At 59.8% G+C, this 230,686-nt stretch carries 173 protein-coding genes and 44 pseudogenes (2 of these 217 running past the window's edge); 103 read left to right on the top strand and 114 right to left on the bottom strand.

The window, feature by feature from the left end; translation table 11 throughout:
- The 5 genes and pseudogenes from N7E02_RS03255 to N7E02_RS03235 all read right to left on the bottom strand — a co-directional run.
- Window positions 1-2,580, bottom strand: the 5' portion of a protein-coding gene (locus N7E02_RS03255) for a multidrug efflux RND transporter permease subunit (protein WP_286578044.1). The gene continues 567 nt to the left of window position 1, outside the view; the window shows 2,580 of its 3,147 coding nt (coding positions 1-2,580); the start codon lies at window positions 2,578-2,580; its stop codon lies off the left edge, out of view.
- Window positions 2,581-2,592: 12 nt separating this feature from the next.
- Window positions 2,593-3,797 (bottom strand): annotated as a pseudogene (locus N7E02_RS03250) (efflux RND transporter periplasmic adaptor subunit).
- Between the two features lie 352 nt (window positions 3,798-4,149).
- The gene (gene katG / locus N7E02_RS03245) at window positions 4,150-6,330 is read right to left on the bottom strand and encodes a catalase/peroxidase HPI (RefSeq protein ID WP_286578043.1); all 2,181 of its coding nucleotides are present in this window, start codon (window positions 6,328-6,330) and stop codon (window positions 4,150-4,152) included.
- 241 nt (window positions 6,331-6,571) lie between these two features.
- A pseudogene (gene rhaI / locus N7E02_RS03240) lies at window positions 6,572-7,863 on the bottom strand (L-rhamnose catabolism isomerase).
- Window positions 7,864-7,898: 35 nt separating this feature from the next.
- Window positions 7,899-9,995: a bifunctional rhamnulose-1-phosphate aldolase/short-chain dehydrogenase gene (locus N7E02_RS03235; protein ID WP_286578042.1), complete on the bottom strand. Its 2,097-nt coding sequence runs from the start codon at window positions 9,993-9,995 to the stop codon at window positions 7,899-7,901.
- Between the two features lie 200 nt (window positions 9,996-10,195).
- Between N7E02_RS03235 and N7E02_RS03230 the strand changes: the two genes are divergently transcribed.
- The 7 genes and pseudogenes from N7E02_RS03230 to N7E02_RS03200 all read left to right on the top strand — a co-directional run bounded on the left by N7E02_RS03230 (window position 10,196) and on the right by N7E02_RS03200 (window position 17,549).
- On the top strand, window positions 10,196-11,008 hold the full coding sequence (locus N7E02_RS03230) for a DeoR/GlpR family DNA-binding transcription regulator (RefSeq protein WP_286578041.1): 813 nt from the start codon (window positions 10,196-10,198) through the stop codon (window positions 11,006-11,008).
- Window positions 11,009-11,061: 53 nt separating this feature from the next.
- Window positions 11,062-12,057 (top strand): rhamnose ABC transporter substrate-binding protein, encoded by a 996-nt coding sequence (rhaS, locus tag N7E02_RS03225; protein WP_286578040.1) that lies wholly within the window; start codon window positions 11,062-11,064, stop codon window positions 12,055-12,057.
- A 215-nt stretch (window positions 12,058-12,272) separates the two neighbouring features.
- On the top strand, window positions 12,273-13,802 hold the full coding sequence (locus N7E02_RS03220) for a sugar ABC transporter ATP-binding protein (protein WP_286578039.1): 1,530 nt from the start codon (window positions 12,273-12,275) through the stop codon (window positions 13,800-13,802).
- Between the two features lie 10 nt (window positions 13,803-13,812).
- Entirely contained in the window at window positions 13,813-14,802 is a 990-nt protein-coding gene (locus N7E02_RS03215; protein WP_286578038.1) for an ABC transporter permease, read from the top strand.
- Complete coding sequence (locus tag N7E02_RS03210; protein WP_286578037.1) at window positions 14,799-15,797, top strand: ABC transporter permease; 999 nt, start codon at window positions 14,799-14,801, stop codon at window positions 15,795-15,797. The genes N7E02_RS03215 and N7E02_RS03210 overlap by 4 nt, the downstream gene beginning before the upstream one ends.
- Window positions 15,797-16,117, top strand: coding sequence for an L-rhamnose mutarotase (rhaM, locus tag N7E02_RS03205; protein WP_286578036.1), 321 nt, complete (start codon window positions 15,797-15,799; stop codon window positions 16,115-16,117). The genes N7E02_RS03210 and rhaM overlap by 1 nt, the downstream gene beginning before the upstream one ends.
- A pseudogene (locus tag N7E02_RS03200) lies at window positions 16,114-17,549 on the top strand (FGGY-family carbohydrate kinase). The gene rhaM and the pseudogene N7E02_RS03200 overlap by 4 nt, the downstream one beginning before the upstream one ends.
- Here the strand turns inward: N7E02_RS03200 and recX are convergent.
- Window positions 17,506-18,096 (bottom strand): recombination regulator RecX, encoded by a 591-nt coding sequence (recX, locus tag N7E02_RS03195; protein ID WP_374730606.1) that lies wholly within the window; start codon window positions 18,094-18,096, stop codon window positions 17,506-17,508. The pseudogene N7E02_RS03200 and the gene recX overlap by 44 nt on opposite strands.
- A 205-nt stretch (window positions 18,097-18,301) precedes the next feature.
- Here recX and N7E02_RS03190 point away from each other — a divergent pair, with 205 nt between their 5' ends.
- Window positions 18,302-18,442, top strand: a complete 141-nt coding sequence (locus N7E02_RS03190; RefSeq protein WP_286578035.1) for a hypothetical protein — start codon at window positions 18,302-18,304, stop codon at window positions 18,440-18,442.
- A 2-nt stretch (window positions 18,443-18,444) separates the two neighbouring features.
- Here the strand turns inward: N7E02_RS03190 and N7E02_RS03185 are convergent, their stop codons facing one another.
- Complete coding sequence (locus N7E02_RS03185; protein ID WP_286578034.1) at window positions 18,445-18,648, bottom strand: cold-shock protein; 204 nt, start codon at window positions 18,646-18,648, stop codon at window positions 18,445-18,447.
- 401 nt (window positions 18,649-19,049) lie between these two features.
- On the opposite strand from N7E02_RS03185, the pseudogene N7E02_RS03180 reads away from it, so the two are divergent.
- Window positions 19,050-19,659, top strand: a pseudogene (locus tag N7E02_RS03180) (J domain-containing protein).
- A 466-nt stretch (window positions 19,660-20,125) separates the two neighbouring features.
- Window positions 20,126-21,052: a MerR family transcriptional regulator gene (locus N7E02_RS03175; protein ID WP_286578033.1), complete on the top strand. Its 927-nt coding sequence runs from the start codon at window positions 20,126-20,128 to the stop codon at window positions 21,050-21,052.
- A 34-nt stretch (window positions 21,053-21,086) separates the two neighbouring features.
- On the opposite strand, the gene N7E02_RS03170 is transcribed toward N7E02_RS03175, so the two are convergent.
- From N7E02_RS03170 to N7E02_RS29380, 6 genes are read right to left on the bottom strand one after another with little or no spacing between them, the layout of a single operon-like run.
- Entirely contained in the window at window positions 21,087-21,911 is an 825-nt protein-coding gene (locus tag N7E02_RS03170; protein WP_286578032.1) for a ChaN family lipoprotein, read from the bottom strand.
- Entirely contained in the window at window positions 21,868-22,500 is a 633-nt protein-coding gene (locus tag N7E02_RS03165) for a hypothetical protein (RefSeq protein WP_286578031.1), read from the bottom strand. The genes N7E02_RS03170 and N7E02_RS03165 overlap by 44 nt, the downstream gene beginning before the upstream one ends.
- Complete coding sequence (locus N7E02_RS03160; RefSeq protein WP_286578030.1) at window positions 22,497-22,643, bottom strand: hypothetical protein; 147 nt, start codon at window positions 22,641-22,643, stop codon at window positions 22,497-22,499. Before N7E02_RS03160 ends, N7E02_RS03165 begins: the two co-directional genes overlap by 4 nt.
- 11 nt (window positions 22,644-22,654) lie before the next feature.
- Entirely contained in the window at window positions 22,655-24,376 is a 1,722-nt protein-coding gene (locus N7E02_RS03155) for an ABC transporter ATP-binding protein/permease (RefSeq protein WP_286578029.1), read from the bottom strand.
- Window positions 24,377-24,431: 55 nt separating this feature from the next.
- Complete coding sequence (locus N7E02_RS03150) at window positions 24,432-26,393, bottom strand: TonB-dependent receptor domain-containing protein (RefSeq protein WP_286578028.1); 1,962 nt, start codon at window positions 26,391-26,393, stop codon at window positions 24,432-24,434.
- Window positions 26,305-26,553: a TonB-dependent receptor plug domain-containing protein gene (locus N7E02_RS29380; protein ID WP_353622782.1), complete on the bottom strand. Its 249-nt coding sequence runs from the start codon at window positions 26,551-26,553 to the stop codon at window positions 26,305-26,307. Before N7E02_RS29380 ends, N7E02_RS03150 begins: the two co-directional genes overlap by 89 nt.
- On the opposite strand from N7E02_RS29380, the gene N7E02_RS03145 reads away from it, so the two are divergent.
- Window positions 26,473-26,727 carry a hypothetical protein gene (locus N7E02_RS03145; RefSeq protein WP_286578027.1) on the top strand — a complete coding sequence of 85 codons (255 nt, stop codon included), beginning with the start codon at window positions 26,473-26,475 and terminating at the stop codon, window positions 26,725-26,727. The two genes, N7E02_RS29380 and N7E02_RS03145, sit on opposite strands and share 81 nt — an antisense overlap.
- Window positions 26,728-27,119: 392 nt before the next feature.
- Window positions 27,120-27,842 (top strand): glyoxalase superfamily protein, encoded by a 723-nt coding sequence (locus tag N7E02_RS03140; RefSeq protein WP_286578026.1) that lies wholly within the window; start codon window positions 27,120-27,122, stop codon window positions 27,840-27,842.
- A gap of 167 nt (window positions 27,843-28,009) precedes the next feature.
- Here the strand turns inward: N7E02_RS03140 and N7E02_RS03135 are convergent, their stop codons facing one another.
- From N7E02_RS03135 to N7E02_RS03125, 3 genes are read right to left on the bottom strand one after another with little or no spacing between them, the layout of a single operon-like run.
- A complete protein-coding gene (locus tag N7E02_RS03135; RefSeq protein WP_286578024.1) occupies window positions 28,010-28,717 on the bottom strand; it encodes an SDR family NAD(P)-dependent oxidoreductase in 708 nt (235 codons plus the stop codon).
- Window positions 28,718-28,733: 16 nt separating this feature from the next.
- Entirely contained in the window at window positions 28,734-29,489 is a 756-nt protein-coding gene (locus tag N7E02_RS03130; RefSeq protein WP_286578023.1) for an SDR family NAD(P)-dependent oxidoreductase, read from the bottom strand.
- A 41-nt stretch (window positions 29,490-29,530) separates the two neighbouring features.
- A complete protein-coding gene (locus N7E02_RS03125) occupies window positions 29,531-30,079 on the bottom strand; it encodes a nuclear transport factor 2 family protein (RefSeq protein ID WP_286578022.1) in 549 nt (182 codons plus the stop codon).
- A 225-nt stretch (window positions 30,080-30,304) separates the two neighbouring features.
- Here N7E02_RS03125 and N7E02_RS03120 point away from each other — a divergent pair, with 225 nt between their 5' ends.
- Complete coding sequence (locus N7E02_RS03120) at window positions 30,305-31,219, top strand: LysR family transcriptional regulator (protein WP_286578021.1); 915 nt, start codon at window positions 30,305-30,307, stop codon at window positions 31,217-31,219.
- 177 nt (window positions 31,220-31,396) lie between these two features.
- Here the strand turns inward: N7E02_RS03120 and N7E02_RS03115 are convergent.
- The 9 genes and pseudogenes from N7E02_RS03115 to N7E02_RS03075 form a co-directional block, all read right to left on the bottom strand.
- Window positions 31,397-34,539: pseudogene (locus N7E02_RS03115) on the bottom strand (efflux RND transporter permease subunit).
- Between the two features lie 3 nt (window positions 34,540-34,542).
- Complete coding sequence (locus N7E02_RS03110) at window positions 34,543-35,571, bottom strand: efflux RND transporter periplasmic adaptor subunit (RefSeq protein ID WP_286578020.1); 1,029 nt, start codon at window positions 35,569-35,571, stop codon at window positions 34,543-34,545.
- A 666-nt stretch (window positions 35,572-36,237) separates the two neighbouring features.
- Window positions 36,238-37,017, bottom strand: a complete 780-nt coding sequence (locus N7E02_RS03105; RefSeq protein ID WP_286578019.1) for an SDR family oxidoreductase — start codon at window positions 37,015-37,017, stop codon at window positions 36,238-36,240.
- Window positions 37,018-37,030: 13 nt separating this feature from the next.
- A pseudogene (gene dgoD / locus N7E02_RS03100) lies at window positions 37,031-38,178 on the bottom strand (galactonate dehydratase).
- Between the two features lie 13 nt (window positions 38,179-38,191).
- Window positions 38,192-39,818, bottom strand: a pseudogene (locus N7E02_RS03095) (GMC family oxidoreductase).
- 24 nt (window positions 39,819-39,842) lie between these two features.
- Window positions 39,843-40,733: an aldose 1-epimerase gene (locus N7E02_RS03090; RefSeq protein ID WP_286578018.1), complete on the bottom strand. Its 891-nt coding sequence runs from the start codon at window positions 40,731-40,733 to the stop codon at window positions 39,843-39,845.
- 5 nt (window positions 40,734-40,738) lie between these two features.
- Window positions 40,739-41,746 carry an ABC transporter permease gene (locus N7E02_RS03085; RefSeq protein WP_286578017.1) on the bottom strand — a complete coding sequence of 336 codons (1,008 nt, stop codon included), beginning with the start codon at window positions 41,744-41,746 and terminating at the stop codon, window positions 40,739-40,741.
- Between the two features lie 12 nt (window positions 41,747-41,758).
- Window positions 41,759-43,269: pseudogene (locus N7E02_RS03080) on the bottom strand (sugar ABC transporter ATP-binding protein).
- A gap of 131 nt (window positions 43,270-43,400) precedes the next feature.
- A complete protein-coding gene (locus N7E02_RS03075; protein ID WP_286578016.1) occupies window positions 43,401-44,369 on the bottom strand; it encodes a substrate-binding domain-containing protein in 969 nt (322 codons plus the stop codon).
- Window positions 44,370-44,602: 233 nt separating this feature from the next.
- Between N7E02_RS03075 and N7E02_RS03070 the strand changes: the two genes are divergently transcribed.
- From N7E02_RS03070 to N7E02_RS03040, 7 genes and pseudogenes are all read left to right on the top strand, one after another.
- The gene (locus N7E02_RS03070; RefSeq protein ID WP_286578015.1) at window positions 44,603-45,373 is read left to right on the top strand and encodes a FadR/GntR family transcriptional regulator; all 771 of its coding nucleotides are present in this window, start codon (window positions 44,603-44,605) and stop codon (window positions 45,371-45,373) included.
- Between the two features lie 103 nt (window positions 45,374-45,476).
- Window positions 45,477-46,457: an arabinose ABC transporter substrate-binding protein gene (locus N7E02_RS03065; RefSeq protein ID WP_286578014.1), complete on the top strand. Its 981-nt coding sequence runs from the start codon at window positions 45,477-45,479 to the stop codon at window positions 46,455-46,457.
- A 72-nt stretch (window positions 46,458-46,529) separates the two neighbouring features.
- The gene (gene araG, locus N7E02_RS03060; protein ID WP_286578013.1) at window positions 46,530-48,035 is read left to right on the top strand and encodes an L-arabinose ABC transporter ATP-binding protein AraG; all 1,506 of its coding nucleotides are present in this window, start codon (window positions 46,530-46,532) and stop codon (window positions 48,033-48,035) included.
- Window positions 48,036-48,053: 18 nt separating this feature from the next.
- Window positions 48,054-49,007 (top strand): L-arabinose ABC transporter permease AraH, encoded by a 954-nt coding sequence (gene araH / locus N7E02_RS03055; protein WP_286578012.1) that lies wholly within the window; start codon window positions 48,054-48,056, stop codon window positions 49,005-49,007.
- Window positions 48,994-49,898 (top strand): annotated as a pseudogene (locus N7E02_RS03050) (SMP-30/gluconolactonase/LRE family protein). Before araH ends, N7E02_RS03050 begins: the two are co-directional and overlap by 14 nt.
- A 22-nt stretch (window positions 49,899-49,920) precedes the next feature.
- Window positions 49,921-50,856, top strand: a complete 936-nt coding sequence (locus N7E02_RS03045) for a 2-dehydro-3-deoxygalactonokinase (RefSeq protein WP_286578010.1) — start codon at window positions 49,921-49,923, stop codon at window positions 50,854-50,856.
- Window positions 50,857-50,877: 21 nt separating this feature from the next.
- Window positions 50,878-51,498: a 2-dehydro-3-deoxy-6-phosphogalactonate aldolase gene (locus N7E02_RS03040; RefSeq protein ID WP_374730605.1), complete on the top strand. Its 621-nt coding sequence runs from the start codon at window positions 50,878-50,880 to the stop codon at window positions 51,496-51,498.
- A gap of 66 nt (window positions 51,499-51,564) precedes the next feature.
- Here N7E02_RS03040 and N7E02_RS03035 read toward each other — a convergent pair.
- Together N7E02_RS03035 and N7E02_RS03030 are read right to left on the bottom strand one after the other, a co-directional pair.
- Window positions 51,565-51,717, bottom strand: a pseudogene (locus N7E02_RS03035) (AbrB/MazE/SpoVT family DNA-binding domain-containing protein); the annotation flags it as partial.
- A gap of 103 nt (window positions 51,718-51,820) precedes the next feature.
- Window positions 51,821-52,286 (bottom strand): annotated as a pseudogene (locus N7E02_RS03030) (Lrp/AsnC family transcriptional regulator).
- 119 nt (window positions 52,287-52,405) lie between these two features.
- Between N7E02_RS03030 and N7E02_RS03025 the strand changes: the two are divergent.
- From N7E02_RS03025 to N7E02_RS02965, 13 genes and pseudogenes are all read left to right on the top strand, one after another.
- Window positions 52,406-53,884, top strand: a complete 1,479-nt coding sequence (locus N7E02_RS03025; RefSeq protein ID WP_286578008.1) for an NAD-dependent succinate-semialdehyde dehydrogenase — start codon at window positions 52,406-52,408, stop codon at window positions 53,882-53,884.
- 14 nt (window positions 53,885-53,898) lie between these two features.
- The gene (locus tag N7E02_RS03020; RefSeq protein ID WP_286578007.1) at window positions 53,899-55,302 is read left to right on the top strand and encodes an aspartate aminotransferase family protein; all 1,404 of its coding nucleotides are present in this window, start codon (window positions 53,899-53,901) and stop codon (window positions 55,300-55,302) included.
- 177 nt (window positions 55,303-55,479) lie between these two features.
- Window positions 55,480-56,928, top strand: a complete 1,449-nt coding sequence (gene ehuR / locus N7E02_RS03015) for a MocR-like ectoine utilization transcription factor EhuR (protein ID WP_286578006.1) — start codon at window positions 55,480-55,482, stop codon at window positions 56,926-56,928.
- A 67-nt stretch (window positions 56,929-56,995) separates the two neighbouring features.
- Window positions 56,996-58,016: pseudogene (eutB, locus tag N7E02_RS03010) on the top strand (hydroxyectoine utilization dehydratase EutB).
- Entirely contained in the window at window positions 58,013-59,026 is a 1,014-nt protein-coding gene (gene eutC, locus N7E02_RS03005; protein ID WP_286578005.1) for an ectoine utilization protein EutC, read from the top strand. Before eutB ends, eutC begins: the two are co-directional and overlap by 4 nt.
- Window positions 59,023-60,201 carry an ectoine hydrolase DoeA gene (gene doeA, locus N7E02_RS03000; protein WP_286578004.1) on the top strand — a complete coding sequence of 393 codons (1,179 nt, stop codon included), beginning with the start codon at window positions 59,023-59,025 and terminating at the stop codon, window positions 60,199-60,201. The genes eutC and doeA overlap by 4 nt, the downstream gene beginning before the upstream one ends.
- Before the next feature lie 4 nt (window positions 60,202-60,205).
- Window positions 60,206-61,217, top strand: a pseudogene (gene doeB / locus N7E02_RS02995) (N(2)-acetyl-L-2,4-diaminobutanoate deacetylase DoeB).
- Between the two features lie 61 nt (window positions 61,218-61,278).
- Window positions 61,279-62,130, top strand: coding sequence for an ectoine/hydroxyectoine ABC transporter substrate-binding protein EhuB (gene ehuB / locus N7E02_RS02990; RefSeq protein WP_286578003.1), 852 nt, complete (start codon window positions 61,279-61,281; stop codon window positions 62,128-62,130).
- A gap of 59 nt (window positions 62,131-62,189) precedes the next feature.
- The gene (gene ehuC / locus N7E02_RS02985) at window positions 62,190-62,855 is read left to right on the top strand and encodes an ectoine/hydroxyectoine ABC transporter permease subunit EhuC (protein ID WP_286578002.1); all 666 of its coding nucleotides are present in this window, start codon (window positions 62,190-62,192) and stop codon (window positions 62,853-62,855) included.
- Between the two features lie 12 nt (window positions 62,856-62,867).
- Window positions 62,868-63,560, top strand: a complete 693-nt coding sequence (gene ehuD, locus N7E02_RS02980) for an ectoine/hydroxyectoine ABC transporter permease subunit EhuD (protein WP_286578001.1) — start codon at window positions 62,868-62,870, stop codon at window positions 63,558-63,560.
- Window positions 63,557-64,336 carry an ectoine/hydroxyectoine ABC transporter ATP-binding protein EhuA gene (gene ehuA, locus N7E02_RS02975; protein WP_286578000.1) on the top strand — a complete coding sequence of 260 codons (780 nt, stop codon included), beginning with the start codon at window positions 63,557-63,559 and terminating at the stop codon, window positions 64,334-64,336. The genes ehuD and ehuA overlap by 4 nt, the downstream gene beginning before the upstream one ends.
- 169 nt (window positions 64,337-64,505) lie before the next feature.
- Window positions 64,506-65,081 (top strand): nuclear transport factor 2 family protein, encoded by a 576-nt coding sequence (locus tag N7E02_RS02970; RefSeq protein WP_286577999.1) that lies wholly within the window; start codon window positions 64,506-64,508, stop codon window positions 65,079-65,081.
- Window positions 65,008-65,640 carry a TetR/AcrR family transcriptional regulator gene (locus N7E02_RS02965; protein ID WP_286577998.1) on the top strand — a complete coding sequence of 211 codons (633 nt, stop codon included), beginning with the start codon at window positions 65,008-65,010 and terminating at the stop codon, window positions 65,638-65,640. Before N7E02_RS02970 ends, N7E02_RS02965 begins: the two co-directional genes overlap by 74 nt.
- 225 nt (window positions 65,641-65,865) lie before the next feature.
- Here N7E02_RS02965 and N7E02_RS02960 read toward each other — a convergent pair.
- The 3 genes and pseudogenes from N7E02_RS02960 to N7E02_RS02950 all read right to left on the bottom strand — a co-directional run bounded on the left by N7E02_RS02960 (window position 65,866) and on the right by N7E02_RS02950 (window position 68,982).
- Window positions 65,866-66,992, bottom strand: a pseudogene (locus N7E02_RS02960) (acyl-CoA dehydrogenase family protein).
- Window positions 66,993-67,006: 14 nt separating this feature from the next.
- Complete coding sequence (locus tag N7E02_RS02955) at window positions 67,007-68,194, bottom strand: acetyl-CoA C-acyltransferase (protein ID WP_286577997.1); 1,188 nt, start codon at window positions 68,192-68,194, stop codon at window positions 67,007-67,009.
- A 21-nt stretch (window positions 68,195-68,215) separates the two neighbouring features.
- Window positions 68,216-68,982, bottom strand: a pseudogene (locus N7E02_RS02950) (3-hydroxyacyl-CoA dehydrogenase).
- Window positions 68,983-69,113: 131 nt separating this feature from the next.
- Between N7E02_RS02950 and N7E02_RS02945 the strand changes: the two are divergent.
- The 11 genes and pseudogenes from N7E02_RS02945 (at window position 69,114) to N7E02_RS02895 (ending at window position 82,242) form a co-directional block, all read left to right on the top strand.
- Window positions 69,114-70,114, top strand: a pseudogene (locus tag N7E02_RS02945) (AraC family transcriptional regulator).
- A gap of 130 nt (window positions 70,115-70,244) precedes the next feature.
- Window positions 70,245-71,477 (top strand): 3-methyl-2-oxobutanoate dehydrogenase (2-methylpropanoyl-transferring) subunit alpha, encoded by a 1,233-nt coding sequence (locus N7E02_RS02940; protein WP_286577996.1) that lies wholly within the window; start codon window positions 70,245-70,247, stop codon window positions 71,475-71,477.
- 1 nt (window position 71,478) lies between these two features.
- Window positions 71,479-72,492 (top strand): alpha-ketoacid dehydrogenase subunit beta, encoded by a 1,014-nt coding sequence (locus tag N7E02_RS02935; protein WP_286577995.1) that lies wholly within the window; start codon window positions 71,479-71,481, stop codon window positions 72,490-72,492.
- A gap of 3 nt (window positions 72,493-72,495) precedes the next feature.
- A complete protein-coding gene (locus N7E02_RS02930) occupies window positions 72,496-73,758 on the top strand; it encodes a dihydrolipoamide acetyltransferase family protein (RefSeq protein ID WP_286577994.1) in 1,263 nt (420 codons plus the stop codon).
- A pseudogene (gene lpdA / locus N7E02_RS02925) lies at window positions 73,755-75,150 on the top strand (dihydrolipoyl dehydrogenase). The gene N7E02_RS02930 and the pseudogene lpdA overlap by 4 nt, the downstream one beginning before the upstream one ends.
- Window positions 75,151-75,182: 32 nt before the next feature.
- Window positions 75,183-76,344: pseudogene (locus N7E02_RS02920) on the top strand (isovaleryl-CoA dehydrogenase).
- Window positions 76,344-77,939, top strand: a complete 1,596-nt coding sequence (locus tag N7E02_RS02915) for a carboxyl transferase domain-containing protein (protein WP_286577993.1) — start codon at window positions 76,344-76,346, stop codon at window positions 77,937-77,939. The pseudogene N7E02_RS02920 and the gene N7E02_RS02915 overlap by 1 nt, the downstream one beginning before the upstream one ends.
- Before the next feature lie 12 nt (window positions 77,940-77,951).
- A complete protein-coding gene (locus N7E02_RS02910) occupies window positions 77,952-79,811 on the top strand; it encodes an acetyl/propionyl/methylcrotonyl-CoA carboxylase subunit alpha (protein WP_286577992.1) in 1,860 nt (619 codons plus the stop codon).
- Window positions 79,811-80,263 carry a MaoC family dehydratase gene (locus N7E02_RS02905; protein WP_286577991.1) on the top strand — a complete coding sequence of 151 codons (453 nt, stop codon included), beginning with the start codon at window positions 79,811-79,813 and terminating at the stop codon, window positions 80,261-80,263. The genes N7E02_RS02910 and N7E02_RS02905 overlap by 1 nt, the downstream gene beginning before the upstream one ends.
- The gene (locus N7E02_RS02900) at window positions 80,260-81,102 is read left to right on the top strand and encodes an HpcH/HpaI aldolase/citrate lyase family protein (protein WP_286577990.1); all 843 of its coding nucleotides are present in this window, start codon (window positions 80,260-80,262) and stop codon (window positions 81,100-81,102) included. Before N7E02_RS02905 ends, N7E02_RS02900 begins: the two co-directional genes overlap by 4 nt.
- 57 nt (window positions 81,103-81,159) lie before the next feature.
- Window positions 81,160-82,242: a branched-chain amino acid aminotransferase gene (locus N7E02_RS02895; protein ID WP_286577989.1), complete on the top strand. Its 1,083-nt coding sequence runs from the start codon at window positions 81,160-81,162 to the stop codon at window positions 82,240-82,242.
- Between the two features lie 178 nt (window positions 82,243-82,420).
- On the opposite strand, the gene N7E02_RS02890 is transcribed toward N7E02_RS02895, so the two are convergent.
- The 6 genes from N7E02_RS02890 to N7E02_RS02865 all read right to left on the bottom strand — a co-directional run bounded on the left by N7E02_RS02890 (window position 82,421) and on the right by N7E02_RS02865 (window position 88,525).
- The gene (locus N7E02_RS02890; protein WP_286577988.1) at window positions 82,421-83,479 is read right to left on the bottom strand and encodes an ABC transporter ATP-binding protein; all 1,059 of its coding nucleotides are present in this window, start codon (window positions 83,477-83,479) and stop codon (window positions 82,421-82,423) included.
- Between the two features lie 4 nt (window positions 83,480-83,483).
- Window positions 83,484-84,314, bottom strand: coding sequence for a carbohydrate ABC transporter permease (locus N7E02_RS02885; protein WP_286577987.1), 831 nt, complete (start codon window positions 84,312-84,314; stop codon window positions 83,484-83,486).
- A gap of 5 nt (window positions 84,315-84,319) precedes the next feature.
- Window positions 84,320-85,255 (bottom strand): carbohydrate ABC transporter permease, encoded by a 936-nt coding sequence (locus N7E02_RS02880; RefSeq protein WP_286577986.1) that lies wholly within the window; start codon window positions 85,253-85,255, stop codon window positions 84,320-84,322.
- Window positions 85,256-85,353: 98 nt separating this feature from the next.
- Window positions 85,354-86,613 (bottom strand): ABC transporter substrate-binding protein, encoded by a 1,260-nt coding sequence (locus tag N7E02_RS02875; protein WP_286577985.1) that lies wholly within the window; start codon window positions 86,611-86,613, stop codon window positions 85,354-85,356.
- A 32-nt stretch (window positions 86,614-86,645) separates the two neighbouring features.
- Window positions 86,646-87,812, bottom strand: a complete 1,167-nt coding sequence (locus N7E02_RS02870) for a PLP-dependent transferase (RefSeq protein ID WP_286577984.1) — start codon at window positions 87,810-87,812, stop codon at window positions 86,646-86,648.
- A complete protein-coding gene (locus tag N7E02_RS02865) occupies window positions 87,809-88,525 on the bottom strand; it encodes a FadR/GntR family transcriptional regulator (RefSeq protein WP_286577982.1) in 717 nt (238 codons plus the stop codon). Before N7E02_RS02865 ends, N7E02_RS02870 begins: the two co-directional genes overlap by 4 nt.
- 620 nt (window positions 88,526-89,145) lie before the next feature.
- Between N7E02_RS02865 and N7E02_RS02860 the strand changes: the two are divergent.
- From N7E02_RS02860 to N7E02_RS02845, 4 genes and pseudogenes are all read left to right on the top strand, one after another.
- Window positions 89,146-91,438 (top strand): annotated as a pseudogene (locus N7E02_RS02860) (FdhF/YdeP family oxidoreductase).
- A complete protein-coding gene (locus tag N7E02_RS02855) occupies window positions 91,428-91,754 on the top strand; it encodes a hypothetical protein (protein ID WP_286577981.1) in 327 nt (108 codons plus the stop codon). Before N7E02_RS02860 ends, N7E02_RS02855 begins: the two are co-directional and overlap by 11 nt.
- Window positions 91,755-92,037: 283 nt before the next feature.
- The gene (locus tag N7E02_RS02850; RefSeq protein ID WP_286577980.1) at window positions 92,038-93,696 is read left to right on the top strand and encodes an OFA family MFS transporter; all 1,659 of its coding nucleotides are present in this window, start codon (window positions 92,038-92,040) and stop codon (window positions 93,694-93,696) included.
- 54 nt (window positions 93,697-93,750) lie between these two features.
- Window positions 93,751-94,629 (top strand): LysR family transcriptional regulator, encoded by an 879-nt coding sequence (locus tag N7E02_RS02845; protein WP_286577979.1) that lies wholly within the window; start codon window positions 93,751-93,753, stop codon window positions 94,627-94,629.
- A 242-nt stretch (window positions 94,630-94,871) separates the two neighbouring features.
- On the opposite strand, the gene N7E02_RS02840 is transcribed toward N7E02_RS02845, so the two are convergent.
- Window positions 94,872-95,744, bottom strand: coding sequence for an NAD(P)-dependent oxidoreductase (locus N7E02_RS02840; RefSeq protein ID WP_286577978.1), 873 nt, complete (start codon window positions 95,742-95,744; stop codon window positions 94,872-94,874).
- Window positions 95,745-96,008: 264 nt separating this feature from the next.
- On the opposite strand from N7E02_RS02840, the gene gcvA reads away from it, so the two are divergent.
- The 8 genes from gcvA to N7E02_RS02800 all read left to right on the top strand — a co-directional run bounded on the left by gcvA (window position 96,009) and on the right by N7E02_RS02800 (window position 103,975).
- Window positions 96,009-96,938 (top strand): transcriptional regulator GcvA, encoded by a 930-nt coding sequence (gene gcvA / locus N7E02_RS02835; RefSeq protein WP_286577977.1) that lies wholly within the window; start codon window positions 96,009-96,011, stop codon window positions 96,936-96,938.
- A gap of 403 nt (window positions 96,939-97,341) precedes the next feature.
- Window positions 97,342-98,349, top strand: a complete 1,008-nt coding sequence (locus N7E02_RS02830) for a TRAP transporter substrate-binding protein (protein WP_286577976.1) — start codon at window positions 97,342-97,344, stop codon at window positions 98,347-98,349.
- Window positions 98,350-98,351: 2 nt separating this feature from the next.
- Window positions 98,352-98,945: a TRAP transporter small permease gene (locus tag N7E02_RS02825; RefSeq protein WP_286577975.1), complete on the top strand. Its 594-nt coding sequence runs from the start codon at window positions 98,352-98,354 to the stop codon at window positions 98,943-98,945.
- Window positions 98,945-100,204 carry a TRAP transporter large permease gene (locus N7E02_RS02820; RefSeq protein WP_286578420.1) on the top strand — a complete coding sequence of 420 codons (1,260 nt, stop codon included), beginning with the start codon at window positions 98,945-98,947 and terminating at the stop codon, window positions 100,202-100,204. The genes N7E02_RS02825 and N7E02_RS02820 overlap by 1 nt, the downstream gene beginning before the upstream one ends.
- Before the next feature lie 166 nt (window positions 100,205-100,370).
- A complete protein-coding gene (locus tag N7E02_RS02815; RefSeq protein ID WP_286577974.1) occupies window positions 100,371-101,222 on the top strand; it encodes a transketolase in 852 nt (283 codons plus the stop codon).
- A gap of 11 nt (window positions 101,223-101,233) precedes the next feature.
- The gene (locus N7E02_RS02810; RefSeq protein ID WP_286577973.1) at window positions 101,234-102,277 is read left to right on the top strand and encodes a transketolase family protein; all 1,044 of its coding nucleotides are present in this window, start codon (window positions 101,234-101,236) and stop codon (window positions 102,275-102,277) included.
- A gap of 63 nt (window positions 102,278-102,340) precedes the next feature.
- Window positions 102,341-103,099, top strand: coding sequence for an SDR family NAD(P)-dependent oxidoreductase (locus tag N7E02_RS02805; RefSeq protein WP_286577972.1), 759 nt, complete (start codon window positions 102,341-102,343; stop codon window positions 103,097-103,099).
- A gap of 57 nt (window positions 103,100-103,156) precedes the next feature.
- The gene (locus N7E02_RS02800) at window positions 103,157-103,975 is read left to right on the top strand and encodes a sugar phosphate isomerase/epimerase family protein (protein WP_286577971.1); all 819 of its coding nucleotides are present in this window, start codon (window positions 103,157-103,159) and stop codon (window positions 103,973-103,975) included.
- A gap of 104 nt (window positions 103,976-104,079) precedes the next feature.
- On the opposite strand, the pseudogene N7E02_RS02795 reads toward N7E02_RS02800, so the two are convergent.
- From N7E02_RS02795 to N7E02_RS29375, 8 genes and pseudogenes are all read right to left on the bottom strand, one after another.
- Window positions 104,080-104,241, bottom strand: a pseudogene (locus tag N7E02_RS02795) (IS6 family transposase); the annotation flags it as partial.
- Window positions 104,242-104,387: 146 nt separating this feature from the next.
- Complete coding sequence (locus tag N7E02_RS02790; protein WP_286577970.1) at window positions 104,388-105,119, bottom strand: metallophosphoesterase; 732 nt, start codon at window positions 105,117-105,119, stop codon at window positions 104,388-104,390.
- A 121-nt stretch (window positions 105,120-105,240) separates the two neighbouring features.
- Entirely contained in the window at window positions 105,241-106,062 is an 822-nt protein-coding gene (locus N7E02_RS02785) for an ABC transporter permease (protein ID WP_286577969.1), read from the bottom strand.
- Window positions 106,059-106,994, bottom strand: a complete 936-nt coding sequence (locus N7E02_RS02780) for an ABC transporter permease (RefSeq protein WP_286577968.1) — start codon at window positions 106,992-106,994, stop codon at window positions 106,059-106,061. The genes N7E02_RS02785 and N7E02_RS02780 overlap by 4 nt, the downstream gene beginning before the upstream one ends.
- The gene (locus N7E02_RS02775) at window positions 106,876-107,847 is read right to left on the bottom strand and encodes an ABC transporter ATP-binding protein (RefSeq protein ID WP_353622781.1); all 972 of its coding nucleotides are present in this window, start codon (window positions 107,845-107,847) and stop codon (window positions 106,876-106,878) included. The genes N7E02_RS02780 and N7E02_RS02775 overlap by 119 nt, the downstream gene beginning before the upstream one ends.
- A gap of 315 nt (window positions 107,848-108,162) precedes the next feature.
- Window positions 108,163-108,572, bottom strand: a pseudogene (locus tag N7E02_RS02770) (ATP-binding cassette domain-containing protein); the annotation flags it as partial.
- Window positions 108,573-108,621: 49 nt separating this feature from the next.
- The gene (locus tag N7E02_RS02765) at window positions 108,622-109,740 is read right to left on the bottom strand and encodes an ABC transporter substrate-binding protein (protein WP_353622780.1); all 1,119 of its coding nucleotides are present in this window, start codon (window positions 109,738-109,740) and stop codon (window positions 108,622-108,624) included.
- Window positions 109,634-110,089 carry an ABC transporter substrate-binding protein gene (locus N7E02_RS29375; RefSeq protein WP_353622779.1) on the bottom strand — a complete coding sequence of 152 codons (456 nt, stop codon included), beginning with the start codon at window positions 110,087-110,089 and terminating at the stop codon, window positions 109,634-109,636. Before N7E02_RS29375 ends, N7E02_RS02765 begins: the two co-directional genes overlap by 107 nt.
- Before the next feature lie 211 nt (window positions 110,090-110,300).
- Between N7E02_RS29375 and N7E02_RS02755 the strand changes: the two genes are divergently transcribed.
- The 4 genes and pseudogenes from N7E02_RS02755 to N7E02_RS02735 all read left to right on the top strand — a co-directional run bounded on the left by N7E02_RS02755 (window position 110,301) and on the right by N7E02_RS02735 (window position 113,405).
- Window positions 110,301-110,723 carry a LacI family DNA-binding transcriptional regulator gene (locus N7E02_RS02755; protein ID WP_286577963.1) on the top strand — a complete coding sequence of 141 codons (423 nt, stop codon included), beginning with the start codon at window positions 110,301-110,303 and terminating at the stop codon, window positions 110,721-110,723.
- A gap of 5 nt (window positions 110,724-110,728) precedes the next feature.
- Window positions 110,729-111,286: a substrate-binding domain-containing protein gene (locus N7E02_RS02750; protein WP_286577962.1), complete on the top strand. Its 558-nt coding sequence runs from the start codon at window positions 110,729-110,731 to the stop codon at window positions 111,284-111,286.
- A 404-nt stretch (window positions 111,287-111,690) separates the two neighbouring features.
- Window positions 111,691-112,880, top strand: a pseudogene (locus N7E02_RS02745) (serine hydrolase).
- Between the two features lie 219 nt (window positions 112,881-113,099).
- On the top strand, window positions 113,100-113,405 hold the full coding sequence (locus tag N7E02_RS02735) for a BA14K family protein (RefSeq protein WP_286577960.1): 306 nt from the start codon (window positions 113,100-113,102) through the stop codon (window positions 113,403-113,405).
- 419 nt (window positions 113,406-113,824) lie between these two features.
- On the opposite strand, the gene N7E02_RS02730 is transcribed toward N7E02_RS02735, so the two are convergent.
- The 5 genes and pseudogenes from N7E02_RS02730 to N7E02_RS29365 form a co-directional block, all read right to left on the bottom strand.
- On the bottom strand, window positions 113,825-114,799 hold the full coding sequence (locus tag N7E02_RS02730) for an aliphatic sulfonate ABC transporter substrate-binding protein (protein ID WP_374730620.1): 975 nt from the start codon (window positions 114,797-114,799) through the stop codon (window positions 113,825-113,827).
- Between the two features lie 44 nt (window positions 114,800-114,843).
- Window positions 114,844-115,617: an ABC transporter ATP-binding protein gene (locus N7E02_RS02725; RefSeq protein WP_286577958.1), complete on the bottom strand. Its 774-nt coding sequence runs from the start codon at window positions 115,615-115,617 to the stop codon at window positions 114,844-114,846.
- Window positions 115,614-116,366: an ABC transporter permease gene (locus tag N7E02_RS02720; protein WP_374730619.1), complete on the bottom strand. Its 753-nt coding sequence runs from the start codon at window positions 116,364-116,366 to the stop codon at window positions 115,614-115,616. The genes N7E02_RS02725 and N7E02_RS02720 overlap by 4 nt, the downstream gene beginning before the upstream one ends.
- A gap of 98 nt (window positions 116,367-116,464) precedes the next feature.
- Window positions 116,465-117,358: a sulfatase family protein gene (locus N7E02_RS29370; RefSeq protein WP_353622758.1), complete on the bottom strand. Its 894-nt coding sequence runs from the start codon at window positions 117,356-117,358 to the stop codon at window positions 116,465-116,467.
- A 179-nt stretch (window positions 117,359-117,537) separates the two neighbouring features.
- A pseudogene (locus N7E02_RS29365) lies at window positions 117,538-117,870 on the bottom strand (sulfatase-like hydrolase/transferase); the annotation flags it as partial.
- Window positions 117,871-118,072: 202 nt separating this feature from the next.
- On the opposite strand from N7E02_RS29365, the gene N7E02_RS02700 reads away from it, so the two are divergent.
- A complete protein-coding gene (locus N7E02_RS02700) occupies window positions 118,073-119,110 on the top strand; it encodes a LacI family DNA-binding transcriptional regulator (protein ID WP_286577957.1) in 1,038 nt (345 codons plus the stop codon).
- A gap of 27 nt (window positions 119,111-119,137) precedes the next feature.
- Here N7E02_RS02700 and N7E02_RS02695 read toward each other — a convergent pair.
- A pseudogene (locus N7E02_RS02695) lies at window positions 119,138-120,633 on the bottom strand (sulfatase family protein).
- A 162-nt stretch (window positions 120,634-120,795) separates the two neighbouring features.
- Here N7E02_RS02695 and N7E02_RS02690 point away from each other — a divergent pair.
- Complete coding sequence (locus N7E02_RS02690) at window positions 120,796-121,467, top strand: SDR family oxidoreductase (protein WP_286577956.1); 672 nt, start codon at window positions 120,796-120,798, stop codon at window positions 121,465-121,467.
- Between the two features lie 7 nt (window positions 121,468-121,474).
- Here N7E02_RS02690 and N7E02_RS02685 read toward each other — a convergent pair whose 3' ends face one another.
- The 12 genes and pseudogenes from N7E02_RS02685 to N7E02_RS02630 all read right to left on the bottom strand — a co-directional run bounded on the left by N7E02_RS02685 (window position 121,475) and on the right by N7E02_RS02630 (window position 132,343).
- Window positions 121,475-122,413, bottom strand: coding sequence for a formylglycine-generating enzyme family protein (locus N7E02_RS02685; RefSeq protein WP_286577955.1), 939 nt, complete (start codon window positions 122,411-122,413; stop codon window positions 121,475-121,477).
- A 39-nt stretch (window positions 122,414-122,452) separates the two neighbouring features.
- Entirely contained in the window at window positions 122,453-123,223 is a 771-nt protein-coding gene (locus N7E02_RS02680) for a TSUP family transporter (protein ID WP_286578415.1), read from the bottom strand.
- Window positions 123,223-123,777 carry an enolase C-terminal domain-like protein gene (locus tag N7E02_RS02675; protein ID WP_286578414.1) on the bottom strand — a complete coding sequence of 185 codons (555 nt, stop codon included), beginning with the start codon at window positions 123,775-123,777 and terminating at the stop codon, window positions 123,223-123,225. Before N7E02_RS02675 ends, N7E02_RS02680 begins: the two co-directional genes overlap by 1 nt.
- Window positions 123,737-124,291 (bottom strand): annotated as a pseudogene (locus N7E02_RS02670) (mandelate racemase/muconate lactonizing enzyme family protein); the annotation flags it as partial. The pseudogene N7E02_RS02670 and the gene N7E02_RS02675, both read right to left, overlap by 41 nt.
- A gap of 102 nt (window positions 124,292-124,393) precedes the next feature.
- Entirely contained in the window at window positions 124,394-125,128 is a 735-nt protein-coding gene (locus N7E02_RS02665; protein ID WP_286578413.1) for an SDR family NAD(P)-dependent oxidoreductase, read from the bottom strand.
- Between the two features lie 79 nt (window positions 125,129-125,207).
- Window positions 125,208-126,254 carry a tagatose 1,6-diphosphate aldolase gene (locus tag N7E02_RS02660; protein WP_286577954.1) on the bottom strand — a complete coding sequence of 349 codons (1,047 nt, stop codon included), beginning with the start codon at window positions 126,252-126,254 and terminating at the stop codon, window positions 125,208-125,210.
- A complete protein-coding gene (locus N7E02_RS02655) occupies window positions 126,238-127,176 on the bottom strand; it encodes a sugar kinase (protein ID WP_286577953.1) in 939 nt (312 codons plus the stop codon). Before N7E02_RS02655 ends, N7E02_RS02660 begins: the two co-directional genes overlap by 17 nt.
- Complete coding sequence (locus N7E02_RS02650) at window positions 127,173-128,249, bottom strand: ABC transporter ATP-binding protein (RefSeq protein WP_286577952.1); 1,077 nt, start codon at window positions 128,247-128,249, stop codon at window positions 127,173-127,175. The genes N7E02_RS02655 and N7E02_RS02650 overlap by 4 nt, the downstream gene beginning before the upstream one ends.
- 3 nt (window positions 128,250-128,252) lie before the next feature.
- The gene (locus N7E02_RS02645; protein WP_286577951.1) at window positions 128,253-129,251 is read right to left on the bottom strand and encodes an alcohol dehydrogenase catalytic domain-containing protein; all 999 of its coding nucleotides are present in this window, start codon (window positions 129,249-129,251) and stop codon (window positions 128,253-128,255) included.
- Window positions 129,252-129,256: 5 nt separating this feature from the next.
- Window positions 129,257-130,084, bottom strand: a complete 828-nt coding sequence (locus N7E02_RS02640; protein WP_286577950.1) for a carbohydrate ABC transporter permease — start codon at window positions 130,082-130,084, stop codon at window positions 129,257-129,259.
- 10 nt (window positions 130,085-130,094) lie between these two features.
- Window positions 130,095-130,970 (bottom strand): carbohydrate ABC transporter permease, encoded by an 876-nt coding sequence (locus N7E02_RS02635; RefSeq protein WP_286577949.1) that lies wholly within the window; start codon window positions 130,968-130,970, stop codon window positions 130,095-130,097.
- Window positions 130,971-131,047: 77 nt separating this feature from the next.
- Complete coding sequence (locus N7E02_RS02630) at window positions 131,048-132,343, bottom strand: ABC transporter substrate-binding protein (RefSeq protein WP_286577948.1); 1,296 nt, start codon at window positions 132,341-132,343, stop codon at window positions 131,048-131,050.
- Window positions 132,344-132,575: 232 nt separating this feature from the next.
- Here N7E02_RS02630 and N7E02_RS02625 point away from each other — a divergent pair, with 232 nt between their 5' ends.
- Window positions 132,576-133,601: a LacI family DNA-binding transcriptional regulator gene (locus N7E02_RS02625; RefSeq protein ID WP_286577947.1), complete on the top strand. Its 1,026-nt coding sequence runs from the start codon at window positions 132,576-132,578 to the stop codon at window positions 133,599-133,601.
- A 393-nt stretch (window positions 133,602-133,994) separates the two neighbouring features.
- Here N7E02_RS02625 and N7E02_RS02620 read toward each other — a convergent pair.
- From N7E02_RS02620 to N7E02_RS02590, 7 genes and pseudogenes are all read right to left on the bottom strand, one after another.
- A pseudogene (locus N7E02_RS02620) lies at window positions 133,995-134,444 on the bottom strand (ATP-binding cassette domain-containing protein); the annotation flags it as partial.
- Window positions 134,445-134,484: 40 nt separating this feature from the next.
- Window positions 134,485-134,904, bottom strand: a complete 420-nt coding sequence (locus tag N7E02_RS02615) for an amidase (RefSeq protein WP_286577946.1) — start codon at window positions 134,902-134,904, stop codon at window positions 134,485-134,487.
- A gap of 23 nt (window positions 134,905-134,927) precedes the next feature.
- Window positions 134,928-135,908, bottom strand: coding sequence for an amidase family protein (locus N7E02_RS02610; protein ID WP_286577945.1), 981 nt, complete (start codon window positions 135,906-135,908; stop codon window positions 134,928-134,930).
- A gap of 39 nt (window positions 135,909-135,947) precedes the next feature.
- Window positions 135,948-137,576, bottom strand: coding sequence for an ABC transporter ATP-binding protein (locus N7E02_RS02605; protein WP_286577944.1), 1,629 nt, complete (start codon window positions 137,574-137,576; stop codon window positions 135,948-135,950).
- Window positions 137,573-138,402: pseudogene (locus tag N7E02_RS02600) on the bottom strand (ABC transporter permease). Before N7E02_RS02600 ends, N7E02_RS02605 begins: the two are co-directional and overlap by 4 nt.
- A 4-nt stretch (window positions 138,403-138,406) precedes the next feature.
- On the bottom strand, window positions 138,407-139,381 hold the full coding sequence (locus N7E02_RS02595; RefSeq protein ID WP_286577943.1) for an ABC transporter permease: 975 nt from the start codon (window positions 139,379-139,381) through the stop codon (window positions 138,407-138,409).
- A complete protein-coding gene (locus N7E02_RS02590; protein ID WP_286577942.1) occupies window positions 139,381-140,973 on the bottom strand; it encodes an ABC transporter substrate-binding protein in 1,593 nt (530 codons plus the stop codon). Before N7E02_RS02590 ends, N7E02_RS02595 begins: the two co-directional genes overlap by 1 nt.
- Window positions 140,974-141,170: 197 nt before the next feature.
- On the opposite strand from N7E02_RS02590, the gene N7E02_RS02585 reads away from it, so the two are divergent.
- Entirely contained in the window at window positions 141,171-143,141 is a 1,971-nt protein-coding gene (locus N7E02_RS02585) for a 2Fe-2S iron-sulfur cluster-binding protein (RefSeq protein WP_286577941.1), read from the top strand.
- Window positions 143,142-143,147: 6 nt separating this feature from the next.
- Here N7E02_RS02585 and N7E02_RS02580 read toward each other — a convergent pair whose 3' ends face one another.
- Both N7E02_RS02580 and N7E02_RS02575 read right to left on the bottom strand, forming a co-directional pair.
- Window positions 143,148-143,843, bottom strand: coding sequence for a helix-turn-helix transcriptional regulator (locus N7E02_RS02580; RefSeq protein WP_286577940.1), 696 nt, complete (start codon window positions 143,841-143,843; stop codon window positions 143,148-143,150).
- A 244-nt stretch (window positions 143,844-144,087) separates the two neighbouring features.
- Window positions 144,088-145,488 carry an aminotransferase-like domain-containing protein gene (locus N7E02_RS02575; RefSeq protein WP_286577939.1) on the bottom strand — a complete coding sequence of 467 codons (1,401 nt, stop codon included), beginning with the start codon at window positions 145,486-145,488 and terminating at the stop codon, window positions 144,088-144,090.
- Window positions 145,489-145,696: 208 nt separating this feature from the next.
- Between N7E02_RS02575 and N7E02_RS02570 the strand changes: the two genes are divergently transcribed.
- The 5 genes and pseudogenes from N7E02_RS02570 to N7E02_RS02550 all read left to right on the top strand — a co-directional run bounded on the left by N7E02_RS02570 (window position 145,697) and on the right by N7E02_RS02550 (window position 151,227).
- Entirely contained in the window at window positions 145,697-146,932 is a 1,236-nt protein-coding gene (locus N7E02_RS02570; protein ID WP_286578412.1) for a hydroxymethylglutaryl-CoA reductase, degradative, read from the top strand.
- A 130-nt stretch (window positions 146,933-147,062) separates the two neighbouring features.
- Window positions 147,063-148,303 (top strand): annotated as a pseudogene (locus N7E02_RS02565) (CaiB/BaiF CoA transferase family protein).
- The gene (locus N7E02_RS02560) at window positions 148,303-149,061 is read left to right on the top strand and encodes an enoyl-CoA hydratase/isomerase family protein (RefSeq protein WP_286577938.1); all 759 of its coding nucleotides are present in this window, start codon (window positions 148,303-148,305) and stop codon (window positions 149,059-149,061) included. Before N7E02_RS02565 ends, N7E02_RS02560 begins: the two are co-directional and overlap by 1 nt.
- Window positions 149,058-149,966, top strand: a complete 909-nt coding sequence (locus N7E02_RS02555; RefSeq protein WP_286577937.1) for a hydroxymethylglutaryl-CoA lyase — start codon at window positions 149,058-149,060, stop codon at window positions 149,964-149,966. The genes N7E02_RS02560 and N7E02_RS02555 overlap by 4 nt, the downstream gene beginning before the upstream one ends.
- Window positions 149,967-149,993: 27 nt before the next feature.
- Window positions 149,994-151,227 (top strand): annotated as a pseudogene (locus N7E02_RS02550) (ABC transporter substrate-binding protein).
- Between the two features lie 451 nt (window positions 151,228-151,678).
- On the opposite strand, the gene zwf reads toward N7E02_RS02550, so the two are convergent.
- Entirely contained in the window at window positions 151,679-153,187 is a 1,509-nt protein-coding gene (gene zwf / locus N7E02_RS02545; RefSeq protein WP_286577936.1) for a glucose-6-phosphate dehydrogenase, read from the bottom strand.
- Window positions 153,188-153,316: 129 nt separating this feature from the next.
- Here zwf and N7E02_RS02540 point away from each other — a divergent pair.
- Window positions 153,317-153,894 (top strand): annotated as a pseudogene (locus N7E02_RS02540) (histidine phosphatase family protein).
- A 272-nt stretch (window positions 153,895-154,166) separates the two neighbouring features.
- Here N7E02_RS02540 and N7E02_RS02535 read toward each other — a convergent pair.
- The 7 genes and pseudogenes from N7E02_RS02535 to N7E02_RS02505 all read right to left on the bottom strand — a co-directional run bounded on the left by N7E02_RS02535 (window position 154,167) and on the right by N7E02_RS02505 (window position 160,582).
- Entirely contained in the window at window positions 154,167-154,538 is a 372-nt protein-coding gene (locus N7E02_RS02535; protein ID WP_374730604.1) for a cupin domain-containing protein, read from the bottom strand.
- Window positions 154,516-155,271 (bottom strand): 2-dehydro-3-deoxy-D-gluconate 5-dehydrogenase KduD, encoded by a 756-nt coding sequence (kduD, locus tag N7E02_RS02530; protein ID WP_286577935.1) that lies wholly within the window; start codon window positions 155,269-155,271, stop codon window positions 154,516-154,518. Before kduD ends, N7E02_RS02535 begins: the two co-directional genes overlap by 23 nt.
- Window positions 155,268-156,109: pseudogene (gene kduI, locus N7E02_RS02525) on the bottom strand (5-dehydro-4-deoxy-D-glucuronate isomerase). The gene kduD and the pseudogene kduI overlap by 4 nt, the downstream one beginning before the upstream one ends.
- Before the next feature lie 27 nt (window positions 156,110-156,136).
- Window positions 156,137-156,874 (bottom strand): ATP-binding cassette domain-containing protein, encoded by a 738-nt coding sequence (locus N7E02_RS02520; RefSeq protein WP_286577934.1) that lies wholly within the window; start codon window positions 156,872-156,874, stop codon window positions 156,137-156,139.
- Window positions 156,874-157,893, bottom strand: a complete 1,020-nt coding sequence (locus tag N7E02_RS02515) for an ABC transporter permease (protein ID WP_286577933.1) — start codon at window positions 157,891-157,893, stop codon at window positions 156,874-156,876. Before N7E02_RS02515 ends, N7E02_RS02520 begins: the two co-directional genes overlap by 1 nt.
- 66 nt (window positions 157,894-157,959) lie before the next feature.
- Window positions 157,960-158,910, bottom strand: coding sequence for a sugar ABC transporter substrate-binding protein (locus N7E02_RS02510; protein ID WP_286577932.1), 951 nt, complete (start codon window positions 158,908-158,910; stop codon window positions 157,960-157,962).
- 150 nt (window positions 158,911-159,060) lie between these two features.
- Window positions 159,061-160,582, bottom strand: a pseudogene (locus N7E02_RS02505) (aldehyde dehydrogenase family protein).
- A gap of 143 nt (window positions 160,583-160,725) precedes the next feature.
- Between N7E02_RS02505 and N7E02_RS02500 the strand changes: the two are divergent.
- Both N7E02_RS02500 and N7E02_RS02495 read left to right on the top strand, forming a co-directional pair.
- Window positions 160,726-161,409, top strand: coding sequence for a GntR family transcriptional regulator (locus tag N7E02_RS02500; protein WP_286578410.1), 684 nt, complete (start codon window positions 160,726-160,728; stop codon window positions 161,407-161,409).
- A 139-nt stretch (window positions 161,410-161,548) separates the two neighbouring features.
- Window positions 161,549-162,586 (top strand): IS110 family RNA-guided transposase, encoded by a 1,038-nt coding sequence (locus N7E02_RS02495; protein ID WP_286577931.1) that lies wholly within the window; start codon window positions 161,549-161,551, stop codon window positions 162,584-162,586.
- A 563-nt stretch (window positions 162,587-163,149) separates the two neighbouring features.
- Here the strand turns inward: N7E02_RS02495 and N7E02_RS02490 are convergent.
- Window positions 163,150-163,324 (bottom strand): annotated as a pseudogene (locus tag N7E02_RS02490) (type II toxin-antitoxin system RelB/DinJ family antitoxin); the annotation flags it as partial.
- A gap of 495 nt (window positions 163,325-163,819) precedes the next feature.
- Here N7E02_RS02490 and N7E02_RS02485 point away from each other — a divergent pair.
- The 6 genes from N7E02_RS02485 (at window position 163,820) to N7E02_RS02460 (ending at window position 170,092) form a co-directional block, all read left to right on the top strand.
- Entirely contained in the window at window positions 163,820-164,560 is a 741-nt protein-coding gene (locus tag N7E02_RS02485; RefSeq protein ID WP_286577930.1) for a MurR/RpiR family transcriptional regulator, read from the top strand.
- A gap of 198 nt (window positions 164,561-164,758) precedes the next feature.
- Window positions 164,759-165,871, top strand: a complete 1,113-nt coding sequence (locus tag N7E02_RS02480; RefSeq protein WP_286577929.1) for an ABC transporter substrate-binding protein — start codon at window positions 164,759-164,761, stop codon at window positions 165,869-165,871.
- A 241-nt stretch (window positions 165,872-166,112) separates the two neighbouring features.
- Complete coding sequence (locus tag N7E02_RS02475; protein ID WP_286577928.1) at window positions 166,113-167,840, top strand: ABC transporter permease; 1,728 nt, start codon at window positions 166,113-166,115, stop codon at window positions 167,838-167,840.
- A gap of 10 nt (window positions 167,841-167,850) precedes the next feature.
- Window positions 167,851-168,891, top strand: a complete 1,041-nt coding sequence (locus tag N7E02_RS02470; RefSeq protein ID WP_286577927.1) for an ABC transporter ATP-binding protein — start codon at window positions 167,851-167,853, stop codon at window positions 168,889-168,891.
- Window positions 168,888-169,487: a histidine phosphatase family protein gene (locus N7E02_RS02465; protein ID WP_286577926.1), complete on the top strand. Its 600-nt coding sequence runs from the start codon at window positions 168,888-168,890 to the stop codon at window positions 169,485-169,487. The genes N7E02_RS02470 and N7E02_RS02465 overlap by 4 nt, the downstream gene beginning before the upstream one ends.
- Before the next feature lie 335 nt (window positions 169,488-169,822).
- Window positions 169,823-170,092 carry a hypothetical protein gene (locus N7E02_RS02460; protein WP_286577925.1) on the top strand — a complete coding sequence of 90 codons (270 nt, stop codon included), beginning with the start codon at window positions 169,823-169,825 and terminating at the stop codon, window positions 170,090-170,092.
- 301 nt (window positions 170,093-170,393) lie between these two features.
- On the opposite strand, the gene N7E02_RS02455 is transcribed toward N7E02_RS02460, so the two are convergent.
- The 4 genes from N7E02_RS02455 to N7E02_RS02440 form a co-directional block, all read right to left on the bottom strand.
- Window positions 170,394-171,110, bottom strand: coding sequence for a DUF6065 family protein (locus N7E02_RS02455; RefSeq protein WP_286577924.1), 717 nt, complete (start codon window positions 171,108-171,110; stop codon window positions 170,394-170,396).
- 72 nt (window positions 171,111-171,182) lie between these two features.
- Complete coding sequence (locus tag N7E02_RS02450) at window positions 171,183-171,392, bottom strand: hypothetical protein (RefSeq protein ID WP_286577923.1); 210 nt, start codon at window positions 171,390-171,392, stop codon at window positions 171,183-171,185.
- Window positions 171,389-171,937: an anti-sigma factor family protein gene (locus N7E02_RS02445; protein WP_286577922.1), complete on the bottom strand. Its 549-nt coding sequence runs from the start codon at window positions 171,935-171,937 to the stop codon at window positions 171,389-171,391. Before N7E02_RS02445 ends, N7E02_RS02450 begins: the two co-directional genes overlap by 4 nt.
- Window positions 171,934-172,476 (bottom strand): RNA polymerase sigma factor, encoded by a 543-nt coding sequence (locus N7E02_RS02440; RefSeq protein WP_286577921.1) that lies wholly within the window; start codon window positions 172,474-172,476, stop codon window positions 171,934-171,936. Before N7E02_RS02440 ends, N7E02_RS02445 begins: the two co-directional genes overlap by 4 nt.
- A 112-nt stretch (window positions 172,477-172,588) precedes the next feature.
- Between N7E02_RS02440 and N7E02_RS02435 the strand changes: the two genes are divergently transcribed.
- From N7E02_RS02435 to N7E02_RS02420, 4 genes are all read left to right on the top strand, one after another.
- Window positions 172,589-174,007, top strand: coding sequence for a S8 family serine peptidase (locus N7E02_RS02435; protein ID WP_286577920.1), 1,419 nt, complete (start codon window positions 172,589-172,591; stop codon window positions 174,005-174,007).
- A 14-nt stretch (window positions 174,008-174,021) separates the two neighbouring features.
- The gene (locus tag N7E02_RS02430) at window positions 174,022-174,381 is read left to right on the top strand and encodes a hypothetical protein (protein ID WP_286577919.1); all 360 of its coding nucleotides are present in this window, start codon (window positions 174,022-174,024) and stop codon (window positions 174,379-174,381) included.
- 194 nt (window positions 174,382-174,575) lie between these two features.
- On the top strand, window positions 174,576-176,057 hold the full coding sequence (locus tag N7E02_RS02425) for an SLC13 family permease (RefSeq protein ID WP_286577918.1): 1,482 nt from the start codon (window positions 174,576-174,578) through the stop codon (window positions 176,055-176,057).
- 145 nt (window positions 176,058-176,202) lie between these two features.
- A complete protein-coding gene (locus N7E02_RS02420) occupies window positions 176,203-177,378 on the top strand; it encodes a glycerate kinase family protein (protein ID WP_286577917.1) in 1,176 nt (391 codons plus the stop codon).
- Window positions 177,379-177,526: 148 nt separating this feature from the next.
- Here the strand turns inward: N7E02_RS02420 and N7E02_RS02415 are convergent, their stop codons facing one another.
- Window positions 177,527-178,369, bottom strand: coding sequence for a GntR family transcriptional regulator (locus tag N7E02_RS02415; protein WP_286578409.1), 843 nt, complete (start codon window positions 178,367-178,369; stop codon window positions 177,527-177,529).
- 142 nt (window positions 178,370-178,511) lie between these two features.
- Between N7E02_RS02415 and N7E02_RS02410 the strand changes: the two genes are divergently transcribed.
- The 7 genes and pseudogenes from N7E02_RS02410 (at window position 178,512) to aptA (ending at window position 187,476) form a co-directional block, all read left to right on the top strand.
- Window positions 178,512-179,675, top strand: a complete 1,164-nt coding sequence (locus N7E02_RS02410) for a C45 family autoproteolytic acyltransferase/hydrolase (RefSeq protein WP_286577916.1) — start codon at window positions 178,512-178,514, stop codon at window positions 179,673-179,675.
- Between the two features lie 37 nt (window positions 179,676-179,712).
- A complete protein-coding gene (locus N7E02_RS02405) occupies window positions 179,713-181,281 on the top strand; it encodes an ABC transporter substrate-binding protein (protein ID WP_286577915.1) in 1,569 nt (522 codons plus the stop codon).
- Window positions 181,282-181,285: 4 nt separating this feature from the next.
- Window positions 181,286-182,239 carry an ABC transporter permease gene (locus N7E02_RS02400; RefSeq protein WP_286577914.1) on the top strand — a complete coding sequence of 318 codons (954 nt, stop codon included), beginning with the start codon at window positions 181,286-181,288 and terminating at the stop codon, window positions 182,237-182,239.
- A complete protein-coding gene (locus N7E02_RS02395) occupies window positions 182,236-183,051 on the top strand; it encodes an ABC transporter permease (protein WP_286577913.1) in 816 nt (271 codons plus the stop codon). Before N7E02_RS02400 ends, N7E02_RS02395 begins: the two co-directional genes overlap by 4 nt.
- A complete protein-coding gene (locus N7E02_RS02390; protein ID WP_286577912.1) occupies window positions 183,051-184,655 on the top strand; it encodes an ABC transporter ATP-binding protein in 1,605 nt (534 codons plus the stop codon). Before N7E02_RS02395 ends, N7E02_RS02390 begins: the two co-directional genes overlap by 1 nt.
- Before the next feature lie 19 nt (window positions 184,656-184,674).
- A pseudogene (locus tag N7E02_RS02385) lies at window positions 184,675-186,081 on the top strand (M20 family metallopeptidase); the annotation flags it as partial.
- A complete protein-coding gene (gene aptA, locus N7E02_RS02380) occupies window positions 186,067-187,476 on the top strand; it encodes an omega-aminotransferase AptA (RefSeq protein ID WP_353622778.1) in 1,410 nt (469 codons plus the stop codon). The pseudogene N7E02_RS02385 and the gene aptA, both read left to right, overlap by 15 nt.
- A 134-nt stretch (window positions 187,477-187,610) precedes the next feature.
- Here the strand turns inward: aptA and N7E02_RS02375 are convergent, their stop codons facing one another.
- On the bottom strand, window positions 187,611-189,221 hold the full coding sequence (locus tag N7E02_RS02375; protein ID WP_286577911.1) for a GMC family oxidoreductase: 1,611 nt from the start codon (window positions 189,219-189,221) through the stop codon (window positions 187,611-187,613).
- Between the two features lie 185 nt (window positions 189,222-189,406).
- Window positions 189,407-190,198, bottom strand: a complete 792-nt coding sequence (locus N7E02_RS02370) for an alpha/beta fold hydrolase (RefSeq protein ID WP_286577910.1) — start codon at window positions 190,196-190,198, stop codon at window positions 189,407-189,409.
- Window positions 190,199-190,343: 145 nt separating this feature from the next.
- On the opposite strand from N7E02_RS02370, the gene N7E02_RS02365 reads away from it, so the two are divergent.
- Window positions 190,344-190,811, top strand: a complete 468-nt coding sequence (locus tag N7E02_RS02365; protein ID WP_286577909.1) for a MarR family winged helix-turn-helix transcriptional regulator — start codon at window positions 190,344-190,346, stop codon at window positions 190,809-190,811.
- Window positions 190,812-190,840: 29 nt separating this feature from the next.
- Here the strand turns inward: N7E02_RS02365 and N7E02_RS02360 are convergent.
- Together N7E02_RS02360 and N7E02_RS02355 are read right to left on the bottom strand one after the other, a co-directional pair.
- Window positions 190,841-191,619: pseudogene (locus N7E02_RS02360) on the bottom strand (SDR family oxidoreductase).
- Complete coding sequence (locus N7E02_RS02355; RefSeq protein WP_286577908.1) at window positions 191,616-191,945, bottom strand: nuclear transport factor 2 family protein; 330 nt, start codon at window positions 191,943-191,945, stop codon at window positions 191,616-191,618. The pseudogene N7E02_RS02360 and the gene N7E02_RS02355 overlap by 4 nt, the downstream one beginning before the upstream one ends.
- Window positions 191,946-192,083: 138 nt before the next feature.
- On the opposite strand from N7E02_RS02355, the gene N7E02_RS02350 reads away from it, so the two are divergent.
- Complete coding sequence (locus N7E02_RS02350; protein WP_286577907.1) at window positions 192,084-192,980, top strand: LysR family transcriptional regulator; 897 nt, start codon at window positions 192,084-192,086, stop codon at window positions 192,978-192,980.
- A 273-nt stretch (window positions 192,981-193,253) separates the two neighbouring features.
- Here N7E02_RS02350 and N7E02_RS02345 read toward each other — a convergent pair whose 3' ends face one another.
- The 10 genes and pseudogenes from N7E02_RS02345 to tssI all read right to left on the bottom strand — a co-directional run bounded on the left by N7E02_RS02345 (window position 193,254) and on the right by tssI (window position 202,250).
- Complete coding sequence (locus N7E02_RS02345; RefSeq protein WP_286577906.1) at window positions 193,254-194,231, bottom strand: type VI immunity family protein; 978 nt, start codon at window positions 194,229-194,231, stop codon at window positions 193,254-193,256.
- Window positions 194,232-194,238: 7 nt separating this feature from the next.
- Entirely contained in the window at window positions 194,239-195,246 is a 1,008-nt protein-coding gene (locus N7E02_RS02340) for a PAAR-like domain-containing protein (RefSeq protein WP_286577905.1), read from the bottom strand.
- Window positions 195,243-195,872: a hypothetical protein gene (locus N7E02_RS02335; RefSeq protein WP_286577904.1), complete on the bottom strand. Its 630-nt coding sequence runs from the start codon at window positions 195,870-195,872 to the stop codon at window positions 195,243-195,245. The genes N7E02_RS02340 and N7E02_RS02335 overlap by 4 nt, the downstream gene beginning before the upstream one ends.
- Before the next feature lie 41 nt (window positions 195,873-195,913).
- The gene (locus tag N7E02_RS02330) at window positions 195,914-196,288 is read right to left on the bottom strand and encodes a hypothetical protein (protein WP_286577903.1); all 375 of its coding nucleotides are present in this window, start codon (window positions 196,286-196,288) and stop codon (window positions 195,914-195,916) included.
- 130 nt (window positions 196,289-196,418) lie between these two features.
- Complete coding sequence (locus N7E02_RS02325; protein WP_286577902.1) at window positions 196,419-197,300, bottom strand: DUF2169 family type VI secretion system accessory protein; 882 nt, start codon at window positions 197,298-197,300, stop codon at window positions 196,419-196,421.
- A gap of 12 nt (window positions 197,301-197,312) precedes the next feature.
- Window positions 197,313-197,564: a hypothetical protein gene (locus N7E02_RS02320; RefSeq protein ID WP_286577901.1), complete on the bottom strand. Its 252-nt coding sequence runs from the start codon at window positions 197,562-197,564 to the stop codon at window positions 197,313-197,315.
- An 80-nt stretch (window positions 197,565-197,644) separates the two neighbouring features.
- Window positions 197,645-198,496, bottom strand: coding sequence for a hypothetical protein (locus N7E02_RS02315; protein ID WP_286577900.1), 852 nt, complete (start codon window positions 198,494-198,496; stop codon window positions 197,645-197,647).
- Window positions 198,493-198,870: a hypothetical protein gene (locus N7E02_RS02310; RefSeq protein WP_286577899.1), complete on the bottom strand. Its 378-nt coding sequence runs from the start codon at window positions 198,868-198,870 to the stop codon at window positions 198,493-198,495. Before N7E02_RS02310 ends, N7E02_RS02315 begins: the two co-directional genes overlap by 4 nt.
- A gap of 9 nt (window positions 198,871-198,879) precedes the next feature.
- Window positions 198,880-200,124 carry a hypothetical protein gene (locus tag N7E02_RS02305; RefSeq protein ID WP_286577898.1) on the bottom strand — a complete coding sequence of 415 codons (1,245 nt, stop codon included), beginning with the start codon at window positions 200,122-200,124 and terminating at the stop codon, window positions 198,880-198,882.
- Window positions 200,125-200,131: 7 nt separating this feature from the next.
- A pseudogene (gene tssI, locus N7E02_RS02300) lies at window positions 200,132-202,250 on the bottom strand (type VI secretion system tip protein TssI/VgrG).
- Between the two features lie 340 nt (window positions 202,251-202,590).
- On the opposite strand from tssI, the gene N7E02_RS02295 reads away from it, so the two are divergent.
- On the top strand, window positions 202,591-203,532 hold the full coding sequence (locus N7E02_RS02295; RefSeq protein WP_286577897.1) for an AP2 domain-containing protein: 942 nt from the start codon (window positions 202,591-202,593) through the stop codon (window positions 203,530-203,532).
- A 59-nt stretch (window positions 203,533-203,591) separates the two neighbouring features.
- Window positions 203,592-203,965 (top strand): annotated as a pseudogene (locus N7E02_RS02290) (gamma-glutamyltransferase); the annotation flags it as partial.
- A gap of 115 nt (window positions 203,966-204,080) precedes the next feature.
- Here the strand turns inward: N7E02_RS02290 and mnhG are convergent.
- From mnhG to N7E02_RS02245, 9 genes and pseudogenes are all read right to left on the bottom strand, one after another.
- Complete coding sequence (gene mnhG / locus N7E02_RS02285) at window positions 204,081-204,458, bottom strand: monovalent cation/H(+) antiporter subunit G (protein WP_286577896.1); 378 nt, start codon at window positions 204,456-204,458, stop codon at window positions 204,081-204,083.
- Window positions 204,455-204,737, bottom strand: a pseudogene (locus tag N7E02_RS02280) (K+/H+ antiporter subunit F). Before N7E02_RS02280 ends, mnhG begins: the two are co-directional and overlap by 4 nt.
- A complete protein-coding gene (locus N7E02_RS02275; protein WP_286577895.1) occupies window positions 204,734-205,210 on the bottom strand; it encodes a Na+/H+ antiporter subunit E in 477 nt (158 codons plus the stop codon). Before N7E02_RS02275 ends, N7E02_RS02280 begins: the two are co-directional and overlap by 4 nt.
- Before the next feature lie 37 nt (window positions 205,211-205,247).
- Window positions 205,248-206,834, bottom strand: a pseudogene (locus N7E02_RS02270) (monovalent cation/H+ antiporter subunit D); the annotation flags it as partial.
- Entirely contained in the window at window positions 206,831-207,169 is a 339-nt protein-coding gene (locus N7E02_RS02265) for a Na+/H+ antiporter subunit C (RefSeq protein ID WP_286577894.1), read from the bottom strand. The pseudogene N7E02_RS02270 and the gene N7E02_RS02265, both read right to left, overlap by 4 nt.
- Window positions 207,169-210,069: a monovalent cation/H+ antiporter subunit A gene (locus N7E02_RS02260; RefSeq protein ID WP_374730603.1), complete on the bottom strand. Its 2,901-nt coding sequence runs from the start codon at window positions 210,067-210,069 to the stop codon at window positions 207,169-207,171. The genes N7E02_RS02265 and N7E02_RS02260 overlap by 1 nt, the downstream gene beginning before the upstream one ends.
- A 736-nt stretch (window positions 210,070-210,805) precedes the next feature.
- Window positions 210,806-211,768, bottom strand: a complete 963-nt coding sequence (locus N7E02_RS02255) for a DUF5996 family protein (protein WP_286577893.1) — start codon at window positions 211,766-211,768, stop codon at window positions 210,806-210,808.
- Window positions 211,769-212,313: 545 nt separating this feature from the next.
- Window positions 212,314-213,304: pseudogene (locus N7E02_RS02250) on the bottom strand (zinc-dependent alcohol dehydrogenase family protein).
- A gap of 62 nt (window positions 213,305-213,366) precedes the next feature.
- Window positions 213,367-213,669 carry an ArsR/SmtB family transcription factor gene (locus tag N7E02_RS02245; protein WP_286577892.1) on the bottom strand — a complete coding sequence of 101 codons (303 nt, stop codon included), beginning with the start codon at window positions 213,667-213,669 and terminating at the stop codon, window positions 213,367-213,369.
- 594 nt (window positions 213,670-214,263) lie between these two features.
- On the opposite strand from N7E02_RS02245, the gene N7E02_RS02240 reads away from it, so the two are divergent.
- From N7E02_RS02240 to N7E02_RS02215, 6 genes and pseudogenes are all read left to right on the top strand, one after another.
- Window positions 214,264-215,280 (top strand): LacI family DNA-binding transcriptional regulator, encoded by a 1,017-nt coding sequence (locus N7E02_RS02240; protein WP_286577891.1) that lies wholly within the window; start codon window positions 214,264-214,266, stop codon window positions 215,278-215,280.
- A 53-nt stretch (window positions 215,281-215,333) separates the two neighbouring features.
- Window positions 215,334-216,571 (top strand): annotated as a pseudogene (locus N7E02_RS02235) (ABC transporter substrate-binding protein).
- A 58-nt stretch (window positions 216,572-216,629) separates the two neighbouring features.
- Window positions 216,630-217,543 (top strand): annotated as a pseudogene (locus N7E02_RS02230) (carbohydrate ABC transporter permease).
- Window positions 217,540-218,402, top strand: a pseudogene (locus tag N7E02_RS02225) (carbohydrate ABC transporter permease). Before N7E02_RS02230 ends, N7E02_RS02225 begins: the two co-directional pseudogenes overlap by 4 nt.
- 19 nt (window positions 218,403-218,421) lie before the next feature.
- The gene (locus tag N7E02_RS02220) at window positions 218,422-220,338 is read left to right on the top strand and encodes a glycoside hydrolase family 127 protein (protein WP_286578406.1); all 1,917 of its coding nucleotides are present in this window, start codon (window positions 218,422-218,424) and stop codon (window positions 220,336-220,338) included.
- 12 nt (window positions 220,339-220,350) lie between these two features.
- Entirely contained in the window at window positions 220,351-221,445 is a 1,095-nt protein-coding gene (locus N7E02_RS02215; RefSeq protein WP_286577890.1) for an ABC transporter ATP-binding protein, read from the top strand.
- Window positions 221,446-221,692: 247 nt separating this feature from the next.
- Here the strand turns inward: N7E02_RS02215 and tpiA are convergent, their stop codons facing one another.
- From tpiA to N7E02_RS02190, 5 genes are read right to left on the bottom strand one after another with little or no spacing between them, the layout of a single operon-like run.
- Window positions 221,693-222,445, bottom strand: coding sequence for a triose-phosphate isomerase (gene tpiA / locus N7E02_RS02210; RefSeq protein WP_286577889.1), 753 nt, complete (start codon window positions 222,443-222,445; stop codon window positions 221,693-221,695).
- 50 nt (window positions 222,446-222,495) lie between these two features.
- The gene (locus N7E02_RS02205) at window positions 222,496-223,980 is read right to left on the bottom strand and encodes an FGGY-family carbohydrate kinase (RefSeq protein ID WP_286577888.1); all 1,485 of its coding nucleotides are present in this window, start codon (window positions 223,978-223,980) and stop codon (window positions 222,496-222,498) included.
- Window positions 223,977-224,939: a transketolase family protein gene (locus N7E02_RS02200; RefSeq protein ID WP_286577887.1), complete on the bottom strand. Its 963-nt coding sequence runs from the start codon at window positions 224,937-224,939 to the stop codon at window positions 223,977-223,979. The genes N7E02_RS02205 and N7E02_RS02200 overlap by 4 nt, the downstream gene beginning before the upstream one ends.
- Window positions 224,939-225,760, bottom strand: a complete 822-nt coding sequence (locus tag N7E02_RS02195) for a transketolase (protein ID WP_353622756.1) — start codon at window positions 225,758-225,760, stop codon at window positions 224,939-224,941. Before N7E02_RS02195 ends, N7E02_RS02200 begins: the two co-directional genes overlap by 1 nt.
- Window positions 225,761-225,819: 59 nt before the next feature.
- Window positions 225,820-226,800: a sugar phosphate isomerase/epimerase family protein gene (locus N7E02_RS02190; protein ID WP_286577885.1), complete on the bottom strand. Its 981-nt coding sequence runs from the start codon at window positions 226,798-226,800 to the stop codon at window positions 225,820-225,822.
- A 350-nt stretch (window positions 226,801-227,150) separates the two neighbouring features.
- Here N7E02_RS02190 and N7E02_RS02185 point away from each other — a divergent pair.
- From N7E02_RS02185 to N7E02_RS02170, 4 genes and pseudogenes are all read left to right on the top strand, one after another.
- Window positions 227,151-228,091 (top strand): annotated as a pseudogene (locus N7E02_RS02185) (D-ribose ABC transporter substrate-binding protein).
- A gap of 73 nt (window positions 228,092-228,164) precedes the next feature.
- Entirely contained in the window at window positions 228,165-228,788 is a 624-nt protein-coding gene (locus N7E02_RS02180; RefSeq protein WP_286577884.1) for a DUF2291 family protein, read from the top strand.
- The gene (locus tag N7E02_RS02175) at window positions 228,785-230,329 is read left to right on the top strand and encodes a sugar ABC transporter ATP-binding protein (protein ID WP_286577883.1); all 1,545 of its coding nucleotides are present in this window, start codon (window positions 228,785-228,787) and stop codon (window positions 230,327-230,329) included. Before N7E02_RS02180 ends, N7E02_RS02175 begins: the two co-directional genes overlap by 4 nt.
- Before the next feature lie 83 nt (window positions 230,330-230,412).
- Window positions 230,413-230,686: the start of an ABC transporter permease gene (locus N7E02_RS02170; RefSeq protein ID WP_286578405.1), read on the top strand. 722 nt of this gene lie beyond the right edge of the window; the window shows 274 of its 996 coding nt (coding positions 1-274); it begins with the start codon at window positions 230,413-230,415; the stop codon falls past the right edge of the window.

Here is a 230,686-nt window from a genome sequence, read left to right as displayed (position 1 = left end):
TTCCTGCAGCGACTGGCCGGTCCATTCGTAACCGAAGCCGGTCGGAAGCTCCCCGGCCAAACGCTCCATCTCGGCGATCGCGTCACCCGACGAATAGCCCGGACCTGCCTGGCCCGCGATACGCACCGACTGGTAGCCATTGTAGCCAACCACCTGAGACGGTCCGCGCATCCACTCGACAGACGCGAACGAGGACATGGGCACCATGCCGCCGCTCGCATTGCGAACGTTCAGCTTGAGCAGGTCGGCCGTCTGCATGCGCTGGTTGCCATCCGCCTGGACGGTGACGCGCTGCATGCGGCCGGTATTCGGGAAGTCGTTGACGTAGGTCGATCCGAGGTTCGCGGTGATCGTTGAGTTGATATCGGAGAAGGTCACGCCGAAGGTGTTGGCCTTTTCACGATCGATCAACAAGTTGACCTGCGCTGCGTCGGGCATGCCTTCGATACGCAGGCCGGCAAGGATCGGGCTCTTGCCCGCCGCCGCCATCAGCTGATCGCGGGCGGCTGCAAGTGCTGCCTGTCCCTGCCCGGAGCGGTCCTGCAGGCGGAAGGTGAAACCGCTCGAGTTGCCGAGGCCCTGGATGGGCGGCGGCGACAGGGAGAAGGCGATCGCGTCACGCAGGCCAAAGATCTGGCCGTTGATCCGCTGGGCGATGGCGTCCGCGGAATCTTCCGGACCGCGCTCGTCCCAATCCTTCAGCGTGATGAAGGCGAGACCGGCGTTCTGGCCGGAACCCGAGAAGGAGAAACCGTTGATGGCTATGATGCGCTCGACGGCTTTTTCCTTCAGCGCGATCTGCTCGATCTGAGAGATCACTTCGGTGGTGCGATCGGTGCTGGCCTCTGCCGGTGCCTGGACGTCGACGATCAGGAAGCCCTGGTCCTCGTTCGGCAGGAATGAGGTCGGCAGCTGCAGGTAGGCCCAGCCGAGGCCTACGAGCAGGGCCAGATAGATCACCATGAAGCGGCCGGAGCGCTTGATGATCCCGCTGACACTGCGTGAATATCCGTGCGACGCCTTATCGAAGCCTCGATTGAACAGACCGAAGAAACCCTTCTTCTCGTGGTGGTCGTCCTTGATCGGCTTGAGGAACGAGGCGCAGAGCGCCGGCGTCAGCGACAGTGCGAGGAAGCCAGAGAACAGGATCGACACGACCATAGTCAGCGAGAACTGCTGGTAGATGATGCCAACTGCGCCGGGGAAGAATGCCATCGGGATAAAGACAGCGCTCAGCACCAGCGTGATGCCGATGATGGCGCCAGAAATCTGCCCCATCGCCTTGCGGGTCGCTTCCTTCGGCGACAGCTTTTCCTCAGCCATGATGCGCTCGACGTTCTCAACTACGACAATCGCGTCGTCGACGAGAATACCGATCGCCAAAACCATGGCGAACATGGTGAGCACGTTGATCGAGAAGCCGGAGGCGAACATGACGGCGCAGGTGCCCATCAACGCGACCGGCACGACGAGCGTCGGGATGATCGTGTAGCGAATGTTCTGCAGGAACAGGAACATCACCACGAAGACAAGGATCATCGCTTCTACCAGCGTGTGGATGACCTTCTCAATCGAAACTTCCACGAACGGGCTGGTGTCATAGGGGATTTCATATTCCACGCCGGCAGGGAAATACTGTTTCAATTCCTCCATCACCTGGCGAACGCCTTGCGACGTCGCGAGCGCATTGCCTGTCGGCGAAAGCTGCACGCCGATCGCGGCGCTTGGCTTGCCGTTGAGGCGCGAGGAGAAGTTGTAGCTTTCACCGCCGACTTCCACCCGTGCGACATCGCGCAGGCGTACCGACGAACCGTCAGGATTGGCGCGCAGGACAATCGCACCGAACTGTTCCGGGTTGGTCAGCTGGCCCTGCACGTTGATCGTGGCGGAGATTTGCTGCCCGATCGGGTTCGGCGTCGCGCCGATGCGGCCGGCAGCGACCTGTGCGTTCTGCGCTTCGATGGCACTGACGATGTCACCCGAGGTCAGGCTGAGACCGACCATCTTGTCCGGATCCATCCAGATGCGCATGGAGCGCTGGGTGGCGAACAGCTGCGCGCTACCAACGCCCGGCACGCGGCGAATTTCGCCGATGACATTGCGCTGCAGATAGTCGCCGAGGCCGATCGCATCGGTATTTCCGTCCGTTGAGGTCAGCGACACAACCGCGAGGAATGACGTCCCGGCCTGCTCGACGCGGATACCCTGCGAGGTGACGGCACCCGGAAGGCGGGGCTCGGCGCGAGCAATGCGGTTCTGCACCTCGACCTGGGCCTCACCGATATTGGTGCCTGGCGCGAAAGTGACGTTGATCGAGATACGGCCGGAGGATTCCGACGTCGATTCAAAGTAGATCAGCCCGGGGACACCGTTCAATTCTTCTTCGATCGGACGTGTCACGCTGAGATAGATGTTCTCAGGCGAGGCGCCCGGATAGTTGGTTGAAATGGAAATCTGCGGCGGTGCGACATTCGGATACTGCGCGATCGGCAGCATCGGAATGGCGATTGCGCCTCCCAGCATGATGAAGATCGCGACCACCCACGCAAAGATGGGCCGGTCGATGAAAAAACGTGCCATAGGACCGGATCCTTACTGCTGTGCAGGTGCTGCGGGCTGTTCGGCGTTGCCGCCTTCGGCTGCTTGCTCCGTCGCGGGCTTTTCGGGGCTCCACGGCTGCGGCTTGACGGTCGCGCCGGGCGCGGTCTTCTGGAACCCGTCGGCGACGACGCGGTCGCCCTCCTTCAGTCCCTGCGAGATGACCCACCGATCGCCGAGCGCCCTGCCGACCGTGACGCGGCGCGTTTCGACCTTGTCTTCCGCGGCGACGACGAGCACGCTCGCCTGGCCGCCGGCATCGCGCTGGACAGCCTGCTGCGGCACTGCGAAGGCGGTCTTTTCGACACCCTGCTGGATCTGGACGCGGACATACATGCCCGGCAGCAGATCGCCGTTCGGATTGGGGAATTCACCACGCAGCGTCACCTGGCCGGTTGTCTCATCGACGGCAGCTTCGGAGAACAGCAGACGACCGGGCTGTTCGTAGGGCGTACCGTCGTCGAGGATGAGCTTAACCTCTGCCTCATTGTCACCGGTCATCAGCTTGCCGTCCTCAAGCGCCTTGCGCAGACGAATGAGATCAGCAGCCGGCTGTGTGAAGTCGGCATAGATCGGATCAAGCTGCTGGATCGTCGCGAGATTTTCAGAACCGTTGGAACTGACCAGAGCACCTTCGGTGATCAGCGCACGACCGATACGGCCGCTGATCGGAGCGGTCACGTGCGAATACTGGAAGTTCAGGCGAGCTTCGGCAAGGCCTGCTTCGGCAACCGCAACTTCCGCATCGGCCTGAGCCAGCTGCGAAATTGCATTGTCGAACTCCTGCTGGGAAGCAACGTTGTTGCGCCGGAGCTGCTGCTGGCGGTCCGCGGTCTGGCGGGCCTGCAACTGCGCAGCCTTGGCGCGGGCGACTGTCGCCTCGGCGCTGTCGACCTGGACCTGGAACGGCGCGGGATCGATGCGGTAGAGGACGTCCCCTGCTTCACCAGCGAGCCCTGTTCGAAGACACGCTCGACAATGATGCCGGAAACGCGAGGACGCACTTCGGCAAGACGAGTCGGTGCGACGCGGCCCGGCAGATCATTGATGATCGGGAGAGATTCGGCAGCGATGGTTACGACACCGACGGGAGACGGCGGCGGCGCCTGCTGGGCTTGGCCGTCCTGTTTTTCCTGGCACGCAGCCAGAAATACGAGACAGGACAAAAGGGTGAGAGCGCGCAGGGGCGTCTTTTGCATCGAGCAGCTCCAGGGGTAAAGCCGAGGGTGGGAATTTTACATACAAACTAATACGTATATTCCATATAGCAAGGCTCTTGTGCATTGCACACTATTTGTTTGTGCACGCTCTTCAAATTCTTGTGGGGTTGAATCTATGGGCTGGATCGGCAGCCGACCCGCGGTCGCACGGGCGAGGTTGCGCCTCCAGCAAGTGGCAGAGGCGTTGGCGAAGCGGGCGTACAGAGCAAGTGTGGCGAGGGAACTTAGATGCCGCAAGATGAAAAATGGCGCGAGATGCCCGCGCCATTTTCCGAAAATCTGATACTATGCGAAGCGGGCGCGTCCATCGGCCGCACCCGCCAGTCACTTTTTAGACGAGATCAAAGCGATCTGCGTTCATGACCTTTGTCCACGCCGCCGCAAAGTCCTTGACGAACTTCTCCTTGGAGTCGGACTGGGCGTAGACTTCCGCGAAGGCACGCAGCTGCGAGTGAGAGCCGAAGATAAGGTCGACGCGCGTGCCGGTCCATTTTGGCAGTTTGGTCTTGCGGTCGCGCCCTTCATAGACGCCCTGCTTGCCGGCGGCCGGCGACCATTCTGTCGCCATGTCCAGAAGGTTGACGAAGAAGTCATTCGTCAACGTTTCCGGCTTGTCGGTGAAGATGCCATGCTCCGGATTTCCGGCCTTCAGCACGCGCAGGCCACCGATCAGGACGGTCATTTCCGGCCCGGTCAGAGTCAGAAGCTGCGCACGATCGATCAGCGCTTCCTCCGCCTTCAGGAACTGCAGCTTGGCGCTGTTGGTATAGTTCAAGAAAGCATCCATGCGCGGCTCCAGTGCCTTGAAGGACAGGACATCTGTCTGCTCCTGGCTGGCGTCGGTACGGCCCGGCGTGACAGGAACGGAGACGGCATAGCCTGCAGCCTTCGCCGCCTTTTCCACACCTGCGGCACCGGCGATCACGATCAGGTCGGCCAGCGAGACCTTCTTACTGCCATTGGCGCCGTTGAAGCCCTGCTGGATGCCTCCAAGCACGCCGAGCACCTTGGCGAGCTGCACCGGCTGGTTGGCTTCCCAGTCCTTCTGCGGCTCGAGACGAACGCGGGCACCATTGGCACCGCCGCGCTTGTCGGAGCCACGGAAAGTCGAGGCCGAAGCCCAGGCAGTGGAAACCAGTTCCTGCACCGTAAGACCGGTAGCGAGGACCTTTTCCTTCAGTGAAGCGATATCGGCATCATGGACGAGCGGATGATCGACCGGCGGGACGACATCCTGCCAGATCAGATCTTCGGCCGGGACTTCCGGACCGAGATAACGGACCTTCGGGCCCATGTCGCGATGGGTCAGCTTGAACCAAGCGCGGGCAAAGGCATCGGCGAACTCGGCCGGGTTTTCCAGGAAGCGGCGCGAGATCTTTTCATAGACCGGATCGAAGCGCAGGGCCAAGTCGCTGGTCAGCATGGTTGGGCGGTGCTTCTTGGCGGTATCGAAGGCATCAGGCACAGATGCATCGGCATCCTTGGCAACCCATTGATGCGCACCGGCCGGGCTCTTCGTCAGTTCCCATTCGAAGCCGAACAGGTTTTCGAAGAAATAGTTGCTCCACTGGGTCGGCGTCTGGGTCCAGGTGACTTCCAGACCACTGCCGATTGCATCAGTACCGATACCGCTATTGAACTTGCTGGCCCAGCCAAGGCCTTGGGCTTCCAACTCACCGGCTTCCGGATCGACGCCGACGAAGGACGGGTCGCCTGCGCCGTGGGTCTTGCCAAACGTATGGCCGCCAGCGATCAGCGCGACGGTTTCCTCGTCGTTCATCGCCATGCGGGCGAAGGTTTCGCGGATGTCGCGGGCCGAAGCCAATGGGTCCGGATTGCCGTTCGGACCTTCCGGATTGACGTAGATGAGGCCCATCTGCACGGCGCCGAGCGGTTCTGCCAGCTCGCGCTCGCCGCTATAGCGTTCATCGCCGAGCCAGGTACCTTCCGGCCCCCAGAACAATTCTTCCGGCTGCCAAGTGTCGACGCGACCGCCGGCGAAACCGAAAGTCTTGAACCCCATGGATTCCAGCGCGACATTGCCGGTCAGGATATAGAGATCGGCCCAGGAAATCTTGTTGCCGTATTTCTGCTTGATCGGCCAGATGAGGCGGCGGGCCTTGTCTAGGTTGACGTTGTCCGGCCAGCTGTTGAGCGGCGCGAAACGCTGCTGTCCGCCACCGGCGCCACCACGGCCGTCAGTGATGCGATAGGTGCCGGCGCTATGCCAGGCCATGCGGATGAAAAGGCCGCCGTAATGGCCGAAGTCGGCCGGCCACCATTCCTGGCTGTCGGTCATCAATGCGTGTAGATCGGCCTTGATGGCGGCCAGATCGAGCTTCTTGAATTCCTCGGCGTAGTCGAACGCCTTGCCCATCGGGTCTGCAAGACCCGTCTTCTGGTGGAGAATTTCGACATTTAGCTGGTTTGGCCACCAGTCACGGTTGGCCCTGCCGGCCGAGCCGCGAGCGACAGGACACTTGCCCGTGTTTTCGCTAGATTTCGCGTCCATGACGTTCTCCTCGTGTTTGCTCAATGAATTCGGCGACATGTGAAGAATGTGGCGCGCCGATCTCCGACAACACCCACCGGATCAGATCATCATCCCGGTGCGAAACGGCGATGACAGGCGCACATATTCCCCTTCCGAGATTCATATCGAACCAAAGCGATAAATTTAAGTTGGATTTACCGATCGCAGTGATAATCAAAGATTATCAAGGAAAGGATCTATGGGCCTTTCGCCCGCCGGCTCAGACAATGCCGCCGCTACCCGCGGAAGACGCCGGACGCTCCGCTGCAACCTTTGCCCGGTAGCCGCTGGCGCGATAGGTCGCGACCGGGTCGATGGCACCGCCGGTGCGGCGTCGTGCCTCGGCGAGGATCGGCTCGACATCGGTCCGATAGGCACGCTTCAAAGTCTCCGTAGCCATCATCGCGTCATTGTCCTGCTGATGGCCATCTAGCGCAGTACGATCGACGAGCAGCGCCTGCGCATAAGCACGGCGGATCTCGTTTGCGCTGGAAATCAGGCTCTCGATCGGGTCGGTGACGTTGTGCGACTGGTCGATCATATGGGCCGGGCGAAAATCCTTCACGCCGCGATGTTGGGCATCGACCAGTTCGTTGAAGACGAGAAACAGCCGATAGGGCTCTATCGAACCGGCATCGAGATCGTCGTCGCCATATTTGGAATCGTTGAAGTGGAAGCCGCCGAGCTTGCCGAACTGGATCAGCCGGGCGACGATCATTTCGATATTGGTATTGGGCGCATGGTGGCCGAGATCGACGAGGCAGAAGGCTTTTGGCCCGAGCGTGTTGGCAATCAGGTAATTCGTGCCCCAGTCCTGCACGACTGTGGAGTAGAAGGCCGGCTCGTACATCTTGTGTTCGGAGAACAGCCTCCAGTCATCCGGCAGCGCCTTGTAGATCTCCGCCATAGAGGCGAGATAGCGCTCGAATTGCCGCGTAAAGTGGCTCTGCCCCGGAAAATTCGAGCCGTCGCCGATCCAAACCGTCAGTGCCTTGGAACCGATCGCTTCGCCGATCTCGATACATTCGAGATTGTGCTCGATGGCTTGGGTACGTGTCGCCGTGTCGGTGTGGCTGAGCGAACCGTATTTATAGGAATGGGTCTGGCCCGGCGCGTCGGAAAACGTGTTGGAGTTCATCGCATCAAAGCCGAGCCCCAGCGCATCACCTTTCGCCTTCAATTCCTTCGGATCGGTCTTGTCCCACGGGATATGGAGCGACACCGTCGGCGCAGCCCGCGTCATTTGCTGGATAACCGAGCAATCGTCCAGCTTGTCGAAAATGCCTCGCGGCTCCCCTGCCCCGGAAAGCGGGCAAATCGGGTGCCGCCGGTACCGACACCCCAGGAGGGAATGGCAACAAAGAATTCGGAGACTTTTCGGGTGATCGCTTCGATATCGACGCCACGGCGTGAAAGATTCTCGCCAAGTGCATCATAGTCGGACTTGAGTGCGCTCGCGCGCTTGTCGTTCTCAGCAGCGACCAGATCCGCTGCAATCTTCAATTCGGCCATATGCTCCTCCCAGAGCCGTAGTCACTCGACAAGCGTCAGCGCGTAAAACTCTGCGCATTCCCCGCATCGACATTGATGATATTGCCCGTGGATTTTGCCGAGAGGTCGGACGCGAGGAAATAGATCGCCTCGGCAATATCCTCCGGAAACACGTTGAGCTTTAGCATCGAGCGCTTGCGGTAATGCTCCTCCAGCTCGCCGACATCGATCTTGGAGGATGCGGCCCGCTGTTCGCGCCATTCACCGCTCCAGATTTTCGAGCCGCGCAGTACCGCATCCGGATTGACCGTATTGACCCGAATCCCGGCATCCGCCCCTTCCAACGCTAGGCAGCGGGCAAGATGGATCTCGGCTGCCTTGGCCGTGCAGTAAGCAGACGCGTTGGGCGAAGAGGCTAGCCCGTTCTTCGACGCGACGAAGACGACATTGCCACCAAGTTTCTGGCGACGGAACAGGCGAAAAGCCTCGCGTGACACGAGGAAATAGCCGGTCGCCAGGATGTCTATATTTTTCGTCCACATGGCAAGCGTCGTGTCCTCCACCGGCGCCGAGGACGCAATCCCCGCATTCGAGACGAGAATGTCGACGCCACCGAATTCGACGCAAGCATCCGCGAAGGCGGCAAGCACCGCATCTTCGCGCGTGACGTCAATCTGGATGGAGCGCACCGCGTCGACACCGAAGCGCTTGGCGAACTCCTGTTGCGTTTCCTCCAACGCACCTTGATCAATATCCGCCAGAACCACGCAGGCCCCTTCCCCAACCAGCCGCGCGGCCGTCGCCCGGCCGATGCCTCCAGCGCCTCCGGTAACGAAAGCGACCTGGCCTGCAAGGCTCTTCGGCTTCGGCATGCGCTGCAGCTTCGCCTCTTCCAGCAGCCAGTATTCGATGTCGAAGGCCTCCTGCTCAGGCAAGCCTTGATATTCTGAGACCGTCGATGCACCCCGCATCACGTTGATGGCGTTGACATAAAACTCGCCGGCAATGCGCGCCGTCGCCTTGTCCTTGGCGAAGGACAGCATGCCGACACCCGGCACCAGGAAGATGACCGGGTTCGGATCGCGCATCTTCGGTGAGTTGCTGCGCTTGCAGGCTTCATAGTAGCGCGTGTAGTCGGCGCGGTAGTTTTCCAATGCGTCGTCGAGACCGGCAATGACTGCGTCGACATCAGGCCGAGCCGGATCAAAATCGACGATCAGCGGTCGGATCTTCGTGCGCAGAAAATGATCGGGGCAAGATGTGCCGAGCGTGCCAAGCGGCTTCAGATCTCTGGAATTGACGAATTCGAGTACGGCGTCCTGATCATCGAAATGGCCGAGCTTGCGCTCGCCCTTTCCAATCCGTCCCCGGATTTCCGGCATCAGTTGTGCCACGATGGCGCGACGCTCGCCCGACCCGAGGCTTTTTGCGATCGCCCCGCCAAAAATCTTCTTTCCTTCGATTTCCCGCGCAAACCATTCGATAGCCTTGTTGATGATTTCAAGCGTCAGCAGATAGCAATCCTTGGCGTCATCCGCCCAGGTGAACAGGCCATGGCTCTCAAGCACCACGCCCTTGGCCGCCGGGTTGTTCTTCACAAAGGCTTCGAGATCGAGACCAAGCTGGAAACCGGGACGACGCCAGGGCAGCCAGCCGATCTCGCTGCCGAAGATTTTCTCGGTCAGTTCCTTCGAGTTCTTCGCGGCCGCGATCGCGATAATCGCGTCGGGATGCATGTGATCGACATGAGTGAAGGGCACAAAGCCATGCAACGGCGTATCGATCGAGGCGGCACGCGGGTTGAGGTTGAAGGTGCAGTGCGGCAGGAACCCGACCATGCGGTCCTCGTCCTCGACGCCCTTGTAGATGCCCTTCAGCGCTTCGAGCTTATCCATGTAAAGCGTGGCAAAGCCGTCGAGCTTGATCGTCCCGACATCGCCGCCGGACCCCTTCACCCACATGACGCGCACCTTCTCGCCAGTCACCGGATCGTTTTCGATCACTTTTGCGGATGTATTGCCGCCGCCGTAGTTGGTAATGCGCTTGTCGGCCCCCAGGAGGTTGGAGCGGTAGAGCAGCTTGCCGGGCTCATCGAGCCCCACGGCATAAGCGTCATCCCAACGGCTTTCGAGAAGGCGGGTTTGTCCCGACATTACTTTCCTCCCAATATGACTGCGATCCTCACGTCGACGATCGTCTTCTCCCAGATCGTGGATATCGCCCGCAGTTTCGCTCGCTGTCAATCAAAAACAGTCAATAATTTTCATTGTGCGCTGCAGTATAGCCGATCATGATCGTTTGTGATTGACAATATCGAATTTCAAGCAATAGTTGATGGCAAGGAGCAGCCCCAATGCACGAACGCGAACGCCACCGCATCATTCTGAGCGCGATCCAGGAAAAGCCTGTGATCACCGTGCAGGATATTGCGGAATTGACCGAAGCCTCGGAGGCGACGATCCGGCGCGATATCGCGGCGCTGCATGTTCAGGGCAAGTTGCGGCGCGTGCGCGGCGGCGCGGAAGCGGTTCATCCACCGCAGATCGGCCAGCTTGCCGCGCGCTCATTCCGCGTCTCCGAAGCCGTCAATATCGACAAGAAGCGGGCGATCGCGCGCTCTGCGGTGGATCTCTGTGAAGAGGGCGACAGCGTCATCATCAATGGCGGCACGACGACATTCCAGATGGTGCATTATCTTTCAGCCCGGCGGCTGCAGGTGATGACGAATTCCTTCGCGGTCGCAGAGCATTTGGTCAAGCATTCGAAGAGTTCGGTCACTGTGCCAGGCGGCGCGATTTATCGCGAGCAAAGCCTGATCCTGTCGCCTTTCGAGAACGACGCGATCCGCAATTTTTATGCCCGGCGGATGTTCATCGGTGCTCAGGGCATCAGCCCGCTCGGCATTATGGAAGGTGACGCGCTCGTCATCCAGAGCGAGCAGAAGCTGATGCATCAGGCAGAGGAACTCATCGTGATGGTGGATTCGTCGAAATTCCAGCGCCGATCGAGCCTTATTCTATGCCCGTTGGACCGGGTGACAACTATTATCACCGACGACGGCGTGTCCGAGGAGGCTGCGCGGATGGTCGAGGAGGCCGGTGTGGCGCTGGTGATCGCTGGCGGCGGCTCGGAGAATACGAAGGAGGATTTCACGTCGGTAGCCTGAGGAAGCGCCGGCGGGAGAAATGGGGTTGTTGATTTAACTGGGAGGAGTGGATCATGAAACTTGCAAGGAAACTCGCGATCGGCGTCGCCATCGCGTTCGCCGCGATGACGTCGGCGACACAGGCCGCCGATATGAAGATCGCGCTGGTCGTAAAATCGCTCGGCAACGGCTTCTTCGAGGCCGCCAACAAGGGCGCGCAGGAAGCGGCCAAGGAACTCGGCGGCGTCGAGATCATCTATACAGGCCCGACCACGACGACGGCGGAGGGCCAGATCGAGGTCATCAATTCGCTGATCGCGCAAGGGGTGGACGCGATCGCCATTTCCGCCAATGACCCGGATGCGGTCGTTCCGGCCTTGAAGAAGGCCGCACAGCGCGGCATCAAGGTCATCTCCTGGGATTCGGGCGTCGCACCCGAAGGCCGCATCATGCACCTCAATCCGTCCTCCAAGGAGCTGATCGGCAAGATGTGCCTGACTCTCGCCAAGGACCATCTTGAAGGTGGCAAGGGCGATTTCGCCATCCTGTCTGCTACCACCACCTCGACGAACCAGAACACCTGGATCGCCGAGATGAAGAAGCAGCTGCAGGATTTCCCTGGCCTCAACCTCGCAACCACGGTCTATGGCGACGACCTGGCCGACAAGTCGTATCGTGAAGCACAGGGACTTCTATCCTCGCAGCCCAACGTCAAGGTGATCGTCGCGCCGACAACGGTCGGCGTTCTGGCCGCTTCGCAGGCGGTGAAGGATGCCGGCAAGATCGGCGAGGTCTATGTCACTGGCCTTGGTCTCCCGTCCGAGATGGCGGGCGCCATCAAGTCCGGCGCAACGAAGGAATTTGCTATCTGGAACCCGATCGATCTCGGTTATTCCGCTACCCAGATCGCCTATCACATCGCCAAGGGCGACAGCGATGGCGCGCCGGGCTCGGAGATCGAGGCCGGGCGCATGGGCAAGATCAAGATCGGCGACAATGGCGAAGCGGCGATGGCCGATCCCTTTGTCTATGACGCCAAAAACATCGACGAGTTTTCGAAGATCTTTTGAGCCGAGCATTCGAGCTGACGCTCCTTAACCAGAGAGCAGCAAGCTGCTCTCCTCCTCTCCCCGCGAGCGAGGAGAGGAGACCTACCGTGCTCGGCGTAGAAGAGTAAGGCAAAGAGTTCATGGCTTGTGTCCTTCTCCCCGCCTGCGGGGAGAAAGTGCCGGCAGGTGGATGAGGGGCCATCGAGGTGAAACCCAACATGAATGTTGTCGTGCCGATGACCGATCATATAATCGTTGCACAGGTACCGGCTCAGCAGTCGGAACCCATCCTAGAAATGCGCGGCATCGGCCAGATATTTCCGGGCGTGAAGGCGCTTGATGGGGTCAGCCTTTCACTTTATCCGGGTCAGGTGACTGCGCTGATCGGCGAAAACGGCGCCGGCAAGTCGACACTGGTAAAGATCCTGACCGGCATTTACCGTCCCAACGAGGGCGAGATCTTGATCGACGGAAAACCTGTCAGCTTTTCGAGCGCCCAGGCAGCGATCGATGCAGGCGTCACGGCTATTCACCAGGAGACCGTGCTGTTCGATGAACTGACCGTCGGCGAGAACATCTTTCTCGGCCACGCGCCGCGCACTCGGATCGGAACGATCGACTGGCGCGAGATCAACCGCCGCTCAAAAGAGCTGCTGCGTCAGCTCGAAAGCGAGATCGACCCGACCATTCGCCTGCAAGATCTTTCCATTGCCCAGCGGCATCTGGTGGCCATCGCCCGAGCGCTTTCGGTCGAGGCGCGCATCGTCATCATGGACGAACCGACCGCCGCCCTCTCCCGCAAGGAGATAGACGATCTCTTCCGCATCGTCGAAAGGTTGAAACGGCAGGGCAAGGCGATCCTTTTCATTAGCCACAAGTTCGACGAGGTTTACGAAATCGCCGAGAATTTCGTCGTTTTTCGCGACGGCCGTGCCGTCGGGCATGGACGGTTGAAGGACACGCCGCAGGACGAGATCGTTCGGCTGATGGTCGGTCGTGCCGTTGAGGACGTCTTCCCCAAGGTGAAGGTCGAGATCGGCGCTCCGGTTCTGACCGTCGAGCGCTATTGCCACCCGACCGAATTCCGCGACATTACCTTCGAGCTCCGTTGCGGCGAGATTCTCGGCATCTATGGCCTAATCGGTGCGGGTCGTTCGGAACTCTGCCAGTCGCTATTCGGCGTCACCCGTCCATCCTCCGGCAGCCTCGTGCTGGAAGGCCGACCTATAGACATCCGCTCGTCGGGCGATGCGATCAGCGCTGGCATCGTCTATGTGCCGGAAGAGCGCGGTCGTCACGGTCTGGCATTGCCCTTGCCGATCTTCCAGAACATGTCGCTGCCATCGCTGGCGAAGACGTCCCGGTCCGGCTTCCTGAAGGCTGCCAACGAACTCGCGCTCGCCCGAAAATATGCCGAGCGGCTAGACCTGCGTGCTGCGGCGCTCTCCGTGCCGGTCGGCACGTTGTCGGGCGGTAACCAGCAGAAGGTCGTGATCGGTAAATGGCTGGCCACACGGCCGAAAGTTATCATCCTCGACGAGCCTACCAAGGGCATCGACATTGGCTCCAAGGCTGCTGTGCATGGGTTCATCAGCGAACTCGCGGCTGAAGGCCTGTCGATCATCATGGTGTCGTCCGAGCTCCCCGAAATCCTCGGCATGTCCGACCGCGTGATGGTCATGCGCGAAGGTCTGATGGCCGGCATGTTCGAGCGTGGACAGCTGACCGCCGAGGCGCTGGTGCGCGCCGCGACCGGCAATGCATGAGGGACAGCAGATGACTCGTCTTCTCAGAAACCGCGAAATCCTGCTTACTGCCATCATCGCTCTGATGGTCGCGGGCTTTGCAACCCGCGCCGAAGGCTTTGCAACCCCGGCCAATCTCGCCAACATCTTCAACGACACGTCGATCCTGATCATCCTGGCGCTCGGCCAGATGACTGTGATCCTGACGAAATCGATCGACCTGTCAGTCGCCGCCAACCTTGCCTTCACCGGCATGGCGGTGGCGATGACCAATGCCGCTTATCCCGAACTGCCGCTGCTACTGCTTATCGTCATGGCGATCAGCATCGGCGCGTTCCTCGGCGCGATCAACGGCTACCTTGTCTGGGCGCTGCAGATCCCGCCGATCGTCGTGACCTTAGGCACGCTTACTATCTATCGCGGCATGGCCTTCGTCTTGTCGGGCGGCGGCTGGGTCAACGCCCACCAGATGGCGCCGGGCTTTCTCAACATTCCGCGCATGCCATTGCTCGGGCTGCCTGTCCTTTCCTGGATCGCCATCGTGATCGTCATCGGTGCGTGGTTCGTGCTGACCCGCCTGCCCTTCGGTCGCGCCGCCTATGCCTCTGGCGGCAACCCGACGGCCGCCGTTTATGCCGGTATAGATATTGGCCGCACCCGCTTCCTCGCCTTCGTCCTCTCCGGTGCGCTGGCCGGCCTCTCCGGATATCTCTGGGTGTCCCGCTATGCGGTCGCCTATGTCGATATTGCCGCTGGCTTCGAACTCGATACAGTCGCGGCCTGCGTTATCGGCGGCATTTCCATCGCCGGTGGTATCGGCTCGGTGGCGGGTGCTGTGCTCGGTGCGCTGTTCCTTGGCGTGATCAAGAACGCGCTGCCCGTGATCGGCATTTCACCCTTCGCACAGATGGCGATTTCAGGCGTCGTGATCGTTCTTGCCGTCGTCTTCAACGCCCGCGCCGAAAGGAAGGCGGGCCGCATCATCCTGCGCAACCGCGCCACTGAGGAGGGTTCAGCATGAGCGATGTCGCGACCTCGAAACGACAAATCCCCGATCGCCTCGGCACAAAAACCTCCCGCATCCTTGCAAGCTGGGAAGTGCTGCTCTTCGGCGTGGCGGTGCTGATCTTCATCTTCAACTCGCTCGCCTCGCCCTATTTCCTCAACGCCTGGAACCTGTCCGACGCGACCTTCAATTTCACAGAGAAGGCGATGATCGCCTTTGCCATGGCGATGCTGGTGATCGCGGGGGAAATCGACCTGTCCGTCGCTGCCATCATCGCACTTGCCTCAACTGCCATGGGCGCCGCGGCGCAAGCCGGCATCGGCACACCGGGACTGGTGGCGATCGGCATTGGTGTCGGGCTTGTCTGCGGCGCCTTCAACGGCCTGCTCGTCGCCGGCCTGAAACTTCCTTCGATCGTCGTGACGATCGGCACGATGAGCCTGTTCCGCGGCATTTCCTATATCGTGCTCGGCGACCAAGCCTATGGCAAATATCCGGCGAGCTTCGCCTATTTCGGCCAGGGCTATGTTGCCTGGGTATTCTCCTTCGAATTTGTTCTGTTCTTCCTACTCGCCATCGCCTTCGCCATCCTGTTGCACGCGACGAATTTCGGCAGGCAGGTCTATGTCATTGGCAATAACGAGTTTGCCGCGCGCTTTTCCGGCATTCCGGTCCAGCGGGTGAAGTTCATCCTCTTCCTGCTCACGGGTCTGATGGCCGGCGTCGCGGCCGTCTGCCTGACTTCCCGTCTCGGTTCGACCCGCCCCTCGATCGCGCAAGGGTGGGAGCTCGAAGTGGTGACCATGGTTGTGCTCGGCGGGGTCTCCATTCTCGGCGGCGCCGGCACGATCCTAGGCGTGGTCATAGCTGCCTTCGTCATGGGCCTCGTCACGTTCGGGCTCGGGCTGCTGAACGTACCCGGCATCGTCATGTCCATCTTTGTCGGCCTGCTACTGATCGTCACCATCGCCGTGCCGATCATCGCTCGCCGCATCCGGGAGATGCGCTGATGACAAGCGAGAAATATGCGTTCCGGATGAAGCTCAATCCCGGCATGGAGGCCGAGTATAAAAAGCGGCACGACGAGATCTGGCCGGAGCTAGTGACCTTGCTGCACGAATCAGGCGTGCGTGACTACTCAATCCATCTGGACCGCGAGACGAACATCCTGTTCGGCGTCCTCAGCCGCCCCGAAAATCACGGGATGACCAGCCTGCCGGATCATCCCGTGATGAAGCGCTGGTGGGCTCACATGGCTGATATCATGGAGACGAACACGGACAACTCGCCAGTCCAGATAGACCTCATCACGATGTTCCACCTGCCATGAAGACAGCGGAAAAGGTTGCCGTGATCGATATCGGCAAGACCAATGCCAAGGTGGTGGTCTTTGACTGCAGAGTCGGCCGCGAAATCGGCGAATATCGCATGGCCAATAAAGTGATCTCCGGGCCGCCTTACCCGCATTACGATGTCGAACGCTTGTGGGATTTTATCCTAAACTCTCTCTCCGCGCTTGCTCGCGAGACCGGCTTCGATGCGATCTCCATCACCACCCATGGCGCCGCTGCTGCATTGCTGGACGAGAACGGAGCGCTGGCTTTACCGGTTCTCGACTATGAACATCAATATCCGGAAGAAATCCGGTCGGTCTACGCTTTGATCCGACCACCTTTTGCACAGACCTTATCCCCTATCCTGTCGGGTGGTCTCAATCTCGGCGCGCAGATCCACTATCAGAAGTCGGCGTTTCTGGATGGGTTCGCTGCGGTCAGAACGATCCTCACCTATCCGCAGTTCTGGGCCTTCCGCCTCACCGGCATCACCGCCAACGAGGTCACCTCTCTAGGCTGCCATACCGATCTCTGGCGTCCACACGACAACGACTATTCCTCCCTTGTCGATGCTCTCGGCATACGCAACTTACTGGCGCCGCGAAGAAGCGCCTTTGATGTGCTTGGCCCCCTATTGCCCGACGTCGCCGAGAAAATCGGACTGACGGACCCCGTGCCGGTCTATTGCGGCATTCACGATTCCAATGCTTCGTTGCTGACGCATCTGATCGGCCGGGACCCACCATTTGCCATCGTTTCCACGGGCACCTGGGTCGTCAACTTTGCCGTCGGCGGCGACCTGAACCATCTCCATCCGGCGCGCGACATGCTTGCCAATATCGATGCCTACGGCCGTGCCGTTCCTTCGGCGCGCTTCATGGGCGGTAGAGAATTCGAGATGCTGAGGGCAGAGCTTGGGCCACTCGATCAGCCGGCCGCGCTCGCTGCAATCCCAGACGTGATTAGAAAGCAAATCATGCTTCTGCCCAATCTCGCGGAGGGTTCTGGCCCCTATCCCGGCGGTCATGCGCAATGGCTCAACCATGCGCTTGCCTCGACGGATGAGCGTTGGGCAGCGGCTTGCCTCTATCTTGCGTTGATGACGTCAACCTGTCTGGAGCTAAGTGGTGCAAAAGGACCGACGCTGGTGGAGGGACCTTTTGCGAGCAACCAGGTTTTTTGCTGGCTTTGGCGGCCTTGCTCGAACGTCGCGTGATCGCTGTCCCCGGTTCGACCGGCACCAGCCAAGGCGCCGCCTTGCTCGCCGGCACGTGTTCGGCGTCTTCCAGCGAGACGCAGATCGCAACATCGCAGATAAAGGGGCTGCAAGCCTACGCGAATATCTGGCGCGACTTCGCTCCCTCCAACACGGTACCTATGCAAGTCACAGGTCCCGACCTCTCTCAAGTACGTCCTGCGCCTCGTTAAGCCCCATACCGAAGACTACCCTACCAATCTCGAAGCTGAAACCGGCGCGGGCGAAGGCGGAAAGCTCCTTGCCTTTGCGCTTTTCGTCCAGCTCGACCTTGCGAAATGGCCCGAAGGCGCGCTTGCGTGCCAGGACGACTGCAGCATAGAGATCGTCCACCTCCGCTGCAGCGCTTGCGGCCAGTTCCTTGGCAACACCTTTTTGTGTCAGTTTCTGAGCGATCGCCCGCTGAGACTTACCGCTGCGCATGCCCGAACGGCTGCTTATCTCGGCAAACACCTTGTCATCGAGTAGCTTGTTCTCGCTGGCGAAATTGACTGCGGAATCGGCGAGTGCCTTCACCTGCGCTTCGCTGATCGATTGGAATTTTTCCCGGGCTTTGCGTGCGATGGCGTCGAAGAGTTGCCTCTCGGTATGCATCCGGCGCCCGAGCCTATAGATCGTCGAATTGCGTGCCCATGCAAACATACGTGGTGTCGGCGTGTCGGCGGGGGCGCTGTCATCGCCAGAAACTGCCAACGGCGCCTGCTCCACCTTACACTCCATTCAAATGGCAAGTCTCAAGGCGGCATAGCCTGCTCGCAAGCAGGGCGCCAGAGCACGGCGGGGCACAGCGCAATATCGGACGGCCGGGATTACCACGGTGTCGATGACCGAACGGCTGCAAAAGCTTGCGGCCCGCCTCGGTGATGTCCAGACGACACGCATGTATCTGCAAACTCGCTCGGATCAGCAAGATGGTTGAGGCTTGATGGAAAAACACAACTTCGAAGCAAAAAATAAGGCCGTTGCTGATGAGACCATCACCTTGCGCCGCCGGGGCGATAAGTACGTATTCGTCGCTTCCGTGCTCACCGGCCCCGATGACTGGCAACGGGGCCGGCCGTACTGACGTCAGAGAATTTCGACGTTTTCAGCCTTCGACTTTCCAGTCTTGCGATCCTGGCCAACTTCGTAGCTGACCTTCTGACCGTCCTGCAGCACGCTTCCGCGCTCGACTGCGGAGATATGGACGAAGACGTCCGCGCCACCGTTATCTGGGGTAATAAAGCCAAACCCCTTATCCTGATTGAAAAATTTCACGCTACCGGTCGCCATGGGATCCTCGTTGTGTTCGTATGACAAGGACAGACTTAGCCTTCAATCGAGAGAGCAGCAAGCTCCGAGCGAAAATGAACGCTGACGCGCGATAGATAAAAGAAGGATCGGCTGGATAGTGAAGCGCAGCTGACCATCTTCTAAACCCTTGCTGGCGCCGGGAGACATTTGACGCCCGACTTTCGCGGTAGGCACTATCGTAAAGGTCGATCGCTCCAACAAACTTATATGGCGCTTGCTGGCACATACGCCTGAGCAGCCCCAAAGGAGGAAGGTTTACTCCGCCACCAGACACGTCGCGGCCAAAGTGACTCCGGCCCTAGTAGAGGGGACTGCAAATCTATGGCCTATTCACACCGAGGACTATTGTCTCCCGGCCGCAATCCCTCCATATGACCACGATGACTGCTGATTCCAAGATATTCGTCGGCCTCAAATCGATCTCGAACCAAAGCCCCAAAGCGAACCGAGCCCACCGGGCCGAAATGCCACTGGGATGGTTGCGAGCGTACCGGACACCATCGCGCGCCGGTTGGACAAGAAGCCGAGGGCCTGTTTTTTGTATTCTGTCTTGAGCACGTGAAGGAATACAACAAGGGCTATAATTACGCGAGCGCGCTGTCCAGTCCCGAGGTTGCACGCTATCAGAGGGAAGCCGCCGTGGGCGGACGCAGGTCTCTTGGAAGCATATTTACACAGCCAGACGAGGCCCCGCTTCCTTCAACTCAACGCTCCGGCTCAGCCAAGACAATCAACGCGCGTAAGTCTGCCGAACGGGCTCAAGCGCATAAAGCTGAACAGCGAAAACGTAAGCTCAGGGTCCTCGAGGCTAAAGCCTTCGAGACGCTTGGGCTCTCGGAAGACGCCACGCCGGAAGAAATTAAGCGGCGTTATAAACAGAGGCTCAAGGAGCTTCACCCTGACGCCAACAATGGAAGTCGTACGTCCGAAGCTGAGCTGAAAGCCTCTATCGAAGCTCACAAGCTTCTTAAGCTGAACGGATTTTGTTGACGATGGTTGAAGGTCTAAAGCTGCGTTTTAGGCGGCGTTGATCTGGTGGTAAGGCCGGCGTTCTAGGTATAGGGAAATGACCAACGCGCGGGCTGAAACCACTGAAGGAATAAGGGTGATCATCACCATCCACACCCAATCGACCTCCAAGATAATGTAGTGCCAAACGGCAGGTCGAGCTTCTGCCACTTGGCTTCCTGCAGGCTGCAGCATGCTGGCGAAACGGCTGAGCTCCCAAGCCTTTCCCACCGGCGAAGGTAGTGCTGGCCTAGGCTTTTCGTGGACGGCCGCCGCTTATCTTCATCTTGTCCGGTAAGATTGATCCGCTGTGCCTAACGTAGACCTTGTTGGGGCTGGTTCTGCCCCACCCGGTTCCTCTGATCAACTCGGCCTCGCAGCAAAATAATGGAGCGCTACGCAAATTTACTCTTGACCCTCCATCGGCTGGAGGCCTGATCGATACGCTATGACAAAGCGCAGTTACACCATCGGAGAAGCAGCAAAGCTGAGCGAGATCCCCGTTCGCCGTATTCGCTTCTATGCTGATCAGGGGCTTTTGCAGAAGGTTGATCGGACAGAAAGCGGATACCGGCTTTTTGACCAGGGCGATCTCACAAGGCTCGGCCTGATCAGGACGCTGAGAAATGCGGGGATCGGCCTTGAGCTGATCCGTGCCGTGCTCACTCAAGAGCGCTCCGTAGCCCAGATTCTATCGCTTCAGTTAGCGGAAATCGAAAGCCAGATCGCCGTCCAGCGGCGCGTTGCAGCGGCTATTCGCGCCGCATTGCGTTCAAGCGAGCCAACCATAAACGACTTGAGGAGAATCTCGGAGATGAGCACCGTTTCGAATGCCGAGCGTGTCGATATCCTTCAGCGCTTTCTCGACCGTGTCGTGTCAGGGGGCAAGGTGGAGACAATATGGAAGGAATGGATGCTCGAAATGAGCAGGCCTGACCTGCCCGACAATCCAACCGACGAGCAGATCGATGCCTGGATCGAGTTGTCTGCGCTTCTCGCCGATCCGGCTTTCGTCGACAAGATGCGCCGCAACGCCGAGGACAGTGTTGTAAAACTGAAAGGCGATGTCCTCCGGGAGACGTGGGAGACCGTCCTGGCAAGGTCGAAAGACGCCATGTCGCGCGGTGTCGAGCCCGGCTCGGCCGAAGCACAGTCTGTTGCAGGCGATTATCTTCGAGGCTGGGCCCGCGCGCAGGGAGCAGAACTCGATGCGGAAAACCTGCGCCGCATGGGCCGCAAGACCTTAGAACACAAACCGAATATGCAGCGCTACTGGGAACTCGTCCATATTCTCAAGGGGCAGCCTCTGCCCAGGTCCGACGAGGCTTTCTCATGGTTGGATCAGGCGGTGTCGATCCGCCTGGCCAATGTCTGAACGAAGCTGGGTCTGAACGACCGCCGATGCCCCCTCAGCGTGAGGCATCGTCGAGCGCGAAGACCCCGTCGGCGATCCCGGCGGCGATTTCGGCATCGGGCGCGCCCTGGCCGACGTCATGTGGCAGCAATATGCCGACATCCCGCACCCCGAGATCCCTCAGCTGGTGAGGCGTACCATGACCGAATTCGAGGTGGCCGCGGCCGATGATACCGACCACCAGCCGCTCTGGATCGGCTTTGAGACTGTCCGCGATACCGCAGGCGAACGCCCTGTCCCAGGTCTGCTGGGCGCGCACGAAACGATCGAACTCGGGCGCCTGCGCTGACTGCGCGGCGCGATCGGGGCGTCTTCCGCCGGTCAGGTCGAAGAGATACTGCCGATGTTCCGGCGTCGCCGGCACCGCCGGCGTCACCCCGTCACGCTCGTCAACGGGAATTGCATCCCATCCCGACTTGCCGACCTCCGTCACCAAGGCCCGCCGACAATTGACTGCCAGCATCGGCACCCGGAACTGCCGGCAGAAATGGAAGATCGGCGTGTAGAGAGCAGGATCGAACCGCCAGACTTCCGCCCAACGTGATTGATCCAGAAACGCGTCCAGATCGATCTCGCCGGCCACCCAGCGGTCGAGCGCCGGCTGAACGGCGCGCGGAAACATCTCGAATGCGACGGCCATCCTGTCGCGAAGGGCGAAAAGGCCGGTGGTCACATGCAGCTGCCATCGATGGATATCGTAACGGTCATGGGTTTCGCCCAAAAGCACCGCCTGCATGTGCGACATGCGCGCCATCATGTCTCGATGGGCGACCTCCTTACCGCCATCGGGATCCAACCACCGTCCTGCCACCATGCTCATGCGCGGTCATCCCAACCCGACCAGGCCGCCGGTGATGCGGCATGAAGGCGAAGGCCGGTTTCCACGCCCTGATGGTCGAGGGCAATAAGCACCGCCCCTCTTTCACGGTGCTCTCGACCCAGGAGCCGACGGTTCCGCCGAGAAGATGCAGGTGAAAATCGTCGCGCGTCACGTTGATGAAGCCCATTCCGGGATTGACCCGCTCGACGATGCCGGTCCAGCCCTGCCTGAATGTCGGCGTCTCGAACTCGATGGAAATGGGCTGCTGCGATTTCAGCGCCGCTTTCAGGGGAAGCGCGCCGATATCGTCGTCGGCGACATCCGGTCTCTTCGGGAAAGGCAATGCCTCGGCCGGTCCAAGCTCTGTGCAGGGAAAATGCCCGAGCTTGTCGTGGAAAATCTCGGCCCCTTCGAAGCCGACGACCGCAAACAGGGTCTCGCCTGATCCATCATGGAATTCCATGCGCGGATAGGCCTTACCCTGGATGAGTCGTGATGCATTGAGCTGAATGCTCTCGACGCGTCCATGCTCGAGCAGGCTGTCGTGGAACTGGCCGGTACAGGCCAGCCGGTCGGCATGGCGCGTCACTTCGGCAACCGCGCCGATCCGCTCGTGGGTGGCCCCCTCCCCTTGCCAATCATCATCAGCGATCCGAGTTCGGGCAGGCGCAGAAGAACGTCGTCCGGCTGTGCGTCGATGTTCAGGAGCGCGGTTGTCGGGCTTTGTGTCATGGTAGATATCCTCAGGCTGTCGCCGTGACTGATGGCGAGATGGTGGTATCGGAAAGGTCGATCGTCGAGAATGTGCCGATGCCATCCGGTTTGCGGTGGGAAACGATGAGAAAGCCGGCCTTGGGCAGTCTTTCGCGAATGAGGGCAAGCAAGTCGCGCTCGGCCTTTGCATCAAGCGCGCTCGTCGCCTCGTCCATGACGACCCAGTCGGGCTTGTGGACTAGGAGACGGGCAAGCGCCAGTCGCTGCACCTCGCCGCCGGAAAGGCCGTCCGGCGCATCATCCTGGCCGACGAGCAGCGACGGCGGGCGATGGCCGAGCCCGACCGCGTCGAGCGCGGCCATCGCCCTATCCTCGTAGATCTCGCCGGCGGGTGCGGGATAGGCTGCTGCATCCAGCAGCGTGCCGGTCGGAAGATGGGGTTTCTGGGATAGGAACATCGATCGTTCCCTCGGCCATTCCGCATTGCCGTCGCGATGCTGCCAGAGGCCTGCCAGCGCCTTCACCAGCGTCGTCTTGCCGATGCCCGATCGTCCGTTGAGCCAGAGCGCACCGCCGGGCGCGAGCGCTATGTCGCCGAGCGTAAGGAGTTGGCGCCTGTGCGGGGTGTAGAGGGTCAGGTTCTCCACACGCGGCTGCGGGATGTCGCGATCCTGCCCCGGCACTGCCGGACCTACGCCCTGCTGCCCGGCCGCCTGTGCCGCAAGCAGAAAGTTGTCGAGACGCGCCGTCGTTGCAACCAGATCGGCAAGATTGCGATAGGAGAAGATGAACCAGGAAAGGGTGGTAACAACATTCGAGAAGGCCATGCTGAGCTGCATCAGGCCGCCGAAGGCGACATGGCCGGCAAGATAACCTGGCAGCGCCACGAAGAGCGGGATGCGCAGCACCGAGTGGCGGAACGGATAGGTGAACAGGCCAAGGATCAGTTCCCGCCGGATCAGGTGCCGCCAGTTGTTGGCGACGGCATCGAAACGTCTGCGGAAGCCTTCCTTCTCGACGGCCTCTCCGCCCGCGAGCGCGACCTCGTCGAAGGCGCCGCGCCATCTCGCCATGGCGAAACGGAAGCTCGCCTCGCGCTTCTGCTGTTCGGTCAGCAGGCTTTTCAACGGATAGCCGAGCAGATGTGTGATGACGCTGCAGACCGCGACATAGAGAAAGGCGGACCAGACCATATAGCGCGGGATCTCGTAGTCGATACCGGCGAAGGCGAGCGACAAGGGAAAGTTTGCAAGGCTCCACAACAGCGCAACATAGGAAAACAGGCCGACGACCTCTCCGATGAGATCGAGCGCCTCGCCAAGCAGGCCCTTGGTGAACAGCCGACAGTCCTCGGCGATCCGCTGGTCGGGATTATCGATCCGCTGCTCGCCGCCATTGGCGAGAAACCAATAGGCTTTGTTCGTGGTCCAGAGGTTGATGGCATGGTCCGTCAGCGCCCGTCGCCAACGGATCTCGATGATCTTGCGGATATATTCATGCGCGAGCCCGCGGGCGGAATTCAGCCCGACGATCAGCGCGAAGATGCTGATCTGGTAATAGACCTGGGCTGCATCGACCTTTTCGACCGCGGAATAGAATTCGCCGGTCCAGCGCGTCAGGCGCAGACTGGCATAGACGGCACCGAGGTTCAGCGCCACCGCGACGACGAAAAGGACAAGGCTGACCTTGCCTCCGGGCGCCTTGAGGCAGGGGATAAGCAATCTGCGAAAACGGGCGATGACTGTGAACATGGCGATCGGTCAAAAAGCGGGCGAGCACTGCGCTCGCCCGTGAGGTTGGGAGGGATCAGAACTTGACCGTGGCGCCGACCTTGAACACGCGGCCGGGACCAGTCTGCAGTTCGAGCGGGTTGACGTTGGCGACCGCGTCGGAACCGGGATCCCGCTCATAATTGGTCAGTGTGTTGGGGAAATAGCGCCGGTCGAAGATGTTCTCGACACCGAAGGTCAACTCGAAATTCTTCCGCGGCGTCCATTTCGCATAGGCGTCGAACAGGGCATAGCCGGAGGCCAGATAGGAGGTCGGGCTGGCATTTTCCGTCCGGCCGGCGGCAAAGGTGCCGAAAGCTTCGAACTGTAGATTGTATTCCGGCAGAATATGCTTCACGCCCAGCACCGCAGTGAATGGAACCGCGCCGTCGAAGGCCGTCTTTTCCACGCCGGCGGAAACCCGCTGGCGTCCCTTCGACCAGCTGAAATTGGCCGAGACGGTGGTGTCGTCGAGAATTTCGTATTCCCCGCCGAACTCGATGCCCCACAGCTTCACGTCCTCGGCATTGTCGAACGTGTAGGCAGGGACCGGGGCGCCGCCAGGACCGGGAATGGTGGTCGGCTGGAAGGCGCGGATGAAATCCTCATAATCGGCATAGAAAGCACCGAGCGAGAAGAAGCCACGATCGTACTGACCGCGCAGGCCAACTTCGTAGCTCTGGACGGATTCCGGCTTGAGCCCGAGGTTGGGGATGATCGACCTTCCGGAAAACGGGTCGGTGCTCGACTGGAACAGCTGCTGGGACGTCGGCATCTTGAAGCCTTCGCCGTAGGAGGCATAGACCGAATAGGTCTCGTCCAGCTTGTAGATCGCGCCGATCCGCTTCAGCAGTTCGGTCTTGTCCTGTTCGCTCGGCTCGTAGCCTGGCAGTCCCGGATAGCTGTCATCGCCGGTAGGATCGATCGAGTAATGGGCAAGGCGCAGGCCGGGTGTGATCGTCAGCCGGTCGTCCAGCATAGTGATCTCGTCCTGAATGTAAAAATCGGCGCGGATCGTATCGACGCGCGGGAAGCTGAAGCCCTGATTTTCCTGGACCGTGGTCAGGCCAGTCAGGGAATTGTAGGTGGTGTTGATGCCCTCGTAGTCGCCCTTGGTCAGGTCGCCGTCGAAGCCGTAGGTCAGCTTGTGGCTGGTCGGCCCGAGATCAAAGCTCGACTGCAGCTGTATATCCGCCTCGAAGAAGTCCTCGCTGTAGTCACGATACTGGTTGTGCAGCTGGATGCGGTTGGAATAGACTCGGCGCTGGTTACTGTCAGTCGTCCGGCTTTGAGGCGAATAGGAAACGCGCCAGTTGAGCGTATCCAGCCATCCGTTATCGATATCCCATTGATGCTCCAGCGCGATGCGCTTGCGGCGCATTTCCAGGTCGCGGATATAGGGATCGTTGACATAGGCTGACGGCGAAGGCACGCCGGTCGTCGATGCCGACATGTCGTAAAGCTGCAGCACTTCGGTGTCGCGGCCAAAGAGTTCACCCGTCAGCTTGATCGTATGGTCTGCGGTCGGCGTCCATACGGCCTTGAGCAGCGCATTGTCGACGTCGGTATCGTTCGGGAAAAGCTCGTCGCATCCGATATAGAGACGCGAGCACCCCCAGATGCCGCCATCGGCGCGGGCATTGCCGAAACGTCCTTCATGCGATGACGTCTGGCTGTAGCTGCCCATGATCTCCAGGTCGCCGAAGTCGTAGGCGCCGGTGATCTGCTTCTTCCAAGAGCGATCGAAACTGTCATAGCTGGACTTGAGCTCGAGCGCCCAGGGCTTGGTCGGGTCGTTGGCCAGAAGGTCGGAAGGGTCGCGGGTCCTGAACATCACCGAGCCGCCGAGAGCATCCGCTCCCCAGAGTACGGAATTGGGACCGCGGACGATTTCGACAGACTGGAAATTGCTAAGATCGAAGAAGTCGCGGCTGCCATCGGTAATCGATTCCTGCACACGCGATCCATCGACCGTCAGAAGCACGCGGTTGCCGGACATGCCGCGGATGGAGAAACCGGAGAGCTGGCCCCATGGATTCTGTAATCGAGGTCTGGCGGGACACGGAAATCCCCGGCTCATGGCGGACCAAGTCCTGGATGTCGCGGACATTGTGGTCATCAAGTTCTTCCCGGTCGATGACCGAAATCGTCTGCGGCACATCGAGAACGCGCCTGGCGCCGCGTGTGGAAAGAAGAACAATGGGCTCAAGCGTGGTCTCGTCTTCGGCAACGACCGGCTGGGACTGATCCTGCGCGGTGGCGGGAAGGACGAAAGCGGTGGCAGATGCCAGCAAGGCAGCATGCAGCACCCGCGCCGGACGGCACGCGCGTAATGTATCGATTTTCATGTAACCCCCAAATGCTTAGAGGGCCTGGGTATAAAATATGACAAAAGGAATCAACTTCGAACATGATTCTTTTTGTCATGTTTTTATTCCGTTGCGAAATTGGCACAACATGACCCAAACGCAGCACACCGTTCCAATTGCAAAGGCAGCGTCCGCTCCTGCCGGCGCCATCTGCATGTCCCGTCTCGACCTGCAACAGGCTTGACGCATGTCCGGCTGTTGATACCCTACGAATCGGCCAGTGCAGCCAGCCGCTCGCGCCCTGATGGGATGGTGAATGCATCGAACGAATTTCCCGGTCTGATGTGCTCCGGCGATTACTCGGCAATGCGAGCACTGATCTCTTGAGGGAGACGCCTGAGGCGAGGACCTATTCGATGAATAGCTTTCTGGACTCGAAAGCCATGGCAAAGGCGTTGCGCCTTTCGCTAGCCAATATCAATATCGAACTTTCCCATAGCGCCTGCCTTGAACTCGTCGCTCGACAGTTTGGCTTTACGAGTTGGAACATATTATCGGCCCGGATTGAAGGCCTGAAAGTGAAGAAGGCACCGCTACGCCTGCCGCCAGGTTGGTTTCCCACTGGGTTCACGGACACAACTCGTTATCGCATCGGTCTTGACCAAACAGCACCTGGCTGTGCCTTGATCGAAAGCATCACCGAGCAAGCTTCCGACCCAATGGAGCACTATGCCTGCCTGATGCAGAGCATCGATGCCAAGCCGTATAGAGGCACAAGGCTCAAGTTCGCGGCAGTGCTCCGTACAGAGGATGCCGGCTGCGGCACCATCTGGATGCGGATCGACGGGGCCGTAAAGAGGTCGCTGCGCTTTGATAACATGATGTCGAGAGAGAAAAATGGGCCAATTAGCGGCACAACCGGATGGTCACTGCGTTCGATCGTACTCGATGTACCGATTGAAGCTGAGAGTATTCACTACGGCTTTTTTCTGCGAGACAGCGGAAGGGTCTGGGCGCGAAACTTCACTCTTCAGGCCGTCTCCGACGCGACCTCCTGCACAGTAACTTCGCATCAGGGGAAGGAACAGAGAGAATTGCCAAGCCGACCTGTAAACCTCGACTTTGCAGAGCGTTCCTGACGATCACAACCGGCAGGCGGTGGTTCATTCGGTACCGGCTGCTCCGGATGAACCACAAGGCACATCGGCTTCATATCAAGCTCTTGATGAGATACGAACTGATGTTCCTGTCTGGTGGACACCGTAAATGCTACAGCCAGTTTGAAGTAGGCCGAATACTGAACGTATCACCACTCCAGACGATTGTCCTGATAGTCGAGATAGAGATTTTCACCTGATCCCAAGTGTTTCACGACAACGTCAGCAACGCTTTGAACGCTTGGCTCCAGTTCGATTTCGGCTTCAACAGTGCCATCAAGCGTCCCCATGGTGGTGTTGACCCAGCCGGGGTGTATCGACAGCACAGTAAGTCCGCGCTCCTTGTATTCGGCGTAGATGCCGCGGGCCAGCATGTTTGATGCCACCTTGCTGGCGCGATAGAGCTCAAGCCCGCCCTCGACATTCATCGCGGTACTGCCGCGGTGTGACGACATGAATGCCAGAGTGCCCCCGGGCATGACAAGCTTTTCAAGAAGATGGCGCGCGAGACGGATCGGCCCGAACGCATTGGTCAGCATGATCTTTGCCAATTCGTCGTCAGTGGCTTCGAGCACGCTCTGATGCGGCGCGCCCCAAATTCCGGCATTGGAAAAGATGACATCAAACTTGCGGTCGCCAAGCGACGCCAGGAGGGGTTCGATCTGATCGGCATTCGTCACGTCAACGAAGGCGGTTGCCAAGCGTTGAGGATCACTTTCACCGATACGCTGCAGGTCACCGATATCCGTGCCTTGTCTGGCTGTTCCCACGACGGACCAGCCTCGATCAAAGAACTGCTTTGCTAAGCCGAGGCCAAGACCGCGTTCCGCGGCCACGATCAGAATATATTTCGTCATGTTTCCATCCTTTGTCCTAAAGTGCGGTATAGCCGCCGTCCGCCATTACCAATGCGCCTGTCATGAACGATGATGCCGGTGATGCAAGGAAGGCGATGATCTCTGCGATATCGATCGGCTGGGCGACGCGACCAATCGGATGGGATCCTCCATAACCGGCCAATGTCTGCCTGCTGTTGTCGACGATACCATCGAGAATGTCGGTCTCGACAACGCCCGGCGCGACTGCGTTTGCGCGGATGCCTCGATCTCCATATTCGACGGCAATGACTTTCGTCAGTTGGGCAATCGCTCCTTTCGACGCCGCGTAGACAGACGTATCCTTCATGCCGACCGAGGCGACAATTGAGGCGACATTGACGATCACGCCGCCACCGCGACCAGCCATCGCCTTTACCGCCTCGCGGGAGTGCAAGAAATTGCCGCGTGCATTGACGGTCATGATTGCGTCCCAGTCGGCGACGCTCATGTCGATCAGTGCCTTGTTCATCGTGCGGCCGGCATTGTTGACCAGGATGTCCATTGCGCCAAAACGCTCAATTGCAAGCGCGACAGTTTCGATGGCGGTAACCTCCTGCGAGACGTCGCCGCAATAGGTCGCGATGGTTTCGGATCCGAGGCGCATCACAGCTGGATTGACGTCGCTTGCGACAATTCGGGCTCCTCTGGCTTCGAGTACTTGTACGGCTTCGAGCCCGATCCCGCGCGCTGCCCCTGTCACCACTGCAACCTTGCCGGAGAGGTCCCAGCTTTGAGGTCTGGTATTGCTCATGTTCAATCTCCTGCAGATTTAGCCGCGCCACTGCGGCCGGCTCACCGCCTAGCCGATGGCCTTTCCGATGGCTGTCTTTGCGGGATGCGCCGGATCACCTCGTCGTACGGCACGAGATCAAGAAACGCCTTCACTTCGACGGCCCTTCCCTCGTCCATGCGGAAGATCCAGAGATAGCTGTTGGCATAGTTTTGATCATCTCGGGCTTGCCCTTCGCCTTCCCAGTTTATGATGACATGATCACCGTCGGCCCAGACGCTTTTGCGAACCGGTTTCACAGCCGTTTTCAGGCGTGACGCGAATGGCTGGACTGCGCGCTCAATGAACTCGTCGCGTCCACGATAAACACCTGCGCTTGGCCCCGAACCTTCGATCGTCCAGACCACTTCGGGCGCAAGGATGTCAGAGAAGAAGCTGGTTGAGCCAGCACTCCAACGGGCGAAGGCTGCAGAGACAATGTCGTGATTGCGCGCCTCAACGGAAGACCGCGAAGATGCGCTGACACCGTGCGGCGCCAGCATTGCGCCGGCCACCATCGATACCATAAGGGTGGCACCGGAAAGTGAGTGAAATCTTTTCAAACTTATCATCGCATATCCTCACTCACCTCATGAACGATAAGAGCGAATAGTCCGAAATGGATGTGCCCCATGCGCTCGCAGATCTTCCGGACTGTGAGCTTGGCATTTCATGATCCTGTACGGATCACTTCGTACACCGTTGAAACGTTGACTAGCGAAGCCGGTTCATTGCCAAAATGTCGACACAACGATGCGCAGTGATCACCGATGACGTGAGAACGTGAGGACCGTGATATGTTCGATGCCAGGGTTATCAACGGTATGACCGTTTTCGTTACCGTCATCGAGACGGGGAGCTTTGCTGCTGCGGCACCAGTGGTGGGACTATCCAGATCCGGAGTCAGCCGCTCGATTGCGCGATTGCAGGAGCGCCTTGGCTTCAAGCTCTTTGACGGTAATGGTCGCGCCGTAAGGGTCACCGACGAAGGCCGCAAACTCTATGACGAAATCGTTCCGCTTCTGCAGAGCATGGAAACGGCGGTAACCCGTTCGCCACAGGACGATAGCGCAATAAGAGGTCGTCTACGGGTTTGTTGTGACGCTGCTTTCGCGACCTATCTTCTTGTCCCGCGTATCCGCACTTTCCTGCAACAATACCCAAATCTCGAGGTCGATATCCTCGTACGTGATCAGTGTCCCGACCTCGTAATGAATGGATATGACGCGGCGATGAGATTTGGCGGTCCCGATCCGCGGATGATCGAAAAGAGCCCGCTCTTTGAAAGCCGGGTGGTGGTATGTGCGTCGCCTGACCTTGTTAATTCCCATGGGACGCCCAGCGATCCAGGGGATTTCGCAACCTATCCCTGTGTTCGGCTGATGGATGATATCAGCGGCCGGCACCACGAATGGAATTTCAAACATTCGGATGGCCGCAGTCAGCGCGTTTCACCTAATTCGACGCTCACCTTGAATGACGCACCATCGATCTTGGCGGCGGTGCAGGCCGGCATCGGTGCGGCGAGATTGCTCGATTTCATGGTCCAGCCCGCGCTCGACAAAGGAGAGCTTATCGAACTCGTACCGCAATGGGGTCACACCTACTGGCCGGCCTATATCTGGCTGCGCGACGGTGCCGAGCTCTCGGCCGGGCTGTCGAGATTGGTTTCCTTTGTTCGCAACGAGCTACAGCAGCAACTGAAGCGGTAAGGAAATCAGACGCCGATTTCGCCGCCACCGCATGGCGAAAATGTCAGATCATGTCATGTGTCACTAGATCGTCCACCCAGCTTCGGCATTCACTCCTGGGGCCGACAAGAGCACAATGATGCTTGCTCAGCCTCGTCGCTTGTGCCATCTCGATGCAGAGCTCGGCCGCGGGAATATTCAGCCCGAAACTGGGCCCTTGGCCTCACCGCTCTGTGCGTTGTCTGCCCCCGGAGAGAACCATCGCCTGACCCATTGTGCCAAGCCGTCGAGGTAGGTTAAGACGACCGGAACGAAGACAAGCGTCAGCAGGGTCGAGGATATCAATCCGCCGATAACGGCATGGGCCATAGGTGCGCGCTGCTCGCCGCCCTCGCCAAGTCCGAGCGCCATCGGCAGCATGCCGAAGATCATCGCAAGCGTCGTCATGACGATCGGCCGCAGTCTGACCGCCCCGGCATCCGCAAGACTGTCCCGCAGCGTCTTGCCCTCATGAACACCAAGATTGGAATAGTCCACCAGCAGAATGGCGTTCTTGGTAACCAGGCCCATCAGCATGATAAAGCCAATCATTGAGAACATGTTGAGTGTCGAACCCGTAAAGAGAAGCCCGAGCAGCACCCCGATCAACGACAGTGGCAGGGTCATCATGATCGCGATTGGCTGGATGAAGGAGCCGAATTGCGAGGCGAGAATAATGTAGATGAAGATCACGGCAAGCAGTAGCGACTGAAGTGCATAACCGGTGCTCTCAGCCAGGTTCTCGGCATCGCCACCGAAGGAGATGCGGTAACCGACCGGAATGTCCATCTGGGCGATCGCGGCGTTGAGATCATTTGTAACATCACCCAGTGCCCTGCCCTCGATGTTGCTTGATATCCTCACCTCACGCGAGAGATCCTTGCGAGTGATTGCGTCGGGTGCAGTGCTTTCCACGACATCAGCAACCTGGTCGAGCAGAACGGTGATCGGTTTGCCGTCGTCGTCGGTGCGGTCGGTGGAAATGGTGAGATTTCGCAGCTGCGCCGCATCCCGTCTGCCGGTCGCCGGCAGGCGCACCATGACGTCGTAACTCTCGCCATCCGGCGCGTTCCACACGGAAATGGCATCGCCTGCTACCAGCGGCCGTAGGGTATCACCGATCATGGCGATCGAAACACCGAGGTCGCTTGCCGCCTCGCGACGTACACGTACAGCCAAAGTAGGACGCACGTTCTCGATCGACGATTCCACTTCTGTCGCACCCGGAATGGTGGAAAGCGCGGTTGTAATCTGGTCGGAAATAAGTCGCAATCCTTCGTCGCCGTCACCGAGGATCGACAGCTGCAACGGTTTCTGCGAACCGCCGACACCGGTCGACTGCCCGACCGAGATTTTTAGCCCGGCGATCCTCGCCAGCCGCTGGCGGATCGGATCGATGCTCTGTGCAGTGGTCAGATCTCTGTCCGCGCTCGGCACAAGCTGCACCGCGACGACGGCCTCGTTGAAGCCCCGAGCGCCACCAGAATTGACCGTCGAATAGATGGATGCGACATAGGGAAACTCCCGCAGCGCCCGCTCGACCTGCCCAACCTTCGCTGCCATGTAATCGAGCGACGCGCCCTCATTGGCTTCGAGCGACACGCTCACCTCACCCTGGTCGGCCGGCGGCAGGAATTCGGCGCCAATGCGCGGCACGAGCAGCAGGCTTCCAACGAACATCGCCACGACAACACCAATCGTTGTCTTGCGGTGATCGAAGGTCCAGTGGATGAGCGAACGGTAGCGGCCAGCCAGTCCCTCGAACCAGTGGTCGAAGCGTTCGACCGATCGCCCAATGAAACCACGCTTGGCCCCCTCTGCGACTGCGGATCGTGCCAGACGCTGGACAGCATGGGATCAAGTGTGAAGGACACGAACAGCGAGATCATCACGGCCGCTGCGACCGTCACGCCGAATTGCAGAAAGAAGCGGCCGATCAGCCCGCCCATAAAGGCAACGGGCAAGAAGACAGCTACGATGCAGAGCGTCGTTGCAAGAACCGCGAGCCCGATCTCGTTGGTGCCGTCGAGCGCGGCGCTCACATGATCCTTGCCCATCTGCAGGTGGCGGGTGATGTTTTCCCGCACGACGATCGCATCGTCGATCAGGATACCGATCGACAGAGACAGCGCCATCAGCGTCATGGTGTTGAGCGTGAAGCCCAGTGCATAGATGACCGCAAACGTGCCGATGACGGAGATCGGCAATGTGAGGCCGGTAATGACAGTCGAGCGCCAGGAATTGAGAAAGATGAAGACGATCAGCACCGTCAGCACGCCGCCTTCGATCAGCGTGCGCTGTACTTCCGATACTTGAGCCGCGATTGCGCGGGAGTTGTCGCGGGTAATCGTAAGCTCGACATTCTCCTTCGCCAGCTCCACGTTCAACGCGGAAATCTCATTACGCAACGCCCGTGCCACTTCCACGGTGTTGGCGCCCTGCACCTTGACGATATCCAGTCCGAGCGAGGGCGCGCCCTGATAGGTGGCACGGCTCGTCACCTCGGCGCCCGTATCGAGGATGCTGGCAACGTCGGAGAGATAGACCGGATAGCCGCCGCTTTGGGCGACAATGATGCTGTTGAAACCAGCCGCATCGGCGATACGGCCCTCCACCGTCACGATACGCTGGTTGATGCCGGAGATCAGCGTGCCGGCGGCGCGATCCTGGTTCTCCCGCCGGATAGCATCCATCACAGTCGAGACACCAACACCATAGGCTTCCAGCCGATCCGGATCGACGACGACGAGCACCTGCCGCTCGCTGTCGCCGACAAGCGAAATCTGGCCCACACCGGCGATAACATTCAACCGATTGGTGATGATGCGGTTGGCAAGCGTCGTGATCTCGGACAGCGTTCTTGTCGGCGAGGAAGCCGCGATCGAAAGGATCGGCTGGTCATCGGGATTGAAGCGGGTAACCTGTGGTGTATCGACCTCGTCGGGGAATGTCGCCTCAAGCCGCGCCACCCGGTCACGCACTTCCTGTGCCGCGACCTGACTATCCGTATCGAGATCGAACTGGACCACGACGATGGAGCGGCCTTCGTAAGATTCCGACGTGATCGTATCGATACCACCAATCGTGTTCAGCGACGATTCGATCGGCCGCGAGACCTCGCTTTCAACCGAGGCAGGCGATGCGCCGGTATAGGTTGTCGCGACGACCACGATCGGCAGGTCAGTTTCGGGAAACTGGTCGACACCCAGACGGCTGTAGGAGAACAAACCGACGACCAGGATCGTCACCATCATCATCGTAGCAAAAACGGGATGGGCGACGCTGATACGGGTAAGAAACATGGCTCAGATGTCCTCAATGCGCACGGACGTGCCTGCCACGAGATCGGGTAGTGGAGCCGCAACTATAACGTCACCCTCTTGCACACCTGTGACCTGAACGAGGTTCCGGTCGGTCCAGCTCGTCCCGAGATCGACTGGTTGTCGCCGCAACGTGTCGCCATCCACCTTGAGTACGAAGGTCCCTTCCGCGTCGTGCCGGATCGACGCGGCAGGCAGAGCTATAACGTCCTTCTGGTCATCGACTTTCAGGATGCCGGTGGTGAACATGCCGCCGCGCAACAGGCCTTCGTCATTGTTGATTGCGACAAAGACGCGGACGGCACGAGACCCCGCGACCGCGGTCGGCGAGATGCGCATGACTTCGCCAGCAAAAGTGCGGCCAGGAAAGCCTTCGACGCTCAATTCCACGGGCTGCCGAAGCTGAACAAGCGGGATGCGGCTTGTCGGAACACCAGCATCAACCTCCATCCGGCTGAGGTCTACAAGGCTCATCAGTTCCGTGTTGAGAGGCACTGTTTGTCCCTGGTCGACAGCGCGGGACGCAACGACGCCATCGAATTCCGCCCGAAGTTCGGCATAGGCGAGAGAGCGCTCGGCGTCCGCGACTTCCGCCTGTTTGGATCTGAGTTGCGCGCGCAGGTTCAACAGATTGGCCTGAGCTTCGAGCCGCGTGGCCTCGGAAGCAGCACCACGCTCTCCAAGGGCGGTGTTACGCTCCAGCACCACCTCGGCCAACTCGATCTGCGCGCCGAGGGCATCGATCTCGGCTTTGCGCGCCGTTACTGCAGAGGCAAGCGCTTCGGTGTCGAAGCGCACCAGGAGATCACCCTTCTTGACCACGTCGCCGATCTGGACCGGCAGTTCAAGAATAGTGGAGGACACCCGCGAGGTGAGCGTTGAACGACGGATCGGCGTCAGCGACCCCGCGATCCGCACCTCGGTGGCGATATCCTGGCGCGTTGCCGTGCTGACATCGACCTGAGAGAGTTCGAGGGGCGCCCCCTGCTGTTCCTGGGCCGCGGCATGGTCCAAGGCAACGGTCGCACCTAAGGTAACGATGAGAGTATGGACGAAAAGAGCACGGCCCAGGCGAGCTAGCGCCATTGTCATGAGTGACCTCGATTTGGTTTGGCTACAGGTGCCTAAAGCTGGTTGACATCTGCCGGATTGCAAGGGCCCTGGCCGAGGTTTTCGATCTGCGCCATCCAGCGTGGTTGTGGTCAAGCCATGACTGGATGGCGCTGCGTCACTCTATTTTCAGCGGAAAATATCCGAACTTCATCGTGACGGTTCTAACCAATCGTGTCGTTCTGTGAGGCGAAAAGCTCCTGACAGAATATCGGAAGATCACGATGAGATCATAAGACGGATGCCGGATGAAAGCCGGTACCTGCGGCTGGCGGCCGGAGCCTTCAGGCCCATTCCTGCTGCTCATTTCCCGATACCTTGCGACAGCACTACGGTCGCTTCCTACCGTAAGACAAGGCTGCGCTGTCCGCCGGTTGCTTAGGGTCGGCTGAAATATCTGGCTCGGATGCCCAGCCCATGTTGTGTGCAAGCGGGCGTCCTTTTATCGCTCTTGGACCGACTCGGATCATCAACCCAGTTTTTCGAAAACGATAATTCTCTTACGGCTACACTTTACCGGCAGAATTTCTGACGTCAGGTTTCTCTCGGTCCAACAACACTCCGCCGAGTTCAAGCTGGGTGTTGCTGGACACTTAATCCGCCATCTACGGTCAAACATGCAGCGTTCATGAATGGGCATTCGTCCGAAATCATAAAGACGGCGGCCATCGCAATTTCCTCGGGAGACGCAATCCGCCCTCCTGGGTGGAGCTTCATGGTCTCGGCTTTGGCCGCCTGTGGATCGGGAAAGCTATCCCAGTAATCGATAACCTTCTGGGTGGCGACATAGCCTGGCGCCAAAGCATTCACTCGGACGTTTTTGTTGGCATATTCGAGCCCCAGCGACTTGGTCATCCCGAGCAGTGCATGTTTCGCCAGAGGATAAGGAAATGTGTGAGGGATAATGGTGAAGGCATGAGTGGACGCAATGTTCAGAATAGCGCCGCCGCCAGCACCGATCATATCCGGAAGGACTGCCTTGCTGCAGTTCCATGCACCCTTCAGGTTGATATCGAAGCAACGATTCCATTCTTCGTCTGTCGTTTCCAAGGGCTCCGCGAAGACATTTACGCCGGCATTGTTGACGAGCGCGTTGATCGGGCCGATTTTTTCAGCAGCATCCCGAACGGCTGCGGTAACGGCCGCTGCGTCGGTAATGTCTAAGGCAAACCAGCCAAGCGATCCACCCGCCCGCTTCAAAGCAGTGGCCTCGCGCTCCAGGAGTGCGTCATCGCGATCGACGAGAAACAGCGCCGCATCCTCACGCAGAAAAGCCTTGGCGATCGCAAGGCCGATACCCTGTGCGGCACCTGTTACGAAGATCCGCTTGCCTGAAAGCCGTCCCGTCATCGTCTGTTCACCCCTACCATTCTGCAAAGCTGCCGTCTGGATGGCGCCAGATCGGATTGCGCCAACGATGCCCCTCCTTCGCCCGCTCGATCACATAGGCCTCGTCAACCTCGACACCGAGGCCCGGTCCCTGCGGAATGCTTACAAAACCATCCGCATACTGGAACACGTCCTTGTTGGAGATATAATCGAGGATGTCATTCGCCTTGTTGTAGTGGATGCCAAGGCTCTGCTCCTGGATGAAGGCATTGTAGGAGACGGCATCCACCTGAAGGCAAGCTGCAAGCGCGATCGGACCAAGTGGGCAATGCGGCGCCAAAGCCACGTCATAAGCCTCCGCCATCGCGGCGATCTTGCGGCACTCGGTAATGCCACCGGCATGGGACAGGTCCGGCTGGATGATATCGACATAGCCCCTTCGAAGACCGATTTGAAGTCCCAGCGGGAATATAGCCGCTCGCCTAGCGCGATCGGGGTCGACGAGTGATTGGCGATTTCCTTCAATGCTTCCTTGTTTTCCGATAGAACGGGCTCCTCGATGAACATCAGCTTGTAGGGTTCGAGCTCCTTCGCCAGCACCTTGGCCATCGGCTTGTGGACTCGACCATGGAAATCGACACCAATGCCGATATGTGGGCCGACAGCCTCGCGGATGATGGCAATGGTCTCGACCGCCTTCTCCACTTTCTCATTGGTGTCGACGATCTGCATTTCCTCGCAGCCGTTGAGCTTGATCGCCTGAAAGCCGCGTGCCACGACGTCCTTGGCGTTCTGTGCGACATCGGAAGGCCGATCGCCGCCGATCCAGGAATAGACCTTGATACGGTCGCGCAGCTGTCCGCCGAGCAGCGAATGGACAGGTTGTCCGAGCGCCTTGCCCTTGATGTCCCAGAGCGCTTGGTCGATGCCGGCAAGCGCCGACATGTGGATCGCCCCGCCCCGATAAAAGCCCCCGCGATAAAGGACCGTCCAGTGATCCTCGATCAGGAACGGATCCTTCCCGATCAGGTAGTCCGCCATCTCCTGTACCGCTGCTTCCACTGTCAGCGCCCTACCCTCGACGACCGGTTCGCCCCAGCCGCAAATGCCCTCATCGGTCTCGATCTTCAGGAACAGCCAGCGCGGCGGCACGATATAGGTGGTCAGCTTGGTGATCTTCATGGGTGTGTCCCGATCAGGAGAGAATGAGGTCCGCCGCCTTGCCGGCTGCGGCGAGGACGGCTGCATTGGTGTTGCCGCTGACGATGGTCGGCATGAGGGACGCGTCAATGACCCGCAGGCCACGTGTTCCTCGAACTTTCAAGTCACTATCGAGAACCGCTTCGGGATCGCCGTCATGCCCCATCTTGCAGGTGCCGACCGGGTGATAACCGGTCTTGACCGTGCGCTTGCAATGGGCGGCGATCGCCTCGTCACTTACCACATCGGCACCAGGGAAGATTTCCTTTCAATAAGATCGTGCATTGGCGAGGCGGCCAGCACGGTGCGCGCGAAGCGAAAACCTGCCATGGTAAGTTTGAGATCGTCGGGGTGGCCAAAGATCTGGGTGTCGACGATCGGATCGGCGAATGGATCGCTTGATGCCAGCGTGACGGCTCCCTCGCCTTGGGCCGCAATAGCAGTGAATTGATTGTGACGCCGTCGCCTGGCTCCGTGCCCATAACGTCGCGGTCCAGATAAACGGTAGGCACGCAGAACATCTGGATGGTCGGCCGTTCATTGTGTCCGTCGGGATCGTAGAAGGCGCACGTCTCCACGCCCGTGGTCGAGACAGGGCCTGACTTGAACATCAGATACTGCAGACCGGCCTTGATCATCGGCCAGCCGCGATCCTGCTTGTAATAGCCGAATGAACCCTTTGTCGTCGCGACGACAGGGCATTCATAGTGATCCTGAAGGTTCTTGCCGACGCCGGGCAGTGCAACCTTAGTCCTGATGCCGTGCCTTGCCAGTTCGTCCTCAGGTCCGATGCCAGAAATCATCATCAGCTTCGGCGTCTGATAGGCACCGGCCGCAAGGATGACTTCTACACCTGCTTCCGCCGAGTTCGACTTCCCACCTTTTACATAGTCGACGCCGATGGCACGATCACCGTCCATGCGGATATTCGTCACGGTTGCGCCTATCTCGATCGTCAGAAGCGGATTGCTCATCACCGGCGCCAGAAAAGCATCGACAGCACTGGAGCGTTTCCGCGTATTCCAGTCGATCGTGTGCTGCATAAATCCGACGCCGAACTGCGCGGCACCGTTGAAGTCCGGGTTGTAGGGAATGCCCATGCCTTGCAGTGTCTTCACATAGGTGCGGGTCATCGGGCTCGTATGGCCAAGATGCGAGATCTTCAATGGTCCGCCGACACCGTGATACTCGCCTGCAAGATGATCGTTATCCTCCTGCGCCTTAAAATAAGGAAGGAGATCACGATAGGACCAGGCACCGTCATTGTCTGTCCCAGGCGCCGTGACTAGCTCGTTCCAGAGGTCGAAGTCGGCAGCCTGCCCGCGCATGTAAACCATCGCATTGACCGTGCTGCCGCCACCCAGAACCCTGCCCTGCGGCACGATCGGACCGCGGCCGTCAAGCTGCGGCTGCGGCTTGGTCTTGTGCATGGCAAGGTAGGTATCCTTGGCCAGGAACTTCATGTAGCCGGCAGGGAAGTTCATGATCGGATTGGGCTTTGCGGGTCCGCGCTCCAAAAGCAGCACGCGTGCCCGGCCGTCGGCGACGAGACGTGCTGCGACAACGCAGGCAGAACTGCCGCCACCGACAATGATGTAGTCGAAACGACGTTCCTTAGACATCTGTGCTCCCAAAGGACATGCTCATCACTGCAACTTTTCAGGCCGAAGCCGAATACCGCCCGACAGGTTCTCGCCCGGCTGAAGAATTTTGAGCCCGCCGAGATCCGGCAGGTTGTGGCCGTTCGCCAGATGCGACATCGGCTCGAAACAGAAATAGTCACGGCGGAACTGCGGATCGAATTCGGTGTCCGATACGAAGACGAATGCGTGGCGGAAAAGCGGATCCGCCTGCAGAACAAGTCGCGTGTCATGTTCCGGCCACGAGATGACGGCCTCACCCGACCAATCCTCGAAACCGTTGTTAACCCAGCGATGCGGCAATTGCGACGGTTCGCTGAAATCGAGATCCTCGGGGATCGCGGTCACCTCGCCCGGCAGCCAGCCCTCGACTTCGGTCCAGAACTTTCTCGCTGGCGCAAACAACGTCGTCTTCGGTGTCATCGGAAAGTAGGGATGCCAGCCGAGGCCGAAGGGCATGGCCCTATCTCCCGCATTTTCGACAGACAAAGTTAGCTGTAAAGCGTCACCAGAGAGCAAAAATCTCTGAGTGGCGCGGTAGGCATAGGGCGAGTTACCTCCACGGTGGGCAAAGCTCATGACCACGCGGTCATCCGCCTTCTCATCGACACTCCATTCGGACTGCCAACCTTCGCCGTGGAGATAGTGAGGATCCCAGCTCGTATTCGGATCGAAACTGTATTCCTTGCCCTCGAACTCAAAACGATTATCGCTGACGCGGTTGCCAAAGGGAACGAGCGGGTAGCAGGAGGACGAAAGCGCATCCGCATCGTCTGTGGCGTCGCGCAACAGAGCCACTCGCCCGTGATCGCCGTTTTCCCAGAAGCCGAGAATCAGGCCGCCTCGCGTCGAGACCTTGAGAGAAAGGGAGCCGGATTTCAGGTCGATGACCGCCATGCCTGTTATCCCTTGTTCCGCGACAGGCTGCGCTTGATCGCCTGGATGTTGGCAAGCACGGCAATGACAATGATCAACCCGCGGACAACCTGCTGGAAGAAGGGATTGATACCGAGCAGGACAAGGCCGTTGCCGATCAGGGTGATGACAAGAACGCCGAGAAGCGTGCCAAGCATCGAGCCTCGCCCACCCGACAAGGCGGTACCTCCGACCACAACGGCCGCGATGACATCGAATTCAAGCCCGTTTGCCGCTGTGGCATTGCCGGACCCGAGACGCGAAACCAGAAGTATCCCGGAAATGGCAGCCATCGCGCCGCCGATGGCAAATAGTGCAACGCGGATGCGCGATACGCTGATGCCACTCAGAAAAGCCGCATGGGCATTGCCACCGATGGCGAAGACCGAGCGACCGAACGCCGTCTTGCGGCTGACAAAGGCGAAGACCGCAAATAGCACGAGCATGATGATGGCGGCCGGCGGAATGCCGAAAACCGACCGGTCAAGCGCATCCAGCATGTCGTTGCGGCCGATCGAGACCGGCAGCGCGTCCGTGACGAAGAGTGCTGTGCCGCGCAAGGCGCTCCACATGCCGAGCGTACCGACGAAAGACGGCACGTCGAAATAGGCACGCAGGACGCCGGGGACGGCGCCGAGCAGCGCGCCGAAGACGATCGCCAGAGCGAAGGCAATAGGTGTGGGAACGCCCCATTGCAAAAGGAAGGCAAGCGAGACGGAGATGAAGGCCACCATCGGACCAACACTGACGTCAATCTCGCCGGCGATGATGATAAGCGTCACGGCCCAGGCTGCAATGCCGATCGTTGCAGCATCGCGCAGGATGTTGACCTGATTGTTGAACGAGATGAAGCCGGGTGCGGTCGAGGCGAAGATCACATATAGCACCACAATCGCGAAGAACAGGCTGAGCTCGTTCATATGCTGCGAGAAGGTGAAGCCTGACGTTTTGGGCTTTTCGGAAGCCGCCGGCTTGGCAGCGTGGTCGAGTGACATCGTCTGTCTCCCTCAATGTCCGGTAATGCAGGCTGCCATCAGGCTGTCCTGGTCTATGTCGGGTGATTTGAATTCTTCCTGGAGCGTTCCGTCCCTTAAGACGAGCACGCGGTCACAGACGAGCGGCAGCTCTTCGATCTCACTCGACACGAAGATGACGCTGCGGCCTTCCGCGGCGAGTTGCCGGATGATGGAATAGATCTGCGCTTTGGCCTCGATGTCGACGCCGCGCGTCGGTTCGTCGAGCAGCAGTATCCGGCTGCCGGCATAGACCCAGCGACCGATCACGACCTTCTGCTGGTTGCCACCCGATAGAGTGCCGATCGGTGTGTCGGTGCGGGCAGTCTTGATATGGAGCCGATCGATGATCTTACGCGTCGCCTCCGCCATGCGGCTCGACGAGAGAACACCGTTCTTGCTGACGCCTGCGAAATCGGTGGAAAGCGTGTTTTCGTCAACCCCGAGAAGCGGCACGATACCCTCCTCCTTGCGGCTTTCCGGCGTGTACCCGAAGCCGCGTCTGACCATTTCCCTGTAGCCGGCCGATCTTACCGATTGGCCGCCGGCCAGAATGTCGCCGGTTTCGAAGTGACGTACGCCCATGATGGCCTGAAGCAATTCGGTCCGGCCTGACCCGAGGAGGCCGGCAATGCCCAACACCTCCCCCTTTTTAAAGAGAAGGATATCGACGAAAGCTTTGGAGCGAGTACGAGATCCTTGACCTCAAGAACCGTCTCGGACTGGCTTCTGTCCTCAAGGGCGGCGGCCTGCGACGCCTCGGAACCCAGCATGAGCCGCACAATTTCGCGCGTGTCGGCACCTTTCACATTCACCGTGTCGATAATTTTGCCATCGCGCATGATTGTGGCGGAATGGGCGATCTGGCGGATCTCGTTCATGCGGTGACTGACATAGATGACCGCAATGCCCTGTGCAGCCACGCGTGTCACCGCGGCCATGACTTTTTCCGCCTCCGCCGCAGCGAGCGAACTGGTCGGCTCGTCGAGAATGACGAGCTTTGGCGTACCGAGCATGGCGCGGGCAATTTCCAGAAGCTGGCGCTCCGCGGGGCTGAGACCTGCCACCAGCCGGCTGGGCGACAGTTCGAGACCGAGCCGGTTCATGGCTTCACGGGCCTCCGCTTCCATGGCGGAATACTGGATGACGCCGCTCTTGCGCGGCCAGCGTCCGAGGAAGAGGTTTTCCGCCAGTGTCATGCCGGGAACCAGACTGAGTTCCTGATAGACGACGCGCACGCCCCTCTCGAAGGATTCTTGCGCCCGCCCGGAACCTGTCTGTGTCAGCTCTTGTCCGGCGATCAACACGGTGCCGCTGTCGGGGATTTCAGCACCCGTCAGCATGCGGATCAGCGTAGACTTCCCCGCGCCGTTCTTGCCGAGCAGAGCCCTCACTTCGCCGGGCGCCACCTCGAATGTTGCATTGTCCAGCGCAAGGACACCTGGATAGCGGCGCGTACAGCTTTTGATGGACGCGACGGCGGTCGCCTCGCCCGGGTTGATCATGGAAACTGCAGTCATAGGTCTTTCCGTTGGAGGCGATGCTGCCGGTACCCGGCTGCCGCTGACTTCGGATCGCATTTGAGGATATCCCCGCCATCTCATTGCGGCGGGGATCTGCTTATTGATTGAGCCGATCAAGGAATGCCGTCGGCATGTGCCTCAAGCCATGACTTGCCGTCGTCGGACGACTTGTAGACATCGATGTCATAGGCAACCTTGATGCCTTCCGGCGGGTTCCCGTCGATGGACTTGATGGCCTGTTCCAGCGCGAGTTTGCCCAGGCCTTGCCCGGAAATGTCGACGACGGCCTTGATGACGGAAAAGTCGGAAAGCTCCTGGGCAATTTCGGTCGTCATGTCGCCGCCGAAGACCACGACCTTGCCAGCTTTGCCCTGGCTTTTGACGGCACGCGCCGCACCAAGCGTCGCGCCGCCGGCTTCGCCGAAGAAGGCGTCGATATCGGGATTGGATGACAGCATGGTGCTGGCCACGGAAACAGCCTTGTCGAGAACCGCACCTTCCTGGTTGGCGACGATCTTGGCGCCCGGAACCTTGGCCATCAGCGCCTCCTCGAAGCCCTTGCGTCGCGTCACGCAGACTTCGACAAACTCGCAATTCAGGACCGCGATCTTTGGCTCTTCGTTCTTCTGGGCAATGAAATAGTCGGCTGCGGCATCGCCGAGCTTATGACCGAACTCGAAAGGGTCACCGACCGCGTATGCGGAAACATATTCCTTCATATCCGCGTCATTCAGGCAGGTATTGTAGCAGACGACCGGAATACCTGCATCATAGGCGCGGCGAATGGCGCGATAGGAGCCGTCAGCGGAAACCGGCGAAACGATGATCGCCTGCACGCCAGCCGAAATCAGCGAGTCGATGAAGGTCGACTCCTTGCTGGCGTCGCCCTGTGCATTCGTTTCGACAACATCAAGCTTGCGGCCAGCTTCACTAGCACCGGTCTGGATTCCTTTGCGCACGCCGGCGTAAAAGCCCTGGGCGTCCATGTAGATCGCGCCGACTTTAAGGTCGTCCTGCGCTCCGGCTGTTGTGGCGCTCAATAGCGCGGCTGCCAAGAATGCCGCCTGCCCAAAAAGCTTCATCTGCTCCTCCCTATGATTAGTTCTTTCACCGGCCATGTACTCCACCGCCCGGCACAGCCAGAATAAAAACCGCATGATGAATGTCAATATAAATACGATTTATTTTTCGATTTGATTGCGATCCGTGTATCATTCATATTACGGTTGCGACTGCTTTCTCGCGGCCGAGCGCCTACCGGACGGCGAGCCTGGTTGCGGAAAGATACAAAGGGAACAGCGTGAAAAGCGGATCCATGAGCCACATATTGACGGAGCACGGCGCCCCGATCGCCCAGCGCGGCAAACGAAGTGTCAGGGAGGCGCTTCTCCACTGTCTCGTTGAAATGATTGTTTCGGGCAAATTCGCAGAGAATGCGACATTGCCAAACGAAGCGGAACTGACGGAGCAATTCGGCGTCAGCCGCACCAGCCTGCGTGAAGCCATGCAATATCTCTCGGCACTCGGCATGGTTCGGTCGCGGACACGCGCAGGAACAACCGTTCTGCCGCGGGAAAACTGGAATTATCTCGATCCGATCGTGCTCGATGTCATGCTGGCTGTCGGGGGCGATGATGCGTTCTACTCGTCGCTGATCGATGCCAGACAATTGCTGGAGCCGGCGGCCGCAGCCCAAGCAGCGGCCAACGCCAACGCCCGTCAACTCTACCAGATATCCAAGGCATTCGAGGATATGGTCGAAGCCAACTCCCGCGACACCGAAGACTGGAGCCGTGCCGACCTCGAGTTTCACACCGCGATCATCAATGCGAGCGGCAACTGGGTCTATCGTCAATTTGCCAGCGCTATACGCGCCGCGCTCCTGGCAAGCTTCCGGCTCACCAACAGAGCCAGCCAATCGCACGAGCAGGCAATACTCACGCATCAGGACGTGCTCGAGGCCATAAGGATGCGCCGGCCGGACGCAGCCCGTCATGCCATGGAGCAGCTTATTGGGGTGGCTCGAAGCGAAATGACGGACGCCTTGAGAAGGGCACGCAAGCTTTCCGAGATCAGCGAGACGTGAGGATGTCTGTCTAAAAAATCATACATATCTGTTGACTGGTATGATATTTACTGGATAGTCAATGCGACCGCGGGGAGGCACGCGGGTAAGAGGGAGAGAAGTCATGCGTTCATTGAAGGCATTTTTCATGGCTGGCGCCATTGCTCTGGCAGCAGGCAGCGCGTGGGCAGCGGATGTCAAAATCGGCTTCGTCGTCAAGCAGGCGGAAGAGCCCTGGTTCCAGGATGAGTGGAAATTCGCTGAACAGGCGGCCCAGGAAAAGGGCTTCACGCTGGTGAAGATCGGCGCCGAAGATGGCGAAAAGGTCCAGTCGGCAATCGACAATCTCGGCGCCCAGGGCGCGCAGGGTTTCATTATCTGCGTTCCTGACGTCAAGCTTGGTCCCGGCATTGTCGCCAAAGCGACGGCGAATGATCTTAAGCTGATGACGGTCGATGACCGGCTCGTGGGCGCAGACGGTCAGCCACTGGAAGACGTCGTCCATATGGGCATCTCGGCAACCAAGATCGGTGAGACCGTAGGACAGGCTCTGGCTGACGAAGTCAAGAAGCGCGGCTGGGACATGAAGGACGTCGGTGCGATCCGCGTTTCCTACGATCAGCTTCCGACCGCAGTCGACCGCGTGGAGGGCGCTATCGCGGCGCTGAAGGCCGCGGGCTTCCCGGCCGAGAATATCTATGACGCTCCGCAAGCGAAAACAGATACCGAAGCCGCGCTCAATGCCGCAACGACGGTGCTTAACAAGCATGCGGACATCAAGCACTGGATCGCATTCGGACTGAATGACGAAGCCGTTCTCGGTGCCATACGTGCTTCTGAATCGGTGGGAATCACACCCGACAATATGATCGGCGTGGGCATCGGCGGCGCTGAATCGGCCATCAATGAGTTCAAAAAGCCTGCAGCGACCGGTTTCTTCGGCACGGTCATCATCTCTCCCAAGCGCCACGGCTATGAAACCGCGCTCAACATGTACGAGTGGATTGCTAACGACAAGGAACCGCCGAAGCTGACGCTGACCGCCGGTTCCCTGGCGCTGCGCGGCGACTACGAGAAGGTCCGCAAGGATCTCGGTATCGAATAGCCATTCCCGAGTGATCGCCGCCCCGGCCTCCCTGGAGCTGCCGGGACGGTTCTGCAGCGTCATGGGGCAATAATGGCTTTCCTCGAATTCGATAATATCTCTAAGGGCTATCCGGGTGTGCAGGCGCTCTCCGGCATCTCGTTTTCGGTCGAGAAAGGCGCAGTGCACGGCCTCATGGGCGAGAATGGCGCGGGCAAATCCACGCTCATCCGCGTCCTGTCCGGCGACCAGTCGGCCGATACCGGCAGCATTCTTCTCGACGGCGAGGAGCAGAACTATCGCTCGGTGCGCGATGCCTTCCATGCCGGTGTCATCGTCATTCATCAGGAGCTTCAGCTCGTTCCGGAACTGACGGTGGCGGAAAATCTCTGGCTCGGCCGCTTCCCGGGTAAAGGTGGCGTCATCGACAGCCGTGCGCTTGTCGACACGGTTCGCGCCAAACTCGACGAGATCGGGATCGATGTCGATCCGATGGCAAAGGTTTCGACGCTTTCGATCGGCGCGCGCCAGATGGTCGAAATCGCCAAAGCGGTGATGCTCGAAGCCCGCGTCATTGCCCTTGATGAGCCGACTTCATCGCTTTCATCGCGCGAAAGCGAGATCCTCTTCTCGCTGATTGGCAGACTGAAAGCCAACGGCACGGTCATCATTTACGTCTCGCATCGTCTCGACGAGATCTTTCGTCTTTGCGACAGCTTGACGGTGCTTCGCGACGGCAAGCTTGCCGCCCACCATCCTAAGATCGCTGACACGACCCGCGACCGTATCATTTCGGAAATGGTCGGTCGCGAGATCAGCAACATCTGGGGTTGGCGGGAGCGCCCGCTTGGAGAACCGAGACTTGAAGTGAATGACCTCTCAGGCCGCAAGCTTCCGATACCCGTCAGCTTCTCCGTCCAGCGCGGAGAAATTCTCGGGTTCTTCGGACTGATCGGTGCCGGCCGGAGCGAGATGGCCCGCCTGCTTTACGGAGCGGATCACCGCCATCACGGATCCGTCAGCATCGATGGCGTGGCGATTTCGCCCGACAACCCAAAAGCCTCCATCAATGCCGGCATGGTGCTTTGCCCGGAAGACCGGAAATTCGATGGCATCATTCAGGGCCGTTCAATCGAAGAGAATATAGCGATCTCCTCAAGACGGCACTTCTCGCCTTTCGGCATGATAAGCCCGGGCAAAGAAGCAAAAATGGCGGACCAATTCATCGCCAAACTGAGGATCCGCACGCCCTCGCGCAAACAGGACATCATCAATCTATCGGGCGGCAACCAGCAGAAGGTGATCCTAGGCCGCTGGCTTTCCGAACAGGGCGTCAAGGTTCTCGTCATCGACGAGCCGACGCGTGGGATCGACGTCGGTGCGAAATCCGAGATCTACGAAATTCTCTACGAACTCGCCGCCAACGGCATGGCGATCATCGTCATCTCCAGCGAACTGCCGGAAGTCATGGGCATTTCAGACCGTATCATGGTCATGTGCCAGGGGCGAGTTGCAGCCGATATCCCCCGCTCGGAGTTCGACGAGCGCAGAATTCTGACCGCTGCCCTACCCGACAAAAACGCCGCCGGCACAATCTAATTTCAGGAACGGATATCGATGAACTCGTTGAAAAAGCTGCTCCTCGGCGACCAGGGCCTGGTGGCGATCTTTGCCGTCGCCTTCGTGATCGTGTCGATCTTCGTGCCGAACTTCTTGACCGAGCGTAATATGCTGGGGCTTCTGCAGTCCGTCGTCACCATCGGGATCGTCTCCTGCACAATGATGTTCTGCCTTGCTTCCCGAGATTTCGACCTGTCGGTCGGCTCCACGGTCGCGTTCTCCGGCATGATTGCCGTCATGGTGTCCAACGCTTCCGGGTCAATCGTGCTTGGACTTCTGGCCGCACTTCTTGCCGGCAGCGTCGTCGGCCTTGTCAACGGCGTCGTCATCGCGAGGTTTCGGATCAATGCGCTGATCACGACACTCGCCACGATGCAGATCGTGCGTGGTCTCGCGCTGATCGCATCGGATGGCCGAGCCGTCGGGATCAATGACCCAGCGTTCTACCAGTTGGCGCTTTCTCGGATCTTCACCATCCCGACGCCTATCTGGATCATGATCCTGCTGTTCATCGTCTTCGGCTTCGTGTTGAACCGCACGGTCTTCGGCAAGAACACTTTGGCGATCGGCGGCAATCCGGAAGCTTCACGCCTGGCCGGCGTGAATGTCGTGCGCATGCGCATCTGGATTTTTGCGCTGCAGGGTTTGGTCTGCGCCATTGCAGGCATCCTTCTCGCATCGCGAATTACGTCAGGCCAACCCAACGCCGCGACCGGCCTTGAGCTTTCCGTCATCTCTGCCTGCGTCCTCGGCGGGGTCTCGCTGGCGGGCGGGCGGGCGGCCATGACCGGCGTTATTGTCGGAGTGTTGATCATGGGCATTGCCGAGAACGTCATGAACCTCCTGAATATCCAGGCCTTCTATCAATATGTGGTCCGCGGTCTCATTCTCCTGATTGCGGTCCTGCTCGATAATCTCCGCTCCTCCGCCGCAGGTCGTGGCCGTGGTTGACCACATAGATCCCGTGCCCGCACCGGAAGTTAAATGCGTCGTCGAATGCGCCAATATCCTGGGTGAGGTGCCGGTCTGGGATATCGACGAGCAAAACCTCTATTGGGTCGACATCGAGGGCAGGAAGCTGCAGCGGTTGACACCGGCCTCGGGGAGGTCCGGATCTGGCATATGCCGGAACGGATCGCCAGTTTCGCGCTTCGCGAACGCGGAGGCCTCGTGGTGGCCTTCGCGTCCGGACTTGCCTTCTACGATCTCGACAGCGAGGCAATCGAGTGGATTGCCAGACCCGAAGCGCATCTACCCGGCAATCGGTTCAACGAAGGAAAGGTTGATCGCAAGGGGCGTTTTTGGATCGGAGCGATGGATGACAGCCTGAAGAACAGGACAGCAGGCCTCTATCGGCTGGATCCCGACCTTGCCCTGACCGAAGTCCGAGGCGAGATCGGCATCTCGAACTGCTTCGTCTGGTCATTGGAAGACGATCGGTTCTGGTTTGCCGATACGCTGCTGAAACAGGTCTATACCTATGATTACGACCACGACCGGGGCGCAATATCGAACCAACGACCGTTCATCGACACGACCGGGCTTGGCTATGATCCAGATGGCGGCACGATTGACGAAGAGGGCTATATCTGGATCGCAATGTGGGACGGCTGGAAAGTCTCCCGGTTCTCGCCGAACGGCGAGCTTGATCGAGAGATCCATCTTCCTGTAGCACGTCCCAGCAGTTGCATGTTTGGCGGGCCTGACCTGTCCACGCTCTATGTGACGACGGCGGTCTGGAACGCAACGCCTGAGGAGCTTGAGGCGCAGCCGCTGGCAGGAGGCCTATTCGCGATCAATGCGGGCGTTCGCGGCGTGCCGGAGCGCCGCTTTGCCGGTTAATCTTTACAAAGGGACATCTTGAATGCCGAAGGCTACATCGATCATCGTTGATTGGGGCACGAGTTCGTTGAGAGCGGCACTTGTTGCGGAAACGGGCGAGACGTTTGACATCCGTGAGACGGCGAGCGGCGGCATTCAGTTCGTCAGGGACGGAGCCTTCGAGGCGGCGCTGATGGAGACGGTCGGCTCCTGGTTTGCCACCCACGGTCCGCTCCCCGTTATGGCCAGCGGCATGATCACAAGTCGCAATGGCTGGGTCGAAGTCCCTTACGTCGATGCGCCGGCCGGCATTCCCGAGCTTGCCGCCGGCACGAAGCAGATCACGCTGCAGAATGGCGCCATAATCACGTTCCTGCCTGGCATGCGCGATCCCGCCGCAAAGCCGTTCCCGGATGTCATGCGCGGCGAGGAAACGCAGATCGTCGGTTGCGGGCTGGACAAGGACCGCACCGTCGTTCTGCCCGGCACCCATAGCAAATGGGCCCGTGTCGAGGGTGGTCGCATCGCCGGCTTCCAGACCTATGCGACCGGCGAGATCTTTGCGCTTCTGACCAGGCATTCCTTCATTGCCAAGGCCGTCGAACCGGCGCCGGGTGCGGAATCTGTCTGGTCGGCCTTCGATCGTGGCGCCGAATTCGCCGCAAGCGATGCCCGCGCTGCCGATGCCTTTCTCTCATCGGTCTTTTCCGCCCGCACCGGCGTGCTTGCCGGCGTGTTGCAGCCGGAGGATATCGGCGACTATGTCTCCGGCCTCGTGATCGGCTCGGAGTTCCGCCAGGCCCGTGCGGCCGGCTGGCTGATCCCCGGCGAGGCGATCGGCATTGTCGGCAACAATGTCTTGAACAGCCGCTATGGCCGCGTCGCGCCGCTCTTTGACCTCACCGTCGAGCCGAGCCCGGCCGATGCTGCCAAGCGTGGCGTACAACTGATCGCCGCCCAACTGCAATTGACGAAGTAGACCAAGACAAGGATGTCTCCGATGAAGTTTCACGACGCTCTCAAGGAATGCAATCTCATCGCCATCCTGCGCGGCATCACGCCGGATGAAGCCGAGCCGATCGGCGAGGCGCTGATCGAGGCGGGCTGGCGCATCATCGAGGTGCCGCTCAATTCGCCCGATCCGCTGAAAAGCATCGAGAAGCTACAGAAGCGTTTCGGCGACCAAGCGCTGATCGGCGCCGGCACGGTCCTGACGCCGGCGCAGGTGGCCGATGTCGCCGCCACCGGTGCGAACGTCATCATCTCGCCCAACGCCAATCTCTCGGTCATCGAGTCAAGCGTCGCCAAGGGCATGGTCAGCCTGCCGGGCGTTGCCACACCGACGGAAGCATTCGCCGCGATCGGTGCCGGTGCCACCGGCGTCAAGGCGTTCCCGGCCGAAGCCATTCCGCCTAATGTCATCAAGGCCTGGAAGGCCGTACTGCCCAAAGAGATCCCGGTTCTCGCGGTCGGCGGCGTCACACCCGACAACATGAAGGCCTTCAGCGAGGCGGGTGCCGCCGGCTTCGGCATCGGCGGCGCGCTCTACAAGCCTGGCAGTGACGTGACCACGGTCGCGGCGAAGGCTAGGCAATTCATCGACGCGATGTGGGCCCGGTAACGTCCCAGGTCTCGAGGCAATACGAACCAGCGACCCAAGAATCGGATCAACACGTAGGTTCATACGCCAGTTATCGGGAATCTTGCCAGCAGGCGTAACGACTTGAGTTCGCTGGACCGCAACAAGATCGACACGCTTCACATCGTCAGGCAGAGCGACTGCTTTCAGCAGCGGGATGGCTTGGCTACCGTCCCCCGTTGCGGATGCGCTCCCCCGCAAAAATCCGCGGCAAAGTCATTTGGGATGTTTGAAAGTTTTTGATTAGGCCAGAACCTTCGGCACCGTTGATCTTCAGTGCTCTTCGCCACACCAATAGTCAAAATCACGTCTCTATCGGGAACGTGAAACCGGCCTTAACGCGATCCATCACGACCATCGTCTTGAAGCCCTTGATATCGTGGTTTTCGTAGAAGAACCGGCGCGTAAAGGCTTCGTAGTCCTCCATGTCCTTGGCGGTGATGACCAGGATGAAATCTGCATCACCCGTGACGTAATAGCCGATCATCACTTCCTTGGTGGCACGGATCGCTGCCTTGAACCGATCGACGATGTCAGCCCGTTCGCGCTCTAGCGAGACCAGCACGATCATGGTGATGCCGCGCCCAGCAGCCTTTGGCGAGACGATGGACACGTCCGCCTCGATCACCCCTCCTGACGCAGCCGTTTCAATCGCCGCTGGCATGCGGTCGGGGAGAGATTGACGATCTGCGCCAACTCTTCCGACGTCAGGCGGTTGTTTTTTGAACGGCATCAAGCAGCGCCCGGTCCGCCCTATCGAGATCATTCATGCATAAATCCTGCGCCTGAAACAATATCTAAGCTTGATTCCTGCGTCCAGGTGAGATCAACGCAGCCAATCGATCATTGCGCGCAGTTAGTCTCCCTGTAAACCCACCGGGAGCTTTGCATGAACGGTATCGCACGCGCTGCACTGAGAAATCTGCAGCGATCCGACTTGATCGAATACCGCGCCTTCCTCGACGGCAGATGGGTTGCCCGTGATGAGATGCAACGTGTCATTGACCCGGCAACAGGAGAAGACCTTGTCGGTGTAGCAGCCTGTTCGCTCGCGGATGTCGATGCCGCCGTCGATGCTGCGAAGAAAGCCTTTCTGGATTGGCGCGACAAGCTCCCTGTCGAGCGCGGCAGGATACTGCGCGGCTGGGGCAAGTTGATGCGCGACAATGCGAAGGATCTTGCCGTCATCATGACGGCCGAGCAGGGCAAGCCGCTCTCGGAATCGCTTGGCGAGATCGGATATGCCGCCAATTTCCTCGATTGGTTTGCCGGTGAGGGCGAGCGCGCCTATGGTGAAACGATACCGAGCCACCTGCCCGGCAGCCGCCTTTCAGTGCAGATGCAGCCGTTGGGAGTCACGGTCGCCATCACGCCGTGGAATTTTCCCTCTGCGATGATCACCCGCAAGGCGGGAGCAGCACTTGCCGCCGGCTGCACCATGATCGTCAAGCCGGCGCCTGAAACACCGCTCTCGGCGCTAGCACTGGCAAAGCTTGCTGAGGAAGCAGGCATCCCTGCCGGCGTGTTTCAGGTCATCACCGGCGAAGCCGCGCCTCTCGCGCGCCGCCTCTTGGAACACACGGATGTGCGTGCATTCTCCTTTACCGGCTCGACGGAAGTTGGCCGTATTCTGCTGACGCAATCGGCCGCCACGGTCAAGAAGGCCTCGCTCGAACTCGGCGGTCATGCGCCGTTCATCCTGTTTGATGACGCCGAGCTTGAGAAAGCCGTGAAGGGCTGCATCGGCGCAAAATTTGCGACTTCGGGGCAGGATTGCCTTGCCGCCAACCGGATCTATGTCCAGCGCGGTCTCTACGAGCGTTTCGTTGATGAGTTTGCCAAGGCTAGTGCCGAACTCAATGTCGGCCATGGTCTCGAACCCGGCACAGATATCGGGCCGATGACGCGTCCTTCTGTCGCCGAGAAATGCCGTCAGCAGATTGCCCAGGCTCTTTCCGCTGGAGCGCGTCTCGTTTGCGGCGGACAGGATAGCCCGCTTGCCGGCAATTTCGTTACGCCGACCGTGCTTGCCGATGTCAGCGACGATATGCTGATCGCCCGCGAGGAAACCTTCGGGCCAGTCGCGGCGATCCTGCCATTCGATGATGAGCAGGAAGTTCTCGCGCGCGCCAATGCCAGCGAAATGGGATTGGCCGCCTATGTCTATACCAACGATCTCAATCGCGCGATGCGTCTTACCGATCGGCTCGAATACGGCATGATCGCCGTCAATACGCCGAAATTCACCGGCGCGCCGATCCCCTTCGGCGGCTGGAAGCAATCCGGCCTCGGTCGCGAGGGTTCGCGCCACGGCCTCCTCGAATATCTCGAAGCAAAATACGTCTGCTTCGGCAATCTCGCTGCATGAAAGGATCCGTCGCCATGACCGTCAACCTTAACCAGATCGCTGAGATGGACCGTAGTTCGGTCTTGCACCCGTTTACAAATCTCAAGGACTTCGCTGACGGCAACATGGGCGATCCTACGATCGTAGAAACCGGCAAGGGCATCCGCATCCAGGATGCGCATGGCAAACAGTTGATCGACGGCTTTGCCGGTCTTTACTGCGTCAATGTGGGCTACGGCCGCACCGAAGTCGCAGAGGCCATTTCGCGTCAGGCCTACCGCCTCGCCTATTATCACTCCTACGCGGCACATACGACGGACGAGCTGGCGATCCTCTCCGATCGCCTGGTGAAGATGGCGCCGGGCAAGATGAGCAAGGTTTTCTATGGCATGTCCGGTTCGGACGCCAACGAGACGCAGGCCAAGCTCGTCTGGTATTACAGCAACCTGCGCGGCAAGCCGAACAAGAAGAAGATCATCTCCCGCGAGCGCGGCTACCATGGTTGCAGCGTCGTCTCCGGCTCCATGACCGGCATGAGCTTCTACCATGACCATATGGACCTCCCACGTGCAGGCATCCTTCACACCGGCGCCCCGCATCACTACTGGGGTGCGGAAGCTGGCGAGACGGAACTTGAATTCTCCAAGCGCCGCGCTGACGAACTCGAGGCCCTGATACTGCGCGAAGATCCCGACACGATCGGCGCCTTCATTGCCGAGCCGGTGCTGGGCACCGGCGGCATTACACCGCCGCCCCAGGGTTACTGGGAGGAAGTGCAGAGGATCCTCAGGAAATACGATATTCTGCTGATTGCCGACGAGGTCATCACCGGTTTCGGGCGTACCGGCTCGATGTTCGGATCGCAGCATTACGGTATAGAGCCGGACCTGATCACCGTCGCCAAGGGCCTGACCTCGGCCTATTTCCCGCTGTCGGGCGCAATCGTCGGCGACAAGGTCTACAAGGTCATGGAGGAAGCGGCCGACCGCGTCGGTGCGTTCTCGCATGGTTATACCTATTCCGGCCACCCGATCGGTGCAGCTGCTGCCAATGCCGTTCTCGACATCGTCGAGAAGGAGGACCTGCCGGGTAACGCGCGGGATGTCGGCAGCTATTTCCAAGAGCAGCTGAAGGCGAAGTTCGCTCAGCTTCCCATTGTCGGTGAAGTCCGTGGTGTCGGCCTGATGGGGGCGATCGAATTCGTCGCGGACCGTGAAAAGAAACTGCGCTTCGCGCCGGGGCTTACTGTCGGTGCTCGTGTCTCGAAGGCCGCCCGCAACCTCGGTCTCATCGCCCGCGCCATGCCGCATGGCGACATTCTGGGTTTTGCCCCGCCACTCGTCACGACAAAGGAAGAGGTAGACGAGATCGTCTCCATTGCCGAATCCGCCGTCCGCTCCGTCATGGACGAATTGGTCCAGGCAGGCGAAAAGATCTGAGGCAATCGGATCTGTAGGCCGGATCGGCTTGTTGGCCTGATGCCTGCCTCGCAGGCAAAATCACAGCGATTGCGCCTATTCACAGTGCAATCGCTGCCGACAATGCATAACGCTTCATCTTTTCTATGAAGCGTGCATAATGTCATGAAATTATTTCTCCAAAAACGAGACAATTTCATGCGTCGTCAAGCCAATTCATTCGCGCCAGGTTCGGTTCCCGCGACGAAACCGGTGACCTGGCGACCGAGCCTGGCCAAGCAGAAAGGCGAGACGAAGCACGCAGCACTCACCGAGCGCATTATCGCCGATATCGATGCCGGCGTACTCAAGCCGATGGACCGCATGCCGACGCATCGCGATCTTGCGCGCGATCTCGGTCTATCCGTTCAGACGGTCAGCCTTTCCTACAAGGAAGCAGAACGCCTTGGCTATCTGAGTGGTGAGATCGGTCGTGGCACCTTCGTCAAGGCACGCGTGACGGACCGTGCCGGCCGCATGATGCTCGATCATAGCCCCAATGAGGTTCTCGATCTCTCCATTATCCGCGGCGTTTATCTAGATGCCCATGAAAATGCTTCTCGAGAGATCCTTCGTGAACTGGCTGACGGCGACAATGCAAGCTTCATGCGTCCCTGCCGTCCGATTGCCGGTCTCGACCGCCATCGAGAGACTGCCCGCGTATGGCTAGGTATGCTGGGCGTCACCGCCGGTGCGGAGCGTATTCTTATCACCAATGGTGCAGCCCATGGCATTTTTCTGGCTTTGAGCTGCATCGTTCGATCCGGCGATATCGTCTTGTGCGAAAACCTTACCGATCATGGCATCATCGGGCTCTCAAACATACTTGGCTTCGGTCTCAAGGGGTTGCCTACGGACGAGGAAGGCATATTGCCGGATGCGCTGGAGGCGGCCTGTGCAGCAGGCAGTGTAAGGGCCTTGGTGCTTATTCCGACGCTCAACAATCCCACCGGTCATGTAGCAGGCGCCGAACGCAGGCGCGAAATAGCCGCGATCGCAAAGCGCTACGGAATTTTCGTCATCGAGGACGAGGTCTATCGACCGATGATCAAGGAGGATCTGCCTTCGATAACCGAGATGCTGCCTGATCTCGGCTTCTTCGTTACCAGTTTCACCAAGACGGTGTTGACAGGATTGCGCGTCGGCTACCTCGTCGTGCCGCCCGCCTATTCCATCCGCGCCGCCTCGATCCTGCGTGTATCGAGCTGGAGCGGTACCTACCTCACGGGCGAAATCGCTACGCGCTGGGTGGAAAACGGTACCGCGCAGCGGCTGCTCGAAATCCAGCGTGAAGAGGCTCGTGCTCGCCAAAGCATAACCACGGAAATTCTTGGCGAGCATATCGCATCCAGTCATCCGCTCTCACTTTGCGCCTGGCTGAAGGTCCCCCAGCACTGGACCGAAGAAGGGCTGGTCCGTTCGCTGACCAATCAGAATGTCGCCGTCACACCGTCCGAGCCCTTCATAGCCGGGCCGGGCCATGGCGGAGGTATTCGTATCTGTCTGGGTGGACGTCTCAACCACGCAACGCTCACCAAGGCGCTGACAACGGTCCGTCAGGCTTTCGAGCAACTGCCTCCCGTCTACGACATCGGTTCGCTCGGTTAACGCGCATCTCGACAATCATTGAATCATTACAATATAATAATTGACATGATTTTACTTCGCTCTCAACATGACAATCATGGAGAGCGAAACCTTGTCCCGATCAGCCGAAGAGAAGATGCTGCCAGTCACGCTGGCCGACATCGAGCAGGCAGCGGCCCGGATTATCGGCCGCGTGACGCGCACGCCGCTCGTCCGCTCCAGCTCTCTGTCTGCGCTCGCTGGTCAGCAGGTTCATCTCAAGCTCGAAACACATCAGCCGATCGGCGCTTTCAAGCTGCGTGGCGCAATGAACGCTATCCTGTCCCTGGATGAGGCCGCACGCGGGCGGGGTCTCGTCACCGCATCGACCGGCAATCACGGCCGCGCCGTCGCCTATGCGGCACGCGAACTGGGTGTGCCGGCCACGATCTGCATGTCGTCGCTCGTGCCTGCCAACAAGATCGAAGCGATCCGCGCGCTCGACGCGGAAATCCGTATCGTCGGCACATCACAGGACGAAGCGCAGGAAGAGGTGGAGCGTCTGGTCCAGAGCGGGGGCCTGACACCTATCCCGCCTTTCGACGATGTAGGCGTCGTTGCCGGCCAAGGCACGATCGGTCTCGAAATCGTCGAAGAACTGCCGGATCTAACGACCGTGCTTATTCCGCTGTCCGGTGGCGGCTTGGCCGGTGGCATTGCCGTTGCCATCAAGGCTTTGAAGCCGCAGGCGCGCGTTATCGGCATCTCGATGGAGCGCGGGGCAGCCATGCATGCTGCCATCGCGGCCGGCAGACCCGTGCCGGTCCGCGAGGAGGAAACGCTGGCGGATCTCGCTCGGCGGTGGAATTGGGCTCAAGAACAGGGTCACCTTTGCACTTTGCCGTGACCTCCTCGATGAAATCGTCCTGTTGACCGAAGACGAAATTGCCATCGGCATGCGCCATGCAGCACGCGAAGAAGGTGAAGTCGTTGAAGGCGCGGGCGCTGTTGGCATCGCCGCCATCCTGGCCGGGAAGGTTAGTCTTTCAGGACCCACTGCCATCATTCTATCGGGCGGCAATATCGACCCGGCGAGACATCGGAAGATCGTCGAAGGAGCGCCCGCATGACCGGCATCAGCATTCTGACCGAAAACGACCTGCGCGCGATCGTCAACCTCGACCTGTCGGCGGTCGATTGTGTCGAGCAGGCATTTGCAGCGCTCGCCACCAAAGCCGTTGCAATGCCGCCGATCCTGCGGCTCGACATTCCCGAATTTCGCGGCGAGGTGGACGTGAAGACCGCCTATGTACCGGGCTTTGACGGCTTTGCCATAAAGGTCAGCCCCGGCTTCTTCGACAATCCGAAGCTCGGCCTGCCAAGCCTCAATGGGCTGATGATCCTCTTCAGCGCCAAGACCGGACTGGTCGAGGCCCTGCTTCTCGACAATGGTTATCTTACCGACGTGCGCACGGCGGCCGCCGGTGCGGTTGCCGCCCGACATTTGTCGCGTGAAGATGCCTCCGTCGCCACGATCTTCGGTGCCGGCATGCAGGCGCGGCTGCAGCTTGAAGCACTAATGCTCGTGCGACCGGTAAAATCGGCACGCATCTGGGCTCGCGACCACGCCAAGGCTCAGAAGCTTGCTGGCGATTTCTCCCTCGAGCACGGCATCGAGGTTATCGCTATGGCCGACCCGCAAGACGCCATGCGCGGCGCCGACATCATGGTCACCACCACGCCAGCGGAAAAGCCGATCCTGATGGCGGACTGGCTTGAGCCCGGCCAGCATCTGACCGCGATGGGATCGGATGCGGAACACAAGAACGAGATCGATCCGGCGGTTTTCGCCCGCGCGACCTACGTCGCCGATCGCATCACGCAGACCCGCATTCTCGGTGAGTTACACCACGCCATCGCTGCAGGGCTAACGAAGCCCGACCAGCAATTCGCCGAACTCGGGGCTGTCATCGCCGGCAAGGCGGCGGGACGTGCAAGCGCCGGCCAGATCACCTTTGCCGATCTCACGGGCACCGGCGTTCAGGATACCGCCATCGCCAATCTGGCCGTCACCCGCGCGAAAGATGCGGGAAGCGGCCAGACCATCGAAAACGACAGAAAAATGGGAGACGCAGCGTGAGCGTGACGCTGAACTTTACGCGCGAGGAATATGCCGAGCGCCTTTCCAAGACCCGCCAGGCGATGGAAAAGGCAGGGATCGATCTCCTGATCGTGACCGATCCGTCCAACATGCACTGGCTCACCGGCTACGATGGCTGGTCCTTCTACGTGCATCAATGCGTGCTGGTGCCGCCGACCGGCGAGCCGATCTGGTACGGCCGCAAGCAGGACGCCAACGGCGCCAAGCGTACCGCCTATCTCGACCACGACAACATCATCGGTTACCCGGATCACTATGTCCAGTCGACCGAACGTCACCCGATGGATCTGCTGTCGCAGATCATCGACGAGCGCAAATGGTCGAGCCTCACGGTCGGCGTCGAGATGGACAACTACTACTTCTCGGCAGCCGCCTTCGCCTCGCTGCAGAATCACCTGCCCAATGCCCGCTTCAAGGATGCGGCCGGTCTCGTCAACTGGCAGCGTGCCGTCAAAAGTCCGACCGAGCTCGACTATATGCGCAGGGCCGGCAAGATCGTCGAACTGATGCACAAGCGCATCGTGGACGTCGTCGAGCCCGGCATGCGCAAATGCGATCTCGTCGCCGAGATCTATGATGCGGGTATTCGCGGCACGTCCGAGTTCGGTGGCGACTACCCGGCAATCGTCCCGCTTCTGCCGTCGGGAGCCGATGCTTCCGCACCGCATCTGACATGGGACGACAAGCCGATGCGCTCCGGCGAAGGTACGTTCTTCGAGATTGCCGGCGCCTATAAGCGCTATCACTGCCCGCTGTCGCGCACGGTCTTTCTCGGCAAGCCGACGCAGGCTTTTCTCGATGCGGAAAAGGCAACGCTCGAAGGCATGGAGGCGGGTCTCTCGGCCGCCAGGCCGGGCAATACCTGCGAAGACATCGCCAACGCCTTCTTCGCCGTGCTGAAAAAGTACGGGATCATCAAGGACAATCGCACCGGCTATCCGATCGGTCTTTCCTATCCGCCGGACTGGGGTGAGCGCACGATGAGCCTGCGTCCGGGCGATCGCACCGAACTGAAGCCCGGCATGACCTTCCATTTCATGACCGGTCTGTGGCTCGAGGACATGGGGCTGGAAATTACCGAAAGCATCGCGATCACCGAAAGTGGCGTCGAATGCCTGTCGAACGTGCCGCGCCAGCTGTTTGTGAAGGCTTGAGGCCATGCTGACCAGCACCCTTCGCCCCTCCCCCATTGCCCCTTCCGTCGATTTCGGCGCGAAGGGGTTCAGCACGGTCATCTGCGCCTGCCCTATAGCCGCGATGACAGTGCCTGGGGATCGGTGATGATCCCGATCTGCATCATTGCAAATGGCGAAGGTCCGACTGCCCTTCTCACCGGCGCCAATCACGGGGACGAGTACGAGGGCCCGCCGCGCTTTTCGAACTGGCGCAGATGCTCGATCCGGCGCAGGTAAACGGGCGCATCATCATCGTACCCGCTCTCAACTATCCGGCATTTCGCGCCGGTACACGCACCTCGCCGATCGACCGCGGAAACCTGAACCGCAGTTTCCCGGGTCGCCCGGATGGTACGGTGACGGAGAAGATTGCCGACTACGTCACGCGCCATCTGATCCCCCTTGCCGACATCGTGCTTGACTTTCATTCGGGCGGCAAAACGCTCGACTTCCTGCCCTATGCCGCAGCTCACGAACTTCTCGACAAGGATCAGGAAGCGCGTTGCTTCGATGCCGTGGCGGCGTTTGCAGCGCCCTATTCGATGAAAATGCTAGAGATCGATGCCGTCGGCATGCTCGACACGACCGTCGAAGAAATGGGCAAGGTCTTTGTAACGACTGAACTCGGCGGGGCTGGCACTGCCAGCGCGAAAACGATCGAGATCGCACGAAAAGGTAGCCTCAATCTGCTGCGTCATGCCGGAATTTTGAACGGTTCACCGGATGTCCAGCCAACACGCTGGCTGGACATGCCATCGAGCGACTGTTTCACTTTTGCCGAAGACGACGGGCTTATCGCCTTTGCCAGCGATCTGGGCGAGCCGGTCAGAACCGGTGAGACGATTGCCCGGGTTTATCCCGTTGGCAAGACCGGCCTTGCGCCAATCGAATACCGCGCGGCCATGGATGGCGTGCTTGCGGCACGCCATGTGCCCGGCCTCATCAAGGCCGGCGACTGCCTTTCCGTCATCGCCACGGTTAAGGAGAAAACCTGACCAGACCAACGGCGTGAGATCCGAAAACGGACCGCGAAAACCCAACCAGAGGAGTATTCACATGCATATCACCAAAATCGCCGGGCTTTCCGCCCTCGCCTTTGCCATCGGCATCACATCTGCCAGCGCGCTTACTGTGGAAGAGGTCAAGGAGCAGGGTTATATCCGCGCCGCGACGGCCAACGAAGTGCCCTATTCCTACATGCAGCCTGACGGCACCTCCGCCGGCATCGGTCCGGATGTGGCCAACGCCGTTCTGAAGTCCATGGGCATCGAGGAAGTCAACTGGACGGTGACGCCGTTCGGCACGCTGATCCCGGGCCTGAAGGCTCGCCGCTTCGATTTTGCCGCTGCCGAACAGAACATTTCGCCCGAACGCTGCAAGCAGGTCTCCTTCACAGAGCCGAACTCGTCCTATGGCGAAGGTCTTCTGGTGAAGAAGGGTAATCCTAAGGGCCTGACCACCTATGCCGACATCGCCAAGGATCCGTCGCTGAAGGTGGCCGTCGTTTCCGGCGCAAACAATGTCGACTTCCTGCGGGCAGTCGGCGTCAAGGACGAGCAGATCGTCTTCATTCCTGCCAATGCGGATGCGATCCCGACCGTGCAGAGCCGTGCCGATGCCTATGCAGCGACCGAGTTGACCGTCTCGGAACTCGCCAAGGGTCAGGCCAATGTCGAGCAGGTCGCGCCGTTTGAGGATCCGATCGTCAAGGATGCGCCTGTCCGCAACTATGGCGGCTTCGCCTTCCGCCCCGAAGACAAGGAGCTGCGTGACGCCTTCAATGCTGCTCTCGTCGAGTTTCGCAAGACGGACGATTACAAGAAGATCCTGACCAAGTATGGCCTCTCCGAGCAGAGCATTGCTGCAGCTGCCGAAAAGAACGTCGCCGATCTCTGCGCCGGCAAGTGAGCGCACGAGGCGCTCGGTCCTTGCCGGGCGCCTTTCGTCAAAACTCAGGAGACTTCCAGATGGACTGGACAGCCTACCTGCCGATGCTCTGGCAAGGTGCCGTCGTCACCATGACGATCACGCTGGCTTCGATCGCCGTCGGCGCGGTGCTTGCCTTCTTCTTCGGCATTCTGCGCGTTGAAGGTGGGCCTATCCTGTCGGCTATCGCACTTTGCTACACGGAAGTGTTTCGTGGCACCTCGCTGTTCGTGCAGCTCTTCTGGTTCTATTACGCATTGCCGCTGGTCGGACTGAGCTTCGATCCGGTCACGACGGGCATTCTGGTGCTCGCCGCCCATGCCGGCGGTTATGGTGCGGAGATTGTGCGAGGTGCGCTTTCGTCCGTCTCGACACAGCAACTGGAAGCCGCCCGTGCGCTGAACTTCAACCGTTTCCAGACGCTGTTTCGCATTTCATTGCCGCAGGCGGTGGTCGAGATGATGCCGGCCTTCGGTAATCTCGCCATCGAGACGCTGAAGCTTTCCTCGCTTGTGTCACTGATCTCGATTGCGGATCTCACCTTCGCAGCGCAGTCGATCCGCAACATCACCCTCGATAGCGCCAGCATCTATTCGATCACGCTTCTCTGCTACTTCGCCATGTCGCTCGTGCTGATGGTCGCAATCCGGGTGATCGAGCGCTTCGTGCGACGCGGCGACGTCTTTCCCCGCACCCGCCATTCGTGAGGGCTTACCGTTATGATGTATGGTTACGAATGGGACACGACGACATGGGTCACCTACACGACTTCGATCCTGCCCATTATCCTGATCGGCTTGACGGTCACCTTGAAGGCAGCCGCCGCGGGCTTTGCCATTGCGCTGGTTCTGGGTCTTGTGTTTGCGCTCCTTCGCCGCAGCCGCATCAAGGTCATCTCCTGGCCGACAGCATTGATCGTCGAGTTCCTTCGCGATACGCCGCTTCTGGTGCAGCTCTTCTTCCTCTACTATGTGCTGCCGGATTTCGGCATCGTGCTTCCGGCGTTTCTTACGGGTGCACTGGCTCTCGGCCTGCAATATGCCGCCTACACGTCTGAGGTCTATCGCGGTGGCATCGAAGCCGTCCATCATGGCCAATGGGAAGCGGCCACCGCGCTCAACCTGACACGCATGCAGACTTATCGCGACGTCATAATTCCCCAGGCCATCCCGCGCATCGTTCCGGCCATGGGCAATTATCTCGTAGCCATGATCAAGGAAACGCCGGTTCTTTCCGTCGTAACCGTTCTTGAGATGATGGGGCTGGCGAACATGATCGGCGAACGCACCTTCGAATATCTCGTGCCGCTGACACTGGTCGGCCTGATCTTCCTCCTCCTGACGCTGATCTGCTCGGCGGGCCTCCACCGCTTGCAGAAAGCCCTCCCGAAAGCAGGAATACCCTTGCGATGACCGATAACAACAACCTGCCCCTCATAGAATTTTCCGATGTCACTAAGCGCTTCGGCATCCTGACCGTGCTCGACCAGTTCAATTTCAGCGTCGCAAAGGGCGAGAAGGTTACGCTAATCGGCCCGTCAGGCTCGGGCAAATCGACGGTCCTGCGCATCCTGATGACGCTGGAGCCGTTCCAGGAGGGCAAGCTCATGCTCGGCGACATGTCCTACCATGAGGCCGGCGGCAAAGGTCCGTTCCATGCTTCGGAGAAACATCTGCGCCAGATCCGCAATCACGTCGGCATGGTCTTCCAGAGCTTCAATCTCTTTCCGCATATGACAGTTTTGCGCAACGTGGTCGAGGCACCGGTCCGGGTGCTGGGCATGGCGCGGGCGGAAGCAGAAGCGCGGGCGATCGAGCTGTTGCAGATGGTAGGCCTTGCGGACAAGAAGGATCACTATCCGGTCCAGCTTTCCGGCGGCCAGCAACAGCGCGTGGCGATCGCCCGGGCCCTTGCAATGCGCCCGCGCGTCCTGCTGTTCGACGAGCCGACCTCTGCTCTCGATCCGCAGCTGGTGGGTGAGGTACTGTCCGTGATCCGTGGCCTTGCGCACGAGCATGATTTGACAATGTTGCTTGTGACCCACGAGATGCGCTTCGCTCGCGAAGTGTCGGACCGTGTCTGCTTCTTTGACAAGGGACGCATTTGCGAGCAGGGAAAACCCGAGGAGATATTCGGGAGCCCCCAACAGGAGCGGACGCGAGAATTCCTGTCTTCGATCCTCGGGTGAGCAGAAAACAAGCCTCCTGCGCCCTACCATGGGCGCGGCGGATGCTCTGGTCTTCTAACATTAAGCACGGAAACTGGATGAGCATCGAGCAGCGCAATTATTTTGGAACGATTGTTCCATTATACTGTTTTGGAATACGGCAATCATGCTCGTTTAGAGGAGAAATCAAATGTCGTATTCGAACATCGAGCAGACGAACCTTGATACTGTGAATTCCGCGCTTGCAGCTTCGTCAGGAGACTTTGCCAAGTTCTTTGACCTCTTCATTGACGATGTAGAATGGACGCTTGCCGGCCATGGCCCGGTTGCCGGAACCTATAACAGCAAGAAGGAGCTCTTTACGAAAGCTGAGGAGGCGCTTTTTGCACGTTTCGCTTCTCCCCTGCAGATCTCCGTCGATGGCACGTGGGCCGATGGGGACAAAGTATTCGCGCGGATCAAAAGCGCCACGACGGCGGTCGACGGAATACCCTATCGCAACGAATACATGTACATCATGACCATGCAGGATGGCCGGGTCGTCTCAGGGATCGAATGGCTTGATTTCAATGCCTATTACGAGATCATAGATCGAGATCAAGTTGTAGAAAACTTCGATGACCGGTGGGGGCGATTGAGATCGCCTTCATTTGCCTACAGCAGCCAGCCCACCGGCGGCTGCGCGGTTCTCGATGAAGCAGAAGCTGGAAGCTTGTGTGAGCAAACCTGCAAAGCAAACGAGAGGTCGCCCTCGCCAGTTCGATGAAACGACAGCGCTCATAGCTGCCATGCGTGTGTTCTGGCGGTATGGCTACGCAGGTTCGAGTGTAAGCTTGCTGCTAAAGGAGATGGCCATCAATCGGGCCAGCATGTACGCAACCTTCGGCAACAAAGAGACGCTCTTCAAGAAGGTAATCGAGCAATACGAAGAAGAAAAAGAGCGCTACATGCGTAAGGCACTCGACCAACCCTCTGCCAGAGGGGTAGCGGAGCATCTCCTGCAAAATACGATTGACCTGAAAACGGATCAGGGCGATCCACAGGCCAGTATGTCGGTGGTGCACTCGTCAAGTTTCGGGCCGGGTGACATCTCGCTAAGAAAATTTATTCAAGAACGCGGGAATTTTTGGCGAGCGCAGCTGATTGCCCGCATTGCAAGAGCGCAGACCGAGGGCGATTTTGATCCAGGGCTCGACGCACGCGGGCTCGCCCTTACGCTGAAGGCGGCAACAGACGGCCTGCTCGCAGCAGCTGGGAATGGTGCCACCGAAGCCGAACTTCGAAACATATCAAAGACATTCTTGAGCCTTTGGCCAGGACGCTAGTCACGAGGGCATTCAACCGGATAACCCCTTGATCATATAGTACAGAGATCGCCAATGAACTGGAGCAGATGCTGCAGAACTGACCCGTCGACCGTTGCCGCCGTAGACCACCTGGTTTCGCATGTCTCCTCATATCTAATTTTTCACTGATCGGCGCGCCGAAGATCGTATCGTCATCTGCTTATCTCAGATTGACCGTCGATCGGACCGCCCTTTCGTCTCGTCTCACAAGTTGCGGGCGATAACCATTCGCTGCACGTCGCTCGTTCCCTCATAGATTTGGCAAATGCGCACATCCCGATAGATGCGCTCGACCGGATAGTCGGCCATATAACCGTAACCGCCGTGAATCTGGATCGCGTCGGAGCAGACGCGCTCGGCCATTTCCGACGCGAAGAGCTTCGCCATGGAGGCCTCGGATAGACACGGCATTCCCGCCTCCCGCAATGCAGCCGCGTGCCAGACAAGCTGCCGGGCTGCTTCTATCCGCGTTGCCATGTCGGCCAGCCGGAAGGCGACCGCCTGGTGATCGAAGATCGGCCTGCCGAATGCCTTTCTCTCGCGGGCATAATCACGCGCCGCCTCGAAAGCGGCCTGCGCCATGCCGACGGATTGCGCCGCAATGCCGATACGCCCCCCTCCAGGTTTGCAAGCGCGATGCGATACCCCTCGCCTTCCTCTCCAAGCCTCAAGTTCGCTGGGATCCGCATTTCGTTGAAGGCGATCTGGCAGGTGTCGGAAGAATGAAGGCCGAGTTTCTCCTCGACGCGGATCACCTCGTAACCGGGCGTATCGGTCGGAACGATGAAGGCGGAGATGCCTTTCTTGCCCGCATCGGGATCGGTGACGGCGAAGACGATGATCATCTGCCCGTTCTTGCCCGAGGTGATGAACTGTTTTGCGCCGTCGATCACATAATGATCGCCATCCCGCCGCGCGCGCGTCTTCAGGTTCGAGGCGTCAGAGCCTGCCTGCGGTTCGGTCAGCGCAAAGCCAACGATCCATTCGCCGGATGCGAGACGGGGCAGAAAGCGCTCCTTCTGCTCTTCTGTCCCGAATTTGAGGATCGGCACGCAGCCGACCGAACTGTGGACGCTCATGATCGTCGAGCATGGCCCGTCGCCGGCGGCGATTTCCTCGACGGCTGCCGCGTAGGCTAGGACGCCGGTGTCAGAGCCGCCATAGGCCTCCGGCACGAGCATGCCGAGCAACCCGAGCGCACCCATTTCCTGCAATTCCTCACGCGGGAACCGATGCTCCCTGTCCCGCTCCGCGGCACCCGGAGCCAGGCGCTCGCGGGCAAAGCTGCGGGCCATTTCGCGGATCTGCTGCTGGGTTTCCGAAAGGATCATCGGTCTTCCTCCCGTCAGGATCGTTCGATCGCGATGGCCGTCGCTTCGCCACCGCCGATGCAAAGCGCCGCCATGCCGCGTTTCAGGTCATAGCGCTCCAGCGCGGCGATCAACGTCACCAGAACACGGGCGCCGGATGCGCCAATCGGGTGGCCGAGCGCGCAGGCACCGCCATGGATATTGACCTTGTCATGCGGCAGGTCGAGATCCCGCATCGCCGCCATGGCGACGACCGCAAAAGCCTCGTTGATCTCGAACAGATCGACATCGGAAAGCGGAAGGCCCGTCCTGTCGGAGAGTTTCTGCAAGGCACCGATCGGCGCAGTGGCAAAGAGCGCCGGTTCCTGCGAATGCGTGGCATGGCCGATGATCGTTGCGAGCGGAGAAAGCCCCCGGCGTTCGGCTTCCGAGCGCCGCATCAACACCAGCGCTGCCGCGCCATCCGAGATCGAGCTGGAATTGGCGGCCGTCACCGTGCCACCATCACGGAAGGCGGGTTTCAGGGTCGGGATCTTGTCGAGTTTGGCCTTGCCGGGCTGTTCGTCTCGATGCGCCACCTGCTCGGTTCTGCCAGATTTGACCGTAACCGGAACAATCTCTCTGTCGAACCAACCTTCCTCGATCGCCTTCTGCGCCCGCTTGAGGGAGGTGACGGCATATTCGTCCTGCGCCTCGCGGGTAAACTGATAGGCCTCGGCGCAATCCTCGGCAAATGTGCCCATCAACCGGCCCTTGTCATAGGCGTCCTCAAGCCCGTCGAGAAACATGTGATCCAGCACACGGCCATGCCCGAGCCTGTATCCGCCTCGCGCCCGATCCAGCAGGTATGGGGCATTCGTCATGCTTTCCATACCGCCGGCAACAGCGATGGAGGCACTTCCGGCGGCGATCATGTCTTGACTTATCATGACAGCCTTCATGCCCGAGCCGCACATCTTGTTGACCGTCGTCGCACCGGCGGCGAAGGGAAGGCCGGCATGGATCGCCGCCTGCCTCGCCGGCGCCTGCCCCTGCCCCGCCGGAAGCACGCAACCGAAGACGACCTCTTCAACGGCATCGGCCCGCACGCCGCTTCGCTCAAGAGCCGCACGAATGGATGCCGCACCGAGATCGGGTGCGGCCGCGCCCTTCAATTCGCCCTGAAAGCCGCCGATCGGCGTGCGGGCCGAACCGACGATGACGACGGGATCCTGCAATTGCATCTCTCCTCCTTCAGGCGCGATTCAGCGCACGCCCATCCGAATAGCGCCGTCGAGCCGAATGACTTCGCCGTTCAGCATCGTATTTTCCAGGATATGGCAAACCAGCGCTGCAAACTCGGATGGCCGCCCAAGCCGTGGCGGAAACGGCACGCTGCTTCCAAGCGCATGGCGCACTTCCTCCGGCATGGCCGCCATCATCGGAGTTTCGAAAACACCCGGGGCAATGGTCATGACACGAATGCCGTGACGCGCCAGTTCGCGCGCGATCGGCAGAGTCATCGCCGCTATTCCGCCCTTAGAGGCCGCATAAGCCGCCTGCCCGACCTGCCCGTCGAAGGCTGCGATCGAGGCCGTGTTGACGATCACGCCGCGCTCTCCTCGGCATGGGGTTCGCTGTCCTTTATCGCGTTGGCCGCAAGCCTGAGCAGGTTGAAGGAGCCGACCAGATTGACATTGAGCGTCCGTGCAAAACTGTCGAGTTCGTGCGGCCCGTCGCGGCCGATCACCTTCTGCGCCGGTGCGATGCCGGCACAATTGACCAGCCCGCGTAGATTTCCGAAGGTCTTCACGGCCGCAGCGACTGCGGCTTCTCCATCCGCGGCGCTGGTGACGTCGGTCCTGACGAAATGTACGCGGCCCGCAAATTCCTGCTCGATCGCCTCGCCTTTGTCGCGATCGAGGTCGGCGATCATCACGCGGCCGCCCGCTTCGGCAAGCATGCGCACCGTAGCAGCCCCGAGACCGGAACAGCCGCCGGTAACGAGGAAACCGGCATCGCGGATCAACATTGCATTATCCCTCCCTCGCCGGCAGTCTCCTCAACCCGAACGACGAACATGATTTTATAAGCTTTGACTGTTGCAAGCGATGACGGAAATGATCCATTATTTCGGCCAGTTTTGCCACTGCAGCGAGATCGATGGCCGAGACCGAACGACATATGATCGCCCCGAGCTTTGTCGAGGAAGCCCTCGACAGCCTGCGGCGTAGCGGACGCCCGACCGAGCCGTTGCTGGCGGATTTAGGCCTGCCACCCGTCGTCACCGAGCCGGTTTCGGCGCAGACATTCGGGCAATTGTGGCTGGCTATTGCTGCCGAGCTGGATGACGAATGCTTCGGCCTCGGCGCCCGGCCGATGCAGCGGGGCAGCTTTACCCTTCTCTGCCATTGCGTGCTGCATGCCCCGACGCTCGAACGGGCTCTGCGACGGGCGCTGCGCTTCCTCAACCTCGTTCTCGGCGAACCGACAGGCCGGCTTGTGGTCCACGACGGGATCGCGGAAGTCCAGTTGAGCGATGAGGGAGAGCTGCGGTCGGCCTTTGCCTATCGCAGTTACTGGATCATCCTGCATGGGCTGACCTGCTGGCTCGTGGGAAGGCGCATCCCGATCCGGCTCGTCGATTTTCGCTGTGCCGAGCCGGAACAGAGCGCCGATCACCGGCTCTTTTTCGGAGCGCCCATCCGCTTTTCGCAATCTCTCAGCCGGCTGGGCTTCGACGCAGCCATGCTCGCCCTGCCGATCTCGCGCAACGAGCAGCAGTTGCGGCATTTTTTGCGCGGAGCGCCGGCAAACATTCTGTTGCGCTATCGCTATGACGCAGGAACGGCCGCAGCCGTGAGGCGTCGCCTCACCCAAAGGAGCCCGCCGACTGGACAAGCTTCGCAACGCTCGCCACCGACATGCGCATGTCCTCCTCGACACTCCGCCATCGCCTGCATGACGAAGGCCAGAGCTATGCAGGTATCAAGGACGAGATCCGCCGCGATCTTGCCTGCGGCAGGCTGACCAATACGGGCGAGACCATCAGCGAGATTGCCACCCGGCTCGGTTATTCCGAACCGAGCGCCTTCTATCGGGCATTCCGGAAATGGATGGGACAAAGTCCCGAGGCCTTTCGAAAGAGCCAATTGAGCCCATAGCCTGCTCACCTATGGCAAAATTGGCCGAATAATCACAGCAGTTCTGTCATGGCTTGCCATTGGCGCTACGAATACCATTCTCTTCTAATCGACACGCTTTTGAGGAGAAGCAGGTCGATCGGGAGGAGATATGGTGGATACAGGTCATCTGAGCCTGCACGTCCCGGAGCCTGCAGTGCGTCCGGGCGGGCAGCCCGATTTTTCCAATGTCAGGATCGCCAGAGCAGGCGCCGTGCCTCGGCCGGAGGTCGACGCTGCGGCAGAGGACATTCGTGACCTCGCCTATTCGATCATACGCGTTCTCAACCGGGAAGGCGAAGCTGTCGGCCCATGGGCCGGACTTCTGTCCGATGACGACCTGAGGACCGGCCTTCGCCATATGATGACGCTCCGGGCCTTCGATGCCCGCATGCTGATGGCGCAGCGGCAGGGCAAGACATCCTTCTACATGCAGCATCTGGGCGAGGAAGCCGTCAGCTGCGCCTTCCGCAAGGCGTTGAAGAAGGGCGACATGAATTTCCCGACCTATCGGCAGGCGGGCCTTCTCATCGCCGACGACTATCCGATGGTCGAGATGATGAACCAGATCTATTCGAACGAGAGCGATCCGCTGCGAGGCCGGCAGCTGCCGATCATGTATTCGTCGAAGGAGCATGGCTTCTTCACCATTTCCGGCAACCTCGCCACCCAGTATGTGCAGGCAGTCGGCTGGGCCATGGCGTCTGCGATCAAGAACGACAGCCGAATCGCTGCCGCCTGGATCGGTGACGGTTCGACGGCGGAATCGGATTTCCATTCGGCGCTGGTCTTCGCCTCGACCTACCGCGCCCCGGTCATTCTCAACGTCGTCAACAACCAGTGGGCCATCTCGACATTCCAGGGTATCGCCCGCGGCGGCTCCGGCACCTTTGCCGCCCGCGGCCTCGGTTTCGGCATTCCGGCGCTGAGGGTCGACGGCAATGATTATCTTGCCGTTCATGCCGTCGCCTGCTGGGCGGCGGAGCGGGCAAGGCGCAATCTCGGACCCACGCTGATCGAATACGTCACCTACCGGGTCGGCGCGCATTCAACCTCGGACGATCCGAGCGCCTATCGGCCGAAGACGGAATCCGAGGCATGGCCGCTAGGCGATCCGGTGCTGCGGTTGAAGAAACACCTGATCCTGCGCGGCCTCTGGTCGGAAGAACGGCATGTGCAGGCGGAAGCGGAAATTACGGACGAGGTGATCGCCGCCCAGCGCAAGGCCGAGGAACACGGTACGATGCATGCCGGAGGCAGGCCCTCCGTGCGCGACATTTTCGAAGGCGTCTATGCCGAGATGCCCCCGCATCTGCGCCGCCAGCGGCAAAAGGCGGGATACTGACATGGCCCGGATGACGATGATCGAGGCGGTGAGAAGCGCCATGGATGTCGCGATAGGGCGGGACGAGGATGTCGTGGTCTTCGGCGAGGATGTCGGCTATTTCGGCGGCGTTTTCCGCTGTACGCAAGGGTTGCAGGCGAAATACGGCAAGACCCGCTGTTTCGACACGCCGATCAACGAATCCGGCATTGTCGGCACCGCCATCGGCATGGCCGCCTACGGGTTGAAACCCTGCGTAGAGATCCAGTTCGCCGACTACATGTACCCGGCCTATGACCAGCTGACGCAGGAGGCCGCGCGTATCCGCTATCGCTCCAACGGCGATTTCACCTGCCCGATCGTCGTGCGCATGCCGACCGGCGGCGGCATATTTGGCGGCCAGACACACAGCCAGAGCCCGGAGGCTTTGTTCACCCATGTCTGCGGCCTCAAGGTCGTCGTGCCATCCAATCCCTATGACGCCAAAGGCCTGCTGATTGCGGCAATCGAAGATCCCGACCCGGTGATGTTTCTGGAACCGAAGCGGCTCTATAATGGACCCTTCGACGGTCATCACGAACGACCGGTCACGCCATGGTCGAAACACGCGCTCGGCGATGTGCCGGATGATTATTATTCGATCCCGATCGGCAAGGCGGAAGTGCGCCGGCAAGGTTCGGCCGTCACCGTGATTGCCTATGGCACGATGGTGCATGTGGCGCTCGCCGCCGCAGAAGATACCGGCATCGATGCCGAGGTCATCGATCTCAGAAGCCTTCTACCGCTCGATCTCGATGCGATCATCAGGTCGGTGTCCAAGACGGGCCGCTGCGTCGTCGTGCATGAGGCAACACTCACCTCCGGTTTCGGCGGAGAGATCGCGGCCTTGGTGCAGGAACATTGCTTCTATCATCTCGAAGCCCCGGTCATGCGCGTCGCCGGCTGGGATACGCCTTACCCGCATGCGCAGGAATGGGACTATTTTCCCGGTCCCGCCCGCGTCGGGCGTGCGCTGACCGACGTCATGGAGGCCTGAGCCATGGGCGAATTCACCATCAAGATGCCGGATGTAGGCGAAGGTGTCGCCGAGGCCGAGCTCGTGGAATGGCTCGTGAAGGTCGGCGATCCCGTGCGCGAGGACATGGCGGTCGCCGCCGTGATGACCGACAAGGCAACGGTGGAAATTCCCACGCCCGTCAGCGGAACCGTGATCTGGCTCGGCGGCGAGATCGGCGACACGATCGCGGTCAGGGCGCCACTGATCCGGATCGAGACGGAGGGTGGCAGCGACGAGATTACCGCTCCAGATCCGGCACCGGAGCAGCCGAGAGCAGACGAACCGGAGCCAGAAAAGCCCGCACCTCCCGAAATCCCTGAAAAATTAGCCTCGCCCGCGCCGGCTCCGCGTCCCTCACCCGAGATAGACAAGCCGCTGGCGGCACCATCGGTACGGCTTCTGGCGCGCGAGAGCGGCATAGACCTTCGCCAAATAAGCGGAACGGGCCCGGCTGGCCGCATTCTGCGCGAGGATGTCGAGCAGTTCCTTGCCCACGGCAAGGACGCCCCAGCCCCGCAACAGGGTTTTGCCAGGAAGACCTCGAAGGACGAGATCAAGCTCACCGGCCTTCGCCGCCGCATCGCCGAAAAGATGACACTTTCCACCTCGCGCATCCCGCATATCACCTATGTGGAAGAGGTCGACGTGACGGCACTGGAAGAGTTGCGGGCGACGATGAATGGCGCGCGCAAGCCCGAGCAGGCGAAGCTAACCCTCCTGCCCTTCCTGATGCGGGCCATGGTCAAGGCGGTAACCGATCAGCCCGACATCAACGCCACATTCGACGACGATGCCGGTGTCCTGACCCGGTCCGGCGCGGTGCATGTCGGCATCGCCACCCAGACACCTTCAGGCCTCATGGTGCCGGTCGTCAGGCACACGGAAGCGCGCAGCATCTGGGATTGCGCGGCGGAAATGAACCGGCTGGCGGAGGCCGCCCGCTCCGGCACCGCCACGCGCGACGAGCTGACCGGTTCGACCATCACCATCAGTTCGCTCGGCGCGCTCGGCGGCATCGTCTCGACGCCGGTCATCAATCATCCGGAAGTGGCGATCGTCGGCGTCAACAAGATCGCCACCCGCCCGGTCTGGGATGGCACCCAATTCGTGCCCCGCAAGATGATGAACCTCTCCTCCAGTTTCGACCATCGCATCATCGATGGTTTTGATGCCGCGACCTTCGTCCAGCGCTTGCGCACACTGCTCGAAACTCCAGCCCTGATCTTCATCGAGGGTGAGCCATGAAAGAGATCTCCTGCAAGCTTCTCGTCATCGGCGCCGGCCCCGGCGGCTATGCCTGCGCCATCCGCGCCGGCCAGCTCGGCATCGATACGGTCATCGTCGAGGCAGCCAAGCCCGGCGGTACCTGCCTCACCATCGGTTGCATCCCTTCCAAGGCGCTGATCCATGCAGCGGAGGTCTTTGATGCAACACGGCAGATGGCGGTCGGGCGCAACGCCATTGGTATTCGCGTCGAACCGCCATCGATCGATCTTGCCGGGACCGTGGCCTGGAAGGACGGTATTGTCGGCCGGCTGACCGGCGGCGTCTCCGGCCTTTTGCAGAAGGCGCGCGTGAAAATCGTGTCCGGCCGCGCCCGTTTTCGCGACGGCAAGACCGTGGAAGTGGAAACCGAGACCGGCCAGCAGATTGTTCGCGCGGAGACAGTGGTCATAGCTACCGGCTCAGATCTCGGTCGAACTTTCCGCCCTGCCCTTCGGCGGGCGCGTCATCTCCTCAACCGAAGCTTTGTCGCTTAAAGAAGTGCCGAACAAACTCATCGTGGTCGGCGGTGGCTACATCGGTCTGGAACTCGGCACCGCTTTTGCCAAGCTGGGATCGGAGGTGACCGTGGTGGAGGCGACGGCGCAGGTTCTGCCCATCTACGATGGCGACCTGGTCAAACTGGTGACACGCAGGTTGACCGAACGCGGCATCAGGATTTTCACCAATACCAAAGCGGTCGGGCTCTCCGAAAACGGTGATGCGCTGATTGTCGAAGGACCGGACGGGCGGCAGGAACTGCCGGCTGATCATATCCTCGTTGCCGTCGGTCGCCGCCCGCGAAGCGTCGGGTCCGGGCTGGAAGACCTCGATCTGGATCGCTCTGGCCCCTACCTGCGCATCGACGACCGCTTCCGCACCTCGATGCGTGGCATCTATGCAATCGGCGACGTCACCGGCGAGCCGATGCTGGCGCATCGCGCCATCGCGCAGGGCGAGATGGTGGCGGAGATCGTCGCGGGTAAAAAGCGGGCCTGGGACAAGCGCTGCATCCCCTCGATCTGCTTTACCGATCCGGAAATCGTCAGTGCCGGTCTTTCGCCGTCCGAGGCGCGCGCGCAAGGCTACGAGGTGAAAATCGGGCAATTCCCCTTCACCGCCAATGGAAGGGCAATGACGATGCAGGACGAAGACGGTTTTGTCCGCGTCGTGGCAAGGGCAGACACCAATCTCGTACTCGGGCTGCAGGCTGTCGGTTCGGGCGTATCCGAACTTTCTGCGGCATTCTCGCTGGCAATCGAGATGGGTACCCGGCTGGAGGATATCGCAGCCACGATCCATGCCCATCCGACGCGCAGCGAAGCCCTGCAGGAAGCTTCGCTGAAGGCGATGGGCCACGCCTTGCATATCTGAACGGGATTGAAGGCTATCTGGGAGGAGGCCCGATGACTGACATGGATTTTGGCCTGACCGAAATGGCTCTTTCGATCCGCGAAACGACGCAGCGTTTTGCGCGCGCGCATTGCGCCGCTTGCTGCCGAGATCGATGCGAAAGATCGCTTCCCCGTCGAACTGTGGCCCGAAATGGGTGCACTCGGGCTGCATGGCATCACCGTTGCGGAAGAGGATGGCGGGCTTGGACTGGGTTATCTGGAACATGTCATCGCCTGCGAGGAGATAAGCCGCGCCTCCGCCTCCGTCGGCCTGTCCTACGGGGCGCATTCCAACCTCTGCATCAACCAGATCGCACGCTGGGCAACGCCCGAGCAAAAGACGAAATATCTCCGCGGGCTGATTTCCGGCGACCATGTCGGCAGCCTTGCCATGTCGGAGACAGGTGCGGGATCGGATGTCGTCTCCATGCGATTGCGGGCAGACAAGGCCGATGGCGGCTTTCGCCTTAACGGCACGAAATTCTGGATCACCAACGCGCCTTATGCGCAGACCCTCGTCGTCTACGCCAAGACGGAACCCGAAGCCGGATCGAAAGGCATCACCGCCTTCCTGATCGAGAAGGATTTTGCCGGTTTTTCCATCGGTCAGAAGATCGACAAGGTCGGCATGCGCGGCTCGCCGACGGCCGAGCTCGTGTTCCAGGATTGTTTCGTGCCTGCGGATAACGTCATGGGGCCACTGAACGGAGGCGCGAAAGTGCTGATGTCCGGCCTCGATTACGAACGGGTAGTGCTATCCGGCATCCAGCTCGGCATCATGCAGGCCTGCCTCGATGTCGTCCTGCCCTACCTGCGAGAGCGAAAGCAATTCGGTGCACCGATCGGCAGTTTCCAGCTGATGCAGGCCAAGGTCGCCGACATGGTCGTGGCGCTGAATTCCGCCCGGGCCTATGTCTATGCCGTGGCGCGCGCCTGCGATGCCGGCAAGACAACACGGCAGGATGCCGCCGGCGCGATCCTCTACGCTTCCGAATGCGCGGTAAAGGTCACCGAACAGGCAATTCAGGCACTCGGCGGCGCCGGCTACACGAAGGATTGGCCGGTGGAGCGTTTCTGGCGGGATGCCAAGCTGCTCGATATCGGCGCCGGCACCAACGAAGTGCGCCGGATGCTGATCGGCCGCGAGGTGATCGGCCTGGGAGGCACCGGGTGATGCCTCAGATCCGCACCCTGCTCGATCGCAACTCCGAAGGCTTCAAGACCAATGAAGCGCATAACCGTGCGCTTGCCGAGGACCTGCGGGCGAAAGTGGCGGCTGCTGCGCGCGGCGGATCGGAAAGCCATCGCGAGCGTCATGTTTCGCGTGGCAAACTCTTGCCACGTGACCGGGTGCAGCGGCTGCTCGATCCGGGCTCGCCATTCCTGGAAATCGGCCAGCTTGCCGCAGGCGGCATGTATGGGGATGAAGCACCGGGTGCGGGCATGATCGCCGGCATCGGAAGGGTGTCGGGCCGCGAATGCATGATCATCGCCCATGACCCGACGGTGAAGGGCGGCGCCTATTTCCCGATGACGGTGAAGAAGCATTTGCGGGCGCAGGAGATCGCCTCTGAAAACCGTCTGCCCTGCATCTATCTGGTCGATTCCGGCGGCGCCAACCTGCCGCATCAGGCAGAAGTCTTTCCGGATCGCGATCATTTCGGCCGGATCTTCTACAATCAGGCGCAGATGTCGGCGGCCGGCATCGCCCAGATCGCCTGCGTGATGGGAAGCTGCACGGCGGGCGGCGCCTATGTGCCGGCCATGTCCGACGAGACGGTGATCGTGCGCAATCAGGGGACGATCTTCCTGGCCGGTCCTCCACTGGTGAAGGCCGCGACCGGCGAAGTGATTTCGGCGGAGGAACTCGGCGGCGCGGAAACCCATGGCCGAAAATCCGGCGTGGTCGATCATGTCGCCGAGAATGACGAACACGCCTTGCTGATCGTTCGGAATATCGTGGCGACGCTCAACCGGCCGAAGACGGTCGATATAGAGATTGCCGCACCAAGGCCTCCACTCCTTGAGCCCTCGGAGCTTTACGGCATCGTGCCGCAGGATGTGCGCACGCCCTACGATGTGCGGGAAGTGATCGCCCGCATCGTCGACGGATCGGAACTGCAGGAATTCAAACCCCTCTACGGATCAACGCTCGTCTGCGGCTTCGCCCGCATCTGGGGCATTCCGGTCGCGATCCTGGCGAACAATGGCGTGCTCTTCTCGGAAAGTGCTTTGAAGGGCGCGCATTTCATCGAGCTTGCCTGCCAGCGTCGCATTCCGCTGCTGTTCCTGCAGAATATCTCCGGCTTCATGGTCGGCGGCAGATATGAGGCGGAAGGCATCGCCAAGCACGGCGCAAAGCTGGTGACGGCGGTCGCAACCGCCTCCGTTCCAAAGATCACCGTGCTGATCGGCGGCAGTTTCGGCGCCGGCAATTACGGCATGTGCGGTCGCGCCTACCAGCCGCACTTCCTGTTCTCTTGGCCCAATGCGCGGATTTCCGTCATGGGCGGTGAACAGGCCGCGTCTGTTCTCGCCTCCGTCCATCGCAACGCGGAAACATGGAGCAAAGAAGAGGCGGAAGCCTTCAAAACTCCGATCCGGCAGAAATACGAGGATGAAGGCAATCCCTATTACGCAACGGCCAGGCTTTGGGATGACGGCGTGATCGATCCTGCCCAGACCCGCGACGTGCTGGGCCTTGCTTTTTCCGCAGTGCTGAACGCGCCGATCCCCGAACGCGCGCAATTCGGCCTGTTTAGGATGTGAGGAGGATGACCGGTGATTGAAAGCCTGCTGATCGCCAATCGCGGAGAAATCGCTCACCGCATCATCCGCACCGCCCGCCGCCTCGGCATTCGCACTATCGCCGTTCATTCCGATGCCGATGCCAAAATGCCCTTCGTGCGCGAGGCGGATGAGGCGATTCGCATCGGCCCGGCCCCGGCGCGCGACAGCTATCTCCGTCAGGACCGCATCCTCGACGCGGCGCGACAGACGGGCGCGCAGGCGATCCATCCCGGCTATGGTTTTCTGTCGGAGAATGCAGACTTCGCAGAGGCCGTTATCGCTGCGGGGCTGATCTGGGTGGGCGCTCCGCCCGCCGCCATCCGTGCCATGGGGCTGAAGGACGCCGCCAAGCAACGGATGATTGCCGCAAACGTGCCCGTGACACCGGGTTATCTTGGCGAGGACCAGAACCCTGCCCAGCTACAGAAAGATGCCGATGCGATCGGTTATCCGGTGCTGATCAAGGCCGTTGCAGGCGGCGGCGGCAAGGGCATGCGCAAGGTCGATACGGCTTTGGATTTTCTCGCAGCACTCGAAAGCTGCCGGCGCGAGGCCGCTTCCTCCTTCGCTGACGACCGGGTTCTGATCGAGAAATATATCCTCTCACCTCGGCATATCGAGGTTCAGGTCTTCGGCGATACCTTCGGCAATGTCGTCCATCTTTTCGAACGCGACTGCTCACTGCAACGTCGCCATCAGAAAGTGATCGAGGAAGCACCCGCACCGGGCATGGACGAAGCCACACGTCAAGCCGTCTGTAACGCCGCCGTCCAAGCCGCAAAGGCGGTTGATTACGTCGGTGCAGGAACGGTGGAGTTCATCGCCGATGCCTCCGAAGGGCTGCGCGCCGACCGCATCTGGTTCATGGAAATGAACACGCGGCTGCAGGTGGAGCATCCCGTGACCGAGGCGATCACCGGACAGGATCTGGTGGAATGGCAGATCCGTGTCGCCTCCGGCGAACCTCTGCCACTGAGGCAGGGCGAGCTCTTCATCAACGGATGGGCGATGGAAGCGCGGCTTTATGCCGAAAACCCGTCCAACGGCTTTCTGCCCTCCATCGGCCGGCTGGAGCACCTGCGCCTTCCGGAAGGCATTCGCATCGATAGCGGCGTCGAGCAGGGCGACGAGATAACCGCCCACTATGATCCGATGATCGCCAAGCTGATCAGCCATGCCCCGAGCCGGCGGGAGGCCGCGTGCAGGCTTTCGGACGCGGCGGCCGGCGTGGAGATCTGGCCGGTCCAGACCAATGCCGCCTTCCTGGCGCGGGCACTCAGGCATGCGGATTTCCTGTCGGGTGCCGTGGATACGGGCTTTATCGAGCGCAATCTCTCCGAACTCGTGCCATCCGCCGAACCCGGCGAGCGGGTATTGCAGGCAGCGGCCTTGGCGCTCCTTTCGGTCGAGACGCAGGATCCCTGGACTGCGCTGACCGGCTTTCGCCTGAACGCGGAGGCGTACCGAGAGGTGGGCATTGAAATCGCCGGCCTGCCCTATCTCGTGAATATCGGCGGCCCAAGGCGACTGAACCAAAGCGGCATCAGGGACGTCGTCTTCATCGACGGCACGGCATGGTCCTTCGGCCCGCGCCGTGCCGATCACGCCGACGGTGGGCAAAGCTTGGCGGATGGCTCGATCATCGCACCGATGCCCGGAACGGTGATCGCCGTACAGGTCGGTCGGGACGACCGGGTCCGGCGGGGCCAGGCGCTCGTCGTCATCGAGGCCATGAAGATGGAACAGACGCTGAGCGCCCCCTTTGACGGGATCGTTGCGGAACTGAGGGCAAGTCCCGGCGCGCAGGTCACCGAGGGCGCTCTTCTTGTGCGTATAGAGGGAGACGCGTGATGGCCGGACGCTATTTCGAGGACTGGACCATCGGTGACCGGATTGTCCACGAGATCCGTCGCACCGTGACCGAGACCGACAATCTCCTCTTCTCGACCATGACCCATAACCCGCAGCCGCTGCATCTCGATATCGAGGCCGCGAAGCAAAGCGAGTTCGGCCGGATCCTCGTCAACGGCACCTTCACATTCGCGCTGATGGTCGGGCTTTCCGTCGCGGATACGACGCTCGGCACGCTTGTCGCCAATCTCGGCTACGACAAGCTCATCATGCCGAAACCGGTCTTCATCGGCGATACGATGCGCGCCGAAACTGAAGTTAGCGAACTGAAGGAAAGCCGCTCGCGCCCGGCTGCCGGCATCGTCACCTTCCGCCATGAGCTGATCAACCAGCGCGACGAAATCGTCTGCCAGTGCCTGCGCACGGCGCTCCTCTCCCGGAGACTGAAATGAGGCTGAGATCCCTGCTCTTCGTGCCGGGTGACCGGCCCGATCGAATGGAAAAGGCGTTGAGGCTTGAGGCCGACGCGCTGATCCTCGATCTGGAGGATGCGGTCGCACCCGAGGCGAAACCGGTGGCAAGGGCGGCGACGGCCGCCTTTCTGCGCTCAGCCAGGCGGGATCTCAAGCTGTTCGTCCGCATCAATCCGCTCGACAGCGGTCTTGTGGACGATGACCTGGCAGTCGTGCTCGATGCAGGACCCGATGCACTCGTCCTGCCCAAGGCGGAGGGAGCAGCAACCGTCGAGGCGCTCGCGGCACGCGCACCGGGCATTCCCATCCTGCCGATCGCGACCGAGACGCCGGCGGCAGTCTTTGAACTCGGCAGCTACCGCAACGTCCACCACCTGATCCTTGGCCTTACCTGGGGTGCGGAAGACCTTCCGGCCGCCATCGGCGCTGTCCGTGCCCGAGAAGAGGACGGACGCTATACCCCGCCCTATGAGATGGTTCGCTCGCTGACCCTGTTCGGCGCCCATGCCGCAGGAGTAGACGCCATCGAGACCGTCTACCCGGCGTTTCGAGATCTGGACGGGCTTGCGGCCTATGCCCGGCGCGCCAAACGAGACGGGTTTACCGGCATGATGGCGATTCATCCCGCACAGGTGCCGGTCATCAACGCGGCCTTCACGCCCACGGCCGAAGAATTGGCGCAGGCGCAGGCGATCATTGATGCGTTCGCGGCCAATCCCGGACAGGGAGCGCTCAATTTTGGCGGCCGCATGATCGATAGACCGCATCTAAAGCAGGCTAGGCGATTACTTGGCCTTGCCGAAAAGCCGTCTCCGTGATTCAACAGCGCCAACGCAGCCGCGCCTGTGCGGCCGAACCATACGTCTAGGTGAACCATGCTGGAATTTGAAATCGTCAAGAACGCCAACCCGATGGCCGAGGCCGATCGCGCCCTCGCCTTCCAGAACCTTGGTTTCGGAACGCTGTTCAGCGATCACATGGCGGTCATTCACTGGAGCGCCGACAAGGGCTGGCATTCTGCGCAGGTAACCGCTCGCGCGCCGTTCGCTCTCGATCCGGCCAGCAGCGTTCTTCACTACGCGCAGGAAATCTTCGAAGGCATGAAGGCTTACAGGGCTGCTGATGGCAAGGTCGTACTGTTCCGCCCCGATCAGAATGCAAAGCGCTTCAACGCCTCTGCGCGCCGGCTCGCCATGCCCGAACTGCCTGAAGAGGATTTTCTCGCCGCCATCGAAAAGCTGGTCGCCGTGGACAGAAAATGGGTACCGGAAGGCAATGGCGGCAGCCTCTATCTTCGCCCCTTCATGTTTGCCAACGAGTCCTTCCTCGGCGTCAGGCCGTCAAAGGAATACATTTTCTGCGTCATCGCGTCCCCCGTCGGTCCTTACTTCAAGGGCGGCGCGAAGCCGGTCAAGATCTGGGTGTCCGAGGATTACACCCGTGCGGCCGTCGGCGGCACGGGCGCTGCCAAATGCGGTGGCAACTATGCCGCCAGCCTCATCGCCCAGGCTGAAGCCGGCCAGCATGGCTGCGACCAGGTCCTGTTCCTCGATGCCGCCGAACGCAGGTGGATCGAGGAACTCGGCGGCATGAATATCTTCTTCGTCTTTAACGACGGATCGATGGTCACCCCGCCGCTCGGCACGATCCTTCCGGGCATTACCCGCAACTCCGTTCTGACCCTGGCCCGCGATAACGGCATCACCGTGCAGGAACGCCCCTATGGCTTTGACGAGCTGCAGGCGGATATCGCCTCTGGCCGTTTGACCGAGGCCTTCGCCTGCGGCACGGCAGCTGTTATTGCCTCAATCGGCGAGCTGAAACATCGCAATGGATCGCTTGTCGTTGGCAGTGGCGAAACCGGGCCAGTGACGACGCTTCTCAGAAACAAGCTGATCGGCATCCAGACCCAGGCACTGTCTGATACTCATGGTTGGCTCTACGAGATAAAGGCGTAAAGACTGCTAAAGGGATGCGGCTCCCGCCATTTTTTGGATGGCGCCGCTTCCCGCATTCCTCTCCATGATTGCTTGCGGGTCGTATCGGGCTGAGTTCCACATCATCCGCGCGCCAGCGGCGGGTATACTCAAGCATCATGCGAGAGCGGCACGACCCGCTCCCGATCGCCCGTCAATGCTACTTGCACCGATCTCCATTGTCGTCGAACACATGCAGATGCTCCGCCGGGAAGGAGACATGAACGCTCGGCCCCGCCGAAAGGGCTGCGCGATCCAGCGTGAACACCTTGAAGGCCAGCCCGTGTAAGGAGAGATGCAGGATGATGCCGAAACCGGTCGGCTCGACAAGATCGACACTCGCCGCCATACCACTGCCCTCGCCGCCCATCACCACATGTTCCGGCCGGATGCCGACCGTCACCTTCGCGCCATCGGCAACCGCCAAAGGTGCCGGTAGCGCCACCACCGTTCCATCCTTAAGTGTCACACTGCCGTTGGAATAGGTCGCGTCGAGAAAATTCATGCCCGGCGAGCCGATGAAACCGGCGACAAAGAGGTTGGCGGGACGGTCGTACAGCTCCAGCGGAGCCCCCACCTGCTGGACCACCCCGCCATGCATGGCAACGATCCGGTCCGCCAGGGTCATTGCCTCGATCTGGTCGTGGGTGACATAGATCGAGGTGGCCTTGAGTTCGCCATGCATTTTCTTGATTTCGGCGCGCATCTGCTCGCGCAGGCGCGCATCGAGGTTCGACAGCGGTTCATCGAACAGGAACGCTTTCGGCTGGCGCACGATGGCGCGGCCCATGGCGACACGCTGGCGCTGACCACCCGACAATGCCTTCGGGCGACGATCCAGCAACGGATCGAGGCCGAGTTTGGACGCCGCGCCTGCGACCGCCGCGGCGATCTTTTCCTTGGCGATCTTTCTGAGCTTCAGGCTGTAGCTCATGTTGCCGGCAACATTCATGTGCGGATAAAGCGCATAGGACTGGAACACCATGGCGATGTCGCGGTCTTTTGGATGCAGCTCGTTAACGCGCTTGCCATCAATGCGCATCTCACCGCCGGTGACACCTTCAAGCCCCGCGATCATACGCAACAGCGTGGATTTTCCGCAGCCGGACGGGCCGACCAGCACGACGAACTCGCCATCCTTGATCTGCAAATCGATGTCGTGCAGCACCTGCACATGGCCATAAGCCTTCTTGACGTTCTGGATATCGATCGAAGCCATAAGATTACCCCTTGACCGCGCCGGCCGTCAGGCCCTGAACGAGGTAGCGCTGGATGAGCAGGAAAAAGAGAGCAGCCGGAATGAGCGCGAGCACGCCCGCCGCCATCATCTGCCCGAAATCCACCGAGAATTTGGAAACGAAGGTCAACAGCCCAACCGGGAAGGTCGCGGCATTGTTGCCGTTGATCAGCATCAGCGCGAACAGTAGTTCGCTCCATGCGGCGGTAAAAACGAAACCGAGCGTCGCGGCAATGCCGGGCAGCGTCAGCGGCAGGATGATTTCGCGGAACGCCGTGAATTTCGTGGCGCCGTCGATCATGGCTGCCTCTTCGAGGTCCTTTGGAATGCCGTCGAAGAAGGACTGCATCAGGAAGGTCGCGAAGGGCACGTTGAAGGCGGTGTAAACGACAATCAGGCCGGTCAGGCTGTTGGTGAGGCCGAGCGGCGTCAAAATCTTGAAGATCGGCGCCACCAGCATGACCAGCGGAAACATCTGGGTCAGCAACATCAGACCGACGATCCAGTATTTGGCCCGAAAGCTGAAGCGGGAGAGCGCATAACCGGACAACGAGGCGCAGATCGTCACGATGATCGCCGTCGAGCCGGAGACGATCAGGCTGTTCTTGAAGAAGGTCGGAAAAGCGCTGTGCTGCAGCACGAAGGAATAGTGTTCCCACGTGGTCCGCGAGGGCCACATGCGCACGCCTTCGGAATAGAGCAGATCGTTCGGCGTCAGCGACACTTTTAGCAGCCAATAGAGCGGGAAGAGTGCGAAGACGACATAGGCGAGGATTGCTAGTCGGTGCGCGATGGTGGGAAGAAGCGATGTTTTCATGACCCTCACCCCTTGTTCAGCAATGTCTGCCGCAGCAGGATGATCAGCATGGAATAGGCCAGAAGCAGAACGAGCAACACCAGCGCAATCGCCGAGGCATACCCGAAATCAAGCGCCTTGAAGGCCTGCGTGAAGATATAGCTCGCGACGATCTGGGTGCGATCGGCAGGGCCGCCGCCAGTCATGACGACGATCAGATCGGCAAAGTTGGAGATCCACACGGTGCGCAAAAGCACGGTGATGGCGATGGTCGGCGCCAAGAATGGCAGCGTGATCGACCAGAAACGCTGGAACCACGACGCGCCATCGATGGAGGCGGCTTCATAAAGATCGCGCGGGATCGATTGCAGTGCGGCCAGAAGCGTGATGGCGAAAAAGGGAATACCCCACCAGACATTGGCAATGATCGGTCCCCACATCGCATATTGCGGATCGGAGAGAATATTGCCCGGCTGGCTCATCAGGCCTAGATCAAACAGCCAGTGCGGGATCGGTCCGATGACCGGATTGAACAGCCATGCCCAGTTGAGGCCGGCCAGAAACGACGGCACCGCCCATGGCAGAAACACCAGTGCCTGAATCAGACCACGGCCCATGAAAGGCTTGTCCAGCAACAGCGCCAGAATGAGGCCGAAGGTAAATTGCAGGAAAACGGAAGCACCCGTCCACCACAGCGTGTTTTTCAGCGCGGTGTAAAACGCCCGGTCCTTGGACAGCGTTTCAAAATGTTCGAGGCCGATGAAACCGCCGGAAAACGGATTGAGCAGCTGGATATCGCGAAACGCATAGGAAATGCCGACGACAAGCGGCACCAGCATGACAACGATGATGAGGATCAGCGCCGGCGCGCTGTAAAGGTAAGGTTCCGAGGCATCGGCAAGGCGCTTCAACCACGGCCTGCGATCCTGGCGACGATCATAGACGTCGGCGGTCATGGACATCAGACAGTTTCCCGTTTGCGGCGCAAAATTGCGCCGTCATTACATGAAGGAAGGCAGGGTGACGGCGCGGAGAGATGTCCGCGCCGCCACGGCGTCGATTACTTCTTGGAGAGGTTCTTCTGCTGTGCCTTGGTCAGGTATTCGGCCCATTCGTCGGACAGTTCCTTCGCAGAAATGTCGCCGAGCAGGGCCTGCTGCGAGGTCTTGATCGCCAGCGAATCCTTGAAGAAGGCGAACTCTTCAAGATAGGTCGGCATCACGGTCGGAACGGTATCCTTGTCGGCCAGTTCCTCGAACCAGCCCTTGAACTGGTCACCGGCGTAGAACGGGTCCTTTTCGGCCGCCGTATAGGCCGGCAGGGCGCCGATCTTCTTGTTCCACTCGATATTGCCTTCCGGGCTCTGCAGCGTTTCGATCAGCTTCCAGGAGAGATCCTTGTTTTCGCTCTTGGCGAACATCGACCAGCCCGCATAACCGATGGTCGGATAGGACTTGCCGGCCGGGCCCTTGGGCAGCGGAGCAACACCGAAGTCTTCCGGCTTCATCCGCTCAGCAACGGCGATCAGCGCGTCCGGATCCTGATCGAGGAAGGCGCAGGTGCCGGAATAGAATCCGGCGACGACCTCGTTAAAACCCCAGTTGACGCTGTCCTTCGGGGCCAGACCCTTCTTGTAGAGGTCGACCATCCACTCGATGCCCTTTGCCCAGCCTTCGCTGTTCATGGTCGAGGTGCCGTCTTCGGTGAAATACTTGTTATCGCCGGCCATCGAGGCGGCAAAGATCATCCAGCCGTTTAGGCCGCCCGGTCCGCCGCGCATGCAGTAACCGTATTTGCCCGGCAGTTTGGAAACTGCTTCCGAGGCCTTGACGAAATCGTCCATCGTCTTCGGCGGTTCGGATACACCGGCTTCGCTCAGCAGCTTTTTGTTGTAGAACATCGCCCGCAGATAAAAGCCGTAGGGCAGCATATAGGCGGTGTCCTTGACGTCACGGCCGAGTTCAAGCGCGCGCGGCGTCAGTTCCTTCGTATGCTCCCACTTTTCCAGATAGGGCTCGAGGCTTTCGAGCATGCCGTTATTGCCGTAAAGCGAAAGCCAGGTATCCGGCATTTCCATCACGTCTGGCGTATCACCGGCCGACACCATGGTCGCAAATTTCTGGAACGCTTCGTTCCAGGGCAGCGAGATGATCTCGACCTTGGTGCCGGGAGTGGCGGCCTCGAATTTTTCGGTCAGCGATTTCAGCGTCTGTGTGCGTTCCGGGCTGGTGATCACTTCCACCAGCTTCAGCGTCGTATCGGCCATGGCGGTCCCCGCCATCATGGTCGCGATGAATGCAGCCGTTATGATTGTTTTCATTGTCCTGCTCCCAGTTGTTTTTGGTTGATGCGCTAGGTGGCGACGGCGATCGCCTCCTTAAGATCGCTCCACAAAGCCTCGGTTCCCTCGAGGCCGACATGGAGGCGTACGGACCGCGCATGGATGCCAAAAGTATGCGCGGAATTCGGCTGGGCCTTCTGCTGCAGCACCACTTCGCCCGGAACGATCAGGCTTTCGTGGCCGCCCCAGCTGACGCCGAGCTTGAAGAGTTTCAGATGATCGGCAAAGGCGCGGATATCGACGCCTTCCTTGAAGATGAAGGAAAACAGGCCCGACGTGCCGTGAAGTCCCGCCGGCAGGCGGTTGGCCAGACCCGGATGGCAGACGGTTTCTACCACATCGAGTTCTTGCAGACGCCGCGCGATGGTGAGCGCCGCGTCCTGATGCGCCTTCATGCGCAAGGGCAGCGTACGCATGCCGCGGATCAAAAGCCATGCATCGAAGGGCGACAGCTTGCCGCCGAGATAAGGGTAGGCCTCCGCCTTCACCCGCGCGATCATCTCCTTCGAACCGGCCACGACGCCCGCGACGACATCGCTATGGCCGCCGAGATACTTCGAAGCCGAATGGATGACGAGATCGACGCCGAGCGTGATCGGCCGCTGAAAGACTGGGCTTGCCCAGCTGTTGTCGATCATCGACACGGCGCCGTGTTTCTTAGCCAGAGCGGCGAGCGCGCCGACATCATGCGCTTCCATCACCCAGCTTGTCGGGCTTTCGAGATAAAGCAGTTTCGCACCGGGCAGAGCCTTGTCTACCGCCTCTTCATCGCGGCCATCGACATAGGTCACCTCGACCTTCATGCGCTTCAGAAGCGTGCCGAAGAGGCGAAAAGCGTCGGGATAGACATGCTTGACCGCAACGATGCGATCCCCCGGCTCGACAAAACTCAGGACCGACGAAGAGATCGCCGACATGCCGCTGGCAAAGCCGAGCGCGTCTTCGGCACCTTCAAGCTTGGCCAGCATCTCCTCGAACATGCGCACCGTCGGGTTGAGACCGCGCGTATAGATCGGCCGCACCTTTTCGCCGCGATAGGAGGCGATCATCTCGTCATATTCGGAGAAGGTGAACAGCGACGTCTGAAAGATCGGCGGCACCACCGCGTCGGCAAAATTGCCGTCGTCATGGGCAGTGATCAGTGAGGCAAACGCCGACGGATCGAGCATTTCGTTCATTTGGACATTTCCTTGATGTCTTCCTCGACAACCGCGAGGATTTTCAGTGTCTCGCGCCGCGCGCGCTCAGGATTCTGGGCAGCGATGGCGTCGAAAAGCGTGCGATGAAACGGAAAGGAGCGGCGGGCAAAATCCTTGCGGTCGAAGGGCGAGGCCCAGAAATGCTGGAAACTTTCGCGCATCTGTTCCAGCAACTGCCGGAAAAGCGGATTGTGCGTGGCGTCGTAAACCGCAAGGTGAAAGGCCAGATCTTCCGGGGCGGACGAGCCTTTTTCCAGATGGACAGTTTCCATCTTCACCAGCTTGTCCTCGATGATCGCCAGATCGTCTGCGGTGCGCATCTGCGCCGCCACCATGCCGGCTTCGCATTCGATGCCGCGCCGAACCTGCAGGGTCTGCAAAAGCACGTCGCGCAGCTGCGTCGTATCGAGCGACAGTGGCATGTGAACGGTGTCGGGAGAAATGGGACGCAGCAGATAGGTGCCGCTGCCCTTGCGGGTTTCGATGACGCCGAGCGCCTGAAAATGGCTGATTGCTTCACGGATCGTCGAGCGTCCGACGGCCAGAGCCGCCATCAGTTCGCGTTCTGCCGGTAGCCGATCCCCGGCTTTCAGGCTGGCTGCGGCTACGTAGCGGGCCAGCGCAGAGGTCACTTGCCTTGCACGGTCGACGGTGGGCAACGGATGCAGCGCTTCGGACAGCCTGGGCTCCAAACCTATCTCCCAAATTGGTCTGACATCCGAGCAAATCATTTGTTTTAACAGCTGTCAATCAGTCTTGGCACTAGCCGCGGAATGCCATTCAATGCCACGACACGGGGTTAAACGCCCATGGCAGCGCGCAAAAGACGCTGACCAGCACCGCCGATACATCTGCGGAAGCAGTGATCCCAAGAAACTCAGTGAAAAATCCGCGCCGTTACACTCAAGGTCTCGATCCTCAAATGGGATTGAAGATCTCCCTGAGGGAAGTGCCCGCGGCTTGTCGTGCGGATCCGGCTTGTCACTATGTGGAAACCTGTCGCCTCGGCCTGTCGGCAGCCGGGACTCGACGTCGCGGTCAGCGAGCGCCGTAAGATCGCCTGACGACGCCCTTTGCCGTCCCAGGTTTCCGGCAGCCCAGAACCAGTCCGGCAGTTTGGATCAATGTGAGTCATCCGGACATCCGTAAAGAACTTATTTCCAACCGGATCAACCACATCCATTACACCGCCTCGATCTATCACTTGATAGATATCGCCCGATGGTTGCCTGATCGTGACTTGTATATCGTCAAGTAATTTAGTTGACGGGTAGTTTGAGCCTTTGGCCAGCCCGACGAAAACGGGCAGGACATGAGCACGGATACCTTCATCGGCAAAAAATCCAACGCCGCAGGCGGATGGGGCGCATTAAAGAGCTGCGGACGCCATGTGGTTGGCTCGCGCAGGCCTTTGGCCAATGCGATGACCATGCTCAGTGCGAACCAGCCGGACGGCTTCGATTGTCCGGGTTGCGCCTGGGGTGATCCGAACCATGGCTCTTCCTTCGAATTCTGCGAAAACGGCGTGAAGGCAGTGTCGTGGGAATCCACAAAGCTGCGCGTGACGCCCGATTTCTTTGCTCAGCATACGGTCACTGACCTGCGCAGCTGGTCCGATTACGATCTGGAGCATCAGGGGCGGCTGACCCATCCGCTGCGGTACAATTCCGAAACCGACCATTACGAACGCGTCACCTGGGACGAGGCTTTCGCCGATATCGGTGAACGTCTGAATGCGTTGCAGCCGGACCAGGCGGAATTCTACACGTCAGGCCGCGCCTCGAACGAGGCTGCGTTCCTTTATCAGACATTCGTGCGGCTGTTCGGGACCAACAATTTCCCCGATTGCTCGAACATGTGCCACGAAGCCTCCGGCGTGGCTTTGACCGATGCTATAGGAATCGGCAAGGGCACCGTGCATCTGGAAGACTTCGAACATGCCGATGCAGTCTTCGTCTTCGGCCAGAACCCCGGCACCAACCATCCGCGCATGCTTGCCGACCTGCGCAAGGTTACGATGCGCGGCAAGCAGGTGGTGGTGTTCAACAACCTGAAGGAAAAGGGCCTCGTCCGCTTCGCCGATCCGCAGAACAAGCTCGAGATGCTGACGGGCGGCTCCGAGGCGACTTCGACCATGTATTTCCAGCCGCGTCTCGGCGGAGACATGGCGGCGGTACGCGGCATGGCAAAACTGGTCTTTGCTGCCGATGACGCAGCACGGGCCGCCGGTACCGCGCGGATCATCGACGACGCCTTCATCGCCGAACACACCAGCGGCATGGCCGAGTGGCGCGCGATCGTCGAAGCGACCTCGTGGGAGCAGATCGAGGAACAATCTGGCCTTACCCGTGAAGACCTCGCCCGCGCGGCCGAGGTCTACATGACCTCCGATGCCGTAATCGCGACATGGGCCATGGGGATCACCCAGCACCGCCATTCGGTGCCGACGATCCGCGAAATATCGAACTTCATGTTCCTGCGCGGCAATGTCGGTCGTCCAGGTGCAGGTCTCTGCCCCGTGCGAGGCCATTCCAACGTGCAGGGCGACCGCACGGTCGGGATCAACGAGAAGGCGCCGAAGCCGCTGCTGGATGCGATGGAACGCGAACTCGGCGTGCCGATGCCGCGCGATCCGGGCCATAACGTCCTGGAAGCCATCGGTGCGATGCTGGCGGGGACGGCCAAGGCCTTTATCGGGCTCGGCGGCAATTTCTCGCGCGCGACGCCTGACAGTGCACTTATTGCAGGTGCTCTCGACCGGCTGGATCTTGTCGTTCATGTCGGCACCAAGCTCAATCACTGCCACCTGCTGCACGGCAAGGCAGGGTATATCCTTCCGTGCCTGGGGCGCACCGAGATCGACCGGAACTCGAAAGGCGTGCGCCAGATCGTGACCGTCGAGGATCTCGATGTCCATGGTTCACGGTTCCGGCGGCATCAACCAGCCTGCCTCGAAGGAACTGAAGTCCGAGGTGAGCATCGTCGCCGGGATCGCAAAGGCCACCGTCGGCTCGAAGGTCGTCGATTGGGACATGCTGGCCGACGACAATGACAAGATCCGCGACATGATGGCTCGCGTTCTGCCCGGCTTTGACGACTACAACGCCAGGGTCCGGGTACCGCGTGGTTTCTGGCTGCGAAATCCCGCAACCGAACGGGAATGGCGCACACCGACCGAACGCGCGAATTTCGGGACTTTCACCCTGCCCGAACGCACCGAGTGGCAGATGCGCGCAGATGGTCAGGATCTCTTCGTGCTGCAGACCCTGCGGTCGCACGATCAGTACAACACTACAATCTATGCGATGGATGACCGTTATCGGGGCGTCTATGGCGAACGCGAAGTTGTCTTCATCAATCCTGCCGATCTGGCAGCTGCAGGCCTGACTGCCGAGGATCGGGTAACCCTTGTTACTCGTTCGAATGACAATATCGACCGCCGTATCACCGGCTTCCGCATTGTGCCCTATGACATCCCGCCGGGTTGCATTGCGGGATACTATCCGGAGCTGAACGCCCTCGTCCCGCACAATTCCTTCGGCGATCGCAGCTTCACGCCGACCTCCAAATCGGTGCTGGTCAAAGTGATGCGCGATGCTGTCTGAAGCCGCGGACGATCGCGACGCGCGCCTTGCCGCCTGGCCGGCCCTGGTCCAGGCTCTGCTGACACAGGACATGCTGGCGGACAGCCCGCTTGCCTGCGGCTTGCTGGCTGCGGTCGGCCTCGGCCTTGCGGGTGACAGCCGCGGCTTCGCCCGCGACAGCGAAACCGAACATGCCCTTGTCTTGCGGGAGGTTGGGCGCCTCGCGGATGAACTCAAATTTTTGGTGATTGTCAGGACGGACGAGCGAACCCAGCGCCGGTTTCTCGCTCTCAGCGAAGCCGGACGGACGCTTATTGACGGCCAGTCTATCGACTGAACCGTCACAGCACCGAAGGTGCCACATGTTTTCGACGCGCCTGCATGCCAACCGCATGCGGGCTTCTGGTCGTTTTCACCAACCTCATGATTTTAAATGATATTTTCTATCGTTCGATTGATTTTTTCAGTTGCGTCGATGCGGCATTATGCCATATGTGACGCAGGGTCGCTGACCAATTGACGGGATTTCACCTCGTGCACGCCAACGGTTGCACGAGGTGAATTTTTATTCTCGAACAGAGAAATGGTCGGCGACTAGGGCCTATGGGGACTTTTGATCTATGACGACAACGACCGATTTCGCCGCCGGCGAAGATCTGGGGCTGCTTGACCGCGCCCGTACTATTGCCAAGCCGGGTTTCAATCGATGGCTGGTGCCACCGGCCGCGCTTGCGATCCACCTCTGCATCGGGATGGCTTATGGCTTCTCCGTTTTCTGGCTGCCGCTGACTGCTGCGCTACCTGGACCTACGCCGGAAGCCTGCACCAACATGGGCTTGATTTCCGCCTTGTTCACCACCGAGTGCAACTGGCGGATCACGGATCTGGGCTGGATCTACACCCTGTTCTTCGTTCTTCTGGGCTGCTCGGCCGCCATCTGGGGTGGCTGGCTTGAACGCGTCGGTCCCCGCAAGGCTGGTTTCGTGTCGGCATGCTGCTGGTGCGGCGGCATCGCGATCGCATCGCTCGGCGTTTACACGCACCAGCTATGGCTGATGTGGGTTGGAGCCGGCGTGATCGGTGGTATCGGCCTTGGTCTCGGCTATATCTCGCCCGTTTCCACGCTGATCAAGTGGTTCCCGGACCGTCGCGGCATGGCGACCGGTATGGCGATCATGGGCTTTGGCGGTGGCGCCATGGTCGGATCGCCTATCGCACAGCTGCTGATGGGACATTTTGCAACCCCGACCGATCCCGGTGTCTGGCAGACCTTCCTCGTGATGGGGGCCGTCTATCTGGTCTTCATGATGGCTGGCGCATTCGGCTATCGCGTACCTCCGGCCGGTTGGCGTCCGGAAGGATGGGAGCCTCCGGTGAAGTCCGGCAAGGCGATGATCACGCAGGGACATGTTCATCTCAACAATGCCCACAAGACGCCGCAGTTCTGGCTGATCTGGTTGGTTCTGTGCATGAACGTCTCGGCCGGTATCGGCATCCTTGGTGCCGCCTCGCCGCTGCTGCAGGAAATCTTCGCTGGTCGCCTGATCGGCCTGCCGGAGCTGAGCTTCGCCCAGCTGTCGACTGAGCAGAAGCTGCAGATTGCAGGCATTGCTGCGGGCTTCACCTCGCTTCTGTCGCTGTTCAACATCGCGGGTCGTTTCTTCTGGGCTTCGACGTCCGATAAGCTGGGTCGCAAAAACACATATTACGTGTTCTTCCTGCTCGGCATCGTGCTCTACGCGTCGGCACCTACCTTTGCTCAGATGGGCAATCAGGTCCTGTTCGTGGTGGCCTTCTGCATCATCCTATCGATGTATGGCGGCGGTTTTGCAACGATCCCGGCCTATCTGGCCGATATCTTCGGCACCCAGTTCGTCGGCGCGATCCATGGTCGCCTTCTGACGGCATGGGCGACCGCCGGCATTCTCGGACCTGTCGCGGTGAACTACATCCGCCAGTACCAGATCGCCAACGGCCATACCGGTGCCGACGCATATGCGATGACGATCTATGTCCTGTGCGGCATGCTGTTCATCGGCCTCATCGCCAACCTCCTCGTCCGCCCGCTGGATTCCAAATGGTTCATGTCGGATGCTGAGGTTAAGGAAATCCAGCAGAAGCAGGCTGGTGCCGAGGCGAGCGTGGCATACGGATCCTATGGCATCGACAAGGGTCGCTTTGACGCGCCGGCGATGCTTGCCTGGGCAGCCGTGGGTATCCCGGTCGTCTATGGCTGCTGGTTCACGCTGACCAAGACCGCCGCGCTCTTCGGCGGTTGACACAAAACCGGTGGCCGCATTCCGTGCGGCCACCGATCGTATTAAGGAGAGGCGATGATCGATAAGCTCGAAATGTTCATCATCCTCGCTCGCGAGCAGCATTTCGGCCGCGCCTCCGAAGCCATTGGCATTACCCAGCCCTCGCTTTCTGCCGCAATGCGGCAGCTCGAAGATGCTCTCGGTGTGACGCTCGTGCGTCGGGGGACCCGCTTCCAAGGGCTGACACCCGAAGGCGAGCGGCTTCTTGACTGGGCGCAACGCATCGTCGGCGACGTCAAGACCATGCGAGCCGAGTTCCACAGCGCCCGCAATGGCCTGACCGGACAGTTGCGCCTCGGCATAATCCCTACCGCCGTCGCTCAGGCCAATGACCTGATCCTGCCGTTGATGGAGCGCCACGGTCAGCTGGAGATCAGCCTTGCGACGCTCTCCAACGATGACATCCTGACGCAACTCGAACAGATGCGGCTCGACGCCGGGCTGATCTATCAGACCCAGGTCCCCGCGAAGTTGGAACAGATCCCGCTTTATCGCGAGAAGCTGCTGCTTGTCGCGCATGCAGCGCATCCGCTGATCCAGAGGGACGAGATCGACTGGGCTGATCTGGCGGAAGAGCCGATATGCCTTCTCAGCTCCAACATGCGCAATCGCGCGATCGTCTGGAGCCATCTGACAGCCGCGGGCCGCACGAGACCGCCGCGGGTCGAGGCGGACAGCCTTCTAAGCCTTCTCTATCAGGTCAAGGGCGGACACCTGATCTCGGTCATACCTGCCGGCCTTGCCACCATGATGGGCGACATCCAGGGTGTGAGCTGCAAGGCCCTGCCCGGCGATGGCGATATGGTGTCATTGGTCACAGCGGCCCGCCAACCGCGTAAACCCGCCATCGAGGCCTTCCTGTCCCGCGCGAAGGCGCATTTTGCGGGCAATTGAGCTTGGCTCTAGGCCGCCCGGGAGGTGGTCTTGCTGAGTTAACACCGCCGGGTTTGCTCGGCTAGCACCTGATGATCGCACCGCTGAACGCGCAGATCGCGACAAAGTGTTGTTGGCAAAACCAGCCCGTCATTAGCTCGATCTCTGCACGACTTGGGTTTTCTGATCCGGCGCATCACCAAGCCCCTCAGAACGGCAGGAGCATGTTTATGAGAGAGCCGGCTTGTATCTTCGATCGATCATCAGCCCCTATTCAACAAGTGATAGGATCGGATCACCTGACTGTCATCGGCGGCGCCGTCCCCTCGGCCGCTGGTTGTCAGGAACATTTGATAGGCGCTTGCGGCCAGCGGAAGCGCCGCCTTGGCCTCGCGGCCTGCTTCGAGAACGAGGCCCAAATCCTTGACGAAAATATCCACGCTGCTGGTAACCGCAGGATCATCCTGAAGCATGCGCGGACCACGATCTCTCAGCATCCAGCTCGACGCGGAAGAGCCGCCCAGGATCTCTAGAATGACCTGCGGATCGATACCGGCCTGGCTGGCGAGCGCGAAGCCTTCAGCGGCGGCGGCGATATGAACGCCACAGAGTAACTGGTTGACAACCTTGACCGCCGCCCCCTGACCGGCCTCGGTTCCGACATGGAACAGCTTGTCACCCAACGCGCGTAGCATGGAAGAAACACGCTCGAAATTTTCCGTTGATGTTGCAACCATGATAGTCAGCGTTGCCGATTCCGCGCCGGCAACGCCACCGGACACCGGCGCGTCGACGAAGGATCGTCCCGTCTTTTCGACGCGAGCGGCGATATCCTTCACCGCACCTGGCGGGCAGGTCGACATGAGGACAACAACGGCTCCAGGCAAAAGCGCATCGACCACGCCGTCGGCGAAAAGAACCTGCTCGGCCTGAGCGGCATTGACGACCATAAGCACTGCCACCTCCGCGCCGACCGCGGCCTTCGCAGCCGTCGACGCAGGTTTGCCGCCGTTGCGTTCGAATGTGTCCAACGCCCTTGCGCTCATGTCATAGCCGGAAAGGTCAAATCCGGCGGAGATCAGGTTGCGAGCCATGGGAGTTCCCATAGAGCCGAGACCGATAAAGGCGATTTTCATGTCGAAACTCCTCGAATTGAGCCAGCGGCCGGTCGAGGACCATCATCATTTCGGGTTTCAGAAAGACCGTGAATGTCTTTGCAGTGGACCGGTCCAAAGAACCACTCCGCCACCTCCCGCTGCATGTGAGGCTCCTCCAGCCAGGCAGACCTCAGCCTGCCATCAGATGAGACTAGAAACCGGTCAGCCTCTCAGCAAACGAATTCGACAAACGCATTATTGAATTGAAATCACTCAAGTGCCAGTAATGCCACGTTCGATTTCATGTCGAACCAGCGGCAGGGAGAGCCGATGAGGAAGATACCGTCACTGAAGTCGCTGCAGGCATTCGAGGCTGCAGCGCGTCGCGGTTCATTCGCTGCCGCGGCCGACGAATTGCACGTTACCGCCAGCGCGATCAGCCATCAAATCCGCTTCCTCGAGCAGGAGGTCGGTGTCAGCCTCTTCCATCGCAACACCAGAACCATTGCGCTTACCGACGTCGGCGAAAATTATTTCCAGAGCGTCTCGGAAGCCTTCATCACAATGGAAGCCGCAACCCGCGACATCGAGCGACATGGAAAGGCCGACATTCTGACGGTCCACTCCGTTCCAAGCTTCGCGGCTCAATGGCTGATGCCACGCCTTGCCCGTTTCAGCGCGCAACACAGCAGCATCGACGTGCGTCTTTATGCGTCCGCCGATCCGGTCGATCTCAATGCCGGGCTCGTGGATGTCGATATACGTTATGGCAGCGTTTTGCCAACCCGCGGCGTGGTCACATTACCGCTGCCGGAGGAAGCAATCATGCCTTTCTGTGCACCGGATTTGCTTCAACGCGCACCGAACCGGCTGGAAAAGCCTTCCGATCTTTGCCATCAGACCCTCATTCATTCGGAGGTCAACCTCCTCAGCTGGCGTGGATGGGCGAAGCGGAACGGCGACATCCCATTGGATTTTGACAGAGGTCCTCGCTTCGACCGCTCTTTCATGGCAATCAGCGCCGCCGTCGACGGACTGGGGATCTGCCTTGAAAGTCATTTGCTGGTCGAACGCGAGCTGCAAACCGGCCGCCTCGTTCCCCTGTTCGAAAGCAAGCGCGACATGATCGGCTGCCATAGTCTGTCAACTTTGAAAGCCAAGCAGAACGTTCCCAAGATCAAGGCTTTTCAAGGATGGCTTCTCAACGAGCTCATGCTGTCCAAATATCGATGAGGTGCCGTTAAAACCTTGTTTATCTAGGGATATACAGAGAAATGTATTGGCGCCTCGCGCAAATTTATCGTGAATTCATTTCATCAATGGAGATTTATTTAGCGTTTGACCTAAGGCATTTTCCAGCCAAATATCGCCGCAGGAAGGCCTCGCAGGAGGAAAAACGGGGCCTCTGATGCGAGCATGACATCCGGGGTTGGGAACCGGAATACATGTAACGGGAGGAATACAGAAGCTGTCGGGTACAGACCGCGCATGGTGCGTGGTCATTTGATATCGTCGTAAGCCGTAGCGTCGACAACTCCCCTTTCGTATCAATAGCGGCAAGAGCGACCGATCCGAGCACTCGGCCGGACGCGACTGGTCAATTCTGTTTGAATCATCGTTATGGGAGGACTTCACGATGAACCTGACACTGAAACGACGCGGCTTTCTGGCCGGCGCAACCGCCCTTCTCGCAGCACCCGTTATCTTGAGCTTCCCGCGCGGCGCGCAGGCAGCCGTTACCATGACGCTCGGCCACAATGCTGCCCCCGGAAACCCGCGTGGGACCTCGGCTGATGAATTCGCTCGCCTGGTGGCCGAAAAGACGAATGGCGAGTACGCAGTGCGCGTTGCCGGCGCCGAGCAGCTCGGCAATGAACAGTCCCTGTTGACGAGCCTTCGCACCGGTGCTGTCGACATGACGGTCAACAGCCAGGGATCCTGTGCAGCGCTCGTTCCGGAAATCGCAGCACTCGGCCTACCCTTCCTGTTTGACAACAGCGATGCAGCCTTCAAGGTGCTCGAAGGCGATACGGGCAAGGCTCTTGCCGAACGGTTCGCCGCCGTCAACATGGTTCCCCTCGGCTGGTGGGACAACGGCATTCGCCAGATCACCAATTCGAAGCGCCCGATCAACAAGGTCGCCGACCTCGCAGGCCTGACCATCCGCACCCCGCCGGATCCGATGACGATCGACATCTTCAAGACGCTCGGCGCCAATACTGAGCAGATCAGCTTCGGCGAACTCTACATCGCTCTTCAGCAGGGTGTCGTCGATGGCCAGGAAAACCCTCTGACCAACATTGCAAGTTCCAAGCTTTACGAAGTGAACCCCTTCATCTCGATGTCGGGCCACAAGTGGGAAGTCTCGCCCTTCCTGATGTCGCAGATCCGCTGGGCGCAATTCAGCGACGCCCAGAAGACCGCGATCCAGGAAGCGGCAGATGGCGCGACGAAGATGCAGCGCGGCCTCATCAAGGAAGCAGAAGCCAAGCATCTCGCAACCTTCAAGGCCAACGCGAACCTGAAGATCAACGAGGTGGACAAGGAAGATTTCCGCAAGGCATCTGAGCCCGTGGCAGAGATCTGGAAGAAGAAGCCTTTCGGCGAGTTCGTCACTAATCTCATCGCCGCTGCAAAGGCCTGATCATGTTCGGACCCGATGATACGCCGCGAGAGCACCTGGGTGAAATCGCCAGGGCCACCCGCCGTCCGCCGACACCCATGCTGCGCTTTGCCGATGGCCTCGATCGCATCGTCTCGATCGTGGCGCGTGCCATCGTGCTGGTCTCCGGCTGTGTCCTTCTGGTCCTGCTATTCGGTAATGTCGTCGCCCGATATGCGCTGGGCGGCGGCTTCTCCTTCGCCCAGGAACTGCCCGAACGAATTTTCCCGTTCTTCATCATGGCGGGCGTGGCGATCGGCGTTCAGCACGGTGGCCACATGGCCGTTGAGATGCTGCCGGAAATGCTCGGCCGACGCGCCGAACAGGTTTTCCGCATCATAGCCCAGACGCTCGTGATCATCGGTCATGCCGTTATGGTCTACGTGACGGTAAACGTCGCCAACATATCCTGGATCGATCTCAGCCCGGTGCTGAATATGCCGGCAAGCTACAGCTATTACGCACTCGCAGGAGGCTCCGCAGCCGTCATTATCGCGACGGTCGCGCTGCTCATCCGCCTCTTCATCATCGGGCCGGAAGCCATGCCCGTGCCCACTCCTGAGGAGACAGGCCAATGATGAGCCTTTCCATGGTCATTATCTTCTGCGTGCTGATGATGCTCGCAGTACCGGTCGGTCATGCGCTGATCATCTCGTCTGCTGCCGCCATCTACTTCTTCGGCGGTCTGCCGCTGAGCATCGTTGCCCAGCAGCTTTATCAGCAGACCCAGTCCTTTCCGATGCTTGCCATGCCCTTCTTCATGCTGGCCGGCACGCTGATGCTCGGCGGCAAACTGGGTAACGAACTCCTTGCCTTCGCATCGAAGGTCATGGAACGCTGGCGTGGCGGGCCACTCGCGACAACCGTCGTGGCTTCGGTCGTCTTTGGTGGCGTATCGGGCTCGGCTGTTGCCAATGCCAGCGCGCTCGGCTCCGTATTGATCCCCTGGCAGAAGAGACAGGGCTATTCGCCAGCCCTCTGCGCCGCCAACAACTCAACCTCGGCGGTCATCGACATCCTCATTCCGCCCTCGATCCCGCTGATCCTGTATTCACTCGTCAGCGGCACGTCGATCGCGGACCTGTTCACGGCAGGCCTCCTCCCAGGCGTCCTGCTTGCGGGCGGGCTTCTGCTCACCTGCAACTGGATCGCCCGCCGTCGCGGTTTTACTGCGCCTGAGCGCTCGGCAGGCATGCGCGAGCTCGCCCGTCTGGCATTCCTCTCCAGCCCTGCCTTGCTGCTGCCGGTCCTCATCCTGCTCGGATTGCGCTTCGGCATCGCGACACCGACTGAAATCGCCGTTCTTGCGGTCGTCTATGCGCTCGCCATGAGCATCTTCTTCTACCGGGACATTACGTGGAGGCGGTTCCAGGACAATATGATCGAGGCGGGCATTGCGACCGGTGTCGTCATGCTGGTGATCATCGGCAGCGCCGTCTGCGGCTGGATCCTCACCTTCGACCAGGTGCCGGAACGCTTCGCCGAGTGGATTGGCGCGACCATCCAGAACCCGATCCTGATCATCCTGTCGATGAACATCCTGCTGCTCGTCGTCGGCATGCCGCTCGACCTGCCGCCGGCGATCCTGCTTCTCGGTCCGATCTTCGTGCCGCTCGCAGCCTCCATCGGCCTCGATCCGGTCCAGCTCGGCCTGATCATGGTGCTAAATCTCGGCATCGGCCTCTACACGCCACCGATCGGGACGACACTATTCATATCGGCATCCGTAGCGAAGGCCTCGCTTGGCGCCACTACACGTGAACTCTGGCCTTTCCTGGCAGTGTCGCTGATCGTTCTTGCACTGGTGAGCTATGTCCCGGCCCTGACGATCTACTGATTTGTTCGACGCGGCGGCCACGACCGCCGCGTCGCCTCGATGCCGGATCTGAACGGCATCCGACCACCGTCATTCATCCATCTCGTCGACGATCGATGGATCGCCGGATGATCCTTCTCGCGCCTGAAAATGGCCGACTACAATGGATAGCCAAGGAGAAGAAGCCATGAGCGGGACCGCCGCCACCACTCTTTCGAACATGAGCCTGCCGCGACGCGCCTGGGAAATCCGCCGCAAGGCCGTGCGCATGGGTGAGGTTCAGGGACAGGGTTATGTCGGCCAGGCACTCGGCGTCGCCGATGTTCTCGCCGTTTCCTACTTCCACGCATTGAACTACCGCCCGGAAGATCCGCTATGGGAAGGCCGCGACCGCTTCCTTCTCTCCATCGGTCATTACGCGATCGCGCTCTATTCGGCACTGATCGAGGCCGGGATCCTGCCCGAGCAGGAACTCGAAACCTACGGTGCCGACGATAGCCGCCTGCCAATGTCCGGCATGGCCGCTTATACGCCCGGCATGGAAATCACCGGCGGCTCCCTCGGTCAGGGGCTTGGCATCGCGGTCGGCATGGCGCTCGGCCTCAGGGCCAAGAAAAACCCGGCCTTCGTCTACAACCTGATGTCGGACGGCGAACTTGGCGAAGGCTCGACCTGGGAAGCAGCAATGTCGGCCGCTCACCACAGGCTTTCCAACCTCATCTGCATCGTCGATTTCAACGACCAGCAGGCCGACGGAAAATCGACTCAGATGCTGACCGCAGAGCCGGTGCACGACAAGTGGTCTGCCTTCGGCTGGCACACCCAACGGGTGGATGGCAACGACATGGGCGCGCTGGTCGCGGCTTTCGATGCAGCCCGCAATCTCGCCGACGACCGTCCCCGCGTCATCATCTGCGACACGCTGATGTGCAAGGGCGTTCCCTTTCTGGAAGCCCGCGAGATGGCGCATTTCGTTCGCGTCGAGCCCGACGAATGGCAGAAGGCGCTCGATGTGCTCGACGCCACCCGCCCTGCCTGAAGGAAAAGACGATGACCGCAAACACAAGCTACGATCCGCATCGAAAGTGGGAACCACGCAAGCCCAAGCCCGGCCAAGGCGGCAAGACCTCTGCCATGATCGCCTCGCTGGCGGCGGAAGGCTATGAGACGGTTGTAGCGCCCTTTGGCCACGCTCTGGTCGAGCAGGCGCGCGGTGACAAGCGCATCGTCGGCCTCACTGCCGATCTCGCCAAATATACCGACCTGCATGTTTTCGCCGAAGCCTTCCCGGAGCGCTTCTATCAGATGGGCATGGCCGAGCAGGTGATGATTTCTGCGGCTGCCGGCATGGCGCGGGAAGGCTTCGTTCCCTTTGCCACGACCTACGCCGTCTTCGCCTCACGCCGCGCTTACGACTTCATCGCCATGGCGATTGCAGAGGAGAACCTGCCGGTCAAGATCGTCTGCGCCCTGCCCGGCCTGACCACCGGCTATGGCCCAAGCCACCAGGCAACCGAGGACCTCGCAATCTTTCGCGGCCTGCCGAACCTGACGATCGTCGATCCCTGCGATGCGATCGACGTTGCAGAAGCCGTTCCGGCGATCATCGCCCATGATGGACCCGTCTACATGCGCCTGCTGCGCGGCAAGGTGCCCTCCGTCATCCGCAAGCATTGCCCGGACTACAAGTTCGAACTCGGCAAGGCCAAGCTGCTGCGTGACGGCAAGGATGCCCTGGTAATTTCCTCCGGCTTCATGACCATGCGGGCACTCGACGTGGCGGTGGAAATGGAAAAGGACGGCATCTCAGTCGGCGTCCTCCATTGCCCGACGATCAAACCGCTGGACACCGCGACCATTCTCGCCGAGGCCCGCCGTGGCGGGCGACTTGTCGTCACGGCGGAAAACCATACCCGCGTCGGCGGTCTTGGCGAGGCTGTCGCATCGAAGCTGCTCCTCAATGGCGTGACCCCGACATTCCGGATGATCGGCTTGCCGGACCAGTTTCTCGATGCCGGCGCGCTGCCGACACTGCACGAACGCTACGGCATCTCGACGACCGCGATGATAACGCAGATCCGCGGCTGGCTCTAACCCTCGCACCAATCTCAGAACATCGTCGCGAAAACGACGAGCATGAAGACAAAGGAGACCCCTATGACCACCGCTCTGCTTCAAGGAAAATTCGCAGTCGTGACCGGAGCCGCATCCAAGCGCGGCCTCGGCAAGGCGACGGCAAAACTCTTCGCCGAACACGGCGCAACGGTCGCCATTCTCGACCTTGATGAGGCCGCCGCCAAGGAGGCCGCAGCAGATCTCGGGCCCCAGCATGTCGGCATGGCCTGCAACGTCACCGACTTCGAAGGCGCCAAGGCCGCCATTGAAGCGCTGATCGCCAAGTGGGGCCAGATCGACATTCTGGTCAACAATGCCGGCATCACCCAGCCGCTGAAGATCATGGACATAGCGCCGAAGAATTACGACGCCGTTCTCGACGTCAACCTGCGCGGCACGCTCTACTGCAGCCAGGCGGTCATCCCGCATATGCGCGGCCGCAAGACCGGCAAGATCGTTAACATGTCCTCGGTTTCAGCGCAGCGCGGCGGCGGCATCTTCGGCGGTCCGCATTATTCCGCAGCCAAGGCCGGCGTGCTCGGCCTGACCAAGGCGATGGCGCGCGAACTTGCGCCGGACAATGTTCGCGTCAACGCCATCTGCCCGGGCTTCATCGCCACCGACATCACCGCAGGAATGCTGACGCCGGAGAAGCTCGAGGAGATCAAGGCCGGCATTCCGATGGGACGCCCGGGCACTGCAGACGACGTCGCAGGCTGCGCGCTGTTCCTCGCGTCGGATCTCTCGGCCTATGTCACGGGCTCCGAGGTCGATGTGAACGGCGGCTCGCTGATCCACTGATGCGTCAAGGTGGCGCTCAGAACGGTGCCGCATCCGTCCCGACAGGAGAATGACATTATGAAAATCGGACTGGGCAGCTACGCCTTCCGTTGGTCGATCGGTATTAAGGACCTGCAACCTGAAAAACCGATGACGGCACTGGAGGTGCTCGATATCGCGCATTCGCACGGCCTGAAGCTGGTGCAATATGCCGATAACCTACCTCTCGACCGGTTGACGGCGGATGAGCATCGGGAGCTCAAGGCCCACGCTGACAGCTACGGCATGGCGCTGGAGCTCGGCACCCAGTCCTTCGATGCCGACGAACTGGCGCGCTATATTCCAATCGGCGAGCGCATCGGCTCGAAAATCCTGCGGGTTGCGCTCGATGCCGAAGATGCGCTGATCCCAGTGCCGGAACTGGCGGCGCAGATCCGCGAGCTGCTGCCGGACGGCAAACGCGCCGGCCTGCGCTTTGCCATCGAGAACCATTTCAACTACCCCTCGTCGCGCATGGTCGAACTGCTCGACGTGGTATCGGATGATGCGCTCGGCGTCTGCCTCGATGTCGCCAACTCGATCTGCGCCGGCGAATGGCCGATGACCACGGTGAAGATGCTGGCGCCCTATGCGATCAACCTGCATCTGAAGGACTACCAGATCACACCTGACCCTTACGGCGTAGGCTTCCGCATTCACGGCACGCCACTCGGCGAGGGCCGCGCGGAAATCTCGGAAATCCTCGAGACGCTCGACCATTGCCCCGACGACATGAGCTGCATACTTGAACATTGGCTGCCGCAGACATCGGACATGGAGAGGACGCGGCAGATGGAGCACGAGTGGCTTGCCCGAACGGTAGCAGCCGCCAAGCGGCTCGTTCCTGGAAACCATTGATTATTTTCCAAGCCCACTGTTCACCTTTCCACCGCGCCACCCATGCTAGGTGCGATACTTTCCGGCGACGCATCGCTTCGCGCAGGCGGGAGCGAATTTACGACCCATCGGTGGCTCGTTCCATACGAAACGACGATGCCTCGCTCCAGCAGCAATTCGTCGACCAGGAGCAGGCTCAACGAAAAACGAAAGTACAACTATACCGCATAGGCAACTATTTGCGGTGAGAACCGGTTACGCTTGTAGCCGATGGCTGAGTTCTTCATTCCATCATCTTTACGCTGCGCTCTTTGACAGCATGTTACGTGACAACACCTGACTAAAGTTGTTGCCCTTTGAGAGGGTGAAATCTCGCAGGGCAATCATTCATGGTGTTGAAGCGTGCGATGGGCACGCTCGCACTAGATTGCAATTAATCTACCTGCTCATACGGCTGATTAAGTTTGCGGGGGAAATAGGAGGCTGGTATTTCCGGATCGAACTCGACGTAATTATGGAAATGCAGCGCGCAATTCAGTCCGTCTGACAAGATGGCTGCATATTGTGCCGGCCCTTCATAACACGGTTGCTGGCCAAGCCGTGGCCGCAGGAACTGTCCGGCGCGATGCGCATTGCCAACGATCGTAGCGCAGGGATAACCACCCCAGCTTCCCGCTGTCTGGATGTGGCAGTGTCCGCCGAGAACCTGGATTATATCGGCACCGCTGCGCTTCATCACATCCAGCAGCTTCTGCGGCTCACCGAGACGATAGGTGTCGACCGGCATCTGCAGCGCGACCGGGTTATGATGCAAAAGCAGGATGACCTTCAACCCGGCCGTGCGCGCCTCACCAAGGCGACCCGCCAGCCAGTTGAGGCGTTTTTCACATAGAAGGCTCTGCATTCCGGGTTCGGACGTATCAAGCATGATGATCCGATGACCCTTGATGTCGGCAACACCTTCAACAAAACCGTGCTCGTCGACCATTGGATCAACGGCATGCTGCAGGTAGACGTCGCGATTGTCGTGATTGCCGAGCATGACACGCTGCGGCAGCGGCAGCTTCCTCCGCATCTCGTCGAACGCCTTGTAGGCTTCGACATCCGCCTTGTCGGCGATATCGCCGGCGAAAACGACAAGGTCGGCATCAGCGTGATAGGCCATGACATCATCAAAGGCGCGCTCCAGCCTTTCAAAAGTATCGAGGCTGTTTTTCAGTTCCCCTTTTGGCAAAGGTGCAGGTCGCTCATGACGACGAGCTTGAGAAGACGGTCGGAATACATGTTCACTCCATTTCAATGCGATCGCGGGCCCAATCGCCGATCAGCGAGATTGCGATTGTTGCGACAAGGATGACGGCGCCCGGCATCAAGACGGTCCACGGCGCGTTGTAGAGCTGTTCTCGCCCCTGCCCGATCAGCACTCCAAGCGACGTGTCCGGCGGCTGAATGCCGATGCCGAGAAAGCTCAGGGTGGTTTCGAGCAGAATTGTCGAGGGAAAGTTGATCGACATGTTGACTAAGAGCACGGCCATGAAATTCGGCAGGATGGTCAGCAAGACGATCCTCGGTGCAGAAGCGCCAATCACCTGCTGTGCCTGCACATAGGCCTGCCCCTTGGCCTGCAGGCAAAGCGCGCGGGCAAGGCGGGCATACCGCTCCCAGCCGTAAATCGTCATTACCATCATGAACACCAGCAGGTTTGCCTGCGGAAGAATGGTCAGAAGTGCAAGCGCCAGAATGAGGTTGGGAATGGTCGCCTGAAAGTCGATCATCATCCCGACAACGGCCTCAACCCAGCCCTCGAACCAGGCGGACAACAGTCCCAGTGTCGTGCCGAGAATGGCTCCACCGATCGTGCCGATTGCGGCCACCGTCAGCGATACCTGAATGCCGCGCAGGACCATCGACAGAAGGTCACGACCGAGGCTGTCGGTGCCGAACAGATGGTCGGCCGACCCGCCCATGAAAACGGGTGGGGCAAAACGGTTGAGGAGATCGAGTTGGTCCGTCGGATAAGGCGCCAGCACACCGGCAAACACCGCGCAGAAGGCTAGCAGCACAACGGCTACGAAGCTGGCGCGAATAGCGATAGGCATATGTTTCATGATCTAACCTTGCGGCGGCGCTGATCACGCACACGCGGATCGATCACGCCATAGGCGACGTCCGCCAGAAGATTGGCGATGATCATCGTTGTTCCCGTGAGAAGAAGGACCGTCTGCACCACGGCGAAATCGCGAGTGGCAACGCTGTCGACCAGCAACCGACCGGTGCCGGACCAGCCGAAGACGCTTTCCGCGATGACGGCTGTTGTGAACAAGTTGCCGAATTCAAGCGCCGTGATGGTTATGAGCGGCATGGCAATATTGGGCAAGATATGCGCGCGTCTAATACGGCCAGCACCCAGCCCGCCTGCCCGTGCCGTATCCAGCATCGGGTGGGAGAGAACCTCCAGCATGGCCGATCGGGTGAAACGCGCGAAGATTGCGCCCATCGGCAAGGCCATCGTGGCGACGGGCATCAGATAGGATGTCCAGTCGACAATACCGCTCGGTTCAAGCCAGCCAAGCTGAACGGAGAAAATGTACATGAACATCAAGCCGAGCAGAAAGTTGGGCACGGCAAGCGCCAGCACTGAAAACACGATTGTCAGGCGATCGGCGATCCGGCCGCGATGCATGGCGGCAAAGGCACCCAGCGGCAGGCCGAAACCGATCGCCGCGAACATGGTCGGCACCATCAGGGACAGGGTGACGGGAATACCGGCCGCAACCAGTTCCAGCGCCGGTTTCCCGGTGGCATAGCTCATGCCGAAATCGCCGTGCAAGAGCCCCTGAAGATAGATGAGGAACTGTTGCCAGAGCGGCAGATCCAGACCCCATTTTCGGCGAAAGGCATCGATCGCTGAGGCATCGACATCAGCGCTGAGATGCGACAGGGCGGGGTCGCCGCTGACGGACAGAACGAAAAAGCTGAAGCCGACCAGCAGAAGCAGCGTCAGAAGCGCCCGGCCAGAGCGGACAAGCATCCAGTTCATGCCAGCTCCTCCACGTGAACGGACGCGGCGCCTCGCTCCGGCATTGCCGGGATAGCGGCCAGCAATGCGCGCGTGTAGTCATGCTTCGGTGCATCGAAGACCTCGGCCGTATTCCCTCCTCCACGATCCTGCCGCTACGCATCACTGCGACCCGGTCACAGAGATGATGGATAACGGATAGGTCGTGGCTGATGAACAGGATGGCCACGCCGGTCTCGCTGCGCAGATCCATCAAGAGATCGAGGATATGGGCGCGTATCGAGACATCGAGGGCCGAAACGCTTTCGTCGCAGATCAGCACCTTCGGAGTTAGCGCGAGCGCACGCGCGATCGTGGCACGCTGACGCTCTCCACCGGACAGGCTGCGAGGCTTTTTCTGGTGCAGGGCGACGTTCAGACGAGCGTCCGTCAACCTTCTTCCGGCCATCTCCGCCCGTTCCCGACGGCGGCCGATGCCGTGAACGTCGAGCGGTGCGCGCACCTGATTGATGACGCGACTTAACGGATCAAGCGCACCGAGCGGATCCTGGAAAATATACTGCACGGAGCGACGCCATTCACGTCGCGGCCGGCGCCAGTCGACGGGATGGCCCTCAATGGTCACTGATCCGCCATTGGCCTGGACGAGGCCGACCGCCGTCTTGGCAACAGTGCTCTTGCCTGATCCGCTTTCGCCGACAAGCCCGAGGATTTCACCTGCCCGTAGTGACAGCGACACGCCATCCACGGCGTTGACAGTCTGGCCGTTCGGCCGTTGGTAGGCCACCCGAATATCGTCGAGTGACAGAACCGTTTCCGCACGATCCGGACGATACGATGTCACATTCTCTGTCAGGCCGGCCGGCGCAATCATCAGGCGCTGACCGCGCGTTGCAGGCGTCGGAATGGCGCGCAGCAAATTCTGTGTATATTCGGCCTGCGGCGCGGTCAGGACGTTCCGTGCGGTGCCACGCTCGATGATGCGGCCCGAATTCATGACCATCACACGATCGCAATATTCGGCAACGACACCGAGATCATGCGTGACGAACAGCACGCTCATGCCGTGCTCGGTGCTCAGTTGCCGCAATTCGCGCAAAATGGCCGCTTGAACAGTGACATCGAGCGCCGTGGTCGGCTCGTCGGCAATCAGGATTTTCGGATGGCGGGCAAGCGCGCAGGCAAGCGCCACGCGCTGGCATTGCCCCCGGACAGCTGATGCGGAAAACTCTTGAGGAGGCTTGCGCCGTTATCGAGACCGACCTGCTGCAGAAGCTCCGCGCCATCCAGTCTCCCACGCAACCGCAGATGCCCCTCAACCGTCATCAACGGGTCGAGCGCGCTCATGGGATCCTGAAAGATCATGGCGATTTCCGATCCGCGCAACCGTGCCGGATCGGCAGGATTATTCAGATCGAACGTCTCGCCGTCATAGGTCATCTGGCCCTTGACGTGCGCGCCGTCCGGTAGGAGGCCGATCAGGCCACGGCAGGTGAGGCTCTTTCCCGAACCACTTTCGCCGACGAGACCAAGCCATTCGCCGCGCCCGATCTCAAAACTGATATCGGCGCAGACGCGCCTGGTGAAGGAGATATCCATCCCCTGCACGCTTAGCAGGGGATGGACCATATCGGAGTGAACCCGCATTTTACTTGAAGCTCAGGCCATCGGTGGTGAGATCCAGATATTCGTTCGGAAGCACATCCAAGGAAATCCGGTCGCTGCGCTCGCCCATGAAAGCTGCGAGATCGTAGAGAACTGAACCGTTCGGCTCCTTGTCGAACTTGTCGAGCATCTTGCCGAAGATTTCGCGGCGGCGGGCGGTATCGATCGACGTCGCAAGCTCGTCACCCATGGTGACCATCTCGGGGTCGACCTTCCAGTATTTGCCGGTCGCATAGGTCGTGTCCTGACCGAACCGGCGCCAGAACTGGCCAAGCGGATCCGGGTAGTAGGCCGAGAAGGAGCCATCGACGATCATGCGGCGATCGTCATCGGCAAACACCTGCGAGCCGTTTTCCTTGATCTCCAGCTTGACATTGAGGCCGGCGGCCTTCCACATCGACTGCAGGATCTGCGCGGTCTCGATCTGCTTGGTGTAATAGTTGCGCGTACGGTAGACGATTTCCGCGCCGTTATAACCTGCCTCTTTTAGCAGTGCCTTGGCCTTCTGGAGGTTGTACTCCGGCAGCGGGCGGTCTGCTAGATACATGTCGCCGAAGCTCGGCATCTGCCAACCGTTGGGAACCTCTGTGCGGCCACCATAGAAGCTGTTGACCAACGTTACGCGGTCGATGGACAGATTGAGGGCCTGACGGATACGCGGATCGGCCAGGACGTCGTTGGTGCTGTCGTAGAACAGGCCGAGAATGTTGAGGATCGGGCCGCCGACAACCTTTGTGTTCTTGCCGGAATCGATCTGCTTGATGTCATCCGGGCCGACTTCCGTAATCAGGTCGAACTGACCCGAGACAAGACCCGCGATACGCGTCGACAATTCCGGAACGACGCTGAATGTCACCTCGTCGGCGGCCGCCTTCGGCTCACCCCAGTAGCCATCGAACTTTTCCAAAACCACCTTGTCGCCAGCCTTGAAGGACTTGAGCTTGTAGGGGCCGGTCCCGATCGCCTTGTCGGCAAAGTCCTGATAGCTCGCGGAACTATTGAGGGCGGCAGCGGAAATGATCTGCGAAGGGAAATTGGCGAAACGCTGCAGGGCGATCGCGTCGTCCTTCTTCATATGAATACGAACGGTGAGCGGATCGATGATTTCGACGCGATCGATGCCGCCAAGAAACGCTTTTGATCTCGACCGGGATGTTCGGGTCGAGGCCGATACGGGCTGGCGAGAAGGTCGCTGCGATATCGTCGGCACTCAAGGTCTCGCCATTGTGGAACCTCACGTCGGGGCGAAGCTTGAATTCGACTGTCTTGGCATCGATGACATTCCAAGAGGTCGCCAGCGCCGGCTTCAGTTTGCCGCCATCGCGGAAATCGGCTTTCACCAGCGTGTCATAAACAGAGTAGATGACCCGCAGGCTGACATTCGAGTTTTCGCTGGCGGGATCGATACTGGCCGGCACGGCCTGAACCGCGACCTTCAGATCGTTCGCCATGGCACCGCCGGCCATAAGAAGCATCACGGCGGCAACGCCCGTGAGCAAAGTATTCTTCAACATGGGTTTTTCTCTCAACTACAAGTCTATGCAGAATCTCGACAGCAATTGTTAACGTGAACATCGCCGTAGCTGCGATCTATCAGGCATCCTTAAAACTTTCATGACGAGGAATGTTCAGGTAAACATAGATCAGAATCGAGGGGAGATCATGACGCGAAACATCACGGCGATGGAACTGGCCAAACTGGCAGGCGTATCGCATATCACCGTCTCACGGGCCTTCGACCCGGCCGCCTCGATCCGGCCTGAAACGCGAGAAAAAATCCAGCGACTGGCGCGCGAGCATGGCTATGTGCCCAATTCGATGGCCGCAGCCTTGAAGCGTTCGCGCTCCGATCTTGTCGCGATCGTTGCGGCGTCACTGTCGCACTACGAATATGACCAGATCCGCCATTTGACGCGTGAGCTACAGGCGATCGGACTGACCACTCTTCTGGTCAATTGCCAGGACAGCGCCAATGCCAGCGAGTTCGTCGGTCGCGCCGCGGCCTATCGCGCCAGCTATGCGATCGTTTATGCGGACGCGATGCCGAATGACGAAGTAAAACGATTTTTGGCACATCGCGGCTGATCCTGGTGCGAAATCAGCCGCACCTCGATGGTGACCACATCACGCTGTCGATTGATCCGGCGGCGGCGATAGACGCCGCTGCAGCCGATCTGGTATCATCCTGCCGCCAAAACATCCTGTGGCTCAACGGTTCACTCTCCAGCAGCATGAATGCCAGGCGTAAGAGCCTATTCAGCGCAGCATTTGCTCGCCACGGCATAAGTTTCATCGGAGAAGCTTATGGTGACTACCGTTACAACCCGGCACTGCGGGAGATTGAGGTAGCTCTACAGCAGCGTCCTTCGATCGACGCCATCGTATCAGCCAGTGACGAAATGGCTTTTGCCGCAATCGATGCAGTTCGGCAATCGGGGCGCCGTGTTCCTGAGGACGTTGCCGTCATTGGCCATGACGGTCTTGAGATGGCATTTTGGTCCGCCTACCGGCTCAGCACGATCCAATTGGACCATGAGGCTTACGCCACGGCGATCGTAAATCTCATTCGTAAAATGGAAGACGGAGAAGAGCCGCCAACGAAGCATATCCAAATCGCATGCACCTACAGAAGAGGCCACACAACATAATCTATGCTCTTGATTGATCTCGAAAGCACGACCAGCACGTGGTGAGTTCGGAAAAAACTGATTAGGTGAGATCTTCTCCCAAATTTTCCTGGCCGGAACAGATCGGGATTATGAAAATGCTTCGGACCTCGTTCAGGCGATCGAAGTGACTTGCCCCGAGATCTGTCGTGACATCAAAGAAACACCCTCCTACTCAAGAGACCGTCAGACGGCCTTTCTGCGGCACCTAACTCACAAAAGCGTCATTACGGCTGAGCGCTAAATCCTAAAAATTTAACGAACCCTATACCCCGAGGTCCTTAGCCTTTCGATCGATGCGGCCTGCTGCGATCACTAGAGACAGGATAAAGGTGTTAGGCTTGACTTTGACTGAATGCGTTACGAACCTGCATCGTAGGTTCATCATGCCTCTAGCCATCTGCGTTGCCGCGGTTTTACTGCCATTGGCCAGCGCGTCGGCGAACTCCAAATACGCGGGCGTCGTGGTCGATGCGGCGACGGGTCGGGTTCTCTACGCAGACAATGCCAATGCACGGCGATATCCGGCGTCACTGACCAAGATGATGACTCTCTATCTGACGTTTGAAGGACTAGACGAAAAGCGGTTTGGCCTCAATACGAAGATCAGGGTATCACGGCGCGCGGCTTCAGAGCCCCCGTCCAAGCTATGGCTTCGCCCCGGCTCTTACATCACCGTGAAGGATGCGATGCATGCTCTGGTCACCAAATCAGCCAACGACGCGGCCACCGCGCTCGGCGAATTCCTGGCGGGATCTGAAGCTAAATTTGCGACTTTGGCCACGCGGAAGGCCCGGTCCCTCGGAATGAGCCGCACGACATTCCGCAACGCACATGGGCTGCCCGATTCCCGCCAGGTGACTACTGCGCGGGATATGGCCACGCTCGGCATCGCCCTCAGGGAGGATTTCCCTCACCGCTACGCGATTTTCAAAACGAGATCCTACCGCTATGGCAAGACGACGTTGAGAAGTCACAACCGCTTGGTCGGCCGGATTGAGGGCGTCGACGGCATCAAGACTGGATATATCAACGCTTCCGGGTTCAATCTTGTGACATCGGTCCAGCGCGATGGCCGGTCGATTGTTGCAGTCGTCATGGGCGGCCGAACGTCGCGTAGCCGCGATGCGCATATGCGCAGCCTGATCGCAAGTTACCTGCCGAAAGCATCGGAGAATTTCAAACGGCCCGGACGTTCCTTGCTCGTTGCGAAAGCAGGGGCAAGACACCCCACTACCGTGCCGCTCCCCTTGTCCGGCATAGAATGCCAGAGGCGAACCCGGCAACGGAGAAGGTTATCGACGCGGTCACGACCGCAAGCCTGCCGACAAATCAGGGTTGGTCCGTACAGATTGGCGCCTTTCCCGACAAACAAGCGGCAGCTCAGTTTCTCGCCCGAGCAAAGCAAGTATTGTCGCCGGTGTTGGGAACGATGACAGGATTGGTGATGCCTCACGGCTCAGCAGATGCACGTCTCTACCGTGCCCGTTTTGTCGGCTTCTCAGATGGCGACGAGGCTTGGGCTGCCTGTGCCGCGATGAAGAAGCAGGACTTTAAGTGCTGGGCCTCAAAGTAATCCGATTGGCAGGCGCTGCCGCGCATGGGGCTCTCACCCTTTCGGCTTCCGTCGTAGCTGAATGGCGACTGCCAATCGCTCCTTCCAGAGACCAGGAAGACATAAATATGCCGATGCCAATCGAGCGCCCTCGCGGATTTGTGTAAAGACGTAGGGTGATGTCGGGAACGACTTCGTCGAGTGTATCGTTCGTGTGTGTGAACATACTGGAAACGATAAATGCTCTGCCTGCTGAAACTCGGCTTTACAGTCGCTTTTGCAAGTTTTCTTCTGGCTCACTCATTCACTTCGGCCCAGGCCTTCCGCCTAATTGCACCGTCGAACGTACCGACTGCATCCAAAAATCTGGCTGCCTTTGAAGGCGAGATTAAATCCGGCACGGGTTCCTACGATCTTTTGCTTTCGCCACGCGAGATAGAGCATATCCAATGGTGCGCGGCACAGTACCCATCCTATCACCCTGTCAACGACACGATTTCGGATCAATACGGACATCGCACTGCGTGTATATCGCCTTTCGATTGACGATATTGGCGGATGTCGCGATCGAGTAACGGATCGACTGTCAGAGCATATAGTCGGATCGTGTCATTCTTCGGAAACATGTGATGCATCGGATTAGCTTGGTTCAGCAGTTCGGCATGCGGGAAGTCGCCAATGGATCAATGTATCATCAGGAGAGAGGCGGCTGTCCGGGTTGGCGACGGAAACACCATGGTCCGGGTATGAGCTTGAAGACTTTCAATCGATCCGCGCCTATCTGCGACAGGCGTTCCGATTAACGAAGGAGGAGCATCTGGCCAGTCCTTCTGGAGACGCAGTTCCAGTGAAACATAACGGCATTGTTGGGGCTGCCAATCCATCGAGAATGATGATGTTAAAGCTGCCTTTTGCTCCACCATCACCACCCAATGGAGGCCTTTTCGCCGTGTACTCGATCTTACTCAAGCGCTGGTGAAAAGCTCAGCGGTGTAGAATTTCTCCGGCGCCAGCGGCTCCTTCACCGTTCCGAACTCCTGAAACATCTTGTTGAAGTCAGTGAGCCACTTGTTGACGGTGCCGTCCTTTGTGAACGCATCGAGTTCTTTAGCCGTCAGCATCTTGCGGCTGCGCGCGACCTTTTCCGTCGCCTCCTTCGGGGCATTCAGGAACGCCGTTGTAATCTCGATGGAATCGTCCAGATTGGCTGCGCGGTAATCCATAGCTTTCTTCATTACACGCAGGAATTTTTTCACCAGATCCGGGTTCTCATCGACAATCTCGTTGCGCGCTACGAATGTATTGATGAACGACGTCTGCGGATAAAAATCCTGATTGGAGGCAAGTTCCTTCATGTCCGGCACACGCGGCTTGATCGTATCGATCAGCGGATACCATATGCCCGCGCCATCGATCTGCTTCGACGTGAATGCGGCGACGACCGTGGCCGGGTCCATCGGCACCATCTCGATGTCTCCGATTGTCATACCAGCCTTGGTCAGCGCCATGCGCAGGATCATGTCACCGGAAGTCCCCTGTGGCACACCGACTTTCTTGCCTTTCAGGTCCGCCATCGATCCGATACCGGACTGGACAATGACGCGGTCGGAAAAGCCTATATCGTTGACGCCGATGACCTTCGCCCGACCACTGGCAGGAAGCCAAAGCGCACCTGGGCCAATCGTGCCGAAATTCAGGCTGCCCGCCCCCATTGCCTGGATCTGGATCGGGCCATTGGTAAAAACCTTGACCGATGGTTCGATACCTTCAGCTTCCCAGAGGTTCCGTTCCTTGGCTATGGCCAGCACGCTGGCATTCGGAAAATCGGCGATGTAGCCGATAGTCATGTCGGCAGACTGGGCGCTGGCGCGTCCACCTATCGAAAACACGCTTACGGCGGCAGCAGTCGCCGCCGTGCTCATCAATGTGCGTCTCGTCAGCATGGTCATTCCTCCTTTGACGGGCTGATGGATTATCGATGCAATCAGGCAGCAGCCGCCGGGTGGTAAACGGACCGCCAGACCTCGTTGCGCAATGCGGAAAATTCCGGCGACAACCGAATATCCTCGGTTCGCGGATAAGGCAGATCGACGTTTATGACCTTGTGGAGCCGGCCAGGCCGCGCGGCCATGACGACCACCCGACTGGCGAGATAGACCGCCTCGTCGACATCATGGGTGATGAACATCACCGTACGGCGTTCCTTGCTCCACATGGTGAGCAATTGATCCTGAAGCTGTACGCGCGTTAAGGCGTCGAGCGCTCCGAAGGGTTCATCCATGAGCAGGATTTTAGGATTTACGGCATAAGCACGCGCAATCGCGCAACGCTGTTTCATGCCACCAGAGAGCATTTTCGGCAGTGAATTGGCAAAGTCGGTCAGGCCGACCAGGTCAATGAAATGGTCTGCAATCTTTCTTCGCTCCTGCTTCGGATGGCCGGCGATCTTCAGTCCGAACTCGACATTTTCCCGTACGCTCAGCCACGGAAATAGCGCGTATTGCTGGAAGATGACGCCACGTTCCGGTCCCGGTCCCTTCACTGGTTGATTGTCCACCAGCACCTGACCGGCGGTAGGCGGGGTCAACCCGGCCGCGATATTCATGGCAGTCGACTTACCACAACCAGACGGGCCGACGACGGTGATAAATTCACCATCCTGAATGTCCAGGGTCAGGCTCTCAAGCGCCGTAAAGGATATCTGACCAGAGATTTCGAAGGTCTTTCGGACATTGCGGAAGGATATTTTCGGGGTCATAGCTTCTCCTGCCACGCGGTCAGCACGCTATCGATGGCCATGACAATACGGTCCATAATGAGGCCCAGAATGCCGATCGAGATGAGGCTAACGAAGATGGTTGGCAGGTCGTAATAAAGTTGCGCCTGCTGCATGCGGAAACCGAGACCGGATTGCGCTGCGATCAGCTCGGCGGCGACCACAGTCGCCCAGGAAGAGCCAAGGCCTATTCGCACTCCAACCATAATGTAAGGTAGGGAGGCCGGCACGATGACCCGACGAAAGATGGTGAAATCATTGGCGCCAAGCACCCGGGCCGCATTGATCAGTGTCTTGTCGACACCGATAACACCCTGGTAGGTGGCGACGACGCTGGATAGAAAGGACGCAAGGAAAATTACGAAAATCTTCGGTGTTTCCTCAATGCCGAGGGTGACGATGGCAAGCGGAATGATGGCAAGCGGCGGTATGGTTCGGAAGAACTGAACATAGGGCTCGATAATCGCCCGAGCGGTCTTGTACCAACCCATCAGGAAGCCAACCGGAATTGCAACGGCAATTCCGAGCGCAAAGCCGGTAAAGACACGCGCTAGGCTTGCCAGCGCATCCGACCACAAAAGACCGTTTTCAGCCTGGATCATGGCCTGACTGGCAACGGCAAGCGGCGTCGGCAGGCCAACAACGCCGGATGATGTGACCAAAGCCCAGGCCGCGACGCCGACAATGACGGCAAGGATGTTGATTGTCAGCATGCCGAGGGGCTGCGACAGCAAGGAGGGGCGGTTTGCCCCTTGCGAACTTTTTCTGTGTCTGCCAATGCCAAGATCACTCCTCCCAGGTGTTCGCCAGCCTCGCATCTCCGTTCAAATCAACGTGCCGCAGCCATCACATCCCGTGTCTTGAAATTCGAACTGATCAGCCAGTCACGCATCACGTCAAGCAGCTCGCGTTTGCGGTCCGCGTAAGCTGGATCGCTCCACAGGTTGCACACTTCCTTTGGATCACTTTCGAGATCGAAGAGCTGCCCGTCCTCCGATCCCTTGAAATGCACCAGCTTCCATCTGTCGGAGCGCACGCCGGTCATGAACTCGACGCCGCCGGCCATGGCGACATCGCCGATCTGTTCGCAGAAAACATGCGTGCGCGGTGTCCACTCCATGCCTTCGAGTGCGTACTTCAGGCTTTTCGCCTCGAAACTTTCAGGCGGTGTAATACCGGCGTAATCGAGAATGGTAGGGCCGAGATCGAAGAGCTGGCAGAGCCCCTCTATGGCACGCCCTCCTTCAAAGCGACCGGCAGTCGACCAGATAATGGTCGGCACGCGCGTGACGATATCATACATCGACCATTTCTGGATCAGGCCATGCTCGCCAAGGCATTCCCCATGATCGGAGGTGAAGATGACGATGGCATCTTCAAGATACCCCCGCTCCTTCAGTGATTGCAGCAATTCTCCGACTTTCTCGTCGATCAGGGTGACATTGCCGAGATAATGCGCCCATAGACGCTGCATTTGGTCCTCGGTCGGATCAAGGCTCCAGACGACGGAATCGTGGTCGACATCGACGTCATGCTGGCGCTTATCCTTCAGTTCCTGATGCAAATTTTCGAGTTCTTCCCTGCTTGGCTTGGGCAACGGCAGATCGTTGCGCTTGAGATAGGCGTCAGAGTAGCGTTTTGGTGGGTCAAACGGCGGGTGCGGGCCGGGAAAGCCGACCTGGAGAAACAGCGGTTTCGTGGGGGATATGTCTCCACCCACCATTTGGCCATGTCACCGACAAAAGCGTCGGAGTGCATTTTCTCCGGCAGCTCCCAATCGAAACAGCCAAGACTGTTGCGGTAGTCCTGGCGCTTGCGATAGGTCTCGCGCTGCTGCTTGACGAGACCATTGGCGGCCAGCGCCTTGTCCCACTCGTCAAAATACCAGCGCCCCTCCATGTAACGGTCCTTATTTTCCACGACATAACGCTCGTGAAAACCGGAATCCGAATTGTAAGGAATGGTATGCATCTTGCCGACATTGACGCAGCGATAACCGGCGTCGCGTAACTGCTCCACCCAAGTATGCTGCCATTTCTGACCATTTGCCAGAACGCCGGTCGTGTGCGGATAGTAGCCGGTAAACAGGCTCGCCCGAGATGGCACGCAGCTCGGCGCCGTTATATGGCAGTTGGTCAGAGCCACACCCTTCTCCACCAAAGCGTCGAGGTTGGGCGTATTGGCATAAGGAAAACCAAGCGCGGCGATGGAATCGTAGCGTTGCTGATCCGTCATGATCAGAATGATGTTCGGCCTGTCAGCCATCAAATACTTCTCCTCCACGCAACCGTGTTCCGGTGACGCCTCGCGCATCTGAAAGGCCGCTCTCCTCCGCCTTCCACTTGCCTTATGTTAAAAACGATGGCACAAAGTTATCGTTAACGCAACGATCACTCTTGATCTTTTTTAACATCTGCGAATTGGGGAAATCGAGGTCATGAAGCGGGTAGCGCAGGAAGGTGAGGTACGGCCGGTGCCCACGTTAGCCTCGATCGCACAAAGAGTTGGTGTTTCGGTCAATACAGTGTCCCGCGCGCTCAGGGCGCCAAACACCGTTCGGGCAGACTTGCGCAAGCGCATTAATGTCGCGATGGAGGACCTCAATTATGTGCCGAACCGCCTTGCCGGTGGTCTCTCCGGCACAAGAACCGATATCGTCGGCGTAGTCGTCACGTCCCTCTACTACTCGGAATTCGCCAGTATTATCGACACACTGCAATCCGAACTTTTGGAAAGCGGCCTTCAGGTCATGCTAGCCAACACCCGTTACAACCCGGATCAGGAAGTAAAGCTGGTCCGCTCGCTGCTCAGCTGGCGACCAGCCGCTTTGGCCGTTATAGGGATCGATCACCCGCCGAAGGTGATAGAGCTTCTGCAGGCATCCGGCATTCCGATCATCGAAATGTGGGATACCGGCGGTGTCGTCATCGATACCGTTGTCGGCTTCGATCACGAAGCCGTCGGAAGGGCTCAGGCGCGGCACCTGATCGACATGGGATATCGGCACCTGGCCTTTGTTGGCAGCCTGCGGGAAAACGATAAGCGTGCTCAGAAACGTCTTCGCGGACTGGAACTGGAAGCTGAAGCCGCCGGCCTGCCCACTGTCGCGCGCATGACGGCACAACAGGGCGGAAGCCCGGATCTCGGCGATGCATTGGCGGAAGAACTGCTACGGCTGCACCCCAAGGTCGACGCCATAGCCTGCAACAGCGATGTCGTCAGTTTTGGTGTCCTGCGCGCGCTCGCCCGGCTGGGCAAAAGTGTTCCCGAAGACATCGGCGTGATCGCCTTCGGTGACAACGAGGCGGCCGCGTGCATCACACCATCGCTGTCGACCGTGCGGCCAGATCGTGAAAGCATCGGTCGACTGACCGCGCAAGCGATCGTCTCCCGCATCAATGGTGGCGAACCGACCAGAACGGATGTCGATTGGCAGCTGGTGACGCGCCAGAGCACGGCGCGCAACCGGACTTAAAAGCGACCCGGCCCACGAACATTCACATCACTCGCCGCTTTGCCGAGCATCGCTCTTGGGCGTACGGCCGGAATTTGCGCCGAGCCTTACGCTCGCAAGCGTCCAGCCTTGTGTCTTCAGTGCGCTTTCAATCCGCCATTTGAGGATGGCATCGATCAGCTTCCTCTTGGTTTCCTCATGGACCGGATCATCCCAGAGGTTGTTCATTTCCGCCGGGTCAGCATCCATATCGAACAACTGCCCCTCATCGCTATCGACGAAATGCACGAGTTTGTAGCGCGGGCTGCGGATCATCGTCATGAATGTTGTACCGCTGAATATTCGGTCGCCAGCATGCTCGGAGAACACGTAATCGCGCGGCACGCAATCTTCCCCACTCAGGTAGGGCATCAACGATTGCGCCTCCATCCAGTCCGGCACCGCCAAGCCGGCCATTTCCAGAACCGTGGGGGCAAAATCAAACAGCGAGACAAGATCCTCGACCACCCTGCCTTGCGCGATCCGTCCCGGTGACCAGACGATTGCCGGCACCCGTACGCTGTGCTCGTACATCGACCATTTCTGGCTGTGACCATGATCGTTGAGACTATCGCCATGGTCGGAGGTAAAGATGATGATCGTATCGTCCAGCACGCCGCGCCGTTCGACCGCTTCGATCAATTTGCCGATTTGCGTGTCGATCATCGAGACGTTGGCGAAATAGTGCTGTCGCTGGCGACGCATTTGCTGCGGCGTCGGATCAGGCAGATGCACGACGGCATCGTGATCGACCGCCAGATGTTGAGCGCGCAGCTTCTTTAGAGCATTCGGCTGTGCGTCAATATCCTCCCGATCGTGGATCGGCTCGGGCAGAGCGGCATCAGCATAGATGTCGAGATATTCCTTAGTGGGGTCATAGGGCGGATGAGGGCCGGGAATACCGATCTGCAGGAAAAAGGCTCGTCTCCGGCGTAAGTATCCAGCCACATCTGCGCGAGCGCGGAAACAAAATTGTCGGAGTGCAGATCCTCCGGAAGGTTCCAGACGAATGCTCCGAGTGACGAACGATAATCCTCACGTCGGCGATAGGTTACCCGGCTCGGCTTCTCATAACCACGTGTCCAGATAGCCTTGTCCCATTGATCGAGATAGAACGGCAGGCGTGGCGTTGCACGATCCTTGTTTTCGACCACATGGCGCTCATGGAAACCGAAAGAATCCTCAAACGGAGACGTATGCATCTTGCCGACGTTGACGCAGCGGTAGCCAGCTTCGGCCAGCAATTGCACCCAGCTGAAGGCCCAGGGTTCGTCATTGCGAAAGACGCCATTGGTATGCGGATAGACGCCGGTGAAAAGGCTTGCCCGTGAGGGCGCGCAAGAGGGTGACGTTACATAGGTCTGGCGGAAATAGGTGCCTTCCCGCACCATGCGATCGAGATTGGGCGTCTTCATGTAGGGAAAGCCGCCCGCTGCGATCGTATCGAACCGCTGTTGGTCGGTGATGACGAAGATGATGTTCGGCTTCTTGCTGGATAATGACACCTGTTCCTCCCTGTCCTATCCTGTCTCGCTGCCGTCACGCAGCCAGGCCATTTCAAAGTCTTATGATCATGCTATGCCTGCTGCAGAGAATTCGGGGCACGAGGAGTGAGCCGGCGATGCAATCGCGAGTGCTACCGAGGTCCGAAAGTAAATGGAAAGCGTATGGCGACCGTCCTGATAACTGGCTGCGATCGCGGCCTCGGCGAGGAATTCGCGCTTCAATATGCCGCTTCGGGATACAGGGTGATCGCGACCTGCCTCGATCCGGACGCCTTCACCGAAAAACATGGCCCCGGCCCCAACGTCGAACTGGTAAGGCTCGACGTGACCGACGAAACGGCGGTTCTTCAACTGGCGGCACAGTTGGATGGCGTCGCGATCGATGTCCTGATCAACAACGCCGGTATTCCTGGCCCGCACCCTGTGCTCGGAGAGACGGATCTGACGCTCTGGCGCAGCATGCTGGAGGTCAACCTGATCGCGCCTTTCGTCGTTTCGACGGCGTTCGCCGGACACGTCGCGCGAAGCGAGCAGAAGGTGATCGCGTTCATCACCAGCCGCATGGGTTCGATCGGCCTCAACAATACGGGCAGTTCCTACGCGTATCGCTCCAGCAAGGCTGGGCTCAACATGGTGATGAAGAGCCTTGCCATCGATCTCGGCCCGCGCCAGATCTGCGTCCTCGGCGTCCACCCCGGCAATGTCACGGTAGAACCGGGTCGCGGATTGACCCTGCCCGAGAGCGTCGCGAGCATGCGCGAAGTCATCGACCACTCGGGCCCGCACCAGACCGGCACCTTCTACAATTACAATGGCCAGATCCTCCCCTGGTAGCGGATCCTCACGACGGCAGGACGTCATAGGCGATGCGGAAACCGGTATTGCTAGACGCACTTTCTGCAGACAGCCCCATGCGGGCAGCGATGCGGTAGCGGTAGCAATAGCTCTTATGGCAGAGAAACGAGCCTCCCTTCAGCACCTTGTCGGCGGATTTCCTTGCCTGTTCGTTGCGGACCTTCGCCGCCTTCGAAAGCGACCGCACCTTGAAGGCATCCGCGCTCCATTCCCAGACATTGCCGGCGAGATTGTAGAAGCCGGCTTCGGACGGTTCGAAGCTGCGGGCCGGCGCCGTGCCGAAGTAGCCATCTTCCAGCGTATTGTGGCGCGGAAACTGCCCTTGCCAGATATTGCAGAATATTATCTCGTCGGTCGGCTCCGCGTCACCCCAAGGATAGCGGCGGTGGCGGTTGCCGCCGCGTGCGGCGTGCTCCCACTCCGCCTCTGTCGGCAGACGGCCGCCGACCCAGGCCGCGAAGGCCATAGCGTCGTTCCAAGACACCTGGGTCACGGGATGATCGAGCCGGTCAACAATGGAACTACCGGGCCCTTCCGGTCTATTCCAGGTCGCGCCGTCGATCCGCGTCCACCAGGGCGTGTTGGCGACGCCGCCGGTGACCATTGTCTGGTCCCTGAGGAGTGGAGAAAATACGGCAGACATGCCGAAGCGCTCTGATTCCGTCACATACCCTGTGGTTTCGACGAATTCGGCAAAGCGACGCACACTGACTGCCTCGACCTCCAGGTAGTAGTCCTGAAGCGATACCTTTCGCTCCGGCCCTTCGCCATCACTTGGGATGACTGGATCGTTGGTGCCCACGAAGGTCTCGCCGCCTTTTACCGTGATCGTCTCGGCCGGCCGACCGCTAAGCTTAAAATCTGCGCCTTCCGTCGCTGTCCGGCCTTGTCCGCCTCTCGCCACCCCAGAACAACATTCGCTCATGCCTGCGTTCCCGATACGATTCCTGCCTGTTGACCGGCATCATGCATCGCCGGCACCCGATGCTGCAAGGACTGGCAGAATCAGAGACAATCCCGACAGCAGTAACAGCAGGAATGCCAGACGCCGCAGGGCAATGGGCGACACTCGTGGAGGCCAGCGTCGTGCCGCAAAGGTAGCGACAAGCACGCCCGGCAGGCCGGCCAGCGCCCATGTCAGCGCGTTTGCGGGCCATTCTCCGGATGCCACGACAAGGATCAGACGAAAAATTGCGTTGATAGCAAACACGGCCACCAGTGTTTCGCGGATCGTGCTGTACGGCAGGGGTTGCCGGTAGAAATGATAGACCAGCGGCGGGCCGGCTGTCGAAAACAGCCCTCCCATGACCCCACCGAGCGCACCGAAGAATACGAAACTCGGCCTGGATGAGAGGACCTCGCGCGGGCTAGGCCGGAAGATCAGTTGCAGGCTGGATATGATGATGACGAGGCCCAGAACCAGCCGCAAAGCGGCGAGTGACGACGAAGCCAGCAGGTTCAGGAGCACATAGCCAATCAGGATAAGCGGAATGGCACCGGCGAGCGAAAGCGCGAACGGCGCTGCCGCAACGTCTCGCCATCCTTTTGCCAGTACCATCAGCGCATTGGCGAGCGTCAGGATGCTGACGATGATCGCCGCTTCCGGCAAGGGTACGAGACCGATGAGAGCCACCGCCCCCATCAGCAGCAGCCCGAAGGCAAAGCCCGTCAGCGTCTGTACATATGCCGCGACGAAGGACAGCAGGACGAACAGGATGATGCCATCAGACGGCATCACAGGCGTCTATCCGCAACGAGGCGTACCGTCTCGAATGGCGCCAGTTGTTTGAGATCGGGTTCGACCCCGAGACCCACACCTTGCGGGGGCGCGACCATTCCATCCTGAACGAAGGGCCAACGGGGTACGATCGCATCCCGTAGCGGATTGGGGTTGACGTCAATCTCCAGCATTCCGTCACCGCCGGCTGCGGCAAGGATATGCGCGGAGGCGACCAGGCCGATGCCGGCGCCGAGGAAGTGCGGGCAATACCGACGCCCTGCCGAACGCGCAGCGCGAGCAACGGCAAGGCAGCCGCTTGGCCCACCCCATTTTGCCGCATCGGGCTGGATGACCGATAGGCTGCCGGCATCGATCGCAGCCTGGAACGCGGCTTCCCCGATCAGGTTCTCGCCGCCGGCAAGCGGGGTCGCGGTCGATCGGGAAAGCTCGGCCCAGAGCGCATCGGACAGAATCCACCCGCACCGGCTCCTCCATCCAGCCGAGGCCGAGATCGTCGGTTGCCTTGAGGAAAGCGCGTGCCTGATCGGCGGAAAATCCCTGATTGGCATCCGCGTGCAAGGTCTCGCCCCGGCGGAGATCAGCATGCAGCCGGCGCAGGAGGCCGAGGTCCCGGTCGGAATCGAAGCCGACCTTGACCTTGAAGTCACGATATCCTGCGGCCCGTGCCTCCGCCACCATGCGCTCCGCGTCGAGAATATGAATGCCGCTCGCGTAGGCGCGCACTGTGTCCGTCGCGTCCGAGGACATCGCCTTCGCCAGCGGCAGACCGGCGCGACGCGCCGTCAGATCCCAATAGGCCATGTCGAAACCGGCAATCACCTGAGCATAGGGGCCCACTTCACCGGTCTGCAGCCCAAGGATTTCAGTGCTGGCGGTCAGGTCCTTCCAGACATCCGCTGGTGAGGACAGGGGCCGACCGAGGATACGCGGCACGATGTCACTTATGAGCAGGCGGGCGCGATGTTCGGCACCGCAGGCCGGCCAGTTGCACCAGATCTCGCCCCAGCCGACGGTACCCTTCTCGTCCTCGAGCCGGACGAAGACAGCCGGGCGATCAAGCATCGTGCCGAACGAGGTCGAGACCGGCTTCGCCAGCGGTACCCGAAAGACCAGGGCCTCCGCGGACACAATTGTTATGGCATCCTGCATCGTCACCGTCCCCTATTATCCGGCAAGAAAGCCGCCATCGACCGCGAATACTGTGCCCGTGACATAGTCCGAAGCCGGCATACAGAGAAACACCGCTGTTCCCGCCACATCCTCCGGCTTGCCCCAACGCTTCAGCGCCGTGCGCGAAGCAATGCGGTCGTGATGAGCCTGGTCCTTGCGTCCCTCGGCATTGATGGCTGTTTCGATGTAGCCGGGCGCGACGGCATTCACGCGGATGCCCTCCTCGGCCCAGGCGAGTGCGAGTGCCTTGGTCAGCATCACGACTCCACCCTTGCTGGCGCAGTAGGCCGGGATTCTGGGAAGTGCTGCGAAGGCATTCATCGAGGCGATATTGATGATCGAGCCGCGGGACGCCGCCAGATGCGGCTTGAACGCCATGCATATGCGGAACGTACCGGTGAGATTGACGTCCAATACCTTCTGGAACATCTCGATCTTGAACTCCTCGTCGCGGGCGAGGATACCGGCGCAGTTGACCACGGCATCGACCCGATCGAAACGGCCGGCGAACCGGCTGACCGCCTCGTCCGAAGTGACGTCGAGAACCTCGGGCGTTATGCCGTCCATGCTTTTGAGGCGGCAGCGATCCACGGCTGGCTGGTCGTGGCCGGTCACTGTCACGGTTGCGCCCCGCAGTCGAAACAGTTCCGCGATCGCCGAGCCGATGTCACCCGCCCCGCCGACGACCACGGCATGAAAGCCGGGCGGAAAAGTGAACGGATCCTGCATCATCGTGGCCTCGAATTACAATCACACTCTCAAGATACAACCGGGCGCAGGAGAGATCGCCGCGCCCGGTCCTTTTCCACTAGGCGGCAGCATAGCTCTGTGCAAAATCGCCCTCGTTCTTGATCGCCTGGAAGGCTGGTGCCGGTGCCTTCCAGCGCGGCGCCTTTTCGGCGGTCAGACGGCTGAGGCTGTCGAGGACGGCAACGCCTTCCTGCGCCAAGGACTTGGCCACGGCTGTGGTATCGGGGAAATGCGAACGGATCGAGTTGAGCCAGATCGTCCGGCCTGCGAGGAAACCGCCGGCGCCCGCCGCATAGGCATAATCGAGAACGAGCTCGAATTTCTCCGGGGCAGCACCGCCGGACAGGAGCACCCACGGGATGCCGGCATCGGCGCAAATCTTGCCGACCGCGTCGAATTCCTTCTGCGCGGTTTTCGCCGTTTCGCTGCCGTCACGGGCAGGCAGGCTGTTGGCGGCAAGCGGGCTTTCGAGCTTCAGAAGATCGACGCCATATTCCGGCTTGGCGAATTCGCGAACGCTTTCGATCACCAGTTCCGGCAGCTTGCTCGGGGACTCCACGTAATCGGCCGTGTGGCCGGCCGTGCCGAGGAACGGGAAGACCAGGAGTTCGAGCACGTAGGCGATGTCGAACCGCTTGCAGTCCTCGCCGATCTGGCGGACGAATTTCTTCTGGTGTTCGACCACATCAGGCGAGGCATCCGGGCGATACCATGCGAGCACCTTGACGGCATCGCCGCCGAGGCGGCGGATCTTCTCGACGCTCCAGTCGGCTATCGCCTTGGACTTGCGACCGCCTTCCGTCTCTTCGGTACGATGGTCCTCAAGCGTGACGATCAGGCCGCAATCGGCCGGCAGAACGTCGATCGCCGCTGGGATCGCGTAATTCGGATCGAACAGCATGGAGCTGCAATGGGGCGAGAGGTTCTCTACCAGAAGCCGTTTGGCGGTGATCACGTCGGAAAACGGCACCTGTGTCTTGTCGATGCCGCGCGCGGCGGCGATTGCTTCGAACAGCGGCGGACGCTGGTCGAGCGCAACCATGCAGAAATGGCCCTGCTTGTTGGCCAGCCGGGCAAGGCCACGGGATTTACCGAGTGTGAGCATGGTGTGTCCTTTCAAGAGACCTGATTTCATCGAATGTCGGTATGGCAGCGCGGCCGCCGGCTCGAGTGCATTTCAAGGCGGCGACTTCGCTGGCGAAGATCATGCTGTCACGGGTCCCGAGGCCGGCGCCGATGGCGAAGGCGTAGGCGCCATGGAAGACGTCGCCTGCGGCAGTGGTATCGATGGCGGTCACCTTCGGCGCAGGGATCTCGTGAACTTGGCCGTCTTCGAGCCAGACGACACCCTTGTCGCCACGGGTGACGGCGACCATGGAGGAACCGAACGAGGCCGCACGGGCCAGCGCCTCGCCTATATCGGGGCCGGCAAAGCCAGAGAGGCCAGGCTCGGAGAAGATTGCGTGATCGGTGAACGGCAGGAGACGCTCGAATACATCAGTGTCGGCGACATCGCCGTCAAGCACGGTGGGAACGTCCAGCTGCCGCGCCCTGGCAAAAAGCGCTTCGGCTCCTTGCGGCCAGCGTGGATCGGCAAGCACGCAGTCTGCATCCAGGCTCGAAAGCGGCAGCCAGCCCGGATCTGTTGGAAAGGACCCACGGAAATTGACGATCTGCCTCTCCCCGGCCTGATCGACGATGATGCCGGAGACGGATGAGGCGCCGTCTTCGAAAAGTCGGAAGCAGACGATATCGACACCTTCGGTCGTAAAGGCATCCGCCATGGCGCGGCCAGCATCATCCTTGCCCGCCCTGCCCCAGAAGAAAACCTTACCGCCCAGCCGCGCCACGGCAACAGCGGCATTGGCCGCCATGCCGCCGGGCTCGGTCAAGTGTTCTCCTGCCCGGATCTTCTCGCTGCCGCCGGAAAACGGCACCTGTACCCGCCAGATGCGGTCGAGCGCCGATAAGCCCAGGCAGATCACCTTCGGATGGGCATCGTCAGATATGGCTATCCCGCCGATCATCTGAGCGCCTTTCCGGATGCCTTATCGAAGACATGAGCCTTACCCGGTTGCGCAGCCAGCTTTAGCTGCTCACCGACTTTTGGCCGAAGCTCGGGATTGACCCTAGCGACCGTTTTCACGCTGGCGAGCGTGAAATGGATCAGCGTGTCGGAGCCCAGCGGCTCGACCAGTTCAATCGTCACGCCAAAGGCCTTCGGATCATCCGGGGCATGGACGAAATGCTCCGGACGGATGCCGAGTACGGCTTCCTGGATCGAGGCCAGTGCGGCCTTGGCTGTATCCGGCACGGGTGCCGCAAGCTCCTGCGCATCGGCGAGCACGAAGCCGTCTCCGGCACGTCGGATGTCGAAGAAGTTCATTGCCGGCGATCCGATGAACCCCGCAACGAACTGGTTCTCGGGAAGCTCGTAGACCTCTTCAGGCCGTCCGTATTGCTGGATTTCGCCGCTCTTCAAGACGACGATGCGGTCCGCCATCGTCATCGCCTCCACCTGGTCGTGGGTGACGAAGATCATCGTCGTCTTGAGCTCCTGGGAAAGCGCCTTGATTTCGGCGCGTACCTGGTTGCGGAGTTTGGCATCGAGGTTCGACAGGGGTTCATCGAACAGGAAGACCTTCGGATCGCGCACGATGGCACGGCCCATGGCGACGCGCTGGCGCTGGCCGCCGGACAGCGCCTTCGGCTTGCGGTCGAGGAAGGGCTCGATGTGCAGGAGGCCGGCCGCGCGGCGTACCCGCTGGTCGATTTCCGCCTTGGTCATGCTGCGCAGTTCGAGCGCGAAGGCCATGTTGTCGTAGACGGTCATGTGCGGATACAGCGCATAGTCCTGGAAGACCATGGCGATGTCACGCTTCGACGGCGGGACGTTGTTGACCTTCGTCTCGCCGATGAAGAGATCGCCGCCGCTTGAAGGTTCGAGGCCCGCGATGATGCGCAGCAGCGTGGATTTGCCGCAGCCGGACGGGCCGACGAAGACGACAAATTCCTCGTCGGCGATCTCAAGGTCGAGGCCCGGGATGATGGTGAGTTCGCCGAATTTCTTGACGAGGTTCTTGATGCTGATTGAGGCCATGGATCACCCGAAAGAAAGGACTGGTTTGATCAGCTTGCCTTCGGCGAAGCGGGCGAAATTTTCCGGCAGCGCGTCGAGCCCGAAGGCGGCATCGACGAAGCGGCGGTATTTTTCCCGGTTCTTTCTCAAGAGCTCGACGTTCGGCTCGAAATCCCTGATCGGGAAATAGAAGGTCCGGATCATGTAGAAATCCTTTCGGCGAAAGATCTTGCCCTCCTCGATCGTCCAGGGCGCGGCGTTTTCGCCGACCAGCATCAGGGCGCCGCGCGGCAGCACCAGTTCGATGCCGAGATTGCGGGCGGCATGAGCGCCGGAGCACTCGAAGATCAGCTTGAAGCGGCGATCCTTGGAACCGACCGGATGGGATTTGGCGCCGAAGGAGAGTGCGATCGAAAGCCGCTCCTCGTTCGGATCACTGACATGGATGTCGGTATATCCGAGGCTTTGCAGCGCCAGCACGACGCCGAGGCCGACCGGACCGGCTCCCGTGACCAGAACCGCTGAATTCTCCTCCGGTGGTACGAGCGGCATGGCGAAACGAACTGCATGGGCGGACGTGCCGATCGTGTCGAGCAGGAGCGGCGCCAGATCATCGTCGATATCGTCGGGCACCGGCAGAAGGCAGTTTTCCGGCACCGGCAGATATTCGGCATAGCCGCCCGGGCGGTTCCAGCCGATCAGGCTCGACACTTCCAGGCACATCTGCGTGTCGCCGGCCCGGCACGCCTCGCAGCGATCGCAATGCAAGGGAATGTAGACGACATTGCGCTGGCCGTGGCGCGGATGACCGGGTTGTTCGACCGTGCCGAAGATTTCGTGGCCGGCGGTGAATTCGGCACCCTTGTACCAGAGCTTGAAATCCGAGCCGCAGAGCGCGGTACGCTCGACCCTGACCAGAACCTCGCCCTCGCCGACGGCGGGAATGTCCTGATCCTCGATTGTGATGCGGCGGTCTCCATGAAAGACGGAGGCGCGCATGCGGGAGTTTTGTCTGTCGCTCATGATGGTCATCCTTTGACGGCGCCGAGAGTGAGGCCGGAAACGAGCCAGCGCTGGACCAGAATGGCGAGCACCAGGGGCGGCAGCGCGATCAGCGTTGCAGCCGCCATTAGCGATCCCCATTGGGTTGACCCCTCCCCGACGAAATTGAATGCGGCGGCGATCAGCGTTTTGGTGTCGGAGTTCGACAGCACCAGCGCGAAGAGAAAGAAGTTCCAGGAGAAAACGAAGGCGAGAATGGAAGACACCGCAATGCCCGAGCCGACCAGCGGCATCGCTATCTTCCATAGAACACGCGGAACCGAGCAGCCGTCGATCTGAGCCGCCTCGAAGACGCTGCGCGGAATATTGTCGAAGAACGGCAGCAGAACCCAGATGACGATCGGCATGGTGATGACCGCATGGCTGAGGATCAACGCCGTGTACGAGCCGATAAGGCCGACCTCGCGGAACATGATGTACCAGGGCAGAAGAAAGAGCGTGCCCGGCGCCATGCGTGCCGCAAGCGTCAAGATCGCCGGCCAGGTGACCCGCGACCAGGAGACGGCGAAGGCGGCCGGAATGCCGAAGATGAGACCGAGCAGAGTCGAACCGATCGTCACGACGAAGCTGTTCACCGCATAGGACAGGAACGGCGTGGTTTCCCAGAGAATGGTGTAGTTCTCGAAGGTAGGCTGGAAGATCAGCGTCGGCGGATAGGACGTCACCTCGAAGGATGGCTTGAAGGAGGAAAGCACCATCCACACGGTCGGCGCCAGGATGAGGATGCCGGCGATGGTCAGCTGAAGCGTGTTCAGCCAGTGGAGCCAGCGATCGGATTGTTGGGTTCCGTTCATCGTCTTCTCCTTACCAGGCCACGGCGGCGCGCAGGCGGTTGAGCATCAGGACGGCGACGAGCACAATGGCCGACAGCGTGATCATCAGCGCGCTGGCGTAGCCGATATTGAAGAACTCGAAGCCGACGCGAAAACCGTAGATGTTGAGCGTATTCGACGCATTGCCCGGCCCGCCCTGGGTGGTGATGTAGATGATGTCGAAGAAGCGCAGTAGGTCGACGCTGCGCAGCACCGCCGCGGTTACGATGGTCGGCAGGAGCAGCGGAAGCGTGATCTTCCAGAAGATGCGGGTCGGCGAAGCGCCGTCGATCTGGGCGGCTTCGTAGACGCTCGGCGGCAGCGACTGCAGGCCGCCGAGCACGATCAGTGCGACGTAGGGTGCCCATTGCCAGGTGTCGATCAAAGCGACGGTCGGGATGACCCAAGTCGGTGAGGCCAGCCATTCCGAGGCCGGCAGGCCTGCCGCCTCCAGTAAGTAGTTGGCCGCGCCGAGCGAAGGGTCGAGAATGACGAGCCACATCATGCCAGCCACGACCGGCGGCATCATGAAGGGCGAGATCAGCAGCGAACGCAGGAAGCCAGACAGCTTCTTGGAATGAAAAAGCAGCATTGCGAGCCAGATGCCGAAAAAGAGCTGCAGTATCATCGACAGGATGTAGAGCGCGAAGGTGACGTAGAGCCCGTTCCAGAACTCGCCGTCCTTCACCAGCGTCGCGTAGTTCGACAAGCCGGCATAGCTTGCTTCGCCGCTGCTGGAAAAGGACTGAAACCCGAGCCAGATCGTGTAGACGACCGGAAAGGCGATCATCGCGACGGTAAATATTACCGCCGGTGCCGATAAGGCCGCAAGCTGCCGTCCCTGGCTGTCGTTCAAGCCTGGTTTCATGGAGGGCTCTCCAATCACGTTCGAGGATTGGCGACCCCGCTCGCGGAGGGGACGCGATTTTTCAAAGGTGGATCAGATCACTTGCGGGCGATCAGGCCGTCGAGCGCGCTATCGGCTGCGGCACAAGCCTCTGCGACCGGACGTTGATCGAGAAGTACGTCTTGCACGGCCTGCCCGATGTAATCGCGGGATTCAGGGTTGGCGACGATCGGATAGCCGACCTCCGAAGATCCCTTCGAGGCGAGTTCGTCGAGCGCCGCCTGCCAGCTGGCACGCACGGGAGCCTCCGAAATCCACTTCTTGTATTCCGGATCATCGGAAACCGAAATGCGCGGTGCGGCGATGCCCTGGATCGCCAGACGCTTCTGTATTTCCGGACTTGACGCCCATTGCACGAAATACCAGGCAGCATCCTTCTTGGCGCTGTTGGCGGAAATCGCCAGGCCCCAGCCGATGGCCGTCGGCACGCTGCCGGCTTCACCTTGCGGCAGCGGTATCACGTCCGTGTCCTCAAGACGTTCGCCACCTTCCATGATGGTACGCAGTTCATTGGAGGATTCAAAGGCCATTGCAGCCCGCCCGGCGCGGTAGAGCGCCGAAATCTGGTAGAAGCTGTAGTTGGACGAGCCCGGCGGGCCGAAATCCTTGAGAAGGCCTCCATAATAGCTGATCGCCTTCTGGCCGGCCGGCGCGCACAGGGCGGACTTGCCGTCGACGATATACTGGCCGCCCATGTTGTGAAGTACGTTGCTGAACGTATAGGCGAGCGCTGCCTTCAGACCGCGCGAAGTGATCGGCGTCATGCCGCTTTCGCATTCGCTGATCTTCTTTGCGGCGACTGCAAGGTCGTCAAGTGATGCAGGCTTGGAGATCCCGCATTTCTGGAAGATATCAGTCCGGTAATAGAGAAGCGGCCCTTCAAGGTTGAGCGGCACGCTCGTAAGTTTGCCGTCAAAGGTTGCCGCCTTGACGAGCGCCGGGCTAATGCCGCCAAAATCGTAATCGGGTGCGGCGTCTTTCTGTGCATAGTCCGAAAGATCCGCGTACCAGCCAGATGCGGCGAACTGCTGCCCCTCGCGTGAGGCCAGCGTCATGAAGACGTCGACTTCATCGCTCCTGGAATTGAGCACGGTCATCAGGCGCTGGCGCATTTGCTGCTCCTGATAGGAATCGACCTTGAGTGTGATGCCCGTCAGCTCAGTAAACTCATCCTTGTAGGTCAAAAGAGCCTGCGACCATGGATTGTTGTTGGCCAGAAATGAAACCGTCTCACCGTCATGCGCTTTCCAGTCAAACGCTAGAGCAGGACTGACCGCACCCACGATGAATGTGCAGGATGCAAATAAAATACGGACTGCGGAGATTTTCGTCATGCTTTCCTCCACTTCGCCGCCATTTGGCGGTTTCCAACGCTCCTCCTCGAGCGACATGACCGAGCGTTTCTCCCGAACATTGATCATGTAACCGGTTACATAGACTTACCTTTGCTGTGCTGTCAATCATGATATTCAGCATAATTTATCTCTGCAATGCAGCATGAAATTCGTTTGACAAAGAGGGGAAAGCCATCGCTAAGCTAATGTAACGTTACAAGCGGATTGATCTATGGGTGGTGAAAAGGAAAAGACGGGAATACGGGCGATAGCGCGGCTTTCAGGCGTATCCACCGCGACAGTCTCGCGCGCGCTCAACAATCCCCAGAGCGTCAGCGAGGAGCTGCGGCTGCGTATCCAGTCCATCGTTGACCAGACCGGATATGTGCCGCACGGCATGGCGCGCGCTCTTTCGAGCAACCGCACCCGCACGATTGGCGCCATTATCCCCACGATTGACAACGCCATGTTCGCGCGCGGCATCGAAGCATTGCAGAAATACCTCTCGACGCGCGGCTACATGCTCATCCTCGCCACCAATGGCTATGACATTGATGTTGAACTTGAACAGGCCCGCAATCTCGTCGGCCGCGGCATCGATGGATTAATCCTGCGCGGCGACTGCCATCATCAGGCATTGAAGGACCTTCTCGTCGCCCGCAACATCCCCTCCATCAATGTCGGCGTCTATAATCCGAGTGGTGACTCTGCCAGCATAGGCGTTGACAATGAGGCAGCCGCCTATCGGGCAATGATGCATCTGATCTCACTAGGACATGAAAAAATCGGCATCGTCAGCGCACTGCAGCGGAACAATGACCGAGCCAGCGCCCGTATCCGCGGGTTCCGGCGCGCCCTGACGGAAAACGGCCTGGATCTTCCTGGCCGTTGGCATATCGAAGTCCGCTACACGCTCGATGATGCTCGAGAAGCAGCCCGGCAAATGCTGATAGGCGACAACCCGCCGACGGCCATCGCATGTGGCAATGATGTTTTGGCCTATGGCGTCATGCTCGAAGCCGAACGCCGGGGTATGCATGTTCCCCGAGATCTGTCGGTCGTCGGCTTCGACGACCTGGATTGGAGTAGGCATCTCAGACCGGCCCTCACGACACTGCATGTACCGACCGACGTGACATGGAAAGGCGCTGGAGAATATCTGCTCGCAACCTTGGATGGGCATAGAGTTCCCAGCCATTACGAGATCGATTATTCACTTATCATTCGCGAGTCGACCTGCGCGCCGGATAAGAAATGAAATCCCTTTTAAGATCCTAAGCGGATTAAAATTGTGAACCCACCCAAAGCTCTAAGGGAAACAAATGTTCTTACTGCGAAAAGCTGGTCTCTAATCCTGACACAAGTCTGGTGGTTAGCAGGACGTGTTTTCCCCTATCTTTCACCGATTTGACCGTCTCCAGGCGCCTGCTCGTTGTCAGCCAGATTTGCAATAGAAAGGCGCTCAAGGGAGGTTCGGACGGCGTTGTCGGCGCCACGCGTGATTCGCTCGAATGCTCTGTCCTCACTTGATCTCCGCCAAGTTTCGTCCCTTTCGAAGCCGCAAGATGTTGCTCTCTCACCTGAAAGATAATGTCGCGCAGCGCCGCGAGTTCAACCTGCCGGCCCTATTGTGAACATGCTTCCCGTCATCTCACGCTACGCTGCTCCGCTCGTGAGCGGCATAAAGTGCGTGGTATCGTCCATCGGCCTTCATCGGTAGGTGGTCGCATCCACTCTCTTTCACGATGTCACCTTCGACAACAATGATTCGGTGGCATTGGTAATAGTCGCCAGCCGATGAGCTATGGCCAGCTTCGCGCGACCCTGCGAAAGTTCAGCAAGCGACCGCTGAATAGCCCGTTCCGTCTCGCTGTCGAGCGCCGAGGTTGCCTCATCAAGAATCAGGATCGGAGGATTCTTCAAAAAGATGCGGGCAATCGCCAGTCTGCTTCTGTCCGCCGGACAGTTTAACCCCGCGCTCGCCGATCACCGTATCGAAACCGTTGGGCTAGAGCCCTAAGACATCGTCAAGACGGGCACGGCGTGCGGCCTCGGTGATCTCGCTCTGGCCGGCTTCGAGATGGCCATACGCGATGTTCTGCCCGGCGCCGAATGGCCTTCAGGACAAGGCTTCTCTGTCACTACTCCGACTTCGCCGAAAACGGGTCGACCGGTGCGATCCTGCCGATGGCGCGCTCAAGCACGGCGCCGGCTTCGAGCAGGCGGCGGTCGGCGAAGCGCGTTGCCAGAAGCTGCACGCCCATCGGCTTGCCCGGCACGGTTCCCACCGGCACCGACAGGCCGGGCAGTCCGATCGTCGGCGTTCCCATATAGGGCGCGCAGACATTGTAGAACCATTCGACATCGAGATCGTCGGACACATCGAGATCATCGATCATCGGCTTCGCCCAGCTGACGGCGGTCAGGACCAGCGGCCACTGTTCGAGGAAAAGCTGCCACTTGCGCAGAAGGCGAGCACGATGTGCGATCGCATCCAGCATACCGTCACGGCTGTCGATCACCGGTACGCCTTCGAGCTGGACTTCGAGCATACGTTTCATCTTCCAGTCGCCATGGGCTTCCATCAAAACGCCGAGACCGCCGCGCATCTCGTTGCCGAGAATGAGGCGCCAGTGATCGACCAGCTCCTGAAGGACGGCGTAGGCACTTCCTCCACTTCGTATCCGGCGTCGGCCAGCATGGCCGCCGCCTGGCGGATGGCGGCGCTGACTTCAGGATCTGCCGGGCTTTCATCCGTCTCCGCAACAACGGCCACCTTGCAGGGGCGATGGGCAAGCGGTTCGAAGATGTCGCCTGCCGGCACCTGCCAGATATCGTTCGGATCCGGGCGGCTCATCATCTGCATGCCCAGCCTGATATCCTCCAACGATCGGGCAAGAACGCCCTGCACCGCCATTAGCTGGGACACGATCTTGCGCTCCGGCATGGACGGGCTTGTCTGGGGGATGAGCCCCGATGTCGGGCGCAGGCCATAGACGCCGCAGCAATAGGCGGGGTGGCGCACAGAGCCGCCGATATCGTTGCCATGGCCAATCGCGCCGATACCAGCCGCGACGGCGGATCCGGCACCGCCCGACGAACCACCGCAGGTGATCGCCTTGTCATGCGGATTGAACGTTGCGCCATGCAGGTCGTTGCTGGTGAAGGCGCGCATCGAATAGGCCGGCGTATTGGTCCGCCCGAGGATCGGCAGACCACCCGCCCGCACGGCAGCGATCGTCGAAGAATCCTGCTCGGCCTTGTGATCCTTGTTGGCAATGACGCCGTTGGTCGTGGCGCGGCCCTTGAAATCGACATTGATCTTCACCGTCATCGGCACGCCGTGCAGCGGACCGGCAGCCCCATGCTTGCGCAGGCTCTCGTCAGCCGTCTTGGCCTCCGAAATCGCGGTCTCCGGCATCGTATCGACGACGGCGTTGATCGCGGGATTGACGGCATCCATACGCGCAATCGCGCTTTCGGTCGCCTCGACCGAACTGATGCGGCCGGACCTGATCCCGGCAGCCAGTTCCGCCGCCGTCCATTGCCAGAGTTCGTTGCTCATCGCCTGTCTCCCAATATGTCCTTGAAATTAAATGTGCCGTCACGCCTGGATCGTCGGTTGAGCACGACCGGCAAAGAATGACCTGCCCGGCACGGCGTCCAGAAGTCGCCTGGTGTAGTCACTTCGCGGGTTCTCGAAGAGCTCTTCCGTCGCCTGCTCTTCTTCGACCTGTCCCTTGCGCATGACGAGCACGCGGTCGGCGATCTCGCGAGCGACACGAAGGTCATGCGTGATGAAGACCATCGCAAGCCCCATCTCCGCCTTCAGATCGTTGAGCAGATCCAGAACCTGCGCCTGGATGGAAACGTCGAGCGCCGAGACCGCTTCGTCGGCAATCAGGATTTCCGGCTGCAAGGCCAGGGCACGCGCGATACAGATGCGCTGGCGCTGGCCGCCGGAGAATTCGTGCGGAAAGCGATCGAACGCCTGCGGCCCGAGCCCGACCCGCTCCAGCCATTGCTCGGCGAGCTTTCGCGCATCTGCCCTGCTGGTCCCGAATGCCATCGGGCCGCGGCAGATGCTCTCGCCTACCTTCAGGCGAGGATCGAGCGAGGAATATGGATCCTGGAAGACGATCTGCGCCTTGCGGCGGAAATCACGGAGATCCCTGCTGTTCATCCCCCGCACCGAAGTGCCGCGCCAGACCACATCACCCGCATCCGGCTCGATCAGGCGTAGAAGAATGCGCGCCAGTGTCGATTTCCCGGACCCGCTTTCGCCGACCACCGCCAGCGTGTCTCCTGGAGACAATTGCCAACTGACATCCTGTGCTGCCACCACCTCGCGCGGCTTGGCGAAAAGCCCCTGCCGTGAGACGAAACGCTTCTGCAATCCCCGGACTTCGAGAACCGGCGCCGCCTGTCTTGCGGCGTGGCGAAAAGCGCCCTTGCCGGGCACGGCGTCGAGCAACATCTGCGTATAGGCTTGGGATGGCTCTTTCAGCACGGCATCCGCCGGGCCGCTTTCAACGATGTCGCCCTTCTGCAGAACAACCACCTTGTCGGCGATGTCGGCGACCACGCCGATATCATGGGTTATGAACAGGACACCCATGTTGTGAGACTTCTGCAGGCTCTTGATCAGATCGAGGATCTGGCGTTGTGTCGTGACATCGAGCGCCGTCGTCGGCTCGTCGGCAATCAGGAGTTTCGGATTGTTGCAGAGCGCCATGGCGATCATCACTCGCTGCCGCTGCCCGCCCGAAAGCTGGAAGGGATAGGAGTGGCGCAGCCGCGGCGGATCGGGCAAGCCGACCTGCTCGAACAGTTCCTCGACCTTGGCGACCACTTCGCGGGCAGAAATGGAAGCCCGATGGGTTCGGATGGCTTCGGCAACCTGTTCGCCGACACGCTTCAAGGGATTGAGCGCCGTCAGTGGCTCCTGGAAGATCATCGAGATCTGGTCACCGCGCACGGTGCGTCGCGCTGCGGGAGGCAAGGCCGCGAGATCGCTGCCGCCAAACATCAGCGAGCCACCGTCAACGGCGATGCCGGGCGGCAGGAGGCCGAGAATAGCATGAGCGATCATCGACTTGCCGGAACCGGATTCGCCGACCAGGCAGACGATCTGGTTCTCCTCGATATCGAAGCTGACATTCGAGACGGCATGCGTCCGGTCAGCACCCTTCGGCAAGGCGATGGAGAGGTTCTGCGCGGAAAGAAGCGTCATGAGCGCGAGATCCTCGGATTGAGGGCATCATTGAGGGCTTCGCCGATCAGGTTTATCGCGACGGCCGTCAGCAGGATGGCAAGGCCGGGAAACACGCTGGCCCACCACGCCTGCCGGATCACGGTGCGGCCGGCACCGATCATGTAGCCCCAGGACATGAAGTTCGGATCGCCGAGCCCCATGAAACTCAGTGCCGCCTCGATCAGGATCGCTGACGCAACCGTCATGGATCCGGTGACGATGATCGGCGACATCGCGTTCGGAATGACGTGGCGAAGCAGGATGGACAGGGCCCCTGCCCCTGACAGCGCGCCGCCTGAACGAATTCGCGTGCCGCAATACTCTTGACCTGGATGCGGGTCAGCCGCGCCAAAGGCGGCCAGCTGACCAGACCGATGGCGAGGATGATCGTACCGATCGACGGCGTCAGGATCGCGACAAGCAGGATCGCCAGCACGAAATTGGGAATGGTCTGGAAGATCTCGATGAAGCGGACGATCAGATGATCCGCCATCGGGCCCGCAAAACCTGCTATCGCACCGAGCGTGACGCCGAGAACGAGCGCGGCAACCGTCGAGGCGATGCCGATCATCAGCGAGACGCTTGCTCCATGCATGATGCCGGAGGCGATATCACGTCCCATCGTATCGGTGCCGAGAAGCGCGCCTTGGGTTCCCGGGCCTTGCAATGGCGAACCGACCATGTCCCAGGGCGACCCCGGGTAGACGACCGGTGCAAGTGCTGCGGTGAGGCAGACCAAAGCCAGGATTGCCAGGCCTAGCAGGCCGGACGGTTGGCGGAGAAACGTGCGGATGCTGTCGGTCATCGTATCATCTGACTGCGAGGCGAGGATCGACCAGACGGTGGATCAGGTCGGTGAGAAGGTTCACGCAGATCACCAGGATCGACATGACGAGGAAAAGGCCGAGCAGGACCGGATAATCGCGGCTGGTCACGGCGTCGAAGATCAGCCGGCCAAGACCGGGCCAGGAGAAGACCGTCTCGACCACGACTGCACCGCCGACCATGGCGCCGACCTGAAGTCCGGCGAAGGTGATGACGGGCAGCGAGGCGTTGCGCAGCATGTGCCCGCGCAGGATCGCGCCTTCCGTCAGCCCCTTGGCGCGGGCGGTCTTGATGTAATCTTCGGCCGCCACCTCTATGACCGAGGACCGCATCAGCCGAGCATACATCGCCATGTAGATGCCACCGAGGGTCAAGGCCGGAAGGCAAAGGTGCTTCAGCACATCGAGTGCATAGGCCATCGGCCCAAGGCTTCCCGCCCGCATGCTCGCATAACCGAAGGCAGGCAGCCATTCGAGCTGGATCGAGAAGAGCAGGACCAGCATGAGGCCCAGCCAGAACACCGGCGTCGCGTAGAGGATCAAAGCCAGCAGCGAAATGACGAGATCGGAGATCTTGCCATGGCGGATGCCGGCCAATGCACCGAACACCACGCCGCCGATTAGCGAGATCAGGAATGCCGAGAGGGTCAAAAGCAATGTCGGGCCAAGGCGTTCGACAATGAGATCCTGCACCGGACGCCGCAGGCGATAGGAATATCCGAGATCGAGCGTCGCCACCTTACCGAGATAGGAGCCGAGCTGCACTAGATAGGGCTGATCCAGACCATATTCGGCTCGCACCTGCTCCAGAAACTTTTCGTCGGTCGCGCCTGACTGGCCGGCGATCACCGCGGCGGGATCGCCGGGCGCGGCCCGCACCAGAACGAAATTGATGGTGGCGATGACGAAGATCGTGATCACGATCCCCGCCACCTTGGAAAGAATGCTGCGCAGAGACATTACGAGGCCCAGCGCGCCCGTCCGAACGTTCCGTTCACGCCGATCGCCGTATCGATGAGGTTTTCCAGCCGCGCGTCATGGATGGTGGGGAACTGCTGCTCCGTCATCCACAGAACCGGCAATTCGTCTGTGAGGATCTTCTGGACCTTGCTGTAGAGTGCCGCCCGTTCCTCATCGGAGGTCTGCACTGCTGCGCGGTCGAAAAGATCGTCCACCTCCGGGTTGGAATAACCTTCGGTATTGGTGAACATCACACCCTTGCGGATGTTGGAGCTGATATAGCTGCGGCCTACGCCGAGGGCTGGATCGCCGTTCTGATACAGCATGTTGGACGTGACCTCGAATTCCCAGTTCGAAACCCGCTGGGCGAAGCCACCCGGATCGGTGGTCTCAAGCACCACTTCGATGCCGCCCTGCTTGAGGGCCTGGCGGAAATATTCGGCAAGCCGCGTCCACATTTCACCGAACGGCACGACCAGGAACTTGATCGAGGCACGGACACCGTTGGCATCCGGCTTGAGGCCCATCTCGTCGAGAAGCGCGGTCGCCTTGGCAATGTCGGTCTCGTAAAGGGTGACGTTCGGATCATAGAAGCGCGTCGTTGATGCGATCGGCCCGGTCGCAGGCTTTCCGAGGCCGAAATTGATCTTGTCGACGATGAACTTGGGATCGAGCAGATGCCGGACAGCCTTGCGGAAACGCAGATCGTCGAACGGCTTCGTTCGCAGGTTGAGCTCATACCAGAGAACAGGGCTGAAGAACTCGTAGCCCTTGGTCGTCATGGTCAGGTTTGGCATGGACGAAAGGCGCGGCACATCGAAGGGCTCGATATCGGCAAACTGCGAAAGCTGGGCCTCGCCTGTCTCCATCGCAACGGAACGCGACGCGCCGTCCGGAACGATCTTGTAGTAGATCTCGGTGAGCGCCGGCTGGCCTTCGAGGTAATAGTCCTCGTGGGCAACGAGATGGATGTGGCTGCCGCGAGACCATTCCTTCAGCTTGAAGGGGCCCGTGCCGATCGGCATGTCGTTGGCCGGGTTCTTCCGGTAGTCCGTACCTTCGTAGATATGTTTCGGCGCGATCGGCGCCGAGCTCGTCTCGAATGCCAGAATGAACGGGGCGAACGGGGTCTTGAGCTTGAAGACGACGGTGTGATCGTCCGGCGCGGTGATGCTTTCGCAACGCTCGAACACGCCGCGGGCGCGCGGATGAACTTCCTTCAGCATGACGTCGCAGGAGAAGACCACGTCGGCCGAGGTAAAGGGCTTTCCGTCATGCCACTTGGCATTCTTTGCCAGATAGAACGTATAGGTCAGCCCGTCCTCGGAGACCTCCCAGCGCTCGGCAAGCTGCGGCTGCGGCTTCAGGTCGAAATCGTAGCTGAGCAGGCTCTCGTAGATCTTGCCGCCGATCGTGCCGGTCGGGATCTGCTGGTTGAGGGGCAAAACCAGAATTGGCGGCTCGGGATTGATGATGGCCGTCAGACCACCGGACGCGCCCTGCGCATAGGCGACGCCATCATTGAACATCCGCAGGGCCGGCAGAGCGAGGCCGGCAGCCAGAAGCATCTTGTTGAAGCCACGTCTCTTCATCGTCCCAGTCCTTTTGTTCTATCGTTCCCGAAGCCTTTTCGGCCATTTGAAAAACCATAACAAAAGGCGAAAAATTCGAACAAGCGGGCTGTCGGCTTTGGTGTGGCATCTGTCGGGTTTGAGGTCGATAAAAACGCCTACGCCGCAAGACCGACAGTTAGAGTGCATGCACGTTTCTGAAAGCCGGAGAGAAGCTGATGGACGCTGGCGTCCGCGAATTCATCCAAAGCGCAACACTTCTGTTCATTGCCTCGAAAAGCCCTGAAGGCACGCTGGATGTGTCGCCGCGCGGCGGCCAACCATCCGTGCTGTGGCCGGATGACCAGGGTCGCCTCCTGCTGCCCGACTACATGGGCAACAAGCGGCTGGACACGATCGGAAACCTGCTCGGTAACCCGGAAGTCATGCTGGTCATACTCAGCCGCGGCGCCAACAGGTTCCTGCGGGTCAAGGCGCATGCGCAGGTTTCCACCCGCGCCGAAGACATCGCAATCTTCCCCGCGGACCAGAACCGGCCGATGACGGCGATCGTGCTTGAACCGATCGAGATCGAATTCGTCGAAAGCCCAGCCTTCGAGGGCGCCGGCTTCTGGCTGGACCCGAGCGCGCGCAAGCCGCCGCTCGACATGATCGGCTACTACCATTCCGACAAGACCATGCATAAGGATGCCGGCCGGCCGTCGGTGCCGAAGCCGACGATCGAAGAGAGCCGCCTTGTCCAGGCCGGAATCAGAGACCTCTATGGTACGCCGAGCGAACTCGTGCAGACCAAGGTCTATGACGCAATCGGGTCCGGCGGCCTGGCCTTCATCGACGAGGCACTTTTCATCATCCTCGCCTCGGTGGCCGGCGACGGCGGCATCAGGCTGGATGTTCTCGGCGGCGAGCGACTGGAACTGAATCCAGCCGCCAACCGTCAATCCTTCCGGCTGCATCTGCCCGAGGACGCCGCCGGGGTCCGAAGCACCGGCGAATGCGCGATCGTCGCCACGGTTCCCGGTCGCCTCGAAGCCCTGCGAATGAACGGCCCCTACCGATCCGACCTGCCGGCAGGCCCCGATCGCTCGATCGAGATTGCACCGGACGAGATCTTCTTTCACTGTTCGGCGGCACTCACCCGGTCGCGGATCTGGGCGGAGCCGCTTTCGGCCGCCTGGAGCGGCCTTCGCAATTTCAGGATTTCCTCGACGCGTGATGAAAACCCGGAGGTCAAATCCTTCAATCTCGAACCGCTCGACGCTGCCTCGATCGGAGAGATCCAGCCCGGCCAGTATGTGACGATCGCCGTACCGAGCGACGCCACCCAGCCACAGCGCCGCCGCAACTATTCCGTCTCGGGAAGGCCGGCGGACCGGATGATCCGCATCTCGGTGCGAAAGGTCAGCGACAACGGCCTGTCCGGCCTTCTGCATGGACTGAGTGCCGGCGATGAAGTCCAGGTCGGCGTGCCGGCAGGTCGGTTCGTGTTCAAAAGCCCGCCGCAGAGACCGGTGGTCTTCGTCAGTGCAGGCGTCGGCATTACACCGCTCCTGCCGATGCTGGAAACGGTCGTGGCCGAATGCGCCGAACGGGATGTCTGGTTCGTCCACGCAGCCAGAGACACACACCATCATCTCTTCGCAGACGAGGTCCATGAACTCGCCGAGCGCTCGGGCGGCCGAGTAAGGCTATTTTCTGCCTATTCGCGCGCAACGGAAAACGAGATGTGCGACCACCGCGGCCGTGTCGATGCGGCGCTTCTCGACAGGCTCGTGTCGGCCAGGGATGCTGATTTCTACATTTGCGGACCGGAGGCTTTCATGAGCTCGCTTCGGAAGGAATTGGTCGCACTCGGCGCGGACAGCGACAACATCCATTTCGAGGCCTTCGGCGCTTCCGGCGAAGGCATGGCGGAGAAGCTTGCGGGCCTGCCCGACCGAAAGATCGTCTTCACCGGTTCCGGCAGGGAAGTAACATGGCAGTCCACCAGCGGATCGCTGCTCGATCTGGCGCTCAGCAACGGCATCAAGGTTCAATATTCCTGCCGCAATGGCGATTGCCAGTCCTGTGTCCAGAAGCTCGTGAGCGGAGCGGCAGACTATCCGATGGGAGAGCTGCCGGTGCTCGCGGAAGACCAGGTACTGCTGTGTCAGGCCGTCCCCAAGACGGACATGATCCTGGGCTGCTGACCGACCTCAATGTCGCGACGGAACGCCCGCCGGGTTCATGCCCATGACGCGGCGAAAGATCGCCGCGAAGGCACTGGGACTGTCATAGCCAACTTCCCAGGCCACGCGCTGGACCGAATTGCCGAGCTCGAGCTTCGGGATGGCAGCCGATATGCGGCAGGCCTGCCTCCAGGCATTGAAGCTCATGCCCGTTTCCTCGCGGAACAGGCGTTCAAGCGTGCGCGAACTCGCGCCCGCCGCCTTGCCCCAGTCTTCTAGCGTCCGACGGTCCGCCGGCTGCTCGATCAAGGCATCGCAAATGAGTTTCAGGCGCCGATCACGTGGCAGGGGAACGCGGGGCGGCATGATTTCCGTTCGGGTCTCCGCGCGCGCGATTTCATCCAGCGTCAGCGCCGCGAGATGCTGGTAGACACTTCGATCCGCATGCCCTTCATAGATCTCTATCAGCCTCGGCAAAAGCCCTGAAAGCAGGGGTGACAGGTCCAGGACCGCGGCTTTTTCCCCGAGGCGCTTGGCAAGATCGGGCCGCACATAGAGCGAGCGAAAAATCGAGCCCGTCGGGTCGCCGGAAACGCTATGCCCGACCCCACCCGGCAACCAGCCGGCATGCCCTGGCTGCAAAGTCCATCGCCGCTCTCCGACGACAACTTCTACGACTGACGTCGTCGCACAGACCAGCTGGCCTCGGGCATGACTGTGCATCTTGCCCTGCTGACTGACGGGGACGTGGACCTGGTACGCAAAAACGGGATCATCTGAACAGTGCAGCTCGTTGAGGCTGCGCATCCGCGCGCGCTCCGATGAGGGCGGAAATGTTGCTATTTGCTCGGTCCGATACATTGGCGGTTTCCCCTGCCGTTCCCTTGTTTTCTTCAGCTTACAGCGCTTGCGAGGTTCCACAACCCGTAGAGGTTTCGTTATTTCGCAGGTGCAGCATTTTTCCGCGCTAGCGAATGTTGCGCGCCAGGAAATCGTGGAATCGTTCGTCCTCGGCTCTCGCGACATTGAGCCTTATGCCAGCGGCGATGTTGCTGCCTTTTTCGAGACAGAAGACACTTCCGGGCGCGATAAATATGCCTTCCCTCGCGCCGCGCCTCGCAAGCTCGATATCGCCGATTTTCGACGGCAACAGCAGATAGAGGTAGTAACCGCTGCCATTGCTGGCAAAGACATCAAATCCCTGCTGCCTGAGCCTTTGCAAAACCCGAAGTGCTGCACCATCGATACGGGTTGCAAGGCGCTTGAGATGACGGTCATAGTGACCATCAGCGAGAAGTCGATGGATCAGCCGCTCGACATGACCTGAACTGTTAACCGTCGTCAGCATCTTCAGTTCGGTCAGAGCGCTGATCTGCTGCCGATTGCCGACGATGTAGCCCGTTCGCAGGCTGGCCGACAGCGTCTTCGAAAACGTGCCGACGGACATGACCCTGTCAAGCTGGTCAAGGGTTACGAGCCGGCCCGGAACGTTTGGTGCCACATCGGCAAACGGGTCATCCTCGACAATCGTGACATTGTGCCGGGCGGCCGCGTTCAGCAGCGCATGGGCGACGGGCAGGCTCGTCGTGCTGCCCGTCGGGTTATGCCCGATCGATTGGGTGAAGAACATCCTTGGCCGTTCGGTCGCCGCCTTGGCGATGAAGTCGTCGACATCGGGGCCCTCCGGCGTTCGCCGCACGCCCAGCACGCGGACCTGAGCCAGCTTCAGCTTGGCGAAAAGCGGATAGTAACCGGGCTCGTCGACCAGGACGACGTCGCCCGGAGACAGGAAGGCACGGACGATCAGGTCTAGCGCATGGTTGGCCCCGAATGTCAGCAGGATCTCGTCTTCCGACGCCCGCAGATGCTGGTTTGCCAGACGTCTGGCGATTTCTGCGCGCAGGGCCGGAAGACCGAGAGCAGACCCGTAGGCATCCGTACCCGCCGTGTAGTCACGGCCGAAAAAGCTGAGGTGGCGTTTTATCTCCGATTCCTCTGTCCAGGATGGCGGCGGCCGGCCATCACCCACCCGGACATCGAAATTCTCCTCCAGCTGCGCGCTCAAAAGCGAGGCAATATCGACAGCCTCCACCACATGCCTTGGCCGTATGCTGCGGTCGGCATCCCGTGGCATGCGGACCTCGAAACCGGAGCCGGGACGCGCGGCGGCATAACCGGATGCGACCAGCCGATCATAGGCCTCGATGATCGTATTCTTGGAAACACCGTAATGCTCGGCAGCTTTGCGGATGGACATGAGCCGGCTTCCCGCCGGGATTTTCCCGCGCAGGATCTCCTCGCTCAACTGCGCCGTCAGCTTTTCGACAAGCGTGCCCGATCGCTGAAGAACATCCTCGGAAGCCACCATACGCATCTCCCAAATGGGTACAGTTAGGTAACAATTTTTAAAATCCGTACCTGTTCATCAGTATCAAGATTGTCGATCCTTGCGCAAGAGGAAGAGTGAATGGGAGGCGGCATTGGCTGAGAAGGCTATCGCCGGGACACGGGACGAAGGAGCGCGCTCCATCAATTCCCGTCTTGAGAATTTGCGCAATCTGACACCGGAAGAGCGCATGACCCGCGTGGCGGAAGCCGTGGGGCTTGGCGATGCAGACCGGCAGGTCTTCGGACGGGGCGGACTGCCGATTGCCCTTGCCAATGGCATGATCGAGAACGTGATCGGAACGTTCGAACTGCCGATCGGCATCGCCACCAACTTCACGGTCAACGGTCGCGACTATCTGATCCCCATGGCGGTGGAAGAGCCTTCCGTGGTCGCAGCCGCCTCCTATATGGCGCGTCTCGCGCGCGCGGATGGCGGCTTCGTCACATCCAGCACCGGGCCTGTCATGCGGGCACAGATCCAGGTGCTGAACGTCACTGATCCGCATGGAGCAAGAGCCCGCATCCTGAGCGAGCGGCAGTCGATCATTGCGGCAGCCAATGCCAAGGACAAGGTGCTGATCTCGCTCGGCGGCGGATGCCGCGATGTCGAGGTGCATGTCTTCGACGACACGCCGATCGGGCCGATGCTGGCGGCCCACCTGATCGTCGATGTGCGCGACGCGATGGGGGCGAACACAGTCAATACCATGGCCGAGACCGTGGCGCCGCTGATCGAAAAGATCACCGGCGGCGTGGTGCGCCTACGCATCCTGTCCAACTTCGCAGACCTGCGCCTTGCCCGCGCCATGGTGCGACTCTCGCCCGAGACCCTGAAAACACCGGAATATGACGGCGAGCGTATCGCGCGCGGTATCGTCGAGGCCTGCGCCTTCGCGATCGTCGATCCCTATCGGGCTGCGACCCACAACAAGGGCATCATGAACGGCATCGATCCGGTGGTGGTCGCGACCGGCAATGACTGGCGTGCGATCGAGGCCGGCGCTCATGCCTGGGCGGCGCGCAGCGGGCGCTACACCTCCCTGACACGATGGGAAGTCGATACGGCCGGCTATCTGGTCGGCACGCTGGAACTGCCGATGGCGCTCGGCTTGGTCGGCGGCGCAACGAAGACGCATCCGGCAGCACAGGCGGCGCTGAAAATCCTCGACGTGACCTCGGCGCAGGAACTGGCGGAAGTCACCACCGCCGTAGGACTGGCGCAGAACATGGCAGCGCTTCGTGCCCTTGCAACCGAGGGCATCCAGCGCGGCCACATGGCGCTGCACGCCCGCAACATCGCAATCGTGGCAGGCGCAGAGGGCGATGAGATCGAGAAGATCGCCGCCTCGCTCGCCGCCAATCACGACGTGCGTGTCGACCGAGCCAAGGAACTGCTCCAGGCCATGCGCGGCGAAAGCGTATGACAGCAGGGTGAACACAATGCGGAATGACGACAGGGTGTACCGCACGATGCGTCGCGCGGCTTTTCATCTGACCGGATTTGCCGACTTATCGCTGCGATGAGAGAGCATTTCCGAACTCTGGGAGGAGCAGATGGTGGACTTGAGCGTATTTGACAACTGGCAGAAAACCCGGTCCGGCCCGCTTTCGGGTGTCACGGTCCTCGATATCACGCGCGTGGTCGCCGGCCCCTTCTGCTCGATGCTGATGGCCGATCTCGGCGCCACCGTCATTAAGGTCGAGCACCCGGACGAACCCGACTATGCCCGCACCTTTCCACCCTTCGTCAGCTCGGACGAAGAGCAACTGAGCGCCTTCTTCGCACAGTTCAACCGCAACAAGCTCGGCATCACGCTCAACCTGAAGACCCCCGAGGGGAAGGAACTCCTCCATAAGCTCGTGACCAAGGTGAATATCCTGGTCGAGAATTTCAGGCCCGGCACGATGGAGAAGCTGGGGCTGGGCTTCGAGACGCTGCGGGAGATCAACCCAAGGCTGGTCTATACCGCGATCAGCGGCTACGGCCGCACCGGGCCGAATGCATCGCGGCCCGCCTATGACAATACCGGACAGGCTGCCGGCGGGCTCTGGTCCATGAACGGCTATGCCGATCGTCCGCCGGTACGCGTCGGCACGATCATCGGTGACCTCGCCGCCTCGCTCTACGCCGCGATCGGTACGATCGCAGCCCTTCGTGAGGCCGAACGCACGGGCAAGGGTCAGGTTGTCGACGTCTCGCAGCAGGATTCCGTCCTGACGCTGACGGAGAATGCCGTGGTGCGCTACACGACACAAAAGAGGTCGCCTCGCCGCTCGGCAACGATCATCCTTTCGTGCGGCCCTATGGCCAGTTCCCCTGCAAGGACGGCTACGTCTTCTTCGGCGGCTATACCGACAAGTTCTGGGCAATCACCTGCGCCATGTTCGGCGAGCCCGAAATGGCAAGCGATCCGGCCATCGACACGATGGAAAAGCGGTTCGACCCGGTCACCGCCGAGACGAAGGTCAAGCCCCTGCTCGAACGCTGGTTCTCCGCCCATACGAAAGCAGAGCTGGAGGAGATGGCGGGAGACAAGGTTCCGCTCAGCGCCATCAAGACCATCGCGGAAGTGGTGGAAGACCCGCATATCGCCGCCCGCAAGATGATCGTCAACGTGCCGATCGCCGGCAAGCTGATCGGCATGTTCGGCCTGCCCATCAAGCTTTCCGGCCAGGACGACGCGCCGCACGAAAAGGCGCCGTCGCCGGGCGAGCACAATGCACTTGTCTTCGAAAAGCTCGCCGGGATCGATGCCGATACGCTTGCCCGCCTCAAATCCGCGGGAGCGATCTGATGGCGATCGACTATCAGAAGGATGGCGCAGTCGCCACGATCCGCATCAACCGGGCTGAAAAGCTCAACGCGCTGACGCTCGCCATGTATGACGATCTCGGTCGTGCTTTCGCCGAGGCCAACAATGATACCGGCGTCAACGCGGTGGTGCTGACGGGGGCCGGCGACCGCGCCTTCTGCGTCGGCGCCGATCTTACCGAATCCATCCCGGCACTTGCGGAAGGGCGTTTCGACATCTCGCATTGGGACCCGGCGCATCTGAAGGTCGAGGGCTTCTACAAGCCGGTGGTCAGCGCGATCCGCGGCCTCTGCCTCGGCGGCGGCTTCGAGATCATGCTCGCGACCGATATCCGCGTCGCGGCATCGGATGCGCAGTTCCAGCTGCCAGAAGCCGGCCACGGCTTCGTTCCGGCCGGCGGCACGCTCGTACGGCTGGTGCGCCAGATCGGATATGCGCACGCCATGGAAATCATGCTGACCGCAGAACGGTTTTCCGCAGCAGACATGCAGGCGCGCGGCGTGATCAATCGCATCGTCGAGGCCGAGCGTGTGGAACCGGTGGCATATGAGATCGCCGAGCGGATCGCCTGGCTCAGCGCCAGCGCCGTGCAGACGATCAAGGAGGCGGCCCTCACGCTTCAGCATCTTCCCCTCGCGGAAGCCTTCCAGCGCGAGGCAGCTCTCGGTCAACGCACATTCACCAGTGACGATGCCAGGCGCGGCCTTGCAGCCTTTGCCGAGCGAGGCCGCCGGACATGACAGCTGCCACTCGCCCAGATGTGACGATCGTCGAAGTCGGCCCAAGGGACGGGTTGCAAAACGAGAAGCAGATCATAGCGACCGAACAAAAGCTGGCACTGATCTCGCTTTTGCGCGCAGCCCACCTGCCGCGGCTGGAGATCACCGCTTTCGTTTCGCCGCGATGGGTGCCGCAGATGGCGGATCACGAGCAGGTCCTGCGCCAGACTCCGGCCGCAGAAGCGCTCATCCGCTCCGTCCTGGTCCCGAACGAACGCGGCGCATTGGCCGCATTGTCGATCGGCGTCGACGAACTGGCGGTATTCACCAGCGCATCGGAAACCTTCGCGCACAGGAACATCAACTGCTCCATCGCGGAAAGCCTAGAGCGCTTCGAGCCGGTCGCGGCTCTGGCCCGCGACCACGGCGTGCGGTTGCGCGGCTATGTCTCCTGTGCCGTGGAATGCCCGTTTGAGGGACCTGTCGCACCGCGGGCCGTGCTTGGCGTCGCCAGCGCGCTCGCCGATCTGGGCTGCATCGAGATTTCACTGGCGGACACGATCGGTCGGGCAACGCCCGATGGCGTCGACACCATGCTCTCCACCGTTGCGGCCGGATTGAGCCCGGTGCAGCTCGCCTGTCATTTCCACGATACGTTCGGCCGTGCTCTCGACAATGTCGACGTCGCGCTTGGCCACGGCATCCGCGTGTTCGACAGCGCGATCGGCGGCCTCGGCGGCTGCCCCTACGCGCCGGGTGCAGCCGGAAACGTCAGCACACTGGCACTCGCAGAGCATATCGCAAGCAAGGGCTTTTCGACCGGCATAGACATGAAACGCCTGCGGCAAGCGGAGGAATTTGCCGCAGGTCTCCGGGAAGCCAATCCACCAGATCGGGCCAGCTTCGGGAGGCGTATGCCTGGCTGACGACAGTGACACCATGGGAGGAACAGCATGGGCATCGCAAGGCAGAGGAAAATTGCAGGACGCACTATATTGCTGACAGGGATCCTGGCGGCATCAACCGCACTCGCGCAGGAGCCGAAGATCAGCGGCGGCGTCGTACGTATCGGGCTGATCGAGGACATGAGCGGCGTCTATGCCGACATTACCGGCCCCGGTGCCGTGACGGCAGCCAAGATGGCGGTCGAGGAGTTCGGTGGAACCGTTCTCGGAATGCCGATCGAGATCCTATCGGCCGACCACCAGAACAAGGCGGATATTGGCGGCGCGATTGCCCGCAAATGGTTCGACGAGCAGAAGGTCGATGCCATTCTCGACGTTGCCTCCTCCTCTCCTGCATTGGCCGCGCTGGAAGTGGCGAAGCAGAAGGAAAAGCTGATCGTTCTGAGCTCTCCGGGTTCATTGCGCATCACCAACGACTCTTGCGGCCCCTATGTCATGCACTGGGCCTACGACACCTACGCGATCGCCCATACAACCGGCCAGGCCCTGGTCGATCAGGGCCTGAACAAATGGTATTTCGTGACTGCCGACTACGCCTTCGGGCATGGGCTGGAGAAGGAAACGGGAGATCTCGTCAAGGCCCGTAGCGGCGAGGTTCTGGGCAGCACCCGTCTGCCGATCGGCACGACGGACTTCGCCTCGGCGCTGCTGACCGCCCAAGGCTCCGGCGCAAGCGTCGTCGCGCTTGCCAATGCCGGTGCCGACACGATCAACTCGGTCAAGCAGGCCGCACAATTCGGCCTGACCCAGGCCGGCCAGAAACTGGCCACGCTCGGCGGCTTCATCAACGACATCCATGGCCTGGGGCTTCAGGAAGCACAGGGGCTGACGATCGTCGAGGCAAGCTATTGGGACCTGAACGACAGGACCCGCGAATGGTCGAAGAAGTTCTTCGAAGAGCGCAAGGCCATGCCGAACATGCTTCAGACCGGCACCTATTCATCCGTCCTCCACTACCTGAAGGCGATCAAGGAAGCAGGAACGGACGATACGAAACAGGTAGCCGCGAAAATGCGTGAGCTGCCCGTCAACGACGTGTTCTATCAGAACGGCTCGATCCGCGAGGACGGGCGCATGATGCACGATATGTATCTGTTCGAGGTGAAGAAGCCGGAAGATCTCGAAACAGCCTTGGGACTATTACAAGCTGCTCGCGACGGTATCGGCCGACAAGGCCTTTCAACCACTCTCGAAATCCGGCTGCTCGCTGGTGAAAGAATAGAAACCGAGTCTCGGCAGCCTTTCTTCAGCTCTAAGTCGTAGAAACTCTGGTAGGCATGCCAAGCGAAGTAGGAGGCCTACCGAGATTTTCGCGGAAGATTTCTGGGCTTTCAAACCGAAGTCCGGCGCCCCCGGAGGGGCTCGCCTCTAGGTCATCGCACATTTGTGCGGCCCTGATCTAAGACACGGTACGCGAACCACCGTGAGATGCGGCCTTGGTGCGGATCGCACGCTACTTGGGCGCTCTCACGTTGCTTTTCCTATGGTCACGTGAGGTAAAAGGCGATGGACTTAGCCAGGAACTGAACCATACCGCCGATAACAGCGAGCGTATAAACGGCGCCATCCTGGTGCTGTGGTCACAGATCCATGGCGGGACCACCGAGTTGCAGGGACTTGCTGTCTTCGTAAGGTCTATAGCGCCGGTCCCCACGGCGGGTGAGACTGAGCTATCACTTCCTATGCAAAAGCACCCCAAGCTCGTGCCACTCGCGGCCATCTTTGCGGATGAGGTTATCTCCAGAGGCAGGTCCCATGCTGCCGGGTGCGTAGCTTTCTGGGATCGTCGTGTCAGTCGCCCATGCGTCGAGAAAAGGCTGGACGGCCGCCCATCCTGCTTCGATGCTGTCGGCACGCTGAAACAACGTCTGATCACCTATGAACAGATCGTAGATCAAGGATTCATAGCCTGTAGTGCTGCCGATATCGAACCTGTCGGCATATCGGAAATCCAACGATACGGGCACGGTCTCGACGGACTGCCCGGGGCGTTTGATTGAAATCTCCATGCTCATCCCTTCGTCCGGCTGAACCTGGATAACGAGCCTGTTTGGAGGCAGACGACTTGCCACCTCGTTTTCGCGGAATTGCGCAAATGGCACTTTGTTGAACGTAATGACAATCTCGGTGTCGCGTGCAGTCAGAGCCTTTCCCGTTCTGAGGTAGAACGGAACTCCCGCCCAGCGCCAGGTGTCGGCATAGAGTTTGAGGGCAACATAGGTTTCAGTTCGACTGTCGTCTGCGACATCCTTCGTTTCTCGATAGGCCGATAGCGGCTGTCCGTTCGAAATCCCCGAGCCATAGGCACCGCGCACACTGTTTGCCGCGGCTTCCTCCCTCGAATAGACACGCAGAGCCTTAAGGACCTTGCCCTTCTCGTTGCGGACTGCCTCGGCATCGAAACTGTTCGGCGGCTCCATGGCGATCATCGCAAGCAGTTGAAACAGATGATTTGGAACCATGTCGCGAAGTGCGCCTGTCGCATCGTAGAACTTGCCACGACTACCGACATCGACGATCTCCGCGGCCGTGATCTGGACATGGTCGATATAAGTATTGCTCCATAGCCCTTCGATTATCATGTTCGCAAATCTGGCCGTCATCAGGTTCTGCACCGTCTCCTTTCCGAGGAAATGATCGAGCCGGTAGACCTGTCTCTCTGCAACCTGTGCCAGAATCTGAGCATTGAGAGCCCGGGCCGAGGCGAGATCGGTTCCGAATGGTTTCTCGATCGCGATGCGCCGGAAGCAGACGTCGCCTTCTTCCATCAATCCATGCTTGGCGAGTTTCTCCACGATCGGCCCGAACAGGCTTGGCGGGACGGCGAGATAGAATGCTGCATTCGTCGCAGAGCCAAGCCGCTTCCCGATCACTTCGTAGATCTCATCCCTGGTGAAGTCGCCGCTCAAATAGGAAATCCGCGATCTGAGACGATACCAGGCGTCATCCTTGCTGGTCTGCTCTTCTGAATTTGGGTTAAGGTGGCTCAGGAAATCCTCAAGCCTATTGCGCAGGAACTCGTCATCGCCTTCATCAATGCCAACGCCCAGAACAGCGAGATCATCTCCGACCAGGCCACTTCGGGTCAGGTTGATGATCGCTGGAACAAGCAGGCGGCGTGTCAGATCGCCTGTGGCGCCGAAGATGACGAGAGTGACAGGCGGTGCCGATTTTGAAACCATAAGCTAGCTCCTTCCACGCGGTGAATGCAGGATATAGGGTTGCGTGTGCAGCCAGCAATTGTCGCGGGACGGCTTCCATCACAAAGAACGAAACCTATTTGGATTGGACCAGCTCATGAGGAATCTGACATGTCAACGCAATTGCCCGAGATCTACCTGGTTCGGCATGGAGAGACGGTATGGTCCGTTTCCGGACGGCATACTGGACGATCCGAAATCGATTTGACGCCTCGGGGGAGGAAGCTGCAAGATTGCTCGCCGCTCGGCTAAAAACGGTCGTCGCCGATCTGGTCTGGTCTAGTCCCTCATTGCGGGCGCGCAGAACATGCGAGCTTGCAGGTTTTGCATCTCGCGCTTCCCTGAAACCGGACTTGCAGGAATGGGATTATGGGCGGTTCGAAGGGATTACCACGCAGGAAATCCATCAAACGACGCCCGGCTGGCACCTGTTTCGTGACGGCGCCCCAGGAGGCGAGGATGCAGACCAGGTCGGGAAGAGAGCTGACCGTATCATTGCGGAGATCAGACGAAACGGCTCGCCCATTCTCATTTTCTCAAGCTCGCATTTCCTGCGCGTTCTCGCCGCCAGGTGGCTTGGGCTTCCGGCCGGTCGCGGCGAGGGATTTGTCCTCGACACCGCAAGTGTCAGTATCCTCGGCTACGAACACGATCTTCAGGAGCCGGTCATTCGCGCGTGGAATACGTAGTATCAAAGGATCGTTAGCAGATAAGACGCTACGCGTACGATTAACATCGCTCACCAGACATCGATATGCCGAGCGTGCCATTTAATATGACCACAATGGACGACAAGTTCATCGCTCACTAGCAAGAAACAAGATCGATCACCATGCGGCGCCGACACTATCAATCAAACTTTGCCACTGGCCGGCTGAAATCGTCGACACCCGATCTCTGCTCGCAGCGGTTCCGGTTTCGTGAATGATTTTCAAAGGATGCTCGGGGCCGCCTTATTTAATCAAGTCTCCCGGTCCAGGAAATCATCGCGACGTGGCGTAAACGTGTCGATCAACAACCCTTTCGACAATGCAACGACGCCGTGAACGAGGTTGGGTGCAACGATGAAACTGCTGCCCTGATCGAGGCGGGTCGTTACACGATCTACGGTCACATCAAAGCTGCCTTCAGCAACGTAACTGACCTGCGTGTGCGGGTGGGAATGAAGTACACCAACGGCACCCTCCTCGAACGAAAACGCAACGAGCATCATCTCCGGTCTCTCGCTCAAAACAGCGCGGCGGTTTCCAGGAGACACTTCGGTCCAGATGGTGTCGTCGGGCAACGTGTAATATTTCATCTTCATCCTTTCATCGAGCGAGCCAGCCGCCATCCACAGGCAGGATGGCTCCTTGCACATAATCGGATGCGGGGGCGGCAAGGAAAACCGCAGCGCCGACCATATCGTCCGGCCGCGCCCAGCGCCCTGCGGGAATACGTTTCAGAATATCCGCACTCCGTTCCACATCGGCGCGGAGCGCCTCGGTGTTGTTGGTTTCCACATAGCCGGGCGCAATCGCATTGACGTTGATACCCTTGGCCGCCCATTCGTTCGCCAAAAGCCTCGTCAGCCCGGCAAGCCCGCTTTTAGACGCAGTATAGGACGGCACTCGTATGCCGCCCTGAAAGGACAGCATCGAAGCAATGTTGATGATCTTCGCCGGCCTGTCGGCTCGCAGCGCTGCCTTGGCAAAACTCTGGCAGAGGAAAAACACCGACTTCAGGTTTGTATCCAGCACCGCGTCCCAATCCTCCTCCGTAAAGTCCAGGGAATCGGCCCTGCGGATTATTCCCGCGTTGTTGACCAGAATGTCGGGCGTGGCGCCTGCCTCAAGCGCGCGTCCGATTACTCCCCGCACTTCTCCCATATCGGAGAGATCAGCCTTCAACGGCACAAACCGGCGTCCGGCCGCTGATACGCTTGCACCCGTTTCATCCATAGAAGATCGACCGACGCCGACGATATCGGCACCAGCGGCCGCAAAGCCGACAGCAATCGCCTGGCCAATACCTGTATTGGCACCGGTCACGATCGCCCAGCGCCCTGTCAGATTAAACATCGTCATCGAAGGGCTTCCATGGGGACCTTGTCCATATCGGTAAAGCTCATGTTGTCCCCGGCCATCGCCCAGATGAAGGCGTAGCGACCGGTACCGGCGCCGGAATGGATCGACCACCCCGGCGACAGCACCGCGTCATGGTTCTTCAGGACAACATGCCTCGTCTCGCCCGGCTCCCCCATGAAGTGAAAGATGCGTGTCGTCTCCTGCATGCCGAAATAGAGATACACTTCCATGCGGCGGTCATGGACATGCGCCGGCATCGTGTTCCAGACCGAGCCGGGCTCGAACACAGTCAATCCGACGAGCAATTGGCAGCTGTCGCAGACATCCGGATGCACATATTGATTGATCGTGCGGGCGTTCGACTCCTCCGCCGATCCGAGACTGACTTTCTTCGCCATGTCGCGGGTGATCAGCACGGTCGGGCAGGTACGGTGTGCCGGCGCACTGAGAAGGTAAAACAGGGCAGGATTGTCCTCGGCCTGGCTGGTGAACTGCAACGTCCCCCTCCCAGGCCGACATAGAGAGCCTCCTGAAAGTCGAGTGAAAACTCGCTCTCCCCGACACGTATCTTGCCCGGTCCGCCAATATTGACGATTGCAGCCTCCCGACGCTCGAGAAACGTAGTGGTGCCCGTTTCCGGGATTGTCCCGATTGAGAGCGAGCCGGAGACCGGAGCGACACCTCCGACGATCATCCGATCGAGATGGCTGTAAGTAAGGTTGACTTCACCCGAGCGGAACAGGCTTTCGATCACGAAGCCGTCGCGCAGTCCTTGAGTGTCGCGCCGCGCGGCGTCTTCCGGGCCAACCACCTGGCGGATATTGACGGAAATGGTCACGATATTTCCTCGCGTTTCAAGATGGACTCAGGTGAGCACGACATATTCAGTCAGCTGGCCGATCGTCGTGTCGGCCTTTTGCACGTCGAATACCTTGGTGCCGTGGCTCATGATCACGAAGCGGTCGCAGACCTGATAGGCGTGATAGAGATTGTGGGTCACCAGCACGCTGGAGACGTTTTCGGCCTTGAGCTTCAGCACCTGATTCAGAAGAGCTTCCGTCTCGCGCACGGACAGAGCGGAAGTCGGCTCATCGAGAAGCAGGACACGCTTTTTGAAATGCACCGCACGAGCAATGGCAACCGCCTGTTTCTGCCCGCCCGAAAGGTTACCGACCAAGGTATCCGGGGAATCGATACCCGATATGTGCACGGCGTTCTTCAACACCTGCATGGCGATGTCCCGCATCTCGCCCTGCCTCAGAAAGCCGAAACTATCGGTCAGCTCGCGTCCCATAAAGATATTGCGGGTGATCGACAACGAGTCGACCAGCGCCGTGTGCTGATAAATCGTCTCGATACCAGCATCGGCGGAATCCGAGCGGCAGGTGAAGAGCGTCTTTTTGCCATCGACGCTGAGATGCCCTTCCGTTGGGCGATGTATGCCCGAGATCAAGTTGACGGTCGTCGATTTTCCGGCCCCGTTATCGCCGAGCAGTCCGACGACCTCACCTTCCGCGACATGAAAACTGAGATTGCGCAGCGCAGTCAGTGCGCCGAAGCTCTTCGAGATATTGTGCAGTTCGAGAAGATTGGCCTTCTGCATCACGCACCTCCCCGCCGCTCGATCAGATGGTTGAAGATTGCGGCCAGCACGATCAGCGTCGCGATGAACATGTCGAGGTAGAAGCCCGGCGCCCGCAGGAGCAGCAGGACATCAGTAATGGTGTGGATGAGCAGGACACCGAGGAATATGCCGATGATCGATCCGCGGCCACCCCTGAGCGACAGTCCGCCGATGACGCAGGCGGCGATCGCCTGAAGCTCAAGACCCGCTCCCTGCCCCGGCTGTACGGAGCCGACGCGCGAGGTGGCAAGAATGCCCGCTACAGCTGCCATCCCGCCTGCGATCGCGAAGGCGACAAGCTTGACGCGACGGGTATTGATACCGATCGCCTCGGCCGCGCCGCGATTGCCGCCGGTCGCAAAGACATGATTGCCGAACCGGTGCCTGTGCAGCAGGAAATGAAAGCCGATGACGAAGAGGATGATCCAGATGAAGGCGGCATTGATGCCGAACAGCGTGCCCGAGAACAGCGCCGAAAACGCAGGTTCGGGATCGAAACGCACCTGTACGGCGCCATTGTAGAGTAGCACCGCTCCGCGCCAGAACAGCAGCCCGCCAAGCGTGACGATAAAGGACGGCAAACCGAAGCGCAGCGTGATTTGCCCGTTCAGAAGCCCGATCAGGACCCCGACGAGGATACCGATCGGTGCCGCGGCGAAGGCGCTCAGGCCCGCATTGACGAGAGTCGCCATCAGGATCGCGGTGAATGTGTAGACCGAACCGATCGACAGGTCGAACTCACCGGCTATCATCAGCACGCCGGCGCCAAGCGCCAGGCAGCCTAGGACAGGGATAGCCTTCATCAAGATGGTCAGGTTCTGCGGAGACAGGTATCGAAAGTCGTTCGGATAGAGCAGTGCGCCGACGATACAGACAATCTGCAGCGTGGCGAACACGAGAAAGATCGCGCCGGCGGGCATGCCGATGATCTGCTTCACGAGCGACTGTTTTTGGGTCCGCGAGCGTGGCGCGGCACTTTCTGCAAGGATGGGTGTCACGGTCTTGCACTCGATCGTTGGAGAACGGGAAGCCGTCGCAAGAACGCGGCTTCCCCTGATTGCCGGTTAACGATAGCTGCCGATTAGCGGCTTGACCGAGCTGATGCGCGACTTGTCGAGAAAGGCGCCCTGCCCGGTATCGATATCCGTCGGAGTCAGGCCATACTTCTTGGCAAGAGCGATCTGGGCAATCGGGTAGTACCCCTGCAGATAGGGCTGCTGGTCCATGGTCGCGAACATCGCGCCGGATTCCACTGCGTTGACGATTTCGACCGCTAGATCGAAGCCGCCGAACGGAATATTCACGCCCGCATCCTTAATCGCTCCGGCGCCCACGGTCGAGGTGACCGAACCGGTGCCGAAAAGCGCCTTGACGTTCGGATTGGCGACGAGGAATTGGGCGATGATGTTCTGCGCCTCGGCAGGATCGAGGCCGGCGCGTACGGTCTCGACTTTGATACCGGCTTCGGTCATCGACTTCTCGATGCCGCCGCCCCGCGCGACCGCAAAGCTCGCCTCGGGAATTTCGCGCGGATTGAAGACGATGTCGCCGGACTTCAAGTCGAACTGCTTGATCATCCGGTTGCCGAGTTCGTAACCGGAGGCGAATTCATCCATGCCCACATAAGCCTGACGGCAATTGCCCTTGGCCCCGTCGAGATCGTCGTTGTTGAAGCCGATCACGATGATGCCGGCTTTGACCGCGGCGCAAATGCTGTCGTCGAAAGCGTCGGAACTGGATATCGCCACTGCGATCCCGTCGACGCCGCTCGCTGTCGCGCTTTCGATTAGGTCGTTTTGGCGCACCGGATCGTTGTTGGCATATTGCACGTCTAGATCGACGCCGAACTGCGTAGCGGCATCCTGTGCGCCCTTGACCACCGGATTGAAGAACTGGACGCTGGGGTCGAGGTAGATGATCATCGTTGCCTTGACGTCGGCCGCCATTGCGGTAGATGCCGTCATGGTGGCAACGCCCGCGGCAAGCACCGCGGCTTTCAGCCTGGTCAATTTCATTTGCGTATCCTCCCTTTGGATGTGCAATGCGGGTCGCAAGACCCGGATCTCGGCTGGCGGGCTCCGACCAAAGATCACGCCGGCCGAGATTTTCCTCCGAAAGCCATTCCGTCCTCCTCCAAAGACGAAACAGCCCCTATTACCCTTGTCTCACGTTGGCGCGAACCAGGGCGACGGGCGCCCGAGTGTCACGTGAATTCCCTTGAACTGCGAGTATTCGTCAAAGCCGTAGCGGCCGAGTTCTCGCCCGAGACCACTTTTCTTGTAGCCACCGATCGGCAATTCAGGTGTCCCGTCAATGACGCTGTTGATCCAGCACCGGCCGGCACGAATGCGGCGTATGCTCTGCAGTGCATTTTGCAGATCTCGTCGACCAGACGCTGGCCGACAGGCCGAACTCGCTGGCATTGGCAAGTGCCACGGCTTCATCTGCGGTCTTGAAGGTCAAGGTCGACAGCACCGGGCCGAAGATCTCTTCCTTCGCAATCGACATGTCGGTAGTGACGCCGGCAAACACGGTCGGCGCGTAATAGAGGCCCGCCTCCTGGCCAACTCTTTCGCCGCCAAGCAAGAGCTTTGCCCCGGATGCGAGGCCGGCTTCTACATAGGAATGCACCTTGTTTGCATGGGCCTCCGAAATCATCGCGCCGATCTTGGTGCGCTCATTCAGCGGGTCGCCGAACGTCACCTTGCGCGAGATCTCCAACACGCGCTCCATCAGGGCATCGCGGATGCCTTCCTCTACAAGCAGCCGGCTGCCGGAAATACAGCACTGGCCGGCATTGTGATAGACGCCGTAGGCAATGCCATCGGCGGCGGCCTCGATATCCGCGTCGGCAAAGACGATCTGCGGCCCCTTGCCGCCGAGTTCGAGGCCGACACGCTTGATGCTGCGCGCCGCGATCTCGCCGAGCTTGGTTCCAACCCGGACCGAACCGGTGAATGCCACCATGTCGGTGCCCGGATCCTCGGCCAGCATCTGGCCGGCCGGATCACCATAGCCGGTGACGACGTTGAAGACGCCATCGGGAATGCCGGCCTCGCGCGCAAGCTCAGCCATCCGGATCGAGGTGCCCGATGTGAACTCCGACGGTTTCAGCACCACGGTGCAACCGGCACCGATTGCCCACGGCACGCGCTCCGAGGCGATAATGAATGGGAAATTCCAGGGCGTGATGATGCCCACGACGCCGACGGCTTCTCGCAGGACAAGACCGAGCCGGTCATCGCCGATATTATTGTGGGACTGGCCTTCCAGCGCTCTTGCCTGTCCGGCGGCATAGGACCAAAGATCCGCGCAGAAACCGATTTCTCCACGAGCCTGCGCGATCGGTTTGCCGACTTCGAGACTTTCCGTCAGGGCCAACTCTTCCAGGCGGTCGATAATGAGATCGGCGACCTTGAACATCAGGCGTGAGCGCTCGGCGCCGGACATGCGTGGCCATGGGCCGGTATCGAACGCGCGGCGCGCGGCAGCAATGGCCAGACGGACATCGTCGGCTGAGGCATCGGGCCATGTGCCGACAACGACACCGGCATGCCCGGGGCTGACGCGATCAATGGTTTTGCCGGAAGCCGAATCGACAGACTTCCCGTCGATCAGCATTTGATAACGAGGCTTCGTTCCGAGCCGCTCATCGTCGCGGTCGGGTGCAATAAAATTGTTGAGCAACAGTCTCTCCTCCGCCGGACACTTATGTGTCCGCCCTCCTCTTTGCCCGCGCCCTCCCAGGCCCGGATTTTTTGTTGCAAGCTTATTGTATGGTACTGTATGGTGGTTTCAAATTGAAGTCAACGCTTACCGTATATACAGATATGAACATGGAAGCTGCGAGAATAGATTCGGGCGAAACAGCTGCAGCGCAGGTAGAAAGGGACCTGCGCGAAGCGATCATTACTTTGGAACTTGCGCCCGGCACACGCCTGTCGGAACAGGAGATAGCGACACGCATGGGTGTTTCTCGCCAGCCGGTTCGAGAGGCTCTGATCGCACTGGGCAGATCTAAATTGGTCGAAATCCGCCCAAACCGCGGAACGGTCGTCGTGCGAATATCTGCGCGGCAGATGATGGAAGCCCGGTTTGTACGCGAAGCTCTTGAGGTTGCGGTTGCGCGACGTGCTGCCGACAGCTTCGACAATTGGACCCGCCGGCGTATGGAAGTCATCATCGCGCGCCAGCAGGCAGCGAGAGACGCAAACGATCACAATGCCTTCCGCCGCGAGGACGAGCAGTTTCACATCGCATTGGCGGAAGGTGCCGGCTGCTCGCTGGCCTGGAGCGCCATAGCCGATATCAAGGCCCATATGGACCGCGTCTGCAACCTGCAACTTCGCCGCCCGGACTCAATGACCCGGCTGATTGCGGAACATCAAGCGATCGTTGATGCGATAGACGCCAGAGAAGCCGATAGTGCGGCCGACTCCATGCGACGTCATCTCAACGGTATCCTGTCAGACTTGCCGCAAATTGAAGCCAACCATCCGGATCTTTTCGAATAAACTTGTCTATAGGAGGCCTTGCCGGCGGTCGGATATCGTCATGCAACTCCGTCTGACTTGATGTTGGAGTGGACGGCCCCTGAACGGCATCGAAATGTGCCAGAATGAGCTGTTAAGATCTCAATCGAAGGGGCCGCCCATGGACAAGATTATTCGTATTGGCATGGATACGTCAAAGCACGTCTTTCAGCTGCATGGCGTGAATGCTGGAGAGAAACCGGTCTTGCGTAAAAAAATGCGACGCAAGGAGATGATCGACTTCTTCACGACCTGCCCGCCAACTTCTATCGCGATCGAGGCCTGTGGTGGTTCCCATCATTGGGCGCGGTTACTCGCCTCATTTGGACATGAGGTGAAGATGATCGCGCCACAACTCGCCAAGCCATATGTCAAGCGGAACAAGAATGACGCTGCCGACGCCGAAGGGCTGTGCGAGGCGATGGCCCGCCCAACGATGCGGTTTGTTCCGGTCAAGACAGTTGATGACCAAGCAGCACTCATGCTGATCAGCGTCCGAACCCGTCTGATCGCTAACCGGACCCAACTCGCTAACGCTATACGGGGTTACGCCACCGAATTCGGCATTTCCGCAGCTAAGGGGTTAGCACATATTCCGATGCTGCTTGAAAAGATAAAAGCTGACAAAACTGTGCCAGAGCTCGCACAGGAATTATTTATGAGCCAGGCCGAGGAATACGCTGAACTGGAAAAGAAGATCACGGATGTGGAGGCCAAGGTAAAGGCATGGCAGCGTAACGACCAACGCAGCATACGCCTCAACACCATCCCCGGCATTGGACCCATCGGTTCGGCTCTTTTGATAATGAAAACTCCCGCTCCGGAGCTCTTCAAATCTGGTCGCCAGTTCGCTGCTTGGATAGGGCTGACGCCAAAAGATCACTCGACCGGCGGCAAGCTGCGGCTCGGAGGTATCACGCGAGCCGGCGATGAGGCTCTGCGGGCCATCCTGGTGAACGGAGCAACCGCTGTCATTCATCACGCGCGGCGATCCGGTAAGGCTTCTCGATGGCTGGCGGAACTGCTTACGCGAAAGCCGCCTAAACTGGCAGCTGTCGCACTCGCCAACAAAATGGCGCGCATAGCTTGGAAACTCATGGTCTCTGGAGAAACTTACAGCGCAAGATCAGGAGCGGTTTTGAAGCAATGCGCCACATGAAGACTAGGAAGCAAGAACCAACTGTATCCTGATCTTCACCACGTGTAGGCAATACTACAACTTGCAAGATAATAGCAGATGGTGTGATCGATCGATCCGGGACACAGGACACCCCGAGAATCCCATCGGCCCGTCAAGGCCGCCTTGATGTTTGGGACCGGTGTCGCGGAAACCATCTTGGCCAGCGTTCATGTGCGAACGCAACAACAGGCCGGACATATGGACGCAAGCGATCAGATCAAATTATCGAAATATCTTGCGGGTCGGGGGCCGTCCACATATGGGATTTGAACCGCGCCCCACGCGAGCGCGGCCACCAGCTTAGCGGCAGATATTCTAGTCATCCCTGCGCTCCATGAAGAACGCGAAGAATCCGAACTATCATCTCGGCAATCCGGGCGGCAGCCACTATCCGCTCATCGATCTGAATGGCGGCTGCAGGATTGTCTGCCTCGATGTATGAGAAGATGGCGTCGCGATCCGAGAGCGCAAACGCAGACCAAGTGAATTTCACGATTTGAGCGGACCGGCTTTAAGACGTCCGCCGATCGACGTTCAGAAAAATGCGCTTCACTGCCAGAAAGAAGTTCAAGAGGCAGTGCCCACTCGTTGGCAGTCCGGGTGAGCAGGATACGAACTGCATCAGATACTGTGAGTCTCATGCTTCCAAAGAACCGCAGAAGCACGATCCCGAACCTCAGCATCAATACGTGTCTGGACAAGTGCGTTTGCGGCCATGGCTATGTCCATTTAGTAAGATGGTATTGCACTTGAATGGCATTTTTCGGTTGAAGTCTCACGCCGGCGCGTGGGACCGACCCGATGACCCTGTAGATTTTTGATATTAACTTATTGCTGTGTACCGGATCTCTTGGCGAACCTGCCCTGACGGCAAGGCAGTCGTTTATCAGCTTTCGTAAGGTGAGAGAAAGCTCTAGATTTGAGTCTTGGGGAGCAGTCATGAACCGATGGACACTCAACAGCATAGCAGTATCGCGCATGGCAACCATGCCGGAGTCGGACTTGCTATAAGGTCACCTCGTCACGCCAGTCTGTATTAAATCTTCAGTGTTGCGTGTTAGCAGCGCCAGCCTATAACCAGGCGGGGTGGCTACAGTAATTGTATCGGCGCCGTTTAGATGATTTCAACGACTATCTGTCCGTTCTTCTGGCTCAAGATGATCTTGCAGCCGCGCCGGGATAGCCGGAAGGTGGAGCGAGCGCAGAGCCGTCATGTCAAACGCTGACTCTCTAAAGACAATAGTAGAGCGTATACAGGCCGTCGCCGGCAGCCTGACCGCGACCGAGCAGAAGCTGATTTCCGAACTGATGCGGGCGCCGCGCGACGTGGCGATCGGCACATCCAGTGAGTTCGCCGCCCGTATCGGCGTGCATGAGGCAACGACCTCACGCCTTGCCCGCAAGCTGGGTTTTGCCTCCTACGGAGAATTTCGCGACGAGTTGCGCCGCGAATTCTTGAAAGTTGCCGATCCGGCAGAACGCATTTCCGCGACGCTCAACGATGCCCGCGCGCAAGGTTTCCTGCCTCTTCTGGTGGCCAGCGAACTGGCGGCGCTGACGGCCATGACAGACCACATCAGCGATGCCCGAATTGTGGAAGCGGCCGAAAAACTCGATCGTCGGCGCGTATTCATCTATGGCCACGGCAACGCCGAGGTTCTGTCCGTACTGATGGAGCGACGGCTGCGGCGACTCGGCATAGACAGCCACCCACTTTCCGGCAGTCCGCGCGATCTCGCCGAACAGATGCTGACGCTTTCCGCCGATGACGCCCTCCTCCTCTTCGCCTTCCGCCGGCAGCCGCCGGATTATGAACGACTGATGCAGGTGGCGACCGAGGCGAAGGCGAAGACCGTGGTGATTTCCGGCACGATCGGCCCGTCGCTGACGCCGAGCCCCGACGTGCTGCTCTCAGCCCCCGTGCCGGCATGCCGGACAGCTTTCAGACGCTGACCGTGCCAATGGCCATCTGCAACGCAATCATTCTTGCTCTAGCGGAACGTAGAGGGCCGAAAGCGCTCGCTACGCTCGATCGGTTGGGAAACCTGATTGCAAAATTCGAAAGCTGATCCGCAAGAAAACTTGCACGTCACAAAATTGTAGCAAGAATACATTACACGGCATTCCGAAACTATCTACGGAGCCATTTCCATGCGCCGCATCCTGACCGCAACTGCTGCATTTCTGATGACCACCGCGGCCATCGCACAAAACCTCGACACCAAATCAGCTGCCGACCTGCTGCCGCAGGCGAAGCAGGAAGGCAAGGTGACGGTTTATGCCTTCACCAGCCGTATCGGCCGCGTCGAAAAAGCCTTTGAAGCCGCCTATCCGGGCATCGACATGGTGACTTTCGATATGTCGTCGACCGAGCAGATTGCCCGCATCAAGAGCGAGGCGCAGGCTGGCCTTCCTGGTGCCGACGTGATCTACATTTCCGATGCGCCGGTCGTGCTGACCGAACTTTTTGCCAACAAGCTGGTCGCGCCTTACGTGCCGCCGCGTGTTGCAGGCGATCTTGCAGATCAGTTCAAGTCGCCGCTTCTGGCACAGCGTCTGTCCACCAAGGTGCTGATGTATAACGAAGAGGCAAATCCGAACGGCTCGCCGGTCAAGAACCTCTGGGACCTGACCAAGCCGGAATGGAAAGGCCGCGTGATCATGGTCGATCCGCTGCAGCGCGGCGATTACGTCGACCTGATGACCGAGATCGTACTGAAATCCGACGAAATGGCGACCGCTTACGAAGCCACCTTCGGCAGGAAGATCGAACTGACCGATGGCAATGAAAATGCCGGCCAGCAGTTCATCACCGATCTCTTTGCCAACGATCTCGTTCTGGTCGGCTCGACCGACGATGTGAACAAGGCAATCGGCGCCAAGGGCCAGGAAAAGCCTCCGATCGGCTTCACCAGCTATTCCGACCGTCGCGATAACGAGGATGAAGGCTGGGCGCTGCAGGTGGCGAACGACGTGGCACCGGCGAACGGCATCGTTTTTCCGGCGCTGCTGGCGCTGAACCCGAAGCCGGCAAGCCCGGCCGCTGCACGCCTTGCCGTCGATTTCATGATGGGCGACGAGACAGAAACCGGTGGTGACGGCTTCAAGCCCTTCTACGTGGCCGGCGACTGGGCCACCCGCTCCGACATCAAGCCGCACAAGGATGCCATTCCGCTTGCCGACTTCAAGGGCTGGCAGATGGCACCGGCCGAAACGGCCAAGATCCGCGCCGAGGTGGCGGATTTCATTCTCGCGCTGCAGTGATGGTTGGGGTGGGGCTGGCGTAAGAGTTAGCCCCTCACCTGCGATTTCTAACACTTAGCTACGCTAAGAGTTGAAATTACTTCCTCTCCCGCAAGGGAGAGGTAACGCGCGGCGATCTCGGCACCCCTCCCTCTCCCTGCGGGAGAGGATACAAAATCACGAACTTAGCTTCAGCTAAGTCGTAGCTTTTGTTGGTGAGGGGCAATCTCTTGCGCCGACGGCATTTACTTTGGAGTACCCCATGACCACCCTGCTCGGGCCGATCGGTTCAGCATTCAACAAACGCGGACTGACGCTCGCCATGGCGCTGGTGCTCATCGCGCTGGTGGCCGCACCGCTGGCAACCATTCTCGTCCAGACGATCGTCCCTTCCGCGGATGCCTGGGGCGATGTGCTGGCCAGCCGCCTTTCGCAGAACCTGTTCTGGCGCCCGACGATCAACACCATGATCATCGGCCTCGGCGTCGCCGCCGGCTGTGTGCTGCTGGGCGGTTTTCTGGCGTGGCTGGTCGTCATGACTGATATTCCGGGCCGCCCGGCGATTGCCCTCATGGCTACCCTACCGTTCATGATTCCGAGCTTTGCGACCGCACTGGCTTGGGGCACCGTATTCCGCAACGGCCGCGTCGGGGGTAGCGGCGGCCTTTTGGAAGGGCTCGGTTTTTCCGTGCCCGACTGGCTGTCCTGGGGCATGACGCCGACCATTATCGTGCTGATCGCCCATTATTATGCGCTGGCCTTCACCGTCATCGCCGCAGCACTCGCCACCGTCAACGGCGACCTTGTGGAAGCCGCGCAGATGACCGGTGCCTCGCGCAGACGCATCCTGTTCGGCATCGTCCTGCCCGTCGTCACACCGGCCATCATTGCCGGTGGCTCGCTGGCGTTTGCCGGTGCCGTTTCCAACTTTGCAGCCCCCGCCCTGCTTGGCCTGCCGGTGCGCATGCAGACGCTCTCCACCCGCCTGTTCGGCATGATAGAGATCGGCCAGACGGAGCGTGGTTATGTGCTCGCCATCCTGCTGATCGGCATTTCGGCAATCTTTCTTGGCCTCGGCAACCGCATGCTGTCCGGTCGCCGCAGCTTTGCGACGATCGGCGGCAAGGGTGCAAAACCGCGCCGCTTCGCGCTTGGCAATGCCCGCTTGCCGCTGACGCTCGCCGCCTGGGTGATCTGCATCCTCACCACTATCCTGCCGATCCTGCTTCTGGTGGCAGCAAGCCTTGCGCCCTCTTCCCTCTCGCTCTTTTCCGACTGGACGCTGCATTACTGGATCGGTGTTGTAGACCCTGCCTTTGCCCGTGGCCAGCCCGGCATCTTTCACAATCCGCAGCTTCTGTCGGCGCTGACGACGACGCTGATTTTGGGCGCATCCGTGGCGCTGGCCGCCAACATCATCGGCATCCTGATTGCTGTCGCCCTGACGCGGCAAAAGGTGCCGGCCTTAAGCAATCTCGTCTCGCAGCTCAGCTTTCTGCCGATGCTGCTGCCCGGCATCGCATTCGCTGCCGCCTATATCGCCCTTTACGGCGCGCCGATCGGCCCGCTGCCGGCGCTTTACGGCACCAAGCTGCTGCTGGCACTGGCGCTGACCGCTGCCATGCTGCCCTTCGCGGTGCAGACGGGCCGCGCCACCGTCTCGCAGATTTCCGGCGATATCGACGAGGCGGCCCGCATGACCGGCGCCGGTTTCTTCCGCAGGCTCGGCGCCATCACCCTGCCTCTGGCGGCGCGCGGTCTTGCGGCTGGCCTGCTGATCACCTTCGTCAATGTCATCGGCGATCTCGCGATCACCATTCTTCTCTACACACCGACCTCGCCGCTTCTGGCCGTGCTCTCCTATTCCTATGCGTCCGACGGGTTCCACCAGTTCGCCAATGCGGTGACGCTGGTCATCCTGATCATTTCCATGCTGGCCACCGGCGCCGCCACGCTCTTGCGCGGCCGCCGTCGCCAGTCCTTTACCTGAGGCAGACCCCGTGATTTCCCTCGACAAGATCACAAAATCCTTCGGCACCTCCAACGCCGTTTCCGATGTCAGTTTTTCCGTGCCGAAAGGTTCGTTCCTCGTGCTGCTTGGCCCTTCCGGCTGCGGCAAGAGCACGATGCTGCGCATGCTCGCCGGGCTCGACCAGCCGACATCGGGCAAGATGCAGTTCGGCGATACGCTGGTGGCAGATGGTGAGGCCGGTCTTTCGCTGCCGCCTGCCGACCGCAATGCGGGGCTTGTTTTCCAATCCTATGCGCTGTGGCCGCATATGACGGTGGCCGGCAATATCGAGTGGCCGCTGAAAGTGGCAAAGCTGCCGACGGAGGAACGTCGCGCACGTGTGCTGGACGCGATGGAGATGCTCGGCATCGAAAAGCTAGCCAACCGTTATCCGGGAGAAATTTCCGGTGGCCAGCAGCAGCGTGTGGCGCTGGCCCGAATGATCGCACCGCGGCCAAAGGTGATGCTGTTCGACGAACCGCTTTCCAATCTGGACGCTACATTGCGCGTAGAAATGCGGTTCGAACTGCTGAAGGTTCACGCCGCAACGGGCGCGACCGCCGTCTACGTCACCCACGATCAGGTCGAGGCGATGACCATGGCGACCCATGTCGCGGTGATGAACAATGGCCGTATCGAACAGTTCGACGCGCCTGACAGGCTGCTGGCCGAACCGACTTCGGCCTTCGTTGCTGGCTTTGTCGGTACACCCGCCGCCAACCTGATCCCGATCGAAAACGGCATGTGGTTCGGCACCATGCCCGACCCGCTGCTGCGAGGCCATTCCGGCCACGCCATGGTGCGGGCTGAACAGATCACGCTGGCCGACGAGGAAGGCCCCCGCACATTCGAAGCGGTTCTGGCCGAAGTCGTGCCGATGGCCGGCCGTTTTCTGGTGACCGGCCTTGCGCATGGCATTCGCATCACGGCCGTTTCCGATCAGGTGGCCCGCCCCTCGGGAAAACTGCGCTTCCGCCTTCCATCCGCCCCGGCGGCAATTTTTGATAAACAGGGAACACGCATTTCATGAAACGTATCCTTCTGGTTCGCCACGGCGAAAGCGAATGGAACGCCATCCGCCGCCTGCAGGGACAGGCCGATATCGAGCTTTCGACACGCGGCAGAGAACAGGCAGCCGCACTTGCCCCGATGGTGGCGAGCTTCAATCCCGGCCTTGTGCTGACCTCCGATCTCAAGCGCGCGGCCGATACCGCGGCCCTTCTCGGCCATGCGGATGCAGTGCGGGAGCCTCTTCTTCGCGAACAGAATGTCGGCACATGGACGGGCATGGAAATCGCCCTGTTGATGGCGGAGGCGCCGAGCGCCTATGCCGGCTGGCGGGCCGGCACGTTTGCGCCGGAAAATGGTGAGATCTGGGCCGATTTTCGCGCCCGTATCCGCCAGGCACTGGACCGGGCTATCTCCGCCGAAGCCGAGACGGTGCTGATGGTCTGCCATGGCGGCGTCATCCGCGCCGCACTCGATGGCGCCCTGGGACTGGCGCCCGCCCGCATCATCCCGGTCGGCCCTGCCAGCCTGACCATTCTCGCCTTTCCGAAGGACGAAGCTCGACTGGAAGTCTTCAACGCCACGACCTTCACACCAGAACTCGATGCGCCAGACTGAGCAGCCCGATGTTTTTCGGTATCGGCTTTCGAACGAGCCTGAAGAGGTGAATGAGACATCCTTTTACGCTTCTAATCGCATACAAGCCGTCACAACGTCTTGCGGCTCTTTCAGTTAATCGCGCGATCGCGTCACCATATTGACGGCAAGTTCTGAGTGCCGTGTGCGGGCCGGCTGAAAAATTGAGGCTGCTAGATGAAGCACCTCATGTCGACGAAATCTCTGCGGGAGGCCGGCAGAAAGGCGCGATCCAATCAGCAATATGACGGTTCCTGACCTCATGTTCGGCAACTGCCCGCCCGAAATTACTTCGGCCGGGCAGCCCGTCTACGACAGTGATCTATCAATCGTCGTCGGAAGAATTCGAACTGGAATTTGAGGACGAGTTCGAGGACGAATTCGAGCTGGAATTGCTCGACGAGTTGGAACTGCTGTTGGAACTCGAGTTGTTCGACGAATTCGAGGAACTGTTTGAGTTCGAATTGCTGTTGGAATTCGAATTTCCGTTCGAACTGGAGTTGTGGGAAGAGTTCGAGGAACTGTTGCGGCTGGAATTCGACCAGCTCCTGCGATTATCGTCACGGCCACGACGCGCCTCGCGATAGCTTGCCTTGTTATTGAACGTGCGCTCTAGGAAACGGGTGACCGGATCATCGGCGACCGCCGGGGTTGGGGTTGCAACGCTGGCGGCAAGCAGTGAGCCGAGAATGGCAAACATCTTCTTCATAGTTTCTCTCCTGATTATCAGACAGCCTCCGTGGCTGCTTGCGAGAAACGGATGGCGCTCGCGCTTATTCCGAAAAATATCAAATAATTTCTCATGCTTATGTCGAAAAACAAAAAAGGCGAGCGCCGACAGCCGGCCGGAAGCCGGATATCGGCGAAAGCGGGATGGCGCGGCGGATTTCAGCGCTGAGCGCGGGCGAATTTCCGATACCAGCCATCGGATGCCTGCGTTTTGCGCAGGATCGTTTTGCGGGTTGCCGCCTCCTCTTCGCTTTCCGATCGGATATCGGCCGCCAGGTCGGTCGTTTCCCGGCGGAAGGGAATGATCTGCACGATCGGCGCGCCGCGCTCCAGAACATGCAATCCGTCTTCGCCAGTTGCGAAAAACGGAAAATGGATTTCCGACTGGTAGGTGTCGGTATCCACCACGCCTGACACGATTTCGAATGCGCCGTTGGGGCGGTTCAGCGGTGGCACGAACATGCAGCTCCAGCCCGGCGGCGTGACGATCGTCCAGTAATTGTGAAATTTGCAGGGCGGCATCGGGTCGCGTGGGTTGCCGGCCACCTGATGGTTGGCATGATTGCTGACCATGGTGCGGTCGAAATCCCAGCCGCAATCGACTGTCTGCCCGCCATCGGAGATCTGCATGCGCACCGTCGCCGCAAGGCCGATGACCCAGCCGGTCGCCATGGCATCGAGAAACGGCATGCAGCGTTTGACGGTGAGACCGCTATCCGTCGTCGAAACACGTGTCTCTGTCACGGGCGGCAGTTTGCGAAACCAGTCCGGCAGCGCGGTTTTTGCCCGCACGGGTGCGGGTATGACACCCTCGTCCTCCTTCCGGCAGAGGAAGGTCATTTTCGGTTCAGGCTTTTTCAGCAGTGACAGTGCCATGATCGTTCTCCTCGCGGCGGGTGCGAGGAGAACGGCCCGGATCGGGACTTATTCCGTGTGCGTTCGAAAAATTTATTCAACCGTGTCGGCGAGTGCGTTTTTTTCCGCCTCTACGGCAAGCGGTTCACCGGCATCGATCGAGGCCAGATAGGCGTCGATCGTTTCCTGAGAGGATGCCGGCACATAGCCTTCGGCACGCGGCGATGACAGCGCCAGACGCGTGACCCACGCGCCATTCGTGCGGCATGCGACGGTTGCCGTCGTCTCGTTCTGCCGTTTCAACTCGTATTCCCGGCAAAGTTCCCCCGGCCGTCGACAAAACTCGAGACGATATGCAACGCCTCGGATTGGCCAAGCGAGACATCACTGCCGGAAGGCTGTTGATCGAGCGCGGCAAACAAGGCCTTTTCAGGCGATCCACTGGTATCGATGCTGCCACGACCGGCCATATAACCGCCGACACCGGTGATGACGGCAAGAATGGAGGCAGCGACAGGCATCAACCACGGCTTCCTGCTGCGCGCGGTGACCGGCTTTTCCGGCCGTTGGAAAGCAACGACATTGTTTTCGGGCGCGTTTGCAGCCTTGGTGTCCGCCGCTTCGGCCATACCCCGCACGGATGCGGCGAGCGCTTCCGGCACGGGTTCATCGATCAACGGCTTCATGGCAGAGGCAACCGCCATCCGCGTGTCGAGAAAAATGGCCAGCCTCTCTGCCAGCGCCTCGTCTGTTTCGAGCGCCGTCTCCAGCCGCTGGCTGGTCGCCGCGTCCAGTTCGCCATCGGCGAATGCCATCAATGTCTCGTCGTCAAAATGTTCCATGGTCATGCAACGCCGCCTTTCGTATCGGACGAACGTTTCTCTCCAAGATTTATTCCCGTCAGTTCCGCCAGATTTTTGCGCGCCCGTGCCAGACGGCTCATCACCGTACCTATGGGAATGGAAAGCACATCGGCCGCATCGCGGTAGCTCAATTCCTCAACGCAGACCAGGACAAGCACTTCACGCTGTTCTTCCGGCAGTTTCTGCAGGGCGGTCGCCACTTCCATCAGTTCCATGCGGGCATGGGTCGCGGCCTCTCCTGACGGCACTGACACATCGTAGGCTCTCTCGATCTCCTCCTGTGGACCAGCAGTGCGGGCGCGGCGCAGGTGATCGATCCAGAGATTGCGCAGGATGCGAAACATCCAGGCATCGAAGCGCGTATCGGGCGAAAAACGGTCGGCGGCAACGATCGCTCGCTCGCAGGCGGCCTGCACGAGATCATCGGCCAGTTCTCGCGAATGGCAGAGCGAAATCGCAAATCGTCGCAGATTGGGCAGAAACTCCACCAACTGCTGTGGCACTGTGCGCGTGTCATTCGTCATGCGATTTGTTTGGCACGGCATGGAATATTCTGTCGAGACAAACGTCTATCCAGGATAGCATTCGCGTGACTGTCGAGAATATTTCGGCTGCTTTTCTACCGGAGATAGCGACTTGAAGAAGACTGCACCATACCGTCTCAGATTTTTCATCGTGATTCTCGCAGGCCTCGGCGGCGTGATCACACTGCCGGTCCTGCAATCTGCTGGCATCGCTCCCGGCATCACCTCAGCATTTGCGGACGATGACGACGATGGAGGCGGTGACGATGGCGACGATGGTAGCGGCGGCGGTTACGGTGGCGGCTCTTCCGGTGGCGGTGGCGGTGACGACAATGATACACGCCGGCCGCGTGGTGATCTGAGATCCTTGTTCGGCTGGCCATTCCAGCGAGCGGAGCGGCGTTCACCGCCCCGGCGCACAGTTTCAGTTCCCGATCGCGCGCCCAATGAAATCGTGGCATTGGGCCTCGACGAGACAACGATCGCAAACCTGACGCAGGACGGATTTGTGGTTGATGAGCGAATATCGATCTCGCTTACCGGAAGTGAAATGGTCAAGCTGACGATACCGACAGGCATGACGCTGGATGTCGCCCGTCAGGCCGTCATTGCCGCTGCCCCCTCCGCCTCGGTGGATTTCAACCATTTTTATCAGCCCGAGCAGAAGAAGACATCACCCTGCCCCGGCGGCGACTGCAAGCTTGTTCGTCATATCGTCGATTGGCCGCAGGATGCCGGCGACGGGCGGGCGGCAAGCTGCGGCGCCCCCATGCCGATCGGCCTGATCGATACTGCCATCAACGCCGGGCATGCTTCGCTTGCCGACGCGACAATCGAGGTGCTCCAATTGGGGGACGGTGCGGCTCCCACCTCTACGGCGCAACACGGCACCGCCGTTGCCGCCCTTCTCGTCGGCTCTGCCGGCAGTCGCGCTCCGGGCCTCGTTCCCGGCGGCAGGCTGGTCGCGATCGATGCCTTCCAGCGCTATCGCAAGGCCGCAGATATCGCCGACATATACGATCTCATCCGCGCGCTCGACATGCTGGCGGCCCGCAACATCAGGATCATCAATCTCAGCCTCAGCGGGCCGCCGAACATGCTGTTGGAGCAAGCCGTGAGCGCCACAATCGCCAAGGGCACGATCCTGATTGCCGCCGCCGGTAATGAAGGCCCGAATGCCAAACCGGTCTATCCCGCCGCCTATGCGGATGTGATCGCCGTTACCGCTGTCGACCGGAACATGAAACCTTATCGCCGTGCCTCTCGTGGCGATCATATCGATATCGCCGCTCCGGGTGTTGGGGTCTGGACGGCCGCTTCCATTTCCGGGGGCAGGCAAAAGAGTGGCACCTCGTTTGCCGCGCCCTTCGTGACGGCGGCGGCTTCACTGCTGCTTGGCGCCAAACCGGACATGAAACCCGGCGAGGTGGCGGACGCCCTGACGCGTTCGGCAAACGACATGGGGGAGCCGGGCAAGGACGCGATTTTCGGCTGGGGCCTGCTGAACGCAAAGGCTCTGTGCCAGATCTGATATCGGCAGGCGCCATGCTCAAAAAAATGCCCGGCGCAAAGGCCGGGCACGATATTTCTGTTTTGGATGAAGTGACCTCAATCGTCGTCGTCATCATCGTCGTCGCGGGAATGACCACGAAACCTTGGCCATCCATCGTCATTACCGCGATACCGACGGCTGTAACGGCGATCATCATCATCATCGTCGTCGTCATCATCCACCAGGATGACCTGCGAGGGCGCGGATATCTGCGGCTGCGCAAGTGGCATGGCCTGCACCGGATGTGTCGCCGCCGTCAGCGTGGCCGTGGCAAGCAGGGCCATCGCGCTTGCGGCAAGAACTCGGTTCATGACTGTTCTCCTTCCATGTTCGAGGTCAGTACCTGTCGATGAACGGGGCTGCCGCTGACTTATTCCGGAGGCGATGCATTTTCTGCGTGATTGCTCTTCTTTTCGAAAATGCACCGAGGCCGGGAATATCCATCGTCATCAAACGTTCACAATCGGACATGGGGAGATCCCGGCGGACCGGCCACTTTCCCCAAACCGAAACTGCCCTCTGATGACGGCGTAAAAAAGGAGGCCAAGTGGTGGCGCACCTCATGTCCTTGCCCATGGCAAATCCTCAAAAAGACAACACGACGGTTGCGGCAGCCGAGCCCGTGGTATCGGTCAAGCATCTCAAACAGGTAGTCGCGGCGCTGCTGATCGGCTTCGCGGCCGTATTGATCTTTCTGGCAATCGACGGCCTGACCATGTCGATGCGGGCGACGCTCTTCATCTTCTTCTCTGCGATAACCGCCTGGACGGTGCTCGAACTGCCGGAAACCCCGGTCGCGCTGGCGGGAGCCGTGGCACTCGCGGTCGTCGGCGCCATACCGGAAGATCTGGTCTACCGATCGCTCGGCAATGACATCATCTGGCTGCTGCTATCGGCCTTCGTGATCGCCGGCGTTCTGCGGCATGTGGGCCTGATCGAGCAGGTGACTGACCGGATGATGCCGAAGATGCGCAGCATCCGCTCGATGTTCTGGATGTTGACACTACTGACCTTTGCAACAGCCTTCGTCATTCCCTCCACATCAGCGCGGGCCGCAATCCTGATGCCGGTCTATCTCGGCGTCTCATCCGCAATTGGCAACACGCGGATTTCGCGTGCGCTCGGCCTGCTTTTTCCGACCGTCATCCTTCTCTCCGCTGGAGCTTCGCTGATCGGCGCCGGAGCGCATCTCGTTGCCGCCGGCTTTTTGTCCCGCCTCACCGGCACGCAACCGGATTTCATCGGCTGGCTGGTTCTGGCCGGTCCGTTTTCGCTGATAACCTGCCTGACCGCCTGCGCCCTCCTGCTTCACGTGTTCCTGACCAAGGAGGAACGCGACATGGCACCAGGCGCCAGCACGGCGCCAAAACGACCCACGGCCCTGTCGCGTCAACAGATCGCGGTTGCCGCCGTGGTCTGCGGCACCGTACTGATGTTCTCCACCCAGTCGCTTCACGGCATCGACATGGCACTGGTCGGCGTAGTGGCAGCCCTTGTGCTGTGCATGCCCAATATTTCCGGCATGACGCTCAAGGCAGCACTGAAAACCGTCGAATGGAACCTGTTGCTGTTCATGGCGGGAATGCTGGTCATCGGCGAAGCATTGATTGAAACGGGCACGGCCCAGATGCTGGCGGATCGGCTGGTGAACGTCTTTCGTCAGAGCATGATCACTGCACCCGTCGTCATCATCTCGTTTGCCGTGGTCATCGCCACCTTCTCTCATCTGGTGATCACATCGCGGACGGCGCGGGCAACGGTGCTCATCCCCGCCTTCGCGTTACCGCTCTCGGCCCTCGGCGTGGATCCGGCCGTACTCATAATGGTCGTGACGCTTGCCAGCGGCTTTTGCCAGATGACCATGGTATCGGCCAAACCGGTCGTTCTGTTTGGTGGGCTGGAGCCTGCGGCCTTTACTCAGGCCGATCTGCGCAGGCTCGGTTATTTGCTCGCCCCGCCTTTCATATGTCTGCTTATCTTCGTGGCGACGGTGCTGTGGCCGCTGCAGGGTTTCATGCCCGGAAAATAAGCGAAAACAACAGTCTAACATCTTCAAGAGCCGCTCCGTGCGGCTCAATTCTTATTTAGCCGAATAAATTTCTTCGATGCCGGAATAAGCCTCGAGCGGTCACGTTTCCCTCATGTCACACACATGTCATGAAAGGATAATCCCCATGCCCTTCCGCGTCGTTGTCGCTCCTTCCGGTTTCAAGGAAAGCCTTTCGGCAGAACAGGCCGCCGATTGTATCGAAAAAGGTGTCCTGCGCGCGTTTCCCGGCACCGTCGTCACGAAGGTGCCGATGGCCGATGGCGGCGAAGGATTTACCAGGGCGCTGGTGGGCGCCACCGATGGCACGATCCATCCGGTCACCGTCACCGGGCCGATCGGACAGCCGGTACAGGCCCTTGTGGGTTTTCTCGGCGGCTGTGCAGAACCGACCGCAGTCATCGAGATGGCCGCCGCTGCCGGTCTCGGCCTCGTCCCGCGCGATCGGCGCAACCCATGCCGGACCACGAGCTACGGTGTCGGTGAACTGGTGCGGGCCGCGCTCGATCTCGGTGCGAGGCGGATCTTGCTCGGCTGCGGCGACAGCGGCATCAACGATGGCGGCGCCGGCATGGCGCAAGCGCTGGGAATCCGTCTTCTCGACGCTGACGGCAATGAACTCGACCGCGGTGGTGCGGCGCTAACACCGCTCGACCGTATAGACATCAGCACCCGTGACCCACGCCTTGAGAAGGTCCGGATCGATGCGGCCGTCAACTGGCACAATCAGCTTCTCGGCGAGCGTGGTGTTGCCCGCGTGTTCGGCCCGCAAAAAGGCGCGACACCGGAGCAGGTCGAGCAATTGGCGATGGCCATGGAAATCTATGCAGCCTGCATCAAAAGCGCCACCGGCCTCGACGTCGGCTCCGCACCCGGCGCCGGTGCATCGGGTGGATTGGGTGCAGCCGTTCTCGGTCTCCTCTGCGGCAGGCTCCATCCCCGTTACGAGATCGTCATGCAATATCTGGAGGTCGACGATTACATTCGCGACGCCGATCTGGTGATCACGGCGGAAGGCAGCCTCGATGGACAGACGCCCTTCGGCAAGGTTCCGGCCGAAATCGCACGGCGTGCCAAGGAGGCCGGTGTTCCGGTGGTTGCGCTTGCCGGCACGATCGGCAAGGGTGTGAGGCTCAATCTCGATTGCGGCATTGATGCCTTCGCATCGTTTCTGACGCGGCCATGCTCGCTCGAAGACGCAATCTCCGCAGCACCCAAGCTACTTGCCCGCGCTGCGGAAGACGCGGTGAGGATGATCATGATCGGCACGACCTTGCGACTGCCCTTGGCCAAAGCAGGGTAATGGTCGTCGACCGGGTTTCAACGATATCTGCCCTCTTATGATGGTCTGCGAATTAGGTGCGCATTCATTGCGGTCATTTCTCCGAAGCATCCCAGCGAGATGAAGATGCCGACGATCCGTAAGTGGCGATGTCATTGCATTTTGCGATTCAAAGTTCACTTTGTCTGGCTGTGCCCCGCGCGCCGGCAAGGTGCTTGCGCATCAGCGCTGCGGCAACCTCATTCTCGCCATGCTCCAGCCGATCGAGTATCTCCAGATGCTCGCGGCATGTCGTGATCACGCGCTCGGGGCCATGCTGCCAATTGTAGTTCGATAATCGTCGGAGCTGGTTCTGGCGGTTCATCGCCTCAGCTATGTAGCGATTACCGGATGCGGCACTGATTCCCAGATGAAAATCCGCATTCATCTCAAACAGGGCCACGCTAGAGGCTTCCGTCCAGAGGCTGGCGAGCATGATTTCGTGCCGCTTCCGCATTGAGGCAATCCAATCCCCGGATAACGAAAACTCCGGGGTTAGGATCGCGGCACACTCGATCAACATGCGAAAATTGTAGCTCTCCGCACGGGCGCGTAGGTCGCGAACCGGGCTGGTGAACTGCCAGCCATACCCTTGCCTGCGCTGAAGCACGCCTAGGTCTTCGAGCTTGATCAGCGTCTGACGCACCATTGTGCGCTCACGACCGGTCAATCGCATCAGCTCCAGCTCGGCGAATTGATCCGAAAGTTTTCCTTCGCGGCGCAGGCGAGCGACAGCGACAAGAAGCTCTTCGTCAGCCGGAGCGGCCTGTGCCACTTCAACCAGCGGCGGGACCATGACAAGCGTCATCCCGCGATTGGGCTCGTGCTGCAATATTCCCTGAGCCTCCAGCAGTTCCAGCGCCATTCTGACGGGCGTCCTGGACACGCGCAGGCGCTCGGCAAGCTGGTTCTGACGAAGACGCGCACCCGGCTGCAGTTCATCCTCGTGGATGACTTCGACGATGCGGCGCATCAGATCCTGCTGAAGAGGCGTGCTCGCTTCCGACATTTTTCGCTTGCCTTCCCGATAATTTTGGTTTTTGTTTTATGAAATACTTTTTTGATGAAGGCAATCCAGCCGACGTCATCCTTGTTCATCACCCGGATATAGTGCCATGACCCTGCCCCTTCCCTGCCCGCTCATCGAAGTTTCTGGTACGCCGTTCGAGCGCGGTCAACAATATGGCGAGCAGGCATCCGAGCGAATCCTGAAAGGCGTCGATCACTACAAGGATCAGCTGCATTCCTCCGGCCTCAAGGATGACGATCTCGCAGCGATGATCGACCGCTTCGCCGGCGCAATCGAGGACTATGGCAGCCAGTATATCGAAGAGATGAAAGGTATCGCCCGTGCGATAAACAAGGATCTCGCAGCGGTGCTGTTGCTCAATGCGCGGACAGAGATCCTCAAGATGGCGCGCCGCCGGGAAAAGGGTCAGCAGGACTTCATCCAGTCCGACGGCTGCACCGGCGTCTTCATCATGCCGTCTGCCAGCCGCGACAATACATTCATTCACGCCCAGAACTGGGACTGGAAGGCGGAATGCGCGGAAACCGCCGTCGTTCTCAAGATCAAGCGCAACGACGGCCCGGACATCGTCACCTTTACAGAAGCCGGCGGCCTCGCCCGCACCGGCTTCAACTCCGCCGGCATCACGATCAGCGGCAATTACCTGGAGACCGAGCGCGACTATCGCGAACTCGGCGTGCCGCTCGCCATCATCCGCCGCAGGGTTCTGGAACAGGACCAGCTGGCCATGTCGATGCAGGCCGTCTATGGCACGCGCAAGTCGGCATCGAACAACATGATGATCGGCCACGCCCATGGCATCGCGATCGATTTCGAATGCGCCCCGGACGAAACCTTCCTCGTCCATCCGCAGGACGGCATTCTCGTTCACGCCAACCATTTCCAGAGCCAGGTGGCGCTGTCGAAACTGCAGGACAGGGGCGTATTCAACATGCCCGACAGCCTCTATCGCGACCTGCGTGTCCGCCAGTTGCTGGAGCCGCATAACGGGCAGATCACCGTCGATACCGTCAAGCATGCGCTGTCGGACATGTTCGAGACGCCCTATTCGGTCTGCCGCCCGCCGCGCAAGTCGCCGCTCTCCAACAACCAGTCCGCCACGGTCGCGATGATCGTCATGGTGCCGAGCGAGGGCCGCATCGAGGTGGCCCTGCTGCCGGCACTCGGCGCGCATTTCTGGAAATACAGCCTCGACATGCAGGTGAAACCCATCGAACAGCCGGGACCGGCTCAAACGAACGCCGCCTGATCAAAAACCTATAAGGGAACAAAAACGGGAGCTTCCGATGAAATACCGCAATTTTCTGACGATGACTGCAATGACGGCCGTGATGGCCGCAACCGCGGGCACCGCGCTGGCCCAGGACAAGATGATGCGCGTGCGGCTGAATGCCGACATCCGCTCGACGGATCCGGGCGTCAACCGGGATGCGAACAGCGATGCCGTCGTTCTTCACATGGTCGAAGGCCTTGTCGGTTACCGCGACGACGCGTCGGTTGCTCCGCTCCTGGCGAAATCGATCGATATTTCCGACGACGGCAAGACCTATACATTCAAGCTGCGCGACGGCCTCAAGTTCAGCAATGGTGAGGCGCTGACCTCCGCCGACGTGCTGAGCTCGTGGGCACGCTATACCGACCCGAAGACCGCGTGGCGCTGCCTCAAGGATGTGACGGGCTCGGGTGTCGCCAGCGTTGCCGATGTTGCTGCGCCCGACGCCTCGACGGTCGTCTTCACGCTGGAGAAACCCACCGCGCTGTTCCTGGCAACGATTGCGCGCACCGACTGCGGCGGAACCGGCATCTATCACAAGAGCTCGCTCGATGCCGAAGGCAAATGGGTGAAGCCGATCGGCACCGGCCCGTTCACGCTGCAGGAATGGCGCAGCGGCCAGTATGTGCAGCTTGCCGCCAATCCGAACTACGTTTCTCCCGGCGGCGACCGCACCGGCTATGTCGGCGACAAGACGCCGAAGGTGGATGCCGTCCGCTTCATGATCATCCCCGACGATGCCGCAGCAAAGACCGCCATCTCATCGGGCGACATCGATGTGCTGGCCGACGTCAACAATGCCGATATCGACGAGATGACCGAGAACGGCGACATCAAGGTGGACAAGGTCGACGCCATGGGCCTGACAGGCCTTCTGTTCCAGACGCGCGACCCGCTTTTGAAGGATGTCCGGATCCGCCAGGCCATCATGCTGTCACTCGATATTCCGCAGATCACCGAGGCTCTGACAAACGGCCAGTCCGCGGCGAGCGCATCCATCGTGCCTGTGCCGAGCCCCTATTTCGGCTCCGCCCAGAAGGAAATGCCTTCTCGCAATATCGAAGAAGCCAAGAAGCTTCTTGCCGAAGCCGGTTACAATGGCCAGCCGATCAAATGGCTGGCGACCAAGCATTATCCGTCGCTCTTCGATGCTGCCGTCCTCGTGCAGGCCATGGCCCAGGAAGCGGGCATCAATATCGAGGTGGAAACGCTCGATTGGGCGACTTTGCTGGACCGCTACACGACCGGCAATTACAGCGCCATGTCATTTACCTATTCCGCCCGCCTCGATCCTTCTCTGTCCTTCGACATGGTCAGCGGTAACAAGGACAAGAGCGCCAACAAGGTCTGGGACAACCCGGATGGCCTGAAGCTGATTGCGGAAAGCACCCAGATCACCGACGAGGCCAAGCGTCAGGCGATCTTCGACAAGCTGGAAGGCATGATCCGCGCCGATCTGCCGATCATCCCGCTCTATTCCGGCACCCGCATCGGTGCGGTCCGCTCGAATGTCGAAGGCTACAAGACCTGGCCGGTCGGCTATGCGCGCATGTGGGGCGTCTCCTTCACCCAGGGCAATTGAGCCCATGAACGCCCTTTCGAAATATATCGGCAAGCGTCTGTTATGGACGCTTCCGACACTGCTGCTCGTTGCGGTGATGGTATTCTTCCTCGTCCGGATGATCCCGGGCGACCCTGCCCTACTCATTCTGGGTGACGACGCGAGCGCAGAAGAAATCGCCGGTCTTCGGGCCAGTCTCGGCCTCGATCAGCCGGTGCCTCTGCAATTCCTCTACTGGCTCGGCAACGTCATCCAGGGGGATCTCGGCCACTCGATTTCCAACGGCGCGCCGGTTCTGCCGCTGATGCTCGATCGGTTTCAGGTCAGCGCCACGATCGTGCTCGTCGCCGTCGGGCTTGCGACGCTCATCGCCATCCCGGCCGGCCTGATCGCCGCCTGGCGTCAGAACGAGCATGTGGACGTGGCGATCGTCGCTGCCTCGACGCTGCTGATGTCGGTTCCGAGCTTCTGGCTCGGTCTGGTCTTCCTGCTGATCTTCGGCCTCAATCTCGGATGGCTGCCGGTCGTCGGCTTCGTGCCCTTCAGCGAAAATCCGTGGACGGCGATCACCTATGTCATCCTGCCGATCATGACGCTGATGCTGATCGAGGTCGGCGTACTGACCCGCATGATGCGCGCCAGCGCCATCGAGATCCTGCGGCTCGAATATGTCATGCATGCCCGCGCCAAAGGTTTGTCGGAACGCAAGGTTCTGCTCCGCCACGTCCTGCCCAACGCCTTCGCCCCGACCTGGACGATGATCGGCCTCGTTCTCGGCGGTCTGCTCGGCGGCATCGCGGTGCTGGAAACCGTCTTCACTTTGCCCGGCCTCGGGCGCCTTCTCGTCGATGCGATCTTCGCGCGCGACTATCCGGTGGTACAGGGATGTCTGCTATTCACGGCCATGATCTACGTGATCGTCAATCTGATCGTCGATCTCTGCTATCCGCTGTTCGATCCGCGGGTCACCGCGTCATGATCAGGCAGCCGGCAAACATGCTCATCGGGTCGGCCCTGCTGATCTTCATCGGCGGCATGGCGCTGATCGCCATGGTCTGGACGCCCTATGACCCGGCGGCGATCAAGCTTATCTCCCGCCTGAAGCCGCCATCGGCGCAATTCTGGCTCGGCACCGACGAATTCGGCCGCGACGTCGTCTCGCGACTGATGGCGGGCGCCGTCCAGAGCATGACGGTCGCGATCCTGACCGTCGCCTTCGCGATCATCGCCGGCACGATTGCCGGCCTCGTGGCGGGATATACCCGCGGCACGGTCGATCGGATCCTGATGGTATTCAGCGATGCGCTTCTGGCATTTCCCGGCACGCTTCTGGCGCTCGGCCTGATGGTCATCTCCGGCCCCAACAAATATGGCATCATCCTGGCGCTCGGCATCGCCTTTGCCCCGTCGGTGCTGCGTGTCGTCCGCGCAAGCGTGCTCTCCGCTCGCGAGCGGGAATATGTCGAAGCCTCGCGCGTCATCGGCAATTCCGAATTCGCCACCATGTTTCATCATGTGCTGCCCAATTGCACAGCGCCGATCGTGGTTCTCGCCACATCGATGTTCGGCTGGGTCGTTCTCGCGGAAAGCGGCCTGAGCTTTCTCGGCCTTGGCGTGCCGCCACCGGCGCCGACCTGGGGCAACATGCTGTCGGCCGCCCGCACCTATATCGAACGGGCACCCTGGCTCGGCCTTGCCCCCGGCATCTGCATCTCGCTGACATTGCTCGGCATCAACCTGCTCGGAGACGCGCTGCGCGACCGCTTCGACCCGCGAATGGAGCAAAAGTGATGACCGCAGACACGTCCTCTCCGCTTCTCAGCGTCCGCGATCTTCGTGTCACCACCTCGAACGGCTTTCCGATTCTGCATGACGTCTCCTTCGATGTCGAGGCCGGCAGCATCGTCGCGCTTGTCGGCGAAAGCGGCAGCGGCAAGACGGTGGCCGCCCGCGCCTCGATGCGGCTTTTGCCGAAGGCGATCAAGCCGACATCCGGCGAGATTCTCTTCCAGGGCCGCGATGTGCTGACAATGTCCGACGCCGAAATCCGCAAGGTCCGTGGCGCCGAGATCGGCATGGTCTTTCAGGAACCGATGGTCTCGCTCAATCCGGCACTCACGATCGGCGCGCAGCTCGTCGAGGGACTGAGGCTGCACGAGAAGATCGGCGTCGAGGCCGCACTCGAACGGGCCAGCGAAATGCTGGCGCGGGTGAAGATACCGGACCCGGCCGCCTGTCTCGTCGCCTATCCGCACCAATTCTCCGGTGGCATGCGCCAGCGCATCATGCTCGCCTCCGTCATGCTGCTCCGGCCGAAGCTCCTGATCGCAGATGAGCCGACCACGGCACTCGACACGCTGACCCAGCGCGAGGTCATGGAGATCATGGTCGATCTCACGCGCACCTTCGGCACAGCGGTGCTGCTGATCACCCACAATCTCGGCCTCGTCGCTCAATATGCCAAAAAGGTGATCGTTCTCGAGCGCGGCAAGCTGATCGAGACCGGACCGGTCGAGGACGTGCTTCACCGGCCGAAGGAACAGTATACGCGCACGCTGATCGACGCCCTGCCGAAGCGCGACCATGACCGCAAGCCGCTCGCGGCCGCGCCCCTGATCGAGGCGCGCGATGTCGAGGTGACCTTTTCCGGCGCCGGCAACATGTTCAGCACTGCCGAAAAGAAGCTTGCCGTCAGAGGCGTGTCGCTCGGCGTGCAGCCCGGCGAGGTGGTCGCCGTGGTCGGCGGCTCAGGTTCCGGCAAGACGACGCTCGGGCGGGCGATGCTCGGTCTTCTTCCCCTCTCCGGCGGGGACGTTCATTTCCGTGACCGTTCCATGGCATCCGCCGACAAGGTGGCGGCGCGCGATTTCCGGCTGCAATGCCAGTTGGTCTTCCAGGACCCCTATTCCTCGCTCGACCCGCGCCAGACGATTTTCGATATCGTTGCCGAGCCGCTGAAACATGGCCCGAAGCTTGGGCGCGCCGAAAAGGTGGAGCGGGTGAAGGAGATGCTGAACGAGGTCGGGCTCTCCGGCCTTAGCGAGCGCTATCCGCATGCGCTCTCCGGCGGCCAGCGTCAGCGGGTGGCGATCGCCCGCGCGGTGATCCGCAACCCCGCCTTCGTCGTTGCCGACGAGCCGGTATCCGCGCTCGACATGACCATCCAGAAACAGGTTCTCGATCTCTTCCGCAGGCTGCAGGAAAACCATGGTTTTGCCTGCCTCTTCATCAGCCATGATCTCGGTGCCGTCTCGCGCGTCGCCGACCGCATCGTCGTCATGCAGCAGGGGCTGATCGTCGAACAGGGCAGCACAGGCGACGTGCTGGACAATCCGCAGCACGACTATACCCGCGCCCTGCTCGAAGCGACGCCGACGCTCGGCATCGCCGCATGAACTTCAGGACGAGATAACGATGAAAAATGCCGAAACCGTCTGGACCATCGTCGACGAGAAGAGCCCAGCTTTCTTCGATCTCAGCGACCGCGTCTGGGACATGCCGGAGATCAATTATGAGGAAGTCCGCTCCTCCGCGGAGCACGTGCGCCTGCTGGAGGCCGAGAGCTTTCGGACCGAATGCAACATCGCTGGCATCCCAACCGCGATCATGGGCGAGGCGGGCGAAGGCGGCCCGGTCATCGCCATCCTCGGGGAATATGATGCGCTTCCGGGCCTGAGCCAGATGTCCGGCGTGGCCGAGCCGCGCCCCGTCACCGCTGGTGGTCACGGCCACGGCTGCGGCCACAATCTACTGGGCTCAGGCTCGATGCTGGCCGCCGCAGCCGTAAAGGACTATCTGGCGGCGAACGGCTTGAAGGGGCGTGTGCGTTACTATGGCTGCCCGGCCGAGGAAGGTGGATCCTCGAAGGGATTCATGGTGCGCGCCGGTGTCTTCGACGATGTCGACATCGCCATCTGCTGGCATCCGGCCGCCTTTACCGGCGTCAACAACCCCATCTCGCTCGCCTGCAGCGAGATGAATTTCCATTTTTCCGGCCGCGCCTCGCACGCCGCCTCCACACCGCATCTCGGCCGCAGCGCGCTCGATGCCGTCGAACTGATGAATGTCGGCGTCAATTTTCTGCGCGAGCATATGCCGATCACCGCGCGCATCCATTATGCGATCACCGATGCGGGCGGCTCGGCGCCGAATGTGGTGCAGGCCAATGCCACGGTGCGCTATCTCGTGCGCGCGAAAACGCTGCCCGAGCTTCTCACCCTCGTCGCCCGCGTCAAGCGCGTGGCGGAAGGTGCCGCCTGGATGACCGAGACGACGGTGCGGCAGGAAATCATTTCCGGCGATGCCAACCTGATCGGCAACGAGCCGCTGGAAGACTGCATGCATGCCCAGATCGAACGTCTCGGCCCGGCGATCTTCAGCGACGAGGACAAGGCGACGGCGCGCAAATTCCAGGCGACGTTTTCGCCGGAAGACATCGCCTCGTCCTATGCCCGCTTCCATGTGAAGCCGAGGAAGGACGAGCCGCTCTGCGACCTCATCGTCCCGCTCTATGCGGGTGACACGTCGATCGTCGGCTCGACCGATGTCGGCAGCGTCAGCTGGGTCGTCCCGACGGTGCAGATGCGCGGCGCGACCTACGCGATCGGCACGCCCGGCCATTCCTGGCAGTTGGTGGCGCAGGGCAAGCTGCCGGCCGCGCACAAGGGCATGGCCCATGCCGCAAAGGCCATGGCGGCGACGGCCGTCGAACTCTTCCTCAATCCCGCGCTCGTCGAGGCGGCCAAGGCGGACCTTCAGGGCCGCCTCGACGGCAATCCGTTCATCAATCCGATCCCCGACGACGTGATGCCGCCGATCCCGGCTCAGACCAACGGCTGGACTCTGATCCGGCTCACGACCCCAAATCACCAGACAGAAGACGAGACCACCATGGACACGCTGCAGCTCAACGCAAATTCGCTGGAATCCTACTGGATGCCGTTCACGGTCAACCGCGATTTCAAGAAGAAGCCGCAGATCGTCACCGGCGCATCCGGCATGTATTATTCGATGAGCGACGGCCACAGGCTGCTCGACGGCATCGCGGGTCTCTGGTGCGTCAATGCCGGCCATGGTCACCCGAAGATCGTCGAGGCCATCCAGAAGCAGGCGGCGCAACTGGACTTCGCCTCGTCCTTCGGCTTCGGCCATCCGCTGGCCTTCGAATATGCGAGCCGCCTGACCTCGATCGCGCCGGATGGCCTCGACCATGTCTTCTTCACCAATTCCGGGTCCGAGGCCACGGATACGGCGCTGAAGCTAGCGCTCGCCTACCATCACGCCCGCGGCCAGGGGCAGCGTCAGCGGATCATCGGCCGCCAGCGCGGCTATCACGGCGTCGGATTCGGTGGGCTTTCGGCAGCCGGCATGGGGCCGCACAAAAAACAGTTCGGCATGCTTCTGCCGGGCGCGGCCCACATGCCGCACACTCATGATCCGGCCCGCAACGCCTTTAGCCTTGGCCAGCCGGCGCATGGTGCGGAGATCGCCGATGAGCTGGAACAGATGCTGCAGACCTATGACCCGTCGACCGTGGCCGCTGTCATCGTCGAGCCAGTCGCGGGTTCGACCGGCGTGCTCGTCCCGCCGGTCGGCTATCTGGAACGGCTGCGGGAAATCTGCACGCGCCACGGCATTCTCTTGATCTTCGACGAGGTCGTCACCGGCTTCGGCCGCCTCGGACATCCCTTCGCGGCCGACCGTTTCAAGGTTACACCTGACCTGATCGCCATTGCCAAGGGCATGACCAATGGTGCCGTGCCGATGGGCGGCGTCATCACCTCCGGCAAAATCCACGAGACGCTGATGGGCAATGCGGCCCAGGGTGCCGTGGAGTTCTCGCACGGCTACACCTATTCCGGCCATCCGCTCGCTTCCGCTGCGGCGCTTGCCACACTCGATGTCTATCTGGACGAAGGCGTCTTCGAGAACGCCGCCTCGATCGAGGCGCTCTGGCAGGAGCACGCGCACGCATTGAAGGGACTGCCGGGCGTGGTGGACATCCGCAATCTCGGCCTGCTCGCCGGGATCGAACTCGGCGACGATGTGGCAAGCGGAAAGGCCATGGCCAAGAAGGTCTACGACCATTGCTTCGAACGCGGCGTGCTGATCCGGCCCGTGGCCAACACGATCGTGCTGTCTCCACCTCTGGTGATCTCTGCGCTAGAGATCGATATGCTATTCGCCACCATTTCAGACGGACTCAAGTCGATCTGAGATGATTGAAGGCGACTAGCTGTTAGAGGTCGTGAACCATTACGAACCGCCGACCCGCAGTTTATGACTCGGCGGCCGGTTCCGGCCTGGGCGCCGAAACTTTATAGATATTTTCAGCCAGCCTGAGTTTGGTTTTAGTTCTCCTCCGCGAGACCGTGCATCTTCCGGATCAGATCAGCCGCACGCTCACCGATAACGACGCAAGGGGCCATGGTGTTGCCGGTTGTGATCCGCGGCATGATTGAAGAGTCCGCAATGCGAAGACCGGATATGCCGTAGACTTTGAGCTCGCTGTCGACCACCGACATGCTGTCACGCCCCATCTTAGCGGTGCAGGACTGATGCCAGTAGGTGACGGCCGAACGCCGGATGAAGTCGATCATCCCAGATCTATTGCGCGAACCAGGAGCGGTTTCGCTTGTCACCAAAGGCGTGAAACCGTCGCTGTTCCCGAGTTCGCGGCACAATTCCACGGCGGCCAGGGCAGCAGCCATATCTTCCGGCTCACTAAGTGAATTTGGTTCTATGAGAATCTGGTCGCCTACGTCGGGGCCAGAGAGCCGCAATCGGCCACGGCTCTTCGGTTGTGCAAGGCCGTTGAACATCGTCCAGCCATGTTCCGGCGTTTCGAGACCCGTTTCGATCGGCGACGGAACGGCAAATTCCAGCTGGCACTGGAGAATGTCAGGCTGGGTTAGACGCGAGTCGCTTTTCCAATAGAGCTTCGCTTCGCAGCCACTACCGCCAATGGGTTCGGGCTTTCGGTAGGCCCAGGTGCAGCCGAATGCAAGATGGTCCTGATGATTGCGACCGATACCAGGCAGGTGCTGCACGACGGCAATACCGTGCGATCGCAAATCCTCTTCCGGGCCGATACCCGATTGCATCAAGACCTTCGGCGTATGGATTGCCCCGAGCGAGAGAACCGTCTCGTACCGCGCCATGAACTGACGTCTCTTGCCTTCGAGGAGCACTTCGACACCGATCACGCGCTGGCCTTCGAATATCAGGCGCCTAACCAACACCTTGGTCAACACGGTTAGGTTCGGCTGCGACATGAGCGGGCGAACATAAGACTCGAACACGGTCTCTCGCCTTCCATCGCGGATCCGAAGCTCAGCGATCGAGGCACCGCCTGCGGACTCCATCATCTCGCCGTTCGGGGTATCGTAGACTGGAATGCCGATCGTGGACGCGGCACTCAACAAAGCTTCAGCAACAGGCTGAGGTGACTGTGGCTGCGCGACATAGGCCGGCCCTCCTATACCACGACGGAATGGATCCGGTGCGCCCTGCCAGTTTTCGATGCGGCGATAGTAGCCCAGGACTGACTCATAGCCCCAGGCGTCGTCGCCGGCCTCTGAGGCAAAGTAGTCCCAGTCGTGTTTATGCCCCCTCGCCCAAACCATGACGTTGATACTCGAACCGCCGCCGAGCCCCTTGCCCATGCTGAGTGGCAGACGTCGCCCATCCAGGCCAGGTGCCGGCTGTCCAACAAAGCCCCAATCCCGACTAGAGCCGAGATTAAGCGGCCATAGCGCGGGGTTCGTGACGGCTTCGTCCGCATCATCCCCGCCAGCCTCGAGAAGAAGAACGCGTGCGTTTCCATCCTCCGCCAGACGTGCCGCAACAACGGACCCGCTGGATCCTGCGCCACAAACGATGAAGTCGAAGACATCATCGACCTCGCGCTGAGGGTTTGCCTTAAGTTCAATTGGATTTTGGTCATGAGTATTCAGCGTCACGTGATTACCTCCGTGAATGGATTGCACTCAAATTCGTGAATTATGGAAATGCGAGGGCAGCCGTTGAGGCTCAGCCCGAAATCAGCTGCCCTCGAAGGGGTGACCCAGTCCGCCTTTTTTGATCAAGCTGGTACTGCTTGTCGTCATCGGGACATTTGGCCGTCCCGATGACGCTGTGCCTGACATTACTTCTTCGCCGAGACGGCCTTGGCGGCCTGATCAATGGTTTCGGCCACGGCCTCCGGCTGGGTCATGAACAGTGCATGGCTTGCCGAGACCTTGGCGATCTTCGCCTTGATGCGTTCAGCCATGTGGATCAGCATGGCCTGATCGAAAGCCTTGTCTTCGGTTGCGATGACAGCCCAGCTTGGCTTCGTGCGCCAGGCGGCATGTTCAAGCTTCGTGGCGAATGCCGACATATTGATCGGGACCTGGGCATCTCTCATGAACGCAACATCGGCGTCGCTGACGTCATGCGCGAACCCAGCCTTGAATTTATCCGGGCTGACATAGCCAAAACCATCCGTCGTGGTTTCGATGACGAACTCCGATGCCGGAGCAAAACCCTCGTATTGCTGAGCCGTCGTTTCGCCGGCATTCGGAGAAAGCGCGGAGACATAGACGAGGCCGGCAACCTTCTGATCGATACCGGCTTCGGTGATGACAGTACCGCCCCAGGAATGTCCGACGAGAATGACCGGGCCGTCCTGGCGCTCAAGCGCGCGGGCAGTCGCGGCAACGTCATCGGCGAGAGACGTCAGCGGATTCTGGACGATGGTCACGCGATAACCACGCTTGGTGAGGTTGTCATACACGCCCCTCCAACCAGAGCCGTCCGCAAAGGCTCCATGAACGAGGACGACGTTTCTGACGGACTGATCCTGGGGGATGGGGTCAGCGGCATTTGTCGGCAGTGCGGCAGCTAAGGAGGCTGCGGCTGCAATCGCGGCGACGGTGATAGTGGTCTTTCGTATCATGGCTTTCTCCTCTTGTTAATTGCGATAATACTTATCGCGATATATTTAAGCTGCCAGACTTTATTCTGCGCGTCAACGTAATTATTATCGCGATATTGTTTTTCGTCGTTTCGTTCGTTACATTTCACACGGACAGGAGCTCAGAATGACCGCACGCCACAATGATCCACCGCCACTGCAGGACCAGCTTTGCTACGCGATCTACACCGCCGGCATTGCAATCCAGCGGGCCTACAAGCCCCTTCTCGACGAGCTGGGCCTGACCTACCCGCAATATCTGGTTCTTAACGTGCTATGGAGCGAAGATGGGCAGACGGTCGGCGCCATTGCTCGCGCTCTTGCTCTTGAATCCAGCACCCTGACACCGCTCCTGAAGCGACTTGAGACCTCCGGCTTGCTGCGTAGGACGCGAAACCTGAGCAACGAGCGGCAGGTCGTCATCGCCTTGACCGACGAAGGCCGTGCCTTGCAGCACAAGGCAGGCTGCCTGAGCAACACTTTGCTCGCCGCCTCGACCCAGACGCCGAAGGAACTCGCGGCTCTCAACCGCGATGTCCGGCATCTCCGTAACGCGATCTATTCCCAGATCGGCGGGTGGGATGTACCCGCCTGATCTCCAATGGTGGTCAATGGCCTGAATGCTCAAGCGGTCGGAACGGTCCCGCCATCGATCACATGCTCTGTGCCCGTGATCGATGATGCTCGATCCGATGCAAGAAACGCGATCAGGTCGGCAACTTCCTCCGGCGCTGCTGGCCGTCCGAGCGGTATGCCGCCGAGCGAGTTCATGATCACCTGCAGTGCAGCCTCGTATTCAATACCGGCCTCATCGGCTATGCGCAGGGCTAGACCGTTGGCCCCTGGATCGGCGATCCAGCCGGGAGAAACGCGCACCACCCGTACCCCCTTTGGAGACACCTCCTTCGAGATGCTTTTGCTATAGGTGTTGAGCGCCCCCTTGGCCGAAGCGTAGCCGGTCGTCGCCTCCGGTAAAGGCAGGCGGTTCTGGATCGAGGTGACGTGGATGACGACACCACTTCCCTGCGCGACCATCCCGGGGATCAGAGCACGATCGAGCCTGACCGCCGGAAAGAAATTGAGGTCGAACTCCCTTTCCCACTCCTCGTCGGTGAGCGCGGCAAAGCCGCCTGAAGGAGCGGAAGAGCCGCCCAGCACATTTACGAGGATGTCGAGCCCACCAAGTTCCCGATGTACCGCATCGACGACAGCTTGAACCCTCTTCCCGTGGTCAAGTCAGCTTCGGCGAATGCCGCACCGGATAAATCCGCCGGCCGTTTGCGAGCGGTGGTCAACACACGCGCGCCAAGCTGCTGGAAGAGCGCCACCGTGGCAGCGCCGGCGCCTGAGGTGCCGCCGGTTATCAGGGCCCGACGCCCCTGCAGTGTGAGAAAGGGGCTCATACGGTGATCTCCAGCTCGGCGACCTTTTCGTTCGCGAGAACGAAGATGAAGCGCAGGTCGATCGGGCTGCCTGGGAAATCGCCAACGGCATGGGCAGTGACCACGGTCTTCCCGTGTTCATTGGAGATGAGGCAGGGGTCTACTGTATAGTCGTACTGCTGGCTTTCGTCCGCCATCCACATGCGAATGGCGTCGCGCCCTCTATGGGTCTCACCCTTGTCCCTGACGATACCGTTCTCGGTAAAGGCATCAGCGATGGTTTCGGGGTTTCCAGTTCTGTCGGCGTCGAAATAGGCTTCGATGGCCCTGGGTAATTTGACAGTCATCTTGGTCCTCCAATCACGTTTCCAGCCTTTGCCGACTGCAACCTCGGCCCAACGGGGTCGATAGGCGCTAACTTAATTCAGTGCGATTGACGCGATAAGCGGGACTAAATAGGATGAGACGTTGCGAAAAGAGGGACAATGACGAGGTCTGTTCTTACCGATCTGGATGCTGTTCTCAGCATCGCTCGTCACGGTTCGTTTCGGGCTGCGGCGCTCGATCTCGGCATGTCCACGACAGCACTCAGCAATGCCATCGCCAAGCTTGAGAAGAACCTGGGCATTCGGCTGTTCAACCGAACGACGCGAAGCGTCTCGCTCACGGATGCGGGGACGACATTCGTCGAACGGATTGGACCGGCTATGACCGACATTCACGATGCCATGCTCACGGCCCAATCGCTTCAGGATATCCCGAGCGGCACATTGCGCATCAATGCATTTGCGACAGCGGCGCGAGAGATGATGGAACCGCTCATCCTCACCTTCCTGCAGCGTTACCCGCAGGTGCACATTGATCTGGTCACAGAGGGGCGGCTCGTCGACATCGTTGGAGCCGGGTTCGATCTGGGCCTGAGACCTGCCGACCTGGTGCCGCACGATATGATCGCCGTGCCACTCGGTCGAAAGCGCAGCAACGCCGTCGTCGCTTCGCCGGATTTCCTGCGCACTCACGGAACGCCAATCGTTCCGGCGGACCTATACCGGTTCCGATGTATCCGTGCGCGTCTTCCTAACAACGCCTTATTCCGATGGAAATTTGAGAAGGACGGAAACGTGGTCCAGATCGATGTGCAAGGCTCGATCACGCTCGACGAGCCTAGTCTCGTCAAAATAGCGGCTCAGAATGGCGTTGGGCTCGGATACGTTATGGAATCGGAAGTGCGCGAAGACATTGCGGCCGGCCGATTGGTTCGCGTTCTCGAAGAGTGGACCCCGTCCTTGGCGCCTTTGGCATTATACTATCCTGGCAGAAAGAATCCGCCGGCCGCCTTCAGTGCGTTCATTCAGGCTGCTCGCGAGTTTGCGAACAAGTGAGGCTCTAGTTTATCACGGTAGCAGTTGGTCCGCCGCGATGTCCTCTTTCACGAGATGGCTTGGGCCCCGAATAGTCCGCAGTCCACCAATCGCAGCGGATGCGAGTGCTTCGCAGTCGTTCAAGATCTAGGTCTTCTGGACATAATGGAGCGTATGAGGCCCAATCCTCCGCCCGCGTCCTTTATGAAAGACGGTACGTACGATGTACGGTCATCTTTTGACCTATCGCCGCAGAAAACGTGAGATCTCAAAAACCAATGTCAGTCGAACCGTTTAACCCATCGCAGAGTTTCCTCCAGCGAGATCGAGCGGCTGCGGCGCATCGATGAGCGGTCGCTGGTGCTCCTCGAATCGAATAGGCTTCAGAACGTCAGAGACCGTCTTATAGGAGTGCGGGACAAGGCCACGGTTGATATCACCGATTTCGGGCCGTTTACCAGCCTGGATGACGATACCTCCGTCATAGGAATAAATGGGGCACCCTTGCCCGAGTTGTTCGGCCAGTCTGTCGGTACCGCCCAATTCGGAGACGAAACCGTCATCGATGAAGGTCAACCAGTTGATAGTTCTGATTGCCCTCTTCCGCAGACGGTTCATCCGCACATACCAGCGAGATTGCTCCGGCACGTCGAGGCCGGGAAATCGCCGTGCGATGGGAAAGGCGAGCAGGCGGTCGGCCAGCCCCTGCCGACCCTCGTTGAACAGAATGGAAAGTCCTGCCGTGCCGTAGGCCGGCTTCAACATTTCGCACCATCGCTGGACGAGCGACCTGTATTCATCATAGCCGACCGTTTCCGGCCAGCTTGCCGGTAGATAGATCGCGATGCGGGAAAATTCCCGCATTTCCGTATTGCCGACCGCCTCCGCATAATAGACTGTCGGATCATCGAGGTCGCGAGCATCCGGATAGCCGAACAACGCCGCTTCGAAGCTCTCATCGTCCTTCACATTGTCCGGCGTGCGCGCACGTTCCATGACATAGGCGTCATAATCGAAGCCTTTGAGAGGGTGGAGCTTTCGCCCATTATGAGGAAGATAGTGGGTCACCTGGCTTGCGAAAATCCGCTTATAGTCGATCAGGACCTCGGCCATTCTTTCGCGGATTTCGAGGCTTGTCGCCTTCTGCAGCGCAAAATCGATATAATGCCCGAAGCGAAGCAGGGGCACGCCGCGCGTGGATTCCACCGCAATCCTATCGAGAATGCTCCAGTCGCCAGCTTCGGCCGATAGCTTGTCTGTGTCTTGCGTCATAGTGTCCTCAACCCGCCGTCGCTGCCGTCAAAGTCAGCCCTCCCAGAATCGCAGCTGCAGCCGCGCCGCCGTAAATCAGGAGGCCGCCGGTGGCGATCCCGCCGACGGCCAGCCCCGTGGCCTTCCATGGATTTTCCTTGGCCCACTGGACCGGATCATTCAAGAGCTCGGCGGGCTCCTTGGCGGGTGCCGTCGCCGGTACGGTGACCGGCGCCGGGGCGCTGCCGCCACCTGAGCAATCGCAATCGTTTTTGAAATTCACGTCTTCGCGCGTCATATCGTGCTGTTCGGTGATCTCGTCGATATAATCGCTCTGCTTGCCGCGCATGCGGTCGCCAGGTCCCTTGTATTCGGTCCCTGTCATATTATCGAGATCGATGAAGTCGATGGGCCGCTTTCCGCCGCCGCGCATGATCGAACCATCAGGCCTGCGCCGCATCGTCCATTGCCCGTCATTCAGGTCCCATGCGACCTCGGGTTCGATACTGCGATTGTTCTTTTGGGCCCATTCAGTCATCTTCTCCGCGACGCAGCGGCCGTTCATGGTGCCGGCGGCTTGACAGGCACAGGCCGCCTTGCAGATTTCGTCCAACAGTTCACGGTTCTTCTCGTCGCGGACCGGTCCGGTGAAATAGCCGCCGGCCGACATCGTATTGCCCTTGTTGAGCAGCATCCGATCCGTCAGCCGCGTGACATTGCGCCCTTCCATAAAGACATTCGGCGACCAGGACAGGAAGGTCGCGCGGTGCAAATTGACGCCGGACGTTACACCGCCGCCCACACCGGGCTCATCCCCGAAAGAGCGATTGAATTCCGATCCCTTGATGCCGCACATCGCGCCGCCATGGGAAAAGACCGAGATCGTGCCCTTGGCCAGATCGCGTGCATAGGCGGTATTGACGTAAGGGATGGGCTTGTCCGGACTTTTGCATACATCCGGCAGGGTCGACCGTACCCAGCCGTCGGAATGCTTGTGGCAGAGCGTCAGCCCATTGATGGAGACGGTTTCCCTCATGCGTCCACTCCCTGCTTGTCTTGAGATTGGAGCACTGCAACGCAGCGCGGCCCCTGCGGCAGGGCGATCGACAGGATCGAAACGCCGGCGGCGTGGTCTTCCGCCTTATCCGCCCCACCGGCCTGCCCTGCGCCCATTGCGACAGTGGCCATGATCAGGCTGTTGGCCGCTCCGCAATCCCCGGTAAAGGCGATCGGCGTTTCGAAGTCCGCCAACAGCTCGTCGGAAACCCGCGCGCCGGACAGGGCAAATCCGAGATCTTCGGAACGCCAGCGTTCGCCATTGAGGTCGACAAGGAAGCGAGCCGGCGAAACGGTTTCGAAAGCCTGCCGCAAGGGCTTGGCAAGGCCACGGCCGATGACACCTTTCGGCGCCAAGAGACTTTCCTGCTCGAACCCGGTGAAAACCGATCGCACCGTTCCGATAATCGGCGAAGCCCGCCGATGCGCCTCGGCCGATGCCACCATGACAAGCACTGCCGCTTCTGCCGGGATCAAACCATGCGGATTGCTGCGGCTGAAAAGGCGCCCGTTGACCGCCAGCAGGTCCAGCAGTTCGGCATCCATGAAACTGTCGAGGGCACCCACTACGAAGGCGCCGCCATCCTCATCCTGAAGCTCTTTCAAAGCTTTCGCGACCTCGTAGAGCGCGATTGTAGCTCCGTCGCTCAAAAGGGAGACGGAACTGAACCGTGAGGAATAGTTTTTTCGATCCAAGCCTGCAGCCGGGCACCGATCGCATGCTGGCCGAGCCAGGCCGGCACAACAAGCCTCAGACCAACCGACGTATCCATTTCCACGCGGGCGACGAGATCGTCGAAAGCAGCGGCGAAAAGATGCTGCAGCCGAGTGTCATAGTCGCGCACCTCCTCGAAAGCCATGACGCAGGAAAGCGTCATGGCCTGCCCGTCGGGGCCGATCGGTCCGTGCAAAGAGCGCACGAAATTGCGATCCCGCCCCAAATAGGCGCGATGAAGTCCATCCAATCCCTGCCCAAGGGGGCAAGAAGTTCCAACGCCCACTATGCCGGCTGACACGTTCATGCCACCACACCTGCCATCTGCTTGATATGAACGCGACTGCGAGCCACAGCCATATCGCCCTCAGGGCAGGCAATTGCCGCATTCCACAGCATTTCGATCGTCTTCTCCGTGCCGTTGACCGCAACCGAGATCAGCCGAGGCCGGGCATCGAGCTTCTGTCGGCCCACCCAGGTCGCAGTGTCGAGGATGACCTGCGGCAGCCGAAAGCGATAATCCCCCGCCTCATGCAGGCCCGAAATGCGGATCGACTCCTCTCCCTGAGATCCATGACCTGCCCCTCCGGTGCGGCCTGAAAGAAATCGGCGGAGAAATCGGCCGGAAAAAGGGGCGCCTCGTATTTGCGCCAGTCTTCGTCATAGGTTCCTGCATGGCGGGCGCGGCTGGCCCATCCAGGCTGGACGGCACCGAAGCCACAGGGATCGGGCAGAGCCCCTTCGCCGATCGGCGCCTGCGTGCTTTCGATCAAGGGAAGCCTAACATCGGTATCGGCGGCAAGCTGACCCCACTTCGACGTCCATCCGAAACCGATCGGATTGGCCGGATGCGCTTCTCCTCCCGTATCGGCGAAGTCGGGACCGCCAAGGCTGTTGCGCCAACTGAGACGGCAGCGTTGGAAAGGCTCGTAGCCTTCGAGCCGCAGAGCGCCGTCCCGCATGCGCAAAAGCCGCGAGCCGAAGGCGATCGCGCTCTTGGACTGCTGGCCCAGTTCAAAACCGACATGGACCTTGTTGACGGAACGCCCTTCAGGCGCCACGACATCGCCGGTCAGGATGAAATCGGCTTTCGGCCGAAAGGGGAAGAAATCCGCCTCGCTCAGCAGTTCTTCCGACAGGTTATCCGCGTAATCGGGCTGGATGCGGATCTCACCCTGGTCATCCGCAAGCCGGCTGAAACCATCGTCCAGGATCGAAAACCGCGCCCGGATCGCCAGGACCCAGTGCTCCAGCCCGGCGTGATCACGCACGAAATAGCCCAGCGCAGCAAACGGGCTACGATTGTCGACCTCCCACATCACCGTGCCCCGTCAGTTCAGATCGATCGTCGCGGCATCGAGCACGATAAGGCGGTCGGCGGTCTGCGAGATGCTGACGCCCCGCACGCTGATATGCCCATCCGGCCGCAAGGTCAGCACAGATTTGCCGTTGCGCACCATCAGCGCACCGGAACCTGGCTCTATGTCGATCATTGCTGCCAGTGCCATCAGCTTCGTCCAGGCCTCGGGATCTCCGAGAAGCAGGTGAGGTGCAAATTTCGTCCGGTCTGGCATATCGCTCATGGCTTCAAAATCCTGTTCGTCACCTGAAGATCGATCTCAGTCTTCTTACAGCGGGGCTATCGTCATCCCGCAGGCATGCATCAATGTCCGGTAGCGCGCAGGTCGAATTCCTTCGATACCGCGTCCTCGTCGTGCGTCAGCGACATCTTGACTACCGAGTAGGCCGACACGCCCGTCACCCATCCTTTGAAAAGGGCCTGCTGCGCCTCTTCGTCAAACGTGTCGATCCGGCGGCGGACATCCAGAGAATTCAGACCGACGATGGAGGTCGATGAGGCGGCGAGGTTCTTCTGCACGTAGAATTCGCTGACGAAGGGGCCGCCGCTCGGTATATCCCAGCCTCGTGCATAGGAATGTGCGATTGCGTCTCCGCCTTCGTCCTTGAACGTTTCCAAGGTCGGATCACCGGCAAAAGACGCCTTGCCGCTTTTCTCGACTTGATCGGTGAATTCAGAAATCATCTTAGCGCCAACCTTGCGCGCTTCTTCCAGGTTCCCTTGGCGGATCAGGAGGAGAACATTGGGAAACTCGCTACCCTCCATCGCCATGGAATAGTCGGAACTCCCCACAGGCCGATCGGCGGCATCCAGCTTCTTCACCTGCCAGTCTCGCGGATAGAGGAAGCTTTCGCCGTGCTCGGTCTTCTCCTCAGCCAAGCTTTCGAACGCCGCGCCTGCCTCTTCCATCTTGATGCCGCCAAAGAACATCGCAAGCCTGTCTTCCAGCTCGGGGTAATCGTCGTAATCGAACTGCGCCACGACGACGAGCACATCCCGTCCATGGGTAACGACCGCGGCACGCGCCATGCGTGAGTAGCCCCTCGCATCGTCATAGTCGCTGCCGGCAAGATAGCCGAACACGGTATTGCCTTTCGACTTGTCCTGAATGATCCGGTTATAGCCTTTCAGCGCCAGAAAGCCGTAGCCCGTCACCTGGGCTTCGGCAAAGGAAGGAAGTGTAGCCGATGCACATCGATCATCAGCTTATCCCGGTTTTCCGGCTCGTAGATCTTGGCGATCACGCCCCGCTTGTCGTCCATTGCGGGGTCGATCCAGATCTCCGTCTTGTCGTCCAACAGAGTGGTGAAACTGAACCCCGTTTTACCGAGATCGATCTTCTTGCGCGAAGAGCCAGCAGTCGCCTCGTCGCTGATCGCGAAAATGCGCTCCTTCGGGTATGTCTCAGCCATGGAAACCTCGGTCATTACACTTACGAGCATCAGCAATGCTCCAACCATCGTCTTGACGTAGAACCGTGGGCGAAGTTTTTTCGCTAATTCCGGTTCGAAACTCAACATCATGCGCATCCTCTGCCTCTATTCTGAGGACGGTCTCTGCAGACCAATTCCCAAGTTCAATCCGCCCCCAACACCCAGAGCCGCTTTGCCCCTGGTCCTGACACCATATTTGCCATCTTCGAGCGCCCCTGCTTCTCCCTCGATCTCGGCGGTCGCCCCGACGCTTGCCTGGCCTCCGAATTCCAGGAAGATGCCCCAGTCCCAAGACTTGTCGATTTCTTCCAGCCGCGTATCCCAGCCGGCCCAGTCCGCCAGCCCATTGTACGTATGGACGACAAAGTTTCCGGCACGATAGGGCGTTGCGGCGATACCGCCGCCGGCTTTGACCTCGGCCGCCGTCAGATCAACGCCGAGCTTTCCGGCTACGGCTGCGGTCGGTGACCCGTTATAGACTCCAACTTTCATCTTGGCCTGTGCCGTCGCTTCCGCCTTCAGCACGGTCAGGCCAGCTTTGCCGCTCAGGAAGCCGTCCTTGTTCAGCGACCCCTCCGCCTCGAGTAGGCTTGCGTAAGCCGACCCGCCGACGGTTCCTGAAAGACCGGCATTCCCGCCTGTCCAATCGTCGGACATGCCCATTCCGGTCGCTGTCTGTGCCTGGGCATTTGCGAAATTCAGGCTGCCTTGCGCAAAACCATCGGTGTCCTTCTTCTCGACAAGGGAGCCACCGGCGATCTTCTGCTCGATCTTCGATGAAGCATCGTATTTGCCCTTGAACGGCTTGCCACTCTCTTTGTAGGTCGAGGTATGCTCGCCCTTGCTTGTCTTGGTTCCATCGGAATAGCGAGTCTTCGACGACTCGTAGCCTTCTTCCGATTCTACTTTCGAGCTGAAAGAGCTTTTGACCTCGGGCTTGTTGTCGTCTTCCTTCTCTTCCTTGATCAGTTCGTTGGGCGGGCGCGCTTCGGCTTCCTTGGCAACCGCCTGTGGATCGCCTTCGCTTTCCACCTTCGTGGCGTCCGACGCAAATCCGTCGGAGGACAGCATTGTGTTCTGATGCTGCCGTGGCGTCTGTCCGCCGAGAAGCGGGCTGACCGAAGCGTTCCCTGTTGGCGTAAACTGCCATGGCGCGTAGGAGGAACTAGGCTGATAACCTGGCTTGTAAGGAGGGCGTACCGGATCACATTTGAAGGGCGGCCGGCAGTATCCTTCCAGATCCTTGCGCACCACCTGCCGAAGCGCTTCCTCCTCGCGCGCCGTCCGCTGCCGCAAGGGTGGAAGCACAACGCCGCCGCTTTGTGACTGGTTTTGAGGCTTGCCGCTCATCGCTGTCTCAGTTCTGATCTATGCTGTCGGCTTTAAAGCGGATGCGCTTGGCATTGATCGTCACATCACCTTCCTTAGACATGGTGATAAGAACATTTTCGCCGACGCGGATATTGAACTGTTCGCCGACATTGATGTTGTGAACCCGCCCGATATCCGCGTCATAGCGACCGCGGACAATAACGCTCATCTTCTTGCCGACGGTGGTCTGTAGGAGGTTGCCGACAATGGTGGACTTCGCCACGCCAACGATTTCCGAGCTGCCGCCATGAACGATCTCCGACTTGTTCTTCTCGATGAACAGCTGGTAATTGCCCTTGGCGAAATTGAAGGGATCCGGAATCCGCAGCTTCTGGAGGAAGTCGGAAAAGTTTCCGAACATGTTCATCGTTCGCGATAGGAGATATTCCGTCAGCTTGTTCTCGCCGACAGAGATCGAGACATTTCCCGCCACGACCTGCTCGAGATCGCCTCCCACGAATCCGGTCTTGTCATTGGCAACGTGCTGATGACGGTCACGTTCGATCCGCTCACGCGTGTCGTTGAGAACATGGACGTCGTGGTCCTTCTGGGCATGAAGGAAAAGCTGTTCCTTGCCCGCTTCGTCCTCGAAGCTCATCTCGTTATAGCCTGTGCCCTTATGCGTGTTCGAGCGCATGACCATACGGGTCTTGTTGGCCGGCAGGTCGTAGGGCACGCTATTGGTGGGGTTCGGCACGACGCCGGTGACAAGCGGCCGGTCGGGATCGCCATCGACGTAGGCGATCATCACTTCCATGCCGATGCGGGGGATCACCTGCGCGCCCCAGGCGCCACCGCCCCATGTCTGGCTGACGCGCACCCAGCATGTGTCGGACCCATCCTTCTTTGCCTTTCGGTCCCAGGGGAACCACACCTTGATGCGGCCGTACTGGTCCGGATGGATCTCCTCGCCTTCCGGTCCCGCGACGATCGCCACCTGCGTGCCCTCGATGCGCGGACGCTTCGTCTCGCGATGCGGCGTCATCGGCACGCGCGACGGCACCGCCTCGAACTCGTTGCGGTATTCCGGCTCGTTGGTATTGGTCTCGTAGGATCGGTCGACGATCGTGTAGGCTGCCCTGATCAGTACATGCTCGTCATAGGCATGGTCGGGATGCGCGACTTCGTAAGGCGTGAACCGCCGTCCGACCTCGAGGATACGGCTTGTCGAGGCACCGAACACACGGTCGTGGTCGGCTTCCGACGCCTGCGACCTAAGCTTCTGCGCCCGCTCGGCTTCGGCCACCGACGAGATGCGGGCCGGGTATTCGTAAAGCTCGCGCTTCGTTGCATCCGGCATCTGCACCAGCGACGGCGTCATCGTGCCCGGCACCATGCGCGGTGTTTCAAAGTTCCAGTCGGCGCCGGCCCGCTGGCCCGGCACATAGGAGAAGCGCCGTGCCCATTCGTTGATATGGTTGCGGTCGGACGAGCCCTGCGCCAGGCGCACCCTGCCCTCCCCTTGCGCAGACGGCGATGGGCCGAGCCAGCCATTGGCCGTGTCGGCCACATGCAGCTTGTGCTTGCCGTCCTCGTGGCTGAACCAGTAGAACAGCCCGTCCTCCTCGAAACGCCTTGTCAGGAAGGCTAAATCACTCTCGTTCCATTGAACTGAGTAGTGCTGTGGTGGAGGCGTTGAGATGACACCCGAGAAGTCCGGGGCCGGAATGCCGTGTTCGGAAAACAGCGTCTCGCAGATCTCGACAGACGTCTTGTCCATCCAGATGCGGCAGTCGGAGCGGCGCGACAGAAGCCACATCTGTGGTCTCAAGACCATCGCATAGGAGCGCAGGCCTCTCGTGATCGGCGGGCCTTCGTTGAGTTCGGTGACGAGACCGTTGAACGGCCGGCGAATGGCCGAGCCTTCCTCGCCGTCGCCCTGTTGCACCTCGACAGACACATCGAGAAGCCGACCGATCAGCTCTTCCGGCTTGATCTGGTTCTTCTTGGTGCGGGCGGACAGGCGGATCTCGAACAGCTGCGACACCCTCCTCGATCGTCACCCGCTCGGCAAGCAACTGATCCTCGCCCAAGGGCGACACGATCTTCAGGATGCGGGCTGCCTGGATGAAATCGGCAGACGCGCCGGATGCGCCAGTGTCCATGAGGGCCTCGATCGTCTTTTAAAAATCAAGAAAGGCACCACCGGCGACAAGCCGTGTATCGACGGCTGGCCAACACCGACGATGCCCTGAAAAATGCACGTCATGTTTGCGCTGTTGAAAATAATGTCCGGAGGCAGAAGGTCAACCCTGAATAAGGCAGTCGGGCGACATTCAGGATTTTGCCTCGATATGGAACAGGGCCATAGAGCTGTTCTTGCGTGCGTCAAGCATGGACGATATCTGGTTTACCGGCATTTTCCTTACCGTAGCAAAACGCCGAAGCGGGATCGGCTTGTTGAGGCCGGCAAGGATCAGGATATCGGACGGGACGGGTCATCGATTGGGCTCAAAGGGCAAAAGCAGAGCAGGTCAGCCGCCGCAAGACGATGCGGCTACCTATGCGCTGACCCGCGAGGAGCCGAACAAAAACCGTGGTGCCGGCTGGTCGGTGGCGTTGCGGCGGCGCGGCCACAGGATCGTGCGGCTGTTCAAGGACAGCATCTATGGCTCCTCCGAAGCGAGCTACGAACAGGCGCAGGCCTATCGGGATGCGATCATCGCCGCCTTGCCGCCCAGAACCAATCACGAGCAGGCGGTCAAGATCCGCAAGAACAATCAGAGCGGCATATCGGGCGTACGGCGGGTGGAGACTGAGCAGGGAGACGTCTGGCAGGCCACATTGATGACCAACGAGGGGCAGAAGAAGGAAAGCTTCTCCATCGGCCGCTATGGCGAGGAAGCGGCAAAATCGATGGCGATCGCCCAGCGTGCCCGCTGGCTGAGAGGCCTTCCTGTCAAGCACCTCGCCTATGCCCATCATGCCGAAGCGGTCACGCGAGAGAGATTTGCCGAGCAGTTGGTGTCGGCCACAGACGTTCTGCCGCAGGTGCAGATCAGCGATCAGGAGGTGGTCGCCCGGATCGCAGCGGTGAATGCCCAGTTCGATGCCGCCCGACCACCCCGACTGCGTGTCCGGGTAAAGAGCTACGGCAGGGACCGCGTGTCGATCGCCGTCTCCGATGGCGGCCAGCCAGCACAGCGCAAGCTGGTGCATATAAGTACCGCCTCGATGTCAGCAGCGGAGATCCGTGCCATCCTAAAAGCTAGGATTAGCACAACGATTGAGGAGATCTACGATGCTGGCATTGCGCGCTGGTTTGCCGAAGCACACGGTGATGCACTGCTGGCCGAGGATACCACGGACCTTTCTGAAGGCTTCAATGTCCTAGTCTGGGTCCCGTTGAGAACCGGATCTAAACCTTGGCGGCCGCCTGATCTTTGACGCACGGTGCGGAGCCAACAGCCGCTGCTTGTGCGAGCGATGCGGCCGATGCCCATGCCGCGTGCGTCTTCATCAACTCGATCTTCCACGCCTTCGGCTCGACAAGGTTCGATCCGGCAACCGGTGTGCTGTTCCACAGCCGCGGCGCGTCCTTCCGCCCGATTGAGGGACATCCGAACGCGATCGGACCGATGAAACGCCCGATGCACACAATCATTCCGGCATGGCGACGAAGGACGGCAAGACGCTGATGCCGTTTGGCGTCATGGGCGGCCATTATCAGGCAACCGGGCATGCCGCCTTCCTCTCCGGTATCATCGACCATGGTCTCGGCCTGAAGGAAGCTATGGATGTGTCACGCAGTTTCGGCTTCGGCCGCGTGCTGGAAGGCGGCTCCGACAGCCGCAAGGACGGCATGGCGCTCGGTATGTGAAACGACACGGATCGCGCCGATAGTGAATCCGGATGCCGTAATCGGGCCGTCTCGATACTCATCGAACTCGAAGCAGGTCACCGGCGGAGATGTCTAACTGTCAGACCGCCACGCTCTATACTGGCGGACCTTCTTCAGCCTCGCCTAAACGCTTGGCTGGCACGTTGTGGCTTCCGGCGGCGCGATCACGATGGAGCGCAGCGCGTGCTAGAAGCATGAAGGTGATGGGTGTCGTAACCGTCACGAAGATGCCGATCAGGATTTCATGGATGACGGGCCTGGATGAGGCCATCGAGAAATAGATCATCGAGGCCACCATCACGCCGCCGATGCCCCAGCTCGTGCCGAGCGTTGGTGCATGCAGGCGTTCATAGAATGTCGGCAGCCGGAGGAAGCCAACGGCACCGATGAGCGCAAGCCCCGAGCCGATAATAAGGAAGAAGGCAACCGCAATTGCGGCGGCGAGTGGAATGTCTGCGGCCGGCTGTATCATTCGATGACCTCTCCCCGCATGAGGAATTTTGCCAGAGCTACCGTCGCGACGAAGCCCAGCATGCCGATTACAAGGGCCGCTTCAAAGTAGATCACCCGGCCGGTCCCGATGCCGAAAGTGACAAGCAGCAACATGGCGTTGATATAGAGCGCGTCGAGGCCGATGATCTCGATCCTGCGCCCTGGGGCCACGAAACATTCGGATCGACGCAAGAGCCATGGCAGCGACAAGCATCAACTGTGCGATGGCGACTGCGCTGTAGATGATGACGGCACTCATACGAATATCTCTATCAGCAGCTTTTCGTAGCGGTTTTTGATCGTGTCTATCCAGGCCGCCTCATCGTCGAGGTCAAGTACATGCATGAGGATGGTGCGATCATAGGAATCGTATTCCAGCCAGGCAGAGCCCGGCGTGCTGGTCAGAACGACGGCAAGAATGGCAAGAGCCGTGCGGTTCTCGACCTCCAGCGGAATGGTGAGGAAGCCGGAGCGGCGCTCCTTTTTCTGTCCACGCAAGATCAGCCAGGCGACATCGATATTGGAGCGTATGATATCGAAGAAGACGATAAAAAACAGTTTGGGCAGCAGATGCCAGTTGCGCAGCTTCGGCTTGTCGGGCCTGAGTGACGCCATCGCCCAGGAAGCGAAGACGGCGACCAGCGTGCCCAGGATCAGGTGGCCGAGCGTGAAACCGTTCAGGAGCATCCACATCAGGACCAGCGAGATGGCGAGAAGCGGGTAGGGAAACATCAATGCGCCTCCCTTCTAGGCCGCTGTCGACGCCTGGTATGATCGTCGCGTTGCGGACCGCATCGATATAGAGGCTCGGGTTGCTCAGCGTCCGGATCGTCGTGTCCATATACTGGATTGCCGAATTCGCCTGAACCGTCAGCGCCAGGGTGAGCGCCAGAAGGAACATGACCGGCACGATCTCGATAACGAGAACGCGGGGAACCGTTCCTTCAAGTGAGGTCCAGAAGGTGCGGATGCCGGCGCGGGTCATCGAGATGAGTGCAGCGACGCCGGAGAGGATCACCAAAATGATCAACGTCCAAACGGCCGTGGTAGGCGGCACACCGATTGCTCCGGTGCCCATCATCGCCGACAGCATGGCGAATTTTGCGATAAATCCGGAAAGCGGCGGCAGGCCGGAAAGCAAGATGGCGCACATGGCAAAGCAGGTGCCGAGGATCGCCATCGTGCCCGGCATCGTCACACCGTCACCTTCTTCCGGCTCGTCCTCATCGGCATCGCCATAGGCTTCCATGGTGACAGCAAGAACGTTAGCGCCGGCGTCCTGGCTGCGTTCGACCAGCTCGATCAGCATGAAGAATGCCGAAATCGTCAGCGTCGAGCTAACGAGATAAAGAAGCGCACCCGATGACACCGCGCCATCGTTGATGCCGAGCACCATGAGCAACGTGCCGGATGACACGAGCACAGAAAAACCGGCAAGCCTGCCAAGCGCCTGGGAGGCGAGCACGCCGATTGTGCCAAAGATGAGCGTCGCAAGCCCGCCGTAAAGCAGGAAAGTCGACCCGAAGCCCGCGGACGGACCGCTGTCGAATAGCAGCATGGTCAGCCGCAGGATGACGTAGATGCCGAGCTTGCTGAGAATAGCGAAGATGCCTGCGACAGGTGCGGAAGCGGCGCTATAGGCTGTTGGCAGCCAGAAGCAGAGTGGCCACATGCCGGCCTTGATCAGGAAGGCGATGCCGAGCACTCCCGCACCGGCTTCCATCAGCATGCGCCGGTCCGGCTCGATCTCCGGAATACGGGCGGCGAGGTCGGCCATATTGAGCGTGCCGGCCGTGCCGTAGATCAGGCTGACGCCGATCAGGAACAGGAGTGCGGCCGCAAGGTTCACCGCGATGTAGTGCATTCCCGCCTTGACGCGCAGCGGGCCCGATCCGTGCAGCAGAAGGCCGTAGGAAGCAGCCAGCATGACTTCGAAGAAGACGAAGAGGTTGAATAGGTCACCCGTGAGGAAGGCCCCATTAACGCCCATCAGAAGGAGCTGGAACATCGAATGGAAATGCGCACCCATCGCATGCCATCGCGCCAGCGAATAAACAAGGGACGCAACCGCCAGGATAGCGGTCAGGAGCAACATCAGGGCCGAGAGGCCGTCCAGTACGAGCACGATGCCAAAAGGAGCCGACCAGTTGCCGAGAAGATAGACGCCCTCATAATCGTTTGGGCCACTTTCGATGCGGAAGAGGATGACTGCCACTGCTAAGAGAAGGAGCACCGACACGAAGCCGACCATCGCTTTGGCGACGCGTCGACGCTCCTCTATGAAAAGCAGGATTGCCGCCGCCGCAAGTGGGATCAAAATCGGCGCGATGATCAGGTGATGCGACCACTCTGTCATCGCTTCTCTCCCCGTCCATCGACATGGTCGGTGCCGGTCAGGCCGCGCGAGGCCAGGAGGACAACCAGAAACAGGGCTGTCGTGGCGAAACCGATGACGATAGCCGTCAGAACCAGTGCCTGCGGTACGGGGTCGGCGAGCCTTGATGCCACAGCCCCATCCGTCAGGATCGGCGGCACGTTGGTCTTCACGCCGCCGACACCGAAGATGAACAAATTGACGGCATAGGACAGCATCGAGAGGCCAATGATGACTTGGTACGTGCGGGGGCGCAGGATGAGCCACACGCCGCAGCTGGTCATGACGCCGATGGCGATGGAAAGGATGATTTCCATTAGTCGTCCCTCCCCTTTTCAGCTTCGATCGAACGAAGACGATTGATACGGATCGATTGGTGGGCGAGCGCGACGAGGATGAGGACCGTCGAGCCGACGACCAACAGGAAAACACCGAGATCGAAAAGCAGAGCAGTCGCCGCCGGCACCTTGCCGATCAGCGGGATCGGCAAATACTGGAAATGCGAAGTCAGGAACGGGTAGCCGAAGAACCAGGCGCCAATGCCGGTCATGGTCGCGGCCAGAAGGCCGAGCCCCATCCACCACAGAGGCAGGATGCGGATGCGATCCTCTGCCCACCGCGTGCCACCTGCCAGATATTGCAGAAGGAAGGCGATCGACATGGTCAGGCCGGCCGAAAACCCGCCGCCCGGAAGATCATGGCCGCGCATGAAGATATAGACCGCGAAGGTGATAATGACCGGGAACATCCATTGCATAATGATCGACGGCACGAGCAGATAGTCACGCACCGTATCGCCGGCGGTGCGGTCCTCATGCTCCTCGTCAAAGCGGTTCTGGATGCGCTGCTGTTCTGGCATATCCATGCTGTCGGGAGCTGGACGGAAACGCCTGAGAAGAGCATAGACGGTCAGCGCCACGACGCCGAGGACGGCGATCTCTCCCAGCGTGTCGAAACCGCGGAAATCGACGAGAATGACGTTGACGACGTTGCGGCCACCTCCCTCGGAATAGGCGTTCTCCAGGAAATAGTTGGCGATCGCGTCGGGAACCGGCATTGTCATCACGGCATAGGAGATGAAGGTCATCCCGATGCCGCAGACGACAGCAAGCAGAAGATCTCGGAACCGGCGAAAGCGAGCGCGAAGGGTGACGGATTCGTCCATCTGCTCGGTGCGCTTCGGCAGCCAGCGCAATCCAAGCAGAATAAGGACGGTGGTCACGATCTCCACGAGAAGCTGGGTAATGGCAAGATCCGGTGCCGACAGCCAGACGAATGTCGTGCAGACGATCAAACCGATGCCGCCGAGCATGATGAGAGCGGCGAGACGATGATATTTCGCCAGATAGGCAGTCCCGACCGCCAGGCATATGCCAATCAACCAGAGGCCGGCGAACGCTTTGTCGACACCGGAAAAGACGAAGGAACGCGGCTCAAAGCCTGACAGCCAGAGCGGCAGCAAACCTGCCATGAAACCGGTAAACACCACCCAGCGCAGCTGTGGTTGCAGCTTGCGCGTCCCGATCCGCTGTTCAGCAAGGCGCGCCCAGCGCCATGAAACCTCGACCAGAATGCGTTCAAAGATGCGCTGCCCCCTCAATCGACGGAGAACCGGAGGGCCATCCTCGCAGGTCGCGAGATAGTGGCGCAGTGCCACATAGAGCAGTGTGCCGGTCACGAGTGCGACAAGGCTCATGATCAACGGTAGATTGAAGCCATGCCAGATCGAGAGACTGTATTCGGGCGTGTCGGTGCCCAGCACGCTGACGACAGCCGTATGAAGGAATGGGCCGACCGACAGGGCTGGTGCGATGCCGACGATGAGGCAGATCACCACCAGCAGCTCGATCGGGAAACGCATCCAGTGCGGCGGCTCGTGCGGTGTGTCCTTCGGCAGGTTCGTCGGCGAGCGGCCGAAAAAGACCGTGTGAATGAAGCGCAACGAATAGGCGACACTGAACGCACCAGCGAGCGTTGCTACATAGGGAAGAATACGGTCGAGGATCGAATCTGCATGAGTTTCGACCGCTTCGGCGAAGAACATCTCCTTCGAGAGGAAGCCGTTGAGCAGTGGAACGCCAGCCATGGCGGCACTTGCGACCATCGCCAGCGTCGCAGTAATCGGCATGTAACGGAACAGCCCGCTCAATCGCCGCATGTCTCGCGTGCCGGTCTCGTGATCGATGATCCCAGCCGCCATGAAGAGCGATGCCTTGAAGGTCGCATGGTTCAGCATGTGGAAGATCGCAGCGACCGTGGCGAGCGGGCTTCCGAGACTGAGCAGCGTGGTGATCAGGCCTAGATGGCTGATCGTCGAATAGGCGAGCAGCCCCTTCAGATCCTGCTGGAAGATCGCGAAATAGGCGCCGATCATCAAGGTCAGGATGCCGGCTGCACCGAGAATAAAGAACCATTCGTAGGTCCCCGACAGCGCGGGCGAAAACCGGGCGAGCAGAAAGACGCCCGCCTTCACCATCGTCGCCGAGTGCAGGAATGCCGATACCGGTGTAGGCGCCGCCATCGCGTTCGGCAGCCAGAAATGGAACGGGAACTGGGCGCTCTTCGTCAGCGCGCCGAGCAGTACGAAGATGAGCGCCGGCAAGTAGAGCGAATGCCCGCGAATGAGATCGCCCGAAGCGAGAATCTTGTCGAGATCATAGCTGCCGACAATGTTGCCGATGAGCAGCAGGCCGATGAGCAGACAGAAGCCACCGACCCCCGTAATCGTCAACGCCATACGGGCGCCATCGCGCGCCGCCGCCGAGTTGTGCCAGTAGCTGATCAACAGGAAGGACGAGATGCTCGTCAGTTCCCAGAAGACCGAGAGAAGGATGACATTGCCTGACAGGACGATGCCAAGCATTGCCCCCATGAAAGCGAGAAAGAAGGAGAAGAATCGCGGAACCGGATCCTCTTCGGACATGTAGTAGCGGGCGTAGACAGTGACGAGAAAGCCAATACCGGTGATCAGGACGCAGAACATCCACGCAAAACCATCCAGCCTCAATGCAAAGTCGAGGCCGAGTTGCGGTATCCACTCAACTTGGTAGCGCATGACGTTGCCATCAACGACCTGCGGATATGCCAGAACGACGATTGTGAGGCAGCCGCCTGCAATGACTGAGGCAAGCCGAGAAGGCAACGCTGTGGAGGCCGTACTCAGCAGGAAGGCAGACAGGATACTTCCAATAAACGGCAGGGCCAGCAGAAGAAGCAAGAATTCCGGCGCCAGCGTTATCCCAATGTCCTGTCCCTTCCCTGGCTTGACCCTTGCCGTCCGTGCTTGAAAGCTCCCACTAGCCAAGCATCAGAAAGTGCCATATATGATTGATGTCGGCCAATATGGGTGATTTGGAATTATGGGTCAAGCAGATCAGGCAAAGATTCTGACCCCGGCGCTATGTCGCGCAGGCCGTGGCTTTCTCGATTGGACGCAATGCGATCTGGCTGATCGTTCGGGCGTTTCTCGCAGCACGATCAGGGATTACGAGGGCGCTCGGCACGAGGCTCATCGCTCGACGGAGGCTCAATTGCGAAGAGCTCTCGAGGAAGGCGGCCTTGCCTTCGTATCAATCGAGGGCGAGGGCATAGCTATCTGTTCGAAGGAAAGGCCCGAAGGCACTGCAACCTAAGGCCGGACACACCGCGACGTCTGCCTTTATACACGCGTCGGGAAGCAATCCCGGCCTCCGATGGCCGTGACGCGTCTGTCTCTGGTGAGCTGAAGACCGGTTGGGATGCATTCGCCTGGCTCCTCGGGCATTGCGGTAAGCATGCTTGCCCTGCATTACGAGCTCGAACCCTTACTATGTCTGCTGCAGAGTTCGATGGGCGATACACTTAAGGGGGCAGCCAGCAAGACTATCGGTCTCAGGAGCTTGAAGCTGCCTCCTCTGTCGAGCCCGGCTCTCATTGGTCAGGAAAAGCAAGCGGAACGAGCGTTTGCTAATCTATCAATGAGTCTCCCCTTCCGAACGCCCAGCGTCGTGCGGCCGTACCTGACCCGGGCCGCTAGGTTGGCAGTCAAGCAGCGTCCTGTCCCAATTGCCCAAATCGGCGGCTGCCTCGTAGGACGAGGACAGAAAAGCCATTAACGCTTCGTCCGGGTCAGATGCTGACTGCACAGCGGCATAGGGCAAAATAAACTCTGAAAAGTCATCATGCCAGAATGCGGCGTCCGGTTGGACCGGCGCAGATCGAAAGGCAGGGGGCGTCGGATAGGCGTAAGCATAGAAAGCCGGGTAGTCGACGCCACCTCCACCCGGCCAGAAGCCCGCCGAAGAGACCTCGCGATCATAAGCTTCCTGCGTGATTTCATCAGGCAAAGCTGGGACTCCACCTGGATGGAGAGGTGCACGCCTCCCTGAAAAACGGGTCACAGCGAGATCAAAGCTACCCCAGAACAAATGGACGGGACTGGACTTGCCGAGAAAGGACGTGCGGAACGAGTTGAACACCCCGTCGATCTGAATCAGGGCGAGATGAAAACGTCGAACTGCATCACGATCATAAGGCCGGCTACGATGGTCTTCCTCAAAGGGTACGGGATCCGGCACTTCGTTCGGCTGACCGCCGAGGATGGGAGCACCACCAAGCTCGTTGATCAACCTGACAAAGCTGGCATGGAACGCCGCAACGGTCGTCGGCTGAAGCTGGAAAGATGCGCTATGTCCGTCGCCGGTCGTTCCGATGACCTTGTGATCGTGGAGGTCGAAAAGGATTTCGATACCAGAACCGTCGGGGATCATCGACGATGTCAGTCCGCGAGGTGAGACATAGAAGGTCGCATTCCAGGAATGATTGAGCCAGGGAGTGCGAGCGAGCCGATACTTGCCGGCGATCTGGAGATAAAGATGCAGCGCGGAGCATGTCTCCTGCCAATTGCGATAGTCGAGTTCAGGCCAGTTATTGCTCATACCTAAATCCTTTCCGCACAGAAATTCGAACACTATACGTGTCTCAAATCTTCCAAGTCCCTCCTCGCACCGGCGATAATATGGCCAGGGTCATCTGATTGGGGAATAGCCTCGCCGTATTTAAGCAAGTCCGAGTTCAAGCCGGCGCACACTTAAGCGCCGCACCACCCACCAGTCGAAGCACGTTGTTATAATGATGGCGCGCTTCCATTGTCACCCAGCGCGTCAGCTTGTCTGTAAGCAAGATTAGAAAGATGGCCCAACGCTGTTCAAGTTCCCGAACCAGTTCTGCACTTTCCAGCCGGCTCGCTTGCGAAAGGCATTCCATTCATCAGAAATATATCGGACTGCTCATGGCATCGGTATCGGCAATCCGCTCCCATACAGGCCATTGTGGCTCAGGCCCATTTCGACGAAGGCACAAACAGTCATCTGATCCTCCAATCGCTTTGGGCAATCGATCACAGAAACCATGACCATTAAAGTTCACGCGCGGCCTTCACGGTCTTATCGATCACTGTCGACCATCGCGTGAACCTTATCAATTACGAAATTGTTTGCACTGCCTCAGCCGAAGGCTCGACTGCTATCGCGATCTTTCCTTGTACACCATTGTTGGGTGTTTCCAGCCGAGCATGGGCGAGCGGAATGTCGGCAAGCGAATAGACGGCGCCTACATGCGGCCGCAGCTGGCCACGTTCTACCAATGTGCTCAGCTCATCGAGCTTGCCGCGATTCTGCCGCGTGAAAACGAAGTGAAAACTTGCGTTCTTGCCCCATGCTTCGATGAGGTTCTGCGGCTGTGCGATGTCGACGATCGAGACAACGCGACCGAGCTGTGCGAGCGCGTCCGGACTGCGGGACAAAGCATCGCCGCCGATGGTGTCGAACACGACGTCAACGCCTCTGCCATCTGTTTCCCGCATAATGGCGTCGACATAATCTTCTTTCCGATAGTCGATGACGACATCCGCGCCGATACTGCGTGCGAATTCGAAGTTGTCTTCGCGCACCGTCGTGAACACCCTGGCGCCGATGGCCTTCGCGACCTGGATGGCCACATGGCCGACCCCGCCCGCGCCGCCATGGATCAGGATGCTCTCTCCCACTCTGAGAGCCACCCGCCCGACCAGAGCCTCCCACACCGTACCGCCGACAAGGCTGAGACTTGCCGCTCTCGAGATGGCTGAGCGAGGAGGGCTTCCTTGCGACGATGTTTTCGTTCGCTACATGGTATTCGGCATAACTTCCGGGACCATCAAATATCTGCGGTGTGTACCAGACCTCGTCTCCCGGCGAAAATGCCGTTACGCCCCGGCCGACGGCTTCGACAACACCGGAAACGTCATGGCCGGTAATCGCCGGCAAAGGCACCAGGTCACGATAGTCGCCGCGCCGGACCTGGTAATCCAGAGGGTTGATCGATGTTGCATGGACCCGCACCAGGACTTGCCCGGCATCCGGGGCCGGCTTTGGCACGTCGCGAAGTTCGAACGCTTCCGGGCCACCAAAAGACTTGAGGGTCATCGCTTTCATTTTGCACATCCTTATTTCGTTAAACAGGAATATCGGGAAATATCGATATTCTGAGATAAAAATTACAGATCCTTGCCGATGATCTCGGCGAGGGCACGGATGGTTGCTTCATTCCGCTTGTAGTAGGTCCACTGACCAATGCGCCTGGCTTCCACCAGGCCCGCACGCTGCAGGGTTGCAAGATAATCGGAGACCGTCGACTGCGACAGCCCGACGCCTTCCTGAATACTGCTGACGCAGACCCCCACCGTATGAACGTCACCTTCATCCTGTGGAGGGAAGTTCTTCGCGGGATCCTTCAGGCCTTTCACGATTTCAAGACGTGTCCGGTTTGAGAGGGCTTTGAATATCTCGAGCAATTCCATGGGCCGTATATATCGACGTTTCCCGATATGTCAATGCGGCCCGATTCAACCTAGCGGAATCTGAGGATCCGGTTTGCAATGAGAGCGAAACTCGAACAGCTATCAGATTCCGACAGGCAGAGGTCGCTTACATTCACCTTTTGCCTTATCGCGCTCTCTCAAGTTTCGGCGACACTCGCATGGTCTGCAACCTTTCTGAGACCGGCACCACCGGAGCAACTTTGTGGACACCTAGCCCATCGTTTCGTCTGGGCATGTTTGCTCGAAAGATTGATTTCCGTGATGTGCATCTGACGGGGTGTGCTTTCCAAGCGCTTGGAAGAATTAGTCGCTTCGCAATGTCCTCATAGACAAGCCCGTTACAGCAGACCGACCTTTCCAGTTCAGGAACCAGTGGTAGCACCCTGAACGCAGCAAGACATTTCAACGGAGCCATCTTATCACGCCGGCAATTCGCTGTTTCAATCGTCGCAAGCGCCGCAAGCTACATTAAGGATTGAACGTATGCCAAGAAACCAATTGCAGAGAAATGCAATGAGAAAACGTTTTCTCATTTGACTGAAGACTAAGGAAAAGGTTTTCTCATGCTTGAGGATGGAGGGAACCTTGGACATCAGGCGCACCCGCGTGACCATACATGACGTCGCCCGAAAGGCAGGAGTCAGTGTATCGACAGTGTCGAAGGCGTTGAATGGCAGCGGGCGCATGAGCGATGCAACCCGAAACCTCGTCAAGGCGATCGCCGCGGAGACCGGGTTTCGTCCGAACGCGCTGGCACGAAGCCTGCTGTCCAGCCGCAGCTTCACTGTCGGCCTGCTTACCAACGATACATACGGGCGTTTCACCCTGCCCCTGATGTCCGGGATATCTGAAGAGCTCGTAGATAGGGGCGTTTCAGTCTTCCTTTGCGCGATCGAGGACAATCCCGATCTCGCGAGGATCCACGTCGACGCCATGATGGACAAACAGGTGGACGGGATCATCGCTACTGGCAAGCGCATCGACAGCTCTCTTCCAGTCGATCTGAGCGGCCTCCCTGTCCCGGTTGTCTACGCATTCACGCGCGGTCTCGAAGGCAGCGTCGTGTTGACCAGCGATGACGCGCAGGGGGCGAAGCTTGCGGTCCAGCGCCTCGCCGCGGTTGGGCGAACCCGGTTGCTCCACATCACCGGGCCTGAGGATTTTGCTGCTGCCGTGGACCGGGCGCAAGCCTTCTCGCTGACCGCCGGGCCCGAAGCACCTGTTCTCTTCGGTTCCTGGAGCGAGGAATGGGGTTATGAAGCTGTCATGCGCATCTGGAACAGTGGATGCGAGAGGCCTGACGGCATCTTCTGCGGAAACGATCAGATCGCACGCGGTGTCGTCGATGCAGTCAAGGAGCGCGGGGCACGGGTGCCGGAAGACGTCTCCGTAATCGGCTTCGACAATTGGGAGATTTTCGCGGCACAGACCCGGCCTGGGCTCACCACGATCGACATGAATCTCAAAGAGCTCGGGCGGATCGCGGGAAGAACCGTACTCGATCTTGCCGAAGGCAGGCCTGTCGAGGCCGGTTATTACAGACATCCATGCAAGCTTGTCGTTCGCAGATCATGCGGAGGAAGCGACTAGCCTATCTAGCCAGGAGGACGCGGTTTCGGCCGTCAAAAAAGGAGGAGGAAATGATGTTCAAGAGGAAGTTCATCGCGACGGCTCTCGCCACGATATTCGTGTCGTCGTTCGCCCATGCAGACACGATCAACATGTGGGTCCGGTCCGGCAGCGGCGGGGCGCCTTCCAAGCCGTCATAGATGCCTATAATGCCAAGGGCGGTGACAAAGTTGAGTTGACCGTTATTCCTACCGATCAGATGGTCCAGAAATACGCGACAGCCGTTGCAGGCGGCCAGGCCCCTGACGCTATTTCGATCGACATCGTCTATAACCCTGCCTTTGCTGCGGCGGGCCAGCTTGAGGACATGACTGAATTCGCAAGAGCGCTGCCCTATTTCAATTCTCTTGCTCCCGCCCACGTAAAGGCTGGCACCTACGAGGATCATGTCTACGGCCTGCCGCTACTCGTCGAGACCTCGGTTTTTGTCTGGAACAAGAACCTCTATAAGCAGGCAGGCCTCGATCCGGATAAGGCTCCGGCCACATGGGAGGAGATCGCTGCCAATGCTGAAAAAATCGGCAAGCTCGGCGATGGGAACTCTGGCTTCTACTTCTCCGGCGGCGGCTGTGGTGGCTGCATGATCTTCACGTTCGGCCCGCTCGTGTGGGGCGCCGGAGCTGACATCATCTCCGATGAGGGAAAGACGGCCACGCTGGACACACCTCAAATGAGGAAGGCGGTGGAATATTATCGCGGCATGGTCGCATCGGGTGCGGTGCCAGCAAGTGCGGCGACGGACAACGGCGTCGACTTCCTGAAGTTTTTGGGCAACAAGGTCGGCCAGCAGAGCTTGGGCGCCTTCGGCATCGGCCAGATCATCACCCAGCACCCCGAGATAGATTTCGGTGTGATGCCGATCCCGAGCGTCGATGGCAAACCGACTTCCTTTGCGGGAGGTGACAACATCATCATCACCCAGGGCACGCCGCGAGTTCAGCAGATCGAGAAATTCCTCGACTATGTCTATTCGGAGGAAGGCCAGCGGATCATGGCGGAAAAAGGCAGTTTGCCGACCCGCACAGACATAGCCGAAAAGGTTCTCAAGGGGCAGGATCCCAGGATTCTTGTGGCGGCAGAAGCAATCAAGGTAGCGCAGACACCCTACACTGTGCAGTTCAACGATCTGATCAACAGCCCGAACAGTCCGTGGTCGATCTTCATCAACGCTGCGATGTTCGGCGATGATGTCGACGGCGCAATTGAAAATGCCCAGGCCGAAATGCAGTCGATCATCGACAGCGCCCAGTAGTGTCGCCGGGCCGCACCCTTGTGGCGTGCGGCCCCCGTCCGGAAAATCGAGATCCGAAATGACATCCCAAATCAACTCGCCATCTGCACCCCGCAGGCGGCGGCGGAGAGGAACTGGCGCGGTCTGCTCTACATCGCGCCGGCGATCATCCTCGTGACGGTCTTCTTCGTCCTGCCGCTGGTCTTCACAATCTGGATGAGCCTGCACCGCTGGCCGCTGATGGGCGCTCCGCGATGGATAGGCCTCGGGAACTATATGCGCATGTTCAGCGACAGCCGCTTCTGGTCATCGCTCGAGTTCACCGCCTATTACACCGGGATCGTGACTATCGCGATCTTCGCGGTTGCGTTTCCCCTCGCCTTCTTCGTCGACAGACCACGCAAGTTCGTATCCGTTTATCGGACGATCATCTTCCTTCCGGTCGTGATCGGTCTTGCGTCCGCTTCACTCCTTTGGGTGTGGCTCGCAAACGTCGACAGCGGTCTGTTCTCGCCTCTGTTCCAGATGATCGGCCTGACCGAGGGGAGACGCAACTTACTGGCCACCTTCGACGCCGCGTTCCTGACCATCGTCGTCATGGTCGTCTGGAAGATTGCCGGCTTCACCATGATCATCTTACTGACGGGGCTCCAGGGCATTCCCGCCGAACTCACGGAAGCAGCACGGATCGATGGTGCTCGGGCCTGGCAGCGCTTCCGCCATCTGACGCTCCCCCTGATGCGGCGGACAATGGCGCTGGCGCTGATCCTATCGGTGACGGGCTCGGTTCTTGCCTTCGACCAGTTTTACATCATGACCAGCGGAGGCCCCCAGAACAAGATGATCTCTGTCGTCTACTACATCTTCAACCAGTCCTTCGTTTCCTTCAATCTCGGTTACGGGGCAGCGGTCTCGATCGCGCTACTGGTCATTCTGCTCCTGCTTAGCATCATCCAACTATGGCTGCTCCGGGTCGGGGAGGATCGTCCATGACAGCAAGGCAGACACAGAGAGCACGTCGGAACCTACGGCATGCGACCGCCTATCACGTCGCCGGTGCGGCCATCATCCTGTTCTTCCTCGCACCGCTCGCCATGACCTTGCTCGCCTCCTTCAGGCCGCGTTCTGAGACGGCAATGCCTCCAATTCCACCGTGGCCGTCTTCCGACATAAGCGTGGACGCGTACAGGACACTAGACAGTTTCGGTGCCGGCATATGGCAGCACATGTTCAACTCGCTCTTTGTCGCGATCGCCACCGTGGTGGTAACCGTCGTCGTCAGCATCCTCGCGGGCTATGGTTTCTCGCGGTACCGCTTCCTTTCAAGAACGCGTTGTTCATCCTGATCATCGCGACCCTAATGATACCGTTTCAGTCCATCCTGACACCGCTCTTCATCATCCTGTCGCGTATGGGCCTAAACAACTCTCTGATCGGGCTGACTCTTGTCTATGTGACACTCCAGCTGCCGTTCTCTGTCTTCATGATGCGGAACGCCTTTGATGCTGTTCCGAAGGAGATCGAGGAGGCAGCCAGGATCGACGGCGCCCGCGATCTGCGCCTTCTCGTGCGTGTCCTCTTTCCGCTCGTCCTTCCCGGCGCAGTGACGGTCGCGATCTTCGCCTTCCTCAATGCCTGGAACGAATTTTTCGCAGCACTCGTGCTGATGTCCAGTACCGAGAAATTCACTCTCCCCGTTCTCATGACCGCCGTCCGTTCATCGCGGATGGGGGCGATAGATTGGGGCGCGGTTCAGGCCGGTGTCATCGTTATGGTGATCCCCTGCCTCGTCGTATTCCTTCTTCTGCAACGCTTCTACATGCGCGGCCTGATGGCCGGTGCGGTCAAGTAATCCCAAGGAGACTTTTGAAATGACGACTCCCAACAAGAGCCTGTTCCGCCCGGTTGCCGTTCCCGACGTGAAGGTCGATGGATTTTGGGGCAAATGGCAAGACGCCGTCTGCGACGAGACGGCTGCCATCCTGCTGGACCGCTGCGAGAAGGCTGGCATGATCCAGGCGATCGACGTAGATCAGGAGAGCCCGGGCATCGTGATCCCTATCGACGAGAAGTGGACGGGATCGACCCAGATGTTCTGGGACTCCGACCTCGGGAAGTCCATCGAGACGATCGCCTACTCGCTCTATCGCAAGCCTAACCCCGACCTAGAGGCCCGGGCGGACGCGATCATCGACATGTATGAGAAGCTCCAGCAGGAAGATGGCTACGTGAATGCGTGGTTCCAGCGCGTGCAGCCGGGCCGCCGCTGGCTGAACCTGCGCGATCATCACGAACTCTATTGCGCTGGCCACCTCATGGAAGCTGCAGTTGCCTATTATCAGGCAACGGGGAAACGGAAACTTCTCGATGTGATGTGCCGGTATGCCGATCACATGATCAACGTGTTTGGCCACAACGAAGGACAGATTCCGGGATACTGCGGGCATCAGGAAGTCGAACTGGCCCTCGTCAAGCTCGCCCGAGTGACTGGAGAGCAGAAGTATCTCGATCTATCGAAGTTCTTCATCGACGAACGCGGACGGGATCCACATTTCTTCACCGACGAGGCTCTCCGTGACGGCCGCGATCCTGCCGTCTACCATCACAAGACCTACGAATACAGTCAGGCCCATCTCCCGGTGCGCGAGCAGAAGAAGGTGGTCGGCCACGCGGTGCGCGCGATGTACATGTATTCCGGCATGGCCGACGTCGCGGCCGAGTTCCACGATGACAGCCTGACGGATGCACTGGAGGGGCTATGGGACGACCTGACCCTCAAACAGATGTACGTTACGGGCGGCATCGGCCCCGCTGCTTACAATGAAGGCTTCACCGAATACTACGATCTGCCGAACGACACGGCCTATGCCGAGACCTGCGCTTCCGTCGGCCTCGTGTTCTGGGCAGCCCGGATGCTCGGCCGCGGGCCGAACCGCCGGTATGCCGACATCATGGAGCAGGCGCTCTACAACGGTGCACTCACCGGGCTAGCGTTAGATGGCAAGTCGTTCTTCTACGACAATCCGCTGGAGAGCACTGGCAAGCATCATCGCTGGACTTGGCATCGGTGCCCGTGCTGCCCGCCGAACATCGCCCGACTCGTCGCATCCGTCGGATCCTATATGTACGCGGTTGCCGAGAACGAGATCGCCGTTCACCTCTACGGGAAGAGCACCGTTGCGGCCACCCTTGGCGGTAGCAAGGTCAAGCTGTCTCAGACGACCGACTATCCGTGGAGCGGCGACATCCGGATCGACATCGTCTGCGAACCAGCCGAGGAGTTCGGTATCGCACTCAGGATACCTGAATGGGCGGCCGACGCATCTTTGCGGGTCAATGGAGCAGATGTTGATGTTTCTGCAGAGATCGTCGACGGCTATGTCCGGCTTCGCCGCAACTGGAGGACAGGTGATGTAGTCGAACTTCAGCTTCCCATGGAGCTGCGCTCGAACTACGCTTCGCCCAAGGTCCGCCAGGATGCGGGACGTGTCGCCCTCGCTCGCGGCCCCCTGATCTACTGTGTAGAGGAAACAGACAACGGTAGTGACCTGAACGCACTCATCGTTCCTGCCAAACTGTCTGCTGCGAGAACAAAGAAAATCAGCGAACTCAACGAGGCCCTGGCCATCGAAATTGATGTTGCACGCGAGCAGTCAGACGGCTGGAAGAGCCTCTATCGCAATCGACCCGCGGAGCGCGCGGCTACGACGGCGACACTCGTCCCCTATCATCTATGGGACAACCGCGAGCCTGGAGCGATGCTCGTCTGGCTCCAGTCGGAAGGCTGATTGGAGATTGCGATGGAAAAGGCAAGCGTCTCGCTGAGAGGCATCCGGAAATCCTATGGAAACCTTCAGGTGATCCACGGGATCGATCTCGACATCAACGAAGGTGACTTCGTCGTCTTCGTTGGCCCCTCCGGCTGCGGGAAGTCGACCCTGCTCAGGATGATCGCTGGGCTTGAAGAGGTGACGGATGGTGAGGTCACGATCAAGAACCGCGACGTAACGGATCTAGATCCTTCCGACCGGGGCATTGCAATGGTGTTCCAATCGTACGCGCTCTACCCGCATATGACCGTGCGGGAAAATCTCGCTTTCGGACTCAAAATGGCAAGGGCAGATCAGGCGGAGATCTCGCGACGTGTAAATCTTGCTGCAGCCACACTGAAGATCGAGCCCCTGCTCGATCGCCGCCCCGGGCAGCTTTCCGGCGGCCAGCGGCAGCGCGTCGCCATCGGGAGGGCTATCGTCCGCGAGCCGGACGTATTCCTGTTTGACGAGCCGCTCTCCAACTTGGATGCAGAGTTGCGCGTCAGCATGCGGATCGAAATCGCCCGTCTTCACCGTGAACTCGGCAATACCATGATCTACGTCACTCACGACCAGACCGAGGCGATGACGCTCGCCGACAAAATCGTTGTCCTTAGAAGCGGCCGCGTCGAGCAACTCGGCTCACCGCGAGAGATCTACGAAAACCCTGCGAACATGTTCGTCGCCGGCTTCATCGGCTCACCCAGAATGAACTTCCTGCAAGCCACCCCGGCAGACGCTGGCGGATACACGATTGCGGGCCAACAGATGCAGTCATCCGAACCGATACAGCGTATAGCGTCCGGCTCAAACCTCACCGTAGGCATTAGGCCCGAACACATCACAATCGGCTCTGACGCTGCCACAATCACGGCCAAGGTCGATTTTTCCGAGTATCTTGGCGGGACACGCTACGTCTATTGCGTTCTACATGATGGTCAAAGCTTGGTCGTAGAGCAGCGTGAGGGAGAAGATTTCAAGTCCGGAGCCGAGATACGCCTGATGATACCCGCGGACAAACGTCTCTTTTTCGGAGAGGATGGTGCGCGACTATCTGGAGAACCAGCAGTTCCGGACCAATGACCTCAAGGCCACACCGGCGAGTTGCGATCGAGGGCCGTGCCATAGTGCCCGCATAACTTGCGGGGCACTATGGCAATGCATGCTCTGAAGCAGACCGGATCATACAGTCAGGCGAGTTACGCCATTCAGGAGACTCCCGACATTGTGCAGCAGCACTACGGTCGCTTGCCTACAGGATGCTCCAGTTCTGGCTGAATTATCGCTCGAGATCGCGCCAACTGTTTCAGAGAGGCTACCTATTTTTCGATCAAAAGGCGGCACAAATGGCCAAATAGTCGGGGACCCTAAGGCTTGCGCCGCCGACGAGAGCTCCGTTCACATTGTCGATCTCGAGAATTCCTGCGGCGTTGGACGGGTTGACGGAGCCGCCATAGAGAATCCTGATGCCCACCCCTTCGTCCTCAAAGCGGCAGGAAAGCTGATCTCGAATGAATGCGTGAGAGACCGCGATGTCCGAAACGGATGGAATGCGCCCGGTTCCGATGGCCCAAACAGGCTCGTAGGCGATGATCGTGTTGACGGAACTGGCTCCATCGGGAACCGATCCCGCCAACTGGCGGCGCAGGATTTCCAGAGTGAGCCCAGTTGCCTGTTCCTCTTCCGTTTCTCCAATGCAGATGATCGCAGCCAAACCGGCTTTGTGTGCGGCCGCAGCTTTGGCGCGTACCGTAGCGTCACACTCTCTGTATCCCATCCGTCTTTCGGAATGGCCGACGATGGCGTGACTGCCAAGGCTGTCGGCAATCATTCCTGCGGATATATCACCAGTAAAGGCACCGTCCTCTTCGTGATGGCAGTTCTGTGCGCCGATGCGCAGCGGCGTCCCGGCACTCATCACTGCGGCGGAATGGAGTAGTGTCGAGGGAACACAGATAAGAGCCTCGACGGCATCGCTGGCAAGCACTCGGCTTGCTGCAACCTCTTCAATCCGCCCCAGGCTTTCACGAACACCGTTCATCTTCCAGTTTCCGGCGACGAGTGGCTTTATTGCTGTCCCCATTCCGATCCCCTTCGGGCTGTGGCTCCTCCACCAGCCCCACACTATTTCCCTCAGTTCGCAATCAGCCGCGCCAGCAATGCCCGCCAGTCGCGGTTCACTCCGTCTCGCCATGCCTCGGTCGCTCTGTCTTTGTTGGGTGTGAAGTCGACCCTTGACGCATCGAGCGGAGAAACCGAGCCGTCGAGGCTATGACGGGCCATGGCGGCCACCCCAATCGCACCGACTTCCGCCTGACCACTGCGCGTTACCGGACGATCGAGAATGTCCGCCTGCAACTGCATAAGCGTGTCATTGGAAGAAGCACCGCCATCGGCCAGCAGCCCTTGCAGCGTGCCGCCAATATCCTTTTCCATCGCGCTGAACACATCGGTAATCTGCAGAACGATCGCCTCGAGCGTCGCACGGGCAATATGGGCACGGCTTGTCGCCAGTGTCATGCCCGAGATCGTGCCTGTGACGTTATCGTTCCAACGCGGCGCGCCTAGGCCTGCGAGGGCAGGAACGAAGATTACGCCACCACTATCGGGCACGCTCATAGCCAGATCTGAGAGTGCACGGGCATCCGGCAAGCCGAGCATCTCGGCAGCAAAGGCGGCCGCCTGGGCCGAGACGGTGATATTGCCCTCAAGCGCATAACTGACGCCATCGGTATTGCTCCACGCGATCGTGCTGGACAGGCCGTTTTTCGACACGACGCGTTCGGGGGTCAGCGTCATGAGCGAAGAGCCCGTGCCATAGGTCGCCTTCACCAATCCGGGTGCGCGAACGCCGTGGCCATAAAGCGCTGCGTGGCTGTCACCCATCATTGCGAGGATCGGCACACCTGCCGGCAGCGCGGTTGCGTCTTTGTTTAACTCCCCGAAGCGGCTATCCGATGGCCGTACCTCGGCCAAAACTGAGGAAGGCGCACCGAACAACCTGCAGAGGTCCTCGTCCCATTCAAGCTTGCCTGTATTGAAAAGCTGCGTACGCGAGGCGTTGGAGTGATCGGTGGCGAAGACGCTTCCGCCCGTCAGCTTATAGAGCAGCCAGCTATCCACCGTGCCAGCGCGAAGCCTGCCCTGTGATGCAAGGGTCGTGGCCTCGGTCACGTTCTCCATCACCCAGGCAAGTTTGGAGGCCGGGAAAAGAGCATTGATCGAGAGGCCGGTCGCCTCTATCACCTGAGGATCTTTTCCTTCGGCGATCAGCCTCTCGCAGGCTTTGGCCGTGCGACGGCATTGCCAGAGAATGGCCGGCGCGATCGGGTTTCCGGTGCCTGCGTCCCACACCACCAGTGTCTCGCGCTGGTTGGCGATGGCGAGCCCGGAAACCTCATGCTCCCGGCCCTTCGCCACGTCGGCGATGACGGACTGAACGCTTACCCATATGTCATCGGCGGATTGCTCTGCCCAGCCGGGCTTGGGATAGCTCGACTTCAGCGGCGCGGACGCCTTCGCGATAACCGCACCTGCCGCATCAACCAGGATTGCCTTGGTATTGGTTGTGCCCTGGTCGATCGCAATGACAGCTCCTCCTCCCCGAGTACCCATCATCCGCGCTTGCGTCCTATCGCCTTGCGCGCAGTCTTGGCTATCCCGGCAACCGTCAAGCCAAAATGGTCGAACAGCCACTCGACCGAGCCGGTCGGCACGAAACCCGGAAAGCCCATGCGCTCGACCGGGACTGGGATGGTAGCGGATGTATGCTCGGCCACGGCACCGCCGAGACCACCATGAATATTGGCCTCTTCGATGGTAACGATCGCGCCGGTCTCGCTGGCGGCGCGTGATATGGCTGCTTCATCGACGGGCGAAATCGTCGCCATGTTGAGGACGCGAACCGAGATGCCTTCCGCCTGCAATGCGGCGGCGGCCTGAACCGCGAGGTGGACCATGGTGCCGCACGCGATCATGGTGACATCCCCACCATCACGGACAAGCTCGGCCCTGCCAGGCTCGAATTTTCGTCTTTGGACGTCGAGATCCGGCACAGGGATACGACTTAAGCGGATATAGACAGGACCTTCATAAGCAGCGGCCCATTTCACCGCCTCGGCGGTCTCCCAGGAATCGGATGGTACGATGACCTTGATATTGGAAAGCGGCCGCAACCAAGCGAAATCCTCGATCGAGTGATGGGTCGGCCCGAGTTCGCCATAGGCCACGCCAGACGACTGGCCAACGAGCTTCACGTTGAAATTGGCATAGGCGATATCGGCCTTTACTTGCTCCAGGGCGCGACCGGTCAGGAAACAGGCTGCGGCGGAAACAAAGGGAATGCGGCCTCCGTTGGCCAGTCCCGCGCCGACGCCGACCATGTTCTGCTCTGCAATGCCGACATTGACGAGACGTTCGGGGAATTTCTTCTGGAAGCCACCGAGTTTCGACGAGCCGACGGAATCGTTGACCACAGCAACAATACGCGGGTCGTTTTCAGCCAGTTCCTCAATCGAGCGGGCCCAGGCGTCGCGGCAATCGAAAAAACCTTCCTGTTTTTGAGTGGGCGCGGCCATCAGACCAGTTCCTCCATGGCAGTATCGTATTGTTCGGCATTCGGCACGCCGTGGTGCCAGGCGGCTTGGTTTTCCATGAAGGAAACGCCCTTGCCCTTGACCGTATTGGCAATGATGCAAAGCGGCTTCGAGCGCCCGCCGGGAAGCTCCGAGAGAGCATTGACGAGCGCCGCAACGTCGTGGCCATCCACTACGTCCACATCCCAGCCGAAGGCGCGAAACTTGTCGTCCAGCGGATCGAGGCCATTGGTTTCCTCGGTGCCCATTCCCTGCTGTAGCCGGTTGCGATCGACGATCAGCGTGAATTTTCCAAGCTTGCGATTGCCCGCCGTCATGGCAGCTTCCCAGTTGGAGCCTTCCTGCAATTCGCCGTCACCGGTCAAAACGAAGGTGCGGTAATCGCTGTTTGTCAGCTGACCGGCAATTGCGATGCCGAGGCCGACCGGCATGCCGTGACCGAGCGGGCCGGTATTGGTTTCGACGCCCGGCAGATAGTTGCGGTTCGGATGGCCGTTCAGCATCGACTTCGGCTGCATATAGGTCCTCAGCCAGTCTTCCGGATAATAACCGGCGGCACAGAGGGCCGTATAGAGCGCACCAGTGGCATGGCCCTTGGACATGATGAAACGATCGCGATCTGCCATATCCGGCTTTTTCGGATCGTAGCGCATCACGCCGAAATAGAGCGTCGCGATGATGTCGATCGCCGAAAAATCCCCGCCCGGATGACCGAGCTGCGCATCAAAGACCATGGTGAAGGCCCTGCGGCGCATCCACAATGCCTTCTCGCGGATCTGATCGACGATATCATTCTTCAACATTGTCATGGCCTTTCGATTGCCAATTCCGGTGCCAAACCTGGCTGTCGCCTGCCCGGCACCTACATGGCGCCGAACAGGGCTTTCTGTGCGATCTTGAGCGCGCCGATCGCATCATGGCGCCCTTGCGCCTCCTTCAGCGCATCGACATCCAGGGCATCCAGGCCCTTGCTCGCTGCCTTGAGGAAATCGATCGCGTGATTGGCGGTAGCGACGCTGTCTTCTCGGAAGGGGAACTGATCGAGCTGCCAGACACCTTCCCACTTGTTCTTTCTCAGCACATAAAAGAACTCGAAAAGCTCGATCGGGTGCAGGCTGCCCGCAACAAGGTCGTCATCCCAGGACCGGTAGTTGTCATTGACGTCCATGCCGAAGAGGCGGCCGTAATCGATGGCAAGCTGAGCGGAGTCCGCGGCAGATTCACCACCCATGATCGCGTGGCCGAAATCGAGCAGGATGCCGACATTCGGCAGGCCGATCTTCTCGATGCCGAGAAGCGTGCGGGCGACTGAGCCGAAACTCATGCGCACCCGCGGCTCGCGCGGCTTGTATTCGATGACGAATTTCAGATCCGGGTTTTCCGAGGCGAGTTGGCCGACGCCATCGAGAGAATGTTTCCAAAGCGTGCCGTAATCGACCTGGAACGGGTAGTCCCAGCCATCCTGACCTGGCCAGAGTTTGACATAATCCGCGCCAAAATAACGGACCTGCTCGCAGGCTTCTGTGACAAGCTCGTGGGTCCGTCGGCGCACGCCAGCATCGGGGCTGGTGAAGGAACCCTTGACGAACTCGCGGGTATAGATTTCCGGCGTGATACCGATGACACCAAGATTGTTGCGATCAAGTGCCGCCTTCACCTGGGCGTTGGAAAAGTCGCCGCCGAAGAAAGGGTAGTTGATATCTACCACCGACAGGTCCCTGACCTGACCTGCGAGATCGATCGCCTCAATGACACTGCGTGGAGCGCCGTAGCCATCGGTAGCATAACGATCGAGATAGGTGGCGAAGTGCCAGATGCCGGCGCCGAAACGTTGTGTGGTCATAGACTTCCTCCAGATATGCAAATTTCAAATGCCGGACACGCCGCTGGTTTGCGGACCCTCCCGGGCGTGAAAGATGGCATCTTAGCCGTCAGATTTATCTTTCGATTGCTTTCGATTTTTTCGTTTCGTCGCCTAAGTGGCATATCCGACAATCCCATTCAAGCATATTTTCGTTTACACCACCTCGAACAGAGCGAAAAGGATGCCGCATCGCAGCATGTCAGCATCGAGACTCAGCCGCTTGCTCACGAAACGATAGACATCAAAAATATATTGACAACAAACGAAAGTGATCAATAGTCTGATCGTGAAGAGCTGCTGGAGGGCGGCTTTGCTAACGGGAGGTCCTTATGAAACTGACGAAACGTCTTTTGATGTCCGTCGTCGCGCTCGGCATAGCCGGTGCGATGTCAGGCACCGCGTTCGCTGCGGACACAATCGCCATCATCACGCCAAGCCATGACAATCCGTTTTTCAAGGCGGAAGCCGACGGTGCAGCAGCAAAGGCCAAGGAATTGGGTTACGCGACAATGGTGCTCGTCCATGATGACGACGCCAACAAGCAGAACGAATTGTTCGACAGCGCTATCGCGGCTGGCGTCAAAGCGATCATTCTTGACAATGCCGGCGCCGATGCTTCGGTCGCCGCGGTCCAGAAAGCTAAAGACAAGGGCATCCCATCGTTCCTGATCGACCGGGAAATCACCACGTCGGGTGTTGCCGTTTCGCAGATCGTATCGAACAATTATCAGGGCGCCCAGCTCGGTGCGGAAGAGTTCGTCAAGCTGATGGGCGAAAAAGGCAACTATGCCGAGCTTGTCGGCAAGGAGTCCGACACCAATGCCGGCATCCGCTCGCAGGGCTATCATGATGTGATCGACCAGTATTCCGACATGAAGCTGGTGGCCAAGCAAACGGCCAACTGGTCGCAGACGGAAGCCTATACCGTCATGGAATCAATGCTTCAGGCACATCCCGACATCAAGGGGTGATCTCCGGCAACGACACGATGGCGATGGGCGCCTATGCCGCACTGGAAGCGGCCGGTCGCAAGGACGTTATCGTCGTCGGCTTCGACGGGTCCAACGATGTCCGCGATTCGATCAAGAAGGGCGGCATTAAGGCGACTGTTCTGCAGCCGGCCTACCAGCAGGCCCAGAACGCCGTCGAGCAGGCAGACAAGTTCATCAAGACCGGCAAGACCGGACTTGAAGAGAAGCAGTTGATGGATTGCATTCTCATCAACGCAGACAATGCGGGCAAGCTCGAGACCTTCGCGCTGACGCAGTAATACCGCGACCATGCACCCGGGACCGCCACGGCGCTCCCGGGTGGCTCTTGCTTTCAAGAAAGTGCGGATATCGATGAAAATTAAGAGCCTGCTGATGGCAAGTGCGCTTGCCGCGTCCCTTTCCGGCTGCAAACTGGTCAAGACCGACCAAGGCGAGGCCGGCGCCGGCGCCGCTGATCCGATCGCGGCGCTTGTCGACGAGACATTCGATACCAAGCTGGTTCCGGCGCTCAAGGGTAAGGCCGTGGATCTGGCCACCTTGCAGAATGCCCTCAAGGGAGGGCTGGACAAGGCCGGAGCCGATCACGGGCTTCGCGTCGGCGGCGCTGGCGGCGGCTGGAATTTTGCGGTGAAGGGAAATGCTGCGGTCATCGCTGAAAATCGCGCCTCGAAGGCCGCGGTTGCAGATATCGACCTTGACGGAGACGGAAAGGCGGATGCGACCCTGCAGCTCGGGCCGGTCATCAAGGGCACGGCGTTGCGCGACACAATCTCACTCTACGACTTCTCCACGTTCCGCGACCAGATAGAATATGCCAGGCTTGGGCGCGCGCTGAACGACAAGGCCGTTTCCAAGCTTCCGGGTGCAGACACGCCGCTGAAGGGCAAACGCATTGATTTCCTGGGGGCCGTCGTCATGCGCACGGCCGGCGAAAAGCCGCTCGTCATGCCTGTCTCGATAGAGGTGTCACCATGACCGGTGCAGCACAAGACGAGCTACACCCGATCGGCCTCAAGATCCGCAACGGATCGAAGATATATCCCGGCACCCAGGCTCTGAAAAATGTCGATTTCGATCTCCGGTTGGGCGCCGTAAATGTCCTTGTCGGCGAGAACGGCGCGGGCAAATCGACCTTGATGAAGGTGATTTCCGGTGTCGAGCAGTTGAATGGCGGCACGATCGAACTCGATGGGCAGGAGGTCGTTTTTTCCGACAAGTCGGATGCTGCCAGACATGGCGTCGGCATTGTCTTTCAGGAACTCAACCTGTTCCCAAACCTCACTGTCGCGGAAAATATCTTCGTCGGGCATGAGAAGACGCGCGGCGGCATCCACATCGATAGGGCGGCCCAAGTTGCTGCCGCGCGGGCGCTGATGAAGCGCCTGGAGCAGGAGATAGACCCGGATGTTCCGCTCGGAAACCTGAGGATCGGCCAGCAGCAGATCATCGAGATTGCCAAGGCGCTGGCGGAAGATGCCCGCATCCTGATCCTCGACGAACCCACTTCGGCCCTGTCAGCCGCGGAAGTCGAGGTCCTCTTCCGTGTCATCAACGATCTCAAGAAGCAAGGCGTTGGCATCGTCTATATCTCGCATCGGCTGGAGGAACTGATCCGGATCGGCGACTACATCACCGTGCTGCGCGATGGCGTGATTACCGGCTCCCGGTCCATGCAAGGCGTCGATATTCCCTGGATCGTCGCCAACATGATCGGCAGCGCATCGAAGGAGTTTCCCAAGACCGTCGCGCACGACATGGGCGGCGAGGTTTTCCGGGTGGAGAACATCTGCCTGCCGAGCCCCGCAGGCGGTTATGCCGTTGATCACATGTCGCTGTCGATCCGGGAAGGTGAGATTGTCGGCCTTTACGGCCTAATGGGCGCCGGACGCTCGGAACTGCTGGAATGCATCATGGCCCAGCACCCGAACTCCTCGGGAAAGCTTTTCATCGGTGGCAAGCCTGTGAAGGAAAAGAGCGTATCCGGCCGTATTCGTCGTGGTCTGGCACTGATCCCCGAAGACCGGAAACGCGACGGCCTGGTTCAGATCATGACGATCCGCGAGAACCTGACAATGTCGTCCCTGCGCGACTTCACCAGGGGATTTCACCTGAGCCTGAAGGCAGAGGCTGCTCGAGCGGCGGAATTCGTCAAGCGGATGGCGATCAAGATCGCAAGCCTCGAACACCCCGTATCGAGCCTTTCCGGCGGCAACCAGCAGAAGGTGGTCATCGGCAAGGCGCTGATGACCAAGCCGAAAATCCTGCTGATGGATGAACCCTCGCGGGGCATCGACATCGGCGCAAAGGCCGAAATCTTCCGCACCATGCGGCGCCTGGCCGCGGATGGCCTCGGTATTCTTTTCGTAACATCGGATCTGGAAGAGGTTCTCGCCCTCTCCGACCGTATCCTCGTCATGGCCAACGGCAGGCTGACCGGGCAGTTCCCGGCCGGCGCCAACGCGGCGGACGTCGTTTCTGCGGCAACGCCCAATCTCAGCAGGGTTGAATTATCATGAGCAGCATCGACGCCGCAGGCAACGTAAAGACCGTCATCGGTGGTCAGAAATCCCGCACATCGGCTCTGTTGCTGCTGCTGCACATGCGCACCTTCGTGGCGCTGATACTGGTTTTCGCCTTTTTCGCCTTTGCCGCTCCGAATTTCCTGTCGGCTGGAAACATGCTCATCATTTCAAAGCATGTGGCGCTGAATGCGCTTCTGGCAATCGGCATGACCTTCGTCATTATCGCCGGTGGCATAGACCTTTCGGTGGGATCGATCGTCGGGCTTTGCGCGATGGTCGCCGGCTATCTGGTGCTCTACGGCATCGATCTCGGTTTTCTCGGCATCGGCTACAGCATCCAATTCAACACGA

It is taken from the genome of Terrirhizobium terrae (genome assembly GCF_030323265.1).
Lineage (GTDB): Bacteria > Pseudomonadota > Alphaproteobacteria > Rhizobiales > Rhizobiaceae > Neorhizobium.
This window is presented reverse-complemented; position numbering and strand designations above follow the sequence as displayed.

What these genes read in the sequence shown, in the direction of transcription:
- katG (WP_286578043.1), bottom strand. Translation starts at nt 6,330, where the DNA reads ATGGACGCGAAATCTAGCGAAAACACGGGCAAGTGTCCTGTCGCTCGC.
- N7E02_RS03235 (WP_286578042.1), bottom strand. Translation starts at nt 9,995, where the DNA reads ATGTCGGGACAAACCCGCCTTCTCGAAAGCCGTTGGGATGACGCTTAT.
- N7E02_RS03230 (WP_286578041.1), top strand. Translation starts at nt 10,196, where the DNA reads ATGCACGAACGCGAACGCCACCGCATCATTCTGAGCGCGATCCAGGAA.
- rhaS (WP_286578040.1), top strand. Translation starts at nt 11,062, where the DNA reads ATGAAACTTGCAAGGAAACTCGCGATCGGCGTCGCCATCGCGTTCGCC.
- N7E02_RS03220 (WP_286578039.1), top strand. Translation starts at nt 12,273, where the DNA reads ATGACCGATCATATAATCGTTGCACAGGTACCGGCTCAGCAGTCGGAA.
- N7E02_RS03215 (WP_286578038.1), top strand. Translation starts at nt 13,813, where the DNA reads ATGACTCGTCTTCTCAGAAACCGCGAAATCCTGCTTACTGCCATCATC.
- N7E02_RS03210 (WP_286578037.1), top strand. Translation starts at nt 14,799, where the DNA reads ATGAGCGATGTCGCGACCTCGAAACGACAAATCCCCGATCGCCTCGGC.
- rhaM (WP_286578036.1), top strand. Translation starts at nt 15,797, where the DNA reads ATGACAAGCGAGAAATATGCGTTCCGGATGAAGCTCAATCCCGGCATG.
- recX (WP_374730606.1), bottom strand. Translation starts at nt 18,096, where the DNA reads ATGGAGTGTAAGGTGGAGCAGGCGCCGTTGGCAGTTTCTGGCGATGAC.
- N7E02_RS03190 (WP_286578035.1), top strand. Translation starts at nt 18,302, where the DNA reads ATGGAAAAACACAACTTCGAAGCAAAAAATAAGGCCGTTGCTGATGAG.
- N7E02_RS03185 (WP_286578034.1), bottom strand. Translation starts at nt 18,648, where the DNA reads ATGGCGACCGGTAGCGTGAAATTTTTCAATCAGGATAAGGGGTTTGGC.
- N7E02_RS03175 (WP_286578033.1), top strand. Translation starts at nt 20,126, where the DNA reads ATGACAAAGCGCAGTTACACCATCGGAGAAGCAGCAAAGCTGAGCGAG.
- N7E02_RS03170 (WP_286578032.1), bottom strand. Translation starts at nt 21,911, where the DNA reads ATGAGCATGGTGGCAGGACGGTGGTTGGATCCCGATGGCGGTAAGGAG.
- N7E02_RS03160 (WP_286578030.1), bottom strand. Translation starts at nt 22,643, where the DNA reads ATGACACAAAGCCCGACAACCGCGCTCCTGAACATCGACGCACAGCCG.
- N7E02_RS03155 (WP_286578029.1), bottom strand. Translation starts at nt 24,376, where the DNA reads ATGTTCACAGTCATCGCCCGTTTTCGCAGATTGCTTATCCCCTGCCTC.
- N7E02_RS03150 (WP_286578028.1), bottom strand. Translation starts at nt 26,393, where the DNA reads ATGTCCGGCAACCGCGTGCTTCTGACGGTCGATGGATCGCGTGTGCAG.
- N7E02_RS03145 (WP_286578027.1), top strand. Translation starts at nt 26,473, where the DNA reads ATGGCGGACCAAGTCCTGGATGTCGCGGACATTGTGGTCATCAAGTTC.
- N7E02_RS03140 (WP_286578026.1), top strand. Translation starts at nt 27,120, where the DNA reads ATGAATAGCTTTCTGGACTCGAAAGCCATGGCAAAGGCGTTGCGCCTT.
- N7E02_RS03135 (WP_286578024.1), bottom strand. Translation starts at nt 28,717, where the DNA reads ATGACGAAATATATTCTGATCGTGGCCGCGGAACGCGGTCTTGGCCTC.
- N7E02_RS03130 (WP_286578023.1), bottom strand. Translation starts at nt 29,489, where the DNA reads ATGAGCAATACCAGACCTCAAAGCTGGGACCTCTCCGGCAAGGTTGCA.
- N7E02_RS03125 (WP_286578022.1), bottom strand. Translation starts at nt 30,079, where the DNA reads ATGATAAGTTTGAAAAGATTTCACTCACTTTCCGGTGCCACCCTTATG.
- N7E02_RS03120 (WP_286578021.1), top strand. Translation starts at nt 30,305, where the DNA reads ATGTTCGATGCCAGGGTTATCAACGGTATGACCGTTTTCGTTACCGTC.
- N7E02_RS03105 (WP_286578019.1), bottom strand. Translation starts at nt 37,017, where the DNA reads ATGACGGGACGGCTTTCAGGCAAGCGGATCTTCGTAACAGGTGCCGCA.
- N7E02_RS03090 (WP_286578018.1), bottom strand. Translation starts at nt 40,733, where the DNA reads ATGGCGGTCATCGACCTGAAATCCGGCTCCCTTTCTCTCAAGGTCTCG.
- N7E02_RS03085 (WP_286578017.1), bottom strand. Translation starts at nt 41,746, where the DNA reads ATGTCACTCGACCACGCTGCCAAGCCGGCGGCTTCCGAAAAGCCCAAA.
- N7E02_RS03075 (WP_286578016.1), bottom strand. Translation starts at nt 44,369, where the DNA reads ATGAAGCTTTTTGGGCAGGCGGCATTCTTGGCAGCCGCGCTATTGAGC.
- N7E02_RS03070 (WP_286578015.1), top strand. Translation starts at nt 44,603, where the DNA reads ATGAGCCACATATTGACGGAGCACGGCGCCCCGATCGCCCAGCGCGGC.
- N7E02_RS03065 (WP_286578014.1), top strand. Translation starts at nt 45,477, where the DNA reads ATGCGTTCATTGAAGGCATTTTTCATGGCTGGCGCCATTGCTCTGGCA.
- araG (WP_286578013.1), top strand. Translation starts at nt 46,530, where the DNA reads ATGGCTTTCCTCGAATTCGATAATATCTCTAAGGGCTATCCGGGTGTG.
- araH (WP_286578012.1), top strand. Translation starts at nt 48,054, where the DNA reads ATGAACTCGTTGAAAAAGCTGCTCCTCGGCGACCAGGGCCTGGTGGCG.
- N7E02_RS03045 (WP_286578010.1), top strand. Translation starts at nt 49,921, where the DNA reads ATGCCGAAGGCTACATCGATCATCGTTGATTGGGGCACGAGTTCGTTG.
- N7E02_RS03040 (WP_374730605.1), top strand. Translation starts at nt 50,878, where the DNA reads ATGAAGTTTCACGACGCTCTCAAGGAATGCAATCTCATCGCCATCCTG.
- N7E02_RS03025 (WP_286578008.1), top strand. Translation starts at nt 52,406, where the DNA reads ATGAACGGTATCGCACGCGCTGCACTGAGAAATCTGCAGCGATCCGAC.
- N7E02_RS03020 (WP_286578007.1), top strand. Translation starts at nt 53,899, where the DNA reads ATGACCGTCAACCTTAACCAGATCGCTGAGATGGACCGTAGTTCGGTC.
- ehuR (WP_286578006.1), top strand. Translation starts at nt 55,480, where the DNA reads ATGCGTCGTCAAGCCAATTCATTCGCGCCAGGTTCGGTTCCCGCGACG.
- eutC (WP_286578005.1), top strand. Translation starts at nt 58,013, where the DNA reads ATGACCGGCATCAGCATTCTGACCGAAAACGACCTGCGCGCGATCGTC.
- ehuB (WP_286578003.1), top strand. Translation starts at nt 61,279, where the DNA reads ATGCATATCACCAAAATCGCCGGGCTTTCCGCCCTCGCCTTTGCCATC.
- ehuC (WP_286578002.1), top strand. Translation starts at nt 62,190, where the DNA reads ATGGACTGGACAGCCTACCTGCCGATGCTCTGGCAAGGTGCCGTCGTC.
- ehuD (WP_286578001.1), top strand. Translation starts at nt 62,868, where the DNA reads ATGATGTATGGTTACGAATGGGACACGACGACATGGGTCACCTACACG.
- ehuA (WP_286578000.1), top strand. Translation starts at nt 63,557, where the DNA reads ATGACCGATAACAACAACCTGCCCCTCATAGAATTTTCCGATGTCACT.
- N7E02_RS02970 (WP_286577999.1), top strand. Translation starts at nt 64,506, where the DNA reads ATGTCGTATTCGAACATCGAGCAGACGAACCTTGATACTGTGAATTCC.
- N7E02_RS02965 (WP_286577998.1), top strand. Translation starts at nt 65,008, where the DNA reads ATGAAGCAGAAGCTGGAAGCTTGTGTGAGCAAACCTGCAAAGCAAACG.
- N7E02_RS02955 (WP_286577997.1), bottom strand. Translation starts at nt 68,194, where the DNA reads ATGCAATTGCAGGATCCCGTCGTCATCGTCGGTTCGGCCCGCACGCCG.
- N7E02_RS02940 (WP_286577996.1), top strand. Translation starts at nt 70,245, where the DNA reads ATGGTGGATACAGGTCATCTGAGCCTGCACGTCCCGGAGCCTGCAGTG.
- N7E02_RS02935 (WP_286577995.1), top strand. Translation starts at nt 71,479, where the DNA reads ATGGCCCGGATGACGATGATCGAGGCGGTGAGAAGCGCCATGGATGTC.
- N7E02_RS02930 (WP_286577994.1), top strand. Translation starts at nt 72,496, where the DNA reads ATGGGCGAATTCACCATCAAGATGCCGGATGTAGGCGAAGGTGTCGCC.
- N7E02_RS02915 (WP_286577993.1), top strand. Translation starts at nt 76,344, where the DNA reads ATGCCTCAGATCCGCACCCTGCTCGATCGCAACTCCGAAGGCTTCAAG.
- N7E02_RS02905 (WP_286577991.1), top strand. Translation starts at nt 79,811, where the DNA reads ATGGCCGGACGCTATTTCGAGGACTGGACCATCGGTGACCGGATTGTC.
- N7E02_RS02900 (WP_286577990.1), top strand. Translation starts at nt 80,260, where the DNA reads ATGAGGCTGAGATCCCTGCTCTTCGTGCCGGGTGACCGGCCCGATCGA.
- N7E02_RS02895 (WP_286577989.1), top strand. Translation starts at nt 81,160, where the DNA reads ATGCTGGAATTTGAAATCGTCAAGAACGCCAACCCGATGGCCGAGGCC.
- N7E02_RS02890 (WP_286577988.1), bottom strand. Translation starts at nt 83,479, where the DNA reads ATGGCTTCGATCGATATCCAGAACGTCAAGAAGGCTTATGGCCATGTG.
- N7E02_RS02885 (WP_286577987.1), bottom strand. Translation starts at nt 84,314, where the DNA reads ATGAAAACATCGCTTCTTCCCACCATCGCGCACCGACTAGCAATCCTC.
- N7E02_RS02880 (WP_286577986.1), bottom strand. Translation starts at nt 85,255, where the DNA reads ATGTCCATGACCGCCGACGTCTATGATCGTCGCCAGGATCGCAGGCCG.
- N7E02_RS02875 (WP_286577985.1), bottom strand. Translation starts at nt 86,613, where the DNA reads ATGAAAACAATCATAACGGCTGCATTCATCGCGACCATGATGGCGGGG.
- N7E02_RS02870 (WP_286577984.1), bottom strand. Translation starts at nt 87,812, where the DNA reads ATGAACGAAATGCTCGATCCGTCGGCGTTTGCCTCACTGATCACTGCC.
- N7E02_RS02855 (WP_286577981.1), top strand. Translation starts at nt 91,428, where the DNA reads ATGCTGTCTGAAGCCGCGGACGATCGCGACGCGCGCCTTGCCGCCTGG.
- N7E02_RS02850 (WP_286577980.1), top strand. Translation starts at nt 92,038, where the DNA reads ATGACGACAACGACCGATTTCGCCGCCGGCGAAGATCTGGGGCTGCTT.
- N7E02_RS02845 (WP_286577979.1), top strand. Translation starts at nt 93,751, where the DNA reads ATGATCGATAAGCTCGAAATGTTCATCATCCTCGCTCGCGAGCAGCAT.
- N7E02_RS02840 (WP_286577978.1), bottom strand. Translation starts at nt 95,744, where the DNA reads ATGAAAATCGCCTTTATCGGTCTCGGCTCTATGGGAACTCCCATGGCT.
- gcvA (WP_286577977.1), top strand. Translation starts at nt 96,009, where the DNA reads ATGTCGAACCAGCGGCAGGGAGAGCCGATGAGGAAGATACCGTCACTG.
- N7E02_RS02830 (WP_286577976.1), top strand. Translation starts at nt 97,342, where the DNA reads ATGAACCTGACACTGAAACGACGCGGCTTTCTGGCCGGCGCAACCGCC.
- N7E02_RS02825 (WP_286577975.1), top strand. Translation starts at nt 98,352, where the DNA reads ATGTTCGGACCCGATGATACGCCGCGAGAGCACCTGGGTGAAATCGCC.
- N7E02_RS02820 (WP_286578420.1), top strand. Translation starts at nt 98,945, where the DNA reads ATGAGCCTTTCCATGGTCATTATCTTCTGCGTGCTGATGATGCTCGCA.
- N7E02_RS02815 (WP_286577974.1), top strand. Translation starts at nt 100,371, where the DNA reads ATGAGCGGGACCGCCGCCACCACTCTTTCGAACATGAGCCTGCCGCGA.
- N7E02_RS02810 (WP_286577973.1), top strand. Translation starts at nt 101,234, where the DNA reads ATGACCGCAAACACAAGCTACGATCCGCATCGAAAGTGGGAACCACGC.
- N7E02_RS02805 (WP_286577972.1), top strand. Translation starts at nt 102,341, where the DNA reads ATGACCACCGCTCTGCTTCAAGGAAAATTCGCAGTCGTGACCGGAGCC.
- N7E02_RS02800 (WP_286577971.1), top strand. Translation starts at nt 103,157, where the DNA reads ATGAAAATCGGACTGGGCAGCTACGCCTTCCGTTGGTCGATCGGTATT.
- N7E02_RS02790 (WP_286577970.1), bottom strand. Translation starts at nt 105,119, where the DNA reads ATGGCCTATCACGCTGATGCCGACCTTGTCGTTTTCGCCGGCGATATC.
- N7E02_RS02785 (WP_286577969.1), bottom strand. Translation starts at nt 106,062, where the DNA reads ATGAAACATATGCCTATCGCTATTCGCGCCAGCTTCGTAGCCGTTGTG.
- N7E02_RS02780 (WP_286577968.1), bottom strand. Translation starts at nt 106,994, where the DNA reads ATGAACTGGATGCTTGTCCGCTCTGGCCGGGCGCTTCTGACGCTGCTT.
- N7E02_RS02775 (WP_353622781.1), bottom strand. Translation starts at nt 107,847, where the DNA reads ATGATTGCGCCGGCCGGCCTGACAGAGAATGTGACATCGTATCGTCCG.
- N7E02_RS29375 (WP_353622779.1), bottom strand. Translation starts at nt 110,089, where the DNA reads ATGGCGAACGATCTGAAGGTCGCGGTTCAGGCCGTGCCGGCCAGTATC.
- N7E02_RS02755 (WP_286577963.1), top strand. Translation starts at nt 110,301, where the DNA reads ATGACGCGAAACATCACGGCGATGGAACTGGCCAAACTGGCAGGCGTA.
- N7E02_RS02735 (WP_286577960.1), top strand. Translation starts at nt 113,100, where the DNA reads ATGCTCTGCCTGCTGAAACTCGGCTTTACAGTCGCTTTTGCAAGTTTT.
- N7E02_RS02725 (WP_286577958.1), bottom strand. Translation starts at nt 115,617, where the DNA reads ATGACCCCGAAAATATCCTTCCGCAATGTCCGAAAGACCTTCGAAATC.
- N7E02_RS29370 (WP_353622758.1), bottom strand. Translation starts at nt 117,358, where the DNA reads ATGGTGGGTGGAGACATATCCCCCACGAAACCGCTGTTTCTCCAGGTC.
- N7E02_RS02700 (WP_286577957.1), top strand. Translation starts at nt 118,073, where the DNA reads ATGAAGCGGGTAGCGCAGGAAGGTGAGGTACGGCCGGTGCCCACGTTA.
- N7E02_RS02690 (WP_286577956.1), top strand. Translation starts at nt 120,796, where the DNA reads ATGGCGACCGTCCTGATAACTGGCTGCGATCGCGGCCTCGGCGAGGAA.
- N7E02_RS02685 (WP_286577955.1), bottom strand. Translation starts at nt 122,413, where the DNA reads ATGAGCGAATGTTGTTCTGGGGTGGCGAGAGGCGGACAAGGCCGGACA.
- N7E02_RS02680 (WP_286578415.1), bottom strand. Translation starts at nt 123,223, where the DNA reads ATGCCGTCTGATGGCATCATCCTGTTCGTCCTGCTGTCCTTCGTCGCG.
- N7E02_RS02675 (WP_286578414.1), bottom strand. Translation starts at nt 123,777, where the DNA reads ATGCCAATCAGGGATTTTCCGCCGATCAGGCACGCGCTTTCCTCAAGG.
- N7E02_RS02665 (WP_286578413.1), bottom strand. Translation starts at nt 125,128, where the DNA reads ATGCAGGATCCGTTCACTTTTCCGCCCGGCTTTCATGCCGTGGTCGTC.
- N7E02_RS02660 (WP_286577954.1), bottom strand. Translation starts at nt 126,254, where the DNA reads ATGCTCACACTCGGTAAATCCCGTGGCCTTGCCCGGCTGGCCAACAAG.
- N7E02_RS02655 (WP_286577953.1), bottom strand. Translation starts at nt 127,176, where the DNA reads ATGATCGGCGGGATAGCCATATCTGACGATGCCCATCCGAAGGTGATC.
- N7E02_RS02650 (WP_286577952.1), bottom strand. Translation starts at nt 128,249, where the DNA reads ATGGCCTCAATCAGCATCAAGAACCTCGTCAAGAAATTCGGCGAACTC.
- N7E02_RS02645 (WP_286577951.1), bottom strand. Translation starts at nt 129,251, where the DNA reads ATGAGCGACAGACAAAACTCCCGCATGCGCGCCTCCGTCTTTCATGGA.
- N7E02_RS02640 (WP_286577950.1), bottom strand. Translation starts at nt 130,084, where the DNA reads ATGAACGGAACCCAACAATCCGATCGCTGGCTCCACTGGCTGAACACG.
- N7E02_RS02635 (WP_286577949.1), bottom strand. Translation starts at nt 130,970, where the DNA reads ATGAAACCAGGCTTGAACGACAGCCAGGGACGGCAGCTTGCGGCCTTA.
- N7E02_RS02630 (WP_286577948.1), bottom strand. Translation starts at nt 132,343, where the DNA reads ATGACGAAAATCTCCGCAGTCCGTATTTTATTTGCATCCTGCACATTC.
- N7E02_RS02625 (WP_286577947.1), top strand. Translation starts at nt 132,576, where the DNA reads ATGGGTGGTGAAAAGGAAAAGACGGGAATACGGGCGATAGCGCGGCTT.
- N7E02_RS02615 (WP_286577946.1), bottom strand. Translation starts at nt 134,904, where the DNA reads ATGAAACGTATGCTCGAAGTCCAGCTCGAAGGCGTACCGGTGATCGAC.
- N7E02_RS02610 (WP_286577945.1), bottom strand. Translation starts at nt 135,908, where the DNA reads ATGAGCAACGAACTCTGGCAATGGACGGCGGCGGAACTGGCTGCCGGG.
- N7E02_RS02605 (WP_286577944.1), bottom strand. Translation starts at nt 137,576, where the DNA reads ATGACGCTTCTTTCCGCGCAGAACCTCTCCATCGCCTTGCCGAAGGGT.
- N7E02_RS02595 (WP_286577943.1), bottom strand. Translation starts at nt 139,381, where the DNA reads ATGTCTCTGCGCAGCATTCTTTCCAAGGTGGCGGGGATCGTGATCACG.
- N7E02_RS02590 (WP_286577942.1), bottom strand. Translation starts at nt 140,973, where the DNA reads ATGAAGAGACGTGGCTTCAACAAGATGCTTCTGGCTGCCGGCCTCGCT.
- N7E02_RS02585 (WP_286577941.1), top strand. Translation starts at nt 141,171, where the DNA reads ATGGACGCTGGCGTCCGCGAATTCATCCAAAGCGCAACACTTCTGTTC.
- N7E02_RS02580 (WP_286577940.1), bottom strand. Translation starts at nt 143,843, where the DNA reads ATGCACAGTCATGCCCGAGGCCAGCTGGTCTGTGCGACGACGTCAGTC.
- N7E02_RS02575 (WP_286577939.1), bottom strand. Translation starts at nt 145,488, where the DNA reads ATGGTGGCTTCCGAGGATGTTCTTCAGCGATCGGGCACGCTTGTCGAA.
- N7E02_RS02570 (WP_286578412.1), top strand. Translation starts at nt 145,697, where the DNA reads ATGACCCGCGTGGCGGAAGCCGTGGGGCTTGGCGATGCAGACCGGCAG.
- N7E02_RS02560 (WP_286577938.1), top strand. Translation starts at nt 148,303, where the DNA reads ATGGCGATCGACTATCAGAAGGATGGCGCAGTCGCCACGATCCGCATC.
- N7E02_RS02555 (WP_286577937.1), top strand. Translation starts at nt 149,058, where the DNA reads ATGACAGCTGCCACTCGCCCAGATGTGACGATCGTCGAAGTCGGCCCA.
- zwf (WP_286577936.1), bottom strand. Translation starts at nt 153,187, where the DNA reads ATGGTTTCAAAATCGGCACCGCCTGTCACTCTCGTCATCTTCGGCGCC.
- N7E02_RS02535 (WP_374730604.1), bottom strand. Translation starts at nt 154,538, where the DNA reads ATGGCGGCTGGCTCGCTCGATGAAAGGATGAAGATGAAATATTACACG.
- kduD (WP_286577935.1), bottom strand. Translation starts at nt 155,271, where the DNA reads ATGACGATGTTTAATCTGACAGGGCGCTGGGCGATCGTGACCGGTGCC.
- N7E02_RS02520 (WP_286577934.1), bottom strand. Translation starts at nt 156,874, where the DNA reads ATGCAGAAGGCCAATCTTCTCGAACTGCACAATATCTCGAAGAGCTTC.
- N7E02_RS02510 (WP_286577932.1), bottom strand. Translation starts at nt 158,910, where the DNA reads ATGAAATTGACCAGGCTGAAAGCCGCGGTGCTTGCCGCGGGCGTTGCC.
- N7E02_RS02500 (WP_286578410.1), top strand. Translation starts at nt 160,726, where the DNA reads ATGAACATGGAAGCTGCGAGAATAGATTCGGGCGAAACAGCTGCAGCG.
- N7E02_RS02495 (WP_286577931.1), top strand. Translation starts at nt 161,549, where the DNA reads ATGGACAAGATTATTCGTATTGGCATGGATACGTCAAAGCACGTCTTT.
- N7E02_RS02485 (WP_286577930.1), top strand. Translation starts at nt 163,820, where the DNA reads ATGTCAAACGCTGACTCTCTAAAGACAATAGTAGAGCGTATACAGGCC.
- N7E02_RS02480 (WP_286577929.1), top strand. Translation starts at nt 164,759, where the DNA reads ATGCGCCGCATCCTGACCGCAACTGCTGCATTTCTGATGACCACCGCG.
- N7E02_RS02475 (WP_286577928.1), top strand. Translation starts at nt 166,113, where the DNA reads ATGACCACCCTGCTCGGGCCGATCGGTTCAGCATTCAACAAACGCGGA.
- N7E02_RS02465 (WP_286577926.1), top strand. Translation starts at nt 168,888, where the DNA reads ATGAAACGTATCCTTCTGGTTCGCCACGGCGAAAGCGAATGGAACGCC.
- N7E02_RS02455 (WP_286577924.1), bottom strand. Translation starts at nt 171,110, where the DNA reads ATGGCACTGTCACTGCTGAAAAAGCCTGAACCGAAAATGACCTTCCTC.
- N7E02_RS02445 (WP_286577922.1), bottom strand. Translation starts at nt 171,937, where the DNA reads ATGACCATGGAACATTTTGACGACGAGACATTGATGGCATTCGCCGAT.
- N7E02_RS02440 (WP_286577921.1), bottom strand. Translation starts at nt 172,476, where the DNA reads ATGACGAATGACACGCGCACAGTGCCACAGCAGTTGGTGGAGTTTCTG.
- N7E02_RS02430 (WP_286577919.1), top strand. Translation starts at nt 174,022, where the DNA reads ATGCTCAAAAAAATGCCCGGCGCAAAGGCCGGGCACGATATTTCTGTT.
- N7E02_RS02420 (WP_286577917.1), top strand. Translation starts at nt 176,203, where the DNA reads ATGCCCTTCCGCGTCGTTGTCGCTCCTTCCGGTTTCAAGGAAAGCCTT.
- N7E02_RS02415 (WP_286578409.1), bottom strand. Translation starts at nt 178,369, where the DNA reads ATGCGCCGCATCGTCGAAGTCATCCACGAGGATGAACTGCAGCCGGGT.
- N7E02_RS02410 (WP_286577916.1), top strand. Translation starts at nt 178,512, where the DNA reads ATGACCCTGCCCCTTCCCTGCCCGCTCATCGAAGTTTCTGGTACGCCG.
- N7E02_RS02405 (WP_286577915.1), top strand. Translation starts at nt 179,713, where the DNA reads ATGAAATACCGCAATTTTCTGACGATGACTGCAATGACGGCCGTGATG.
- N7E02_RS02400 (WP_286577914.1), top strand. Translation starts at nt 181,286, where the DNA reads ATGAACGCCCTTTCGAAATATATCGGCAAGCGTCTGTTATGGACGCTT.
- N7E02_RS02395 (WP_286577913.1), top strand. Translation starts at nt 182,236, where the DNA reads ATGATCAGGCAGCCGGCAAACATGCTCATCGGGTCGGCCCTGCTGATC.
- N7E02_RS02390 (WP_286577912.1), top strand. Translation starts at nt 183,051, where the DNA reads ATGACCGCAGACACGTCCTCTCCGCTTCTCAGCGTCCGCGATCTTCGT.
- aptA (WP_353622778.1), top strand. Translation starts at nt 186,067, where the DNA reads ATGCCGCCGATCCCGGCTCAGACCAACGGCTGGACTCTGATCCGGCTC.
- N7E02_RS02370 (WP_286577910.1), bottom strand. Translation starts at nt 190,198, where the DNA reads ATGATACGAAAGACCACTATCACCGTCGCCGCGATTGCAGCCGCAGCC.
- N7E02_RS02365 (WP_286577909.1), top strand. Translation starts at nt 190,344, where the DNA reads ATGACCGCACGCCACAATGATCCACCGCCACTGCAGGACCAGCTTTGC.
- N7E02_RS02355 (WP_286577908.1), bottom strand. Translation starts at nt 191,945, where the DNA reads ATGACTGTCAAATTACCCAGGGCCATCGAAGCCTATTTCGACGCCGAC.
- N7E02_RS02350 (WP_286577907.1), top strand. Translation starts at nt 192,084, where the DNA reads ATGACGAGGTCTGTTCTTACCGATCTGGATGCTGTTCTCAGCATCGCT.
- N7E02_RS02345 (WP_286577906.1), bottom strand. Translation starts at nt 194,231, where the DNA reads ATGACGCAAGACACAGACAAGCTATCGGCCGAAGCTGGCGACTGGAGC.
- N7E02_RS02340 (WP_286577905.1), bottom strand. Translation starts at nt 195,246, where the DNA reads ATGAGGGAAACCGTCTCCATCAATGGGCTGACGCTCTGCCACAAGCAT.
- N7E02_RS02330 (WP_286577903.1), bottom strand. Translation starts at nt 196,288, where the DNA reads ATGAACGTGTCAGCCGGCATAGTGGGCGTTGGAACTTCTTGCCCCCTT.
- N7E02_RS02325 (WP_286577902.1), bottom strand. Translation starts at nt 197,300, where the DNA reads ATGTGGGAGGTCGACAATCGTAGCCCGTTTGCTGCGCTGGGCTATTTC.
- N7E02_RS02320 (WP_286577901.1), bottom strand. Translation starts at nt 197,564, where the DNA reads ATGAGCGATATGCCAGACCGGACGAAATTTGCACCTCACCTGCTTCTC.
- N7E02_RS02310 (WP_286577899.1), bottom strand. Translation starts at nt 198,870, where the DNA reads ATGCGCATGATGTTGAGTTTCGAACCGGAATTAGCGAAAAAACTTCGC.
- N7E02_RS02305 (WP_286577898.1), bottom strand. Translation starts at nt 200,124, where the DNA reads ATGAGCGGCAAGCCTCAAAACCAGTCACAAAGCGGCGGCGTTGTGCTT.
- mnhG (WP_286577896.1), bottom strand. Translation starts at nt 204,458, where the DNA reads ATGATACAGCCGGCCGCAGACATTCCACTCGCCGCCGCAATTGCGGTT.
- N7E02_RS02275 (WP_286577895.1), bottom strand. Translation starts at nt 205,210, where the DNA reads ATGTTTCCCTACCCGCTTCTCGCCATCTCGCTGGTCCTGATGTGGATG.
- N7E02_RS02265 (WP_286577894.1), bottom strand. Translation starts at nt 207,169, where the DNA reads ATGGAAATCATCCTTTCCATCGCCATCGGCGTCATGACCAGCTGCGGC.
- N7E02_RS02255 (WP_286577893.1), bottom strand. Translation starts at nt 211,768, where the DNA reads ATGAGCAATAACTGGCCTGAACTCGACTATCGCAATTGGCAGGAGACA.
- N7E02_RS02245 (WP_286577892.1), bottom strand. Translation starts at nt 213,669, where the DNA reads ATGGAATTGCTCGAGATATTCAAAGCCCTCTCAAACCGGACACGTCTT.
- N7E02_RS02240 (WP_286577891.1), top strand. Translation starts at nt 214,264, where the DNA reads ATGGAGGGAACCTTGGACATCAGGCGCACCCGCGTGACCATACATGAC.
- N7E02_RS02220 (WP_286578406.1), top strand. Translation starts at nt 218,422, where the DNA reads ATGACGACTCCCAACAAGAGCCTGTTCCGCCCGGTTGCCGTTCCCGAC.
- N7E02_RS02215 (WP_286577890.1), top strand. Translation starts at nt 220,351, where the DNA reads ATGGAAAAGGCAAGCGTCTCGCTGAGAGGCATCCGGAAATCCTATGGA.
- tpiA (WP_286577889.1), bottom strand. Translation starts at nt 222,445, where the DNA reads ATGGGGACAGCAATAAAGCCACTCGTCGCCGGAAACTGGAAGATGAAC.
- N7E02_RS02205 (WP_286577888.1), bottom strand. Translation starts at nt 223,980, where the DNA reads ATGATGGGTACTCGGGGAGGAGGAGCTGTCATTGCGATCGACCAGGGC.
- N7E02_RS02200 (WP_286577887.1), bottom strand. Translation starts at nt 224,939, where the DNA reads ATGGCCGCGCCCACTCAAAAACAGGAAGGTTTTTTCGATTGCCGCGAC.
- N7E02_RS02195 (WP_353622756.1), bottom strand. Translation starts at nt 225,760, where the DNA reads ATGTTGAAGAATGATATCGTCGATCAGATCCGCGAGAAGGCATTGTGG.
- N7E02_RS02190 (WP_286577885.1), bottom strand. Translation starts at nt 226,800, where the DNA reads ATGACCACACAACGTTTCGGCGCCGGCATCTGGCACTTCGCCACCTAT.
- N7E02_RS02180 (WP_286577884.1), top strand. Translation starts at nt 228,165, where the DNA reads ATGAAAATTAAGAGCCTGCTGATGGCAAGTGCGCTTGCCGCGTCCCTT.
- N7E02_RS02175 (WP_286577883.1), top strand. Translation starts at nt 228,785, where the DNA reads ATGACCGGTGCAGCACAAGACGAGCTACACCCGATCGGCCTCAAGATC.